This window comes from Micromonospora sp. NPDC051227 (assembly GCF_044455385.1).
Taxonomy (GTDB): domain Bacteria; phylum Actinomycetota; class Actinomycetes; order Mycobacteriales; family Micromonosporaceae; genus Micromonospora.
Window position 1 is genome coordinate 1 of record NZ_JBITET010000001.1, and the last position, 226,377, is coordinate 226,377.

223 protein-coding genes, 1 tRNA gene, 2 pseudogenes and 2 riboswitches (1 of these 228 only partly in view) are annotated in these 226,377 nt (G+C 72.1%); of the genes and pseudogenes, 129 read left to right on the plus strand and 97 right to left on the minus strand.

The features are described 5' to 3' along the window. Positions 1-503 precede the first annotated feature (503 nt). From fdh to selB, 6 genes are all read left to right on the plus strand, one after another. On the plus strand, positions 504-3,776 hold the full coding sequence (fdh, locus tag ACIA47_RS00005; protein ID WP_396704063.1) for a formate dehydrogenase: 3,273 nt from the start codon (positions 504-506) through the stop codon (positions 3,774-3,776). Then, the gene (locus ACIA47_RS00010; protein WP_396704066.1) at positions 3,766-4,878 is read left to right on the plus strand and encodes a 4Fe-4S dicluster domain-containing protein; all 1,113 of its coding nucleotides are present in this window, start codon (positions 3,766-3,768) and stop codon (positions 4,876-4,878) included. The genes fdh and ACIA47_RS00010 overlap by 11 nt, the downstream gene beginning before the upstream one ends. After that, positions 4,875-6,098 (plus strand): NrfD/PsrC family molybdoenzyme membrane anchor subunit, encoded by a 1,224-nt coding sequence (gene nrfD / locus ACIA47_RS00015; RefSeq protein ID WP_396704068.1) that lies wholly within the window; start codon positions 4,875-4,877, stop codon positions 6,096-6,098. Before ACIA47_RS00010 ends, nrfD begins: the two co-directional genes overlap by 4 nt. Positions 6,099-6,111: 13 nt before the next feature. Continuing rightward, a tRNA-Sec gene (locus ACIA47_RS00020) sits at positions 6,112-6,207 on the plus strand. 23 nt (positions 6,208-6,230) lie between these two features. Beyond that, positions 6,231-7,535 carry an L-seryl-tRNA(Sec) selenium transferase gene (gene selA / locus ACIA47_RS00025; RefSeq protein WP_396704070.1) on the plus strand — a complete coding sequence of 435 codons (1,305 nt, stop codon included), beginning with the start codon at positions 6,231-6,233 and terminating at the stop codon, positions 7,533-7,535. 2 nt (positions 7,536-7,537) lie between these two features. Next, positions 7,538-9,292 carry a selenocysteine-specific translation elongation factor gene (gene selB, locus ACIA47_RS00030; RefSeq protein ID WP_396704072.1) on the plus strand — a complete coding sequence of 585 codons (1,755 nt, stop codon included), beginning with the start codon at positions 7,538-7,540 and terminating at the stop codon, positions 9,290-9,292. Between the two features lie 29 nt (positions 9,293-9,321). Here selB and ACIA47_RS00035 read toward each other — a convergent pair whose 3' ends face one another. Next, positions 9,322-10,362: an NAD(P)-dependent alcohol dehydrogenase gene (locus ACIA47_RS00035; protein WP_396704074.1), complete on the minus strand. Its 1,041-nt coding sequence runs from the start codon at positions 10,360-10,362 to the stop codon at positions 9,322-9,324. 95 nt (positions 10,363-10,457) lie between these two features. Between ACIA47_RS00035 and ACIA47_RS00040 the strand changes: the two genes are divergently transcribed. The 5 genes from ACIA47_RS00040 to ACIA47_RS00060 all read left to right on the plus strand — a co-directional run bounded on the left by ACIA47_RS00040 (position 10,458) and on the right by ACIA47_RS00060 (position 13,463). Then, positions 10,458-11,066: a TetR family transcriptional regulator gene (locus ACIA47_RS00040; protein WP_203121122.1), complete on the plus strand. Its 609-nt coding sequence runs from the start codon at positions 10,458-10,460 to the stop codon at positions 11,064-11,066. Positions 11,067-11,275: 209 nt separating this feature from the next. After that, positions 11,276-11,590: a hypothetical protein gene (locus ACIA47_RS00045; RefSeq protein WP_396704077.1), complete on the plus strand. Its 315-nt coding sequence runs from the start codon at positions 11,276-11,278 to the stop codon at positions 11,588-11,590. 58 nt (positions 11,591-11,648) lie between these two features. Further along, positions 11,649-11,846: a hypothetical protein gene (locus ACIA47_RS00050; RefSeq protein WP_030327722.1), complete on the plus strand. Its 198-nt coding sequence runs from the start codon at positions 11,649-11,651 to the stop codon at positions 11,844-11,846. Positions 11,847-11,926: 80 nt separating this feature from the next. After that, entirely contained in the window at positions 11,927-13,204 is a 1,278-nt protein-coding gene (locus tag ACIA47_RS00055; protein ID WP_396705304.1) for a hemolysin family protein, read from the plus strand. 73 nt (positions 13,205-13,277) lie between these two features. Continuing rightward, positions 13,278-13,463, plus strand: coding sequence for a hypothetical protein (locus tag ACIA47_RS00060; RefSeq protein WP_036410487.1), 186 nt, complete (start codon positions 13,278-13,280; stop codon positions 13,461-13,463). A gap of 5 nt (positions 13,464-13,468) precedes the next feature. Here the strand turns inward: ACIA47_RS00060 and ACIA47_RS00065 are convergent, their stop codons facing one another. Beyond that, the gene (locus ACIA47_RS00065; RefSeq protein WP_203121128.1) at positions 13,469-14,119 is read right to left on the minus strand and encodes a hypothetical protein; all 651 of its coding nucleotides are present in this window, start codon (positions 14,117-14,119) and stop codon (positions 13,469-13,471) included. Between the two features lie 133 nt (positions 14,120-14,252). Here ACIA47_RS00065 and ACIA47_RS00070 point away from each other — a divergent pair, with 133 nt between their 5' ends. After that, the gene (locus ACIA47_RS00070; protein WP_203121130.1) at positions 14,253-14,456 is read left to right on the plus strand and encodes a hypothetical protein; all 204 of its coding nucleotides are present in this window, start codon (positions 14,253-14,255) and stop codon (positions 14,454-14,456) included. Here ACIA47_RS00070 and ACIA47_RS00075 read toward each other — a convergent pair whose 3' ends face one another. From ACIA47_RS00075 to ACIA47_RS00085, 3 genes are all read right to left on the minus strand, one after another. Continuing rightward, entirely contained in the window at positions 14,457-14,933 is a 477-nt protein-coding gene (locus tag ACIA47_RS00075) for a hypothetical protein (RefSeq protein WP_203121132.1), read from the minus strand. It abuts the gene before it with no gap. Then, the gene (locus tag ACIA47_RS00080) at positions 14,930-15,142 is read right to left on the minus strand and encodes a phosphatidylethanolamine-binding protein (protein WP_088948250.1); all 213 of its coding nucleotides are present in this window, start codon (positions 15,140-15,142) and stop codon (positions 14,930-14,932) included. Before ACIA47_RS00080 ends, ACIA47_RS00075 begins: the two co-directional genes overlap by 4 nt. Before the next feature lie 99 nt (positions 15,143-15,241). Then, entirely contained in the window at positions 15,242-16,123 is an 882-nt protein-coding gene (locus ACIA47_RS00085; protein ID WP_396704080.1) for a universal stress protein, read from the minus strand. 112 nt (positions 16,124-16,235) lie between these two features. Between ACIA47_RS00085 and ACIA47_RS00090 the strand changes: the two genes are divergently transcribed. The 16 genes from ACIA47_RS00090 (at position 16,236) to ACIA47_RS00165 (ending at position 28,915) form a co-directional block, all read left to right on the plus strand. Continuing rightward, positions 16,236-16,982, plus strand: coding sequence for an SAM-dependent methyltransferase (locus ACIA47_RS00090; RefSeq protein WP_396704082.1), 747 nt, complete (start codon positions 16,236-16,238; stop codon positions 16,980-16,982). Between the two features lie 71 nt (positions 16,983-17,053). After that, entirely contained in the window at positions 17,054-18,226 is a 1,173-nt protein-coding gene (locus tag ACIA47_RS00095; RefSeq protein WP_203121137.1) for a PP2C family protein-serine/threonine phosphatase, read from the plus strand. Positions 18,227-18,282: 56 nt separating this feature from the next. Next, positions 18,283-18,744 carry a MarR family transcriptional regulator gene (locus ACIA47_RS00100; protein WP_203121140.1) on the plus strand — a complete coding sequence of 154 codons (462 nt, stop codon included), beginning with the start codon at positions 18,283-18,285 and terminating at the stop codon, positions 18,742-18,744. Between the two features lie 295 nt (positions 18,745-19,039). Continuing rightward, positions 19,040-19,672 (plus strand): CDP-alcohol phosphatidyltransferase family protein, encoded by a 633-nt coding sequence (locus tag ACIA47_RS00105; RefSeq protein WP_203121143.1) that lies wholly within the window; start codon positions 19,040-19,042, stop codon positions 19,670-19,672. Beyond that, complete coding sequence (locus ACIA47_RS00110) at positions 19,669-20,613, plus strand: DUF881 domain-containing protein (protein ID WP_203121146.1); 945 nt, start codon at positions 19,669-19,671, stop codon at positions 20,611-20,613. Before ACIA47_RS00105 ends, ACIA47_RS00110 begins: the two co-directional genes overlap by 4 nt. Further along, complete coding sequence (locus ACIA47_RS00115) at positions 20,610-20,942, plus strand: small basic family protein (RefSeq protein WP_030327710.1); 333 nt, start codon at positions 20,610-20,612, stop codon at positions 20,940-20,942. The genes ACIA47_RS00110 and ACIA47_RS00115 overlap by 4 nt, the downstream gene beginning before the upstream one ends. Positions 20,943-20,953: 11 nt before the next feature. After that, the gene (locus ACIA47_RS00120; protein ID WP_396704086.1) at positions 20,954-21,985 is read left to right on the plus strand and encodes a DUF881 domain-containing protein; all 1,032 of its coding nucleotides are present in this window, start codon (positions 20,954-20,956) and stop codon (positions 21,983-21,985) included. A gap of 60 nt (positions 21,986-22,045) precedes the next feature. Next, a complete protein-coding gene (gene gcvH / locus ACIA47_RS00125) occupies positions 22,046-22,426 on the plus strand; it encodes a glycine cleavage system protein GcvH (RefSeq protein ID WP_203121151.1) in 381 nt (126 codons plus the stop codon). 214 nt (positions 22,427-22,640) lie between these two features. Continuing rightward, a complete protein-coding gene (locus ACIA47_RS00130) occupies positions 22,641-23,093 on the plus strand; it encodes an FHA domain-containing protein (protein ID WP_007071101.1) in 453 nt (150 codons plus the stop codon). Between the two features lie 50 nt (positions 23,094-23,143). Continuing rightward, positions 23,144-23,845 (plus strand): MerR family transcriptional regulator, encoded by a 702-nt coding sequence (locus ACIA47_RS00135; RefSeq protein WP_203121165.1) that lies wholly within the window; start codon positions 23,144-23,146, stop codon positions 23,843-23,845. A gap of 184 nt (positions 23,846-24,029) precedes the next feature. Beyond that, on the plus strand, positions 24,030-24,494 hold the full coding sequence (locus ACIA47_RS00140; protein ID WP_030492026.1) for a bifunctional nuclease family protein: 465 nt from the start codon (positions 24,030-24,032) through the stop codon (positions 24,492-24,494). A gap of 160 nt (positions 24,495-24,654) precedes the next feature. Further along, on the plus strand, positions 24,655-25,251 hold the full coding sequence (locus tag ACIA47_RS00145; RefSeq protein ID WP_145788361.1) for a MerR family transcriptional regulator: 597 nt from the start codon (positions 24,655-24,657) through the stop codon (positions 25,249-25,251). A 257-nt stretch (positions 25,252-25,508) separates the two neighbouring features. Then, complete coding sequence (locus tag ACIA47_RS00150; RefSeq protein WP_112587033.1) at positions 25,509-25,907, plus strand: group 1 truncated hemoglobin; 399 nt, start codon at positions 25,509-25,511, stop codon at positions 25,905-25,907. Positions 25,908-25,909: 2 nt separating this feature from the next. Then, complete coding sequence (locus ACIA47_RS00155; protein WP_203121153.1) at positions 25,910-27,091, plus strand: globin domain-containing protein; 1,182 nt, start codon at positions 25,910-25,912, stop codon at positions 27,089-27,091. A gap of 52 nt (positions 27,092-27,143) precedes the next feature. Further along, complete coding sequence (locus ACIA47_RS00160; protein WP_203121155.1) at positions 27,144-27,839, plus strand: cell division protein DivIVA; 696 nt, start codon at positions 27,144-27,146, stop codon at positions 27,837-27,839. Positions 27,840-28,048: 209 nt separating this feature from the next. Then, complete coding sequence (locus ACIA47_RS00165) at positions 28,049-28,915, plus strand: SAM-dependent methyltransferase (protein WP_396704090.1); 867 nt, start codon at positions 28,049-28,051, stop codon at positions 28,913-28,915. 26 nt (positions 28,916-28,941) lie between these two features. Here the strand turns inward: ACIA47_RS00165 and ACIA47_RS00170 are convergent, their stop codons facing one another. Continuing rightward, the gene (locus tag ACIA47_RS00170; protein WP_396704092.1) at positions 28,942-29,598 is read right to left on the minus strand and encodes an NAD(P)H-binding protein; all 657 of its coding nucleotides are present in this window, start codon (positions 29,596-29,598) and stop codon (positions 28,942-28,944) included. A 119-nt stretch (positions 29,599-29,717) separates the two neighbouring features. Here ACIA47_RS00170 and ACIA47_RS00175 point away from each other — a divergent pair, with 119 nt between their 5' ends. The 3 genes from ACIA47_RS00175 (at position 29,718) to gcvP (ending at position 34,796) form a co-directional block, all read left to right on the plus strand. Next, positions 29,718-30,785 carry a MerR family transcriptional regulator gene (locus ACIA47_RS00175; protein WP_396705305.1) on the plus strand — a complete coding sequence of 356 codons (1,068 nt, stop codon included), beginning with the start codon at positions 29,718-29,720 and terminating at the stop codon, positions 30,783-30,785. A 91-nt stretch (positions 30,786-30,876) separates the two neighbouring features. Further along, on the plus strand, positions 30,877-31,719 hold the full coding sequence (locus tag ACIA47_RS00180) for an NAD-dependent protein deacetylase (RefSeq protein WP_396704094.1): 843 nt from the start codon (positions 30,877-30,879) through the stop codon (positions 31,717-31,719). 83 nt (positions 31,720-31,802) lie between these two features. Further along, a riboswitch (glycine riboswitch) is annotated at positions 31,803-31,901 on the plus strand. Positions 31,902-31,973: 72 nt separating this feature from the next. Then, the gene (gcvP, locus tag ACIA47_RS00185) at positions 31,974-34,796 is read left to right on the plus strand and encodes an aminomethyl-transferring glycine dehydrogenase (RefSeq protein ID WP_396704096.1); all 2,823 of its coding nucleotides are present in this window, start codon (positions 31,974-31,976) and stop codon (positions 34,794-34,796) included. A 126-nt stretch (positions 34,797-34,922) separates the two neighbouring features. Here gcvP and ACIA47_RS00190 read toward each other — a convergent pair whose 3' ends face one another. Continuing rightward, on the minus strand, positions 34,923-35,123 hold the full coding sequence (locus ACIA47_RS00190) for a DUF5999 family protein (RefSeq protein ID WP_007460326.1): 201 nt from the start codon (positions 35,121-35,123) through the stop codon (positions 34,923-34,925). Between the two features lie 222 nt (positions 35,124-35,345). Here ACIA47_RS00190 and ACIA47_RS00195 point away from each other — a divergent pair, with 222 nt between their 5' ends. Together ACIA47_RS00195 and ACIA47_RS00200 are read left to right on the plus strand one after the other, a co-directional pair. Beyond that, a complete protein-coding gene (locus ACIA47_RS00195; RefSeq protein WP_396704098.1) occupies positions 35,346-36,548 on the plus strand; it encodes a chorismate-binding protein in 1,203 nt (400 codons plus the stop codon). Positions 36,549-36,580: 32 nt separating this feature from the next. Continuing rightward, on the plus strand, positions 36,581-37,090 hold the full coding sequence (locus ACIA47_RS00200; RefSeq protein WP_091398002.1) for a peptide deformylase: 510 nt from the start codon (positions 36,581-36,583) through the stop codon (positions 37,088-37,090). On the opposite strand, the gene ACIA47_RS00205 is transcribed toward ACIA47_RS00200, so the two are convergent. Next, positions 37,087-37,857: a sulfite exporter TauE/SafE family protein gene (locus tag ACIA47_RS00205; RefSeq protein ID WP_396704100.1), complete on the minus strand. Its 771-nt coding sequence runs from the start codon at positions 37,855-37,857 to the stop codon at positions 37,087-37,089. The genes ACIA47_RS00200 and ACIA47_RS00205 overlap by 4 nt on opposite strands. 183 nt (positions 37,858-38,040) lie before the next feature. On the opposite strand from ACIA47_RS00205, the gene ACIA47_RS00210 reads away from it, so the two are divergent. The 4 genes from ACIA47_RS00210 to ACIA47_RS00225 all read left to right on the plus strand — a co-directional run bounded on the left by ACIA47_RS00210 (position 38,041) and on the right by ACIA47_RS00225 (position 42,832). Next, positions 38,041-38,820, plus strand: a complete 780-nt coding sequence (locus ACIA47_RS00210) for an endonuclease/exonuclease/phosphatase family protein (protein ID WP_396704102.1) — start codon at positions 38,041-38,043, stop codon at positions 38,818-38,820. Between the two features lie 107 nt (positions 38,821-38,927). Beyond that, positions 38,928-39,728 (plus strand): alpha/beta hydrolase, encoded by an 801-nt coding sequence (locus tag ACIA47_RS00215; RefSeq protein ID WP_396704104.1) that lies wholly within the window; start codon positions 38,928-38,930, stop codon positions 39,726-39,728. Positions 39,729-39,943: 215 nt separating this feature from the next. Then, the gene (locus ACIA47_RS00220; RefSeq protein WP_396704106.1) at positions 39,944-42,049 is read left to right on the plus strand and encodes a M14 family zinc carboxypeptidase; all 2,106 of its coding nucleotides are present in this window, start codon (positions 39,944-39,946) and stop codon (positions 42,047-42,049) included. A 93-nt stretch (positions 42,050-42,142) separates the two neighbouring features. After that, on the plus strand, positions 42,143-42,832 hold the full coding sequence (locus ACIA47_RS00225; protein WP_396704108.1) for a fasciclin domain-containing protein: 690 nt from the start codon (positions 42,143-42,145) through the stop codon (positions 42,830-42,832). A 6-nt stretch (positions 42,833-42,838) separates the two neighbouring features. Here the strand turns inward: ACIA47_RS00225 and ACIA47_RS00230 are convergent, their stop codons facing one another. Continuing rightward, positions 42,839-43,834, minus strand: a complete 996-nt coding sequence (locus ACIA47_RS00230) for a tyrosine-type recombinase/integrase (protein WP_396704110.1) — start codon at positions 43,832-43,834, stop codon at positions 42,839-42,841. A gap of 323 nt (positions 43,835-44,157) precedes the next feature. Here ACIA47_RS00230 and ACIA47_RS00235 point away from each other — a divergent pair, with 323 nt between their 5' ends. Together ACIA47_RS00235 and ACIA47_RS00240 are read left to right on the plus strand one after the other, a co-directional pair. Next, the gene (locus ACIA47_RS00235; protein ID WP_396704112.1) at positions 44,158-44,715 is read left to right on the plus strand and encodes a hypothetical protein; all 558 of its coding nucleotides are present in this window, start codon (positions 44,158-44,160) and stop codon (positions 44,713-44,715) included. Positions 44,716-44,942: 227 nt separating this feature from the next. Further along, positions 44,943-48,209 (plus strand): NACHT domain-containing protein, encoded by a 3,267-nt coding sequence (locus tag ACIA47_RS00240; protein WP_396705306.1) that lies wholly within the window; start codon positions 44,943-44,945, stop codon positions 48,207-48,209. An 82-nt stretch (positions 48,210-48,291) separates the two neighbouring features. Here the strand turns inward: ACIA47_RS00240 and ACIA47_RS00245 are convergent, their stop codons facing one another. After that, the gene (locus ACIA47_RS00245) at positions 48,292-49,074 is read right to left on the minus strand and encodes an alpha/beta fold hydrolase (RefSeq protein ID WP_396704114.1); all 783 of its coding nucleotides are present in this window, start codon (positions 49,072-49,074) and stop codon (positions 48,292-48,294) included. A gap of 220 nt (positions 49,075-49,294) precedes the next feature. On the opposite strand from ACIA47_RS00245, the gene ACIA47_RS00250 reads away from it, so the two are divergent. After that, positions 49,295-49,735, plus strand: a complete 441-nt coding sequence (locus ACIA47_RS00250; RefSeq protein ID WP_396704116.1) for a hypothetical protein — start codon at positions 49,295-49,297, stop codon at positions 49,733-49,735. Positions 49,736-49,796: 61 nt separating this feature from the next. Here the strand turns inward: ACIA47_RS00250 and ACIA47_RS00255 are convergent, their stop codons facing one another. Next, on the minus strand, positions 49,797-51,395 hold the full coding sequence (locus ACIA47_RS00255; RefSeq protein ID WP_396704118.1) for a beta-N-acetylhexosaminidase: 1,599 nt from the start codon (positions 51,393-51,395) through the stop codon (positions 49,797-49,799). A gap of 213 nt (positions 51,396-51,608) precedes the next feature. Here ACIA47_RS00255 and zwf point away from each other — a divergent pair, with 213 nt between their 5' ends. The 3 genes from zwf to ACIA47_RS00270 all read left to right on the plus strand — a co-directional run bounded on the left by zwf (position 51,609) and on the right by ACIA47_RS00270 (position 54,804). Beyond that, positions 51,609-52,988, plus strand: coding sequence for a glucose-6-phosphate dehydrogenase (gene zwf, locus ACIA47_RS00260; protein ID WP_396704120.1), 1,380 nt, complete (start codon positions 51,609-51,611; stop codon positions 52,986-52,988). 245 nt (positions 52,989-53,233) lie between these two features. Further along, a complete protein-coding gene (locus ACIA47_RS00265) occupies positions 53,234-54,682 on the plus strand; it encodes an OFA family MFS transporter (RefSeq protein WP_396704122.1) in 1,449 nt (482 codons plus the stop codon). Then, positions 54,679-54,804, plus strand: a complete 126-nt coding sequence (locus tag ACIA47_RS00270; RefSeq protein WP_396704124.1) for a hypothetical protein — start codon at positions 54,679-54,681, stop codon at positions 54,802-54,804. The genes ACIA47_RS00265 and ACIA47_RS00270 overlap by 4 nt, the downstream gene beginning before the upstream one ends. A gap of 37 nt (positions 54,805-54,841) precedes the next feature. Here the strand turns inward: ACIA47_RS00270 and ACIA47_RS00275 are convergent, their stop codons facing one another. Then, positions 54,842-55,570: an SDR family oxidoreductase gene (locus ACIA47_RS00275; protein ID WP_203120445.1), complete on the minus strand. Its 729-nt coding sequence runs from the start codon at positions 55,568-55,570 to the stop codon at positions 54,842-54,844. Positions 55,571-55,658: 88 nt separating this feature from the next. Between ACIA47_RS00275 and ACIA47_RS00280 the strand changes: the two genes are divergently transcribed. The 3 genes from ACIA47_RS00280 (at position 55,659) to ACIA47_RS00290 (ending at position 57,766) form a co-directional block, all read left to right on the plus strand. Next, positions 55,659-56,492, plus strand: a complete 834-nt coding sequence (locus ACIA47_RS00280; protein ID WP_396704126.1) for a patatin-like phospholipase family protein — start codon at positions 55,659-55,661, stop codon at positions 56,490-56,492. A gap of 45 nt (positions 56,493-56,537) precedes the next feature. Then, positions 56,538-56,999, plus strand: a complete 462-nt coding sequence (locus tag ACIA47_RS00285) for a peroxiredoxin (protein WP_396704128.1) — start codon at positions 56,538-56,540, stop codon at positions 56,997-56,999. A gap of 83 nt (positions 57,000-57,082) precedes the next feature. Continuing rightward, positions 57,083-57,766 (plus strand): hypothetical protein, encoded by a 684-nt coding sequence (locus ACIA47_RS00290; RefSeq protein WP_396704130.1) that lies wholly within the window; start codon positions 57,083-57,085, stop codon positions 57,764-57,766. A 6-nt stretch (positions 57,767-57,772) separates the two neighbouring features. Here ACIA47_RS00290 and ACIA47_RS00295 read toward each other — a convergent pair whose 3' ends face one another. Beyond that, positions 57,773-58,225 (minus strand): MarR family winged helix-turn-helix transcriptional regulator, encoded by a 453-nt coding sequence (locus ACIA47_RS00295; protein WP_396704132.1) that lies wholly within the window; start codon positions 58,223-58,225, stop codon positions 57,773-57,775. Positions 58,226-58,322: 97 nt separating this feature from the next. On the opposite strand from ACIA47_RS00295, the gene ACIA47_RS00300 reads away from it, so the two are divergent. After that, positions 58,323-58,769 carry a hypothetical protein gene (locus tag ACIA47_RS00300; protein WP_396704134.1) on the plus strand — a complete coding sequence of 149 codons (447 nt, stop codon included), beginning with the start codon at positions 58,323-58,325 and terminating at the stop codon, positions 58,767-58,769. A gap of 104 nt (positions 58,770-58,873) precedes the next feature. Here the strand turns inward: ACIA47_RS00300 and eis are convergent, their stop codons facing one another. The 3 genes from eis to ACIA47_RS00315 form a co-directional block, all read right to left on the minus strand. Beyond that, entirely contained in the window at positions 58,874-60,061 is a 1,188-nt protein-coding gene (gene eis, locus ACIA47_RS00305) for an enhanced intracellular survival protein Eis (RefSeq protein WP_396704136.1), read from the minus strand. Positions 60,062-60,236: 175 nt separating this feature from the next. Then, entirely contained in the window at positions 60,237-61,235 is a 999-nt protein-coding gene (cydB, locus tag ACIA47_RS00310) for a cytochrome d ubiquinol oxidase subunit II (RefSeq protein ID WP_396704138.1), read from the minus strand. A 14-nt stretch (positions 61,236-61,249) separates the two neighbouring features. Beyond that, complete coding sequence (locus ACIA47_RS00315) at positions 61,250-62,662, minus strand: cytochrome ubiquinol oxidase subunit I (RefSeq protein WP_396704140.1); 1,413 nt, start codon at positions 62,660-62,662, stop codon at positions 61,250-61,252. 162 nt (positions 62,663-62,824) lie between these two features. Here ACIA47_RS00315 and ACIA47_RS00320 point away from each other — a divergent pair, with 162 nt between their 5' ends. From ACIA47_RS00320 to ACIA47_RS00345, 6 genes are all read left to right on the plus strand, one after another. After that, positions 62,825-63,592 (plus strand): lysophospholipid acyltransferase family protein, encoded by a 768-nt coding sequence (locus ACIA47_RS00320; protein ID WP_396704142.1) that lies wholly within the window; start codon positions 62,825-62,827, stop codon positions 63,590-63,592. A gap of 54 nt (positions 63,593-63,646) precedes the next feature. Then, complete coding sequence (locus ACIA47_RS00325) at positions 63,647-64,222, plus strand: TetR/AcrR family transcriptional regulator (RefSeq protein WP_203120453.1); 576 nt, start codon at positions 63,647-63,649, stop codon at positions 64,220-64,222. 48 nt (positions 64,223-64,270) lie between these two features. Then, a complete protein-coding gene (locus tag ACIA47_RS00330; protein ID WP_396704144.1) occupies positions 64,271-65,230 on the plus strand; it encodes an SDR family NAD(P)-dependent oxidoreductase in 960 nt (319 codons plus the stop codon). Positions 65,231-65,467: 237 nt separating this feature from the next. After that, positions 65,468-66,235, plus strand: coding sequence for a glycerophosphodiester phosphodiesterase (locus tag ACIA47_RS00335; protein WP_203120455.1), 768 nt, complete (start codon positions 65,468-65,470; stop codon positions 66,233-66,235). A gap of 17 nt (positions 66,236-66,252) precedes the next feature. Then, entirely contained in the window at positions 66,253-67,647 is a 1,395-nt protein-coding gene (locus ACIA47_RS00340) for an MFS transporter (protein WP_396704146.1), read from the plus strand. A 56-nt stretch (positions 67,648-67,703) separates the two neighbouring features. Then, entirely contained in the window at positions 67,704-68,420 is a 717-nt protein-coding gene (locus tag ACIA47_RS00345) for a thymidine kinase (RefSeq protein WP_396704148.1), read from the plus strand. Here the strand turns inward: ACIA47_RS00345 and ACIA47_RS00350 are convergent. From ACIA47_RS00350 to ACIA47_RS00360, 3 genes are read right to left on the minus strand one after another with little or no spacing between them, the layout of a single operon-like run. Beyond that, complete coding sequence (locus ACIA47_RS00350) at positions 68,387-68,581, minus strand: hypothetical protein (RefSeq protein ID WP_396704150.1); 195 nt, start codon at positions 68,579-68,581, stop codon at positions 68,387-68,389. The genes ACIA47_RS00345 and ACIA47_RS00350 overlap by 34 nt on opposite strands. Before the next feature lie 59 nt (positions 68,582-68,640). Then, positions 68,641-69,768 carry a low temperature requirement protein A gene (locus ACIA47_RS00355; protein ID WP_396704152.1) on the minus strand — a complete coding sequence of 376 codons (1,128 nt, stop codon included), beginning with the start codon at positions 69,766-69,768 and terminating at the stop codon, positions 68,641-68,643. A 52-nt stretch (positions 69,769-69,820) separates the two neighbouring features. Beyond that, the gene (locus ACIA47_RS00360) at positions 69,821-70,279 is read right to left on the minus strand and encodes a hypothetical protein (RefSeq protein WP_396704154.1); all 459 of its coding nucleotides are present in this window, start codon (positions 70,277-70,279) and stop codon (positions 69,821-69,823) included. A gap of 146 nt (positions 70,280-70,425) precedes the next feature. Between ACIA47_RS00360 and ACIA47_RS00365 the strand changes: the two genes are divergently transcribed. From ACIA47_RS00365 to ACIA47_RS00375, 3 genes are all read left to right on the plus strand, one after another. Further along, positions 70,426-72,129 (plus strand): acyl-CoA dehydrogenase family protein, encoded by a 1,704-nt coding sequence (locus ACIA47_RS00365; protein ID WP_396704156.1) that lies wholly within the window; start codon positions 70,426-70,428, stop codon positions 72,127-72,129. A gap of 66 nt (positions 72,130-72,195) precedes the next feature. After that, entirely contained in the window at positions 72,196-72,567 is a 372-nt protein-coding gene (locus ACIA47_RS00370; RefSeq protein WP_203120461.1) for a VOC family protein, read from the plus strand. 32 nt (positions 72,568-72,599) lie between these two features. Next, entirely contained in the window at positions 72,600-73,007 is a 408-nt protein-coding gene (locus ACIA47_RS00375) for a RidA family protein (protein ID WP_350863823.1), read from the plus strand. A 29-nt stretch (positions 73,008-73,036) separates the two neighbouring features. Here the strand turns inward: ACIA47_RS00375 and ACIA47_RS00380 are convergent, their stop codons facing one another. The 7 genes from ACIA47_RS00380 to ACIA47_RS00410 form a co-directional block, all read right to left on the minus strand. Further along, on the minus strand, positions 73,037-74,035 hold the full coding sequence (locus tag ACIA47_RS00380; RefSeq protein WP_203120463.1) for a tyrosine-type recombinase/integrase: 999 nt from the start codon (positions 74,033-74,035) through the stop codon (positions 73,037-73,039). A gap of 71 nt (positions 74,036-74,106) precedes the next feature. Beyond that, positions 74,107-74,532 (minus strand): Hsp20/alpha crystallin family protein, encoded by a 426-nt coding sequence (locus ACIA47_RS00385; RefSeq protein WP_396705309.1) that lies wholly within the window; start codon positions 74,530-74,532, stop codon positions 74,107-74,109. A gap of 102 nt (positions 74,533-74,634) precedes the next feature. Then, on the minus strand, positions 74,635-75,129 hold the full coding sequence (locus tag ACIA47_RS00390) for a GNAT family N-acetyltransferase (protein WP_396704159.1): 495 nt from the start codon (positions 75,127-75,129) through the stop codon (positions 74,635-74,637). A 131-nt stretch (positions 75,130-75,260) separates the two neighbouring features. After that, positions 75,261-75,674, minus strand: a complete 414-nt coding sequence (locus tag ACIA47_RS00395) for a DUF6069 family protein (protein WP_396704161.1) — start codon at positions 75,672-75,674, stop codon at positions 75,261-75,263. Between the two features lie 76 nt (positions 75,675-75,750). Continuing rightward, positions 75,751-76,227, minus strand: coding sequence for a MarR family winged helix-turn-helix transcriptional regulator (locus tag ACIA47_RS00400; RefSeq protein WP_396704163.1), 477 nt, complete (start codon positions 76,225-76,227; stop codon positions 75,751-75,753). A gap of 52 nt (positions 76,228-76,279) precedes the next feature. Next, entirely contained in the window at positions 76,280-76,795 is a 516-nt protein-coding gene (locus tag ACIA47_RS00405; RefSeq protein WP_396704165.1) for a DUF2087 domain-containing protein, read from the minus strand. A 54-nt stretch (positions 76,796-76,849) separates the two neighbouring features. Then, entirely contained in the window at positions 76,850-77,365 is a 516-nt protein-coding gene (locus ACIA47_RS00410; protein ID WP_203120468.1) for a MarR family transcriptional regulator, read from the minus strand. 68 nt (positions 77,366-77,433) lie between these two features. Between ACIA47_RS00410 and ACIA47_RS00415 the strand changes: the two genes are divergently transcribed. Further along, complete coding sequence (locus ACIA47_RS00415; protein ID WP_396704168.1) at positions 77,434-78,666, plus strand: MFS transporter; 1,233 nt, start codon at positions 77,434-77,436, stop codon at positions 78,664-78,666. A gap of 102 nt (positions 78,667-78,768) precedes the next feature. Here the strand turns inward: ACIA47_RS00415 and ACIA47_RS00420 are convergent. Next, positions 78,769-78,897, minus strand: a pseudogene (locus ACIA47_RS00420) (Scr1 family TA system antitoxin-like transcriptional regulator); the annotation flags it as partial. A gap of 213 nt (positions 78,898-79,110) precedes the next feature. On the opposite strand from ACIA47_RS00420, the gene ACIA47_RS00425 reads away from it, so the two are divergent. Together ACIA47_RS00425 and ACIA47_RS00430 are read left to right on the plus strand one after the other, a co-directional pair. After that, positions 79,111-80,394 (plus strand): hypothetical protein, encoded by a 1,284-nt coding sequence (locus ACIA47_RS00425; RefSeq protein WP_396704170.1) that lies wholly within the window; start codon positions 79,111-79,113, stop codon positions 80,392-80,394. Next, positions 80,381-81,280, plus strand: coding sequence for a hypothetical protein (locus ACIA47_RS00430; protein ID WP_396704172.1), 900 nt, complete (start codon positions 80,381-80,383; stop codon positions 81,278-81,280). Before ACIA47_RS00425 ends, ACIA47_RS00430 begins: the two co-directional genes overlap by 14 nt. Positions 81,281-81,586: 306 nt before the next feature. Here the strand turns inward: ACIA47_RS00430 and ACIA47_RS00435 are convergent, their stop codons facing one another. Both ACIA47_RS00435 and ACIA47_RS00440 read right to left on the minus strand, forming a co-directional pair. After that, positions 81,587-82,093, minus strand: coding sequence for a DUF664 domain-containing protein (locus tag ACIA47_RS00435; protein WP_203121363.1), 507 nt, complete (start codon positions 82,091-82,093; stop codon positions 81,587-81,589). Next, positions 82,090-83,121 carry an aldo/keto reductase gene (locus tag ACIA47_RS00440; RefSeq protein WP_396704174.1) on the minus strand — a complete coding sequence of 344 codons (1,032 nt, stop codon included), beginning with the start codon at positions 83,119-83,121 and terminating at the stop codon, positions 82,090-82,092. The genes ACIA47_RS00435 and ACIA47_RS00440 overlap by 4 nt, the downstream gene beginning before the upstream one ends. A gap of 123 nt (positions 83,122-83,244) precedes the next feature. Here ACIA47_RS00440 and ACIA47_RS00445 point away from each other — a divergent pair, with 123 nt between their 5' ends. Further along, positions 83,245-84,798 (plus strand): ArnT family glycosyltransferase, encoded by a 1,554-nt coding sequence (locus ACIA47_RS00445; protein ID WP_396704176.1) that lies wholly within the window; start codon positions 83,245-83,247, stop codon positions 84,796-84,798. Between the two features lie 33 nt (positions 84,799-84,831). Here the strand turns inward: ACIA47_RS00445 and ACIA47_RS00450 are convergent, their stop codons facing one another. After that, on the minus strand, positions 84,832-85,314 hold the full coding sequence (locus ACIA47_RS00450) for an RrF2 family transcriptional regulator (protein ID WP_396704178.1): 483 nt from the start codon (positions 85,312-85,314) through the stop codon (positions 84,832-84,834). 125 nt (positions 85,315-85,439) lie between these two features. Here ACIA47_RS00450 and ACIA47_RS00455 point away from each other — a divergent pair, with 125 nt between their 5' ends. Next, positions 85,440-86,180 carry an SDR family oxidoreductase gene (locus ACIA47_RS00455; RefSeq protein ID WP_396704180.1) on the plus strand — a complete coding sequence of 247 codons (741 nt, stop codon included), beginning with the start codon at positions 85,440-85,442 and terminating at the stop codon, positions 86,178-86,180. An 87-nt stretch (positions 86,181-86,267) separates the two neighbouring features. On the opposite strand, the gene ACIA47_RS00460 is transcribed toward ACIA47_RS00455, so the two are convergent. Both ACIA47_RS00460 and ACIA47_RS00465 read right to left on the minus strand, forming a co-directional pair. Next, the gene (locus ACIA47_RS00460) at positions 86,268-86,852 is read right to left on the minus strand and encodes a GNAT family N-acetyltransferase (RefSeq protein ID WP_396704182.1); all 585 of its coding nucleotides are present in this window, start codon (positions 86,850-86,852) and stop codon (positions 86,268-86,270) included. Then, entirely contained in the window at positions 86,852-88,105 is a 1,254-nt protein-coding gene (locus tag ACIA47_RS00465; protein WP_396704184.1) for an MFS transporter, read from the minus strand. The genes ACIA47_RS00460 and ACIA47_RS00465 overlap by 1 nt, the downstream gene beginning before the upstream one ends. Before the next feature lie 128 nt (positions 88,106-88,233). Between ACIA47_RS00465 and ACIA47_RS00470 the strand changes: the two genes are divergently transcribed. From ACIA47_RS00470 to ACIA47_RS00485, 4 genes are all read left to right on the plus strand, one after another. Further along, the gene (locus ACIA47_RS00470; RefSeq protein ID WP_203121373.1) at positions 88,234-89,163 is read left to right on the plus strand and encodes a LysR family transcriptional regulator; all 930 of its coding nucleotides are present in this window, start codon (positions 88,234-88,236) and stop codon (positions 89,161-89,163) included. 220 nt (positions 89,164-89,383) lie between these two features. Next, on the plus strand, positions 89,384-89,794 hold the full coding sequence (locus ACIA47_RS00475; RefSeq protein WP_203121374.1) for a metalloregulator ArsR/SmtB family transcription factor: 411 nt from the start codon (positions 89,384-89,386) through the stop codon (positions 89,792-89,794). Continuing rightward, a complete protein-coding gene (locus tag ACIA47_RS00480; protein ID WP_396704187.1) occupies positions 89,794-90,282 on the plus strand; it encodes an SRPBCC domain-containing protein in 489 nt (162 codons plus the stop codon). Before ACIA47_RS00475 ends, ACIA47_RS00480 begins: the two co-directional genes overlap by 1 nt. Before the next feature lie 4 nt (positions 90,283-90,286). Next, on the plus strand, positions 90,287-90,847 hold the full coding sequence (locus ACIA47_RS00485; protein ID WP_396704189.1) for a dihydrofolate reductase family protein: 561 nt from the start codon (positions 90,287-90,289) through the stop codon (positions 90,845-90,847). 74 nt (positions 90,848-90,921) lie between these two features. On the opposite strand, the gene ACIA47_RS00490 is transcribed toward ACIA47_RS00485, so the two are convergent. Next, positions 90,922-91,176, minus strand: a complete 255-nt coding sequence (locus ACIA47_RS00490; RefSeq protein WP_203121375.1) for a hypothetical protein — start codon at positions 91,174-91,176, stop codon at positions 90,922-90,924. Between the two features lie 113 nt (positions 91,177-91,289). Here ACIA47_RS00490 and ACIA47_RS00495 point away from each other — a divergent pair, with 113 nt between their 5' ends. From ACIA47_RS00495 to ACIA47_RS00505, 3 genes are all read left to right on the plus strand, one after another. Further along, a complete protein-coding gene (locus ACIA47_RS00495) occupies positions 91,290-91,694 on the plus strand; it encodes a hypothetical protein (protein ID WP_396704191.1) in 405 nt (134 codons plus the stop codon). A gap of 107 nt (positions 91,695-91,801) precedes the next feature. Beyond that, the gene (locus ACIA47_RS00500; RefSeq protein ID WP_203121377.1) at positions 91,802-92,269 is read left to right on the plus strand and encodes an HNH endonuclease; all 468 of its coding nucleotides are present in this window, start codon (positions 91,802-91,804) and stop codon (positions 92,267-92,269) included. 352 nt (positions 92,270-92,621) lie between these two features. Further along, positions 92,622-93,419 carry an aminoglycoside phosphotransferase family protein gene (locus ACIA47_RS00505; protein ID WP_203121378.1) on the plus strand — a complete coding sequence of 266 codons (798 nt, stop codon included), beginning with the start codon at positions 92,622-92,624 and terminating at the stop codon, positions 93,417-93,419. A 132-nt stretch (positions 93,420-93,551) separates the two neighbouring features. Here ACIA47_RS00505 and ACIA47_RS00510 read toward each other — a convergent pair whose 3' ends face one another. The 3 genes from ACIA47_RS00510 to ACIA47_RS00520 form a co-directional block, all read right to left on the minus strand. After that, the gene (locus ACIA47_RS00510; RefSeq protein ID WP_396704193.1) at positions 93,552-93,953 is read right to left on the minus strand and encodes a VOC family protein; all 402 of its coding nucleotides are present in this window, start codon (positions 93,951-93,953) and stop codon (positions 93,552-93,554) included. Then, positions 93,950-94,717 (minus strand): ArsR family transcriptional regulator, encoded by a 768-nt coding sequence (locus ACIA47_RS00515; protein ID WP_396704195.1) that lies wholly within the window; start codon positions 94,715-94,717, stop codon positions 93,950-93,952. Before ACIA47_RS00515 ends, ACIA47_RS00510 begins: the two co-directional genes overlap by 4 nt. A gap of 330 nt (positions 94,718-95,047) precedes the next feature. Continuing rightward, on the minus strand, positions 95,048-95,509 hold the full coding sequence (locus ACIA47_RS00520; protein WP_396704197.1) for a winged helix-turn-helix transcriptional regulator: 462 nt from the start codon (positions 95,507-95,509) through the stop codon (positions 95,048-95,050). A gap of 127 nt (positions 95,510-95,636) precedes the next feature. Here ACIA47_RS00520 and ACIA47_RS00525 point away from each other — a divergent pair, with 127 nt between their 5' ends. Beyond that, a complete protein-coding gene (locus ACIA47_RS00525; RefSeq protein WP_203121383.1) occupies positions 95,637-96,305 on the plus strand; it encodes a DUF899 domain-containing protein in 669 nt (222 codons plus the stop codon). Then, positions 96,302-96,829, plus strand: a complete 528-nt coding sequence (locus ACIA47_RS00530) for a pyridoxamine 5'-phosphate oxidase family protein (protein WP_396704200.1) — start codon at positions 96,302-96,304, stop codon at positions 96,827-96,829. The genes ACIA47_RS00525 and ACIA47_RS00530 overlap by 4 nt, the downstream gene beginning before the upstream one ends. A 154-nt stretch (positions 96,830-96,983) precedes the next feature. Here the strand turns inward: ACIA47_RS00530 and ACIA47_RS00535 are convergent, their stop codons facing one another. Further along, on the minus strand, positions 96,984-98,366 hold the full coding sequence (locus tag ACIA47_RS00535; protein WP_396705311.1) for an FAD-dependent monooxygenase: 1,383 nt from the start codon (positions 98,364-98,366) through the stop codon (positions 96,984-96,986). A 355-nt stretch (positions 98,367-98,721) separates the two neighbouring features. Beyond that, positions 98,722-99,435 (minus strand): TetR/AcrR family transcriptional regulator, encoded by a 714-nt coding sequence (locus tag ACIA47_RS00540; RefSeq protein ID WP_396704202.1) that lies wholly within the window; start codon positions 99,433-99,435, stop codon positions 98,722-98,724. Between the two features lie 85 nt (positions 99,436-99,520). Here ACIA47_RS00540 and ACIA47_RS00545 point away from each other — a divergent pair, with 85 nt between their 5' ends. Further along, complete coding sequence (locus ACIA47_RS00545) at positions 99,521-100,384, plus strand: NmrA family NAD(P)-binding protein (RefSeq protein ID WP_396704204.1); 864 nt, start codon at positions 99,521-99,523, stop codon at positions 100,382-100,384. Between the two features lie 16 nt (positions 100,385-100,400). Here ACIA47_RS00545 and ACIA47_RS00550 read toward each other — a convergent pair whose 3' ends face one another. Further along, complete coding sequence (locus ACIA47_RS00550) at positions 100,401-100,559, minus strand: hypothetical protein (RefSeq protein WP_203121391.1); 159 nt, start codon at positions 100,557-100,559, stop codon at positions 100,401-100,403. A gap of 47 nt (positions 100,560-100,606) precedes the next feature. Here ACIA47_RS00550 and ACIA47_RS00555 point away from each other — a divergent pair, with 47 nt between their 5' ends. Beyond that, positions 100,607-101,083 (plus strand): hypothetical protein, encoded by a 477-nt coding sequence (locus ACIA47_RS00555; RefSeq protein WP_396704206.1) that lies wholly within the window; start codon positions 100,607-100,609, stop codon positions 101,081-101,083. A gap of 13 nt (positions 101,084-101,096) precedes the next feature. Here the strand turns inward: ACIA47_RS00555 and ACIA47_RS00560 are convergent, their stop codons facing one another. Continuing rightward, entirely contained in the window at positions 101,097-102,101 is a 1,005-nt protein-coding gene (locus ACIA47_RS00560) for a helix-turn-helix domain-containing protein (protein ID WP_396704208.1), read from the minus strand. Between the two features lie 82 nt (positions 102,102-102,183). On the opposite strand from ACIA47_RS00560, the gene ACIA47_RS00565 reads away from it, so the two are divergent. Beyond that, positions 102,184-102,759, plus strand: coding sequence for a maleylpyruvate isomerase N-terminal domain-containing protein (locus ACIA47_RS00565; protein ID WP_396704210.1), 576 nt, complete (start codon positions 102,184-102,186; stop codon positions 102,757-102,759). Positions 102,760-102,801: 42 nt separating this feature from the next. On the opposite strand, the gene ACIA47_RS00570 is transcribed toward ACIA47_RS00565, so the two are convergent. Both ACIA47_RS00570 and ACIA47_RS00575 read right to left on the minus strand, forming a co-directional pair. Then, positions 102,802-103,344, minus strand: a complete 543-nt coding sequence (locus tag ACIA47_RS00570) for a GNAT family N-acetyltransferase (RefSeq protein ID WP_203121397.1) — start codon at positions 103,342-103,344, stop codon at positions 102,802-102,804. A gap of 32 nt (positions 103,345-103,376) precedes the next feature. Continuing rightward, on the minus strand, positions 103,377-103,865 hold the full coding sequence (locus ACIA47_RS00575; protein WP_396704213.1) for a DUF1992 domain-containing protein: 489 nt from the start codon (positions 103,863-103,865) through the stop codon (positions 103,377-103,379). A 229-nt stretch (positions 103,866-104,094) separates the two neighbouring features. Between ACIA47_RS00575 and ACIA47_RS00580 the strand changes: the two genes are divergently transcribed. After that, on the plus strand, positions 104,095-104,745 hold the full coding sequence (locus ACIA47_RS00580) for a LysE family translocator (protein WP_091398236.1): 651 nt from the start codon (positions 104,095-104,097) through the stop codon (positions 104,743-104,745). A gap of 9 nt (positions 104,746-104,754) precedes the next feature. Here the strand turns inward: ACIA47_RS00580 and ACIA47_RS00585 are convergent, their stop codons facing one another. Genes ACIA47_RS00585 through ACIA47_RS00595 form a run of 3 tightly spaced genes read right to left on the minus strand, consistent with a single transcriptional unit; the run spans position 104,755 to position 107,619 of the window. Further along, positions 104,755-105,579 (minus strand): SDR family NAD(P)-dependent oxidoreductase, encoded by an 825-nt coding sequence (locus tag ACIA47_RS00585; RefSeq protein ID WP_396704215.1) that lies wholly within the window; start codon positions 105,577-105,579, stop codon positions 104,755-104,757. Further along, positions 105,576-106,916, minus strand: a complete 1,341-nt coding sequence (locus ACIA47_RS00590) for a flavin-containing monooxygenase (RefSeq protein ID WP_396704217.1) — start codon at positions 106,914-106,916, stop codon at positions 105,576-105,578. The genes ACIA47_RS00585 and ACIA47_RS00590 overlap by 4 nt, the downstream gene beginning before the upstream one ends. Positions 106,917-106,971: 55 nt before the next feature. Next, complete coding sequence (locus ACIA47_RS00595) at positions 106,972-107,619, minus strand: TetR/AcrR family transcriptional regulator (protein WP_396704219.1); 648 nt, start codon at positions 107,617-107,619, stop codon at positions 106,972-106,974. A gap of 57 nt (positions 107,620-107,676) precedes the next feature. Here ACIA47_RS00595 and ACIA47_RS00600 point away from each other — a divergent pair, with 57 nt between their 5' ends. The 3 genes from ACIA47_RS00600 to ACIA47_RS00610 all read left to right on the plus strand — a co-directional run bounded on the left by ACIA47_RS00600 (position 107,677) and on the right by ACIA47_RS00610 (position 110,798). Next, a complete protein-coding gene (locus ACIA47_RS00600) occupies positions 107,677-109,044 on the plus strand; it encodes an MFS transporter (RefSeq protein WP_396704221.1) in 1,368 nt (455 codons plus the stop codon). Positions 109,045-109,070: 26 nt separating this feature from the next. Then, entirely contained in the window at positions 109,071-110,225 is a 1,155-nt protein-coding gene (locus tag ACIA47_RS00605) for a hypothetical protein (protein WP_396704223.1), read from the plus strand. Positions 110,226-110,456: 231 nt separating this feature from the next. Beyond that, entirely contained in the window at positions 110,457-110,798 is a 342-nt protein-coding gene (locus ACIA47_RS00610) for an RNA polymerase-binding protein RbpA (protein ID WP_091398247.1), read from the plus strand. An 86-nt stretch (positions 110,799-110,884) separates the two neighbouring features. On the opposite strand, the gene ACIA47_RS00615 is transcribed toward ACIA47_RS00610, so the two are convergent. The 9 genes from ACIA47_RS00615 to ACIA47_RS00655 form a co-directional block, all read right to left on the minus strand. Continuing rightward, positions 110,885-111,403 (minus strand): FxsA family protein, encoded by a 519-nt coding sequence (locus tag ACIA47_RS00615; protein WP_396704225.1) that lies wholly within the window; start codon positions 111,401-111,403, stop codon positions 110,885-110,887. Positions 111,404-111,471: 68 nt separating this feature from the next. Continuing rightward, on the minus strand, positions 111,472-112,281 hold the full coding sequence (locus tag ACIA47_RS00620) for a polyprenol monophosphomannose synthase (protein WP_396704227.1): 810 nt from the start codon (positions 112,279-112,281) through the stop codon (positions 111,472-111,474). A gap of 34 nt (positions 112,282-112,315) precedes the next feature. After that, positions 112,316-113,977: an apolipoprotein N-acyltransferase gene (gene lnt / locus ACIA47_RS00625; RefSeq protein WP_396705313.1), complete on the minus strand. Its 1,662-nt coding sequence runs from the start codon at positions 113,975-113,977 to the stop codon at positions 112,316-112,318. Positions 113,978-114,498: 521 nt separating this feature from the next. After that, positions 114,499-115,836 (minus strand): glutamate mutase L, encoded by a 1,338-nt coding sequence (locus ACIA47_RS00630; RefSeq protein ID WP_396704229.1) that lies wholly within the window; start codon positions 115,834-115,836, stop codon positions 114,499-114,501. Further along, positions 115,833-116,225, minus strand: coding sequence for a hotdog domain-containing protein (locus tag ACIA47_RS00635; RefSeq protein WP_203125289.1), 393 nt, complete (start codon positions 116,223-116,225; stop codon positions 115,833-115,835). Before ACIA47_RS00635 ends, ACIA47_RS00630 begins: the two co-directional genes overlap by 4 nt. After that, positions 116,222-116,977, minus strand: a complete 756-nt coding sequence (locus ACIA47_RS00640) for an OAM dimerization domain-containing protein (RefSeq protein WP_387166491.1) — start codon at positions 116,975-116,977, stop codon at positions 116,222-116,224. The genes ACIA47_RS00635 and ACIA47_RS00640 overlap by 4 nt, the downstream gene beginning before the upstream one ends. Beyond that, entirely contained in the window at positions 116,974-118,530 is a 1,557-nt protein-coding gene (locus ACIA47_RS00645) for a lysine 5,6-aminomutase subunit alpha (protein WP_396704232.1), read from the minus strand. Before ACIA47_RS00645 ends, ACIA47_RS00640 begins: the two co-directional genes overlap by 4 nt. A gap of 48 nt (positions 118,531-118,578) precedes the next feature. Continuing rightward, a complete protein-coding gene (locus ACIA47_RS00650) occupies positions 118,579-120,150 on the minus strand; it encodes an amidohydrolase (RefSeq protein ID WP_396704234.1) in 1,572 nt (523 codons plus the stop codon). 4 nt (positions 120,151-120,154) lie between these two features. After that, entirely contained in the window at positions 120,155-121,204 is a 1,050-nt protein-coding gene (locus ACIA47_RS00655) for a zinc-binding alcohol dehydrogenase (protein ID WP_396705315.1), read from the minus strand. Positions 121,205-121,357: 153 nt separating this feature from the next. On the opposite strand from ACIA47_RS00655, the gene ACIA47_RS00660 reads away from it, so the two are divergent. Then, the gene (locus ACIA47_RS00660) at positions 121,358-122,749 is read left to right on the plus strand and encodes a KamA family radical SAM protein (protein ID WP_396704236.1); all 1,392 of its coding nucleotides are present in this window, start codon (positions 121,358-121,360) and stop codon (positions 122,747-122,749) included. Between the two features lie 144 nt (positions 122,750-122,893). After that, positions 122,894-123,340, plus strand: coding sequence for a low temperature requirement protein A (locus ACIA47_RS00665; protein ID WP_396704238.1), 447 nt, complete (start codon positions 122,894-122,896; stop codon positions 123,338-123,340). A gap of 23 nt (positions 123,341-123,363) precedes the next feature. On the opposite strand, the gene ACIA47_RS00670 is transcribed toward ACIA47_RS00665, so the two are convergent. Next, positions 123,364-124,065, minus strand: coding sequence for a polysaccharide deacetylase family protein (locus tag ACIA47_RS00670; protein WP_396704240.1), 702 nt, complete (start codon positions 124,063-124,065; stop codon positions 123,364-123,366). Positions 124,066-124,574: 509 nt separating this feature from the next. Then, entirely contained in the window at positions 124,575-124,769 is a 195-nt protein-coding gene (locus tag ACIA47_RS00675) for a CsbD family protein (RefSeq protein WP_203125302.1), read from the minus strand. 157 nt (positions 124,770-124,926) lie between these two features. Between ACIA47_RS00675 and ACIA47_RS00680 the strand changes: the two genes are divergently transcribed. Next, on the plus strand, positions 124,927-125,538 hold the full coding sequence (locus tag ACIA47_RS00680) for a histidine phosphatase family protein (protein WP_203125304.1): 612 nt from the start codon (positions 124,927-124,929) through the stop codon (positions 125,536-125,538). Here the strand turns inward: ACIA47_RS00680 and ACIA47_RS00685 are convergent. From ACIA47_RS00685 to ACIA47_RS00695, 3 genes are all read right to left on the minus strand, one after another. Then, a complete protein-coding gene (locus ACIA47_RS00685) occupies positions 125,468-125,974 on the minus strand; it encodes an Lrp/AsnC family transcriptional regulator (protein WP_091398289.1) in 507 nt (168 codons plus the stop codon). The genes ACIA47_RS00680 and ACIA47_RS00685 overlap by 71 nt on opposite strands. 107 nt (positions 125,975-126,081) lie before the next feature. Next, complete coding sequence (locus ACIA47_RS00690; protein ID WP_112588011.1) at positions 126,082-127,224, minus strand: acyl-CoA dehydrogenase family protein; 1,143 nt, start codon at positions 127,222-127,224, stop codon at positions 126,082-126,084. Beyond that, positions 127,221-128,330 (minus strand): M24 family metallopeptidase, encoded by a 1,110-nt coding sequence (locus ACIA47_RS00695; RefSeq protein WP_396704243.1) that lies wholly within the window; start codon positions 128,328-128,330, stop codon positions 127,221-127,223. The genes ACIA47_RS00690 and ACIA47_RS00695 overlap by 4 nt, the downstream gene beginning before the upstream one ends. A 203-nt stretch (positions 128,331-128,533) precedes the next feature. Here ACIA47_RS00695 and ACIA47_RS00700 point away from each other — a divergent pair, with 203 nt between their 5' ends. After that, positions 128,534-129,901, plus strand: a complete 1,368-nt coding sequence (locus ACIA47_RS00700; protein ID WP_203125655.1) for a glycosyl hydrolase family 18 protein — start codon at positions 128,534-128,536, stop codon at positions 129,899-129,901. 62 nt (positions 129,902-129,963) lie between these two features. On the opposite strand, the gene ACIA47_RS00705 is transcribed toward ACIA47_RS00700, so the two are convergent. Next, positions 129,964-130,851 carry a winged helix-turn-helix transcriptional regulator gene (locus ACIA47_RS00705; protein WP_396704246.1) on the minus strand — a complete coding sequence of 296 codons (888 nt, stop codon included), beginning with the start codon at positions 130,849-130,851 and terminating at the stop codon, positions 129,964-129,966. A 164-nt stretch (positions 130,852-131,015) separates the two neighbouring features. Between ACIA47_RS00705 and ACIA47_RS00710 the strand changes: the two genes are divergently transcribed. The 3 genes from ACIA47_RS00710 (at position 131,016) to ACIA47_RS00720 (ending at position 133,596) form a co-directional block, all read left to right on the plus strand. Then, the gene (locus ACIA47_RS00710) at positions 131,016-131,243 is read left to right on the plus strand and encodes a hypothetical protein (RefSeq protein ID WP_396704248.1); all 228 of its coding nucleotides are present in this window, start codon (positions 131,016-131,018) and stop codon (positions 131,241-131,243) included. 58 nt (positions 131,244-131,301) lie between these two features. Further along, entirely contained in the window at positions 131,302-132,258 is a 957-nt protein-coding gene (locus ACIA47_RS00715; RefSeq protein ID WP_396704250.1) for a 5'-3' exonuclease H3TH domain-containing protein, read from the plus strand. Between the two features lie 129 nt (positions 132,259-132,387). Continuing rightward, positions 132,388-133,596 carry a low temperature requirement protein A gene (locus ACIA47_RS00720; protein ID WP_203125659.1) on the plus strand — a complete coding sequence of 403 codons (1,209 nt, stop codon included), beginning with the start codon at positions 132,388-132,390 and terminating at the stop codon, positions 133,594-133,596. Positions 133,597-133,624: 28 nt separating this feature from the next. Here ACIA47_RS00720 and ACIA47_RS00725 read toward each other — a convergent pair whose 3' ends face one another. Beyond that, positions 133,625-134,383, minus strand: coding sequence for an Asp/Glu racemase (locus tag ACIA47_RS00725; protein ID WP_396704253.1), 759 nt, complete (start codon positions 134,381-134,383; stop codon positions 133,625-133,627). Next, positions 134,380-135,207: a hypothetical protein gene (locus tag ACIA47_RS00730; RefSeq protein WP_396704255.1), complete on the minus strand. Its 828-nt coding sequence runs from the start codon at positions 135,205-135,207 to the stop codon at positions 134,380-134,382. The genes ACIA47_RS00725 and ACIA47_RS00730 overlap by 4 nt, the downstream gene beginning before the upstream one ends. Before the next feature lie 252 nt (positions 135,208-135,459). Here ACIA47_RS00730 and ACIA47_RS00735 point away from each other — a divergent pair, with 252 nt between their 5' ends. Both ACIA47_RS00735 and ACIA47_RS00740 read left to right on the plus strand, forming a co-directional pair. After that, positions 135,460-135,666, plus strand: coding sequence for a hypothetical protein (locus tag ACIA47_RS00735; protein WP_007460667.1), 207 nt, complete (start codon positions 135,460-135,462; stop codon positions 135,664-135,666). 238 nt (positions 135,667-135,904) lie between these two features. Next, positions 135,905-136,864, plus strand: coding sequence for a TIGR03557 family F420-dependent LLM class oxidoreductase (locus ACIA47_RS00740; protein WP_203125670.1), 960 nt, complete (start codon positions 135,905-135,907; stop codon positions 136,862-136,864). Positions 136,865-137,028: 164 nt separating this feature from the next. On the opposite strand, the gene ACIA47_RS00745 is transcribed toward ACIA47_RS00740, so the two are convergent. From ACIA47_RS00745 to ACIA47_RS00765, 5 genes are all read right to left on the minus strand, one after another. Beyond that, positions 137,029-138,516 carry a hypothetical protein gene (locus ACIA47_RS00745; protein ID WP_396704258.1) on the minus strand — a complete coding sequence of 496 codons (1,488 nt, stop codon included), beginning with the start codon at positions 138,514-138,516 and terminating at the stop codon, positions 137,029-137,031. A 171-nt stretch (positions 138,517-138,687) separates the two neighbouring features. After that, complete coding sequence (locus ACIA47_RS00750) at positions 138,688-140,784, minus strand: amino acid transporter (protein WP_396704260.1); 2,097 nt, start codon at positions 140,782-140,784, stop codon at positions 138,688-138,690. A gap of 87 nt (positions 140,785-140,871) precedes the next feature. Further along, positions 140,872-141,261, minus strand: a complete 390-nt coding sequence (locus ACIA47_RS00755) for a hypothetical protein (protein ID WP_396704263.1) — start codon at positions 141,259-141,261, stop codon at positions 140,872-140,874. Positions 141,262-141,646: 385 nt separating this feature from the next. After that, positions 141,647-142,417: a DUF5995 family protein gene (locus ACIA47_RS00760; protein WP_091398349.1), complete on the minus strand. Its 771-nt coding sequence runs from the start codon at positions 142,415-142,417 to the stop codon at positions 141,647-141,649. A gap of 145 nt (positions 142,418-142,562) precedes the next feature. Further along, positions 142,563-145,460, minus strand: a complete 2,898-nt coding sequence (locus tag ACIA47_RS00765; protein WP_396704266.1) for an AAA family ATPase — start codon at positions 145,458-145,460, stop codon at positions 142,563-142,565. Between the two features lie 194 nt (positions 145,461-145,654). On the opposite strand from ACIA47_RS00765, the gene ACIA47_RS00770 reads away from it, so the two are divergent. Next, positions 145,655-147,898, plus strand: coding sequence for an AAA family ATPase (locus tag ACIA47_RS00770; protein WP_396704268.1), 2,244 nt, complete (start codon positions 145,655-145,657; stop codon positions 147,896-147,898). A gap of 64 nt (positions 147,899-147,962) precedes the next feature. Here the strand turns inward: ACIA47_RS00770 and ACIA47_RS00775 are convergent, their stop codons facing one another. The 5 genes from ACIA47_RS00775 to ACIA47_RS00795 form a co-directional block, all read right to left on the minus strand. Beyond that, on the minus strand, positions 147,963-148,508 hold the full coding sequence (locus tag ACIA47_RS00775) for a YciI family protein (protein ID WP_396704270.1): 546 nt from the start codon (positions 148,506-148,508) through the stop codon (positions 147,963-147,965). Positions 148,509-148,866: 358 nt separating this feature from the next. After that, positions 148,867-149,433: a dienelactone hydrolase family protein gene (locus ACIA47_RS00780; RefSeq protein WP_396704272.1), complete on the minus strand. Its 567-nt coding sequence runs from the start codon at positions 149,431-149,433 to the stop codon at positions 148,867-148,869. Positions 149,434-149,488: 55 nt separating this feature from the next. Further along, positions 149,489-150,595 carry a nucleotide disphospho-sugar-binding domain-containing protein gene (locus ACIA47_RS00785; RefSeq protein WP_396704273.1) on the minus strand — a complete coding sequence of 369 codons (1,107 nt, stop codon included), beginning with the start codon at positions 150,593-150,595 and terminating at the stop codon, positions 149,489-149,491. A gap of 10 nt (positions 150,596-150,605) precedes the next feature. Beyond that, positions 150,606-151,928 (minus strand): phenylacetate--CoA ligase PaaK, encoded by a 1,323-nt coding sequence (gene paaK / locus ACIA47_RS00790; protein WP_396704275.1) that lies wholly within the window; start codon positions 151,926-151,928, stop codon positions 150,606-150,608. Positions 151,929-152,006: 78 nt separating this feature from the next. Then, positions 152,007-152,456 (minus strand): MarR family winged helix-turn-helix transcriptional regulator, encoded by a 450-nt coding sequence (locus ACIA47_RS00795; protein ID WP_238690230.1) that lies wholly within the window; start codon positions 152,454-152,456, stop codon positions 152,007-152,009. A 135-nt stretch (positions 152,457-152,591) separates the two neighbouring features. Between ACIA47_RS00795 and ACIA47_RS00800 the strand changes: the two genes are divergently transcribed. The 7 genes from ACIA47_RS00800 (at position 152,592) to ACIA47_RS00830 (ending at position 159,106) form a co-directional block, all read left to right on the plus strand. Beyond that, positions 152,592-153,812: an MFS transporter gene (locus ACIA47_RS00800; RefSeq protein WP_396704278.1), complete on the plus strand. Its 1,221-nt coding sequence runs from the start codon at positions 152,592-152,594 to the stop codon at positions 153,810-153,812. Positions 153,813-153,954: 142 nt separating this feature from the next. After that, complete coding sequence (locus tag ACIA47_RS00805; RefSeq protein WP_396704280.1) at positions 153,955-154,713, plus strand: class I SAM-dependent methyltransferase; 759 nt, start codon at positions 153,955-153,957, stop codon at positions 154,711-154,713. A 149-nt stretch (positions 154,714-154,862) separates the two neighbouring features. After that, positions 154,863-155,336 (plus strand): fluoride efflux transporter FluC, encoded by a 474-nt coding sequence (locus ACIA47_RS00810; RefSeq protein ID WP_396704282.1) that lies wholly within the window; start codon positions 154,863-154,865, stop codon positions 155,334-155,336. Then, entirely contained in the window at positions 155,333-155,695 is a 363-nt protein-coding gene (gene crcB / locus ACIA47_RS00815; RefSeq protein WP_203126705.1) for a fluoride efflux transporter CrcB, read from the plus strand. Before ACIA47_RS00810 ends, crcB begins: the two co-directional genes overlap by 4 nt. Before the next feature lie 59 nt (positions 155,696-155,754). Further along, positions 155,755-156,279: a PadR family transcriptional regulator gene (locus ACIA47_RS00820; RefSeq protein ID WP_203126706.1), complete on the plus strand. Its 525-nt coding sequence runs from the start codon at positions 155,755-155,757 to the stop codon at positions 156,277-156,279. Continuing rightward, complete coding sequence (locus ACIA47_RS00825; protein WP_396704285.1) at positions 156,276-156,956, plus strand: ABC transporter ATP-binding protein; 681 nt, start codon at positions 156,276-156,278, stop codon at positions 156,954-156,956. Before ACIA47_RS00820 ends, ACIA47_RS00825 begins: the two co-directional genes overlap by 4 nt. Further along, the gene (locus ACIA47_RS00830; RefSeq protein ID WP_396704287.1) at positions 156,953-159,106 is read left to right on the plus strand and encodes an FtsX-like permease family protein; all 2,154 of its coding nucleotides are present in this window, start codon (positions 156,953-156,955) and stop codon (positions 159,104-159,106) included. Before ACIA47_RS00825 ends, ACIA47_RS00830 begins: the two co-directional genes overlap by 4 nt. A gap of 3 nt (positions 159,107-159,109) precedes the next feature. Here ACIA47_RS00830 and cobA read toward each other — a convergent pair whose 3' ends face one another. The 12 genes from cobA to cobN form a co-directional block, all read right to left on the minus strand. Beyond that, positions 159,110-160,750 (minus strand): uroporphyrinogen-III C-methyltransferase, encoded by a 1,641-nt coding sequence (cobA, locus tag ACIA47_RS00835; RefSeq protein ID WP_396704289.1) that lies wholly within the window; start codon positions 160,748-160,750, stop codon positions 159,110-159,112. Then, positions 160,747-161,343 carry a precorrin-8X methylmutase gene (locus ACIA47_RS00840; protein ID WP_396704291.1) on the minus strand — a complete coding sequence of 199 codons (597 nt, stop codon included), beginning with the start codon at positions 161,341-161,343 and terminating at the stop codon, positions 160,747-160,749. The genes cobA and ACIA47_RS00840 overlap by 4 nt, the downstream gene beginning before the upstream one ends. Then, on the minus strand, positions 161,340-161,564 hold the full coding sequence (locus ACIA47_RS00845) for a DUF362 domain-containing protein (RefSeq protein ID WP_396704293.1): 225 nt from the start codon (positions 161,562-161,564) through the stop codon (positions 161,340-161,342). Before ACIA47_RS00845 ends, ACIA47_RS00840 begins: the two co-directional genes overlap by 4 nt. Next, on the minus strand, positions 161,552-163,279 hold the full coding sequence (gene cobJ, locus ACIA47_RS00850) for a precorrin-3B C(17)-methyltransferase (protein ID WP_396704295.1): 1,728 nt from the start codon (positions 163,277-163,279) through the stop codon (positions 161,552-161,554). The genes ACIA47_RS00845 and cobJ overlap by 13 nt, the downstream gene beginning before the upstream one ends. Continuing rightward, the gene (cbiE, locus tag ACIA47_RS00855; RefSeq protein ID WP_396704297.1) at positions 163,276-164,568 is read right to left on the minus strand and encodes a precorrin-6y C5,15-methyltransferase (decarboxylating) subunit CbiE; all 1,293 of its coding nucleotides are present in this window, start codon (positions 164,566-164,568) and stop codon (positions 163,276-163,278) included. Before cbiE ends, cobJ begins: the two co-directional genes overlap by 4 nt. Next, a complete protein-coding gene (locus tag ACIA47_RS00860) occupies positions 164,565-165,716 on the minus strand; it encodes a cobalt-precorrin-5B (C(1))-methyltransferase (protein WP_396704299.1) in 1,152 nt (383 codons plus the stop codon). The genes cbiE and ACIA47_RS00860 overlap by 4 nt, the downstream gene beginning before the upstream one ends. Then, positions 165,713-166,558 carry a precorrin-4 C(11)-methyltransferase gene (gene cobM, locus ACIA47_RS00865; RefSeq protein ID WP_396704301.1) on the minus strand — a complete coding sequence of 282 codons (846 nt, stop codon included), beginning with the start codon at positions 166,556-166,558 and terminating at the stop codon, positions 165,713-165,715. The genes ACIA47_RS00860 and cobM overlap by 4 nt, the downstream gene beginning before the upstream one ends. Continuing rightward, positions 166,555-167,334 carry a precorrin-2 C(20)-methyltransferase gene (gene cobI / locus ACIA47_RS00870; RefSeq protein WP_396704303.1) on the minus strand — a complete coding sequence of 260 codons (780 nt, stop codon included), beginning with the start codon at positions 167,332-167,334 and terminating at the stop codon, positions 166,555-166,557. Before cobI ends, cobM begins: the two co-directional genes overlap by 4 nt. Continuing rightward, positions 167,331-168,686 (minus strand): cobyrinate a,c-diamide synthase, encoded by a 1,356-nt coding sequence (locus ACIA47_RS00875; RefSeq protein WP_396704305.1) that lies wholly within the window; start codon positions 168,684-168,686, stop codon positions 167,331-167,333. The genes cobI and ACIA47_RS00875 overlap by 4 nt, the downstream gene beginning before the upstream one ends. Continuing rightward, a complete protein-coding gene (gene cobO, locus ACIA47_RS00880) occupies positions 168,680-169,291 on the minus strand; it encodes a cob(I)yrinic acid a,c-diamide adenosyltransferase (protein WP_357518557.1) in 612 nt (203 codons plus the stop codon). The genes ACIA47_RS00875 and cobO overlap by 7 nt, the downstream gene beginning before the upstream one ends. A gap of 87 nt (positions 169,292-169,378) precedes the next feature. Beyond that, a complete protein-coding gene (locus tag ACIA47_RS00885) occupies positions 169,379-171,682 on the minus strand; it encodes a magnesium chelatase subunit D family protein (protein ID WP_396704307.1) in 2,304 nt (767 codons plus the stop codon). Beyond that, entirely contained in the window at positions 171,679-175,347 is a 3,669-nt protein-coding gene (gene cobN / locus ACIA47_RS00890; RefSeq protein WP_396704309.1) for a cobaltochelatase subunit CobN, read from the minus strand. Before cobN ends, ACIA47_RS00885 begins: the two co-directional genes overlap by 4 nt. Before the next feature lie 280 nt (positions 175,348-175,627). Beyond that, positions 175,628-175,757, minus strand: a riboswitch (cobalamin riboswitch). Positions 175,758-176,492: 735 nt separating this feature from the next. Here cobN and ACIA47_RS00895 point away from each other — a divergent pair. Further along, positions 176,493-176,978, plus strand: a pseudogene (locus ACIA47_RS00895) (MFS transporter); the annotation flags it as partial. Positions 176,979-177,005: 27 nt separating this feature from the next. Here the strand turns inward: ACIA47_RS00895 and ACIA47_RS00900 are convergent. Beyond that, positions 177,006-177,341, minus strand: a complete 336-nt coding sequence (locus tag ACIA47_RS00900) for a hypothetical protein (RefSeq protein ID WP_112588084.1) — start codon at positions 177,339-177,341, stop codon at positions 177,006-177,008. Between the two features lie 128 nt (positions 177,342-177,469). Here ACIA47_RS00900 and ACIA47_RS00905 point away from each other — a divergent pair, with 128 nt between their 5' ends. Both ACIA47_RS00905 and ACIA47_RS00910 read left to right on the plus strand, forming a co-directional pair. Continuing rightward, positions 177,470-178,051 carry an RNA polymerase sigma factor gene (locus ACIA47_RS00905; protein WP_203126294.1) on the plus strand — a complete coding sequence of 194 codons (582 nt, stop codon included), beginning with the start codon at positions 177,470-177,472 and terminating at the stop codon, positions 178,049-178,051. Further along, complete coding sequence (locus tag ACIA47_RS00910; protein WP_396704312.1) at positions 178,044-178,763, plus strand: hypothetical protein; 720 nt, start codon at positions 178,044-178,046, stop codon at positions 178,761-178,763. Before ACIA47_RS00905 ends, ACIA47_RS00910 begins: the two co-directional genes overlap by 8 nt. Before the next feature lie 37 nt (positions 178,764-178,800). Here the strand turns inward: ACIA47_RS00910 and ACIA47_RS00915 are convergent, their stop codons facing one another. Continuing rightward, the gene (locus ACIA47_RS00915; RefSeq protein WP_396704314.1) at positions 178,801-179,574 is read right to left on the minus strand and encodes a maleylpyruvate isomerase N-terminal domain-containing protein; all 774 of its coding nucleotides are present in this window, start codon (positions 179,572-179,574) and stop codon (positions 178,801-178,803) included. 407 nt (positions 179,575-179,981) lie between these two features. Between ACIA47_RS00915 and ACIA47_RS00920 the strand changes: the two genes are divergently transcribed. The 3 genes from ACIA47_RS00920 to ileS all read left to right on the plus strand — a co-directional run bounded on the left by ACIA47_RS00920 (position 179,982) and on the right by ileS (position 184,590). Further along, positions 179,982-180,467: a hypothetical protein gene (locus tag ACIA47_RS00920; RefSeq protein ID WP_396704316.1), complete on the plus strand. Its 486-nt coding sequence runs from the start codon at positions 179,982-179,984 to the stop codon at positions 180,465-180,467. Positions 180,468-180,498: 31 nt separating this feature from the next. Beyond that, on the plus strand, positions 180,499-181,164 hold the full coding sequence (locus tag ACIA47_RS00925; RefSeq protein ID WP_396704318.1) for a hypothetical protein: 666 nt from the start codon (positions 180,499-180,501) through the stop codon (positions 181,162-181,164). A gap of 309 nt (positions 181,165-181,473) precedes the next feature. Continuing rightward, a complete protein-coding gene (gene ileS / locus ACIA47_RS00930) occupies positions 181,474-184,590 on the plus strand; it encodes an isoleucine--tRNA ligase (protein ID WP_396705317.1) in 3,117 nt (1,038 codons plus the stop codon). Between the two features lie 19 nt (positions 184,591-184,609). Here the strand turns inward: ileS and ACIA47_RS00935 are convergent, their stop codons facing one another. Then, a complete protein-coding gene (locus ACIA47_RS00935) occupies positions 184,610-185,506 on the minus strand; it encodes an aldo/keto reductase (protein ID WP_396704320.1) in 897 nt (298 codons plus the stop codon). Between the two features lie 73 nt (positions 185,507-185,579). Beyond that, entirely contained in the window at positions 185,580-186,842 is a 1,263-nt protein-coding gene (locus ACIA47_RS00940; protein ID WP_396704322.1) for an MFS transporter, read from the minus strand. 160 nt (positions 186,843-187,002) lie between these two features. On the opposite strand from ACIA47_RS00940, the gene ACIA47_RS00945 reads away from it, so the two are divergent. After that, positions 187,003-187,995 (plus strand): LacI family DNA-binding transcriptional regulator, encoded by a 993-nt coding sequence (locus tag ACIA47_RS00945; protein WP_396704324.1) that lies wholly within the window; start codon positions 187,003-187,005, stop codon positions 187,993-187,995. Between the two features lie 91 nt (positions 187,996-188,086). After that, a complete protein-coding gene (locus ACIA47_RS00950) occupies positions 188,087-188,815 on the plus strand; it encodes an alpha/beta hydrolase (RefSeq protein WP_396704326.1) in 729 nt (242 codons plus the stop codon). 12 nt (positions 188,816-188,827) lie between these two features. On the opposite strand, the gene ACIA47_RS00955 is transcribed toward ACIA47_RS00950, so the two are convergent. Both ACIA47_RS00955 and ACIA47_RS00960 read right to left on the minus strand, forming a co-directional pair. After that, on the minus strand, positions 188,828-189,952 hold the full coding sequence (locus ACIA47_RS00955; RefSeq protein WP_396704328.1) for an aromatic acid exporter family protein: 1,125 nt from the start codon (positions 189,950-189,952) through the stop codon (positions 188,828-188,830). A gap of 214 nt (positions 189,953-190,166) precedes the next feature. Beyond that, positions 190,167-190,796 (minus strand): TetR/AcrR family transcriptional regulator, encoded by a 630-nt coding sequence (locus ACIA47_RS00960; protein ID WP_396704330.1) that lies wholly within the window; start codon positions 190,794-190,796, stop codon positions 190,167-190,169. 67 nt (positions 190,797-190,863) lie between these two features. Between ACIA47_RS00960 and ACIA47_RS00965 the strand changes: the two genes are divergently transcribed. Beyond that, on the plus strand, positions 190,864-192,027 hold the full coding sequence (locus tag ACIA47_RS00965; protein ID WP_396704332.1) for an FAD-dependent oxidoreductase: 1,164 nt from the start codon (positions 190,864-190,866) through the stop codon (positions 192,025-192,027). On the opposite strand, the gene ACIA47_RS00970 is transcribed toward ACIA47_RS00965, so the two are convergent. Further along, positions 191,997-192,461: an NUDIX hydrolase gene (locus tag ACIA47_RS00970; protein ID WP_396704334.1), complete on the minus strand. Its 465-nt coding sequence runs from the start codon at positions 192,459-192,461 to the stop codon at positions 191,997-191,999. The two genes, ACIA47_RS00965 and ACIA47_RS00970, sit on opposite strands and share 31 nt — an antisense overlap. Positions 192,462-192,721: 260 nt before the next feature. Here ACIA47_RS00970 and ACIA47_RS00975 point away from each other — a divergent pair, with 260 nt between their 5' ends. The 17 genes from ACIA47_RS00975 to ACIA47_RS01055 all read left to right on the plus strand — a co-directional run bounded on the left by ACIA47_RS00975 (position 192,722) and on the right by ACIA47_RS01055 (position 209,236). Continuing rightward, a complete protein-coding gene (locus ACIA47_RS00975; RefSeq protein WP_396705319.1) occupies positions 192,722-193,414 on the plus strand; it encodes an LppM family (lipo)protein in 693 nt (230 codons plus the stop codon). 143 nt (positions 193,415-193,557) lie between these two features. After that, positions 193,558-193,893, plus strand: coding sequence for a hypothetical protein (locus ACIA47_RS00980; protein WP_030327513.1), 336 nt, complete (start codon positions 193,558-193,560; stop codon positions 193,891-193,893). A 14-nt stretch (positions 193,894-193,907) separates the two neighbouring features. Continuing rightward, on the plus strand, positions 193,908-194,516 hold the full coding sequence (locus tag ACIA47_RS00985; RefSeq protein WP_396704336.1) for a glycine zipper family protein: 609 nt from the start codon (positions 193,908-193,910) through the stop codon (positions 194,514-194,516). Continuing rightward, the gene (locus tag ACIA47_RS00990) at positions 194,513-195,211 is read left to right on the plus strand and encodes a carboxypeptidase-like regulatory domain-containing protein (RefSeq protein ID WP_396704338.1); all 699 of its coding nucleotides are present in this window, start codon (positions 194,513-194,515) and stop codon (positions 195,209-195,211) included. Before ACIA47_RS00985 ends, ACIA47_RS00990 begins: the two co-directional genes overlap by 4 nt. Before the next feature lie 23 nt (positions 195,212-195,234). Further along, positions 195,235-196,488: a phage tail sheath family protein gene (locus ACIA47_RS00995; protein WP_396704340.1), complete on the plus strand. Its 1,254-nt coding sequence runs from the start codon at positions 195,235-195,237 to the stop codon at positions 196,486-196,488. A gap of 1 nt (position 196,489) precedes the next feature. Next, on the plus strand, positions 196,490-196,972 hold the full coding sequence (locus ACIA47_RS01000) for a phage tail protein (RefSeq protein WP_396704342.1): 483 nt from the start codon (positions 196,490-196,492) through the stop codon (positions 196,970-196,972). Beyond that, a complete protein-coding gene (locus tag ACIA47_RS01005) occupies positions 196,947-198,389 on the plus strand; it encodes a hypothetical protein (protein WP_396704344.1) in 1,443 nt (480 codons plus the stop codon). The genes ACIA47_RS01000 and ACIA47_RS01005 overlap by 26 nt, the downstream gene beginning before the upstream one ends. Next, complete coding sequence (locus ACIA47_RS01010; protein ID WP_396704346.1) at positions 198,389-199,270, plus strand: hypothetical protein; 882 nt, start codon at positions 198,389-198,391, stop codon at positions 199,268-199,270. The genes ACIA47_RS01005 and ACIA47_RS01010 overlap by 1 nt, the downstream gene beginning before the upstream one ends. Continuing rightward, on the plus strand, positions 199,267-200,859 hold the full coding sequence (locus tag ACIA47_RS01015; protein WP_396704348.1) for a contractile injection system protein, VgrG/Pvc8 family: 1,593 nt from the start codon (positions 199,267-199,269) through the stop codon (positions 200,857-200,859). Before ACIA47_RS01010 ends, ACIA47_RS01015 begins: the two co-directional genes overlap by 4 nt. Then, complete coding sequence (locus ACIA47_RS01020; protein WP_396704350.1) at positions 200,859-201,197, plus strand: hypothetical protein; 339 nt, start codon at positions 200,859-200,861, stop codon at positions 201,195-201,197. Before ACIA47_RS01015 ends, ACIA47_RS01020 begins: the two co-directional genes overlap by 1 nt. Further along, positions 201,194-201,628, plus strand: coding sequence for a GPW/gp25 family protein (locus ACIA47_RS01025; RefSeq protein WP_396704352.1), 435 nt, complete (start codon positions 201,194-201,196; stop codon positions 201,626-201,628). Before ACIA47_RS01020 ends, ACIA47_RS01025 begins: the two co-directional genes overlap by 4 nt. Further along, complete coding sequence (locus ACIA47_RS01030) at positions 201,625-204,297, plus strand: putative baseplate assembly protein (RefSeq protein WP_396704354.1); 2,673 nt, start codon at positions 201,625-201,627, stop codon at positions 204,295-204,297. Before ACIA47_RS01025 ends, ACIA47_RS01030 begins: the two co-directional genes overlap by 4 nt. After that, positions 204,278-204,793, plus strand: a complete 516-nt coding sequence (locus ACIA47_RS01035; protein WP_091398506.1) for a phage tail protein — start codon at positions 204,278-204,280, stop codon at positions 204,791-204,793. The genes ACIA47_RS01030 and ACIA47_RS01035 overlap by 20 nt, the downstream gene beginning before the upstream one ends. Continuing rightward, positions 204,790-205,719, plus strand: a complete 930-nt coding sequence (locus tag ACIA47_RS01040; RefSeq protein WP_396704356.1) for a hypothetical protein — start codon at positions 204,790-204,792, stop codon at positions 205,717-205,719. The genes ACIA47_RS01035 and ACIA47_RS01040 overlap by 4 nt, the downstream gene beginning before the upstream one ends. Next, entirely contained in the window at positions 205,716-206,177 is a 462-nt protein-coding gene (locus ACIA47_RS01045; RefSeq protein WP_396704358.1) for a hypothetical protein, read from the plus strand. The genes ACIA47_RS01040 and ACIA47_RS01045 overlap by 4 nt, the downstream gene beginning before the upstream one ends. 30 nt (positions 206,178-206,207) lie before the next feature. Then, positions 206,208-206,963, plus strand: a complete 756-nt coding sequence (locus ACIA47_RS01050) for a hypothetical protein (protein ID WP_396704360.1) — start codon at positions 206,208-206,210, stop codon at positions 206,961-206,963. Between the two features lie 50 nt (positions 206,964-207,013). Beyond that, entirely contained in the window at positions 207,014-209,236 is a 2,223-nt protein-coding gene (locus ACIA47_RS01055; protein ID WP_396704362.1) for a hypothetical protein, read from the plus strand. A 19-nt stretch (positions 209,237-209,255) separates the two neighbouring features. On the opposite strand, the gene ACIA47_RS01060 is transcribed toward ACIA47_RS01055, so the two are convergent. Genes ACIA47_RS01060 through ACIA47_RS01085 form a run of 6 tightly spaced genes read right to left on the minus strand, consistent with a single transcriptional unit; the run spans position 209,256 to position 215,157 of the window. Then, positions 209,256-210,101 (minus strand): PmoA family protein, encoded by an 846-nt coding sequence (locus ACIA47_RS01060; RefSeq protein ID WP_396704364.1) that lies wholly within the window; start codon positions 210,099-210,101, stop codon positions 209,256-209,258. Then, on the minus strand, positions 210,098-210,775 hold the full coding sequence (locus ACIA47_RS01065; RefSeq protein WP_396704366.1) for a hypothetical protein: 678 nt from the start codon (positions 210,773-210,775) through the stop codon (positions 210,098-210,100). The genes ACIA47_RS01060 and ACIA47_RS01065 overlap by 4 nt, the downstream gene beginning before the upstream one ends. Next, positions 210,759-211,646, minus strand: coding sequence for a carbohydrate ABC transporter permease (locus ACIA47_RS01070; protein ID WP_396704368.1), 888 nt, complete (start codon positions 211,644-211,646; stop codon positions 210,759-210,761). Before ACIA47_RS01070 ends, ACIA47_RS01065 begins: the two co-directional genes overlap by 17 nt. Next, a complete protein-coding gene (locus ACIA47_RS01075; protein WP_396704370.1) occupies positions 211,646-212,629 on the minus strand; it encodes a carbohydrate ABC transporter permease in 984 nt (327 codons plus the stop codon). The genes ACIA47_RS01070 and ACIA47_RS01075 overlap by 1 nt, the downstream gene beginning before the upstream one ends. A gap of 28 nt (positions 212,630-212,657) precedes the next feature. Then, positions 212,658-214,007 carry an ABC transporter substrate-binding protein gene (locus ACIA47_RS01080; protein WP_396704372.1) on the minus strand — a complete coding sequence of 450 codons (1,350 nt, stop codon included), beginning with the start codon at positions 214,005-214,007 and terminating at the stop codon, positions 212,658-212,660. Positions 214,008-214,026: 19 nt separating this feature from the next. Continuing rightward, positions 214,027-215,157, minus strand: a complete 1,131-nt coding sequence (locus tag ACIA47_RS01085) for a LacI family DNA-binding transcriptional regulator (RefSeq protein ID WP_387349420.1) — start codon at positions 215,155-215,157, stop codon at positions 214,027-214,029. 236 nt (positions 215,158-215,393) lie between these two features. Between ACIA47_RS01085 and ACIA47_RS01090 the strand changes: the two genes are divergently transcribed. From ACIA47_RS01090 to ACIA47_RS01130, 9 genes are all read left to right on the plus strand, one after another. Next, positions 215,394-216,722, plus strand: a complete 1,329-nt coding sequence (locus ACIA47_RS01090) for a Gfo/Idh/MocA family protein (protein ID WP_396704375.1) — start codon at positions 215,394-215,396, stop codon at positions 216,720-216,722. 25 nt (positions 216,723-216,747) lie between these two features. Next, positions 216,748-218,184 carry a glucuronate isomerase gene (uxaC, locus tag ACIA47_RS01095; protein WP_396704377.1) on the plus strand — a complete coding sequence of 479 codons (1,437 nt, stop codon included), beginning with the start codon at positions 216,748-216,750 and terminating at the stop codon, positions 218,182-218,184. A gap of 55 nt (positions 218,185-218,239) precedes the next feature. After that, positions 218,240-219,544, plus strand: coding sequence for an enolase C-terminal domain-like protein (locus tag ACIA47_RS01100; protein ID WP_396704379.1), 1,305 nt, complete (start codon positions 218,240-218,242; stop codon positions 219,542-219,544). After that, positions 219,535-221,028 carry a mannitol dehydrogenase family protein gene (locus ACIA47_RS01105; protein ID WP_396704381.1) on the plus strand — a complete coding sequence of 498 codons (1,494 nt, stop codon included), beginning with the start codon at positions 219,535-219,537 and terminating at the stop codon, positions 221,026-221,028. Before ACIA47_RS01100 ends, ACIA47_RS01105 begins: the two co-directional genes overlap by 10 nt. A 25-nt stretch (positions 221,029-221,053) precedes the next feature. Continuing rightward, a complete protein-coding gene (locus ACIA47_RS01110) occupies positions 221,054-222,232 on the plus strand; it encodes a Gfo/Idh/MocA family protein (protein ID WP_396704383.1) in 1,179 nt (392 codons plus the stop codon). A gap of 34 nt (positions 222,233-222,266) precedes the next feature. Beyond that, positions 222,267-223,610, plus strand: coding sequence for a polysaccharide lyase family 1 protein (locus ACIA47_RS01115; protein WP_396704385.1), 1,344 nt, complete (start codon positions 222,267-222,269; stop codon positions 223,608-223,610). Positions 223,611-223,692: 82 nt separating this feature from the next. Continuing rightward, a complete protein-coding gene (locus tag ACIA47_RS01120) occupies positions 223,693-224,418 on the plus strand; it encodes an HD domain-containing protein (protein ID WP_203126151.1) in 726 nt (241 codons plus the stop codon). Then, on the plus strand, positions 224,369-225,838 hold the full coding sequence (locus tag ACIA47_RS01125; RefSeq protein ID WP_396704388.1) for an FAD-binding oxidoreductase: 1,470 nt from the start codon (positions 224,369-224,371) through the stop codon (positions 225,836-225,838). Before ACIA47_RS01120 ends, ACIA47_RS01125 begins: the two co-directional genes overlap by 50 nt. Before the next feature lie 357 nt (positions 225,839-226,195). Beyond that, a protein-coding gene (locus tag ACIA47_RS01130) for a hypothetical protein (RefSeq protein ID WP_203126150.1) crosses the window boundary here: on the plus strand, positions 226,196-226,377 show its 5' end (the start). Its footprint extends 706 nt past the window's final position; 182 of the gene's 888 nt are visible here — the first part of the coding sequence; it begins with the start codon at positions 226,196-226,198; the stop codon falls past the right edge of the window.

Genomic DNA, 226,377 nt, shown 5'->3' on the forward strand with positions numbered 1-226,377 from the left:
TGGGCTGGGCCACCCCCGGTGAGAAGATGACCCAGCTCCTCAGTGTTGCAACCACCGGTTGAGCCCGCCCACAGGACGGAAACTGTCCAAGATCTCGTGGGTTGTGGCCGAAGCGCGCGGCAGGATGGTGGGTGTTGTGGCCGTTTGGCGACCGGCGGTGCAGCGATGGAGTCCGGTGGCGGGACGACTCGGCGGGGCGCGGGAACAACGCAGGGTGCGGGTTGGTTGTGGAGGGTGTCGGTGTGACTCAGTGTCCCCGGGCCTCACCTAATATCGCCCTCGCGGAATACCGTTCGGCTGGAGCCGCGTCGTGCCACTCGCCGAGAGGCGACCTGCACACCGACACCAGCGCCGCCCCCGGCTCACCAACCGGGGGCGGCGCTGTCTTGCTTCCTCGCCGCGAGGACCGCCACACCGGTGGCCGGGGTCAGTCCCTCGGTTCGCGAACCTGTCTCAGTTGCCCTATCTTCAGAGGGTCGCTCGCGTGGGAGGGGGTGTCGGGGTTGGGTTTACGAACCTTTATCGAGGGTTGGCCGGTCTACCGTCAGCTCACCGGCACCGACCCGCTGGGCCGGGGTGCCGCGGCGAAGTCCGACGGGTCCCGCGCGCTCACCGCCCGCACCGATACCGCCGATTCGATGGCCCGGTCCGTCTGCCCGTACTGCGCCGTCGGTTGCGGCCAGCGGGTGTTCGTGAAGGACGGGCAGGTCACTCAGATCGAGGGCGATCCGGACAGCCCGATCTCGCGGGGTCGGCTCTGCCCGAAGGGCGCGGCCAGCAAGAGCCTGGTCACCAGTCCGTTGCGGCAGACCACGGTCCGCTATCGCCGGCCGTACTCGACGCAGTGGGAGGATCTGGAGCTCGATACCGCGCTCGACATGATCGCCGACCGGATGCTCGCGGCTCGTGAGCAGACCTGGGAGGACGTCGACACGCAGGGCCGGCCGCTCAACCGGACGCTGGGTTTCTCCAGTCTGGGTGGGGCGACGCTGGACAACGAGGAGAACTACCTCATCAAGAAGTTGTTCACCGCGATGGGGGCCCTTCAGATCGAGAACCAGGCCCGTATTTGACACTCCGCCACCGTCCCCGGTCTGGGGGCCAGCTTCGGTCGTGGCGGTGCGACGGATTTCCAGCAGGACATCGCCAACGCTGACGTGATCGTCATCCAGGGTTCGAACATGGCCGAGGCACACCCGGTGGGTTTCCAGTGGGTGATGGAGGCCAAGCGCAAGGGTGCGAAGGTCTTCCACGTCGATCCACGGTTCACCCGTACCAGCGCGCTGGCTGACTCGTACCTGCCGATCCGGGCGGGCACCGACATCGCGCTGCTCGGCGGGGTGGTGCGCTACATCCTCGACAACGAGCTGGACTTCCGGGAGTACGTGCTGTCGTACACCAACGCGGCGACGATCGTGAGCGAGGAGTTCAGCGACACCGAGGACGGCGATGGGTTCTTCTCCGGGTTCGATCCGGAGACCAACACCTACGTGCAGGACAGCTGGCAGTACGAGGGCAACGAGGGCTCCTCCGGCAGTGGGCACACGGCCAAGGAGCGCGACAGCGCGTCCGGGATGGAGCACGAGTCGCACGGCGCGCAGGTCGACGGGGACACCCCGCGGGACGAGACGTTGCAGCACCCGCGCTGCGTCTACCAGATCCTCAAGCGACACTTCGCCCGCTACACCCCGGAGATGGTCGAGCGGGTCTGTGGCATTCCACAGGACAAGTTCCTCGAACTGGCTGAGGCGTGGACGCGAAACTCCGGCCGGGAACGCACGGGGATGCTGATCTACTCGGTGGGCTGGACGCAGCACAGCGTCGGCGTGCAGTACATCCGCACCGGCGCGATCATCCAGCTGCTGCTCGGCAACATGGGTCGTCCGGGTGGTGGGGTCATGGCGCTGCGCGGTCATGCCAGCATCCAGGGCTCCACGGACATCCCGACGCTGTTCAACCTGCTGCCGGGTTACCTGCCGATGCCGCACCACGCCGACCACCCGACCTTCGACGAGTGGGTGGACAGCATCCGCCACCCCGGCCAGAAGGGTTTCTGGGGTAACGCCGGATCGTTCGCCGCCAGCCTGCTGAAGGCTTACTGGGGTGACGCGGCGACACCGGAGAACGACTACTGCTACGGCTATCTGCCCCGCCTGACCGGTGACCACGGCACCTATCAGCAGGTGCTGAACATGATCGACGGCAAGATCAAGGGCTACTTCCTGCTCGGGCAGAACCCGGCGGTCGGGTCGGCGCACGGCCGGGCGCAGCGTCTGGGCATGGCCAACCTCGACTGGTTGGTGGTCCGGGACCTGTTCATGATCGAGAGCGCGACGTTCTGGCAGAACGGCCCCGAGGTCGCCACCGGGGAGATCGTGCCGGAGGAGTGCCGCACCGAGGTGTTCTTCCTGCCCGCCGCGTCGCACGTGGAGAAGGAGGGCACGTTCACCCAGACGCAGCGGTTGTTGCAGTGGCGGGAGAAGGCCGTCGAGCCGCCAGGTGACGCCCGCTCCGAGCTGTGGTTCTTCTATCACCTGGGCCGCAAATTGCGGGAGAAGCTGGCCGACTCGCAGCTGCCGCGCGACCGGGCGCTGCTCGACCTCACCTGGGACTACCCCACGCACGGTCCGCACGCGGAGCCGAGCGCCGAAGCGGTGCTTCGCGAGATCAACGGGTACGACGTGGCGACCGGCCGTCCGCTGTCCAGCTTCGCGGAGGCCCGCGCGGACGGCTCCACCGCCATCGGCTGCTGGATCTACACCGGGGTGTACGCCGACGGCGTGAACCAGGCGGCCCGGCGCAAGTCCCGCCACGAGCAGGACTGGGTGGCCGCCGAGTGGGGTTGGGCGTGGCCGGCGAACCGGCGCATCCTCTACAACCGTGCGTCGGCCGACCCGGACGGCAACCCGTGGAGTGAGCGCAAACGCTACGTCTGGTGGGACGCCGAGAAGGGCGAGTGGACCGGCTACGACGTGCCGGACTTCGAGAAGACCAAGCCGCCGTCGTACCGGCCGCCACCCGGCGCGTCCGGGACGGAGGGCATCGCCGGCGACGACCCGTTCATCATGCAGGGCGACGGGAAGGGCTGGCTGTACGCGCCCAGCGGTGTCTTGGACGGACCGATGCCCACGCACTACGAGCCGGTGGAGTCGCCGGTGCGTAACCCGCTCTACGGGCAGCAGGCCAACCCGACCCGCAAGATGTACGCGCACCCGGTGAACTCGGTGAACCCGAGCCCGCCGGAGCAACACAGCCAGGTGTTCCCGTACGTGTTCACTGTCAGCCGGCTCACCGAGCACCACACCGCTGGTGCGATGAGCCGGACGGTGTCGCCGCTGGCCGAGTTGCAACCCGAGATGTTCGTGGAGGTGTCCCCGGAGTTGGCCGTCGAACGCGGCCTCGCCCACCTGGGCTGGGCGCACCTGATCAGCGGCCGTGCGGTGATCGAGGCGAAGGTGTTGGTGACCGACCGGCTCACCCCGTTGCGCGTCGAGGATCGGTTGATCCACCAGGTCTGGTTGCCGTACCACTTCGGTTTCGAGGGTCTGGTGACCGGCGACTCGGCCAACGACCTGTTCGGTATCAGCCTGGACCCGAACGTGCTCATCCAGGAGAGCAAGGTCGGCACCTGCGACGTGCGGCCCGGCCGCCGACCGTCCGGGCCGGCGCTGCTGGACCTGGTGGCCGACTACCAGCGGCGTGCCGGGATCAACCCGGGCCACAACGCCCCGGCGGTCACCGCCGACAGTGAGGGAGAGGAGCACGGTGCTTCCTGACCCGAACAGCCTGTACGGCCCGCTGGACCCGGCACCTGACGCGGGCTACGAGAACGCGCCGCCGCGGATGGGGTTCTTCACCGACACCAGCGTCTGCATCGGGTGCAAGGCGTGCGAGGTGGCCTGCAAGGAGTGGAACGGCGTCCCGGAGAGCGGGCTCGACCTGCTGGGTATGTCCTACGACAACACTGGCGCGTTGACCGCGAACTCCTGGCGGCACGTCGCGTTCATCGAGCAACCCCGGCCGGCCGGTCACCGCACGCCACCGTTCGCGGGAACGCCGACCGACGGTTCGGTCAGCGCCGCGGCTGCGGCTGCGGCGGCTGGCACCAGCGAGCGCACCGGCACGGACCCGGGTGTGCCGACCGGCACGCCGTCCGCCGCCGCCCGGATGGCCGGGGGCGGGCCGGCGGACGTGCTCGGCGCGATCGCGGCCGATCCGACCGCCGCGGGCCGGGGTGGCGCGGTGCCGCAGTTCCTGGGGATGCCGGGAGCCCAGCCGCCGGGGCGTGGGTCCGGGCCGGAGGGGCGTACGGATTTCCGGTGGCTGATGATGTCGGACGTCTGCAAGCACTGCACGCATGCGGCGTGTCTGGACGTCTGTCCGACGGGTTCGCTGTTCCGGACCGAGTTCGGCACGGTGGTGGTGCAGGAGGACATCTGCAACGGCTGCGGTTACTGCATCTCCGCCTGCCCGTACGGCGTCATTGACCAGCGCAAGGACGACGGTCGGGCGTGGAAGTGCACGCTGTGCTACGACCGGTTGGGCGCGGGCATGACACCGGCGTGCGCGCAGGCGTGCCCGACCGAGTCGATCCAGTACGGGCCCCTGGACGATCTGCGTGAACGCGCCGCCGCCCGGGTGGCGACGCTGCACGACCGGGGGGTCCCCGAGGCCCGCCTGTACGGCAATGACCCGAACGACGGCGTGGGCGGGGACGGGGCGTTCTTCCTGCTCCTGGACGAACCCGAGGTGTACGGGCTGCCGCCCGACCCGGTCGTGACCACCCGTGATCTGCCGAAGATGTGGAAGCGCGCCGGCCTCGCGGCCCTCGCCATGGCGGCGGCGACCGTCGCCGCGTTCGTCGGAGGTTCCTCATGACCCCACCGGGCCCCGTGGGCGACCGGTTTCGTCGCTTCCGGGAGCGGCTCGCCGCCGAGGGCGGCGACCGACCACAGGTGAGCGACGACCGCCCCAGCGCCGCGAGCGGTGCAGCGGCCACGAGCGGTGGCGACCATCCGAACGACGGGGGCACCGCCGCCAGCAGCCGCCGGGGCGACCTGACGGCGCGGCGGAGCACCGAAGGGGGCCGGCGGGGCAGGCGGCGCGGCGGCGGCGAGGAACTGCGGGTGCCGGAGGCGGAGTTCACGTCGTACTACGGTCGGCCCATCCTGAAGGCACCGGTCTGGAAGTGGGACATCGCCGCGTACCTGTTCACCGGAGGGCTGGCCGCCGGCTCGTCGCTGCTGGCCGCGGGCGGGCAGCTCACCGGGCGGCCCGCGTTGCGGCGCGCCGGTCGGATCACCGCGTTGGCCGCCGTCAGCGCCAGCGCCGTCTTCCTGGTGAAGGACCTGGGCCGGCCGGCTCGGTTCCACCACATGCTGCGGGTGGCCAAGCCGACCTCGCCGATGTCGATGGGCACCTGGATCCTCACCGCGTACGGGCCGGCGGCGGGCGTCGCCGCGATCGCCGAGGCGGCCGGTGTGCTGCCCCGGCACGGTCTGCTCGGGCTGGCCGGCCGGGCGTTGCCGTCGATCGGGCACGCCGCTGGGCTGCTCGCCGCCGGCACCGCGCCGGCGCTGGCCACGTACACCGGGGTGCTGCTGGCCGACACGGCGGTGCCGTCCTGGCATGAGGCGTACCCCGAGCTGCCGGTGATCTTCGCGGGCAGCGCGCTGGCCAGCGGCGCTGGCGTGGGTCTGCTCGCCGCGCCGCCGGCCCAGGCCGGGCCGGCCCGCCGGATGGCGGTGGCCGGCGCGGCCCTGGAGCTGTACGGCGCGCATCGGGTGGAGACCCGCCTCGGCCTGCTCAGTGAGCCCTACCGGTTGGGTCGGCCGGGTCGATTGCTGCGCGCCGGGCGGTTGCTGACCGCCGGCGGGGTGGCGGGTGCTCTGCTGGGCCGGCACAGCCGGGTGGTCGGGGCGCTCTCGGGGACCGCGCTGCTGGCCGCGTCGGTGCTGACCCGGTTCGGCATCTTCTACGGCGGCGTCGCCTCGGCCCGCGACCCCCGCTACACGGTGGTGCCGCAGCGCGAACGGGTCGAGGCGCGGCGAACCGGCATGGATCTTCCATCTGATCGGGCGGTGCCGCCCGCGGTGTGATCGAATGTCCGGTGGAGGCGTTCAGGCGGCTGGTGCCCCTCCCGGTCTTCAAAACCGGAGTGGTCCGGGACCCGGGCCAGGCGGGTTCGATTCCCGTCCGTCTCCGCCACACCGCTCGCAGGAGATGACGTGATGGGCGACGGCCCGGTGGACCCGCGACGTCGGGTGCCCCGTACGGACAGGCTGCTCGCCGACCCGGTGCTGGCCGCCGCCGCCGTGACCCTCGGCCGGGAGCAGGTCAAGGCGATCGTCTCCCACGCGCAGGGCCGCGCCCGTCGGGGCGAGCTCAACCCCGACGAGGTACGCGACGCGGCGGTCGCCGCGTTGCCCACGCCCGGCCCCCGGGTGGTGCTCAACGCCACCGGTGTCGTGCTGCACACCAACCTGGGTCGGGCCCCGTTGTCGTCCGCCGCGGTCGCCGCGGTGGTGGCCGCCGCCGGGCACACCGACGTCGAGTTGGACCTGGTTACCGGCCGGCGGGCCCGTCGCGGCCGGGGTGCGCTCGACGCGCTGGCCGCCGCGGTGCCCGACGCGGGCGCGGTGCATGTGGTCAACAACGGCGCCGCCGCGCTGGTGCTGGCCGCCACCGCGTTGGCCGCCGGCCGGGAAATCGTGGTCAGCCGGGGCGAGCTGGTCGAGATCGGCGACGGTTTCCGCCTGCCCGACCTGCTGGAGAGCACCGGCGCGCGGCTGCGCGAGGTGGGCACCACCAACCGCACCACAGTCGCGGACTACGCCGCCGCGCTCGGTCCGCAGACCGGCTTCGTGCTCAAGGTGCACCCGTCGAACTTCCTGGTCACCGGATTCACCTCCGCCGTCGGGGTACGGCAACTGGCAACGCTCGGGGTGCCGGTGGTCGCGGACATCGGCTCCGGGCTGCTCGGCGCGGACCCGCTGCTGCCCGACGAACCGGACGCGGCCAGCACCCTGCGCGCGGGCGCAGCGCTGGTCACCGCCAGCGGCGACAAGCTGCTCGGTGGGCCGCAGGCGGGGCTGCTGCTGGGTGACGTCGAGGTGATCGAGCGGTTGCGTCGCCACCCACTCGCCCGGGCGCTTCGGGTGGACAAGCTCACCCTGGCCGCGCTGGCCGCCACAGTGCACCAACCGGACACCCCCACCCGGGCGGCGCTGCACGCCGACCCGGGTGCCCTGCGTGAACGGGTGGAGCGGCTGCGGGACCGGCTCGGCGCGGACGGCCGCAAGGCGGAGGTGGTGCCGGCCGTCGCGGTGGTCGGCGGGGGCGGCGCTCCCGGGGTGGAGTTGGACTCGTGGGCGTTGAGCCTGCCCGAGCGGTACGCGGTGCCGCTGCGCACCGGAGACCCGCCGGTCCTGGGCCGGGTGGTGCGCGGTCGGCTCCTGCTCGACCTGCGCTGTGTGCCCGCCGACGCGGACGAGGCCGTCCGCGAGGCCGTGCTGCGCGTACCCGGGGAGGACTGAGCGTGTTCGTCGTCGCGACCGCCGGGCACGTCGACCACGGCAAGTCGACACTGGTCCGGGCGTTGACCGGGATGGAACCCGACCGGTGGGCCGAGGAACGCCGCCGGGGAATGACCATCGACCTGGGTTTCGCCTGGACGACGCTGCCGTCCGGCGGCACCGTCGCCTTCGTCGACGTACCAGGGCACGAGCGGTTCGTGCCGAACATGCTCGCCGGGGTCGGCCCGGTCCCGGCGGCGCTGATCGTGGTGGCCGCCGACGAGGGCTGGATGCCGCAGTCCGCCGAGCACCTGGCCGCGCTCGACGCGCTCGGCGTCGCGTACGGCCTGCTGGCGGTGACCCGCGCGGACCTTGCCGATCCGGGGCCGGCGACGGCCCGCGCCCGCGCCGAGATCGCCGAGACCAGCCTCGGCGCGGTGCCGGCGGTGGCGGTCAGTGGCCTGACCGGCGCCGGCCTGCCGCAGCTGCGGGCGGCCCTGGACCGGCTCGCCGCCCAACTGCCCGCGCCGGTGGTGGACGAACCGGTCCGGCTGTGGGTGGACCGCAGCTTCACCGTGCGGGGCAGCGGCACCGTCGTCACCGGCACCCTCGGCGCCGGGCGGCTGCGGGTGGGCGACGAACTGGAGCTGGCCGGCGCCGACGAGCCGGTCCGGGTCCGTGGCCTGCACTCTCTGGGCGAGGCCCGAGTGGAGGCGGCGGCGGTCGCCCGGGTGGCGGTCAACCTGCGCGCTACGCCCCGCGACCGGCTCGGCCGGGGCGACGCGTTGCTCACCCCGGGTCGGTTTCACCACACCGACCTGGTCGACGTCCGGCTCGCCGGCGACCCGGCCGCCGACCTGCCGGCCACCCTCACCCTGCACGTCGGGTCGGCGGCGGTGCCGGTACGGGTGCGCCCGCTCGGCCCGGACACCGTCCGGCTGCGGCTGGCCCGCCCGCTGCCGTTGCTGGTGGGTGACCGGGCGCTGCTGCGGGACCCGGGCCGCCACCACGTCAGCGGCGGGGTGCGGGTGCTGGACGTGGCACCCCCACCGCTTGGCCGACGGGGTGCGGCCGCCGCCCGCGCCCAGGTCCTCGCCGAGTTGGACGGTCGACCCGACCTGGCGGGGGAGCTGCGCCGTCGCCGGCTGATCCGGGCCGGCGCGTTGCTCCGGATGGGCGTACCGGTGTACGCCGAGCCGGTGGCCGGTGACTGGCTGGCCGACCCGGCGTACTGGCGGGGGCTCGGCGAGCGGCTGACCGAAGAGGTCGCCCGGCACGCGCGGGAACACCCGTTGGAGCCCGGGATGCCGGTGGACGCGCTGCGTCAGCGCCTCGCCCTGCCCGACCGGGTGCTGGTCGAGGCGCTGGTTCGGCCGCCGCTGCGGATCCATGCCGGTCGGGTCGGGGCGGCGAGCGCCAACGCGCTGCCCGAACCGGTGGCCCTGGCCGTGCAACGGGTCCGCGCCGAGTACGGCGACCGGCCGTTCCGCGCCCCCGAAGCGGACCGCCTCGTCGACCTCGGCCTGGGCCCCCGGGAGATCGGCGCCGCGGTGCGGGCCGGCGCCCTGCTGCGGCTGGCCGACAACGTGGTGCTGCTGCCCGACGCGCTCGACGACGCGGTCCGGGTGTTGGCCGGTCTGCCGCAGCCGTTCACCCTGTCGGCGGCCCGGCAGGCGTTGGACACCACCCGCCGGGTGGCGGTGCCACTGCTGGAGTTGCTGGACCGGCGGGGCGCCACCCGCCGGTTGCCCGACGACGCCCGGATCGTCGTCACCTGAGCGCCGCGCCGCGACCTGGCCAACCACCTTCAATCCAGGTCGGACATGTCCAGCACGAAGCGGTAGCGGACGTCGTTGCGCCGGAGGCGGTCGAATGCCGCGCCCACCTGCGCCGACGTGAGTACCTCGATGTCGGCGGTGACGCCGTTGTCGGCGCAGAACTGGAGCATCTCAGCTGTCGAGCGGCGGCCTCCGCTCCCGGCGGAGCTGAGCTTCTTGCGGCCGACAAGCAGGTCGGTGGTCTCGACGGTCACCGGACCCAGGTATCCGAGCAGGCTGAGGGTGCCGTCCATCGTCACCAGCTTCAGGTACGGGGCCAGGTCGTGCGGTGCGGAGATGGTGTCGATGACGAGGTCGAAGGTGTCGCGGGCCGCAGCCATCTGCTGGGGATCGGTGGAGTCGACGAGGTCGTGTGCGCCGAGCCGGCGGGCGTCGTCCCGCTTGTCCTGGCTGCGGCTGATCACGGTCGTGGTAGCGCCGAGTGCCACGGCCATCTTGACCGCGAGGTGGCCCAGGCCGCCGAGCCCAGCCACGGCGAGGCGACTGCCTGGGCCGACGTGATGAGAGCGCAGGGGCTCCCAGACGGTGATGCCGGCGCACAGCAGCGGGGCGGCTGCGGCCGGGTCGAGGCCGGCGGGGAGCGGGTAGGCGAAGGTGTTCCGCACGACGTATTCGCGGGAAAAACCACCCAGGGTCGTCGACCCGTCCAGCCGGTCTGTGCCGCCGTAGGTCAGAGTCGGGAAGGAGTGGCAGAAGTTCTCCTGTCCGGCTGCGCACATGGCGCAGGCGCCGCAGGAGTCGACGATGTTGCCCACCGCGACGCTTTCGCCGATCGAGAAGCCGGTCACCTCGGGGCCCATGCCGGTCACCACGCCGGTGAATTCGTGACCCGGCACCAGGGGTGCCTCGGTGTGCTGGTCGTAGTCGTGCAGGGCGTGCAGGTCGCTGTGGCAGACCCCGCAGTAGTCGACCCGCACCGCGATGTCGTCTGGGCGTAGGTCACGGCGCTCGATCGGGGTACGCCGCAGCGTCGTCGGGCCGGTCGCTCGCCATCCGGTGGTCCTTCGCATGATCGACTCCTCTAAACAGACTGTTCGGTCTGTGCAGCCTAGGTCGGACGGCGAGCCGAAGCAAACCAACCGTTCTGTTTTGCTAGGGTGGGAGCATGCCGGAGCAGCCCCTGACCTCGCGAGGCGCCGCGACCTACCAGCGCATCCTGGACGCCGCCACCGAGGAGTTCGCCCAACACGGCATCGCCGGGGCACGCGTCGAACGCATCGTGACGGCGGCCCGCACCAACAAGGCGCAGCTCTACGCCTACTTCGGGGACAAGGAACGACTCTTCGACGCGATCTTCCTCAGCTCGCTGGAGCGCATCACCAACGTCGTGCCCATCGACGCCGACGATCTCGCGGACTGGGCCGTTCGCCTCTACGACGAATACCTGCGCCGCCCCGACCTCATCCGGCTCGCGACCTGGACGCGGCTGGAACGCCGGCCCGCCGGCCACCTCGTCGAGACCCACCAGCACCACGACGACCGCAAGCTCACGGCCATCGCCGAGGCCCAGGCCGCCGGGCGGGTCCGCCGCGGTGACCCGTTCGACATCATGGCCCTGGTTATCGCGATGTCCATGGCCTGGTCGCCGGTGAGCAACGTCTATGCGGCCAGCAGCAAGGAACCCGACGACGTGCATTTCCGACGTCGTGCTCTGCTTCGCGAGTGCGTCCGACGAGCCACCGTGCCGACGGACCAGGATCAACCTGACCGCTGACCGCCGCGCCGATCCGGTGCTGACACGTTCGTGCAGGGATGCGACGGTTGGCTGATGATCGAGGTGTCCCCGTCCCGGTCGCGGCCGTTCGGTGGTCGGTGGCGGGGCGTCGTCTCGGTGGCGCTGCGTTGGGGGCTGCCGGTGCTGTGGGTGTTGTGGGCGTCTCTGGCGTGGTGGGTGGAGCCCCGCGGCCCGCACAGGCGGGTTGGATGATCGCGTGGACGCTGCCCAGCGGTCGGACCCGGTACGCATCCGTACAACCGCCCAACCCGCAGTCGTACCCCGCTGGGCCGGACCGGTCGGCGCAGACCGGGCCGGATGCGCGGCTCGCCGCCGTCGCCGACCCGTGGTACGCCGGCGGCGACACGGCGCACTTGCTCGGCGGTGTGTTGACTCTGCTCTGGCTGGGCCGGTTGATCGGCGGAGCGCCACCGCTGGCCGGTACCCGATGGTTCTGGTTCTGGATCGGGCTGCTGGTGTCAGTTGCGCGAATCATGTTCGGAACGACTGTGGTGCCGGGCTGAGCCGGCGGTGCCGGGCCAACCGGCCCCGAGGCCGGCGACGGTCACCTACGGTGACGCCATGGACCCTTCGGCGGTCTGGCGGGACCGGCAGCACCGGTGGCGGATCGAGGCGTACCGGGCACCGGACCTGCGCTTCGCCATCTACGCCACCAACGGCCCCACCGAGTCGGTGCCGCTGTGGCTGTTCGGGATGTCGGCGCTGGCCCGGTGGCTGATGACCCACGCCATCTCGCTGGACGACCTGGAGGTCGACTGAGCGGGGGCGCGGTCGCAAACCGGGCCCGCGCCGCGCTTCGCTGCGGTTGAGTGACCTCAGGCGGCGGACGGGGGTACGCGATGGGCGGTCAGCTCGGGCAGTTGGCGTTGGTGGCCGTGCTGGTGCTGGTCAACGCCGCGCTCTCCGGCAGTGAGATGGCGCTGGTGACCCTGCGGGAGGGGCAGTTGCGGCGGCTGGGCCGGCGCAGCCGCGCCGGCGACCGGTTGGTGCAGCTGTCCCGCGACCCGAATCGCTACCTGGCCACGATCCAGCTCGGCATCACCCTGGCGGGGTTCCTCGCCTCGGCGGCGGCCGCGGTGTCGTTGGCCTCGCCGCTGGTCGGGCCGTTGGGTTTCCTCGGCGGGGCGGCGCGTCCCGCCGCGGTGGTGCTGGTGACCGTGCTGCTGACCTTCGTCACGCTGGTGCTCGGGGAGTTGGCCCCGAAGCGGCTGGCCATGCAGCGCGCCGAGCGTTGGGCGCTGCTGAGCGCCGGCCCGCTGGATCTGCTGGCCCGGGTGTCCCGGCCGGCGGTGTGGCTGCTCAGCCGGGCCACCGACGCGGTCGTGCGGCTCGCCGGCGGTGACCCGCGGGCCAACCGGGAGGAGATGACCGAGGAGGAGTTGCGGGAGGTGCTGGCCAGCCAGCGCGGCCTGTCGGCCCAGCAACGGGAGATCCTGACCGGCGCGTTCGACATCGCCGGCCGGACGCTGCGGGAGATCCTGGTGGCCCGGCGGGAGGTGACGACGCTGCCCGCCGGTCTGGCCGCCAACGAGGGGGTCCGGCGGCTCGCCGCCGCCGGGCGGTCCCGCGCTCCCGTCACCGGCCCCGGCGGCCTGGACGAGGTGCTCGGGGTGGTGCACATCCGCGACCTGGTGCGGGCCGGCACCGCCCCGGTGGGTGAGCGGGTCCGGGCGCCGCTGCTGCTGCCGGTGACCCTGCCGGTCGCCGACGCGATGCGTCAGCTGCGGCAGGAACATCAGCAACTGGCCCTGGTGGTCGACGAGCACGGGGGCATCGACGGCATGATCACCATGGAGGACCTGCTGGCCGAGGTGGTCGGCGAGTTGTACGACGAGACCGACCGGGACGTGCGCGGGGTCGTCCGGGAACCGGACGGGTCGCTGCTGGTGCCCGGCGACTTCCCACTGCACGACCTGCCCGACCTGGGGGTGCGGCTGACCTTCCCGTTGTCCCGGGACTACACGACGGTGGCTGGTCTGGTGCTGGCCCGACTGCGGCACCTGCCGGACTCCCCGGGTGAGACGGTGCGGCTGCCCGGGCTGACCCTGCAGGTGGTGGAGGTCGCCGACCGGGCGGTGCGCCGGGTGCGGCTCTGCGGGTTCGTCACCGAGCGCTGAGGGTTCACCCGGAAGGCTGACAGAAGGTCCAAATTGACAAAGCGGGGAACGCGGTCCGCCTACCGTGCCAGACGTGAAGGACCGAGGGTTGCGTACGTTCGTCACGGTGCTGGCCGGCCTCGCGGTGATCTACTTCGGCAGCGCCGGCCGCAGCCCCGAGGAGGGCCGTGGCATCTCCGGCGGGGTGGTGGTCCTGGCGTTGCTCGCCGCGCTGCTGGTGTGGCACCTGACCCGCCCGGGGGACAAGACGGTCAAGTGAGCGCCTCAGCGGGCGGCGACGCGGGTGACCTCACCGGCGGACTCCTCACCCAGCGCCACCCGTACCAGGGCTGACGCGAGCCGGCCGAAGTCCGGTTCGTCGACGAGACCGGCGAGCCGGTCCGGGGATCCCGGCAGGCCCAGCCGCTTCGCCCCGGCCAGGGCCCGACGGTCGGCGTACGGGCGCACGTCCGACCAGACCGTCTGCGCCTCGCGCAGGTAGATGTCCGCGCCGGTGGGGCCGATGCCGGGGAACTCGGTGAGCCGCCGCCGCAGCCCGGCCGGGTCGCCCTGGGCCTCCCGGTGCAGGCGTCGCAGGTCACCGTGCCAGCGGTCCAGACACAGCCGGGCGCCGGTCCCGAGCATGGTGGCGGTCCGCTCGTCGTAGCGGCGGTAGTGGCCCCGGCCCAGCGCGTCGACGCGCTGCTGCCAACTGGCCGCCTCCATGGCCTGTGGGGTGCGGTAGCCGGCGGCGAACAGCTCCCGCGCGGCGTCCACCGCCACGCACGCGCGGATCCGGGTGCTCAGCAGCGTGGTCAGCACCAGCAGCTGATACAGCGGCCCGGGCCGGTCGGAGAGCCGGATACCGGCCTCCTCGGCGTACGTGCGGCCACGCCGGTCGAGCAGCACCCGCACCACACTTCGATCATTGCCCACCCCGTCGGGTTACCCATTTGAGGACCCGCTAGCCGTCGCACCGCTGACCACGGCCGGAATGCCACCGGGGCGGGCGGGTATGCCGACGGTGGAGGCGGTCGATGCCGCCCCCGTACCCGGAAGGGAGACACCCGTGGTCAACCCGCAGCAGGAAGAGCTCCGGCGCAACGCCAAGGGAGCCACCAGCCAGGACAGCAAGGGGCCCAAGCCGACCGGGCACCCGCTCAACCGTGGTTCGTCGCGCGGGGACGCCGGTCGACCGGTGCCCAAGGGGCAGGTGTCGCCGTACGGCCCGGCCGGTGAGCCGGTGGCCGAGGACGACAGCGACACCCGCTGACTAACGAGCGCGACCTGACGGCCGCCGCAACCTGTTCCAGGTGGCGGCGGCCGCCAGTCCGTACGCGAGGTGCGGGATGATGTCGGAGATCCAGTCGGAGCGCCGCCAGGTACGCGGGTCGCTGATCCCGAGCACGGTGATCGACCCGTCGGTCATGGTCATGACGCCCGCGCCGAGCAGACCCGTGGCCATCGGCAACGGCTGACGTCGACCACCGGCGTAGAGCGCGAACCCGATGCCCGCGGCGACGCCCAGCCCGTAACCGATCAGCGGCCCGAGGCCCGAGCGGCGGTTGGCCGCCCGGGCCCCGTTCCCCAGGTTCACATGCGCTATCCCGGCCAGCCGGTCGACGGTCTCCTGGGGGACGTCGCTCTCCGGTCGTCCCCGTAGCGCCATGTCGAGGTAGCTGACCACGTTCAGCGCAGTGCTGCCGACGGCGCCCGCGATCACGCCGTCGGCCACGTCGACAGTCCTCACTTCGGATCGCCCGGTTCGCGCTCGCTCTTCGGGCCGTACGTCCGCTCACCGCGCACCACGCCCCGTTGACCGCGATCCTCCTGGAGGATCCGGTTCGCGACCTGGTTGGCCTTGCCGTCGGGTACCCGACGCCCGGAGTCGTCGATCGCGTTGCGCAACCGCGCGCGCTGCTTGTCGTAGGCGTTACTGCCCGGCCGTGGTCCTGGCATCTGTGCCTCCTTCGTCGGTCTGGGCACCTGGTGCTGCCCACCGTCCGCTGGGCGTACCGCGGCCGTCTACCCGTCTGGTGGCGGACGAACCCCGGCGCGCTACCGGGGCGCGCGGACCACGACCACGGGGCACTGCGCGTGGTGCAGCATCGACTGGCTCACCGACCCCAGCAGCAACCCGGTCACCTCGCCGCGCCCACGCCCACCGACGACCGCCAGCTGCGCGGAGCGGGACGCCTCGGCGAGCACACTGCCGGCTCGGCCATGCACCACCTGGCAGGTCAACCGCAGACCCCGATGGTCCTCGGTGAGCCCGGTCAGCCACCCGGCGAGCATCCGCTCCTGCTCGCCGTGCAGCTTCGCCTCGTCGTACACCAGGGGTTGCATGTCGCCCGGACCGCTGCTGCCAGGATGTCGGTAGGCGTGCACCGCCACCAGCGGCACGCCGAGCGACACGGCGGTCTCGGCGGCGAAGTCCGCCGCCCGCCGGGAGGCCTCCGAGCCGTCCACCGCGACCAGGACCGGCTCGTCGGGTCGTTGCGTGCCGCGCGCGACCAGCACCGGGCAGTCGGCGTACGCGGCGACCTGCACCGCGACCGAGCCGACCAGCAGGGCGGAGAACCCACCCAGCCCGCGGTCGCCGAGCACGATGAGCGCGGCCGTGGGGGACTCGCCCACCAGCACCGCGGCGGCCTCACCGTCGATGATCTCGCCGGAGATCGACAACCCGGGCACTGTCGCCTCGGCCTCGCGCACCGCGGCCTCGACCAGCTCCTCGGCGCGGTGGCGCAGCCCACTGCCGGGCGGCGCGTCCGGGGCGGGGGAGACCGGTACGTGCAGCAGCGGCCAGATGAAGCCGTGCACGACCCGCAGCGGTCGGTGCCGGCGCGCCGCCTCGGTCGCGGCAAGGCGCACGGCGCGCAGCGCCGACTCCGAGCCGTCGACGCCGACCACCACCGCCGCGTTGTTCGCCGAGTTCACCGCCCACCTCCGCTCGCGGCCAGTATCGCGGGCCCGGACGCCCTCGCGCCGCGATACCGCTGAGCGCGTCCCGGTCGGTACGCTGGCGACGACCGGGGAGGGAGCGCCGCCGATGGGTGAACCAGACCAGCCGAGCACCGCTCGCATGATCGACTTTTGGCTCGGCGGGCAGCATCACTTCCCCGTGGACGTGGCCGCCGCGAACGCGTTCGAGCAGGCGTACGGGCCGTGCGCGCCGGTGTTCCGCGAGCTGCGGGCGTTCCTGGGCCGGGCGGTGCGGGAGATGGCCGCCCACGGCGTGGACGGGTTCCTGGTGTTCGGCGCCGGGGTGCCGACGATGGGCAACGTGCACGAGGTCGCCACCGACGCGACAGTGCTCTACACCGACGTCGACCCGGTCACCATCCGACTGGGACGGAGCATCCTCGCCGGCAGCGACCGGGCCGGCTACGGCTTCGGCGACGCGACCGACATCGGGACTGTCGACCCGGCGCAGCTGCACCGTTTCGTGCCGGGCTGGGGTCGACGGCCGGTCGGGGTGGTCTTCCTCGGCCTGGCCGCGTTCCTCGACGACGCCACGCTGACCCGCACCCTCGACGAGCTGTACGCTGCCGCGGCGCCGGGCAGCCTGCTCGCGGTGGATTTCGACACCGAGGAGCTGGCCGGCCACCCGCAGGCGCTGGCCATGATGGGACCGCAGTTCCGGATGCGTGCACCGGCGGCGTTCGCGCCCCTGCTGGGTCGGTGGGCGCCGACGGCGGACGGGATCGTCCCGGTCGCCGAGTGGCGGCCGGACGGCCCGCCGGCGCGGGTGCCCGACGCGTTCCACGGTGTGCTCGCGACCCGCGCGGGTGACTGACCGCGCCGATCATCCGTCCGGTGGCGTCCGTATGATGCTTGCCCTATAGCAAGCTTCGGGGGAGGACGACGATGGTAGACGCGCCGGACGTGGTGTCGCGCGCGTTGCGCGAGGCTCCGCCCGACCAGTTGGCGGAGGCGGCGGACCGGGCGATCCGGTCCGCGATGGGCGCGCGGCGCACCGACGTCTTCGTCGCCGACTACCGGATCAGCGGCCTCTGGCCGGTGCTGGACCCGGACCTCCCGGCGGGCGGCTTCCTGGCCTGCCACACCGTGGCGCAGCGCTGCTTCAGCAGCCAGCAGCCGGTACGCGACGGTGAAGGCCCCTGCCGGCTCTACCTGCCCTTGACAGTGTGGGGGGAGCGGCTTGGCGTGCTGCTGATCGAGCTTCCGACCGTACCGAACGCGACGGTCACCGGTCGGGCGACGGACATCGCCGGCGCCCTGGCCGTGGCGATGCGCGCCGCGGACCGGGAGACCGACCGTTACCGGCGCGCCCGCCGTCGGGAGCGACTGACGATGGCCGCCGAGATGCAGTGGGACCTGCTGCCCGGTCGTGGTGTGTCCCACCACGCGTTCGAGCTGGCCGGCCAGCTCGAACCGGCTTACACGGTCGGCGGCGACCACTTTGACTGGTCGTTGGACGGCGACCGTCTCACCGTGACGGTCCTCAACGGCGAGGGCAGTGGGCTGGCGGCGTCCCTGTTGACCGCCGTCACTGTCAACGCGATGCGCAACGCGCGGCGCTCCGGCGGCGGCCTGGTGGAACAGGCCGAGCTGGCCTCGGACACGGTCTTCTACCAACACCGTGGCGCTCGGCACGTGGCCACCCTGCTGCTCGAGGTGGACACTCGCCTCGGCCGGGTGCGGGCGGTCGACGCGGGCTCCCCCCACCTGTTGCGGATGCGGGGGTCCACGGTCGAGCCTCTGAAGCTGGATCAGCAGCTGCCGCTGGGCATGTTCGCCGAGACCCGCTACGAGCTCCAGGAGGTGCAACTCGCCCCGGGTGACCGGCTCTTCGTGGTCAGTGACGGGGTGTGGGCTGCCGAGCCGCCGGGTCAGGAGCCGTACGGGCAGCGGGTGATGGCTCGTTCCCTGCGCGCCACGCGGCTGCAGCCGCCGGCCGAGGCGGTTGGTACGGTGATGCGCGAACTGCACGCCTATCACGCGGATTCCGATCTGCGCGACGACGCCGTCGTGGTCTGTCTGGACTGGCACGGTCCGCGCGAACGGGGCACGGGGTGAGATTCGCCGCCGCGTTGCCGGGCGGGCACCAGCGCGACGACGGCAGGGGACATCAGGTGGAGCGACCTGCAGATCTCGCCGCGGCGATCGACGCGGCCGCCGGGACGCTGATCGCCGTGCTGGAGTCGGCCGCGTCGCGGCATCAGGTGCCGCCCACCCAGTTGAGAGTGCTCACGCTGATCAGCGGTCGTCCGGAGACCAACGTCAACGGGCTGGCGGAGTTGCTGGACGTGGTGCCCTCGTCGGCGAGCCGCCTGTGCGACCGGTTGGAGGCGACCGGGCTGTTGCGTCGGGTGGCCGATCCGCGTGACCGGCGTGAGGTGCGGTTGGTGCCGACCGCTGCGGCGCTGACCCTGTTGGGGGAGTTGGCTGAGCGACGGCAGCGCGCGGTGCAGGCGGTGTTGGACCGGATGCCGGTGCGGATGCAGCACGAGCTGTTGCTGGCGCTGGTCGGGTTCGCTCAGGCGGCGACGTCGGTGCCCGAGCAGCAGACCGACCCCGCCGTCCAGACGGCCTGAGTGTCGTTTTCCTCTTCCAGTAGTATCCTAGGACGCCTTAGGCGCGGTGATCCACGCCACAGTGCAGCACAGCCGCACCGACAGCCCGCGGCGGCGCCAGGCCGGCGAGAGGAAGCCCGATATAGTGGCAGCGCACCTACCCGGCCCGCGATCTTCGAGATCGCGGGCCGCATCAGGGGAAGGGGCCCCGCCCGGGGCCGCAGGGGAGAGCCGGCGCTGGTCGGCCCGACAGCGCGTACGACCCTCAGCCGCGCCCGGCGCCGGCCGGGGGCCCGCGTGCCGTGGAGGAGGATCGGTGTCGCGTCGGCCGGCTCGGGCAGAGCAACCGCGGGACACCGGTGACGAGACTCCCGGCAACCAGGTGCTCACCCTGCCCAACCTGATCAGCTTCGGACGGCTGCTGGGCGTGCCGCTGTTCCTCTACCTGTTCCTGGTGGAGCGGGCCGACGTGGCGGCGGTCATCGTGCTGGCCATCGGCGGCACCACCGACTGGGTCGACGGTTGGCTCGCCCGCCGCCTGCACCAGGTGAGCCGCCTGGGCGAGCTGCTCGACCCGCTAGCCGACCGGCTCTACATCCTCGCCACCCTGGTCGCCTTCACCGCGCGGGAGGTGGTGCCGTGGCAGTTCACCGCGGCGCTGCTGGCCCGTGAGGTGCTCCTGCTGGCATCGCTGGCGGTGCTGCGTCGCTACGGGTACGGGCCGCCGCCGGTGCACTACGTGGGCAAGACCGCCACGTTCCTGCTGCTCGCGGCGTTCCCGGTGCTGTTGCTGGCCAGTGCGACGACCGACGTGGCGACGGCGGCGAGCGCCATCGGTTGGGCGTTGGCCTGGTGGGGGCTGGTGCTGTACTGGGTGGCCGGCGGGATGTACGTCGTGCAGGCGGCCCGGCTGGTGCGCGCGGCGCGCGGTCCGGGAGCGGCGGCGTGAGCGCGCCGCGGCTGGGAAAACCCGGCCAGGACCGGGTGTACGCGCCGGACTTCCTCACCGAACTGTTCCGCAACCCGCTGGATCCGGGGTACGCGGACGCGGCTGCCGCGCGTCGACGCTCGGCGGAGTCGGCTCCGGCGAGCGGGTGGCGGGCCTTGCCGGCGCGGTCGGTGAGCCTGGTCGTGGTGGTGATGCTCGGTTTCCTGTTCGCTGTCGCGTACCGGCAGACGATGGCGGACGAGCCGGGGCGGAGCCAGGCCCGTTCGGGTCTGGTGACGCAGATCAAGGAACGGGAGAGCCAGACCGACCGGTTGTCCACGCGGGCGGATCAGCTGCGCGAGGAGGTCAGTCGGCAGCGGGACGCGGCGTTGAGCGGGTCGGCCGCCGCCCGGCTGCGCAACCTGGAGGCGAGCACCGGGCTGGGTCGGGTGCGCGGTGATGGTGTGGTGGTGCGGTTGGCGGACGCGCCGGACAAGGCGGACGCGGTCACCGGTGCCGGCGCTGGGCCGCCGCGGGTGCTCTACAGCGACCTGCAGGGTGTGGCGAACGCGTTGTGGAGTGCTGGCGCGGAGGCGATAGCCATCAACGGGCAGCGGTTGACGTCGACGTCGACGATCCGGTCGGCGGGTGAGGCGATGCTCGTGGATTTCCGGCCGGTGACCGGGCCGTACGAGGTGTCGGCGATCGGGCCGGGTTCGATGCGGCGCAAGTTCGAGGACAGCCGCAACGCGGCGCTGATGCGGAAGGTCGCGCAGGGGACGGGGTTGTCGTTCGGTGTGCGGGAGGCGGATGACCTCACCCTGCCGGCGGCGCCGGAGCCGCAGCTACGCTACGCCAAGCCGTCGGTCAGTCCGAGCCCTTCCGCGTCGGGTGTCCGTTCCGGCAGTCCCGGGTCGTCCGGTCCGGCGACGACTGTTAGCCCCTCCGGAGGTGGCCGATGATCGCGGTGTTGGCGTTGCTCGCCGGTGTGGTGCTGGGCGTGTGGCTTGATCCCACGGTGCCGGCGGCGTTGCAGCCGTACCTGCCGATCGCGGTGGTGGCCGCGTTGGACGCGGTGTTCGGTGGGGTGCGGGCCCGGTTGGACCGCATCTTCGACGACAAGCAGTTCGTGGTGTCGTTCATTTCGAACGTGCTGGTGGCTGGTCTGATCGTGTATCTGGGTGACCAGTTGGGTGTGGGTGGGCAGTTGTCCACCGGTGTGGTCGTGGTGTTGGGTGTGCGTATCTTCGGCAACGTGGCGGCGATCCGTCGGCACCTGTTCCGGGCGTAGGTTGGGTTGCGATGAGTGACGAGCAGACCGACACGGGGACCGGGTGGCCGCAGCCGGCGGGTCCGGTGCGGCCGGGTTGGCCGGCGGGTGAGCCGGATCCGCGGCCGGATGCGCCGGATCCGGATGAGTTGAGCCCGTTGGCGCCGCAGGGGCCGACGCAGCCGTCGGATGACGAGCCTGCGGCGGAGCCGGGTGTGGGGCCGGTCGACGATGGCGCGACGGTCGACCTGAACGCGATGTCGCGGTCGGGGGAGCCGCCGGTCGCGGCTTCCGACGGGTCGGCGGAGCCGCCGGTCGCGGCTTCCGACGGGTCGAGGGAGTCGGCGGCGCCGGTGGCGGCTGGTCGGTCCCGGTGGAGTACGGCCGGGGTGATGATCGCCGCGTTGTTGGCGTTGCTGGGGTTCACGTTGGTCGTGCAGTTGAAGACGACGTCGACGGACCCGACGCTGGGGGCCACCCGGCAGGAGGACCTGGTCCGGATCTTGTCGGATCTGGATGCGCGGGAGAACCGGCTGCAGCAGGACATCCGGGCCCTGGAGGACAGTCAGCGGCAGTTGCGCTCGGGTGAGCAGGGTCGTCAGGCGGCGTTGGATGAGGCGACGCGGCGGGCGGACGAGTTGGGCATCCTGGCGGGGACGTTGCCGGCGGTGGGTCCGGGGTTGACGGTGCAGTTCGACGCCGGGGTGAAGCCGATCTCGGCGAACCGGGTGTTGGACGCGGTGCAGGAGCTGCGTGGTGCGGGCGCCGAGGCGATGCAGATTTCCGGTGGGGATCGGGCGACGGTGCGGATCATCGCCTCGACGTACTTCCTCGATGGGGACAACGGGTCGTTGATGGTGGAGGGGCGTCGGTTGACGGGGCCGTACACGATCACGGTGATCGGTGATCCGGCGACGATGCGTACGGCGTTGAACATTCCTGGTGGGGTGGTGGCGTCGGTCCGGGGTGACGGCGGTAACGTGACGTTTGGGGAGCGTGAGGTTGCCGAGGTTTCGGCGCTGCACGTGCCGATCAAGTTGGAACACGCCCGTCCGGTCTCCTGACCGGCGCGGCCGCGCCGGACCCGGGTGGTCCGGGGCACCGATGGATGAAGGACGCGTCTGGTGATTCCCGAGGATCTGCGATACACCGCCGAGCATGAGTGGGTGGCGGGTGACGGCACGGCTTCGGTCCGGGTCGGCATCACCCACTTCGCGCAGGACGCGCTCGGTGACATCGTGTACGTGCAGTTGCCCGAGGCGGGTGCGGTGGTCGCGGCCGGTGACTCGTTGGGTGAGATCGAGTCGACCAAGAGTGTGTCGGAGATCTACGCGCCGTTGGCCGGTACGGTGGCGGCGCGCAACGACGCGTTGGCTGACACGCCTGAGCTGATCAACACTGATCCGTACGGTGAGGGTTGGTTGGTGGAGATCACGCCGAACGATCCGACTGCGACGGATGGGTTGCTGACGGCGGCCGCGTATCAGAAGATCACCGAAGGCTGAGTGTGCTTGATCCGGTGCGTGGGATGTCTGCGCGCGTCCGGTTGCCCTGCATTTCGGCGCTGGCTAGGCTCGCCCAGTCGACCGAGAACCCAATAGTTGAGCGTTGCGGAATTGCCTTCCCTGGCACGGGGAGCCAGCCGCCGGGTGTTCAAGTGCCCGGCGGCCAGACCCGCCATTACCCGACGCCGACCGAACAGATCCGTGAGGTGGTCCCATGACGCGGCCAGACGACGAGTTCCCCCCACTCGACGTCACTTCGACGCTCAATCTCGGTTCGCTCGACGAAGTGCTGGAGGGGCCGGATACCGATGTGGTGCCGAGCCGGATGTCCGGTTCGTTGCCGCCGGGTATGGCGCTGCTGGTGGTTCGTCGAGGCCCGAATGCGGGTGCCCGGTTCCTGTTGGACCACGATGTGACGACCAGTGGCCGGCACCCGGACAGTGACATCTTCCTGGACGACGTGACGGTGTCGCGTCGGCACGCGGAGTTCCACCGCGATGGTGGGACGTTCACGGTGCGGGACGTGGGCAGCCTGAATGGCACGTACGTCAATCGTGAGCGGGTTGAGGCGGCCACGTTGAGCAATGGTGACGAGGTCCAGATCGGTAAGTTCCGGGTGGTGTTCATCGCCGGTCCGCGCCCGGAGGAGGAGGCCGGCCGGGGGTGAACGAGCCTGCGGCCTCCATGTCACCCGGGGCGGCTCGGTCTGAGCCGCTGATGAGCATCGGTGAGGTGCTTGGGCAGTTGCGGGTGGATTTTCCGGATACCACGATTTCGAAGCTGCGGTTTCTTGAGGCTGAGGGTTTGGTCGAGCCGCAGCGGACGGCGGCGGGTTACCGGAAGTACAGCTGGGACGATGTGGCGCGGTTGCGGTTCGTGTTGACCGCGCAGCGGGACAAGTACCTGCCGTTGCGGGTGATCCGGGAGCAGTTGGCCCAGTGGGATTCGTCCGGTGAGCAGCCGGGGCGGTCGCGGCCGGCGTTGGTGGCGGTTGGTCCCGATGGTGCGGTGCCGGGTCGTGAGTTGGCGGAGCCGGCCGAGTCGTCGCAGGTGCGGCTCGGCCGGGCGGATCTGGTGGCGCGCAGTGGGGTCGACGAGTCGACGTTGGTGGAGTTGGAGCGGCTCGGTGTGCTGGTGTCGGATCCGCCGGGGTGGTATGACGCGGATGCTCTGATCATCGCGTCGGCGGTGGCGGGGTTGGCGGCGTACGGGTTGGAGCCGCGGCACCTGCGGGGTTATCGGACGGCGGCGGACCGGGAGGTCGGTTTGTTCGCGCAGTTGGTGGCCCCGTTGGCGCGGCAGAGTGATCCGGCGGCGCGGGCGCGGGCGGCGGAGACGGCGCGGGAGTTGGTGGCGTTGTCGGAGCAGTTGCACGCGGCGTTGGTGCGGGTGGGGCTGCGGTCGACGTTGGGTCGGTGAGGGTGCCGGTGGGTGGCGGTCGAGCGGAAAGATCTCTTCCGGGAAGCGTGCCGTAGGCTTGCCGGGGTAACCCCTTTTCGGCGCGGGCGTGGTGCTGTAGCGCATGGGACGGCCGTGTTGCGGTCCGTGTACCGTGCAGAGAAGGGCGCGGTGCGGCGTAGGTGACAACGACACGGAGGCGGCGGTGCGCGAGCTGAGCGTGGTCGGAGTTCGGGTGGAGCTGCCCAGCAACCAGCCGATCGTCCTGCTCAGGGAGGTCGAGGGGGACCGCTATCTGCCGATCTGGATCGGCGCGGTCGAGGCCACGGCTATCGCTTATGAGCAGCAGGGGGTCAAGCCGGCCCGGCCGTTGACGCATGATCTTCTGCGGGATGTGTTGGCGGCGTTGAAGGCGCCCTTGCAGGCGGTGGAGATCACCGAGCTGAAGGAGAACGTCTTCTACGCGGATCTGTTGATCGGCGATGGGGTGCGGGTGTCGGCGCGGCCGAGCGATTCGATCGCGTTGGCGTTGCGGGTTGGTGCGCCGATTCGTTGTGCGGAGCAGGTCCTCAGCGAGGCGGGGATCGTTATCCCTGATGAGCAGGAGGACGAGGTGGAGAAGTTCCGCGAGTTCCTGGATCAGGTGCGTCCGGAGGATTTCGCGGGCTGAGGTGTGCCCGTGTTTGGTTGGTGATCTTTCTCGGTGGCTGCGCGGCGTGTCGCGTCGGTTCCTCCGTGGTAACCCCTGACGGTGGCGATAGGGTTTCCATGTCGAGGGGTGCGCGTCGGAGGAAACGATGCGTCGCCACACTGACGGGGAGGTTGTCCGGATGCACGAGCCGCGGGATTCCGATCCGGGTGCAGAGTTCGACGAGTCGGGTGCCTCGTCGCCAGGTGTGGCGGCTGAGGGTGACGGTTCGGTTGGCTACCGGGGTGTGACGGCCTGCCACGCGGTGGGCATCAGTTACCGGCAGTTGGATTACTGGGCGCGGACGACGCTGGTGGTTCCGAGCGTTCGTGACGCCTCGGGTTCGGGGACGCAGCGGTTGTATTCGTTCCGGGACCTGGTGGTGTTGAAGGTCGTGAAGCGGTTGTTGGATGCGGGGGTGTCCCTGCAGAACATCCGTAAGGCGATCGAGGCGTTGCGGTCGCGTGGTGTGGAGGATCTGGCGGGGATCACGCTGATCTCTGATGGGACGACGGTGTACGAGTGCCGGTCTCCGGAGGAGGTGGTCGACCTGTTGCAGGGTGGCCAGGGGGTCTTCGGCATCGCGATCGGTGGGGCTTTCAAGGAGATCCAGGGGTCGTTGTCGCATCTGCCGGCGGAGCCGGCGACGAGTGGCCCGGTGGAGCCGGCGGTGGCGTCGGGCCCGGATCCGGTGGGTGACGAGTTGGCGGCGCGGCGGGCGCGCCGGCGCGCCGGCTGACCGTACGATCTTTCGGTTTTTTTCCGTTGTTTTCTCGCGACCGTCGGTGACGGTAGCGGGGATTCGTCGGCCCTCATGGTCCACTGTGGATACGGTGGGTGTCGTCCCGGTGGCCGATTGTGGAAGTACCCATCGGTAGTGGTGACGCAGCGTCGTGGCCTGTTGTCGGGAATCCGATAAGGGGGCGATGACCGGAAGCGGTTGACACGCTATGGTGCCTGACGGTTCTGGACCCTTCATCCCCGGAAGGAACGACCGTGACGGTTACGGAAGAGACTGCTCCCGCCTCGCACTACGACCGCATTGGCGGTGCCAGTTCGGTCAAGGCGGCGGTCGAGCTGTTCTACGACAAGGTGCTCGCGGACCCGGAGCTGGCGGGTTACTTCGCTGACGTGGACATGGCGGGTCAGCGGCGGCATTTGGCGTTGATGTTGACTGTGGTGCTGGGTGGCCCGAACGAGTACACGGGTCGCGGGTTGGCCGAGGCGCACCAGCCGTTGAACATCACGGTGGAGCACTACGCGAAGGTGGGCGAGCACCTGACGGTGACGCTGACCGAGTTGGGGGTGCCGGCGGACATTCTCGCTGACGTGCAGACAGTGCTGGGGCAGGTGCAGGGCCAGGTGGTGGCTGCCGGGAACAGGTCGGGCGCCTGAGCGTGGACGCGGCTCGCCTCAAGCAGAGCTGGTCGGTGGTCGCCGGTCACGGTGACCAGGTGCCGCTCTACTTCTACTCGACGTTGTTCCTTGCTCATCCTGAGACGCGGCAGATGTTCCCCACGAACATGGCTGGTCAGCGGGACCGCCTCGTGACCGCGTTGGGTCACATCGTGTCCAATGTGGACCAGGTGGATCGGCTGGTGGGTTTCCTGCAGGATCTCGGCGCGGATCACCGCAAGTTCGCGGTCCGCGCGGAGCACTATCCGGCGGTTGGTGAGGCGCTGGTGGCGACGTTGCAGCATTTCCTCGCCGAGCAGTGGACCGACGAGTTGGCTGCGGACTGGACGGCCGCGTACGGGTTGGTCGCCCAGGTGATGATGGAGGCCGCGCAGGCCGCTGAGGCGGTCAATCCGCCGTGGTGGGTGGCGGAGATCGTGGCGCATGAGCGGCGGGCGTTCGACGTGGCCGTGTTGACGGTGCGTCCGCAGTATCTGTTGCCGTTCACGCCGGGTCAGTCGATCGGGGTGTCGCACCCGTCGGTGCGGTCGTGGCGGTACTACTCGCCGGCGAACGCGCCGCGGGCGGACGGCACGTTGGAGTTGCATGTGCGGGCCGCGCCGGGTGGCGCGGTGTCGTCGCGGCTGGTGTACGGGTCGGCGGTGGGGGATCGGATCCACCTGGCGGCGCCGGTGGGGGACCGGCTGGGGTTGCGGTCGGCGGGCTCCAGCGACCTGTTGCTGTTGGTTTCGGGTACCGGCTGGGCGCCGGTGAAGGCATTGGTGGAGCAGGTGGCCGCGGAGGGTTCCCGTCGGCGGGTGGACCTGTACGTGGGGGCCCGGTCCCGTAGCGAGTTCTACGACAGCGACGCGATCGACAAGTTGGCGTCGTCGTATCCGTGGTTGACGGTGACGTACGTGGTCGGTGCCGACGTGCACCGGCCGGGGGAGTTCGTGCAGGCGGTGGACCGGGCGTTGGCCGACGGTGACTGGCGGTCCCGGCACGTGTTCGTGTGTGGGTCGGACGAGATGGTGTCGCACGCGGTGCGGACGTTGGTTCAGGCGGGTTACCACGCGGGTCAGGTGCACCACGAGGGCCTGGGCGCGCAGTGGTACGGCCCGGCGTGGCGGACGGCGGTGCAGCAACCGGCTGCGGGTGACACTTCGGGAGGTGGGCACAGGTGAGCGCGAGCAGTGAGCTTGCGGGCCCGGCGGTCGCGAACGGAGGTCTGCACAGGTGAGCGCGACGCCGATCAGTCGGTATGACGGGGTGCAGGTTTCCGGCGGTGTGCAGGTGCGGATGACCGCCGACCGGGTTCGGCGGTGGGAGTTCGGTGCCGCGTCGTTCGCCCGGCGTGGTTACGACAACGCTGACGTGGACCGGTTCCGGGTGCAGGTCGCTGATGAGTTGGACCTGTTGGCGACGCAGATCGCGACGTTGCGGGCGGAGAACGAGCGGCTGAACGACCGGGTGGAGTTGCACCGGCACGGGGTGATTCCCAGTACCGGGGCGGCGGCGAAGGTCCCGGCGGCGCGGGAGGTGAATCTGCTGTCGGCGGCGCAGCGCGAGGCGGAGCAGATCATCGCGCAGGCGCATGACTACGCGCGTCGGGTCGCGGAGTACGCCCGGATGCAGTACGAGAGCTACCTGCAGGCGGCGGAGGCCGAGGCGAAGCAGGAGGCCGAGCGGGCGGTGGCGGAGTACCGCAGCTCGGCGGGGTCGAGCTTTGACGACACGGTGGCGACCCGGGAGGCGTTGCGGATCTTCGGCGAGATGATGGTGTCGCACATGCAGGCGGCGGCACGGCATCTCGATGACGGTAGTGAGCAGTTGGCGCGCACGATGGATCGGATCGCGGCGGAGACGCCGGGGGCGCCGTTCGTGGGTGGTGTGGTGGGGCAGTCGGCGTTGCCTAGGCACCACCAGCGTTGAGTTGTCGTGGGTGGGGTTCGCTGAGGTGGACCCCACTCGGCGCGCTGGCGGCGGTGGCATAGTCGGAGGGGTCAGGCGGCGCTGACCGGCGGCCCGCCCCGGGGAGAGGCGTCTTCGTGTCCGTATCACCGTTTCCGCCCGGCGGGTCACCGGATCCGCTGGCCGCGTTGGAGGCTTCGGCGTGGGCTCTGGCGGCTGCGGTCGGCACCATGAGTGATGCCCTGTCGGCCCCGCTCGCCGAGGTCCTCGCGGCGGCGCCGCACCGCAGCGCGGTGCTGGAGGCCGCTGGTCTGTTGTCCTGGGATGGTGGGGTGCCGGTCGCGCACCCGTCGCTGGTGGCTGCCGATGGGCCGACCGGGCGCAGCGCGGTGCAGGCGCGGTTGAGTTCGCTGCGGCAGGCGGTCGCCGCGGCGGCGCAGGAGCCTTCCGGGTCGGGTGGGACCGGCTGGGCGGAGTTGGGCGACGAGGTGTTGTTGCATCAGGGCCGGGCGTCGGCGGCGACCGGCCGGGCGTTGGCGACCCGGGTGGTGCCCGAGTTGCCCGGGTTGGCGGAGCGCTTGGACTCGGCTAACGCCCGGGTGTTGGACGTGGGCACCGGTGTGGCGGCGTTGGCTGTCGCCCTGGCGCGCGCGTTGCCGCGGGTGTCGGTGGTGGGTATCGACGTGCTGCAACGGGCGTTGGACCTGGCCCGCGGGGAGTTGGCCGAGGCGCCCGATGTGGCGGATCGGATCAGTCTGCGCCGTCAGGACGTCGCGGAGGTCGCCGAGCCGGGCGGGTACGACCTGGTGTGGCTGCCGGCGCCGTTCCTGCCCCAGCAGACGTTGACGATGGCGCTGCCCCGGCTGGTGCGGGCGCTGCGACCCGGCGGTTGGCTGGTGGCGGGCACCAACCCGCCGGCCGGGGAGCCGTTGCGCGCGGCCGTCGACCGGTGGAACGCGGTCCGCAACGGCGGCAACGCCTTCGACGCGGACCGGATGGCGGAGGTGCTGGCGGGGGCGGGGCTGGTTGATGTCCGCCGTTTCCCGACCGTCCCCGGCGGGCCGGTGCTGGTCGCCGCGCACCGCCCGGGCGGTTGAGGACGACCGTCGGTGCGACGGGCCGGTCAGCTGGCGGCGGCGCGGATGGCCTCGGCGATCGGGGTGGGTCCGTCGACGAGTTCCAGGGTCGCGCCGGTGGTGCGCGGTTCGTCGAGCAGGGCGGCGAGGACGTGGGCGACGTCGGTGCGGCTGATCGCGCCACGGCCGGCGTGTGGGGCGAGGGTGACCCGCCCGGTGGGTGGGTCGTCGGTGAGCCGGCCGGGTCGCAGCACCGTCCAGGCCAGGTCGCGGCCGCGCAGGTCGTCCTCGGCGGCGCGTTTGGCGCGCAGGTACGCCGCCCACACGTCGTCGGTGCCGGGGGCGGGTGGTGTGTCCACGCCCATGGAGGAGACGAGCAGGTAGCGGTGGACGCCGGCGCGGGTGGCGGCGTCGGCGAGCAGCACGGCGGCGGCCCGGTCGACGGTGTCCTTGCGGGCGGCGCCGCTGCCGGGGCCGGCGCCCGCGGCGAAGACCACCGCGTCGGCGCCGTCGAGGTGCTCGGCCAACTGTTCGAGCGGGGTGTGTTCCAGGTCGCAGACGACGGGGGTGGTGCCGGCGGCGCGCAGCGTCGCGGTCTGCTCGGGGTTGCGAATGAGGCCGACGGCGGTGTCGCCGCGTCCGACGAGGTGGCGTTGCAACAGTAGGGCGATCTTGCCGTGGCCTCCGGCGATGACGACGCGCATGCGTCCAACCTACCGGCGCCGCGGGGTGCAGGCGGTGTCACCGGCTTGACCTTGACCTTCGGGCAACCCTGAGCCTGGTGGGTGCCGGTCGCCGTGACCGGCGCGAGGAGGATCTCGACGTGGGGCTGATGACCATCGGGGCGTTCGCCCGGGCGGCGAGGCTGACACCGAAGGCGTTGCGCCTGTACGACCAGGTTGGGCTGCTGGTACCGGCCGCTGTTGATCCGGAGTCCGGTTACCGGCTCTACGACCCGGCTCAGCTGCCGGTGGCTCGGCTGGTCGCCCAGTTGCGTCGGCTCGGTATGCCGCTGGCGACGATCCGGGTCGTGTGCGGCTTGGAGCCCGCGGCGGCGGCTGAGGCGGTCACCGCGTACTGGCGGCAGGTCAGCGCCGACACCGAGGCCCGTGCCCGGCTCGCCAATCTCCTCGTGGACCACCTGTCTGAAGGGGGCACCGCCATGTCCGACCCGAATCCCACAGTTGCCGTCCGCTGCGCCGCCGGTTGTGACACCGGGCTGGTGCGCGACAGCAACGAGGACACCGCGTACGCCGGCGAGCGGTTGCTCGCCGTGGCCGACGGTATGCGGGGGCCCGGCGGTGCGGCCGCCAGCGCCGCCGCCGTCGACGCCCTGAAGCCGTTGGCGTTCACCGACGTGCCGGCCGCCGACCTGCTGACGATGCTGGCGGGCGCGGTGAGCGACGCCGATCGCGCCGTGCACGGGTTGGCCACCGACACCGACCAGCCGGTCACCACGCTGACCGCGCTGCTGTTCAGCGGTTCCCAGCTGGCGCTGGTGCACGTCGGTGACACCCGGGCCTACCTGCTGCGCGGCGGTGAGCTGTCGCCGCTCACGCAGGATCACACCTGGGTGCAGTCCCAGGTTGATCAGGGCCGGCTCGACCGGGACCAGGCCGCGACGCATCCGCAGCGCGCGGTGCTGGTGCGCGCCCTCGGTGGCGGTCGGCAGGTCGAGGCGGATCTGGCGTTGCGTACCGCGTTGCCGGGTGACCGGTACCTGTTGTGCTCCGACGGGCTGTCCGCGGTCGTCGACCGGGCCGACCTGCGGTCGGCGTTGGCCGCGGCCGCGGATCCCGAGGACACGGTGCGGGAGCTGATCGGTCTGGCCTTGGCCGAGGGGGCGCCGGACAACGTCGCGTGCGTCGTCGCCGACGTCGTCGCGGCATAGCCGCCGTCATCGGCGCCCCGCGCCGGGTGGGGTCGCCCACCCGGCTCGGGGCTCGGCGTTGGTGAACCGGTTGAGGCAGCATGGAGAGGTGATGGAGAGCTTCGACGCGTTGACCTCGCTGGTGGCCGGTGGTGGGGTGGTGGTGCTCAGCGGCGCCGGCCTGTCCACCGAGTCGGGAATTCCGGACTACCGGGGGCCCAGCGGGGTGGCGCGGCGGCACACGCCGATGACCTTCCAGGCGTTCACCCGCGATCCCCTGGCCCGGCGGCGTTACTGGGCGCGCAGCCACCTGGGCTGGCGGTTGATCGCGGGCGCGGCGCCCAACGCCGGGCACCGGGCGGTGGCCGGGCTGCAACACGCCGGGCTGGTCGACACGGTGATCACCCAGAACGTCGACGGTCTGCACGGTGCGGCCGGCAGCCCGTCGGTGATCGAGCTGCACGGCCGCCTCGACGAGGTGACCTGCCTGGACTGCGGCAACCTGACCTCCCGGGAGGAGCTTCACCGGCGGCTGCGCGAGGCCAACCCGGAGTTCGTGGCCCGCGTCGCCGCGGTCAACCCGGACGGTGATGTTGATCTCCCCGATGAGCAGGTGGCGGCGTTTCGGCCGGTGGACTGCGGGATCTGCGGCACCGGGATGCTGAAACCGGACGTGGTGTTCTTCGGTGAGACGGTGCCGGCGCAGCGGGTGGCGCGGTGTTTCGCGGCCGTGGAGCAGGCCCGCTCGTTGCTGGTGCTCGGGTCGTCGTTGACGGTGATGTCGGGGCGCCGGTTCGTGATTCGGGCCGCGAAACGGGGCATCCCGGTAGCGATCGTCAACCAGGGGCCGACCCGGGGTGACGGCCACGCCACAGTGTGCGTCGACGCGCCGCTGGGCGCGGTGCTGCCGGAGTTGGCCGCGCGGGTCGGCGCCGGGGCACCGCTGGGGGTGTGACGGGCCGCCCCCGGGCGGGGGCCCGGCCCGGGGGTAGGACATCCGCCGGAAACACCAACGCTGGTAGCGTTGACCACGCCGGTAACACCCACGTGGGAGAGACCGCCCGACAGCACGCAGGGCGGCGCCGAAGGGGCAAATCCTCCCCGGAACCTCTCAGGCAAAAGGACCTCGTGGGCAGGCACTGTGGAGTGCCCCTGTGGGTGCGACAGAGGGGGAGGCCGACACGTCGACCTCGCCCCGGGAGTGCCCCTATGACCGTAGAGCAGTTCGCCACCCGTCACATCGGTCCCGGCCTCGACGATGAGCGTCGGATGCTGGAGGTCGTCGGGCACGACTCGATCGACGAGCTGATGGACGCCGCGATCCCCGAGGTGATCCGCTGGCACGGCACCCTCGACCTGCCCGACCCGGCCACCGAGGCCGAGACGATCGCCGAGCTGCGGGCCCTCGCGGCGCGTAACACCGTCGCCGTCTCCATGATCGGGTTGGGGTACCACGGCACGCACACCCCGGCGGTGATCCGCCGCAACGTGCTGGAGGACCCGGCCTGGTACACGGCGTACACGCCGTACCAGCCGGAGATCAGCCAGGGCCGGCTGGAGGCGCTGCTGAACTTCCAGACCATGGTCACCGACCTGACCGGCTTGGCCACCGCGAACGCCTCCATGCTCGACGAGGGCACCGCGGCGGCAGAGGCGATGACCCTGGCGCGGCGGGCCTCCAAGAGCAAGAGCGGTGTGTACGTCGTCGACGCCGACGCGTTGCCGCAGACCATCGCGGTGATCACCAGCCGGGCCGAGCCGCTCGGCATCGACGTGCGGGTCCTCGACGTCGAGCGTGACGAGTTGCCGGCGGAGTTCTTCGGCCTGCACCTGCAGTACCCGGGGGCGTCCGGGGCGGTGCGCGACCACGCGGCGCTCGTGGAGGCGGCGCACGCCGTCGGCGCTCTGGTGACCGTGGCGGCGGACCTGCTGGCGTTGACGCTGCTGCGCGCACCGGGGGAGATCGGCGCGGACATCGCCGCCGGCACCACCCAGCGTTTCGGCGTACCGATGGGCTTCGGTGGGCCGCACGCCGGTTACCTGGCGGTGCGCTCGGGCCTGGAGCGGATGCTGCCCGGGCGCCTGGTCGGGGTGTCACGCGACGCCGACGGCAACCCGGCCTACCGGTTGGCGTTGCAGACCCGTGAGCAGCACATCCGGCGGGAGAAGGCGACCAGCAACATCTGCACCGCGCAGGTGCTGCTCGCGGTGATGGCCGGCATGTACGCCGTCTACCACGGCCCGGACGGGCTGCGCGACATCGCGACGCGTACCCATCGGATGGCGGCGCGGCTCGCGGCCGGGTTGCGCGCCGGCGGGGTGGACGTCGCGGACGTCGCGTTCTTCGACACCGTCACCGCGACCGTGCCCGGGCGGGCCGCCGAGGTGGTGGCCGCCGCCGCCGACCGTGGTGTGAACCTGCGGCTGGTCGACGCCGACCGGGTGGGGGTGTCCTGCGACGAGACCACTACCGACGCGCACCTGGCGCAGGTGTGGGCGGCGTTCGGGGTGCCCGCGTTCGACGGGGCGGTGGACGCGGCCCTGCCGGTCGACCTGACGCGCGGCAGCGACTTCCTCACCCACCCGGTGTTCCGCAGCCACCACTCGGAGACGGCGATGCTGCGCTACCTGCGGCGGCTGTCGGACTTCGACTACGCCCTGGACCGGGGCATGATCCCGCTCGGGTCGTGCACGATGAAGCTGAACGCGACCACCGAGATGGAGCCGGTCAGCTGGGCGGAGTTCGCGAACATCCACCCGTTCGCACCGGACGCGCAGACCGTCGGGTACCGGCAGATGATCGGTCAGCTGGAGTCGTGGCTGGCCGAGGTGACCGGCTACGACGCGGTGAGCGTGCAGCCCAACGCCGGTTCGCAGGGCGAGCTGGCCGGGTTGCTGGCGATCCGCTCGTACCACGCGTCGCGGGGTGAGACGCACCGCGACGTGTGCCTGATCCCGTCGTCGGCGCACGGCACGAACGCGGCGTCGGCGGTGATGGCCGGCATGCGGGTCGTGGTGGTGGGCTGCGACGACGACGGCAACGTCGACCTCGTCGACCTGGACGCGAAGATCGACAAGCACCGCGACGCGCTCGCCGCGATCATGGTGACGTACCCGTCCACGCACGGCGTGTACGAGACGGGCATCGCGTCGCTGTGCGCGAAGGTCCACGACGCCGGCGGGCAGGTGTACGTCGACGGGGCGAACCTCAACGCCCTGGTCGGGTTCGCCAAGCCCGGCAAGTTCGGCGCGGACGTGTCGCACCTGAACCTGCACAAGACGTTCTGCATCCCGCACGGCGGCGGTGGCCCCGGGGTGGGCCCGGTGGCGGTCCGCGCGCACCTGGCGCCGTTCCTGCCCGGTGACCCGCTGGGCGCGCACGTGGACGCCACGCCGGCGATCTCGGCGGCCAAGTACGGGTCGGCGGGGATCCTGCCGATCCCGTGGGCGTACCTGCGGATGATGGGCGCCGAAGGGCTGACCCGGGCCACCGGTGTGGCGGTCCTCGCGGCGAACTACGTGGCGGCGCGACTGCGGGGGCACTTCCCGGTGCTGTACGCCGGCAACAAGGGCCTGGTGGCCCACGAGTGCATCCTCGACCTGCGGCCGTTGACGAAGGCGACCGGGGTGAGCGTCGACGACGTGGCGAAGCGGCTGATCGACTACGGCTTCCACGCGCCCACGATGTCGTTCCCGGTGGCGGGGACGCTGATGGTGGAGCCGACCGAGAGCGAGGACCTGGCCGAGCTGGACCGGTTCTGCGACGCGATGATCGCGATCCGCGCGGAGATCGAGCAGGTGGGTTCCGGGGCGTGGCCGGCGGGGGACAACCCCCTGGCGAACGCGCCGCACACCGCGGCGATGGTCAGCGGTGACGAGTGGTCGCACGCGTACCCGCGGTCGGTGGGCGCGTACCCGGCCGGGGTGGACCGGGCCGGGAAGTACTGGCCGCCGGTGCGGCGCATCGACGGCGCGTACGGCGACCGGAACCTGGTCTGCTCGTGCCCGTCGCCGGAGGCGTTCGAGGACTGACGGCGGCGCAGCCGGGGCGGGCGGTACGGCCTGCCCCGGCAGCCGCTGCGACCTGGGCGGGGACGTCCCTTTACCGGGGGACTAGCCTGGGTCGACGGCGGCTAAACGGTGACGCTGAGTGGTCGGTCAGGCCACGAGGGCGTGGCGGGCGGGGCCGCGGTGCGGTGCGATGCTGCTGCCGTCGGGAAGTAGCTCGCCGGTGTCCTCGAAGACGATGACACCGTTGCAGAGCAGGCTCCAGCCCTGCTCACGGAAGCAGGCGAGGACCCGCGCGGCTTCCCGGTCGGTGGCTTCAGCGGAGGGGCAGGTCGGTTGGTGCTGGCACATCGGGTTCTCCGGACTGTGGGGGCACTGTGTCATGGTTCACATGACCAGTGACGCACAGTACCAAGCGAAAGTGTCCAGCATCGAGCAGGTGCCCGCCTGGCGCACGGGAAATCCACTGAACGGATGAGGAAGGTTGGACCGTACGGCGTGGAAACGCTCCCACAGGTGTGTGCCGCGGACAGCGGCCCGGCTGGCTTAGCCGCGGACAGCGGCCCGGCTGCAATGGCCGCGGACAGCGCCCCGGCGGCGTCGGCCGCCCACCGCGGCGCTGCTGCGTCGATCGATGTACCCGCCGCGCCGGCCGCGTGCCGGGGTGCGCTGACCGAACGCGCCCGCCTGCACTGGTCTCGCGGCGACGGCGGCGACCCCGCGGCCCTCGCCGAGGAGTTCCTCGCCGCGCACGGCCTACCCCTGCACGACCTGACCCGACCCGCCACCGGCCAGCACGGCACCGGGGTCTGCGGCGCGGCGCTGTACCTGTCCGCCGCCGCCGGGGCGCTGCTGGCCGGCGCACCCACCGGGGCGCCCGAACCCGCGCCGGCCCTGCCCGACCTCGCCGTCGTCGTCTACCAGCACGGCTCCACCCGGGTCACCCGGCCCGGCGCAGAGCCGCCGTGGTGGCTCGGCGAGTGGGTCGAGAGCTGGACCCCCGGCCAGCACGCCGCCGCCGTCGACGCGGTCCGGGCCGCCATCGGCCGCGGCGACGTCTACCAGAGCAACCTCGTCGGCCACGCCGCCGCCCCCTACACCGGCGACCCGCTGCCGGCCCTGAGCCGCCTCGGCGCGCTCCCCGGCGCCCGCTACGGCGGCCTCCTCACCGGCGACGGCTGGGCCATCGGCTGCGCCTCCCCGGAAACCCTCGTCGAGGTCACCGACGGGCAGGTGATCACCCGCCCGATCAAGGGCACCCGTCCGGCCACCGCCACCGGCCGCGCCGAACTGCTCGCCAGCGCGAAGGAACGCGCCGAACACATCATGATCGTCGACCTGGAACGCAACGACCTCGCCCGCATCGCCCGCACCGGCACCGTCACCGTCGACGAGCTGTTCGCCGTGCGCCGCTGGTGCGACCTGTGGCAGGCCGAGTCGACAGTCCGCGCCGCCGCCGCCGACGGCCTCGGCCTCGCCAACCTGCTGCGCGCCACCTGCCCCGGCGGCTCGGTCACCGGCGCCCCGAAACTCGCCGCCCTGACCCAGATCAGCGCCCTCGAACCGGTCGGGCGGGGCGCCAGCATGGGCGCGCTGGGCTGGGTCGCCGCGGGCCGCGTCGACCTGGGCCTGACCATCCGCACCGCCGCCGCCGACGGCCAGCGGCTGCACACCTGGGCCGGCGGCGGCATCACCTGGGACAGCGACGCACGCGCCGAGGTCGCCGAGGCCGCCGCGAAGACCACCCCGATCCGCGCCACCCTGGCCGGGCGCTGACCGCCGCACCGCACGGCGATACGCTGAACCCCATGACCATGCGGCCCATCCGGATCATCGGTGACCCTGTCCTGCGCACCGGATGCGAACCGGTCACCACCTTCGACGCCGAGCTGCGGGCCCTCGTCACCGACCTGATGGACACCCTGCTCGGCGCCCCCGGCCGCGCCGGCGTCGCCGCACCGCAGATCGGCGTCAGCGCCCAGGTGTTCGTCTACGACGCCGACGGGCACCGCGGCCACCTCATCAACCCCACCCTGGAGCTGTCCGACGAGCTCCAGGACGACGAGGAGGGCTGCCTGTCCATCCCCGGGCTGTACTTCCCGACAGTGCGGGCCCTGCACGCCACCGCCCACGGCGTCGACCAGCACGGCGAGCCGCTGACCATCGCCGGCAGCGGGTTCCTGGCCCGCGCCCTGCAACACGAGACCGACCACCTGGGCGGGAAGCTCTACGTCGACACCCTGCGCGGCGACACCCGCCGCCGCGCCCTGCGCGAGATCCGCGCCGGGCGCTTCGACTCACCCAGCCGCCGCGGCTAGCTCACCCACTGGTCGTGGCCCAGCTTCGCGACCAACGCCGCCACCACCACCAGCAACACCACCCGCACGAACCCGGAGCCGCGGCGCAACGCCATCCGAGCCCCCAGCACCGCGCCGGCGATGTTGCACACCGCCATGCCCGCGCCCAGCAGCCACCACACGTGCCCGGTCACCCCGAACACCACCAGCGCGCCCAGGTTCGTCCCCGCGTTGACGACCTTCGCCATCGCCGAGCCGTGCACGAAGTCCGCGCCCACCAGGGCGGTGAACGCCAACACCAGAAACGTGCCGGTGCCCGGGCCGATCAACCCGTCGTACAGGGCGATTCCCACCCCGGCCACCGCGATCACCACCGCCACCCGCACCGGAGTGCGCTTCGCCGGCACCGCCACCACCCCCATCCGGGGACGCAGCAGCACGAACACCGCCACCGACAGCAGCACCACCAGCACGACCGGCCGGTACGCCGACGCCGGCACCGCCCCGGCCAGCGCCGCGCCGACGCCCGCGCTGAGCACCGCGAACCCGGCCGCCGGGCCCGCCACCCGCCAGTCGACCTTCGTCCTGCGGGCGTACGTCGCCGCCGCCGTGGCCGTACCGAAGATCGCGGCCAACTTGTTCGTGCCCAACGCGGTGGCCACCGGCAACCCCGGGGCGGCCACCAACAACGCCGGCAGCAGCAACAACCCACCACCACCGACCACGGCATCGACCCACCCGGCCAACGCGGCGGCGGCCAGCAGGGTACTCAGCGTCACGGCGTCCACGGGCGGCAATTCTCCCCAACCGACGCGCCTCACCGGCCCTCGAGTGGCCAGCCTCACCCGGTCACCGACCCCGCGTACGCCGCAACCACACCCCCAACGCGCCGACCGCCACGAATACCAGCACCGAACACAGCAAGACCTTCACCACCCGGCAACCATGCCACGGGCACGTAAGGTGCAGGAGTGCGCCTGGCCACCTTCAACCTGCTGCACGGACGGTCCCTCACCGACGGGCTCGTCGACTCCGACCGACTCACCGCCGCCATCGGCGCCCTCGACGCCGACGTGCTCGCCCTGCAGGAGGTCGACCGCGACCAACGCCGCAGCGGCAACCTCGACCTCACCGCCATCGCCGCCCGCGCCCTCGGCGCACCCCACCACCGCTTCGCCGCCGCTGTCGTCGGCACCCCCGGCGAACAGTTCCGCCCGCTGCGCCACGACGACGACGGCCACGGCGAACCCTGCTACGGCATCGGGCTGATCAGCCGATACCCCGTCCGCAGCTGGCAGGTCACCCGACTCAAGCCGGCGCCGGTGCGCTCACCGGTCTACGTGCCCGGCCCCCGCGGCGGCCTCATCCTGCTGCACGACGAACCCCGCGTGGTCCTCGCCGCCGTCCTGGACACCCCGCACGGCCCCCTCACCGTCGCCGCGACCCACCTGTCCTTCGTGCCCGGCTGGAACGCCCGCCAACTACGTCAGACCGTCCGCGCCCTGCGCGCGCTGCCGGGGCCCCGCGTCCTGCTCGGCGACCTCAACCTGCCCGCCGGGGCGGCCCGGCTCATCTCCGGCTGGCGCCCCCTGGGCCGACGCCCCACCTACCCGTCCGGGCAACCCCGCGTCCAACTCGACCACATCCTCGCCGACCGGCACGCCCTCGACCAGCTCCCACCCGTACGTGCGGTCACCGCGCCGGCGTCCACCATCTCCGACCACCGCCCCCTGCTGGTCGATCTCGACTGAGCGTCATCGCCCAACCGGCCGCATCGCGGCTCACGAATGTCTAGGGTGGGCTCACCGACACCGCCGTCGTTGCGTCATCGCCGCCCCCGACAGTCACGGAGCTGACCATGAGCGACACGCCGGACACGATCGTCCTCATCCACGGGTTCTGGGTGACCCCCCGCAGCTGGGAACACTGGGTCACCCACTACCAGGACAAGGGCTTTCGGGTGCTCACTCCCACGTACCCCGGGCTGGAAGGCGAGGTCGAGGCGATCAACGCCGACCCCAGCCCGCTGGAGACGCTGACCGCGCCACAGATCATCGCGCACCTGTCCGCGGTGGTCGACGCGCTTCCCACGCCACCCATCCTCATGGGCCACTCCGCCGGCGGGGCGTTCACCCAGGTGCTGCTCGACCGCGGCTACGGCGCCAGCGCCGTCGCCCTCAACTCGGCACCCACCGAAGGCGTCACGGTGACCCCCTTCTCGCAGCTGCGCTCCACCTTCCCGGTGCTGCGCAACCCCGCCAACCGGCACCGCGCCGTCGGATTCACCTTCGAGCAGTGGAACTACGCGTTCACCAACACCTTCGACGAGCAGACCGCCCGCGCCCTGTACGAGCGCTACGCCATCCCCGCCGCCGGCGGCATCCTCTGGGACAGCGTCCTGGCCAACCTGCTGCCCGGCCCCCAGGACATCGCCGTCAACTACCACAACGACCAGCGCGCGCCGCTGCTGTTCATCTCCGGCTCGGAAGACCACATCATGCCGCCCAGCGTGCAACGCGCCAACGCCGCGCACTACAAGGGCGACACCATCACCGAGGTCGAGCTCTTCGAGGGGTACGCGCACCTGCTGCCCGCCCAGCAGGGCTGGCAGCGCATCGCCGACGTCGCCCTCGACTGGGCCCTGCGCCACGCCCGCTGACCGCGCCGACCGTTCGGCCTGACGCCGCATCCGGCTTCCTGCGAACCGGGGCATCCCCGTGCCCCGGACACCGCGCCTTCCTGAAAACCGAGTCGATCAAGGGTCGGCAGGGGAGCGGACCGCCAAGTCGCAAGATTCGCTCAAGATCATTGCATCGACGGACTTCGACGATCATGCTGGTCGACACGTGCCACGATCAACCCGTCGGAGGCCACATGAGACGCCAGCGACCCACCCTCATCGCCGTGTCCACCCTCATCGCCGTCACCCTCACCACCGCACCCATCCCCGCCAGCGCCCAACGCGCCGCACCACCCGACCAGGTCACCGCCCTCACCGCCCACCAGGCCGACGGATACACCACCCTCGCCTGGCAACCCGTCGACGGCGCCACCGACTACCAGATCGAACGCACCCCCGTCGACGCCGACAACACCCCCACCGGCGCACCCACCATCGTCGGCATCTGGCGGCCCAACCGCCAGATCAACCAACAGGCACCCACCTTCGCCGACGCCGGCTACAACCCCGGCGACACCTTCCAATGGCGCGTACGCGCCCGCACCGGCACCACCGAACAGCCCTACTCCGACCCGGTCACCGCCACCACCACCGCACCCTGGGGCAACCCCACGACCCCCGGCGAGCAACTGCGCACCGGCTGGGAGACCACCCACGCCGCGCAGTACACCAGCGACACCGACGAGTACGCCTACACCGCCGCCATCGACGCCCTCAGCGACCGCGTACGCGTCGTCGAACTCGGCCGCACCGTGCAGAACCGACCCATCAACATGATGGTCATCGGCCACCCCACCCCAGCGGCCACCCCGGAAGCCGTCGCCGCCACCGCACCCGTGGCCATCAACTGCAACGTGCACGGCAACGAACCCGGCGACCGCGAAGCCTGCCTCATCATGGCCCGCCAACTCGCCTTCAGCACCGACCCCCGCATCACCGACCTGCTCAGCCACACCACCGTCCTGATCGTCCCCACCATCAACGGAGACGGCCGCGCCAACAACACCCGCGGCAACTCCACCGGCCAGGACCTCAACCGCGACTACTCCCTGATCCGCCAACCCGAGACCACCGCGTACATCAAAATGGTCCGCGACTACCGACCCGTCGCCGGCTACGACGGCCACGAGTTCGGCAACTCCCGCGCCGGCGACCTGCCGATGCTGCCCCCACGGCACCAGAACGTCGCCCAACCCATCTTCGACCAGTCCCAGGACATGATCGAAGGCCACATGTACGCCAAGGGCGCCGAAGCCGGCTGGTGGGCCTGCCCCTACGGCTGCGAAGGCGGCGGCAACGTCGGCCTCAGCGAGGAAACCATCCTGCGCAACACCCTCGGGCTCAAGAACGTCACCAACTCCCTGCTGGAACTGCGCAGCTCCGGCGGCCAGACCCGCCCCGACGAGGGCAACACCACCAACAACCGACGCCGCAAGACCTACTCCGCCCTGTGGACGTTCCACCAGTTCCTCGACTACCACCGCGCAGACCGCGCCGACATCCTGAAGGCCCGCAGCGAAGCCATCGAATCCCAAGCCGCCAACACCGGCCGGCTGGTCTTCCGCGGCTCCCGCCCCATCCCCGCCCACCCGGCACCGCACCCCGGCGACAGCCCACCACCACTCGACGCGCCCCCCGCCGACCTGATCCTCGACAGCCCGCCCTGCGCCTACAAACTCACCGACGCGCAGTACAACGGCGCCCGCACCGACGGCCCCGGGGGAGTCGGCACCACCGTCGCCCAGCGCATCGCCGCCCACGGCTGGAAGGTCATCACGATCGGCGACGACCACTACGTCCCCCTCAACCAACCCGAACGCGGCCTCATCCCCCTTCTCCTCGACGGCAAGGGCGTGGAGAAGCTGACCGACGGCGAACGCGTCTATCCCAGCCTCACCGGCCGCCGCAACGGACCCCTGGCCGTCACCGGCTTCACCTGCGCCGACGACGCCACCATCAACGGCCCGGTCACCGTCCGGGCCGGCGCGGCACTCGTCACGACAGCAACGACCATCAGTGGCCCACTCACCGCCACCGGCGCAACCGGCATCCTCCTCGCCGACAGCACCATCAACGGCCCGGTCCGCATCGCCACCACCGACACGATCTCCATCATCGACGCCACCATCGCCGGCCCCGTCGACCTGTCCGGCAACACCACCGGCACCGACGCACCAGTGCTGGCCGGCACCACCATCCGCGGCCCACTCAACTGCACCGCCAACAACCCCACCCCGCACAACCTCGGCATCGCCAACACCGTCCACGGCCCCCGCACCACCCAGTGCGCGGCACTGTGACCGACACCTAGCGACCCATCACGCCGGCGGCGCGGGCCCGACACCCGCGCCGCCGGCACCTCACCACCCACCCCCGCACCCGTGGAGGCCGCCGTGTCGCACCCCACCACCCGACCGCGACACCCTCGACGATTCCGCGGACCGCACGGCGCTCGGCGCGTCCGACCGACGCTCGGCCTGCTCCTGCCGACCCTGCTCCTGGCCGCCTGCACCGGCAGCCCCGCGGCTCCCCGCACGGACGCCGCGCCCGCGAGCACCGCACCCCAGCCCACCGGGCCACTCTGCGCCGCCCTGCCCACCGGCACCGACCCCGGCAACCCGAGCTTCCTCGCCGGTCAACCCGTCGACCAGGCGCTGCGCTGGATCCCCACCCTCACCACATTCGAAGCGGCAGTACGCACCAGCGGCGTCCTCACCGACCTGCCCGCCGGCGACGGCGTCACCGTCCTGGCGCCCTCCGACGACGCCTTCGCCGCCACGTTCTCCGAGGACAACTGGGACGACCTCATGACCCACCACACCGACCAGCTCCGCACCCTGCTGAAAGCCCACCTCATCACCGGAGCCCACCCGATCGCCGACCTCACCACCGCCGGCACCGCCACCACCCTCGACGGCGTCACCGTCACCGTCGCCCGCACCGGGCCCACCGCCCGCCTCGGCGACCGCGCCGACACGGTCTGCGCCGACTACCAGGCCACCAACGCCCGCATCCACATCATCGACGCCGTCCTCGGCCCACTGCCCGTCACCGCCGACGGCACCGGCCACCGCGCACACTGACCACCCTCACCCGGGCGGCACCAGACCCGCCAGCGCGCGGTTGGTCCGGTTGGCGCGGACCGCGTCGCGCTGCTGCCCGGCCGTCACCTCGATGTACGTCTGCGACGACGCCAACGACGCGTGCCCCAACAACCGCATGATCTCCGCCGCGCTCGCACCGTCCTCCGCCAACCGGGTCGCGAAGGTGTGCCGCAGCGCGTGCAGCCGCGCACCACGCGGCACCCGGTCACCGATGCCGGCCCGCCGGTAACACGACTCGACGAGATACTGCAGGCCACCACGGCGCAACGGCTCACCACGCCGATCCACCAGAAACGGCGAGTCGGGGCGTACCGACCGCGAACCGAAGCGCCGCACCCGACTGTCCAGGTAGTCCCGCAGCACCCGGTCCAGATCCGCCTCGATCGGCACCACCCGAGGCCGCCCACCCTTGCCCGCCACCTCGACCCGCCGCTCACCGGGCCGACCGCCGAGCGAGTCGACGCGCAACGCCAGCAGCTCCGACAGGCGCAGCCCGGCGCAGAGCGCCACCGCCAAGACCGCCACGTCGCGCTCCGGCCACGGGTCGCGTTGCCGACCATCGTCCCGCGCGGCGGACGCGAGCAGCACCTCGGGGGTGTCCGCGCCGCGCAGCGGCTTCGGCTGAGGGAGTAGCGCCCGAGGCCGTCCGACCGCCGGCATCGGGTTGCCCGCCACGAACCCGTCAGCCACCAGGAACGTGAAGAAGTTGTTCCAGGTGGACCAGGCCCGATGCACCGACGCGGGCGCCCGGGGGGCGGCGAACCGCGCGAAGGCCGCGCGCATCACCCGGGGGGAGAGGTCGGTGATCGACAGCGCGTCCAGGGGTAGGGGAGGGGTGGCATCTTCCGCCACCAGGGAGGCCACCGTGCGCAGATCCCTGCGGTACGCGGCCAGGGTGTGCGGGGAGGGCTTACGGGTAGCGCGCGCGGTCAGGAACTCCTCGATCAGCACCGCGAGCGATTCGTCCTGTTTGTCATGCATAAGGGATATTATGCATGATTTTCACGTGTCCGGGAAGTGGATGGACGAGGGGGAGAGAGGCCTCATCCCGGACCGCCGCGAGCACGGCTGGAGTCGGTGGCGAAGCACGTATCGTGCGCGGCATGACGTCGCTCGCCGCCATCTGTCCCACCTGTGGTCGACGCGGCACGCCCGTCGTGTACCGGGACCCCGACGGTCCGACAGATCTGGTCTGCTCCGAGGGGCACCAGTGGCGGGCCGCTGGCCGAGCCGGGTGGGCTCCACACGCGTCGCCTACCGCCGTCGGTCTCGACACGCAAGACGCAACGACCCGGACGGAGCCCATGGACGTCAGCAAGGACGGGCGGACCTGGCGGATCGGCACGGCCGGCGACGTCGCCTGGCTCGCCGGGCGCACCACGCAGGGTCTGTCGGTCACCACGGCGATCCCGCCGGTGTTCGAGGCGTACGGCACCTTCCACCCGCCCGCCGGGGTCGGTTTCGACGCCCACGAACGCGCCGTGATCGACGAACTGGTGGCGTGCACGCCGGATCAGCCCTGGTGGCTGGGCTTCCTCGACACCGGCGCCCACGACGTCGTCTTCCCGCACGCCCCGAGGGTGTCCCTCTACGGGGACTGGTCCTACGTGTTGGTCGAGGCCGGGCCGGAGCAGGCTCTCACCTGGCGCGTCGGTCACATGCGCGGCGGCGACGGGGCGCTGCCCGACCTGTTCTTTCCGGCGGATCGCGCCTGGCTCGTCTCCGCCCTGTGGGACGACACCTGGACCGACATCGGCGCCAGCGGTGCGGTGCTCGCGGCCCTGCGACGCAACCCGCTGGTCAACGCGCGTCTCGTCGGGCCGGACGAGGACGCGTGTCCGCCGGGCCTGACGCGCGACTGAGCCCCGTCGGGATGAACGACGAGGGGACCCCCAGAACGCGCTACTTTACATAATGTGCATTATCGAATCGCCGTAAGAACGGCTGGACAGTGGACAGCCATGAATCTCTGCACGACGTAGCTTCATCAGTGGTCGCTGTCTCGGACCCTGGAGCCGGCGTTCCGTGAGCTGTTGGCACGCGCACCAGTCAGACCTCACAGCAGACCAGGAGGAGACGCGGCGTGGGGATGGTCGAGACGGCGTTGCTGCGCCTGGCCAGCTCGGTGGTGACACCGGCGGTGAAACGATGGCTGGGACGCCGCCGGGAACAACGGGAACGTGAGACGCCGCTCATCAAGCTGATCGGCTCTGGGATCACCGATGACCTCGGCCTGCGCCGGGCGGGCCGGCGGTTGGACGACATCGCCGACACCGTCTACGAACGCCTGCAGCCGCTGGTGCGCCGCCGGGAGCCGGCGCTGCCCGACAACGAGATCGCCGCCGCTCTGAACGCGGTGGCCGACACGCTGCGCGACGCGGACCTGTCCGACGCCGCAGTGTTCGCCGACGATGTCGACCCCGCGTTGATGGCCACCCGGCTGCGCCGGCAACTGCCCGACGTTCCCGCGCGGGCGGGCCTGAGCGAGGCGGCAGCTCACCTGTACGGCAGGGTCCTCGACGAGTGCTGCACCTGCCTGACCCAGTTGGTCGTGCAACTCCCCCCGTTCCAGGGCCGCGCCACTGCGCAGACCCTGGAACGGCTGTCCGCGGTGGCCGACAGCCTGACGCAGGTCCTGGCCCGGCTACCGGTGACCAGCCTGGACGCCCCTGCCGGAACCAGTCATGACGCCCAGTTCCGGACCCGGTACCTGTCCCATCTGCTCACCGTGCTGGATCATCTGGAACTGTTCGGCGTCGACGTGCACCGCTACCGGTTGCGTACCCCGCTGAGCATCGCGTACATCAGCCTGGCTGTCACCGGCGGCACCACCCGTAGCCTGCGCCGCGGTGGGTTCCGCTGGGATCCCGGCCTGCTGCGCTCCGACCGGGGTGGTGACAGCGCCTCGGTGCGGGCCGAGCAGGCCCTTGGCGATGCGGCGCGGGTCTTGCTCCGTGGTGACGCCGGCTCCGGCAAGACCACTCTGATGCAGTGGATCGCGGTCACCGCGGCCCGGCACGGGTTCACCGGAGAACTCGCCAGCTGGAATGGGCGTACCCCGTTCCTGATCCGGCTGCGTGACCACGTCGCCCAGCCGATGCCTCCCCCGCAACGGTTCCTCGACCTGATCGCCGCCACGATCGCCGGGCTGATGCCCCCCGGCTGGGTGCACCGCCAACTCGGCACCGGGGCGATCCTGTTGGTCGACGGCGTCGACGAGGTGCCCGAAGGCCAACGGCGGACGGTCCGCGACTGGCTGCACGGCCTCCTGTCCGCCTATCCCGACCTGCGGGTCGTGGTTACCTCCAGGCCGGCTGCGGCGTCCGCCCGCTGGCTGGACACCGAAGGTTTCACCTCGGTGTTTCTGGAGCGGATGGGACCGGCCGACGTCAAGGCGCTGATCCGGCACTGGCACGAAGCCGTTCGCCGCGCCGCCGACCTGCCGTGCGAACCCCATCTGTTGCCCGGCTACGAACAACGGCTGCTCGCCCAACTCGACGGCAGCGCCCACCTGCAGAATCTCGCAGGCAGCCCGCTGCTCTGCGCGATGCTGTGCGCGCTGAACCTGGACCGGGACAGCAACCTGCCCCGCAACCGGATGGACATCTACCAGGCCGCCATCGACATGCTGCTGCACCGCCGCGACTCTCAACGCGGCGTCCCCACCGCGCTACCGGAACTGACCAGCCGCGACCAGGCGCAGCTATTGCAGGAGGTTGCCTGGTGGATGACCCAGAACAGCCGCACCGAACTCACCCGCGCCGAAGCGACACAGCGCTTCGGCCATCGGCTGGCCGGGATCCGGCACATCAGCGCCCCCGTCGCCGCCGTGCTCGAGCACATGATCCAACGCAGCGGGGTCCTGCGTGAGCCGGTGCCCGACCGCATCGACTTCGTCCACCGCACCTTTCAGGAGTACCTGGCTGCCCGTGAAGCCGCCGACCAAGGACACACCGGTGCCCTACTCGAACACGCCCATCTCGACACCTGGCGCGAAACCATCATCCTGGCCGCCGGCCACGCCAACGCACCTGTCCGCATGCAACTCCTCACCGGCCTGCTCACGCTCGCCGGCGAGCGACCGAAGCAGGCCCGAAGGTTGCGGCTGCTCGCCGCGGCATGCCTGGAAACCGCGCCCGCGGTCGAGCCGGAGATCCTTACCCAGATCCGCTCACACCTGCGCGAGCTGCTACCCCGGTCCGTAGCCGAAGCCCGGTCCCTGGCGGCTGTCGGAGAACCACTGCTCGCCGAACTGCCCGCCGATCTCAGCACGTTGACTGAGGCCCAAGCCGCGGCCACGGTCAGGGCCGTGGCTCTGGTCAACGGGCCCAACGCGCTTACCACCCTCGCCCGCTACGGCACCGACCCCCGATCTCGCGTCCAGCAACAGCTCATCACGGCGTGGGAGTACTTCGACCCCAGCGACTATGCCGACCAGGTCCTCGCTGACGCACCTCTCGACGCCGGCAAGGCGACGATCCGCAGTGCAGCCCTGCTCCCCGCGCTGCCCCGGCTGCGCCACCTTGCCAGAACGGTCATTCGCAGCGACCAGAAGTTTGACCTTGCCCAGCTGTCGGACGTGCCGCATCTGGCCGAAGTTCACCTAACCGCAAACGGGATCGACGGCGACCTTGAGCATCTGGCCAAGAATCTCGACCTGAGCATTGTTTGGCTGGACGCCGATCAGCAACGGTTGAATCTCTCATCGCTGCAAAGGCTGCCCAGACTTACCGAACTGGCCTTGTGGGGCCTTGCACCCGACCAAGACCTCACCGCCCTCACCCATATGACGCAGTTGGAATGGCTCGCCTTGGGCGGAGTGGAGGTCAGCGGAAGTCTTCTCGCTGAGCTCACCGCGCTGAAATACCTGAACTTCATTCCAGCCCCGCTGTGGGATCCGGCGATGCTCGATCCTCTGCGAAACCTGACGCAGCTGTCGCTCTATGCCGGCGAGGAGCCTGCCGGTGGGATCCATGAGCTGGCGGTCAAGCTCGGTCAACTGAACAAAGTCACGTACCTGTCGTTAGGCGGCTGCACCTGGCTGACTGACCTGGCCGCGCTGGCCTCGATCGACACTCTGACCGAGTTGGTGATTGAAGGGACACCCGTCACCGACCTGAGTCCCTTGGCCGGGCTATCCCAGCTTGGCTGGCTGGGCATCGGCGACGGCGAACACTTGTTCGATCTCACTCCGCTCGCCGGACTGGCAGAGCTCAAGCATCTCTGGATCTGGAATTCGGCGCCGGGACTCGACCTGACTCCGCTGCAGGGAAAACGCATGACCGTGCACCTCGCGCGAAGCGTCAAGCTCGCCGATACCTCACGCCCGGATCGGGTACGCGTCAGACGCTACTGATCACGTGGTCACGGGTGTGTGATTCGAGGTCCAGCGAACCTCGTGACCTCGTTGGCGGGGTCTGCTCCCCCGGTGACGCATCTCAGCCGCGCGTACGGCGCAGCCAGTCCTGGGTGAGTGATCGCAGCAGGGTGGGTTGTTCGTACGGCAGGTAGTGCCCGGCCGCGTCGATCACGGTGTAGGTGCCGCGCGGATAGTGGCGCATGGCGCGGAACTGGTCGGCGTACCCGACGATCCGGTCCTGTCGGCCGGTGATCACGCTGACCGGGCCGTCGAAGACGACCTCGGCGTTCTCGTCGGGTAGCGCGTAGTCGGGGCCGCTCTGCAACTCCTGTTGGAAGGTCGGGTCGCCGGGGCCGCCGGAGTTCAGTGCCGCGAGCGCCGTCGCGACGACGGTTGGGGTGCGGTGGCCCAGGGCGGCGTCGAGGTGTGCGTGCAGGGCGGCGGGAGCGGCGTCGAGCCAGCCGGTGGGCGCTTCGAGCGGTGGTTCGTCGGGCAGGTCCCGGCTGTCGCGGGTGATGGTGACACCGGGACAGACGAGGAGCAGGCCGGCGACGAGGTCGGGTCGTTGGCGTGCGATGCCGGCGGCCAGGTACGCGCCGTAGGAGCCGCCTGCGAGTAGGACTGGCGCGTCGATGTGGTGGTCGAGCCAGGCGCAGACGGTGTCCAGCACCGACTGGGAGGTGGGTGGGCAGTTCGCGGGGGTGTCTCCGTGGCCGGGCAGGTCCAGGTAGATCTCCCGTAGGCCAGCGCCCGCGAGGGCGGGGCTGAAGGCGGCGGCCGTGGCGGTGCGGCTCATGCTGAACATGGGTAGGCACACCACCGCTGGTCCGGTTTCTGGTGAATGGTCGTACGCCAGGTTCATCTGGGAAGTCCTCGCTGGAGGTGGTGGCGATGGTGGTGCGCTCCAACCTCTCACGCCGGCGAGGTTGAGCAGGGACAAGTCCCCGTGCGGCGGGGAAGGCGATGTGCGACATCGACGCGGGGTGTCTAGTGGTGCGCTCTGGTCGCCGCGCGTTCACCGCGAACGGCGGGGCCGCACATCACCACGGGGGAACACCTTGACGAGTAAGCCTGTCCGTATTGTGGTTGGCCTGGTCGCGACCGTCGGCCTCGTTGTGGGCTGCCAGCCTGCCGAGAAGGAGAGCGCGGGGACCGCCGCGCCGACGGTGACCGCGGCACCCAGCCCGACCGTCGACGTGGCGGCGAACAGCAAGCAGGTCTGCGACGCCAGTCTCGATTTTGTCAAGAAGCACTACGTCGCGATGGCCGACGATGCGATCGCCGCCATCGACAAGCCGGTCAGCGCCAAGGAGGCGGGCGCGAAGGTGCGTGGCCGCTACACCGCGCTGTTGCAGGACCTGCGGACGGCGGCGCCGACCGCTGCCGATCCGCAGGTGCGCACCGCGTTGGAGACCTTGGCGGTAGGGGTGGAGAAGCACTTGGCCGGTCCGAAGGCCACCGAGGTTGAGGCGCCGGATCTCGACCCGCCGCTGAAGGTGTTGGACACCGCCTGCGGTCGTTGACGGTCGTGGGCACCGGCCGGGTCGGCCGGTGCCCACGAACGGCGTGCGCCGGGGGTACGGGTCAGATCCAGGGCACCTGCGGGGACGGGTAGAAGTCGACCTGTTGCAGTCGCCAGCGGGGTGCCTGCTCCCCCAGCCGGGTCCGGAACGATTCCCAGTCGTGGCTGGCGGTGGTGGACCAGCCGAGTTCGGCGATCGCGGGTAGGCGGGGGAAGGCCATGTGTTCGATGTCGTCCAGGGTGCGCAGCGTCTCGGACCACAGTGGGGCCTCGACTCCGAGGATGGCGTTCTCGCCGACGCCGGTGACCCGGGTGGCGGGGTCCCAGCCGTAGGCGTCGGACACCTCGATCAGGCCGGCCCAGCGCAGGCCGAGGCGGGTGTTGGCGTCGTACTTCATGTCCAGGTAGGCCTTGTTCGCCGGCGACATGATGATCTTGCTGCCGCGGGCGGCGGCCGCGGCGAGGCTGGCGTTGGTGGTGCCGGTGCCCCAGAACTGGGCGACGACGTCGGTGGACGGGTCGGCCTGGGTGATCTCGTTCCATCCGGAGGCGCGCTTGCCGTACTTCGCAACCAGGGGTAGGACCCGGTTCATGAAGGTGCGGTAGTCCTCGTCGGTGGTGGCGTGGGCTTCGTCGCCGCCGATGTGCAGGAATGGTCCGGGTGTGATGGCGGCGAGTTCGCGGATGACGTCCTCGACGAAGCGGTAGGTGAGTTCGTCGTTGATGCAGAGGGAGCTGTAGCCGACCGCGATGTCGGTGCGCGGGGGCGGGGCGACGCCGTCGCAGTTGAGTTCGGGGTACGTCGACTGGGCGGCGTTGGTGTGCCCGGGCATGTCGATCTCGGGGATGATCGTGATGTGTCGTGCGGCGGCGTAGGCGACGACGGCCTTGTAGTCGGCCTTGGTGAGGTATCCGGGGCCGACGCCGTCGACTCCGGTGCCGGGTCCGCCACCGACGGTGGTGAGGCGGGGCCAGGAGTCGATCTGGATGCGCCAGCCCTGGTCGTCGGTCAGGTGCAGGTGCAGGTAGTTGATTTTGTACTGGCTGAGCAGGTCCACGTAGGCGGTGATGTCGTCGACGGTGTGGAAGTGGCGTGCGAGGTCGAGCATCGCGCCCCGGTAGGCGAAGCGTGGGTAGTCGACGATTCGTCCGCCGGGGACTGTCCAGGTGGTTCGCTGCCGGTCGGGTGCCTCGATCTCGGCGGGGAGCAGTTGGCGCAGGGTTTGGGTGCCGGCGAACAGCCCGGCGGGGGTGTTGGCGCGGATCGTGACGCCGCGGCGGGTGACGTCGAGTTGGTAGCCCTGTTGGCCGATGCGGTCGTCGGCGCCGCCGATGAGCAGGGCGATCTCGGGTAGCGGGGTGGAGCGTACGGGTAGGACGGGCAGGGGGTGGCCGGTGGCGGGGCGCAGTGTGGTGGCGAGTTGGTGACCGATGCGCCGGGCGGCGGCTGAGCCGGGGGTGGTGCGGATGACGGTCAGGGGGGTGATCCGGAATGTGTTGTGCGCGTCGGGGTGGGTTTCGACCGATGCGGGGATGACGTCGCTGAGGTGTCGGGCTGGTGCGGTGGGTGTCGCGGCGGCGGCGGGCGTTGCGGGCAGGATGACTGGTAGCGCGAGTGCGGCTATGGCCAGCAGCCGTGTGGTGGTGTGTCGGCGACGCACGGTACCTCCAGGCCTCGTCATGATCGACCTTCGTCGATTAGAGTCGCAGGCTACCGGCGTTTCGCCTGCACTGTAAACCTTCCTTAACATAAGGGCTCGTCGAGACAGTGTTGTCGCCGACCTCACGTACGCCGCACGCTGGGGAATTCCTGGAGTGGGTCGTGCCGTTGTCCGTTCGGAAGATCAGGTTCGGATGATCGAATGGGAAGTGCCATGCACATGCGCTCAGACGCGGTAGTGCTGTTCGGCGTCACGGGAGACCTCGTCTCGAAGAAGCTGTTTCCGGCGCTGTACGAGTTGACCCGGCGCGACCGCCTCGACGTTCCGGTGATCGGCGTGGCCCGCTCCCGCTGGGATGATCAGCAACTGGTCACCATGGCCCGCAAGTCCGTCACCGAGGCCGATGACGAGGTCGACGACGAGACCTTCGATCGGCTGGCGGGCAACCTTTCGATGATCTCCGGCAACTACGCGGACCCGACGACGTACCAGCGGCTGGCTGAGCGGCTGCGTGACGCCGAGCGGCCGGTCTTCTACCTGGCGATCCCTCCGGCGGTGTTCGGCTCCGTCGTCGAGGGCCTGGCAGCCGTGGGTCTGGCCGACCGGGGTCGGGTGATCGTGGAGAAGCCGTTTGGGCGTGACCTGGAGTCCTCCCGCGAGCTGGAACGCACCCTGGGCGCGGCCTTCGCGCCGGAGCGGGTGTTCCGCATCGACCACTACCTCGGCAAGGAAGCCGTCGAGAGCCTCTACGCCTTCCGATTCGCCAACCGGCTGTTCGAGCCGCTGTGGAACAACGAGCACATCGACAACATCCAGGTGACCCTTGCTGAGGGTTTCGGCACCCAGGGCCGGGCCGGGTTCTACGACACGGTGGGCGCGACCCGGGACGTGCTGCAGAACCACATCCTGCAGGTCGTCGCGCTCATCGCGATGGAGGCGCCGGCCAGCGAGGACACCGCCGCGTTCCGGGAGGCGGAGGCCGCGGTGCTGCGGCAGATCGCGCCACTGTCGCCGGAGTCCACCGTCCGGGGGCAGTACGCCGGCTACCTCGACGAGCCGGGCGTGGCGGCCGACTCGAACACGGAGACGTTCGTGGCGACCCGGTTGACTGTCGACTCACCCCGCTGGGCGGGCGTGCCCTTCTACCTGCGCACCGGTAAGTCCCTGCCGGGGACGGCGACCGAGGTCGTGGTCGAGTTCAAGCAGCCGCAGCGCTCGCTGATCCCCGCCGAGCGGGGCACGGCGAGGGCCGCGAACCTGCTGCGGTTCCGCCTCGGGCGCGGTGACGGCATCACGATGTCGATCCAGGCGAAGAGCCCGGGTGCGGAGGTGGCGAGCCGTCCGGTGGATCTGTCCGTCGACTTCGGCTCGGCTCTCGGTCGCCGGCAGGAGGCGTACGAGCGGCTGCTCGACGACGCGATGGACGGGCAGCACCTGCGCTTCGCGCGTGCCGAAACGATTGAGCAGGAGTGGCGCATCGTCGAGCCGATCCTGGATCTGCCGACGGCGGTGCAGTCGTACGAGAAGGGCAGCTGGGGTCCGGCGGACGCCGACGCGCTGGCCGGCGGTTGGCACCTGCCGGACCTGCGCTAGTCGCGGCCTGAGCCGCCGCCGCCGGCGGCGGGACCGACTCGTTTTCCGGCATGCCGCGGTGTCCGGGGCGCGGCGATGCACCGACTTCCCGGAAGCCGAGTCGATCACAGGGCCGCCGCGCGGACGCTGACTGACCGCTCAGCTCAGCGGAACGACCGTCCGGCGACGGTGAGGTTTGCCGCCCACGAGTGGTGGGGGCACGTTGGGTGCGACGTTTCTCGTCCTCATCGGAGAGGAAGCAGCGCATGCTTTCCGCACTCGATCGTCGGCACACCGTCGCGCCGCCCGGCTACAGCCGGTGGCTCATCCCCCCGGCGGCGTTGGCCATCCACCTCTGCATCGGTCAGGTCTACGCCACAAGCGTCTACAAGAACTCCCTGATCGCCCACTTCGACACCAGCCAGACCGCGATCGGGGTGATCTTCAGCATCGCGATCGTGATGCTCGGGTTGTCCGCCGCTGTCGCCGGAACCTGGGTGGAGGCGAACGGACCGCGTAAGGCCATGTTCGTCTCCGCCTGTTTCTGGGCGGCGGGTTTCCTGGTCGGCTCGCTGGGCATCGCCACGCAGCAGCTGTGGCTGCTGTATCTGGGCTACGGGCTGCTCGGCGGCATCGGCCTGGGCATCGGCTACATCTCCCCCGTCTCCACCCTGATCAAGTGGTTCCCGGACCGGCCGGGGCTGGCCACCGGGTTGGCGATCATGGGCTTCGGTGGTGGGGCCATGGTCGCCTCTCCCCTGTCGCGGCAACTGTTGTCGTTCTACGACGCCGGCTACGACCCGGCCAACGCGGGGTCGACGGCGTCGGGCAGCGCCCTGGTGTGGCTGTTCGTGACGCTCGGCCTGGGCTACTTCGTGATCATGATGTTCGGGGTGGCGAACGTGCGGGTGCCGGCGCAGGGCTGGCGGCCGGCCGGCTTCGACCCGGCCAGCGTGGCAGCGAAGCCGCTGGTCACCACGGCGAACGTGTCGGCGGCGAACGCGGTGAAGACCCGCTCGTTCTGGCTGCTGTGGGTGGTGCTGTTCTGCAACGTGACCGCCGGCATCGGCATCCTGGAGCAGGCCAGCCCGATGATCCAGGACTTCTTCCGCGACAACGGCACCTCGGCGGTGACCGTCGCGGCGGCCGGCGGGTTCGTGGGTCTGCTGTCGCTGTTCAACATGGCCGGGCGGTTCGTCTGGTCGTCCACCTCGGACGTCATCGGCCGCAAACCGATCTACCTGGTGTACCTGGGTGTCGGCATGGTGCTCTACGCGCTGCTGGCGCTCGTCGGGCAGACCTCGACGGCCCTGTTCGTGCTGCTGGCCTGCGTGATCCTGTCGTTCTACGGCGGTGGCTTCGCGACCGTGCCGGCGTACCTGCGGGACCTGTTCGGCACCTTCCAGGTCGGCGCGATCCACGGTCGGCTGCTGACCGCCTGGTCGGCGGCGGGGATCGCCGGTCCGCTGATCGTCAACGGGTTCCTCGACGCGCAGGGCGAGCCGGGCTCGTTGACCGCCGCGGCGTACCGGCCGGCGCTGTTCACGATGGTGGCTGTGCTGGCCGTGGGCTTCGTGGCGAACCTGCTGGTGCGGCCGGTGCCGCAGCGCTACCACGAACCGGCGGCGGAGCAGAACCCGGAACAGGGCGCGGATGAGAACGCGGATCGGGACGTGGACGAGGACACGACGGCGCAGAGGAGTGGTACGCGATGAGTGACGACAGCCGACCCGGGCAGCAGGCCCGGTTGTGGATCTCCTGGTTGGTGGTGGCGGCGCTGCTCGGCTACGGAGTCGCCCAGACCGTCGTCACCGCGGCGAAGCTCTTCACCCACTGAGCCGGATCCGGCGGTCTCCGACCGGGTGAAGGCGTGGTCAGAGACCGCCGGAGACGCGCAGCACGGTCCCGGTGGCGTACGAGGCGTCCGGGCCGAGCAGCCAGGCGATGGCGGCAGCGATCTCGTCGGGTTCGCCGGCGCGGCCCAGCGGGATGCGACCGACGGCGGAGTCGGCGCGGTCGGGCACCCCGGAGTCGGCGTGGATGTCGGTGCGCACGATGCCGGGGGCTACGGCGTTGACCCGGATGCCCTTCGGGGCGAGTTCCTTGGCCAGGCCGACGGTGAGGGTGTCGGTGGCGGCCTTCACGGCGGCGTAGTGCACGTACTCCCCCGGGCTGCCGAGGGTCGCGGCCGCCGACGAGACGTTGACGATCGCCCCGCCGTCGGTGAGCCGGCGGGCGCCCTGCTGGGCGCAGAGGACGTAGCCGACGAGGTTGACGTCGACGACCCGGCGCAGGTCCTCGACGCGCAGCTCGGTGAACGGCCCGATCAGGCTGGTGACGCCGGCGTTGTTGACCAGGCCGGTGAGCGGGCCGAGTTGAGCGGCCGCGTCGAACAGGGCGTGCACCTGCTCGGGGTCGGTGGTGTCGGCGCGTACCGCGATGGCCTGTGCGCCGGCGGCCCGCAGGTCGGTCAGGACGGCGGTGGCGGCGGCCTCGTCGCGGCGGTAGCACAGGGCGACGTGGTGACCGGCGGCGGCGAGCCGACGGGCGGTGGCCGCGCCGATGCCCCGGCCGCCGCCGGTGATGACGGTGACGGGTGCCATGGTGCCTCCCGGGGAAACTGACGGCTGCGCGATGGTCGTGCCGACGCTACCGTGACCGGCGCGGGGCGGTCGTCGAGAGGAGGGTCACATGCAGCGGGCGTTGGTGCTCGGCGGTGGCGGGGTGACCGGGGTGGCCTGGGAATTGGGGCTACTGGCCGGGTTGGTCGAGCGGGGCGTGCCGGTCACCGAGGCGGATCTGGTGGTGGGCACGTCGGCGGGTTCGGTGGTCGGTGCCCAGGTGTGCTCCGGGTTGCCCGTCGAGCGTTTCTACAGCGAGCAGTTGGCGCCGCCGTCGAGTGAGCTGGCGGCACGATTGGGCTACGCGACGCTGGCGCGGCTGATCTGGGCCGGTGGGCGGACCCGCGACGCGGTGCGCTCGCGAGCCCGGATCGGGGCGATGGCGGTGGCGGCGCGTACCCCGTCGGAGGCGTCGCGACGGGCGGTGATCGAGGCCCGTCTGCCGGCCCGGGAGTGGCCGCAGCGACGGCTGCTGATCACGGCGGTGGACGCGTCGTCCGGTGAGTTCGTGGTGTTCGACCGCGACAGCGGGGTGTCCCTGGTGGACGCGGTGGGCGCGAGTTGCGCGGTGCCCGGGGTGTGGCCGCCGGTGACGATCGGCGCGCGCCGCTTCGTCGACGGTGGGATGCGCTCGACGGTGAACGCGGACCTGGCGGCGGACGCGCGCACTGTGCTGGTGCTCGCGCCGACATCGGCGGCGTTCGGGCCGATGCCACGGCTGTCGGCGCAGGTGGACGCCTTGCGGGCGGCCGGGTCGCGGGTGGTGGTGCTGACGCCGGACGCGGCGGCGCGCACCGCGATTGGCCGCGACGTGCTGGACCCGGCCCGGCGCGCGGGCGCGGCGCGAGCCGGGCGGACCCAGGCCGACGTGGTGGCCGACGAGGTGGCTGCGCTCTGGGCGTGATCGCTTACGCTCACCGCGCGGTCGATCAGACGACGGAGGTGCGCGGTGGCTGGTGTGGGTGTCGGCGACGTGGTGCAGGATTTCGAGCTGCCGGATGAGACGGGCACGCCGCGGCGGCTGTCGGAGTTTTTGGCGGCCGGGCCGGTGGTGCTGTTCTTCTACCCGGCGGCGATGACCCGGGGGTGCACGGCGGAGAGCTGCCACTTCCGCGACCTCGCGGCGGAGTTCACGGCGCTGGGCGCGACGCGGGTGGGCATCAGCCGCGACCCGGTGGCGAAGCAGGCCGAGTTCTCGAAGCTGCACGGCTTCGACTATCCGCTGCTGTCGGACGCCGACGGCACGGTGGCGCAGCAGTTCGGGGTCAGGCGGCGGGTGCCGTTGGGGCCGTTGAGCATGAAGCGCATGACGTTCGTCATCGGCACCGACCGCCGGGTCATCGAGGTGATCCACAGCGAGGTCAGCATGAACGAGCACGCGGACCGGGCGCTGCGGGCGCTGGGCGGCTGAGCGGGCGTGAGCCCCGTGCGGCGGGTGTCGCAGCCGGCTGGTATCAAGACAGCAATCAAACAGGTGTACGGAAGAGGGTTGTGATGGATGCCGGCCAGGGTTTGTCCACTAGCGAGGTGCAGAGCATCCGGGAGTCGTTGGCGGCCGGGCGTAAACCGCGGGTGGTGTTCACCGCGTCGGCGGGGCAGATCGCCGGTCAGGTCGGTCAGGTGATCGAGCTGACCGACCCGGAGGTGTCCGACGAGTTCGTGGTGGTGCGCTTCGGTCGCGACGAGTTGCCGTTCTCCCCCGCCGACCTGGCCGTGGCGCCCAAGGGCGTCACTCGTCGGGTGGTGGAGCCGAAGCCGGAGCCCGAGCCCGAGCCGCCAGCGGTGGCCGCGCCGGAGTTCGTGTTGGACACGCCGCGGGTGCCCGCGCAGCGACAGGAGGAGCCGAAGGTGGAGCAGACGGAGAAGCCGCCGGCGCGGCGGGCGGTCAAGGCCGTCAAGCCGAAGGGTCCCGCGGGCCTCACCGTGACCCTGGCGTACGCCGAGGGTGAGTGGACCGTCGCCGCGCAGCAGGGCAGTAAGGCACTGGCGAAGCCGTACGTGGTGAAGCCGGCGGAGGCGTTGAAGATGGTGGCCCTGGTCGACGTGCCGGGGGTGCAGGAGGCGGTGCAGCAGATCCTGGGCACCGAGCGGGCCGAGGCGGAGCAGCAGGCCGAGAAGCTGCGCGCCGAACTGGCCGAGATCGAGGCCCGGCTGGCAGAGCTGCGCGAGGCCCGCTGAGGCGGGTCAGTGCCCGCTGTGGTGGCGCAGCAGTCGGGTGAGCAGTCGCGTCAGCTGCTTGCGCTCGGTGGCGGACAGCGGCGCTAGTAGGTCGGCTTGGACGCGCTCGAGGGTCGCGCCCATCCGGTGGGCCTCGTCGGCACCGGCGTCGGTGGCGCTGATGACGTTGCGGCGGCGATCGGCCGGGTCGGGGGCACGCACCACGAGCCCTCGGCCGGCCAGGTCGTTGATGGCGGCCACCACGTCGCTGCGGTCGATGCCGCAGCGCCGGCCGAGGTCGGCCTGGCTCGCGGGCCCGTCCTCGGCCAGGCTGGCGAGCAGTCGGTAGTGGTAACCGCGCAGGTCGTGCGCGGCGAAGCCCTCGCTGAGCAGGCGGGCGGCGTGGCTGGCGGTCTGGTTGAGCAGCCAGCTCGGGCTGGTGCTGAGCCCGGCGGGTGACTGCGGGGCCGCGTTGTCCATGCGGCGCAGCCTACCAGTAATCGTTGGCGCGACCCACGATTGGATGTTACGTTGGTGCAACCAACGTTGGCTCGTCCAACGTACCGAAGGAGGCGTCATGTCCACCGTCCCCACCCTCAACGGCCAGGTCATCGGCCAGGCCCACTACGCCACCCGGGCCCTGCTCGAACGGGCCAGCGCTCCCCTCGGCGTCGAGTTCAACCAGTTGCTCGCCCTCAACGTCCTCGCCAACGGCCCGGTGGAGTCCGCCCACCTCACGCACCGGATCACCAGCACAATTAAGGTCGACGAGCAGGAGGTGCAACGGGTGCTCGCCACCCTCGTCGACGCGAACCTCGCCCAGGCCGACCACGACGCCGACGCACCACGGCTGCGGCTCACCGACGCCGGTCACGCCGTGCAGGCCCGCATCGCCGATGCCGTCGCGGACATCAGCGTCCGCCTCTACGCGGACATCCCCACCGACGAGGCGAGCGCCGCCGCCCGGGCGCTCACCCTGATCACCCAGCGCGCCAACGCCGAGCTGGCCGCGACCCCGACCTGACCGGCAAGAGCCCGACGGTGTGCGGGCCGGTCCTGCCGCGACCGGCCCGCGCGCCGGGCCGGGTCCGGCCAACCTGTCAGCGGCCAACGGGCCGGCCCGGTCGGTCAGAAGTAGTCGAGCAACTGCGCCGGGCCTCCGACGCCCAGCAGGTCCAGGGCGGTCGGGTCGGCGTCGCCGGCACAGTGCAGCAGGCCGGCCTGTGCGACCGACCGGGCCTGCGCCGCCCCGGCGTACAGCAGCGCGAAACCGCGCACGTCCAACCGCAGCTCCGCCTCGCCGCCGACCCGGGCCAGCTCGGCGGCGCCGTCGGCGACGGTCAACCGCCAGGTGCCGGTGTTCCATTCGGCGAGCGGGTCGGTGAGGCCGAAGTCGACAACACCCCGGGCGTGGGCGGGCCACCCCCGCGCGCTCACCGCGCGGGCGACGTCGACCGGTCGGTGCATCCACAGGTCCCGCTCGTGGTCACGGGCCGACTCCAACGGCAGGACGGTGCTGACGGCATCGCCGTCGAGCGGGCACAGTCGCAGGGTCGGCGCGACGCTGGCCCAACTGCCGAGCACCCCGACGAGTTCCCGGGCGGCCTCGGCGGTGACGGCCAGGGCCTCGTCGACGGTGAGCACCGAGTCGGCCCCGTAGCCCCGACCCCGCTGCCAGGTGGCGTAGCCGACCAGCTCACCGTCGGCCTCGACGAGGGTGACCCCGTCGCCGGGCAGGTCGCGGTCGGCGGCGTCGAACAGCTCACCCCGGCGGGTCAGCATGCCGTTGCGGTGCCGGGTGACCCGCTCGTACAGGGCGGCGACGGCCGGCAGGTCGGCGGGCGTACCGGCCCGGACGGTGAGGTGCGACGCGGGCCGGTGTCGGGGCAGCGCGGCGGTGGCCAGGTCGACGGTGCGCAGCACCCCGGCGGCCTCCCACCCGCAGGCCCGGTAAGGGGCGGCGACGGTCGGGTAGAGCGCGCTGATCGCCGCCTGACGGTCGCGGGCGCCGCGTAGCAGCGCGCTGAGCAGGGCGCGAGCCACGCCGCGACCCCGGGCCTCGGGTGCGACGGCCACCCCGGCCACGTCGGCGGCCGGCACCGCCCGCCCGGCCCACCACTGGTCGTGGTGCAGGTCGACGGCCTTGCCGACCAGGCGACCGGCGTCGTCGAACGCGCCGTAGCGGGTCCGGCCGGGCGCCGGACCGGCCGCGGGCGCCGGGCGCTGCGGGTCGGAGCCGAACGCGAACCGGCCCAGCTCCCAGGCGGCGTCGAGGTCGTCGGCGGTGAGTTCGCGTACGTGCACAGTGGCGGACATCGACACACCGTAGCGAGGTGGGTCCGCGCCAACAGCCGATTTACGCGGCATGATCAACTCGACACGCGATCTTGCGGTTTCTGTCGCGGCATACGGGGCATTCCACCCATCACGGCGACCGAAACCGCAAGATCGACGGGGGTGCGCCCGGGACGCCGAGACGGCACCCTGTCGGTCAGTGCTGCGGGATGTTGGCCACGCCGATGCGCTTGCGGAACACCCAGTACGTCCATCCCTGGTAGGCCAGCACCACCGGAGTGAAGATCACCGCCACCCAGGTCATGATCTTCAGGGTGTACGGGGTGGACGCGGCGTTGGCGGCCGTCAGCGTGCCGGCCGCGTCCAGGGTGGAGGGCAGCACGTTCGGGAACAGCGCCGCGAACAGGGTCGCCACGGCCAGGCCGATCGCCACGGCGGTGCCGGTGAACGCCCAGCCCTCCCGGCGTACCCGGGCGGCCGCCAGCCCACCGAGCAGGGCCAGGGCGGCGCCGACGGCGAGCACGACGGCGGCCGCGCTGGAGCGGATGCTCAACGTCCAGGTCAGGAACCCGACCGCGAGCACGGCGGCGCCGACACCGAGGCGCACCGCGAGGGCGCCCGCCCGCTCCCGGATGTCGCCGGTGGTCTTCAGGGCGATGAACACCGCGCCGTGGGTGAGGAACAGCGCGAGGGTGGTCGCGCCGCCCAGCAGGGCGTACGGGTTGAGCAGGTTCAGCAGGCCGCCGACGTACTCGTGGTCGGCGTCCAGCGGCACGCCGCGCAGGATGTTGGCGAAGGCGACGCCCCACAGGATCGCCGGCAGCAGCGAGCCGACCACGATCGCCGCGTCCCAGCGGCGCTTCCAGGACGCCTCGGGGCGCTTGTGCCGGTACTCGAAGGCGACCCCCCGGGCGATCAGGGCCAGCAGGATCAGCAGCAGCGGCAGGTAGAAGCCGGAGAAGAGGGTGGCGTACCACTCGGGGAACGCGGCGAACATGGCGCCACCGGCGGTGATCAGCCACACCTCGTTGCCGTCCCAGACCGGGCCGATGGTGTTGATCAGGACGCGGCGTTCCCGGTCGTCGCGGCCGAGCACGGGCAGCAGCATGCCGACGCCGAAGTCGAAGCCCTCCAGGATGAAGTACCCGGTGAACAGCACGGCGACGAGGAGAAACCAGATGGTGGTCAGTTCCACGATGGGCTCCGGGATCAGTAGGCGAAGGCGAGCGGGCGCTCGGCGTCGTCGGTGTCGTCGGTGGGGGGTTGCTCGCTGACGTCCGGCACGCCGGCCTTGGCGTAGCGCAGCAACAGCTTGACCTCGATCACGGCGAGGGTGGCGTAGATCAGCGTGAAGGCGGCGAACGAGGTGAGCACCTCGGCCAGCGAGACGCTGCGGGACACCCCGTTGCGGGTGAGCATCTCGCCGAAGACGATCCACGGCTGGCGACCCATCTCGGTGAAGATCCACCCGAAGGAGTTGGCCAGCAACGGCAGCACCGGCATGGCCAGCCCGGCGCGCAGCAGCCACTTGCTGCTCGGGGTGCGGCCCTTGCGCTGGCTCCAGAGCACCAGCAGGGCGATCGCGCCGGCCGCCATCCCGAAGGCGATCATGAAACGGAAGCTCCAGTAGGTGACCGGGATGATCGGGGTGTAGCTGCCCGCGCCGTACTGGGTGGCGTACTGGGCCTGTAGGTCGTTGATGCCGTGCACGGTGCCGTTCGGGTCGCCGGTGCCCAGGTACGACAGCAGGTACGGGATCTTGATGGCGAACACCTCGCGGCTGCCGTCGAGGCTGCCGATGGTGAGCACGGAGAACGAGGCGGGGCTCTCGGTGGTGTAGAGGCCCTCGGCGGCGGCCATCTTCATCGGCTGCACGTCGGTCATGATCTTGCCTTGGATGTCGCCGGTGAACAGCACGGCCGCGGAGGCGACCAGGACCACCCAGGAGCCGAACTTGGTGGCGAAGCGGTACGCGCCGGTGTCGGCGGAGCCGCGGTTACGGATGACGTGCCACAGGCCCACGGCGGTGACCAGCGACCCGGCGACCAGGAACGAGCCGGCCAGGGTGTGCGGGAAGGTGATCAGGGCGACCTTGTTGGTCAGCACCGCCGGGAAGTCGGTCAGCTCGGCGCGACCGGTGTCCGCGTTGATCCGGTAGCCGACCGGGTTCTGCATGAACGAGTTCGCCGCGAGGATGAAGTACGCGCTGAGGTTGGTGCCGATCGCGGCGGCCCAGATGCTGGCCAGGTGCGCCCGCTTGGGCAGCCGGTCCCAGCCGAAGATCCACAGGCCGATGAAGGTGGATTCGAGGAAGAACGCGACGAGCGCCTCGATGGCCAGGGGTGCGCCGAAGATGTCGCCGACGAAGCGGGAGTAGTCGCTCCAGTTCATGCCGAACTGGAACTCCTGCACGATGCCGGTGACCACCCCCATGGCAAAGTTGATCAGGAACAGCTTGCCGTAGAACTTGGTGAGCTTGAGGTAGCGCTCGTTGCCGGTGCGGTGCCACATCGTCTGCAGGATGGCCACCAGCACGGAGAGGCCGATGGTCAGCGGCACGAAGAGAAAGTGGTAGACGGTGGTGACACCGAACTGCCAGCGGGCAACGTCCAACGCATCCACCTGAAAACCCCCAACCATCCGTACTACGCGACGTAGTAAATACTACTGCTCGTCGTAGAGGATTGGGCAGGGCCGGGCGGCCCGAACGCACCCGGGACCAATGACCCTGATCACCCGACCCGCCCTCGCAGCCCTGCCGGCGCGTGCGACGATGGCGCGCTGATGAACACCTCCGCCTGGCAGCCGCCGCTGATCTGGCGCGCCGCCCTCCTGCTGACCCGGGGCCTGGTCGGGCTGCTCGCCCGCCTCGAGGTCACCGGCGACGTCCCGGCGCACCTGCGTCGCGGCCCACTGGTGCTGGCCGCCAACCACATCAGCCCGTTCGACCCGGTGGTCATGGCCGCCGCCTGCCAGACCCGTGGCATCGCCCCGCGGATCATGGCGACCGCCGGACTGTTCCGCGTCCCGGTGTTCGGCGCCGCCATGCGCCACGCCGGGCACATCCGGGTCGACCGGGGCACCAACGCGGTGCACCAGGCCCTCGACGATGCCGCCACCGCCGTCGCGCGCGGCTCGGTGATCCTCATCTACCCCGAGGGGCGCATCGGCCTGGACCCCGGCCTGTGGCCCGAACGCGGCAAGACCGGCGTCGCCCGACTCGCCCTGGCCTGCGGCGCCCCGGTCGTCCCGGTCGCCCAGTGGGGTGCGCACGAGGTGCTGCCCTATCAGGCGCCCCGCGGAATGCTGCGTGGCATCGCCCGCTCGCTGTGGCGTCGACCGGTGATCCGGGTGCACTTCGGCACCCCCGTCGAGCTGGGCGAGACGGCGGCCGCCAACCCCGGCGCGGCCCGCCGCGCCACCAACCGGATCATCGACGCACTCACCGACACCCTCGCCCCGCTGCGCCCCGACGAGCCCGACCTGCCCCGCCACGTTGACCCCGGCCGCCCGAGCGACAGCAGCCGCGCCCACCGCCGCAACTCGACCTGAGCGACCCGATGAACGCATTAGACAACTTTTTAAAAGTCGTCTAATCTGTCTAGCGTGAGCACAGCAGCAGCGGATGCCCAGGACCCGAAGCGCACCGCCGTCCTAGCGGCGGCGGTCGCGGTGTTCGGGCGCTACGGCTTCCAGAAGACGTCGATGGAGGCGGTCGCCAAGGCGGCGGGCATCTCCCGGCCGGGCCTGTACCTGATGTTCCCCAACAAGGAGCAGCTGTACCGCGCCACCATGCAGGGCGTCATGGAACGCGCCCAGCACGCCATGGAAGCCTGCCTCGCCGACCAGTCGACGAGCTTCGACGAGAGGGTCGTGGCCGGGTTGGACGCCCTGATGGGCTCGTACATCGACACCCAGATGGCCCGCGACCTCAACGACCTGCTGGAGAACAGCGAGCCACAGCTGGGCTCGATGTTCCACGACTACCAGGTACGGGCTCAGGCGGCACTGCGAGCCCACATCGAGGCCGTCGCCCCGGCCGATCTGCTCGACGAGGGGCGGACCGCGGACGACGTCATGGATCTTCTCTTCTCCGCGGCGCTCACCTGGAAGTCGACCTCGACCTCCAGGGACGAGTTCCGCGCCCGGCTGCGCCGGGCTCTGCGGCTGCTCCACCGCTGACACACCCCGCACTCAAACGACATGATCTTGCACCCCTGGAGGCCCGAAATGTCACGAATCATCACCCCGTACTCGGCCCAGTCGACCGCCGCCGAGGTGATCGACGGCGTCGACCTCACCGGCCGGCGGGCCATCGTCACCGGCGGCGCGTCCGGGATCGGCCTGGAGACCGCCCGGGCGCTGGCCGACGCCGGCGCCGAGGTGACGTTGGCCGTACGCGACACCGCCGCCGGTGAGCGCGCTGCCACCGACATCACGGCCGGCGGAGCACCCGGAAAGGTCCGGGTCGACCACCTCGACCTGGCCGACCGCGCCTCCATCGACGCCTTCGTGGCGGGTTGGACAGGCCCGCTGCACATCCTGGTGAACAACGCCGGCATCATGGCCGTGCCCGAGCTGACCAGGACAGCCGACGGCTGGGAGGCGCAGTTCGCCATCAACCACCTCGGTCACGCCGCCCTGGCCCTGGGTCTGCGCGACGCGCTGGCCGCCGCGCAGGGCGCCCGCATCGTCGTCGTCAGCTCGTCGGCCCACCAGCAGTCCCCGGTCGTCTTCGACGACATCCACTTCAGCGCCCGCCCCTACGAGGCGTGGTCGGCATACGGCCAGTCGAAGACAGCCACCATCCTGTTCACCGTCGCCCTGGCCAAGAAGTGGGCCGCCGACGGCATCACGGCCAATGCCCTGCACCCCGGCGGCATCATGACCAACCTGCAACGGCACCTCGACGACGCGCAGTTGCGCCGGGTCGGCGCGCTCGACGAGCAGGGCAACCGCCTGGAGGTGCCGCCGGGCTGGAAGACCCCCCAGCAGGGCGCGGCCACCTCGGTCCTGCTGGCCGCCAGCCCCGAGGTCGAGGGTGTGACCGGCCGCTATTTCGAGGACGGCAACGAGGCCCCGGTCATCGCCGAACCGACCGACGGCAGGAGCGGCGTGCTCCCGTACGCCCTCGATCACCAGAACGCCGAGGCCCTCTGGGACGAGACGCTCCGGCTCCTGACGCGCTGACCTGCTCCCCGACGACGTCGTGCTGCTGGACCTGTTGCGCCGCGACGGCCACCAGACCGACTGGAGCTGAGTCCGCCAGGAAGATCGACTCGGTTTCCCGGAAACCGGGGCGTGCTCACGCCCCGGACACCCCGCCTTGCAGGAAATCGAGTCGATCATCGGGCGGCGGCGGCGCGGGCGGGCGACAGACGCCGGCCGGCCACCCGCCGGCCACCAACCGAGGGCATACTGCGTCGCGTGTTGACCCGATTCGGCTACCTCGACGCGCCGGCACCGCTGGCGTTCGCCCACCGTGGCGGCGCCGCCGAGGGCGACGAGAACACCACCGAGGCGTTCGCCCGGGCCATCGGGCTGGGCTACCGGTACGTGGAGACCGACGTGCACGCCACCGCCGACGGCGTGGCGGTGATCTTCCACGACCCGACGCTGCGCCGGGTCACCGGTGAGGCTGGACGCATCGCCGACATGAGCTGGGCGGATCTCGCCTCGGTACGCGTCGGCGGCGCTGCCGTCGTACCCCGGCTCGACGAGGTGTTGGGGGCGTGGCCGCAGGTCCGCTTCAACATCGACGTGAAGGCCGACGGCGGCGTCGAGCCGACGGTCGCGACCGTGACCCGGGCCGGTGCCGGCGACCGGGTGCTGCTCGCCTCGTTCAGCGACGCCCGGCTGACCCGGCTGCGCGCGCTCACCGAGGGACGCGTCGCCACCAGCCTGGGCATGCGCGGCGTCGCCCGGCTGCGGCTGGCCTCCCTGCACGGGCGGCCGCTGCGGCTGCCGCCGTCGGTGGTCGCCGCGCAGGTGCCGCCACACTACGGGCGGGTGCCGGTGGTGGACCGCCGGTTCCTCGACTACTGCCACCGCATCGGCCTGCAGGTGCACGTCTGGACGATCGACGAACCGGCCCAGATGCACGAGTTACTGGACCGTGGCGTGGATGGCATCATGACCGATCACGTCGGCGTGCTGCGCGACGTCTACCGCAGCCGCGGCCACTGGGCCGCCTGAGGATCGAAGGACCCCCGATGGCCGAGACCGTGACCCCCACGGTGGACGACACCCCGCCTCCGGCGAGCACCCGCCGGGAGCGGCGCGGCTGGTACATCTACGACTGGGCGAACTCGGCGTTCCAGACCACAGTCATCACGGTGTTCCTGGGCCCGTTCATCACCACCGTCGCCGAGCTGGCCGCCGGCTGCGAGTTGGGCGCGGACACCTGCGACGGGTACGTGTACCCGCTGGGCATCCGGGTGGCGGCCGGGTCCTACTACCCGTACCTGATCTCGCTGTCGGTGTTCCTCACCGTGTTCGTGCTGCCAGTCATCGGGGCGATCGCCGACCGGTCGGCGCACAAGAAGCGGCTGCTCGGCGGCGCCGCGTTCACCGGCGCCGGCGCGACCGTCGCGATGATCTTCGTCACCGGCGACCGCTACCTGCTCGGCGGGGCCCTCTTCCTGGTCGCCAACATCTCCTTCGGCGCGGCCCTGGTGGTCTACAACTCGTTCCTGCCGCAGCTCGGCGGCCCCGACGAACGCGACGGCATCTCCAGTCGCGGCTGGGCGCTGGGTTACCTGGGCGGTGGGCTGCTGCTGGCGTTCAACCTGGTCGCGGTCACTCTGTTCAGCGAGGACGACAACCCGCAGCGCACCCTGGACCTGGCCCGCTGGTCGATCGTCTCGGCCGGGGTGTGGTGGGCCGTGTTCACCCTCGTGCCGCTGCGCTGGCTGCGGGAACGCCCCAGCGCGGCGGCGGCGCTGGCCCGGCAGGGCAACGTGCTCACCGACGGGTTCCGGCAGCTGGGCCACACCCTGCGCGAGATCAAGGCGTACCCGTTGACGCTGTTCTTCCTGCTGGCGTTCCTGGTCTACAACGACGGCATCCAGACCGTCATCACCCTGGCCAGCCAGTACGGCACCGAGGAACTGCGGCTGGAGCAGAGCACCCTGATCATCACGATCCTGCTGGTGCAGTTCCTCGCCTTCGGTGGCGCGTTGAGCCTGGGCGCGCTGGCCAAGCGGATCGGTGCCTGGAAGACCGTGCTGCTCAGCCTGGTCCTCTGGACCGGTGTGATCATCGCCGCGTTCCGGCTGCCCGCCGAGGCGCCGGTGCCGTTCATGGTCCTCGGCGCGGCCATCGGCCTGGTCCTCGGCGGCAGCCAGGCGCTGAGCCGGTCGCTGTTCAGCCAGCTCATCCCGGCCGGCAAGGAAGGCGAGTACTACGGCTTCTACGAGATCAGCGACAAGGGCACCAGCTGGCTCGGCCCGCTCGCCTTCGGCCTGGTGTTTCAACTCACCGCCTCGTACCGGGTGGGCCTGGTCTCACTGCTGATCTTCTTCGTGGTCGGGTTCCTGCTCCTCGCCGCCGTGCCGGTCCGCCGCGCGATCGTGGCCGCGGGCAACACGCCACCCCGGGTGCTCTGAGCACGCGTCCCGGACCAGGCAGATCAGGGGCGGTCGATCGGCTAGGCTGCCCGACCGTGACTGACGACGCCCCCGCCGCACCGACCTGCCTGGCCCACCCGTTCCCCGGCCAGCCACACGCTCCGGCCGGGTGCGCGGCCGCGCGCGGGCTCGACGGGCGTCCGGTGCACGCGGCGGCGTTGAAGTTCTTCTGGGGGCCGATGGACTGCGGCAAGTCCACGATGGCGTTGCAGATGAACTACAACCACGCCCGGCAGGGCCGGCGCGGGCTGGTCACCACGCGCATCGACCGGTCGCTGGGACCGCAGGTCACCACCCGTATCGGCCTGGCCCACGAGGCCGTCGAGGTCACCGACGACCTGGACCTGCGGGCCCTGGTGCGCGGCCGGTGGGCTGACGGGGTACGCGTCGACTACCTGATCTGCGACGAGGCGTGCTTCTACACCGTCGAGCACGTCGAGCAGATGGCCGAGCTGGTGGACAGCTACGACGTCGACGTGTTCGCGTTCGGCCTGGCCACCGACTTCCGGTCGCGGATGTTCCCCGCCACGCAACGCCTGTTCGAGCTGGCCGACGAGGTGGCCCGCATCCAGGTCGAGGTGCTCTGCTGGTGCGGCCGCGAAGGGTTGCTCAACGCCCGGGTCGTCGACGGGCGGGTCGTCCGTGAGGGCGCCCAGGTCGTCATCGGTGACACCGTCGACACCGCCGAGGTGCGCTACCAGGTGCTCTGCCGCCGGCACTACCGCAGCGGCGACCTCGGCCCTCGCGACTGAGCGGTCCGCCGTGCCGACACCCGGTCGGCCACGATCACCCCGACTGTGATCAGCAGCACCGCCCCGGCGGCCAACGCGATCGGCGCCCGCAATGCCACCGCCACCGCGGACAGCACGTAGACCAGGTCGAGGAAGAGCTCGGTGGAGGTGGTCGGCTCCACTCCACAACGCGGGCGCAGTAACTGCGGATGAAGCGGACCGTGTCCTGGCGACGCGCCGCTCACCGCGCTGCCGCCAGTGACCGGAACCGGTCGGTCAGGATCACGGCGACCGTCACCGCCAACGCCGCTGCGGCGCACACCGCGACGGGTGCCCCCAGCCCCACACCTACCGGCATCAGCGCCAGCAGGACCACCACCGCCGTGACCCGGCTGATCGGCAGGGTCCGCCACAGCAGCGCCTTGTAGGCGGCGTGCCCGGCCAGGAACAGCGCAGGACCACCCAGGGTGAGCAGCACGTCGACAGTGGTGGCCCGCGCGCCGGGCTCCCGCAGCAACCGCTCGTCGGCCGCTGACGTGACGACGACACCGGCGACGATCACCGGGTGCAGGAAGTTGAACGCGACTCGGCTCAACCCGCCGGTGCGCTCCCCGGCCTGGGCGATGACCTCCGTGGCAGCCGGGGCCGAGCGGGCGAAATACACCCACCACAGCGCCACCGAACCGCCGAACGCCAGCAGGAACGCCCCGGACGTCACCAGGTCCACGTGCGACGTGAGGGTGCTGCCGGTGACCAGGATCGACTCCCCCAGCGCGATCAGGACGAACGCAGCGCACCGTTCGGCCAGGTGCCCACCCTCCACCATCCACCGCTCGGGTCGGCTGCGTCCCCGCCGCGGCAGCGGATAGCCGATCGAGAGGCCGACCACCTCGATCACGATCACCACCGCCCACACCGCGTCCCGGGCGGCACCGCCGACCAGGCCACCGAGGACCACGAGCACCGACGTCCCGGAGATCCACGGCAGCGACTGCTGGAACCCGGCCACCAGCCACGGGCTGCCCTGCACCGCCCACAAGGAGAACAGGGTGCGGCCCACCTGCACGATCACGTAGACCAGCGCGAAGAGCAGGCCGGTCGAGCCGAACGCCTGCGGAATCGCCGCCGACAACAGCAGGCTGCCCAGCCCCACCCCGATCAGCATCGTCCGCACCGGCCCCTGGTCCGGTTGCAGCCAGTTAGTCAGCCAGGTGGTGTAGATCCAGACGAGCCACACCAGCGCCAGCAACAGGCCGGTACGTCCCGCGCCCCGCCAGTCCAGGTGCGCGAGCAGGTAGTGCGACAACTGGGTGATGGTGAAGATGAAGACGAGGTCGAAGAAGAGCTCCGTCGAAGTGGTCGGCTGCACCCCCTCGCGTGGTCGCAGCAGCTGTGGGCGTATCGGGGCGTCGACCGGGGGCCTAGAAGGGGTCACCGCACACCCGCCAGTTCCCGTCCTCACGGACCACCGGCAGGCGACGTTCTTCGCTGAGCCCGCCGTCGCGAGTCACCTTCACTGTCACCGTGCCGTGCGGTCGTCCGCTGCGGGTGGCGACCGACACGTCGGTGATCTCGTAGTCGGTGACCATCGGTGGTGTCCGCACCCAACTGGTGAAGCCGATCTCGCTCCAGCGGCTGCGCGCGTCCTCGCAGAGCCGCTCGTACGCCCGGTCACTGTCGCCGAGGGCCACCTCGCTGAGGAAACCGTCGGCGGTCTCCCGGATCGGACCGGCGGCCTGTCGGACGGTCTGCAGGTTCCAGGCGCCCAAGCCGGCCACCCCCACGCAGCACAGCGCCACGCCGAACCCGGCGAACGCCAACCCGGTGCGCATCGGGCGGTGACGCCGGGCCGGTCGGCTCCACGACTGGCCCGCACCCACGACTACCGACCGTAGAGAAGACGCTCACGCCGACGGGCGACAAGCCGGAAACTGGGTGCGCCCGATGGGCGGGTGTGCCCTGTTCGCGGCGGCCCCGCATCGTCTACCGTCGGCGCACACCCCCGAGCAGTGCCAGGAGCCGATCGATGAGCCGCTTCGTGCAGCCGGTACCACCCCCCGTCGACCCGTACGCCAGCGATGGCCTGCTGCGGTCCTGGCTGGAGCGTCACCTCGGCCCGGGCGGGCACGCCGCCGCGAAGGGCCGTCTCGCGGACCTGGCCGCCGACGTCACCGGGCCGCTGCGCGCGGCGCACGCCGACGCGGAGGCGCACCCGCCGACGCTGGTCCGCTACGACCCGTGGGGTGCCCGGATCGACCGCATCGACACCTCCGCCGGTTGGCAGGCGCAACGCGCCGCCGCCGCCCGACACGCCGTGGTGGCGCTGCCCTACCTGCCGGACGCCCGGGGCACCTGGGGTGCCGCCGCGCGGGTCGTTCAGCACGCCCTGCTGCACCTGTACGGGCCGGAGTCGGCGACGTTCTCCTGCCCGGTGGCGATGGCCGACGGGGCGGCGGCGCTGCTCAGCATGCCCGACGTCGACGCCACGGTCCGCGATGCGTGGCTGCCCCGGCTGATCTCCACGGACCCGGCCACGGCGATCACCAGCGGGCAGTGGATGACCGAGTCGCAGGGCGGCTCCGATCTGGGCCGCTCCAGCACGCTCGGCCGACCCGCGGCGGACGGTTCGTGGCGGCTGACCGGGGAGAAGTGGTTCTGCTCCGCCGCCGACGCGGCGATGGCGGTGGCGCTGGCCCGGCCGGAGGGCGCCGGGCGGGGCAGCCGGGTGCTCGCCCCGTTCCTCGTTCCCCGGTACGCGGTCGACTCACCCCTGGCCGACGGCGCGGCGCCGGGCGCACCCGCACCGGGTGTCACAGTGCACCGGCTCAAGGACAAGCTCGGCACCCGGGCGCTGCCCACCGCCGAGATCGGCCTGCGCGACGCGTACGCCCTTCCACTGGGTGACCCGGCGGTGCCCGGTCTGGTCCGGGCGATGACCCTGGTCGTGGTGACCCGGGTGCACAACGCCGCGGCGGCGGCCGGCGGGATGCGACGGGGTCTCGCCTACGCCCGCGCGTACGCCGAGGTGCGGCACGTCGCCGGCGGCCCGCTGGTGTCCTCGCCCCTGCACCGGGCCACCCTGGGCACCCTCGCGGTCGACGCGGCGGGCGCGTTCGCCCTCGCCGGGCATGCCTTCGCCCTGCTCGGGCGGGTCGAGGTCGGCGCCGACCCGGAGGCCGCGGCCGAGCTGCGCATCGTGGCGCCGTTGGCCAAGCTGGCCACCGGCCGGCTCGCCGTCAGCTCCGCCAGCGAGTACGTGGAGAGCTTCGGCGGGGCCGGCTACGTGGAGGACACCGGCGTGCCGCGGCTGCTGCGCGACGCCCAGGTGCTGCCGATCTGGGAGGGCACCACCAATGTGCTGGCCCTGGACGTGCTGCGCGCGTTGACCCGGGAGGACGCCGGTGCGCCGCTGCTGAGCCGGCTGGCCGCCGCCGTCGACCTGGCGCGGCCGCTGTCGCCGGTGCTGGCCGACACCCTGGCCACCGCCGCCGCGCAGTTGGCGGAGACCATCACCGCGGTGACCGTCGACCCGGGTGCGTCGGCGGTGCTCGCGGGCGCCCGCGGTCTGGCGTTGCGCCTGGCGTACGCGCTGACCACCGCGTTGCTCGTCGAGCACGCCGCGTGGGGCGACGAGCAGGCGGAGTTGGCCGCGCGGCTGTGGGCGCGCCGCTGGCTGCGGCACGAGGAGATCGCCGAGGACGCCCACCACCACCTCGACCTGCTCTGCTGACCGGTCGGCGCGAGCGGACGGGCGTTGCGGGCCGGAGTTGTCGGGCCCCGGCGGCATACTGCCGGCGTGACAACTCTTGCCGACCTCGCGATGGTCAACCTCGACAGTCCCGATCCCGCCGGCCACGCCGCGTTCTACCACGAGGCGCTGGGCTGGGAGGTCACCCACAGCCAACCGGAGTACGCGATGATCAGCTCCGGTGGCGTCTCCATCGGCTTCGGGCTGGTCGAGGGCTACCGACCGCCCTCCTGGCCGGACCAGACCGGCGACAAGCGATACCACCTGGATCTTTACGTCGACGACCTGGCGGCGGCGGAGGAGAAGTTCGTCGCCGCGGGCGCGTCGAAGCCGGCCTTCCAGCCCGGCGGTGAGCGGTGGGTGGTGCTTCTCGACCCGATCGGGCAGCCGTTCTGCATCTGCCCCCGCCCACAGAGCTGAGACGGTCCGGCGCAACGACGGAAGGAGTCAGCATGGCCATCACTCTCGTCAATCCGGACGGGTTACCGAAGCCGGACGTCTACCGTCAGTTGTCGATCGCAACCGGGTCCAAGCTGGTCTTCCTCGCCGGTCAGGTGGCCCGCGACGTCGAAGGGCGCAAAGTCGGCGAGGGAGACCTCGCCGCGCAGGTCGAGCAGTGTTATCTCAACATTGGCACCGCCCTGGCCGAGATCGGTGGGTCCTTCGGCGACGTGGCGAAACTGACCATCTACGTCGTCGACTGGTCGCCCGACAAGATGCCCCTGCTGGGCGAAGGCGTCGCTCGGGCGGGCGCGAAGCTGGGAGTTGACCTGGTCAAGCCCATCACGCTGCTGGGTGTCAGTGCTCTGGGCGAGCCTGATCTCCTCGTCGAGGTCGAAGCCACTGCGGTTCTCGACTGATCAACAACCCGACGTCGGGCGTGTAGCGTTCAGCCGCGACGACGCGACCGGGCCGCCCACACCGCGTAGGCCGGGTCGCGGTCGAGGTTGTGCCGGTCCCGGTCGTAGCGGCGGGTGGTGCGCGGATCGGCGTGTCCCATGGCGTCCTGCACGTCCTCCAACGGCACGCCCTCGGAGCGGGCCGTGGTGGCGAAGGCGTGCCGTAGCGAGTGTGGGGACAGCTTCGCCCAGGCCGGGATGCCGGCGGCGCGGGCGAGCCGACGAACCATCCGAAACACCGAGTGCCGGTCCAGCCGGGCACCGCTGGCGGTGACCAGCAGCGGGCCGGTGAGCTGCGGCACCGGCACGCCGGTGGTGGCGGCCCGCTGGGCCAGGTAGGCGTCCAGGGCGTGCCCGGTGCCGGGGGTGAGGGCGCGGCGGCGTTGTTTGCCGCCCTTGCCGATGAAACGCACGCTGCGGTGGCCGCGTTCGGTGCCCAGGTCGGTCAGGTCCAGCGAGATCAGCTCGCCGACCCGCAGACCCAGGTCGGCGAGGAGCGCGAGCGCCGCCCGGTTACGTACGGCGGTCGCGCCGGTGTCCGCGTCGGCCGCGCTGAGCAGGGCGTCCACCTCCTCGGGCGTGAGCCCGACGGTGGCGGAGTGGTCCCGGTCGACGCGGGGGCGGTCGGCGCCGGAGACCGGGTTGGCCGGCACAGCGCCCAGTTTGACCAGGAAGTCGTACCAACTGGACAGCGCCGAGAGTCGGCGCGCGACGGTCGCCGGGGTCAGTGGGCGGCCGCTGCGGGCGTCGACGCCGCTCTCCAGCGCGCGGGCGTACTCATTGACGTGCAGGAACGTGGCCCGCAGCGGGTCCAGGTCGCGGCCGGCGCACCAGCGGAGCCAGCCGGTGACGTCACGTCGGTAGGCGTCGCGGGTGTGCTCGGACAGCCGCCGGTTGCGCAGCCACGCCTCGGTGACCTCGACCGGCCCGCTCGGCAGCGCCGGTGGCGCGGACGGGCGGGCGAGCACCGGAGCGTCGGAGAACACCATGTGAAAAAGGCTCTCAGCCTCGGGTGGGATCGGCGTGCAGGCGCGCCGGTCCCACCCGTCACCGTGTCGGATCAGGCGTTGATCTCTCGGCGGGAGCCGCCGTTGGCCTGGATGGCCACCCGGCGGGGCTTGGCGCGCTCGGCGACCGGGATGCGCAGCGTCAGCACCCCGTTCTCGTAGCCGGCCTCCAGCTTGTCGGTGTCGAGCGTGTCGCCGAGGAACAGCTGCCGGGTGAAGGTGCCCATCGGGCGTTCGGCGGCGACCAGTTCGATGCCGTCGCCGGCGGGCCTGCGGCGCTCGGCGCGGACGGTGAGCACGTTGCGCTCGACGGTGCAGTCGATGCTGTCCGGATCGACGCCGGGCAGGTCGAACGCCGCGTAGAAGTGGTCGCCGTCGCGGTAGGCGTCCAGGTGCATCGTCGCGGGACGGGCCGCCGTACCGAAGAACTGCTCGGCGAGCCGGTCGATCTCGCGGAACGGGTCGGTACGCATCAACATCGTCATGCCTCCTCGGTTCTCCTGGCCGAAGGTGATGAGTTGAGCCGGGCCGACTCAACTTCCTCTTCTTATTTAGCGCGTCCGCGCGCCGACGTCAACTGCTCAGGACAACCGCTTCTCGAACCAGTGGTCGGCGTAGGGGCCCCGCGAGTACGCCGGGATCTCGGCGTAGCCGTGCCGGGCGTACAGGGCGCGGGCCTCGACCAGGTCATGCCGGGTGTCGAGCCGGATCCGGTCCGCCCCGGCCACGCGGGCCTGCTCCTCGACGGCGGCCAGCAGCATGGCGCCCCCACCGGCGCCGCGGTGCTCGGGGCGGATGAACACCCGGGTCAGCTCGGCCCAGCCGGGTTGCCAGCGCAGCCCGGCGCAACCGGCCAGTTCGGAACCGCGGTGGGTGAGCAGGAGCAGCCCGGTCGGTTCGGTCAGGTCGTCGCTGGGCATCTCGGCCAGGGCCGCGTCGACCTCGCCGGGCAGGACCGGGCGACGGTGATAGCGAACCACCATCTCGCTCATGTACTCGCGCAGCAGAAGCACCGCGTCGGGGTGGTCGGGCCGGCTGGTGCTGGTCGTCCAGGTGGGCCGGGCGGTAACGGTCACCTGTTGATCATCACCGCCCGGTCAACGGTTTTATCCGGTCGCCCCGGTTTCGGGGTTCAATTCCCGAGGGTTTTCGCCCACCCCGTGGTCAGCGCGACACGAGGTGGGCAGGGGGAACACCAGCGTGCCGCCTACCGGCGCGGGCGGGGCAGCAGGGCGATCAACGCGACCGCCACGGCCACGTGCGTCGCGCCGAGGGCGAGCTTGGCGCCGCCGGTGGCCTCGACGCTGAGCACCGGGACGAAGGACAGCGCCGTCACGACGATGGCCAGCGAGATCCAGACCGGTCGGGCGACCCGGGTGGCGAACCGCTCCAGCAGTGCCAGCGCCGCCCAGCCGAGCAGGGCGGCGACAAGGGCGATCATGGCGATCGCGCCGGCCCCGATGACAGTGGCGGGCTGGCCCGGGCTCTCGACTGTGTAGTCGACGCCGACCAGCGCGCCGATCGCCCAGATGGCCAGGGGAGCCACGACGGCGGCGGCGACGCCGAGGGCGCGGCGGCGCAGTGGTGAGGGGGCGGGGGTCGTGACGGCGGCAGCGCTCATGACGGCTCCTCGTTCAGGGGAAACGAACGAGTACGACCGTAACAGATAGTCTGGTTCGGAACTATCTTTCTCAGAACTAACAGCTGGAACGGGCCCCCGGCGCGTACGGGGAGGTGTTGGCCAGTGGCCCGCTCACCAGCGCCAGGAGAGCCCGCAGGAACACCTCCCGGTCCTGCTCGGGCAGGGTTGCCAGCAGGTCGTCCTGGATGCGCCGGACCACCTGTTGCGCCTGCCGCAGCACCTGCTCCCCCGCCGGCGTCACCGCGACCAGCCGGGCACGTCGGTCCGTCGGCGCCGGACGGCGCTCGGCCAGCCCGGCCCGCTCCAACTGGTCGAGCGTCACGACCATCGTGGTCTTGTCCACACCGCACCGCTCACCGATCTCCCGCTGGGTCAGCTCACCGGTGTGGGCCTGTGCCAGCACGTAGTGCGCCCGCGGCGAGATGCCCAACTCGGCCAGCCCGGCGGCGTGCTCGGTCTGCAACGCGTGACTCGCCCAGGAGAGTAGGAACAACAGGTCCGGCGGGCCATCCGAGGGCGTGCAGGAGGTCATGCGCCGAGGCTAGCAAGATCCTCCGCAACGAGACTGTTCGCGCGGTGGACGATCAGAGCCGCTGGTAGACGCCGCGCTCGCGGGTAAGCAACTGCTCGTCGATCAGATACCGGCGCAGTGTCACGTGATCCGACCCTCCCGCGGCGCACCACGGCTTGAGCGCGTCGTCGACGGCCCGCTCCGGATAGCGGGTGCCCGGCTCGAACGACCGCTCGGCGATGTGCGCCAGCAGGACCCGCCGCCGGCTCGGCTGCGCCGGAAGACTCACCAGGACGCCCGCGCGCAGGAAGGTCCGCAGCACCGGGTCGACTCCGGGCTCGGCGTCGTCGGCGGGGCGGCTGTCGCGCGCGGTGGCCCGCAGCGACGCCTCGTCGGCCGCGAGGGCACCGTCCGCGCCGGTGACGAGGCCCGCGTCGGTGAGCCGGCGGACCCCGGTGAGCACCACCCGTGCCGGCAGGCCGGTCCGCTCGGCGACCTCGGTCGCGCTGGTCGCACCCAGCACGATCGCCGCGAAGATCCGTCGCCGTCCGTCGTCGGCCAGGGCCCCGGCCAGCTCATGCGCAGTCACGCCGGTCACCCTTCCATCAGCGGTACGCGGGCCGCCAGGCGATTTCGGCCTCGCTCAGTCGGTCTGCGGCGTGCTCTGTGGCTGCTCGGCGACGAGCAGCACCCGGCGCAGCAGGTCGGAGAGGTGTCGCCGTTCGGCCGCGGTGAGTGTGCCGAGCAGGCGGTGTTCCTCGGCGCCCTGGACCTCCATCGCCCCGCGCCAGGCGGCCTGACCCGCCTCGGTGAGTTCCACGTCGACGCGCCGACGGTCGACTGTCGACGGAATCCGGTGGACGAAGCCCCGCCGCAGCAGCGCGTCCACTCGCGCCGTGATGGAGGCGGGGGCCATCGCGAGGTCTGCGGCGAGGTCCGAGGGTGCCGCCCGACCACCGCGGCCGGCCAGGGCGTGCAGCGTGTCGTACTCGTGGGCCGGTAGGTCGAGATCGACCAGGACCCGCTCCTTGACGGCCCGCAGATGCCGGGTCAGCCGGATCATCCTGGTCACCGCCCCCTCGATGTCCGCGTCGAGGTCGGGCACCACGGGCAGCCAGCGTTCGATGTGCCGGTCGACGGCGTCCGGAGTGGTGGTCACCGCGCCAGCTTACCTCGGTACCAAAATATTCGTTGCCGAAATATTCGACGCCGAAGTATGTTGTGGTCATGGCTCACCCGCTGCGCGACCATTCCTTCCGGCTGCTGTTCCTGGGGCGCACCATCTCCGCTCTCGGCGACGCGGTGGTGCCTGCCGCCCTGGCGCTGGCAGTGCTGCGGGCTACCGGCTCCACCAGCGCGCTGGCCGTCGTCCTCGCCGCGGCGGTCGTCCCCCGGCTGGTCCTGTTGCCGTTCGGCGGGGTGGTTGCCGACCGGTTCGACGCCCGCCGGGTCGCCCTCCTGGCCGACCTGGTCCGCTGCGCCACGCAGCTCGCGGTCGGCGTGGAGCTGCTCGGCGGCGACCCGTCACTGACCACAGTGGTGGTGGCGTCCGCGCTCGGCGGCACCGCCTCGGCGTTCGCCATCCCGACCGCGTCTCCACTGGTCGCCGGCACCGTCGAACCGGCCGACCGGCAGCGGGCCAACGCCCTGATGGGGATCACCGCCAACACCAGCCGCCTCGCCGGCCCGGCCCTGGCCGGCGCGCTGATCTGGGCCGCCGGGCCCGGCTGGGCGTTCATCCTGGACGGCGCGTCTTTCGCGCTCAGCGCCATGCTGCTCGCGCTGGTGCGGGTCCGCCACGTGCCGGTGCCCCGCCGTTCCGTCCTCGCCGACCTGCGGCACGGCTTCGGCGAGGTACGCGCCCGCGACTGGTTCTGGACCAGCCTGCTCGGGCACGGCGTGTGGAACGGCGCCGCCGCCGTGCTGATGACCCTCGGGCCGGCCGTCGCCATCGACCGCCTGGGCGGCGAGACGACCTGGGTGCTGCTGTTGCAGGCCGGCGCGATCGGGATGCTCACCGGATCACTGCTGGCCGGGCGGGTCCGGCTGCACCGGCCGGTGCTGCTGGCCAACCTCGGGCTGGCCTGCTACGCCGCCCCACTGTTCCTGCTCGCCGTCGCCGCGCCCGCCCCCGCGGTGATCGCCGCCTACGCGGTGGCGCTGACCGCCCTCGGCTACCTCAACCCGGTGTGGGAGACCGTCGTGCAGCACCACTTCCCGCCGGAGGTCCTGGCCCGGGTCACCTCGTACGACTGGCTGGTGTCGCTGGGCGCCATGCCGCTGGGCTACGCGCTGGCGCCGTTGGCCGCCGACGCCTTCGGCGCACCCGTTCCGCTGGCCGTGGCGGGCCTGCTGGTCCTCGCCTCCTGCGCGTGCACCGCGCTTGTTCCCGGCGTACGCCGACTCACCTGGCCGGCGGCCCCGCAACCGCAACCGGCCGACCCGGCCGTTGTTCGATGATCCCATCGATCGTCGGTGCGCGACGGCCGACGGCCCCCCCACCCCACGACGGAGGCTCCCGGCCAGCGCCGGGAGCCTCCGTGCGATGTGGTCGGTCAGCCGGCGTGCCGCGCTGTCCACGTGCGCGACCCGCGACCCGTCCGGCATGTCGGCGATGGTGAACGGTCCGTCGAGCCCCGGATAGCTGGGCGCGTCCGCCGGGACGATGTGGAGTTGGACGTAACCCGCCTCGAATCTCACCAAGCTCACCCCGGACGTCGCGCTGCCCGATCTGACCCCGCGTTTCGTCGGCTGGGCGCAAGCCCGCTGACCCAGCGTCAGCCACGCCCGAGCGGGCACGGACGGGCCTGTGCAAGGCATCACGATGCGGGAGACTGACGGCGTGACGACCACTCCGGACATCGTCCAGCGGCTCGCGGGCCGCCCCGGGACGACGTCGGCCAGATGAGCCGACCATTCAGGATTGTCGTCGCCGTGCTCGCCGCGGTGGGCGCCACACTGATATACCTGAGCGTCACCCTCAAGATCCGCTCGATGACGGAGCCGATCACCTTCACGCGGGCCGCCGTCGACCTCCCGACCCTCGTCGCCAAGGGGTACGTCTTCTTCGCCCCCCTCGACCCCACGACCGCTCCCATCATGGACGCGGTGACGCCGCTGATCCGTTGGGGCGTGATCCTGCTGATCGGGGTGTCGACGTACCTGGCCTGCGGCCTCGTCACCCGACGGACGCACCCGTTCGTCGCGGCGATGACCGGCGCGGCCGCCGCCCTGACTGCCACGGCGATCGGGGATTTACTCTGGTGGGCCACCTTCGTGGTCCGTGTCCACACCGCCCCCACCGGCTGGTACGCCAACGAGGCACTGGACCACTCCACGCTTCTCGCCAGCGCGCACCTGACGCTGACGGGCTGGACGTCCGACGCCCTCTTCTTCGGCTGCCTGATCGCGGGCATGAACGCATCCCTGGTCGGTGGCACCAGACTGGCGAGAGTGCTGTTGGACGAGTTGCACGACGACACCGACGAGGGCGACGAGGGCGACGAGAGCGACGAGAGCGACGACGAGCCTCAGGAATCGCTTGACGACACCGAGGCAGCCCGGGTGCCGCTGATCGGCGACGTGCGGGGACGCAGCGCGAACCTCGCCCTGGCCGGTGTCCTTCCGGTGCTGGTGCTCATGCTGGTCAACGGCACCCAGGCGGTCTGGGACAGCTATACCGAAAGAGGATTCCTGGCGCTGCTCAGGGTGTTCCTGTACCGCCCCGCCCTGTCCCCGCCCCCACGCGTACGCGATGACGTGGAATACCGGCTGACTCACGCGACCGAGCTGAATCCGCTGTCGATGGACGTGTGGGTGCACAGGTCGGTGCTCGCCGTCGCCCTGCTGCTGGTGCTGTGGCTCCTGCTCTGGGCGCTGCTCGACGGCCTGCCGACCTCCGGGCATCACCTCGGGCTCGTCGTCGTCTGCTGGGGTGCCGTGATCGCGGCGTCCGCGCTGACCGCGACGTCTGACGTCCTGGTCGACTGCGCCATCTCGGACTCCCCCACCGGCTGCGCGCCCTGGGAGTCCCTGGGCCGGCAATTGACCTCCGCGCTGCGCTTCGGCGCGGCCTGGGGCTGGCTCGTCGCGCTGCCCGTGCTGCTGGCCCGTCGGATCCTCGACACCGACACGTCCACCGACACGTCCACCGATACGCAGGAGACTCCGGTCCATGAGTCCACGTAACAAGCTTCCGCGTCGCCGTAGGGCCCCCGCGCCGGCACCTGTCGCCTGGTGGAAACGTCCCGTCACCTGGCTGCTGACGATCGTGGTCGGTGCGGTCGCCACCTGGCTCGGCGCCGTTGTTCTCGGCATGATCAACCAGTGGAAACCGGCGAACGAGCTGGCCGAGGAGTTGGCCGGCCGGGGACCACTCGTCGTCCTCGACCTGAAGCACGTCCCCTACCCGGACGAGGGTGCGCTCGACTACGTCTACCCCGCCGGCGCCGACCTGGCTCGTCTGGACGCCGAACGGCCGGATGATCCGGCCGTCGAGGCCGGCGCGGTCGACATCGAACGGAGCACCTGGGAGATCACCCTCGTCGGCACCCGGGACGAGGCCGTGGAGGCCGTCGATCTCCGACCCGTCCTCGTCGAGCCCTGCCGCCCCCCGCTCACCGGGATCCGGGAGCCCAACGAATCCCAGGGCGCCTCCGAGAAGGTCGTCCTCGTGACACATGTGGATCGACCGAATCCCCGGATGCTCGTCGAGGACCTGGGTGGCGAGGATGCCGGTGCCGGTGCACCGTTCTTCGCCACCCACAAGATCACCTTGCCCAAGGGTGAGAAGAACGTCATCCAGGTACGAGCGCGCAGCGCCAAACAGCACTGCCGATGGCGACTGGAGTTGGACTACCTGGCTGACGGACGGCGTCAGACGATGGTGATCTCGGCACCCGGCGCCAAACCGTTCGAGGTGACCGGGCGCGCGGACGACGCGGCCCACACCTGGATCTACCTCAATTCGCTCAACGGCTGTCGAGCCAAGGACGGCAGCAAGACCGACCGGCTGCGCATCACCGGCGCCGAGTACGCGCAGATGGTTCGCGACGGGCGCACCTGCCCCTACTGACAGCCGACCGTCCACCAGCTGCGCCACCCGGATCACCCGAACGACACATCGCTGGATCATCCGCAGGCGGCCGTCCAACCGTCGACTGCCTCCGCCCGCACGACGGCACAGGTTCGACGCCACGCTCTCCGCGCAGATCTTGGACAGTTTCCGTTAGGGCGTAACGGAAACTGTCCAAGATCTGGTGGTGCCGCTGTCCGACCTGAGCACCGCGTCGCCACCACAGACAAGTGGGCCTCGGATTCACACGAACGAAGCCACGTGTGCGACGAGCAGCGGCATCAGCCCATTATCGAGCCGACGGCTTCACCCGCCGGTCGGGCCGCCCGCGAGTTCGGCGACCACGTCGAGGTGGCCCAGGTGGCGGGCGTACTCCTGCACCAGGTGGAACAGCACCCGCTCCAGCGACGCCGGGTCCGCGCCGTTCCACCGCGGGCCCGGCGCGCCGATCTCGGCCAGGTCGTGTGCCGTCACCACGGCCGTGGTGTGCGCGCCCTGCGCCCGCAGCGCCGCCACCAGGTCCGCGCGGCTCTCGTCGGGGGCGACGTACCAGCGGTCGTCGCGGCGGTCGCCCCACGGCTCGGCGACATCCCGGCCCTGGAAACCCCACTCGATCCAGCGCAGCTCGACGTGGCGCAGGTGTGTGAGCAGTTCCAGTGGCGTCCACCCGGACGGCAGCCGGCTGCGCCGCAGCTCCGGCTCGGCCAGCGCCGACACCTTGGCCACCGTGGACTCGCGGAAGTAGTCCAGGTAGCGCAGGAAGACCTCGGTGCGGCCGCCGGCCGGGTCGGTGGGCTCGGGGAACGACGTCATGACCCGGCCGGCAGGTCACGGGCGCGCTGGCGCACCCCGGCCGCGCCGTACGGGTAGTCGCCCACCAGCGGGGCGCTCGCCTCGTCCAGCAGCCGCATCTGCTCGGCGTCGAGGACCAGGTCGGCGGCGGTCAGGTTGTCGTCGAGCTGGTCGGTGGTACGCGCGCCGAGGATCACCGAGGTGACCGCCGGTCGGGCCGCCAGCCAGGCCAGCGACACCGCCGACATGGACACGCCCCGGTCCGCGGCGATCTGGCGGACCGCGTCGAGCACCCGCCAGGTGCGCTCCTCGGCGTTGCGACCCGCGTACGCCTCGACGCCGCGCTGCGGGTTCTCGCCGAGCCGCGTCGCGCCGGTGGGCGTGCTGTCGCGCTGGTACTTGCCGGTCAGCCACCCACCGCCCAGCGGTGACCACGGCAGGATGCCGATGCCCTCGTTCTCGCAGACCGGCACCAATTCGAACTCGATCTCCCGGGCCAGCAGGTTGTACTGCGGCTGCAAGGTCACGATCGGGGTGAGGTTGAGGTGCTGGGTGAGCAGGGCGGCCTTCTGCAACTGCCAGCCGGTGAAGTTGCTGACCCCCGCGTAGCGGATCTTGCCGGCGCTGACCGCGTCGTCGAAGAACCGCAGCGTCTCCGGCAGCGGCGTCAGCGGATCCCAGGCGTGCGCCTGGTACAGGTCGACGGCCTCGACGCCGAGGCGGCGCAGGCTGGCGTCCAGGGCGCGGGTGAGGTGCACCCGGGACAGGCCGGCGTCGTTGGCCCCCGGGCCCATCGGGAACCGTCCCTTGGTGGCGATCACCAGGCGGTCACGCAGGTCGGGTCGGCTGCGCAGCCAGCGCCCGATGATGTCCTCGGAGACGCCGGTGGAGTAGACGTCAGCGGTGTCGATGAAGGTGCCGCCGGCCTCGACAAACCGGTCCAGTTGGGCGAAGCTGCCGGCCTCGTCGGTCTCCGCGCCGAAGGTCATCGTGCCCAGACACAGGGTGGACACCAGGGTGCCGGTGTTGCCCAGAGTGCGATAGCGCATATCGTCCTTTCGGTCCGAGTGACAAAGCTGATCTTCGCACCCGCCCCGACCACCCGCATTCGGGACAGTGCCGAACGCTGGTAGGGGCACCCGCGCGGCGACGCCGCCGGTCATCATGAGCGGGTGAGCGAGCCCGCGATCGAAATCGACCGGCCTCAGCGGCCGACCCAGTCGCCGCCGTCGGGGCGGCCGCCGGAGCCCGGCGTTCGTACCCGTGGCCCGTGGCTGGTGGCCGCCGCCACCACCGTGACGCTCCTGCTACTCGCCGACCGTTACGGCTATCACCGCGACGAGCTGTACTTCCTGCTCGCCGGTCGGCACCTCGACTGGGGCTACGTCGATCAGGGGCCCCTGGTCCCGGCGCTGGCCCGGCTGCTCGACACGATCGCGCCGGGCAACCTGGTGGTGCTGCGTACCCCGTCGGCGGTGCTGGCCGGCGGTGCGGTGCTGCTGGTCGCCGCCATCGCCCGGGAGCTGGGTGCCGGCCGGGGCGGGCAGTTCTTCGCGGCGGTGCTCGCCGCGCTCTCCGGCATCGTGCTCGCCAGTGGTCACCTGCTCAGCACCACCACCGTCGACCTGCTGGTCTGGTTGGTCGCGGCGTGGTGTGCGGTGCGGTTGCTGCGTACCGGTGACAGCCGCTGGGCGTTGGGCATCGGGCTGGCGCTCGGTGTGGGCATGCTCAGCAAGCTGCTGCCGGCGCTGCTGGCCGTCGGCCTGGTCGCGGGGGTGCTCATCGCCGGCCCACGCCGGCTGCTGCGCGACCGGTGGGTGCTCGCCGCGGCCGGGGTCACCGTGCTGCTGGCCGCGCCGAACCTGATCTGGCAGGCGGCCAACGGCTTTCCGCAGCTCGGCGTGGCCGCCTCCATCTCCGACGGCGACAGCTCCTACAGCGGCCGGCTCGACGCGTTCACCCTCCAATTCGTCATCATCAGCCCGTACGCCGTACCCATCTGGATCGCCGGCCTCGTCGCGCTGCTACGTCGGCCCGAGTGGCGGGCCTACCGGGCGGTGGGGTGGGCCTGGGTGCTCGTCGTCGGCATCGTGCTGATCGCCGGCGGCAAGGGTTACTACGACGCGCCGCTGTTGCTGGTCCTCACCGCCGCCGGAGCGCTGGTCACCGTGGCGTGGGCCTCGCGCGGGTCGCTCTGGTGGCGTCGTGGGCTGCTCACGCTGGGCGTGGTGCCGTTCCTGCTGCCCAACGTCGTGCTGCTGCTGCCGGTGCTGCCGGCCGACCGGTTGCCCGGGTTCGTGGTCGACGTCAACTACGACGCCGGCGAGACGATCGGTTGGCCGGAGTTCGCCGACTCGGTCGCGAGGGTCCATCGTGGCCTGCCGCCCGAGGAGCGGTCACGGGCGGTCGTCCTGACCGCCAACTACGGCGAGGCCGGCGCACTGGCGCGTTACGGTCCGGCCCGTGGTCTCCCCCGCGCGTACTCCGGGCACAACAGCATGGTCGACTTCGGTCGGCCGCCCGCCGACGCGGACGTGGTCATCGCCGTCGGCTGGGAGCGCCCCGGCCAGCTCAACATCTGGTTCGAGCAGTGCACCCTCGCCGCGAGGGTGGAACAGCGCTTCGAGGTGGAGAACGACGAGAACGGCGGCCCGATCCACGTGTGCCGGGGGCTGCGGCGTCCGTGGGCGCAGATCTGGGACACCGAGGTACGCCACACCGGCTGATCGTGCACCACCGGCTTCGCCGGTCAGCCAGGGTCAGCTGGCTCCGCCGGTCAGCCAGGCCTGGATCCCGACCAGGGCCTCGGGGCCGGAGGTGGCGTCGACGTCGCGGGCGAGATGGGCGATCGTGACCGCGGCGAGCGCCTGGCGCCACGCGTCCTCGGCCGCCCACATCGCGCGGGCCACCGGGCACGGCGTGGTGCAGGCGTCGGCCGGCGTCGCGAACGGGCCGCGCTGGCGGATCTCGGTGCAGACGAAGGCCGGGCCGGGACCGTCGATGGCCCGGACCACGTCGAGCAGGGTGATGCTCTCCGGTGCGCGGGTCAGCACGTACCCGCCGGACTTGCCCTGCACGGAGTGGATCAGGCCGGCGCGGGCGAGCGCCTGGAGCTGCTTGGCGAGGTAGCTGCTGGAGACGTCGTGCAGTTCCGCCAGCTTGACCGCCGGAACGGGCGTGTGGCTGGCGGTGAGCACCACGCAGCAGTGCAGCGCCCACTCGACCCCGCCGGACATCTTCATGACGTCACCCTAGTCACCCCGCTACTCGGACTTGTTGTGTCCGAGTATAGTTCTCGGACAGGAAGGGTCCGAGTATCCGCTGAACCTCAGCGGTCGGGCCACACACTCACGGGAAGGTGCATGGCATGAAGATCGCCGTACTGGGCGGGACCGGCCTCATCGGGTCGCAGGTCGTCAAGATCCTGCAGGCCGCGGGGCACGAGGCGGTGCCGCTCTCGCCGTCCACCGGGGTGGACCTGCTCACCGGGCAGGGCCTGTCCGACGGGCTCGCCGGCGCCGAGGTCGTCGTCAACCTGACGAACTCGCCGACCTTCGACGAGGCCTCGCCCGCCTTCTTCCAGACGACCATGGACAACCTGCTGGCCGCAGCCGCTCGCGCGGGCGTCGGCCACGCGGTGATCCTCTCCATCGTCGGCGTCGACCAGGTGCCCGACCTGGACTACTACCGCGCCAAGACCCTCCAGGAGGAGATCCTCACGGCCGGTCCGATTCCGTACTCGATCGTCCGCGCCACCCAGTTCTTCGAGTTCGTCGAGGCGATCCTGTCCTGGACGGCCGACGACACCACCGTCCGCCTGCCCAGCACGCCGGTGCAGCCGATGGCCGCCGCCGACGTGGCGCAGGCCGTCGCCGAGGTCAGCATGGGCGCGCCATTGCAGGGCATCCGCAACGTCGCCGGGCCGGATGTCTTCGCCCTCGACGAGCTGGGGCGGATCACCCTCGCCGCCCGCGGTGACCAGCGCACCGTCACCACCGACAACGGCGCCGGCATGTTCGCCGCCATGTCCGGCGATGTCCTCATCGCAGGCGACGACGCCGTCATCGCGCCCACCGCCTACCGCGAGTGGCTCGCGCGCCGGGCCTGAGCAGGCACACCCCGCGTCTCGCGGCGGCGATCGACCGCCGCCGCGACGCGCGGGCACGGCTTCACCGATCAGCCGGCGCACGGCCGGTTACTGGCGCATCCCACCCTGTGAGGTGCGGGTCCCGGCCCGCCACTCCCTCGCCAGGATCGCGAAGACGAGCTGGTCGGCCCACTCTCCCTGGAACAGGTAACTCTCGACATGGCGGGCCTCCTGCCGCATGCCGAGTCGCGCCATCAGTCCGGCCGACGCGGTGTTGCGACCGTGGCACCGGCCGTAGACCCGGTGCAGTCCGAACTCGGTGAAACCCCAGTCCAGCACCGCGGTGGCGGCCTCCGTGGCCAACCCGCGACCGCCGTGGTCGGGGTGGAAGACGAACCCGAGCTCGGCGGTACGGTCGAGCTGGCTGCGCCACACCAACTCCACGATCCCGATCACCCGGGCGTCGGTGAGCGCGGCCATTGTCAGGCAGTCACCCTCCGCGCGCCAAGCGTCCTCACCCGCCATGGCGAGCACCGATACCCGCGACTGCTCACGGGTACGCGGCTCCGCGCCGAGCATCCAGCGCACGACGTCGGGTCGGCGCTGAAACGCGTACACGTCGTCGAGGTCGTCGATAGTGACCGGGCGCAGGACGAGCCGTGCGGTGCGGATCGGGTAGGCCGGCTGGAACATCACGCGATCGTAGAGACCCGCGCGGGGCGCTCCGGTGCCGGCCGATCGGCGTCCGGGCGTCGGGGTAGCAGCAGCGGGCTCGCGAGGATCACCAGCCCGGCGACCGCGATCGCCGTGCGGGGGCTGGTGGCCTGCGCGAGCAGCCCACCGAGCGCGCTGAGGGTGGCGATGGCCGCGCTGCTGCCGATCGACCAGGCAGAGAGGGTGCGGACGATGCGATCCTTCGGAGTCTGTTGAAGGCGGTAGGTGGCGAGCACTGGGTTGTACAGGCTCATGCTGATGATGATCGCGAACTCGACGGCGATCACCGTGGCGAGACCGACCACGCCGGGCTGGACGACGGCGAGGCCGATCAGCCAGATCGCGCGCAGCGTGCCCACGGTGCGGATGATCCGGTGTTGGCCGTAGCGTGCCACCACCCGACGGGCCAGGCGTGACCCGATGAGCCCGCCGATACAGGGCACGGCGAAGGCGAGGCCGTACTGCCAGGGCGCAAAGCCCAGCTCGCCGAGCAGGAGCACGGCCAACAGCGGCTCGGTAGCCATGATCAGTCCGCCGACGAGCAACTGGTTGAGGTAGAGCGCCCGCAGGCCGGGGTGGGTCAGCAGGTGCCGCCAGCCGTCAAGCAGCTCATCGGCCCGTACCCGGCCGGCGCCGGTGCGCCGGGGGTGGTCTTCGGGGCCGCGAATGGCGGTGAGGCCCAGCGCGGAGAGCAGGTAGCTGAGCGCGTCGGCCACGACGGTGACGACGGGCCCGAAAAGTCCCACCGCTGCGCCGCCCAGTGGTGGCCCGAGCGCGATCGAACTCCAGGCCGTCGACTCGAACCGCGCGTTCGCCACCAGCAGGTCGTCCGGACGCACGAGGGCCTTGAGGAAGGCGCCGCTGGCGGCGTTGAAGGCGATCTTGGCGGTGGCGAGCACGGCCGAGACGACCAGCAACTGCCCGAAGCTGAGCCGGCCCAGCGCGTACGCGACGGGAATGGTCAGCAGGACCGCGAACCGGGCCAGGTCCATGGCGATCATCACCCGCCGCTTGCGGTGGAACTCCACCCACGGCCCGATCGGCAACGCGATCAGCGCGCCCACCGCCGGCGCCAGCGCGGCCAACACCGACACCTGAGCGGGGCTGGCCTGCAACACCAGCACGGCGATCAACGGCAACGCCCCGAAGCCCAGCCCCGAGCCGTAGGCACTGACCGCGTACGACGCCCACAACCAGCCGAACCGCCGCCCCAGGGATCGTCTCGCGGACAAGCCCACACCTCCCGCCCCCAACAACTCAGCGTTGACCGTGAGGATCAAAGCAACGCCGTTCACCCGGGATCAAACAACCGCGTGAGCGGCGCGGCACAACCAGAGGTTGTGTCAGTAGGGTTCGTCGGGTGAACCTCGACGCCGTCCGCACCTTCGTCGCCGCCGTCGACGCCGGCCAGTTCCAGGACGCCGCCGCCGCGCTGTCGATCACCCAGCAGGCCGTCTCCAAGCGCATCGCCGCACTGGAGAAGGACCTCGGGGTACGGCTGTTCACCCGCACCGCGCGCGGCACCCACCTCACCGTCGACGGTCAGACCTTTCTGCCGCACGCCCGCGAACTGCTCCGGGCCGAGGCGCGCGCCGACGCCTCCGTACGCCCCGGCCGACGGGCACTGCGCGTCGACGTGCACAGCCGCCGGATCGCCCCGGCGGTGCTGCTCCAGGACTTCCACCGCGCGCATCCCCGCATCGAACTCGACGTCGTCACCCTCGACGCCGACGTCCACGCCGCGATGGCCGCCGTCGAGGCGGGGACTGTCGACGCCACCTTCCACGCCGTCACCGTCGCCGCGCGCCACCTGCCCGCTGCGATCAGAACCACCCGCGTGATCGACGAGCACCACGAGTTGCTCGTCGGCCCACGCCACGCCCTGGCCAACGCCCGCACCGTCACGCCCGCACAACTCGCCGAGCACCGCATCTGGATGCCCGGCATGGCCCCGGGCACCGAATGGGCCGACTACTACGATGAACTCGCTGCCGCGTTCGGCCTCACCATCGACCTGGTCGGGCCGGTCTTCGGCAACGAGGCGCTGCTGGCCGAGATCGCCGACTCCGCGGAGCTGGCGACCCTCGCGGGCGTTCGCACCCGGTATCTGTGGCCGGACAGCTACGACCTGCGGCGCGTACCGGTGCGCGACCCGGCGCCCATCTATCCCATGTCACTCATCTGGCGCGACGACAACCCGCATCCCGCGCTGCGGGCACTGCGCGACTACCTCGCCTCCCGGCGAGTGCAGGCACCCGACATCGAGGTCTGGCTACCGCCCTGGGGTTAGCGCGCAAGCGCGTAGGCCGGGACTACCCGATGGTCAACGCCGTGCGGCCGGCTTGGCCCGAACCAGCTCGGTGACCTTCGCCGTCACCCATGACCGCCACCGGACGCCGGGCACCAGATCGAGGCTTCGATGCGCCGTGTCTGCCCGCGATGCTCGGCGTGTTGACACGCGTTCATCCGGCACTACATTTAACGTGTTGGTTAAGTGACTGGAGGCTCTGGTGTCAGGCAGCGATCAACTCAGCGCGGTGTTCTCGGCGCTCGCCGACCCGACTCGACGGGCGATCCTCGCCGAGCTGGCCGACCGCGACGCCACGGTCACCGAACTCACCGCTCCGCTCCCGATCTCGATGCCGGCGGTGTCGCGGCATCTGAAGGCGCTTGAGCGCGCTGGGCTCATCTCCCGCACCCGGTCGGGGAAGTTGCGGATGAGTCGCATCGAGGCCGCCCCGCTGCGCGAAGCGGCCGAGTGGATCGAGCGCTACCGGCGGTTCTGGGACACCTCCCTCACCCGCCTCGACGCCCACCTTGCGGCCGTGCAGGCAGCTGGTCGCCCAACGGACCGAACGGCCCACGGCCCGGCGATTCCCGACAGCGAATCACCGGGCAAGGCTCACGACAAGGAGAATTGATGGACAGCGACGAGCCGCAGATCGTCATCTCACGCGTGGTGGACGCGCCACGGGAGCTGGTCTACCGAGCTTTCACCGACCCGGACCACCTGGCCGCATGGTGGGGACCGATCGGCAACTCACTGCCCCGCGACGAGATGGACTTCGACGTCCGGCCTGGCGGCCACCAGCGGTGGACCGAGGTCTTCCCGGCCCAACCCGGTCTTCGAGTCGCCGTCCACGTCGACCTCACCGATGTTGTGGACGGTGAACTGCTCGACGGCGTCGCGCACGTCACCGGGCAGCTGCCGGAGGGCATTGAGCCGCACGAGACAAGGATGCGGGTCGAGTTCCACGACGAGGCCGATGGACGGACGCGACTCGAGATCCGTCAGTGGCTCCCGGGGCGGGTGGTTGGCCCCGCCGACCAGGGTTGGAACGAGGCCTTCTCCAAACTGGACGCCACACTGCGGAATTCTCACCCCGTCGCAGTCGACGTCGAGGTGTAGCCCCATGGCCAAGCTGATCTACGTGACCAACGTGTCCCTCGACGGTTACATCGAGGACGAACACGGCAGATTCGACTGGACCCCACCCAGCGACGATTACCTCGCGTTCATCACCGACCTGGTTCGGCCCATGGGCACCTACCTCTACGGCCGACGCCTGTACGAGTCGATGTCGCTCTGGGAGACCGATCCTGCCCTGGCCGCACATTCGAAGCTCACTGCCGACTTCGCCGACGTCTGGCAGGCAGCGGACAAGGTCGTCTACTCCACGTCGCTGGACGCGACCTCGACCGCCAAGACCCGGCTCGAACGGAGCTTCGACCCTGCCTCGGTACGCGCCATGAAAGCCTCGGCCACCAGTGACCTCACCATCGGGGGCGCACACCTCGCGACGCAGGCATTCCAGGCCGGGCTGGTCGACGAGTGTCACCTGCTGATCCATCCCATCCTCACCGGCGGGGGCAAGCCCGGGCTGCCCAGCGGCACCCGCCTCGGTCTGGAGCTACTGGACAGTCGCCGACTCAGCAGCGGCGTCGTCCACCTCCACTACCGCATCCGCGCCTGAGAAGCCCGTGGGCGTCACCGACACACGTGCAGGTCGGTGACGCCGACGGGCGCGCGGGTCGCTGCTTCAGGGCGTCATGTGGTGGTGGCGAGTTCGGTGAGAATCGGGCGTAGTCGACCGGCCAGGTTCGGGTCCGTACGAGTGAGCTCCGCGGCCAGGGCCGTTGCGGCGGCCAGGAGCGCGCGACGTAACTCGGTTTCGTCGGTGGAGCGGACCAGGGTCGTTTCGAGCGGCCCGCTGATGTCGGCGGGTAGTAGGTGGGCGCCCTTGGCGAAGCTGGTGGGGAGACCCAGACGGTGGCAGGCGAGCGCGATCGTCTGGGTGCGCACGGCGCCGATCCAGTGCTCCGCTTGCCAGCATCTGCCTCGCTCGATGCTGATCCGCGCGTGCAGGGGCCGGCACACCACCCGACGGTGACGTCTTCGCGGCCTACGCCGGCCTCATGGAACATCCTGACCCCGCCGTGCGGGAGAAGGCCACTGCCGATTGGTGCGCCTGGGAGGACGCGGTGCTGTCTGGCGAGACCGGCGGCGCATCAAATCCGTACGGCGACCGCCCTACCGCTGCCCGGCTGGCCTTTGTGAGAATCTGCGCGCACTACTTCTCTCACGGGGCGTGGCTGGAGGAAGGCGTACTGCTGCACGATGCCGGTCGGCTGGCCGGCGTCCCAGGTGTCCTTATCCATGGTCGACTCGACCTGGGTGGGCCGCTGCAGACGGCGTGGGAACTGCACCGCGCCTGGCCCGGTGCGGAGTTGATCGTTGTCGAGAACGCGGGGCATCTCGGCACCGCCGAGACGCGTGAGCACGTCCTTCGAGCCCTCGACCGGTTCGCAGTCAACAGTTGACGTCTACGGCATCCACTCCGTCGCCGCGCACCTGCTCAGGGCAGGGCGCCCGCCGGAGCGGGTACCAGCAGGTCGAAGGTGTCGGAGCACTGACCTAGCCTGATGAGATGCTGTCGCAGGTGAAGGGCTTGTCCCGACATTTCACGGAGGAGACTCTGCGGGCGCACCTCATCGATCGTTCGGTTCGTCGGGACGACGGCTGCCTGATTGTCTGCGGCTACGGTAGCCAGCGGGGCGTGTACCAGAAGGTCGCCGGGAGGGCTTGGGCCCACATCACGGCCTACGTTGTCTTCGTGGGTGACTACGACCCGAATTTGGACGTGCACCACCTTTGCGGCGTGCCGGACTGCATCGAACCAACTCATCTGCAGCAGGTGACACACGCCGAAAACTGCCGCAACCGCACCCAGCAGCCGCGCTGCCGCCACGGGCACGAGCGTGAAATCGATCCCGCGAGTGGCCGCTACCGCAAGGTGTGTCGTGTGTGCAACAGCGAGGCCCAGAGAAGGTGGCGCGTCCGCCAGGCCGCAGAGGTTGCCGCCGCACGGGCGGCTTACGGGCGGCAGGTGGACTGAGTGCGTACGGCGCCGTCTCGGGTGCCGAGTTCGCTGAGCAGTACACCACTCCAGCAGGATCGCGGCGGTCAGTTTCCCGTGGCGGTCACGCCACCGCCTCCGTTCGGAGCGGATGAGTCGGCACGTGAGCTGGCCGCCAGAGCCGCGCGGGGTCGTCAACACAACATCCTGATTCCTTACGCACAAGAACTGTCATTATGGTGCCTGTACGTTGTGTACCTTTTGTCCCAGGTAATTAGCGGATTATCGTTAATGGCAATCTAGTAATTAGCTGCACTGGGCCTCGGTCCCCGCGTCAACCTGTCCCAGGAACGCGGTGGCTTTGCGGCCGTCATGCGCTGAGGATGTCTGCATGAACGACCACAGTGCGAACGCGGTCGACGAGCAGGAGGAAGCGCTACCGGGCGGCAACATGGGGGGTGCAACTCGTGTTGGTGCCACTGTTCGGCGAGGTGCCGGAACCTGGAGCCCGACGATTCAACGCCTGCTCAGACATCTACGTGAGCGTGGCGTCACCTGGGCTCCGCAACCGCTCGGGATCGATGAGCACGGACGCGACAGCGTCTCGTACCTGCCGGGCATCGTGCCGCAGTACCCGTTGCCGGACTGGATCTGGAGCGATGGCGTCCTCACCGATGCGGGTGTCTACCTCGCACAACTTCACCAGGCCAGCGCCGGCTTCGACACCGCCGGCGGAGTTTGGCAGTTCCCGGTACGGCAGCCAGCTGAGGTCGTCTGTCACAACGACTTTGCGCCGTACAACATGGTCTTCACCGACCGGCGGCTCACCGGCGTCATCGACTGGGACACGGCGTCGCCCGGTCCCCGATCGTGGGATCTGGCCTACCTTGCCTACCGGCTGGTGCCGCTGGCCCATCCCGACAACGGCGACGCAATCGACAGTGACCTGGGCGAGCGGGTACGTCGGCTGCGCATACTCTGCGATGCCTACGGCTCGGGGCAAGACCCTGCTCACGTCCTCCAGGCCGCGGTCCATCGACTACACGACCTCGCCGCCTTCACCGAGGCCCGGGCTGATCAGGGACAGGAAAACATTCGCAGTCATGTCGCGCTCTACCGACGCGACGCTAGGTGGATCACCGCGCACGCCGATCAGTTGAGCCGGGATGTCGCCTTGGGCCACCAGTGACCCCATTGGCCCCGCACGGCGTGCGTTGGATGCGCGGGATCCCGTGCATGAGCGGCTGGCTGCGGCGGAGTTGGCGCTGAGGAACATCGGCTCTGCCTTGGCGGGCTGCGCGGCGGCGAAGTGCGACTGGTTTTAGGTGTTGGCGGGGGTGGCTTCGCGGACGGGTTGGAAAAGTTCGATGAGGTTGCCGGCGGGGTCGGCGAGCAGGATCTGACGGCCGCCGGGCCCAGAGACCAGTTCGCTGCGGAACGCCAGGCCGGCGTCGCGGAGCCGGTCGATCTCGGTGTCCAGGTCGTCGACGATGAGGTGGATGCGGTTGCGGCCGGGGCTGGTGGCGTCGTTCGGGGTGGCGCGGGCACCGGAGCTGGCGGGTCCGGACAGCAGCAGTCGTAGCGGGCCGCGGACCACGTCGGCGAAGGCGGGGGCCGCGCTGGACTTGAGGTGAAAATCGAGGTGGGTGGTGTAGAAGTCGACGGCGGCGTCAACATCATCGACGAGGTAGCGGACGCTGACGTATTGCTCAGGTGTGCTCACGCTCTGGTCTCCTGGGGATCGGTGGCGAGGACGGGTAGCAGATGCCGCACGCGGGTGTCGATGTCGGCAGCAACCTGCAAGAAGGCGGGGTAGTCGTCCCGGGTGCCGGCTGCGGCGGGGTCGGGGATGCTCCAGTGCAGCTGACCGGACGGGTTACCGAAGTCGGGGCAGACTTCTCGGGCCTTGTCGCACAGGGTGATCACGTAGTTGAAACGACGGCCGGTGAGCGTGTCCAGGTGCCGCGGGCGCCGGCTCGCGACGTCGACGCCGAAGCGGTCGCGCAGCACCCGCACGGCATGGGGATGTAGTTGCGGTCGGGGGCGGGTTCCTGCGCTGCTCACCTGCACATGGCCGGCGGTGTGGCGTCGGAGCTGGGCTTCGGCGATGGGGGAACGTGCGCTGTTGCCCGTGCACACGAACAGCACGGTTCGCGGCGGGTGGACCGGCGGGACCGGTGGAGTGCTGCCCAACTGCAGGGCGGGGTGCAGAGCGGCACCGGTGCCTGCCAGCGCGTGGGCGCAGCTGTCGAGGTCGAGGTGGTAGTAGCTGTCGCGACCGTCGAAGCTGCTGCGGGTGGCGGTGACCAAGCCGCCGTCGCGCAGCAGCCGCAGGTGGTAGGAGACAAGGTTCTGCGGCTGGGCCAGAAGGCTGACCAGTTCGCGGACCCGCAGGTCACTGCGGGCGAGTTCGGTCAGCAGTTGCCAGCGCAGTGGGTGTGCGGCCAGCCGGACGAACGGCGGCGCGGTGTGACTCGGCGGCCCCATGACCACGAAGATACATCAAACCCGATTGATCGGTTTGGGCCGAGCGGGAATGTGACCACGGTCGAGTTCACCGAAGGTGAGTTGAGCAGGCGCATCCGGGCACGTGGTTCACGCTCGCCGACGACGATGGCGTCGTCCCGCTCGCGGGCACGGTCGGTGTCCTCGTCGTGGTGGTCACCGGTCCGGCTGAGGGGAGCGAGACGTAGCAGAACAAGCGCCCGTTCGGTGCGAGCGCCGGGGCCTGGGGGCCAACCGTCAACACATCCGACTCTCACCGAACGTGCCGCGATCGATCGCCGGCCACAACCAGTAAGCCAACCGATCCGATGGTCAAGATCTCGGGTGGGCTCCGGGCCCGGGCAAGAGGTCGATGTCCGTTGCCCGCATGGGCTGTTCGCACTCCGAGCACCGCAGTTCCACATGACTGATCTTGCCGCAGGCGTGGTGGCGGTACAGCACCGGCGGGCCGGCCTCGCCCGCCGTCCACCGGTCACCCCACCGCACCATGACAAGCAGCAGATCACATAGCTCCCTGCCCTTGTCGGTGAGCAGATATTCGTGCCGGACCGGCCGGGCGGAATACTCACGCCGGGCCAGGACTCCCTGTTCGACCAGCCAGTTCAGCCGCTCGGCGAGCACTTTGCGGGACATGCCGAGGCCCCGCTGGAGTTGCTCGAAGCGGTGCGTGCCGGCGTAGACGTCCCGCAAGATCAGCGGCGACCACGGCTCACCGATGACGTCGAGGGTGCGGGCGATCGAGCACGCCATGGCGCCGAATTGCGTTCGCTGCATGACGCCACGATACGCACGGTGGTTCCTTCAAGGAACTGACTCTGTTAGCGTCACATCGGTCCATCTCCTTAAGGAACGGACTGGTCTGTGCCCCCTCCACACGCGTATGAAGCCGAAAGAGGCCCGCATGAACCATCCGCCGATCGTCCCGACCGGGGACTGGCAAGACGCAGTGAACACCTTGCGAGTCCACGAAAAGGCACTCACCCGCCAGCTCGACGCAGTGGCCGCGGCGCGTCGCCGGCTACCGATGACGCCAGTCGAGCAGGACTACGTGTTCGAGGGCCCGTCCGGGCCTGCCAGTCTGACCGACCTGTTCCAAGGCCGCCGCCAACTCATCGTGTACACCTTCATGTGGCACGGCGTCGACGCGGTCTGCTCCGGCTGCTCGATGTTCACCGACAACGTCGGGCACCCTGCCCACCTCAACGCCCGCGACGTCACCCTGGCGTTGACGTCCCATGGCCCACTGGACGACCTGCTGGCGCTGCGGCGGCGAATGGGTTGGACCCTGCCCTGGTACTCGTCGCTGAACAACAGCTTCAACGCCGACATGGGAACCGGCGACGGATTCGCGCTGAACGTCTTCCTCCGCGCCGACGACCGGATCTTCCGCACCTACACCACCACGGCCCGGGGCGTGGAACGGCTCGGCAGTAACTGGTCCTTTCTCGATCTGACGCCATACGGCAGACAGGAGACCTGGGAGGACTCGCCGGAAGGCTGGCCGCAGACCCAGCCCTACCAGTGGTGGCGGCTGCACGACGAGTACGACACGACCAAGGACCCGTCATGACAGTCGACACGCCAGTCGCTGAGCTGCTCTTCCAGCAGGAAGATGCGACACCCTTCAACACCGACGTGGCGACACTCAAGCCATGGAGCCAGGCATTGTCCTGTCTGGAGTCGGCGCCCAAGTGTTGGCTGTCCACGGTGGAACCGAATGGCCGTCCACACGCCGCGCCGGTGATGTTGGTGCTGGTGGATGGGGCGCCGTGCATTGCGAGCCGCCCGAACTCCCGCAAGAGCCGAAACCTGGCCGGCAATCCCCGCGCTGTCATCACAGTGAGCGGGGAAGACCTCGACCTGGTGGTGAGCGGTGTAGCTCACCAGGTGTCGGGCGGCACGGCGCTGCGCCGGGTGGCCGCCGCATTCGCAACGAAGTACGGCTGGACGTTCGCCATCAGGGACGGCCAAGTCTATGACGACAGTCTGCCGGGATCGCCCCAGTATGCCTTTTACGAGGTCTCCCCCGTCCGTGCTTTCGGCTATGGCACGGACGGGCTGACCGCGACCCGTTGGCGGTTCAACCGCACCTGACTGCCGGGCTGCGTCATGAACCGTCACCGGCGCGTCCAGCCGCACATCATCAGGGACCGGCTCGGGGTGACGCTTTGGGTTGCCCCGAGCCCGGTCCCTGATAGTTGGTCTGGGGCGGTACTCAACCTTGATGTCGAGGCCGCCGCCCCTGAGATCAGTGGACGGGCTCGCCGAACCAGCGGGAGAGGTGGTCGTCCAGGTCCTGCTGGTCGTCGCCGATCCAGGCGACGTGGCCGTCGGGGCGCAGCAGGACACCCGGAACGTCCAGCGCCGCAGTCGAATCCGCGAGGTAGTCCACCCGGTCTGACCAGCCGCCAACCGTGAGGCGCTCGGTGCGGTCCAGCAGCAGAGCGCGGCCGCGGTGCAGCAGACCGTAGAGGTGGCCCTGTTTGATATCCACGTCGGGCAGGCGGCGGCCGAGCAGGTCGGGGCCGGCGCCGAAGTCATAGCGGATGCCGATTGCGGTGGTCTTCTTCAGCAGATGGAGGTTCACCTCGTCGAAGTCCATCAACTCGGTGAGCAGCCTGCGCACCGCCTGTGCGCCCGGTTCGGTGGACAGCAGCTCCGTCTGGGCTCGGGTGTTGTCCAGCACCGCCTCGGCGACCGGACGGCGTTCGGCCTGGTAGGTATCCAGCAGTGCCTCCGGCGCCCAGCCGCGGATCCGAGCGGCCAGTTTCCAGCCGAGGTTGAATGCGTCCTGGACGCCCAGGTTGAGGCCCTGTCCGCCGATGGGCGGATGGATGTGCGCCGCGTCGCCGGCCAGCAGCACCCGCCCGACCCGATAACTGTCGGCCAGCCGGGTGGCATCGCCGAAGCGGGACAACCACCGCGGGGAGTGCACACCGAAGTCGGTCCCGGCGATGGCGCGCAACTGGTGTTTGAAGTCGTCGAGGGTGGGCGGTTCGGCGCGGTCGCTGACCCCGGCGGCGGGGACCAGGACGCTGTAGACCCCGACGCCCGCGGGCCGGAGCCAGAACCGCTGATGGGTCTCGCGGATCTCGGCCACCGTGGCGGCGATCCCCTCCGGCGGGACGCCGACTTCCATCTCGCCCATCAGGCTCTCGGTCCGGGCGGGCTCGCCGGGAAAGCCGACGCCGAGCAGTTTGCGCACAGTGCTGCGCCCGCCGTCGCAGCCAACGAGGTAGCGCGAGCGCAACTGTTCCCCGTCGGCCAGCTCGACTGTCACACCCTCGTCGTCCTGCTTGAAACCGGCGACCGCCCGATCGCGCCGGACCTGCGCGCCCAGTTCGATGGCGTGCTCTTCGAGCAGACGCTCGATGACCGGCTGCGCGATGCCCAACAGATAGGCGTACCGGGAATCCAGGCCCTTGGGCGCGGGCTTGGCGATGGCGGCGAAGAAGGCGCTGGCCGGACGCTGCCGCCCGTGCGGGAGGATGCGTTCCAGCAGCCCGCGCATCGCCATCAGCTCCAGACTGCGGATGTGCAGGCCGACGATGCGGACGGCCGACGTCGGCTCGGTCGCCTTCTCCACGATGAGGACTCGCACGTCGTGCAACCGCAGTTCGGCTGCGAGCATCGCACCGGTCGGCCCGCACCCGGCGATGATCACGTCGTACGTGCGGGGCGCGCTGTCGGTGCCGGGGGCCGACGACGATGGGCGGACGTCGCCCACGGTGGAGTGGGGCTCGACCGGGTCGGTCGACGGCGGCTCGGCGGTGAATTGCGGAGGGTACATAGGTGTTGCCTCTCGGGAGTGCCGTGTTGGCAAGGCGCTCCCGGCGACACCTACGTCAATCGCCCGACCGTGACGGCAAGGGGGAGCACCCACATCGCTACAACGTTCATGGGTCTCACCTCCTCGGGCGGTGTCGCGGTCAGCTGAAAGCTATCTCCCCCGGCCTGCTCCCGTCGACTGCTTTCCGGCCAGGTGATCACGGCGTCGGGTGGGCCAGTGACCGGCGCAGCCACTCGGCCATCAGCGCACGTTCGGCATCGGTGAGCCCCGGGAGGTCGGGCAGCACCGTCGCGAAGGTCACCGCGACCGCGCTCGTGGTGGTGTCGGGTGTCGCCGGAGCTGTCGCCAGGATGCTGGTGAGCACGGCATCGAGCATGGCCTCACCCAGGCCGAGGTCGCGCTGGTCGGCGGGCATTCCCAGCAGGGTGAGGATGGTTCCGTTGCCCGCAGAGTGGATCATCAGGAGCGCGCGCTGCTCGTCGACCCGGAGGAGGCCGGCCTCGGCGAGTCGCCGGACGCGGCGACGGAGCACGTCGAGGCCGGCGACCGTTGCCGGCGAGGGCGCTCCGCTCCCCCGCGCGGCGAGCAGCGCGTACAGCTCGGGGTTTGTCAGGCCGAACTCCACGTGTGCGCGCCATCCGGAGCGCAGGTCCGCGACGGGGTCGCCCGTCGCGACGTCCACTGCGGCCGATTTGCCGCTGACGTAGGTGGCCATGACGTGCTCGGCGACCGCGTCGATGAGGCCGTCCTTGTCGCCGAACAGGCGATAGATGGTCGGCGCCTGCACGCCAGCGGCCTGGGCGACGGCGCGCGTCGTCACCGCGTTGGCGCCCTTCTCGCGCAGCAGTTGGGTCGCTGCCGAGACGATGCCCGCACGGACGTCGTCGCGGGTGTCCTGCGTCGTGACCATGAACCGATGCTAACAGCGACTTGTTATCCGCGAATTATCGCTGCTAACGTTCTTAGCGTAACGCAGATAACAAGGAGTGTTCATCATGATCGTCGTCACCGGTGCCACTGGTCAGCTGGGGTCCCAGATCGTCGACCGGCTGCTCGACCGGCTGCCACCCGACGCCGTCGGCGTGAGCGTGCGCGACGTCGACAGAGCCGCGGGCCTCGCCGAGCGTGGGGTGCGGGTGCGCGCCGGAGACTTCACCGACCCGGCGACGCTGGGGCGCGCCTTCGAGGGTGCCGACAAGGTCCTCGTCGTCTCCGCCGCCATCCGCGGCCCCGGCGCGCTCGTCGCCAACCGCGCCGCCATCGACGCCGCCCGCGCCGCGGGAGCCAAACGGGTCCTGTACACCAGCCACCAGGCCGCCTCCCGGGACTCGCTCTTTCCCGCCCAGCCCACGCACGCCGTAACCGAGGAGCACCTCGCCGGGCTGGGGGTTCCCTTCACCGCCCTGCGCAACGGGTTCTACGCGAGCACGCTCAGCTTCTCCATCCGTACGGCGCTGGAGACCGGTCGACTCGTGGCACCGGCGGACGGCCCGGTGTCCTGGACCGCACACGCCGACCTGGCCGAGGCCGCAGCCGCGGCCCTGACCGAGGAGGGCCTGCTCGACGGGGTCACGGCACCGCTGACCGCCTCGGAGATGCTCGACCTCGAAGCGGTGGCAGCCATCCTCAGCGACGTCACGGGCCGCACCGTCGAACGTGTCGTCGCCGAGGACGACCAGTGGCGGGCGTCCTCCATCGAGCGGGGCATGCCCGCGGCGGCGGCCGACTTCACTCTCGGCATGTACCGCGCGGCGCGGGAAGGCGAGTTCGCCGTGACCGACCCGACGTTGGAGACAGTCATCGGTCACCGCCCGACATCGGTCCGCTCGGTGCTCGAAGCCATCGTCGCCCAGCGCTGACGCGCTCGCGAGCCGGTCAGCGCAGCATCGCCCGGATCATTCGACGGGTCGCGACGTACATCGCGATCGAGCCGAACGCGAGGAGGTAGGCGCCGCCGGCGGCGAACGCGTACGCGATCAGCAGCGACGCCGGCGGAATGCACGATTCGAGCAGAGGTACGTAACTCCTCGACACCTCGTGGATTTGACCCTCGACCGGGTCGAGGCCCGACCATCGGCGACATGAGCGACCAAGCGACCGCCGACCCGACCATGACCCGCATCATCGAGGCCGTCCAGCTCGGCCAGAGCGGCGGACCTGCCCGGGCCCGTGAACTGCTCACCGCGTTGTGGGACGAGCTCGGCACCACCGGTGACGCCCTGCACCGCTGCACCCTGGCGCACTACCTCGCCGACCTGCAGGACACCACCGAGGCGGAACTGGCCTGGGACGAACGAGCCCTGGCCGCCGTGTTCGAGCTGACCGACGAACGTGCCCAGGAATATCTGCCCTCGCTCCAGGTTCAGGCGTTCCTGCCGTCGCTGTACCTCAACCTGGCCGACTGCCACCGACGCCTGGGCAACGTCGGCCTGGCCCGGGAGCACCTCGCCCGAGCCCGCGAACACCTGGTGCGGCTACCCGACGACCCCTACGGCGAGAGCATCCGCGCCGCTGTCAGTGACTTCGGCGAGAACGATCCGACCGACCGCCGGCGGTAGCGGTCGGCGGCGGTCACCGGTTCTGGCGAGCGACGCCCGTCCGGTACTCCTGCGGTGAACGTCCATAGTGAGCACGGAAGAGGCGGCTGAAATGGGCCTGGTCCGGAAAACCCCAGCGGGCGGCTATGACATGGACCGGCTGCCGCAGCAGCGGGTTGCCGAGATCACGCCGGCACTGCTCCAGACGCTTGGAGCGGATGAGTTCGGCAACCGTCGTCGCCTCCGCCTCGAACAGGCGATGCAGCGACCGCAGCGAGATGTGGTGGGCGGCGGCGACGCTACTCGGGCTGAGCTCGTTGCTGTCGAGGTGGCGGTCGATGAAGTCGACCACGCGGGCCCGCAGCGCGGTGTGCCGTGCCTCCGGCGACAGGACGCCCTCGATGTCGAGGCGTTGGGCGAGCGTGGCGGTGAGCAGGTCCAGCGCCACGGCGCCCAGCATCTCGGCCTGGTTGGGCTCGTACTGCTCCGGGTGCGACACGATGCTTTGCAGATGCTGAATTAGCAGTCCGCCGACGCCGAGATGTGCCGGCATCGGCCTGGCCAGCAGACAGTGGAGCCGATCCGGCGGCAACGGCAGCGCCGCGTAGGGGATCTGCACGGTGATCGTCGTGGCGAGACCGGGGCCGTCCGCCTGGTGCCGGGCGGTGTGCGGACGCGCGGTGTCCAGCAGGGTGAAGTGGCTGGCGGCGACGAGCGCGGTCTCGGTGCGGTCCTGGACCAGGGTGCTGCGACCCGTCAGTGGCAGCGTGAGCTGGTAGATGTCCGTCTCGGTTCTGCGGGCCAGCCCGGCGGGCCGGGTGGCGTGCAGCGAGGGGTACCGCAGCGAGGCCAACCGGATCCGACCGAGGTCGATGGCCTGGGCGTACGCGACGAAGTCGTCCAGCCGTGCGCTGGTGATGTGCACGGGTGCCGTCTCCTGGGCGACCAGGGCGTACCAGAACTCGAACCGGTCCGCCGGCGGCAGTACCGTCGTGTCCACCACCAGGTTGGACAACATTCCGCTCGCCTCCCGCCACATGCGAGGATGGATTCTTGCACGCCTCGACGTTCTTCACCCATGACGGGATTTCCACGCCCGGTGTTGCCCGGTGGGTTGGCGAATGTCGGCCGTGACCGGCGCCGACCTGCGGGAGGCGGCCGAGGAGATGACCCGGGTGCTGCTGCCACACCGGGACCGCGACTGGTCGGTGCCGGCCGGCTCGCTGAGGTGGAGCTGCTGGACCACCGCGGCGCACGTCGCGCACGACCTCCTCGCGTACGCGGGCCAGGTCACCGGCCGCCCGGATGACGCCTACCTGCCGTACGACCTGTGGGTCTCCCCCGACGCGAGCCCGACGCAGGTGCTCACAGTGGTGCGGGCCTGCGCCGGTCTGCTCGCCGCCGCCGTCGACGCCGCCCCGCCGGACACGCGGGCCTGGCACTGGGGCCCGTGCGATCCGGCCGGGTTCGCCGCCATGGGCGTGGCCGAGACCCTGCTGCACACCCACGACATCACTCTCGGCCTCGGTGTGCCGTGGCAGCCGCCGCAGCGGTTGAGCGCGCTGGTGCTGCGGCGGCTCTTCCCGGACGCCCCGGCCGGGGCGGCACCCGAGGTGCTGCTCTGGATGACCGGTCGCGGTGAGCTGCCCGGCCGTGCCCGGCGCACGTCCTGGAGTTGGCGGGCCGCAGTCGACTGACTCGCACCAGCGTCGAGGGGCGGGTGGTCGCCCGCCGACCGGCTAGCCGGCGTGCAGCGAGTGCCGGTGGCCGTCGAGCGGGAAGGGCGGCCGGGCCGGCAACATCTCCTGGAACACGAAGCCGCACTTCTGCGCCACCCGGCAGGACGCCACATTGTCCACCTGGTGCAGCAGGTCGAGACGCGTCACCTCGGGGAACCGGTCGAACGCCCAGCGGCTCAGCGCGGTGACCGCGCGCGGGGCGACGCCGCGGCCGCGTGCCCACGACGCCGTCCAGTAGCCGACCTCCGGGGCCGAACGCTCCGGTGTGACCCCCTTGAGCACCACGTTGCCCACCAGCCGAGCGCCGTCGGCCTGCTCTTCGACGACGGCGAAGGTGTACCGCCGGCCGTCGGCCCAGTCGCGCAGCGCGCCGTCCAGCCACCGCCGGGCCTCGGCGGCGGTGGTCACCGGAGCTCTGGTCCAGCGGCGCAGGACCGGATCCCGGTACGCCTGCACCAGCTCATCCAGGTCGTCGGCGCACCACTGACGCAGGGCGACACCCGACGTCGAGGGCAGGTCGGGTGACCGCGATTCGATCAGCATCGGCACAGTCTGCCGTGGCCGTGGCCGTGGAGTCAGCCCCGACGGCGCCACGGCCACCACCAGCTGCGGCGAGGCCGGCGCGCTGGCGGCAGAACGGCTGCCGCTTCGGTGACGGTCGTCGTGGGCTCGGGCCGGGCCCGCTCGGCGCGCCAACGGCGGACCACGTCCTCGGTGTTCACCGGGCGCACCGCGACCCGGGGGCCGTCGTCGGGGAAGCGCAGCCACGCCACGATCTGCGCGTTCAACTGCCCCACGAAGTCGCGGACGGACTGTTCGGTGGGCAGGTCACGGACCTCGTCGGGGACCTGCTCGATGCGTCGGCGCAGTTGCAGCGACGTGGGCAGGAGCAGGTCACTGGGGAGCGCCTCGCGCTCCAGGAAGCTCTTGATCCACCACGCCTCGTCATACGGCGCCCCACGACCGGGGATCGGCTTGCCCATGCCGGGCAGGTCGTCGAACTCGCCGCGCTGAACGGCATCCTGGATCTTCGCCTCCACTGACGCTTCCCACGCCTCGGTCACCGTGCGGCACCTCCCTGGCCACCGTAACGCGCCGCCTCCGGCCGGCGACACGCACTTGCCAGGGGTCAGCACGCCCACGACGGTGCGCATTCCCGCCAACGGTGCTGCCGTCGCACCGAACGCGAGTGGATCACCCCGGATCGCAGGCCACGGCCTGCCAGGTGGCCCTGGGTTGGGATGTTCATCCCGATTACGGTCGGTGAGGGAATACCGAACGGGGGGAAACGTCGTGGTGAGTACTGGTGCACTGCTGGGCATCGCGCTGGTGGCGTTGGGGCTGGTGCTCACGCCCGGCCCGAACATGGTCTACCTGGTCTCCCGCTCGGTGGCGCAGGGCCGCAGGGCCGGGCTGGTCTCACTGCTCGGGGTGGCCGCCGGCTTCGGCGTCTACCTGGCGGCGGCGGTCGCCGGCCTGGCCACCGTCTTCGTCCTGGTGCCGACGCTGTACGCGGTGGTGAAGCTGGCCGGCGCCGGCTACCTGCTCTGGCTGGCCTGGCGGACGCTGCGTCCGGGTGGGCACTCGCCGTTCAGGCCGGCGCCGCTGCCGCCGGACCCGCCCCGGCGGCTGTTCACCATGGGCCTGGTCACCAACCTGCTGAACCCGAAGATCGCGATCCTCTACGTGTCGCTGCTACCGCAGTTCATCGACCCGACGCGGGGGCATCTGGCCACGCAGAGCCTGCTGCTCGGTCTGACCCAGATCGTCGTGGCGCTGAGCGTGAACGCGCTGATCGTGCTCAGCGCCGGCTCGCTGGCCGGGTTCTTCGCCCGCCGGCCGGTCTGGTTGCGGGTGCAGCGCTGGGTGACCGGCACCGCGCTCGCGGCGTTGGCCGTGCGCATCGCCGCCGACCGCTCGCGCGCGGCCGTCGCCACGCCCTGACCCGGGCTGTCAGCGCCCCCGGTGGCGGCCGAGCATCCCGGCGGCCAGCGGCGCGGCGTCCAGGTCACCGGCGGCGAGGCGGGCGGCGAGGGTACGGCGTACCAGCCGGTCGGCCAGCGCGGGCGCGTGCCGGCCGACGGCCATCTCCAGCCGGCCGCGTGCGGTGGTCGCCACGTCCCGGGGCGCCCGCCGGGCGGTGGCGGTCCGCAGGATCGCCGCGACCACCCCTTCGACGGGCTCGGGGCGCGACACCCCTTGCAGGGACAGCCCGGCCTCGGCGGTGCTGTCGTGGATCGGTGAGGCGACCATGCTCGGGTAGACGACGCTCACCCCGACGTGGGTGCCCACCTCGTGGCGCAGCGCGTCGGCGTAGGCGACCACTGCCCGTTTGCTCACCCCGTACGCGGCGGCGAGCGGGAGGGGCAGCACCGCCATCCGGCTGGCCACGAAGATCACCCGCCCGCGTGCGGTGAGCAACGGGGGCAGCGCGGCGGCGGTGGTGCGCCAGGCGGCGAGCAGGTTGACCTCCAGTTGTCGGCGGACCACCTCGTCGGGCGGCAACTCGGCCGGCGCGGGACCACCGACCCCGGCGTTGTTGATCAGCAGGTCGAGCCCGCCGAGCTGGTCGACGGCGGCCCGCACCGCCGCCGGTACGGCATCCGGGTCGGTCAGGTCGCAGCCCAGTACCGGCACGTCGTCGTCGGGGCGGGCGTGCAGGTCGAGCCCCACCACCCGGGCGCCGGCCGCGCTCAGCGCGGCGCCGAGGTGGCGGCCGAAGGTCCCGCTCGCCCCGGTGACCAGCACCCGCCGACCGGCCAGGGATCGGCCGCTCACCGGGGTGCCCCCACCGAGGGCGCCGTGCCGGAGCGTGCGCGGCGGGTCCCGGCGGTCAACTCGCGGGCCAGCTCGGCCAGGTAGACGTCGAAGTCCACCCGCATCGCCGGGCGGCGCTGACCCCAGCGGGCCGTCGCGGCCCGTAGTTCGGCCCGGCAGGCGGCGCGCTGTCGCTCCGGGTCCGGCAGCGCGTACCGCCCGGCGAGGTGCGCCGCGATCAGCTTGGCCTGCGCCTCGACGAGGGGGAACGCGGACCCGGTGGACTGCATCAACCCGACGAAGCTCAGCCCGGGGGCGTCGGGGTGGAACACGTGCCGGTACAACGGCAGGGTGTCGGCGCCTTCGGCGAGCAGCGCCGGGTCGAGGAACGGGACGTCCACCCGGTAGCCGGTGCACCAGATGATCAGATCGACGCTGTCGCTGCGGCCGTCGGTGAACTCCACCCGGTCGCCGTCGAGGGCGGCGACACCGGGTCGGGCCTCGACGTCACCGTGGGTCAGCCGCGACAGCAACCCGTCGGAGAGCGTCGGGTGGTCCTGCAGGAAGCCGTGCGTCGGTGCGGGCAGCCCGTAGCGGGTGGGGTTGCCGACGGTGGCGCTCAGCATCGTCTGGCTGATGCGTTGGCGCAGACGCCACGGCAGCCGGCGGGCCAACGCCCCGTTGAGGGTGTCCGAGGGGCGCCCCAGCAGGTACTTCGGCACCACCCAGACGCCCCGGCGCAGCGACAGCAGGGTGCGGGTGGCGGCGTACGACGCGTCGACGGCGATGTCCATCGCGGAGTTGCCGCCGCCGACGACCAGGACCCGCCGGCCGGCCAACTGCTCCGGGCCCCGGTAGTCGTGGCTGTGGATCTGCTCAGCGGTGCAGGTGCCGGGGTAGCCGGGGTCGGGCAGCCGGGGCACCCGGTTGTGCCCGTTGGCGACGACCACGGCGTCGACGGTGACCTCGACCGGGCCGCTCGGGCCGCTGGCGGCCACCGTCCAGGTGCCGGTGGGATGCTGGGTGACCCGCTCGACCGTGTGGCGCAGCCGGATGGTGTCGGCCAGCCCGAAGCGCGCGGCGTAGTCGGCGAGGTAACCGGCGACGCGACGGTGGTCGGGGTAGTCGGGCCAGTCGGTGGGCATCGGGTGGTCGGCGAACTGGGTGCGACCACGGCTGGTGTTGAGGTGCAGCGTGCGGTACGCGGGCGAGTCGGGTGCCCCGTACACCCAGAGGCCACCAACCTGCTCGGCGGCCTCGAAGCCCACCGTTGGCACGTCGACGTCGCGTAGTGCCTTGACCGCGGCGAGCCCGGCGGCGCCGGCCCCGATCACCGCCACCCGCTGTGGTACGCCCATTGCCGCCCCCATTAATCCAACGTCCGATGGATAATCGTCGCGCGGCAGCGGCCCGTCAAGGGGTCGGTGACCCGTACAGCCCGTCGAGCAGGCGGTGCACGAACGCCCGGAACTCGCGTCGTTCCCGAGCGCCGGGCGCGCCCGCGGCCAGCGCCACCACGTGCCCGTGCGTCGCCCACACCAGACTGCGCACGGTGATGTGCGGGGTCGGCTCGGCGAGGGCGCCGGTCGCCGCGGCGGCGGTGAGCAGCTCCGCGACCAGCCGGTACAACGGGTCGGCGTAGCGCTGGTCGAGCTCGGCGTGCCGCTGCGGTTCCAACCAGCGGCGCAGCCACAGCGCGGTGGTCTCGGGGCGGTCCTCCAGGAAGTCGACGAAGACGTCGACCAGCTCGTGCAGGGCCCGTCGCGCCGCGTCCGGACCGGCGTCGAGAGCGGCGCGGGCCTGCTCGGTGGCCTCGGTCAGCACGTCCCGTTCGGCGGCGAACACCCGGGCGAAGCAGGCGTCGTAGAGCGCTGCCTTCGTACCCGTGTGGTGCGCGACAGTGGCGACGTCGACCCCGGCGGCGGCGGCGACCTCCCGCAGCCCGACGGCGTCGAAGCCCCGCTCGGCGAAGAGCGCGGTCGCCGCGGTGAGCACCACCTCGCGGGTCGGCCGGGTCTCGTCGCGGCGGGGCCGACCCGGGCGGCGGCGGGGCATGGTCATGGCCGCCATTCTGCCCCTAGAATCCAGCAACCGTTGGATTGCGGAGAGGATGCGGCGATGACCGGGCTGGACCGGCGGCCCGCGGTCGCCACCGACGCGACGCTGCCGCGCGGGCCCCTGGCGGGCTTCGCGGCCGGCTCGCTCGGCATGGGTGTCTGGGTGACAGTTCCCGGCCTGCTGCTGCTCTACTTCCTCACCGACGTGCTGGCCGTCGGGCCGTGGCTGGCCGGCCTGGCGCTGCTGCTGCCGAAGATCGCCGACGTGCTGCTGCACCCCTGGGTGGGGCACCGCGCCGACGTCGAGCAGACCCGACGCGGCGACCGTCGTCGCCTGCTGCTGCTCGGTTGCGCCCTGCCGGTCGCGTTCGCCGCGCTCTTCGCGGTGCCCGGCGGCCTGACCGGCGCGCCGGCCGCGGCGTGGGTGGCGGTGTTCTTCATCGCCGGCAACCTGCTCTTCGCCACTTACCAGGTCCCCTACCTGTCCACCCCGGCCGACCTGCGCATCGGCTACCACGAACGCACCCGGCTGATGGCGTTCCGGATGGTGGTGCTGACCCTCGGCATCCTGGTCTCCGGACTGCTGGCCCCGCTGCTCACCGGCGGCGACGCCGCGACGCGGGGCGGCTACCAGCGGATGGGCGTGGTTCTCGCCGCGGGGATGCTGGTGGCCATGCTGGTCGGTGTCGCCGGCATCGCCCGGCTGCGCGGGTCCGCGCCGGCCAGCAGCGCGTCCGGGCACGGCGGGTGGCGGGCGTTGCGCACGGCGCTGCGCGACAGGCAGTTCCGGTGGCTGGTCGCCGCGTACCTGGCGATGTCCACCACCACCCATCTGGTGCTCGCCGGAGTGCCGTACTACGCCGAGTACGAGCTGCGCGCCCCCGGCCTGACCACGGTGCTGGTGGCCGCGTTCGTGGCGCCGGCGCTGCTGGTCACCCCGGCCTGGCTGGTGGTGGCCCGACGCGTCGGCAAGCAGCGGGCGCTGCTCGGCGCGCAGGGCGCGTTCGCGGTCGGCTCCCTGGTGTTGGCGGTGGGCCGACCGGCCGGCCTGCCGGTGCTCATCGCCGCGGTGGCGGTGCTCGGGGTGGCGTTCGCCGGAATGCAGTTGCTGCCGTTCTCGATGCTGCCCGACGTGATCCGCGCCGCCAGCAACGCCGGCAGCGCCGGCAGCACCGGGGCCGGCACCTACACCGGGGTGTGGACGGCCACCGAGGCCACCGGCGCGGCCCTGGGCCCGTACGCGTACGCGCTGTGCCTGACCGTGGGTGGTTTCGTGGCCTCGACGGCCGGTGAGTCGCCGGTGCAGCCGGACGCCGCGCTCGCGGCGGTCCGCTACGGCTTCGGGTTGCTGCCGGCGGTGGCGATGCTCGCGGCGCTGCTACTGCAACGCCGCTACACCCTGGACGTGACGGCCCGGGCGGCGAGCTGATCGGCCGGCACTAGACTTCGCCCTCGATGGACGCCCAGCCCAGCACCACCGAGACCCGCCCGTGCGCCCACTGTGGAGCGCCGGTGCCGCAGCGTGTCGGCGCGGGTCGACCGTTTCGCTACTGCCGCGACAACGACGGCGCCTGCCAGCGCGCCTCCCGCAACAGTCGGATGCGGCACCGCAACGCCCCCGGTCTGCCCGGGCAGGTGGCCCGCACCTGGGAGGCGGTGGACCGACTCGACCAGATCGTCGAGACGTTGACCGAGTCGCTGCACGCCGAGTTGTCCCCGGTGGGTGTGCAGCGGCAGCTCGCGCAGGTCCGCGCGGAGGCGGCCACCGAGATCGCGGCGGCGCAGACCGAACGCGACGAGGCCCGCGACGACGCCGAGACCGCGGCGGCCGACGCGGCGCGCGCCCGTGAGCAGGCCCGTGACGCCCGCGCCGAGGCCGACGACGCTCGCCAGCGCGCCGAACAGGCGCACCGGCAGGCCGACGCCGCCGACGAACGGGCGCGGCACGCCGAGGCCGCCCGCGACCAGGCGCGCCACGACGCCAGCGCCGCCGAGGCGCTGCGCGCCCAGGCCGAGCGCGACCGGGACCAGGCCCGCGCCGAGGTGCGGGACCTGCGCACGCAGCGCGACGCCGAACGGCAGCGGGTGGCCGACCTGGGCGTGGAACGCGACGCGCTGCGCGCCGAGGCCGAACGGGCCAGCCAGGCCGCCGCCGAGGCGACCGAGCGGGCCGGGCGGTGGCAGGCCGAGGTGCAGGACGTCCGGCGCCAGATCGAGCAGTCCCGCGCCGATGCGGCGCGGACCCGCACCGAGGCCGCCGACGCCGCCCGGGCGCGCGAGCAGGCCGACCGGGCCCGCGACCGCGCCGAGGTCGCCGCCCGGCAGGCCGACGACGCCCGGCAGGAGGCCGCGGAGCTGGCCGCGCGGCTGCGCGCGGAGGTGGCGGCCCTGGCCGCCCAGCGCGACACGCTCACCGCCGAGCTGACCGTGGCCCGGCAGGCCGCGGCGACCGCCGAGGGTCACCGCACCGCCCTGACGGTACGACTCGAGGCCGCCGAGACCGACCGGGACCTGGCCCAGCGGCGGGTGGCGCAGCTCGGCGACCAGGTCAGTGACCTGGCGTTGGCGTTGGCCCGCCTCGGCGCCGCCACTCCCGGCGACGCCACCTGATGATCGTCGCGCAACCTTCGGTAGGCTCGGGCGGTTAACCTCCCCGGTGGCAGCGGGCACACACCGTTGTCCCGACCCGCCTGGGGATCACCTCACCGGGTGAGCGTCCCGGCCGGTTACCCTTGGTCGCGGCCCACCCGTGGATGCCTCACGCCCTCGGGCGGGAATGGCTCGACGGGGACGCACCGTTACACCCAGAAGACCAGCACCACGAACGAGGGGAAGTCGATCATGGGCGAGCGTATGCTGCGCGGAAGCCGCCTTGGCGCGGTGAGCTATGAATCCGACCGCAACACGGAGCTCGCGCCGCGTCAGACCCGCGAGTACCTCTGCGCCAAGGGCCACCAGTTCGAGGTGCCGTTCGCCGTCGACGCCGAGGTCCCGACGACCTGGGAATGCAAGTTCGACGGCAGCGTCGCCCGACTCGTCGACGGCAACGAGCCGGAGCAGAAGAAGGCCAAGCCGCCGCGTACCCACTGGGACATGCTTCTGGAGCGGCGTTCCATCGCCGAACTGGAGGACATCCTGGAGGAGCGCCTGCAGGAGGTTCGGACCCGCCGCGGCCGCGCCTGAGCCGCACGACGCACGATGACGGCGCCCCCGGGGTTTTCCCCGGGGGCGCCGTCGTGTCTGTCCTGAGCGCGGTAGGTGGCCTGGTCTCAGTGCCGGCCGGGCTCGACGATCTCGCCCTCGATGGCCCGACCGCCGTCGACCACCACCGGCTGTTCCGGCTGCGGGGACGGTTGCGGCGCACCTTGGCGCACCCGCACCGTGCGGGGCCCGAACAGGTCACCGGCGACCATCGACGACACCCGCCGCTCGGTGCCGCGGCGCACCCCGGCGCGGGCCAGTCGACGCACCGGCGGCACCAGCAGCAGCAACCCGACCACCCCACTGACCAGGCCGGGCACCGCCAGCAACAGCGCACCGGCCAGACCGACGAGCCCGTCGGTCACCTGCCCACCCGGGGGCTGTCCGGCCGCCGCCGCGGCGCGGAAACCACGCCAGGCGCGCATCCCCTCGCGGCGCAGCAGCACCAACCCCAGCAGGGACGCGGCGAACACCAGCAACACCGCCACGCCGAACCCCAGCGCCCGCCCCACGCCGACGAACACCGCCAGCTCCAGCACCACCGCCAGCAACAGGGCCAACGGTACGAACCTCAGTCCTCGGCGCATCTCACCTCATCGCCATTCCTGCGGACACCACGGCCGTGTCCCGCTCATCCAGCATGACACGGCCGCGCTCACGGCCACCGTGCCTGGCCGGTGGCGGTGCCGTGCAGGCCCCGGCGCACCGCCTGGCGTCGGTCGCGCACTCCCCAGGCGGTGATCCGCCACAGCGCCTCGGCCACGATCTTCGGGCTCATCTTGCTGTCGCCGCGTTCCCGCTCGGCGAAGGTGATCGGCACCTCCACGATCCGTACCCCGGCGCGGTGCGCCAGCCGCGACAGCTCCACCTGGAACGAGTAGCCCTGCGAGGTCACCGAATCCAGGTCGATGGCGTCCAACGCGCTGATCCGGTACACCCGGTAACCGCCGGTGGCGTCCGAGACGGGCATGCCCAGCGCCAGACGCGCGTACAGGTTGCCGCCGCGCGACAGCAACAGCCGCCGCAGCGGCCAGTTGAGCACCCGCGCCCCCCTGGTCCACCGGGAGCCGATCACCACATCGGCGTCGCGGGCGGCATCCAGCAGCGCCGGCAGGTCCTCCGGAGCGTGCGAGCCGTCCGCGTCCATCTCCACGACCGCCTGGTAGCCACGGTCGCGCGCCCACCCGAACCCGGCCAGGTACGCAGCGCCCAGGCCCTGCTTGCCCCGGCGGTGCAGCACCTGCACGTGCGCGTCGCCGTCGGCGAGGGCGTCGGCGATCGCGCCGGTGCCGTCGGGGCTGTTGTCGTCGGCGATGAGGATCCGCACCGCCGGGGCGGCCCGCCGGACCCGGCCCACGATCACAGCGATGTTGTCCGCCTCGTTGTAGGTGGGAATCACCACCAGCACCCGGCCCACCCCGGGCACCTCGTCCGCGCGTCGGATCGTATCGGTCGCCTGGATCACGGTTCCTCCGCTCCCGCCGGCGTACCGGCTGTTGCTATCCGGGCCTGCCCCGCTCCCGCCGGCGCAGCACCGCCGCACCGACCAGGGCCGCCGCGGCCAGCGCGGCGAGCGCCACCTCGGGCCACCAGCCGAGGCGGGTGGCGAGGGTGCGTCCGTCGTCGAGCCGCAACTGCCGCACCACGACCTCCCGGGTGTTGAACCCGGTGGCATCGCTTACCCGCCCGTCGGGTGCGACGAACCCGGACACCCCGACCGTGGAGGCCATCAACGCCGGCCGTCCGTGCTCCACCGCCCGCAGCCGCACCATGGCCATCTGCTGGCGGGCCTCCGCCACGTTGAAGGTGGCGTTGTTGGTCTGCACCACCAGCAGTTGCGCGCCGCCGGTGACGGTGTCGCGGACCACCTCGTCGTAGGCGACCTCGAAGCAGATCACGTCACCGAGCACGGTGGGCCCGGCGCGTACCACGCCCGGGGTGCTTCCGGGCACGAAGTCGTTGCGGATCAGGTCGACCTTCTTGCTGACCATGCGGGCCACGTCGCGCAGCGGCACGTACTCGGCGAACGGCACCGGGTGGCGTTTCGTGTACAGCTGCTCAAGGTCCGCGCCGGTGCCGGGGCGCCACAGGATGCCCGCGTTGCGGACCTGCCCGGCGTCGGGGCCCAGCAGCACCGCGCCGACCAGGATCGGCGCGCCGATGGTGTCGGCGGCCTGCGAGATGCGCGCACCGGCGGTGGGGTTGCGCAGCGGGTCGATGTCGCTGGAGTTCTCCGGCCACACCACCAGGTCGGGTTTGCGCTGCTGCCCGGCGGCCACCCGCTCGGCCAGCTTGATGGTGGCGTCGACGTGGTTGTTGAGCACCGCCTGCCGTTGGGCGTTGAAGTCCAGGCCCAGCCGGGGCACGTTGCCCTGCACGATCGCCACGGTGACGTCGGCGCCGGACCCGGCGGTGGCGACCGGCACCAGCAGACCCCCGGCGGTCAGCGCGACGGCCACGACGGCCGGTACGACCACAGGCGCCCAGCGCCACCCCGCCGCACCCCCGACGGTCGGCGGGGCGTCCAGCGGGCCGTCAGCGCCCGGCACGGCGTCGCTCGGCGTGGTGGTGGGCTCAGCTGCGTGGCGCTGGGCGGTGATCCAGCCCCGCCAGACGGCGCTCACCAGCAACCCGCCGATGAGGGCCACGACGAAGGTGATCAACGGGGCGCCGCCCAGCGCGGCCAGCCGCAGCAGCGGTGAGCCGTCCTGGCTGAACGCCAACCGCCCCCACGGGAACCCGCCGAACGGGGTGCGGTCGCGCAGCGCCTCCTGCCCGACCCAGAGCAGCCCGGTCAGCGTCGGCCACGCCCAGCGGGCGCGGTCGACCAGCGGCGACACCCAGGCGGTGGCCGCGCCCAGCAACGCCAGGTAGCCGGCCTGCAGCAGCGACAGCAGCACCCACGGCAGGTAGCCGGTGTGCAGGTTCGTCCAGGCCAGCAGCGGGGCGAAGAACGCCACCCCGGTCAGGAAGCCCAGGCCGGCGCCGGCGCGCAACCGCCGCCGGTGCGCGGCGGCGGCCAGCAACGCCACCCCGACCGGCGCGAGCGGCCACACCCCGTACGGGGGGAACGCCACCAGCAGAGCCAGCCCGGCGGCCACGGCCAGGGGCACGGCGACCCGCAGCGGCAGCGGCCGACCGGGAGCGACCGGCCGGGGCAGCGCCGCCGGGGAGTGCGTCTCATCCCGGTCCAGGGTCGTCACCGCTTCACCTCGATCACGGGGCGAAGGTTACCTGGCTGGCGGGTGAACCGGCCGCGTCGGGCCGTCGGGCACGAACCGCCCGGGGGACATGAAATCGGGGCGCGGCTCGCGCCGCGCCCCGATGCTCCCAGGCCCTTCCCGGCCGGTGTGGCGAGGATGGGGCACGACGACCTTCGGACCGACCGGACGTGGACTGGCTGCCCCCGCCGGGCCGTTGTCTACTGGCCGTGCACCTCACCCTGCCCGTACACCGGTAACCGCGGCCGGTTCGCGCCGCCCCGCCGACCCCCGCCCGCTGGACCTGGCCGCCGCGACGATGACGCTCAAACATGTCGCTCGGCCAGCGGACGAAGGGACGAAGCGAACAACAGCCGCTTCCCGTGGTAGGACTCAAAGACGGTACGTGCCGACCCCCGTCGCTTGTCAACCCGCAGCCGGCCTGTCGTGTGTTGCGACACGGCGTGTCGGGTCGGCGAGTCTCAATGCGTACGCAGATGCTGACGCAGCAGCGACTGCGCGGCCGCCCGGTGCTCCTCGGCGAGCAGCCCTCCGGCGGCCAACACGTAATCGGCGTCCACCACCGCGGCGGCGGCGCGCGGCAGCGCCCACCCGCCGGCGTGGTCGGCCAGGACCGCCGTCAGCACCTGCCCGGACACGTCCGCCGGCGAGTGCCGCAGCACCCCACCGGAGCCCACCAGCATCCGTACGTCGCGCAGGTCCCGCCCGGCCCGCTCACCGGTGGCGGCGCCCCGGGCGTGCCGGCGCAGCGCCACCGTCGCGGCGAGGGTGGCGATACGCCGGTCCACGGCCCGCTCGACGTCGTCGGCGGCCAGGAACGCCGGGTCGGCCGCCCGTCGCGCCGCCGCGGCGGCCAGGTCGTCGGCGTCGCCGACGGCGAGCAGCCGCTCCTCCACGGCGGCCCGCACCACCCCGGGGGCGCTCCACCGCATGCCCAGATCGCCCTCCACGGTGCGGGCCCGCCACAGACTGCCGGCGACCTCCCGACCCGGCCCGGTGGCCCGCTCGTCGGGCGTGAGCACCGAGTACACGTCGGTGGTGGCCCCACCCACGTCGACCACGGCCAGGTCGCCGCCGAGGGTGTCGGCGAGCACCTCCACACCGGTGAGCACCGCGTCGGGGGTGGCCGCCCGCACCAACCGTGCGAACCGGGCACCCCGCGACAGTCGTTTACCGCCGATGACGTGGCGCAGGAACACCGCGCGGATCGCCGCCCGCGCCGACGCCGGGGCGAGCACCCCGATGCGCGGCAGGACGTTGTCGGCGTCGGTGACCGGCACACCCGCGTCACGCAGCAGCCCGGTCAGCTGCTCGCGCACGTCGGCGTTGCCCGCGTACACCACGGGCCGGCGCCACCGGGCCCGGGCCAGGCGGGTGGCGTTGTGGGTGATCGTGTCGGCGTCGCCGCCGTCGGTGCCACCCACGAGCAGCACCACGTCCGGGCGGGCCGCCCGCAACGCCGTCAGGTCGGCGGCGCCGAGCCGCCCGGCCGCGACGTGCACCACGTGCGCGCCGGCGGACAACCCGACCCGCCGGCCGGCCTGCGCGGTGACCAGCGGCTCGTAGCCGATCACCGCCAGCCGCAGCCCACCACCGGCCGACGAGCACACGTACCAGGCAACGTCGCGCACGCCGAGCCCGGCGGTAGCTGCCGCGACCGCGGCGTCCAGGCCGTGCAGCACATCGGTGCCCACCGTGGTGGGCGCCGACGCCGCGCCGGCCAGGACACCGGCGGCCAGGTCCACCACCGCCACCTTCGTGTACGTGGAGCCGACGTCGGCGCAGACCGCCAGGGTCACGACGCGGCGGGGACGACCACGGTGCCGGTCGCGGTGACCGCCACGATCGGCGGGTCGAGGACCTCGGCGGCGGACGCGGAGCGGTCCGGGCGACCCCGGCACACCACCGCGCAGCTCAACTCCAGGGTGCGGCTGCGGGTGCCCACCCGCGACACCCGCGCGGTGACCTCGACCACGTCCCCGGCGTGCACGGGTGCGTGGAAGCGCACGTCGGCGTACCCGGCGAACAGGCCCTCGTCGCCGTCGGTGCGGATGCACACCTCAGTGGCGACGTCGCCGAACAACCCGAGCGCGTACGCCCCGTCGACGAGGTTCCCGGCGTAGTGGGCGTGCGAGTACGGCACATACCGTCGGTGCGTCACCGTCAACCCGAGCCGTGCGTCGGTCATGCCATCGCCTTCCGTTGCGTGATCAGGGCGTGCACCAGGTAGCTGGCCACCTCGCCGGGCGTGGTGCCCCGACCGAAGATCCGGTCCACGCCCAACTCGTCGGTCATCGTCTCGTCGAAGCGGGGACCACCGACGATCAGCAGCGGCCGCCGCCCCGCCGGCATCGCCTCCCGGAACGCGGCGGACATCTCCCGGGTGTTGTGCAGGTGCGCGTCACGTTGGGTGACCACCTGCGACACGAGCACCGCGTCGGCCTTCTCCGCCCGGGCGGTCTCCACCAGCTCCGGCACGCTGACCTGCGCGCCCATGTTGGTGACCTTCAACTCCCGGTAATACTCCAGGCCCTTCTCCCCCGCGATGCCCTTGACGTTGAGGATCGCATCGATGCCCACTGTGTGCGCGTCGGTGCCGATGCACGCCCCGACCACTGACAGCTTGCGCCGCAACCGCTGCTTGATCACCGTGTTGACGTCCTTCGCCGACAGCAGCGCGAAGTCACGTTCCACCACCTGCACGGCGTTGAGGTCGACCAGGTGGTTGACCCGCCCGTAGACGACGAAGAACGTGAACCCGTCGCCCATCGGCTTGGCGTGCACCACCATCGCCGGGTCGATGCCCATCTTGTTGGCCAACTGCACCGCCGCGCCCTCGGCGCGCTTGTCGTGGGTCACCGGCAGGGTGAACGACACCTGCACCATGCCGTCACCGGTGGTGTCCCCGTACGGACGCACGATCTGCTTCTCCCCGCTCACGCGGCGGCCTCCAGGATGTCGGTGGCCGGGTTGCAGTAGTCGGCCTCGTGCGCGGCGACCCCGGACAGGCCCTTGCCGCGGTCCGCCGGCCGCTTCATGATCCCGAAGGTGCCCTCGGCGATCGCCGTGAGCAGCGTCTGCTCCCCGATGCGCTCCAGCAGGTCCAGTGCCTCACCGAGGACCTGGTTGGCGCGGCGGCGGATGAACCCGCCCGGCGCGGGCACGAAGTCCTCGTGCAGCCCACCGGCCGCGCCCAGGACATAGCGCACGTTCTGCAGGGCGATGTCCCGGTCGGACAACCACGGTGTCACCACCGCCTCGGTCATCATCCCCACCAGCAGGATGCCCTGACCGGTCAGCGCGCCGGCCAGGTTGAAGAACCCGTCGAGCAGGTTGCCCCGGAACACGTCACCGGTCATGTGCTTCGTCGGCGGCATCCACTTCAACGGCGCGTCGGGGAACAACTCCCGGGCCAGCAACGCGTGCGCCAACTCCAACCGGAACGACTCCGGCACCTCCGGGTTGATCTCGAACGCGTGCCCCAACCCCAACTGCCAGTCCGCCAACCCCGCCTCGTGCGCGAAGAACTCGTTGAGCAGCTGCGACACCGTCACCGTGTGCGCCTCGTCGACAGCGTCGGCGGTGGTCAGGTAGTTGTCCTCACCGGTGTTGATGATGATCCCGGCGCGGGCGTGCACCTGCCGGGAGAACCGCTGGTCGACGAACGTGCGCACCGGGTTGATGTCGCGGAACAGGATCCCGTACATCGAGTCGTTCAACATCATGTCGAGGCGTTCCAACCCGGCCAGGGTCGCCATCTCCGGCATGCACAGCCCGGACGCGTAGTTGGTCAACCGCACGTAGCGGCCCACCTCCTTCGACGACTCGTCCAACGCCGCGCGCATCAACCGGAAGTTCTCCTGGGTGGCGTACGTGCCGGCGAACCCCTCCCGGGTCGCGCCCTCGGGCACGTAGTCCAGCAACGACTGCCCGGTGGAGCGGATCACCGCGATCACGTCCGCGCCGGCGCGCGCCGCCGCCTGCGCCTGCGGAATGTCCTCGTAGATGTCGCCGGTGGCGACGATCAGGTAGATCCAGGGCCGCTTCGCCGGGTCACCGTGGCGCTTCACCAGCCGGTCCCGCTCGGCGCGCCGCCGGTCGATGCGCCGAATGCCCGCGCCGACGGCCTTGCGCGCCGCCGACCGGGCGGCCGTGGCCGCCCGCCCGGTGGGCTGGGTGAACCGCACCGACCCGGCCGCGGCCTTCTGCGCCAGCAACGTCACGTCGGTGCTGCCCTCCCGGGCCAGGGCGTCGAACACCGGCACCGCCACCCCGTGACCCAACCCCACGTCCGCGGCGACCGCGTCGACGAGCCGGTTCACCCACGGAATGCCGTCCGGGTCGGCGCCGGTCACCCCGGCCAACCGCAGGACCGCCCGTTCCACCGACACCGTGGTGTGGCTGCGCGCCAGGTCCACCACCGGCTGCCCGACCCGACGCGCCAACTCCCGCGCCCGCGCCACCAGCACCGGATCAAGATCAAGCTTGCTCATCGACCATCCACTCGTTGCTGTGCCTGATGGCTCGCTCGCTTCTCTGACTCACGGCGACCCTTCCTCGTAGATGACCTCACCGCGCAGCACCAGGCGCCGACACACCGGCAGCGGCGTCGGATCGTCCGGACCCCGCGCCTCCGGGTCCTCGGCCTGCAACACCGGCAGACCCCGCTCCACCCCCGCCGGCGTCGACCACACCGCGAACGTCGCCGGCGCACCCAACGCCAGAACCCCCTCGACGTCCAGGTGCACCGCCCGCCACCCGCCCCGGGTGTGCGCCGCGAACGCCGAACGCACACTCATCCGCTGCGCCGGGTTGTGGTGCGCCACCGCCGCCCGCACCGACCCCCACGGGTCCAGCGGCGTCACCGGCGAATCCGACCCGAACGCCAACGCCACCCCCACCGAATGCATCGCACCCATCGGATTCGACTCCAACGACCGGTCCAACCCCAACCGCGTCTCGTACATCCGGCCCGCGCCACCCCACAACCGGTCGAACGCCGGCTGCATGCTCGCCACCACCCCGTACTCCACGAACCGCGCGATCAACGCCTTGCTCATGATCTCCGCGTGCTCGATGCGGTGCCGGGCCGCCCGCAACCGCTCCACCCCCACCGTCCGCGCCGCCGCCGCGAACCCGTCGAGGACGGTGCCGATCGCCGCGTCACCGATGGCGTGGAAACCGCCCTGCATGCCGTGCGCCGCGCAGTCCAGCAGGTGATCGCGCACCTGCTCGACCGACAGGTACCCGTGCCCACAGCCGTCACCGTCGCCGTCGCCGTACGGCTGCGACACGTGCGCCGTGCGCGAGCCCAACGCCCCGTCGGCGAACAGGTCCCCACCGGCGCCGACCGCGCCCAACTCCCGCGCCCGCGCCGCACCACCCAACTCACCCCAGTACCCGTACACCTCCGGCAACCCCGCGCCGGAGATGCCCAGCAGACCGGTGAAGTCCTCCTCGTCGGAGATCTCCGGGCCACCACACTCGTGCACCGCCGCGATCCCCAACGACGCCGCATGGGCCAGGGCCACCCGCTGCGCCGCGACCCGCTGCGCCCGGCTCACCGACGCCTGCGCGGCCGCCCGCACCACGTGGTGCGCGTCGCGCCGCAACCAGCCCGACGCGTCGTACCCGGCCGCCTGCGCCGCCTGCGGGCACGCCGCCAGCAACGCCGACGACACCAACGCCGAGTGGATCGACGCCTGCGACAGGTACACCCGCCGACCACCGGCCGCCCGGTCCAGCGCCGCGGCGTCCGGCAACGTCGGATCCGACCACCCCGACTCGTCCCAGCCGTGCCCGAGCACCACCGCGTCCGCCGGCAGACCCGCCGCGAACCCTGCCACCGCGTCGAGCAGCTGCCCCGCCGAGCGCACCCCGGACAACGCCAACCCGGACAACGCCAACCCGGTGTCGGTGGCGTGCACGTGCGCGTCGACGAACGCCGGCGTCACCAACGTCCCGCCCAGGTCCACCACCCGGTCGGCCGGCGGCGCGTCACCGTCGGTCCCCAACCAGGCAATCCGCCCACCGGACACCAGCAGCGCGGTGGCGCTCGGATCGGCGGGGCAGTGCAGCACGCCGCCGCGATACAACGTCGAGGGGTTCGTCATGACCTCAGTCTGCCGCGACCCGCGCCGCGAACAGCTGACGCACCCCCGGCTCGGCCCGCAGCAGCCCCAGCGCCAACTCCGCGTGCCCCGGCACGTACCCGTTGCCCACCAGCATCGTCACGTCCGCCGCCAATCCCTCCGCGCCCAACGCGGCAGCGGAGAAGCTCGTCGCCATCGAGAAGAAGATCACCGTGCCGCCGTCCGCGGTGGCCAGCACCGCCCCGTGCTCACACCCCGGCACGTCCACGCAGACCACCGTCACGTCCGCCGGCACCCCCAGCGCGGTGGTCACCGCCGTGGACAACCCCACCGGGTCACGCGCGTCGGCCAACGCCACCACCGACGCCAGACCGGCGGCCGTCAGCGCGTCGCGCTCCGCCGCCACCGGCACCACCCCGACGGTACGCGCGGCGCCCGCCCGTCGCGCCGCCGCGAGAGACAGCGACCCGCTCTTACCCGCCCCACCGATCACCGCGACCCGCACCGGCGTCGGATCACCGGTACGCCGACGCTCCTCGACGTAGCGCGACACCACCCGGGCGGTCAGCGCGGGCGCCCCGCACACGTCCAGCACGGCGAGGGACAACTGCGGGTCCTCGTCGTCGGGCAGCACCGCGGCGATGGACCGCGCGAACAGGATCGCCCACCCGTCGCAGGGCACCTGCTCGCTGCGCCCGTCCCAGCGGGCCAACCCGTCGGTGATCACCAGGGGCGTCAGCGTCAGCGACACCAGGGTGGCGACCCGCTCCCCCGCCTTGAGCCCCAGCGGGGACCGCCGGCCGGCCTCCTCGACCGTGCCGATCAGCATCCCGCCCGACCCGGTCACCGGGTTCTGCATCTTCCCCCGGGTCGCGATGATCTCCAGCACCTCGGCGCGGACCGCGTCACCGTTCCCGCCGTGCTTCTCCGACAACTGCCGGAAGCTCGCCGCGTCCAGGTTGAGCCGCTGCACCCGGATCCGCACCTCGTTCGGCCCGATCGCCGCCGACGTGTCCAGGCGCCAGGCCGCCTGCGGCAGCACCCCCGCCGGTTGCACGACGCGGTGCAGTCCCACCGGTGACGTCACGCCAACCTCCCCCTGCCAGCCGTCCGAAGCCCCGGTCCAGGCTCGCGTAACGGGAAAACTTACGGCAGACTAGTTTCTGTACCGAATATTTTCCAGTAGCCTTCGGGCTCCGATGATCAGCCGCAACACCGAGGAGGGGCCGTGACCCAGACCATCCCGCACCCCCGTCACGTCCCGGCCGCCACACCGACCGCCGGGCAGCCCTACGAGTACCACCGCCGCCCCCTGGTCGAACCCGACTGGACCCGTTTCCCCGGCTGGCGCCACGTCACCCGCGACCAGTGGGAATCCGCCCAGTGGCAGCGCGTCAACTGCGTCAAGAACATCAAGCAGCTCCGCGCCGTCTTCGGTGACCTGATCGACGAGACCTTCTACGCCGACCTTGAGGCCGACCAGTTGGCCCTGGCCACCATGTCCATGCTGGTGCCACCACAAATGATCAACACGATGGTGCCGTTCGAGACCCTCACCACCGAGGCGCTGCTCGCCGACCCCATCCGCCGCTACATGATCCCGGTCGCCTCCGACCGACGCACCGACTGGCCCTCACACCCCTACGCCAGCCGCGACAGCCTCCACGAGCACGACATGTGGGTCGCCGAAGGCCTCACCCACCGCTACCCCACCAAGGTCCTCGCCGAGCTGCTCTCCACCTGCCCCCAGTACTGCGGGCACTGCACCCGCATGGACCTCGTCGGCAACTCCACCCCCGCCGTCGACAAACTCAAACTCACCCTCAAGCCCGTCGACCGCTACGACGCCCACATCGCCTACCTCAAGGCCCACCCCGGTGTCCGCGACGTGGTCGTCTCCGGCGGCGACGTGGCCAACGTCCCCTGGCGCAACCTCGAGTCGTACCTCATGCGCCTGCTGGAACTGGAGACGGTCCGCGACATCCGGCTCGCCACCAAGGCCCTCATGGGCCTACCCCAACACTGGTTGCAGCCCGACGTCGTCGAGGGCCTGGAGCGGGTGGCCCGCACCGCCGCCCGCCGCGGCGTCAACCTCGCCATCCACACCCACGTCAACCACGCCCAGTCGCTCACCCCACTGGTCGCCAAGGCCGCCCAGACCGCCCTGGACGTCGGCGTCCGCGACGTCCGCAACCAGGGCGTCCTCATGCGCGGCGTCAACGCGACCACCCCGGAACTGCTCGACCTCTGCTTCGCCCTCCAAGGCGAAGCCGGGATCCTGCCGTACTACTTCTACATGTGCGACATGATCCCCAACGCCGAACACTGGCGGGTCCCGGTCTGGCACGCCCAGCAACTCCAGCACGACATCATGGGCTACCTCCCCGGCTACGCCACCCCCCGCATCGTCTGCGACGTCCCCTTCGTCGGCAAGCGCTGGGTGCACATGCTCACCGACTACGACCGTGAGCGCGGCATCTCCTACTGGACGAAGAACTACCGCACCTCCATCGAATCCGCCGACCTGGAGGCGCTCAACAAGCGCTACGCCTACTACGACCCGATCGACACCCTGCCCGCCAACGGCCAGCAGTGGTGGCACGACCACCGCAACGACTGACCCACCCACGATCAAGCCCCCGGGAGTCCCCACCCGGGGGCTTGATCGTGCCCGTCACCGGCAGACTCGCGACCGGCCACCACCCGGACCCAGGAGAATCACCAACCCGGAACGCCACACCGCCGACGACTAGCGTCCACCACCATGAGACACCCCCGGCCCGCCCCCAACAGGGGCCCCGGCGACCGGGTCACACTCGACGAGGTCTTCTTCGACGTCGTCTTCGTCCTCACCGTCACCCAACTGGCCCACGCCCTCGAAACCCACCTCAACTGGGTCGGTCTCGGCCGCAGCGCCCTGATCCTCGGCCTGCTCTGGTACCTCTACACCGGCTACGCCTGGCTCAACAGCGTCGCGCTCTACCTCGTCGGCATCGCCGCCGTCCGCCGCGCCCTACGCCTGCCCATCCCCCCGGCCCGACTCGCCGCCGCGGCGGCGGCACCGGCCACCGTTGCCATCGGCGTCACCCTGCCAGCGACAGTCCAGCTCGTCACCACCATCGCCATCCTGGTGCTGATGCTGGTAACCGACGCCCGGCGATCCACCCGCCGCGACGACGACAGTGCAGGCGTCGATGTGGAACGAGCGTGATGCCCCTGGCTGCCTCGGTCGCCTCAGGCGCCGGTCAGCACCTCGGACAACGGCGCCGCCACCAGCCCTCGCTCACGCAGCCCGGCCAGGATGTGCGGCAACGCCTCATCAGTCATCGCCGCGTTCGCCTCGGTCACATGCATGATCACGACTGACCCGGGCCGGACGTGGTCCAACACCGCCCGCACCAGCGGCTTCCACGCCGTCGCGAACGGATCACCGCTGACCACGTCCCCATCGACCACCGTCACGCCCAGCGGCGCCAAAGCATCCAACGCCGCCGCGTCGTGGCACAACCCCGGAAACCGGAAGTACCGGGTCTGCCGACCCCCGTACGGCGCGATCACCTCGAACGTCTTCGCCACATCACCGGCCAGCTCGTCGACCGGCAGCCGGGGCAGGTCGTAACAGTCGGCGGTGAACGCCGCGTGCCCGTAGGTGTGGTTGGCCAACTCGAAGCGCGGATTACCGGCGATCCGCCGGGTCACCTCCGGATAGCGCTGCACCCACTTGCCGGTCAGGAAGAACGTCGCCGGCACCTGCTCCCGCTCCAGCAGGTCGAGGATGCGCATGTTGGCGTACGACTTCACCCGGCCGGCCCGCAGGCTGGCCAACATCCCGTCGGTCATGTCCGCGTCGAAGGTGAGCGCGACCCTGTTGCCGATCCGCGGCCCGTGATCGACGACCGGCGGCCGCATGCCCGCCCGCGTCGCGCCCGGCACCATTCCAACCGCCGGCGCAGACGAGGCGCTGCCCGACGGCACACCCGTCGACGGCACCGCCGAAGAGGCGCCGACCGACGGCGCACCGGACGAGGCGGACGATCCAACGAAGACCGGCCGGTCCGGCGGCGGTACCCGCGAGGCCGTACACGCGGCACCGCCGACAACAGCCGCCGCCACCAGTACGCCACACCACAACGGGCGAAGCCCAAGTCGAATCACGCCGAGGATCATCCCAAACGCGAACTGTCCTCACTGCCCCGCACGCCCGCGTCGACCTTGCACGTCCGGTCATCGACCCGAGTTGCCGCAACAGAAAGTGCAAGCTCGCGGCACCGGAGGCTCTCGGGCCGTCGATCATGGAGTTGTGGTGGGTGACCAAGCACCCGTGAGGCCCCAAACCAGGCATCACAACTCCATGATCGACGGTGCGGGCGCGGGACCGCCGACCCCAGTGGCCACACGTCGGGTCCCCGGGCAGGTGCTGCCCGGGGACCCGACGACCGCTCAGGTCACTTGTTGAAGGCGTCCTTGATCTTGCTGCCGGCATCCTTCATGCTCTGCCCGGCCTGCTTGGCGCGCGCGTCGCCCTGCTGGCTCGCGCCCCCACCACGCATCGACTCGTTGTCGGTCATGTCGCCGACGCGCTCCCTCGCGGCGCCGGCCATCTGCTCAACCTTGTTCTTTGCCTTCTCGGTGAAGCTCATCGCGCCTCCTCGGTCTGGCGGCTGTCCCGGCTCGCTTGCCCGGTCTCCGGGTGCCGAAACTGGCGGTGCCGGTCGGCACACCCGCTAAGGCATCCTAGGAAGATAGGTAGTGGGAGGGTCGCCTGTCGGCCACGCCCCACGATGGTTAACTGACCGCATGGGAGAGCTCCTGCTGATCCGACACGGCGAGACCACCTGGAGCGCCAGCCTGCGGCACACCTCGTACACCGACCTGGAGCTGACCCCCGACGGCGAGCGACAGGCCCGCACCCTGGCCGCGTTCCTGGCCGGCCGGCGCTTCGTCACCGTGCTGGCCAGCCCCCGCTCCCGGGCGCTGCGCACCGCGCAGCTGGCCGGGCTCACCGTCGACACCGTCGACGAGGACCTCACCGAGTGGAACTACGGCGAGTACGAGGGCCGCACCACCGTCGACATCCACGACGACGATCCGCACTGGAACATCTGGACCGACGGCTGCCCCGGCGGGGAGTCCCCCGCGCAGGTGGGCGAACGGCTCGACCGGGTGCTGGCCCGCGTCACCCCGCTGCTCGACCGAGGCACCGTCGCGCTGGTCGGGCACGCGCACAGCCTGCGGGTGCTCGGTGCCCGCTGGATCGGCCTGCCCCCGTCCGCCGGCGGGCGCCTACGCCTGGAAACCGCCACGGTCAGCGCGCTCGGTCACGAACACGGCCGGCAGGTCATCCTGCGGTGGAACCAGCCGGCTCCTCCGGCGCCCGGGACCGCGACCGACTCGGTGCCGCAGAGCTGATCTTCGGCGGCCGGTTCTCGTACGGCGTGGACAACACCACTGTCGTGCGGGTCGTGACGTTCGCCGAGGTGCGGATCTCCTGGAGCACCCGCTCCAGATCGGTGGGGCTGGCCACCCGCACCAGCAGCAGGTAGAAGTCCTCCCCCGCCACCGAATAGCAGGAGTCGATCTCCGGCAGGTGGGCCAACCGCTCCGGGGCGTCGTCCGGCTGCGACGGATCGAACGGCCGGATCGCCACGAAAGCGGTGAGCGGCAGGTCCAGTGCCTCGAACGACACCCGGGCGGCGTACCCCTTGATCACCCCGCGCTGCTCCAGCCGACGGACCCGCTGATGCACGGCGGACACCGACAGCCCCACCCGCTCGGCCAGGTCGGTGTACGACAGACGGCCGTCGGCGGTCAGCGCGGCGACGATAGCGCGGTCGATCTCCTCCACGGCGTGCAACCTACCGGGAAAACCGTCGCACGGCGACGAGGTACCCGAGCGGCGGGCCGCGGTGGGCCGTGACGCACCCACCGCAGCCCCACCGCCACGTACCGTCGTCAGCCCTTGGCCAGCGCCCGGGAGATCACCATCCGCTGAATCTGGTTGGTGCCCTCCACGATCTGCAACACCTTCGCCTCACGCATGTACCGCTCCACCGGGTGGTCGGCCACGTAACCCGCGCCGCCGAGCACCTGCACCGCGTCGGTGGTCACCCGCATCGCCATGTCGGTGGCGAACAGCTTCGCCTTGGCCGCCTCGATCGAGTACGGGCGGCCGGCGTCGCGTAGCCGGGCCGCCGCCAGGGTCAGCGCGCGGGCGGCGGAGATCTGGGTGGCCGCGTCGGCGAGGAGGAACCCCAGCCCCTGGAAGTCGATGATGGAGCGCCCGAACTGCTGGCGCTCCCGGGCGTAGGAGACCGCGTAGTCCAGAGCGGCCTGGGCCAGCCCGACCGCGCACGCCGCGATGCCCAGCCGGCCGGAGTCCAGCGCGGACATCGCGATGGTGAAGCCCATCCCCTCGCCGCCGATCAACCGGTCGGCCGGCACCCGCGCTTCGTCGAAGGCGATCTGCGCCACCGGGGAGGCGCGCAGCCCCATCGTCCGCTCGGCCGCCTGGGGGGTGATGCCGGCCGTGCCCGCGTCGGCGAGCAGGCAGGAGATCCCCTTCGGGCCGGGTCCGCCGGTGCGGCAGAAGACGTTGTAGAAGTCGGCCGTGCGGGCGTGGGTGATCCACGCCTTGGTGCCGGAGACCAGGTACGCGTCGCCGTCGCGATCCGCCCGGGTGGTCAGCGCCGCCGCGTCCGAGCCACCCTGCGGCTCGGAGAGGCAGTACGCGCCCAGCAACTCGCCACCGAGCATGTCCGGCAGCAGCTTGCGCTGCTCGTCGCTGCCGAACGCCGCCACCGGGTAGCAGGACAGGGTGTGCACGCTGACCGCCTCGGCGACCGCGAGCCAACGGCTGGCCAGGATCTCCAGCACCTGCAGGTACACCTCGTACGGCTGCGCCGCGCCGCCGTACTCCTCGGGGTAGGGCAGGCCGAGCAGGCCGGCGCGGCCCAGCGTGCGCAGCACCTCGCGGGGGAACTCGGCGCGTTCCTCAAAGGCCGCGGCCTTCGGCGCGAGCTCGCCGTCGGCGAGCTCGGTGGCGAGACCCAGCAGGTCGTGGGCCTCGTCGGTGGGGAGGATCCGGTCGACAGTCATAGCGCGATGAGCTCCGTGGGGGTGGTGTTGAGCCGTTGCACGCCGTCCGTTGTGCAGACGACGATGTCCTCGATGCGGGCGCCGTGCCGGCCCGCCAGGTAGATGCCCGGTTCGATGGAGAACGCCATGCCGGCCTCGAGGGGTCGGTCGTTGCCGGCCACCAGGTACGGCTCCTCGTGCCCGTCGAGACCGATGCCGTGGCCGGTGCGGTGCAGGAACGCGGCACCGTAGCCGGCGGCGGCGATCGGCGCCCGGGCCGCGGTGTCGGCCGCCGCGCCGGTGATCCCGGGCCGCACCGCCTCGACGGCGGCGCGTTGGGCGTCGCGCAGCACCGCGTAGTAGTCCAGGAAGTCGGCCGGCGCCGACCCGCCCGCCAGGTAGGTGCGGGTGCAGTCCGAGCGGTAGCCCGACGCCATCGTGCCGCCGATGTCGACCACCACCGGCTCGCCGACGCCGATCGGCCGGTCGGAGGTGCCGTGGTGGGGGCTGGCTCCGTTGGGCCCGGCCGCCACGATGACGAAGTCGACGGTGACGTGCCCGGCGGCGCGGATCGCCGCGGCGATGTCGGTGGCGACCTCGGCCTCGGTGCGACCGGGGCGCAGCCACTCGCCCATCCGCAGGTGCACCTCGTCGATCGCCGCGCCGGCCTCGGCGAGCGCCGTGACCTCCGCCGGGGACTTGCGGATCCGCAACTCGCGCAGTACCTCCCCGGCGAGCCGTTGCGTGGCGTCGGGCAGCGCCGCGCGCAGGCCGAGAACCTGCTCGGCCCACATCCGGTCGGCGAGCCCGACCGCCGCGACCGGGCCGTCGAGGGCGGCGACGACCAGGGGGTACGGGTCGGTGCCGTCGACGTGGTCGACGATGCGTACCCCGGTGTTCGGGGCCGCCTCCGCCGCGGGGCGTTCCAGCCTGGGCACGATCAGTGTGGGTTCGCCCTCGGCGGGCAGCACCAGACAGGTCAGTCGCTCCCCCGCGTGGGCGTCGTACCCGGTCAGGTACCGCAGGTCCGAGCCGGGGGTGAGCAGCAGGGCGTCCAGGCCGGCGGCGGCTGTCGCGCGCTGCGCGGCGACCAGCCGGTCGGGCGGATACAGCTCGTCGATTCCCACCCCGCCAGCTTAACGGTCGTTTGGGCAAACCCCATATCGGCACCGATCGTCGGAAAATCCATCGACGTTGATTGACGCGGACAGTTAACACTCTTTAAGATTTGGCTGCCTCGAGGCCCACCCGTCCCTGCGTCCCCCGCACCCCCCGCCCGCGACAACCCTGCGCGGGCGGGCGTCGTCCCCCGCCCACGGGAAGGCCCCCGATGTCCTCACCACTGCGCCGCGCCCTCGCCGCCGGCCTGCTCGCGCTGGCCACGGCCGGCGCCACCCTCACCGTCACCAGCGCCCCCGCGCAGGCCGTCGTGCTGCCGAACAACTTCAAGAGCGTCGGCTACATGCCCTCCTGGGCCGGCAACATCAACACCATCCAGTACAACAAGCTCACCCACATCAACTACGCCTTCGTCCTGCCCAACAGCAACGGCACCCTGCAGGGGGTGGACGGGGCTCGGCTCTCCTCGCTGGTCTCCCAGGGGCACGCCAACAACGTCAAGGTCTCCATCGCCGTCGGCGGCTGGAACGACGGCAACGACTCGGCCTTCGAGGCGCTCGCCGCCAACGCCACCAGCCGCACCAACTTCGTCAACAACCTGGTCAACTTCGTGAACCAGTACAACCTCGACGGCGTCGACATGGACTGGGAGTACCCCGACCCGGGCGCCTCGGCCAACAACTACACGGCGCTCATGACGCAGCTCAGCAGCGCCCTGCACAGTCGCGGCAAGCTGCTCACCGCCGCCGTGGTCTCCGAGGGTTACTCCGTCGACGGCGTGCAGCCAGCCGTGTTCAACCAGGTCGACTGGCTCAACATCATGGCGTACGACGGCGGCAGCCCGCACGCCAACTACGACTGGTCGATCAACAGCATCAACCTGTGGAAGGCCCGTGGCCTGCCGGCCAGCAAGGCCGTCCTCGGCATCCCGTTCTACAGCCGCCCGGTCTACTACAACTACTCGTACCTGGTCGGACTGGACCCGGCGAACGCCAACCGGGACTGCGCCACCATCGGCGGCAGCCAGCAGTGCTGGAACGGCATTCCGACGGTCAAGCGCAAGACGCAGTGGGCGCTGGCCAACGCCGGCGGCGTGATGAACTGGGAGCTGTCGCAGGACACCAGCGGCTCGACCTCACTGCTCAGCGCCATGTACGACACCATCATGGGCGGCACCACCCCGCCGCCGACCGGTCGTACCGGTCAGATCACCGGGATCGCCGGCAAGTGCGTCGACGTGGCCTCGGCCAGCACCGCCAACGGCGCCGCCGTCCAGCTCTGGGGCTGCAACGGCACCAACGCGCAGACCTGGACCGTGGCCAGCGACAGCACGCTGCGCGCCCTCGGCAAGTGCGCCGACATCACCAGCGGCTCCACCGCCAACGGCGCGAAGGTCCAACTCTGGGACTGCAACGGCAGCGGCGCGCAGGTCTGGCAGGCGCAGTCCAACGGCACGCTGCGCAACCCGCAGTCGAACAAGTGCCTCGACGCCAGCGACAACAGCTCCGCCGACGGCACCCGGTTGCAGATCTGGGACTGCTTCGCCGGCGCCAACCAGCGCTGGACGCTCCCGGCCTGACACAGCACCCACAGGGTCCCCGGACCAGTTGGCTCGTAGTGCCCCCGGTCGACGCGAAGGCGTCAGCCGGGGGCCGCTGCGTGCTCACCGACCAGGGTGAGCATCTCCTGCACCGAGCCGGCCGGGTCGGTGACCGGGAACTGCACGGCCCGCACCACCGCCGTCGGGTCGACCAGCAGGGTCAGCCGCTTGAACCGGATCACCCCACCCGCGCGGAACACCGGCAGCAGCAACCCCGCCCCCAGTCGACCGTCCTCATCGGACAGCAGCGGAAACGGCAGTTCAGCGTACGCGGCGACGTCGGCGAGCTGGTCGGGTCGCTGGGTGCTGATGCCGTACACCCGGACACCGGCGGTCACGAAGTCCGGATGACGCTTGGCGTACGTGGTCGACTCCAGGGTGCACCCCCGGGCGCCGGGAATCTCCGCCCAGCCGGGCGGATAGCCGCGCGTCCCCGGCGCGTACGCCCCGGGGAACAGGTAGAGCACCGTCCACCCGTCGGTCGCGGCCACCGCCACCGGTTGCCCGTCGGCGGCGGGCAGGACGACCTCGGGCAACCGTCTGCCGACCAGGTCGTGCGCGCGGCGCGCCTCGGCCGAGCCGGCGTCGGCCGTCGCGGTCACGTCACCGTCACCCATCAGATGCCTGGTTCCCCAGTCCTGCAGCGCGACCAGCACCGGCAACAGACCCTCGCCCCTCACGGTGAGCAGATAGTCGTACCGGGGTGGGTGTCGCGAGTACGGTCTGCGCTCCAGCACGCCGTGCTCGACCAGAGCGGCGAGGCGCTCGGTCAGCGCCCGACGGCTGACGCCCAGCTCGCGTTGGAGCGCGTCGAAGCGGGTCGTCCCGCCGGCGACGTCCCGCACGATGAGGAACGTCCACCAGTCCCCCAGTACGCCGAGCGCCTGCGCGATGCCGCAGTCCGCATCAGCAAGATCCTCTCGCCGCACCGACTACCTCCATTGGTCCCGTCCCGACTATAGTCCGTTCCGGATTGGAACGCTTTGCTCACGACCGGCAGCGGTCCACGCGCCGGTTTCCCTGATCGAACGCCACCGGTAGCCATAGCCTGGAATCGGGGAGCCGCCCGGACTCCCCGACCGGGAGGACCGACGTGGCAGCGAACCAGGCGAGCAGGTCGGCGTCCCGCCGTCGCCGCCAACTGTGGGCCGGGGTCCTCGCGCTCGTCGGACTGGTCCTGCTGGTCATCGGCGTCACAGTGGCCGACGGCGTCGCGGCCTGGGTCGAGGTGGTGGTCGCGATCCTGCTGCTGGTGACCAGCTACGTCGTGCAGCACCTGGCCCGACGGGAGACCGTCTACCGGCCCGACGAGCGACGCTGACACCACCGGCGGCCGGGCGTACGCCAGATCGTCGGACGGTTGTGCCAGGCTGTCCGGCGTGGCACACCGACCCCCGATCCTGCTGATCGACGCAGCCAGCCTCTACTTCCGGGCCTACTTCGGCATTCCGGAGTCCGCCGCCCGAGCCGAGGACGGCACCCCGGTCAACGCGGTGCGCGGCTTCCTCGACATGCTCGCCACCCTGATCCGGGTGCGCGGCGCCGACCGGATGGTCTGCGCACTGGACCATGACTGGCGCCCGGCGTGGCGGGTGGACCTGCTGCCGTCCTACAAGGCGCACCGGGTCGCCCCGCAGGGCGGCGAGATCGTTCCGGACACCCTCTCCCCGCAGGTGCCGATGATCCTGGAGGTCCTCGCGGCGGTGGGCATCACCGCTGTCGGCGCGACCGGTTACGAGGCGGACGACGTGCTCGGCACCCTCTCGGTGACCCAGCCGGGCCCCATCGAGGTGGTCTCCGGCGACCGCGACCTGTTCCAACTCGTCGACGACGCCCGACCGGTCCGGCTGCTCTACGTCGGGCGCGGCGTCGCCAAGCTCGACGACTGCGACGACGCGGCGGTGCGGGCCCGCTACGGCGTGCCCGCCGACCGGTATGCCGACTTCGCCGCGCTGCGCGGCGACCCGAGTGACGGGTTGCCCGGGGTGGCCGGCGTCGGCGAGAAGACCGCCGCCCGGCTGATCGACCGGTACGGCAGCATCGCCGGCATCCTGGCCGCGCTCGACGACTCCGACTCGTCCTTCGCACCGGGCCTGCGCGCCAAGCTGGTCGCGGCGCGCGACTACCTGGGCGTCGCGCCGACGGTGGTCCGGGTCGCCCTGGACGTGCCCCTGCCGGAGCTGCCAACCGCGCTGCCGACCGCACCGGCCGACCCGGAGCGGCTGATCGAGCTCGCCCAACGATGGAACCTGGCCGGCTCGGCCCGCCGCCTGGTCGACGCCCTCGCCGCCCCCCGTGGCGACGCGATCCCGTCCACATCCCCGCAGGCGGGGTAACCGCCCGACACGACCCGGTCGGGGGACGAGCGGGCGAACGCGGTATCCCGCGCACGCCCAGCTGGTTACCGTCCGTTGAGGTGGGCCGCACAGGGTCCGTCAAGTCGAGCGGTTCCGCAGGAGTATCCCGTGCACCTCCCCGCGCCGGAGCCCGGGTCGCCGCGAGCCGACCGCCCGCCGGTGCGCGACCCGGAGGCCCCGCGCCGGGTCACCCTCCTCGAACTCTTCTTCGACCTGGTGTACGTGGTCGCGCTGGCGCTCATCTCACGGGCTATGGTCGACCAGCTCGACTGGCACCGCGCCGGCCAGGCACTGATCATGCTGGCCGCCGTGTGGTGGACGTGGGCGATCACCACGCTGGTCACCGACCTGTACGACCCGGAACGCAACGAGATCAAGCTGCTGATCAGCGCCGTGATGTTCGGCGCGCTGCTGATGACGACGGCGATCCCGGAGGCGTTCAACGACCGGGGGCTCGTCTTCGCCGGAACGTACGTGGCGATCCACCTGGGGCGTGGGCTGTTCCTGATGCCGGCGGTACGCCGCGACCCGCAGACCCAGCGTCGAGCGGCCCGCATCTTCCTCTGGTTCGCGGTGTCGGCGATCCCGTGGCTCATCGGCGCGTACGTCAGCGGGGACGCCCGGATGGCGTACTGGGCCATCGCCCTCGCCATCGACTACATCGGTTTCCGGCTCGCGTACCCGGTGCCCGGGCTCGGGGTGGTGCCGGAGCAGCAGCGCAACGTCACGGCGGAACATCTCTCCGAGCGCTACCAGCAGTTCTTCATCATCGCGCTCGGCGACGCCATCCTCACCATCGGCACCATGTTCAGCCTGGAGCACAACGAGGTCGAGAACATCGGGGCCTTCGCGGTAGCGTTCCTGACCACACTGGTGCTCTGGCGGATCTACGTGCACAAGTCCGGCCAGCTGTTGCCGACCGCCATCCAGGCGGCCCAGTCACCCAGCAAGTTCCTGTTCAGCGCGCCGTACACGCATCTGTTGATGATTGCCGGCGTCGTGACCACGGCATCCGGCTTCCACCTGGTGCTGCACGAGCCGACCGGACGGACCCCGCTGGCCTGGCTGGCGGTGATCCTCGGCGGTCCGGCGCTGTTCCTGGCCGGCCGGGCCTCCTTCGAGTACGAGGTGTTCAGCCGAGTGTCGTGGTCCCGACCCGGCGGCGTGCTGGCGCTGGTGGCCATCGCGCCCGCCGCGCTGTACCTGCCGCCGCTGTTCGCCTCCCTCGGCGGACTGCTGGTGCTGACCGGCGTGGCCTACGCGGACTACCGGCGCAGCTACGGCAAGCCGCCGGAGAGCCCCTCCCCGCCGCGCTGAACCCGCCGCTCACCGCAAGCCCCGCCGCTCACCGCGGAGTCGAGCCGGCCAGCAGACGGCCGGCGTCGGGCACGTACGGATCGACACCCAGATCGGTGAGCAGTTGATGCACGGTCGCCGTCGCCGCGGTGAGCACCGGACGACCGAGACGGGCCTCCACCTGCGGCACCGCGGCCAACGACGGCAGCTGCACGCAGGCGGAGAGGACCACCGCGTCCACGCCGGTCAGGTCCAGCCGATCGGCCAGCTCGACCAGGCGCGCCGCGGGGATGCGCCCGACCGCCACGTTGTCCGGCTCGCCGAGGCTCACCGCCTCGGTCACCTGTACGCCGTACGCGGCGAGGTAGGCGGCGACGGTAGCGGTCAACGGCGGCAGGTACGGCGCGATCAGGGCCACCCGGCGGGCACCCAGCGCCCGCAGCCCGGCGACCAGCGCGCCGGCACTGGTCACCACCGGCATGTCGTGCCCGGCGCGACCGGCCGCGCGGCCCAACCGCCGCTCGGCCCGCTCGTGCGCGCCGGCGCCCTCGCACATCACCGCCACCAGACAGGCGTACGCGAGCACGTCGCAGCGGGCGTCGGCCAGCTCGGCGGCACACCGCAGGGCGGAGCGGTTCATCCGCGCCAACTCGTCGGGCGTCACCTGACGCAGCCGTACCCGGCTGGCGTGGGTGGTGAAGCGGACCGTCGGGTCGACGGTCTCGCGTCGGCGCAGCATCGCCGGGATCTCGGTTTCCATTGTGGTGTTGGAACTGGGCACCACCAGGCCGATGCGGTAGCCGCTCACACCAGTGCCCCGGCGTACCCGCGGACCTGCAATCGATCCCGGGCCGTGCCGGCCAGGCGCACCTGTAGGCCGAGCGGCGCGGCGGCGCGGCGGACGTCGTCCAGGTGCAGCGATCCGTGCCGGTCCACGGTGAGCACCGGCGGTTCTTCGAGGTCACCCTCCGGCGCGTGGAACGAGAGCAGGGTGACCGAGGTGGTGAGATAGCCCGGGTACGCGGCGCGGGCCGCCGCCTCGTCCCGGTGGACCAGCACCACCAGGTCGTCGAGGTGGGCGAAGTCGGCGGCGAGGGCGCCCGCCTTCCAGTGCGCCGGTTCCTCCGCCGCGCCGGTGAGATGCCGGGAGCGGTTCGCCGAGGTGATGTAGAGGTGATCCGTTCCGGTCTCGGCGAGCGCCCGCTCGAAGAAGGCGTTGGACGGGCAGGTCAGCCCTGGTGCGATCACCTGGGTGGTCCGCATCCCCTGGTCGATCTGGGTGAGGTGCTCGGGGAGCCGGTTCGCCGCGGGCCCGCGGAAGCCGAACGGCCCGGCCCCGTAGAGGGCGTCCATCAGCGCCCGCACCCGACCGACCGGCAGGCGGGGCGAGATCCGCGTCCAGTCGAACATCCCGGGAATCCGGCCGATCGCGGTGGTGATGCTGCCGACCTGGTGGACAGGTCGTCCCTTGGCCAGGTTGACCCGGCGTACGGTCGCCGCATCGGGACGCGTGACGATGACGTAGAAGTTGGCGAACGCCGCCGCGACGATCGCGCCGCCAGCCAGCGCGCGGGCCGCGACCGCGACGTCCTCGGGGCGGTCGATGTACAGGGGCGGTGTCGGGGCGTCCATCAGTCCTCCTCGGCGGGGCCGTGAGGCAGTTCTACGTCCACCCAGCCGGATGACGGCGAGGTCGGTCGCCGATCCGATAGCCGACACGCGCTACCCGGTGCGGGTGGCGGATGCCCGGGCGGTACACAACGGCGGACCGCATCGGCCGGATGGGGGATCCGGCGGGGGTCGTAGCACGCAACCGTTAGCCGCGCGACCCGATTGGGTACAACGGCTGCACCTCAGATCCACCACATACCTCAGGAGGCAGCGATGCGCGGCACCTCGATTCTCGGAGTCATCGTCGTGATCTGGTTGGTGATCGGCGCGATCGCCGGTGGCCAGCGTGGTTATTACAGCGGCGACGACACCAACTGCGCCGAGGCCGGCACCATCCTGGTCACCATCGTGGCCGGGCCGTTGAACTACATCGGCGCCAACCCGAAGGTCGACTGCAAGCTGCCCGAGCCCTCCAAGTAGACGACAGACGTACCCCGGCCCGTGCCCCCACTGTGGGGGCACGGGCCGGCGCGTTTTCCTACGTCGGCGAGGGCGCGGCCCTGCACGACGTGGCTCTCCTCAGCGCCATGTACGGCATGTCCACCGCACACCCCCTAAGGCATCCTAGGAGGCTGGTTTGCGGTCCGGCGGCGTTTGTCCGCGCCGGGGCCGGGAACCGCCGATGCCTCAGTCAGCGAACGGGATCGGGAGTGTGGGCATGCAGATCGGCTACAAGCTGGCCTCGGAGGGGTACGGCCCGCAGGAGATCATCCGGCAGGCCGTCCTGGCCGAGCGGGCCGGCTTCGACTTCGTCGAGATGAGCGACCACTTCCACCCATGGCTGGACGCTCAGGGGCACTCGTCCTTCACCTGGAGCGTGCTCGGCGCCATCGCGGCCAAGACCAGCACCCTGCGCCTGGCCACCGGGGTCACCTGCCCGACCGTCCGCTACCACCCGGCGATCATCGCGCAGGCGGCGGCGACCATGGCGCTGATCTCCGACGGCCGGTTCACCCTCGGGGTGGGCGCCGGAGAGCGGCTCAACGAGCACGTGGTCGGCCAGGGCTTCCCCAGCGTACGGGGGCGACACGAGCGACTACGCGAGGCGCTGGAGATCATCCGGTTGCTCTGGCAGGGCGGCTACCAGTCGTACGAGGGCCGGCACCTGCAACTGGAGGACGCCCGGATCTTCGACCTGCCGGACACCCTGCCCGTGATCGCGGTGGCCGCCAGCGGTGAGGCGTCGGCGCGGCTCGCCGCCGAGTTGGGCGACGGCCTGTTCGCCACCGAACCGGACGCCTCGATCGTCGAGCACTACCGCCGCGCCCAGGGTGCGGGCCCGCGCTACGCCGAGGTGCCCCTGGCCTGGGCCACCGACGAGCAACAGGCGGTGCAGGCGGTGTTGCAGACGAGCCGATGGATGGTCACCGGCTGGAAGGTGATGAGCGAACTGCCGAACCCGGTCAACTTCGACGCGGCCAGCGCGTACGTCGAGGAGAAGCACATCCGGCAGCTCTTCGCCATCGGTCCAAACCCGGAACCGCACGTCGCCAAGGTCCGGTCGTACGTCGAGGCCGGCTTCGACCACATCGTCCTGCAGAACGCCGGCCCCGACCCGGACGGCTTCCTCGACTTCTTCGCCGGCGACCTCTCCGGCCGGCTACGCGCGATGGGTTGACGCCGTGATGAGGAGCAGGTCGGCAGCGTCGGTGGTCACGGGGATCGACGGTCGGCGAGGGGCCGAGGCGTCACGTGACGACGGAGCACCGCCCGTCCGGACGATCGTCCGGACGGGCGGTGTACTCAGGATGAATGCGCTCGGGGTGGTGCGCGGGTCGACGCTCAGCGGAAGCAGTGCGCGATCGGCGCTTGGCTGCCCTCGCAGTTGGTCGGCTCGTTCTCGACCACCACGCTCTCATCGTCGATCTTGACCTGGGCGTGCATGCCGAAAACGCCGCCGGGCTTCACCGTCGACGCGTTGTGGGTGACCTTGCTGGTGTAGATCGCCACCGAGCCCGCGCTGGCGTAGATGCCGCCGCCCTGGGACGCGGCGCCGACAGCCTCGTTACGGGTCACGTCGCTACCGCGGACCAACAGGTTCGCCTTCTCGGCGTAGATGCCGGCTCCGAGACCGTGGGTGGTGTTGCCGTCGATCACGCTGTCGTCGATCGGGGTCAGGCCCTTCACTGTCGAGACGCCGCCGCCGTTGAGGGTGGACGTGTTGCCGCGGATGGTCATGGTACGCATCACCAGCACCGCGTCGGAGTTCGCGGCACCGCCGCCGACCTGCGCGGTGTTGTTCAGCAGCTCGGTGTCGGAGACCTTCGTCCGGGCCGAGAAGCTGGCCAGCCCGCCACCCTGGCCGGCGCTGTTCTGGGTGAAGGAGACGCTCTCCACGTCGGCGGCACCACGGTAGTTGCCCAGCCCGCCGCCGTAGGCGTTGGCGCTGTTGCGGTGGAACTCCGAGCGCTTCAGCGTCAGCACGCCGCCGTTGAGCAGGCCCCCGCCCTTGCCCGCGGCGCCGGAGGCGCTGTTGCCGACGAACGAGGAGTCGGTGACCACCATGTTGCCGTCGTTGAAGATGCCGCCGCCACCCCCCTCGGGCGACAGCGAGGTGCTCTGCGTAACGGTGACCCGTTCCACCACGGCGGTGGCGCCGTGCACCACGTGCACGCTGCCGCCCTCGATGGCCGAGCGGCCGTTGTGCAGTTCCACGTCGCGCAGGGTCAGCTCGCCGCCGTCGCGGACGGTGAAGAAGCGGAACGAGGCCGCCTGGGCGGCCCGGGCGATGGTGGCGCCCGCGCCGTCGATCGTGATCGGCTGGTAGATCACCGGCAGGCCAGCGGTGTCGTCGGCCGGGTTGTGCGGCGGCGCCTCGGCGTCGCCGGGTGTCTCCGCGGCGTCGGCGGCCTCCCGGGCGTCACGGATCCCGCCGTCGTACTGGTCGGTCTCGTGGAACGCCTCGGTGAGGGTGTAACGGCACTTGGGCGCGAGCCGGAGTTCGCCGCCCCCCTCGGCGTTGGCCGTGACCAGCGCCGCCACCAGCTTCGCGGCGTCGCACGGCACCGACACCACGCCCCGCTTGCCGGTGCCCGGATTGGTCGGGCGGGCCCGCTCCGCGTCGTCCTGGCCGGGCTGCGAACCCCGCCGGTCGTCGTCGGCTGCCGGGGTCAGCCGGGCCAGACCGGGGAGGGTGAGAGCGCGGTCGGCGGCGGCGGCCGCTCCGGCCGCTCCCACGACCAGGCTCCCCGCCAGCAAGCCGCTGGCTAAGAACCATCGGGACCGCCGCCTGGGTCGGGTCGCGCGGTCTCCCTCTCGGTACGTGGACATCAACGGTGCCTACCTTCCTGCCTACGTGACGTGCCCGCGCCGATTCGGGCGCGGGAGCTCGACGTGTTCGCCGGCTACCAAACGTCACGATAGGTCCGCAATACGGACAGGAAGGCGTGAACGTGAATAGTGCCCTCTTTCATCTTCAAAGCTGCCAGAGCGGCATCGACGTCACCCGCCGACGTGGATGCCGGGTCGACGCAGCGGGTCCCGTTCGGTCCGGCGGATGATCTCCCGCACCACCGGCGGGGTGTCCCCCCGGCCCAGGATGAGGTAACGCGCCAGGTGCGCGATCGGGCTCCCCTCCGACCATTCGAAGTGCGCGTGCGGCCGGACCCCGGTGGCGTCCCGCAGGGCCAGCAGGATCGCGGCGATCGCGTTCGGCGCGGCCGGGCTGTTGGCCCGCAGCACCCGGAATCCGCCCACCTCGATCCCGTGCACGCGCAGCACCTGACTGAACTCCGACGGATCGACCACATCGATCTCCAGGAACAACACGTCCGCGGCCCCGGGCACCGGATTCATCCCGCGCTGCGCCCGCTCCTTGAGCGTGTACTCCTTCACCGACCCCTTCTGCCGCTTGTTCGCGATCAGGTGCATCTGCCCGTCGTGCGCCAGCGACTCGGTGATGAACCGACGGGCCGCCTCGTCGAACTCGATCCGCTCGGCGCGCAGCTCGGTGGTCCGGGTGACCCGGGACACCAACGAGACCACGATGATGCCGAGGATGAACAGCGCGGAGATCGTGATGCCGTCCGGCTGTTCGATGACGTTCTCCAGCAGCGCGTACAGCAGCACCAAGGTCAGGACGGTGAAACCGATCGCGGAGCCACGCCGGTGATGACGGGCCGCGGAGATCGTCACCGCCACCGCCCCGGAGACCATCATGGCCAAAATCCCGGTGGCGTACGCCCCGGCCTGGGCGTTGACGTCGGCGCGGAAGGCAATCGTGATGGCGACGCTGACGACGGTGTAGACGATCACCACGGGGCGTACCGCCCGCGCCCACTCCGGCGCCATGCCGTACGACGGCAGGTAGCGCGGCACGATGTTGATCAGCCCGGCCATCGCCGAGGCGCCGGCGAACCAGAGGATGAGCACGCTGCTCACGTCATAGACGCTGCCGAACACCTCCCCCAGGTAGGCGTGCGCCAGGAACGCCAGCGCCCGCCCGTTCGCGCCGCCGCCCGGCCGGAACTCCTCCGCCGGAATGAGCGCCGTGGTCACGAAGGTCGTCGAGATCAGGTACACCGACATGATCAACGCGGCGGTGGTGAGCAGTCGACGCGTGTTGCGGATCCGGGCGGCGAGCCGGGCCTGCTTGTCGGGGCCGTCGGCCGCCACCAGGGGCATCATGCTGACCCCGGTCTCGAAACCGGACAGCCCCAGCACCAGCAGTGGGAACGCCAACACGGCGGTGAACAGCACCTGGCCCGGTCCGCCACCGGTCGAGGTCACCGCGGCCGTCCAGTTCGACACGATGCCCGGGTCCTCGACGATCCGGGCCACCGCGACCACGACGATCACCGCGTTGAGCACCAGGAAGACCGCGACCAGCGGGATGGCCACCACCACCGCCTCGCGGAACCCGAGCAGGAACACCCCGCCGAGGATGAGCAGCAGCACCACCGTCACCACGACCGGCACCAGGGACCCGTGCAGGACGTCCGGCAGGTACGGGTTCTCCAGCAGGTGCACGGTGGCGTCGGCCGAGGAGAGGGTGATCGTGATGATCCAGGAGGTGGCCACGAAGCCGAGCAGCACGAGGACGAAGATCTTGCCCCGCCAGAACGGCAACAACCGCTCCAACATCGCCACCGAACCCTGACCGTGCGGGCTCTCGCGGGCCACCCGCCGGTACATCGGCAGCATGCCGAACAGGGTGAGCACGACGATCAACAGGGTCGCCAGCGGGGAGAGCGCCCCGGCCGCCACCGCCGCGATGCCGGGCAGGTACGACAGCGTGGAGAAGTAGTCCACGCCGGTCAGGCACATCACCTGCCACCAGGCGTGCCGGCGGTTCTGTCCCTCGGTCGCCTCGGGGCCGGGCGGCTGCACCTGGTGCTGAAAGAGCCACCGGCGCAGCGGGCTGGCCGGCGGCGCCGAGCGGGCCGGAGTGGCCACCCGTTCGGGCACCACGACCCCCTGCCGGCCGCCCCGGTGTGGGCGGGCTGGATCGCGGGCCGCCCGCAGCGCCGGGTCCGGCCCGCTCGGCGTGTGGCGGCGCCCGTTCCAGCGCCGTGGTCTCGCCCGGTGCTCGTCAGCCATCGCCAGTCCCACCCTCACAGGTCCTGGTCTGACGGTAGGCGGTGCCCCGGCGCCCGATCAGCGGAACCGGGCACCTGTTCGGGCTGCTCAGGGCAGGTCCGCGACGGCGAGTAGCCGGGCCAGCGCGGGTGGGTCGGCGATCGTCACCGTGGCCGCCGGGTGCCGGGGCCGCCCTCCGGGCACCAGCGCCGGCACCGGCACACCGAAGCGCAGGCAGATCCCGCCGGCCGCGCTGCTGCCGAAGGTCGCGCCGCCGTCGGCCAGCGACAGGTGCGGGCCGATCGCCCGCCACCAGCGGTACGGCCCGCTCAGCTCGACGGCGGTGACGTTGTCCCGGCCGGTCCGCAGCCGCCACGGGCCGTACCGGATCATCAGGTCCCGCTCGGTGACGGCGACCCAGGCGGTCGCCGGGCGGACCCCCAGCAGCGCCAGCATCGGGCGGAACACCGGGTCGAAGCGGAACGGAAACCGGGTCACGACGCCGGTCATCGGGCGCCGGGCCGAGCGGTGGGTCGCGACACCGGGCCGCCCGGCCGCAGGGGGCCGGGCCGCGCGGGCCGGGGGCGGGCGGCGGGCCGGTGCCGGGCCAGGACGGTCATGGCGCGGGCGTACCCGATCCGAGCCCGCCGACACCCCGGGATCGGCACGCCGTCGACGTGCCCCCGTTCGGCGCTCCCCCACCGCCGGCCGACACCCCCCGGGCCGGCCGACGGTGGCAGACGGTCGACACCCCCCGGGCCGACCGGCTGTCCCCTGCGTGACCGACCTGACCTCGGGCGGCCACGCGGGGTGGAACTGGTGGGACGCGCCCCCGCGCTCCGCCGCCCCCCACGGGGCGGAGCGCGGGGGCCCCCCGTCCCGGCTACTGCAGGAACGCCCCGAGGGGCGAGAGCAGCAACCGGCCGAGCGCCGCGGCGTTGTCGTCCAACCGTGTGCGCTCACACTCGCGGGCGTCCGGATCGTGCCGGCACCGCCAGATCTTCTGCGCGTTACGCCAGGCGACATCGCGGGTGTACTCGACCAGTTCCCCCTGGTACCAGTCGTCGATGTCGCCGTTGAGCATGTCGATGAGCAGCTGCCACCGCTCCAGGTAGCCTCGGCGCAAGCCGGGGATCTTGTCCGCGAAGATGTTGTTGATCTCGAGGTAGTCGTGGTGCTGGTCGCTGCCGTCGACCGGCTCCGACTCCAGGTGGTCGAACGTGGTCACCAGGGCGAACGGCAGGTCGAAGTTGATGTGCGCGTTCACCCCGGCCGCCGCCGACGGCAGCGGACGGGCATCCGGCCCCCGCATCCGCTCGAAGAGGCACGACCACGCCTTCGGGGTGCCGGGGCTGGAGTCGGTCCACAGCCGCATCGCGTCGAAGTACCGGGCGGCGAACTCGACGTCGAGCCGGGAGAGGAAGACCGGATCGATGAAGCGGTCGTCGTACAGCCCGTCCAGCACACTGCTGGTGATAGTCAGGTAGAGCTTGTTGAAGTCAGCGAGGGGGCAACTGGCCTCCAACGGCGGCAACCGGACCAGCATGTCCTGGAGCTTGGTCAGATGATCGACCACGGCCGGCACGTCCGCGGGATGATCGGCGAGCAGGTCGACGATGTCCCGGTGCACGGGCCCCCAGACCGGTTCGATCATTTCTCCTCCATTGTGGTCGGCGGCATCCCCCGTGCCGTCGTCGACGCGGCCCAGCCTCTCAGCCGACACCGGGCCACCGGATCAGTAAAACGACGTATCCCGGCGCGCACACGCGCCGGGATACGTACTTCAGTGGTCGGGTCGGTCAGCCCCGTTGGTTGCGCAACTGGATCGCGCTGGCCTGCACGCGGGTACGGACCTGGAGCTTGTCGAAGATGTGCGACACGTGCACCCCGATGGTCCGCTCGCTGATGAACAGCCGCTGCCCGATCTCCCTGTTGGTCAACCCCTCGGCGACCAGGGCGAGCACTTCCCGCTCCCGGGCGGTGAGCGCCGCCAACTCGTCGTCGGACGCCTCGACCGGGACGCCACGTGTGCCGGTGGTGCTGTCGCGCTCGTCCAGCGACACCCGGGCCCGCCCGGCCAGCTCGCGGATCTCCGAGGTCAACGGCACCGCACCCAACCCCCGCGCCACCCGGTACGCCTCCCGCAGGAGCTTGCCGGCGGTGGCCACCCGGCTGCGCCGGGCCAGCAGCGCCTCGGCCTGCCGCAGCCGCGAGTAGGCCGCCGGATAGGGGTGGTTGCGTCGATCCCACTCGGCCGCCGACGCGGCCCACAGCTCCGGATCGCTGCCGTCGAGGCGGCTCACCTCGGCGGCGCACAGCGCCAGGAAGCCCTCCACCACCGAGCGCACCGGCCGGGCGGCCCCGGCGCTCTTGCGGGCCACCCGCTCGGCCACGTCCCGAAGCCGGCGTACCGCCGTGGGGTCCACCTCCACCGTTCGGCTGGCGTGCGCCTCCGCCTCGGCGCGCAGGCCGTGCCAGACCAGCGCGGAGAGGATCATCACGTCGTCGGAACGGCTCTCGGTGAGGCCGCGCTGCACCGCCTGGCGGGCCACGTCGTGCCGGCCCTCCCACATGGCCAGCCCGGAGCGCAGGGTGAGCAGCGGAATGACGTGTCGCGCCCCGCCGCCGGCGAGCAGGGTCGCCACCGCGTCGAGGTCCCGACCGGCGGCCTCGATGTCGCCGTAGCCCACCGACAGCCGGCACCGGGCCAACAGCAGCTCCACGGCGTCCGCACCGGACGGTCGGTGCCGCAGGGCGGCGGCAACCACCTTCTCCGCCTCGGCCCACTGGCCCACCCGGAACAGTCCGTTGATGGCGATGGCCAGCAGCCGGGTGCCCCAGGTGCGGCCCAGCCCCAGCTCGGCCACCCGTTCGGCGCCCCGCCGGGCCACCACCACGCCCTCTTCGAGGACGTTCAGCGGCCCGGTCAGCAGCTCCGCCAGGTGCAGGTACGCGCAGGCCACGTCCTCTGGCTGACCGGCACGCTCGGCGGTGTCGAGGGCGTCGCGCATGACCGCCAGACCGGCGTCCGGGTCTTCCAGAAAGGCGTCGCTGAAGCCCAGCGCCGAGCTGGCCAGCACGATTTCGGTAGCGGAATCCTCCGCGTTCTCGGCCAGCGCCAGCGCCTCCCGGGCCCGCTGGCCCGCGTCGGCGTACCGGCCCAGGTGCAGCAGCAGCTCGGCCAGGCGGGCGGCGGCGGCGGCTCGGTCCCGCGGGGAGCAGTCCGCCGCATCCAGCGCCCGCTGGTATTCCTCCTCGGCCAGCGCGGAGCGACCGGCGGCGGCCAGGTAGCGGGCCCGGCGGATGTGCAGCGCGCAGCTCGGCTCGCCACCCCGCAGCGTGGCCAGCTCCTCCAGCAGGGCCAACGCGCGGGCGTGCTCCCCACAGTGGTGGGCCGCCTCGGCGGCGTTCTCGAGCAACTCGACCCGGTCCACAGTCAGCGGGCCCGGCTCGGCAGCCAACTGCAACGCCGCCGACCAGTGCCGGTGCGCCTCGGCGTAACCGTGCAGCCGCTCGGCCTCCTGGGCGGCGGCCACCGCCGCCGGCAGGGCGCGCGCCGGCTCGCCGGCCAGTCGCCAGTGGTGCGCCAGCCGGGCCTGGTGCAGCTCACCCGGCGCGGTGGTCAGCGCCTCGGCGTAGCGGCGGTGCAGCCCGGAGCGCTCGGCCGGCAGCAGCTCGTGCGCCAGCACCTCGGCCACGAGACGGTGCCGCAGCCGGTAGCCCTCGTCGGCGCCGACCAGCAGCCGGTGCGCCACAGCGGCCCGGGCCGCCGCGATCAGCTCGTCCTCCGGCATCCGCAGCACCTCGGCCAGCAGCCAGTGCTGCACCGGCTCGACCCCGGCGGCCACCGCGTGCACCACGGCGTGCGCGTGCTGGGGCAGCGCGTCGACCCGGTCGAGGAAGATCTCCCGCAGCGTCTCGGACAGGCCGTCGCGGCCGTCGCGCAGATCCCGGGCCAGCTCCTCGATGACGAACGGGTTGCCGCCGCTGCGCTGCCACACCTGCTCCGCCGCGTCGGCGGTCAGCGTCCGGCCGACCACCGCGGCGGCGAGCGTCTCGGTGTCGGCCCGGCCCAGCGGCGCCAGGTCGAGCACCCGCACCGTGCGGAGTCGACGCAGCTCGGTGAGCACCCGGCGCAACGGGTGCGCGCCCTGCAACGACTCGGCACGCACCGCCGCCAGCACCGACAGCTGAAGATCACCCAGGCCGGCGAGGAGGTAGAGCAGGAGCTGCCGGGTGCTGCGGTCGACCCACTGGAGGTCGTCGAGGATCAGCACCAGCGGCCGACCCTCGGCGATCAGGTGCAGGCCACGGGAGACCCGCTCCAGCAACGCGCCCGCGCCGTCCGGGCCGGCGGTCTCGTCGGCGAACATCTGCAACAGCCCCCGCACCGCCGAGGAGGTGCGGGCGGGCGAGTTGGACACCTCGGCGTCGAACCGGCGCAGCGCCTGCAACAGCGGGTGCAGCGGGGAGGCGTCACCGATGTCCAGGCAGCTGCCGGTGAGCACCACGGCGCCCCGCTCCCGTAGGCGGTCGCCGATCTCGCCCAACAGCCGGGTCTTTCCCACACCGCTCTCGCCGGTCAGGAAGACCGCCGCGGTCTGCCCGTGCGCGGCGTCACCGAGCAACGCGGACCGAACCGTCTGCACCAGCTCGGCCCGACCCACGAGCGGTGCGGTGTCCACATCGCTGGCCATGCCACGCAGCCTAATCACAGGGCCCCGTACCGTTCTACGTCCGCCCACCGCTTGTGGTACTCCTCGCGTCGACTTTGCGACTAAAGGTTGCAGGTGGCCGACATACGTCGTTCGGCAGATCCCCCGTCGGCCCAGGAATGCCAATCTCCGGAGGTGATCAGGCAACAGCGGGAAGAAAGGCCGGTGCGACACCCATGACCACCAGCATCATCGTCGACACGCAACGGACCGTCACCCCGCTCTGGCCGGTACCTCAGGAGAGGCGCGTCGTCACCGTCCTCTTCGCGGACATCGTCGGCTCCACGGCTCTGGTGGACCGGCTCGACCCCGAGGACGTCCGAGCGTTGCAGCGGGCCTACTTCGACACCGTCGCAGGTGTGCTGCACCGCTGGCACGGGGTGGTGGAGAAGTACATCGGCGACGCCGTGATGGCGCTCTTCGGCGCTCGGCACTCCGACGGCTTCGACGCGTACCGGGCGGTGCGCGCCGGGCTCGAGATCCAGGCCGCGCTGGACCGACGGCCCATGGTCGACGGCATCAGGCTGCGCGTCCGGGTCGGTGTCGCCACCGGCGAGGTCGTGGTCGACCTGGGCGACGTCGTCACCGGTGGGCACGGCGTGGCCAGCGGGGCGGTGATCACCACCGCGGCCCGCCTGCAGGAGTACGCCGCGCCGGGTGCCGTCGCGCTCTGCGCGGCCACCGCGCGCGCCACCGCCGGCCTGATCACCCAACGTCAGCTGACGCCGGTGCCGGTCGCCGGCCGGGTGCCGCCGGTGCCGGTCTGGCACGCCGTCGGTCCGGTACGCCCCGGCGTCGACCGGCACGACGGCCCGCTGATCGGTCGACGCCGCGAACTGGCCACCATCCGCGACCAGTTGGGCGCGGCCATCCGAAACCGGACGCCACGCTGGATCTCACTGGTCGGCCCCACCGGCAGTGGCCGCAGCCGGCTGCTGCACGAGCTGACCCGTGGGCTGACCACGGTGGACGGATTGTCGATCCGCTGGTGCGTGGCGACCTGTCAGCCGTACCCCGATCAGGTGTTGGCACCGGTCGCGCACCTGCTTCGCGGCCTCGTCGGGATCCGGCACAGCGACGGCCCGGCGGCGGTCCACGACCGGCTCGTCGCCGCCCTGACGCCGCTGTTTCCGCCGACCCGGGTGGCCACCGCGGTCCCGGCGCTCCAGCGGATGCTGACCACCCCGGACGGCTCGGCCGCCGCCCTGGCCGGCGCGGCGATCTGCCGCGAGGTCCTGCTGCGGCTGGCCGCCCACCGGCCGCTGATCGTGGCCGTCGACGACCTGGACCGGGCCGCGCCGGCGGTGAGCCGGTTCCTGCACGCGCTGTTCAGCGAGGCGACGGAGCGCGGGCTGCCGCTGGCCCTGCTCACCGTGCACCAGCCGCAGTGGGCCGACACCCGGCCCGGTCCGGCCCGCCAGATGACGATCGGACCACTGGCCACCGTGCAGTCCGGACGGCTGCTGCGCCACCTGCTCACCCGAGCCGGGCAGCCGGTGGCCCTGGTCGACCGGCTGCTGCCGCTGGTGGGAGGCCGCCCCGGGCACGCGACGGCGTACGTCACGTCGCTGGTGGACGGTGCCGATCCGGCCGCGCTCCCGCTGCCCGAGACGGTACGCCGGGCCGTCGGCGCGGAGCTGGATCACCTCGACGGTGAGCGGCGGGCGGTGCTGATGGCCGCCGGCACCCTCGGCGGTCTGATCTCCGGGGCTGCCGTGGACCGGGCGCTCGGCTGGACGCCCGGCCGGTCCGCACCCGCGCTCCGCAAGCTGGTCGCCGCCGGGCTGCTGCTCCCCCACCACGTCGACGGGTACGCGTTCGCCGCTCCGGCGCTACGCCAGGTCGCCGCCGAGCGGTTGCCCCGCGCCCTGCGGGCCGTCTTCCAACGCCGGGTCGCCTGCGTGCCGCACCTCGACACCGTGCACCTCGACGCCGACCCGCCCGCCGGTGCGGTCAACGGCTCGGCGGCGAGGAGTGCGGAGATCGTGCGGCTCGACACCGTCGGCGCTCGGACCGGCCGCCTCGACGCCGTCTTCGCGGCGCTGGCCTCGGCAGGGCCGGGCGGTGCCACCGGCCCGACCGCGCTGAGGCGAGGCAGCCCCACCCCGGCGATGGCCACCCGTCCCGCCGCGTCGGGTCGCGACGCCAACCGTACGGCGGGCCCACGCCGGCTCCGAGCCGTCGCCTCGGCGGGCGACGTACCGCCGACGCCGGCCACAGCGGCGTCCCGACCTGCGCGCGGTGCTGGCGGTACCCCATTGCGGGACCTCGGACGGTCCGCAGCGCCGATCCGCCCCACGCCGGCGAGTTCGGCTGGGCACTGGACACTCGCCGACGCCGGCACTCCACCGGGCGTGGTGCGGGCAATACCCCGCCCACCGTTGATCCGCCCACTGGACGGTCTGCCCGCCTCCGCCTGACTCCGATGATCACTTGATGCCCGGCAGCCAAACCGGCCCGTCGACGACTGGTCAGCAGGGCAGGTCAGGACGGTCGCCCGCCGAACTGCCAGTTGTGCACCTCGATGCTGGCGTACCGGTCGACCGTCAGGATGGCGCGCGCCGCGTCCGGATTCGGCGCCCGGAGCAGCGCGGCGGTGCCGAGCCAGGTGACGCCGTCGTCGGCCAGCAGCGGCCCGTACGCGATCAGCTCGTCCGGGTCGGGCGGCACGGCCAGGTCGGCGGCCTGCCCGCCGCCGAGGCCGAGCACCAGATAACGGTCGCCGCCGGTCCGGCCGCCGGGGAAGTCCCACATGGTGCGGCCCAGCGTGTTGCGCCACCGGCGCAGCAGCACGTCCCGGTACACGCCGGCCTGGTAGTTCGGTTCCTCGAACGCGAATGTCCGCGCGGCGGCCGGGTCGGGCACGTCGACGATGTGCACGCTGCCGGTGGGCGTGTCGCCGACGAAGGTCGGGCCACGGGCGATCATTCCCGCCGCGTACCGGTCCATGTAGGACCAGTGCTCGGGCAGCAGTTCGTCGCGCAACGCCACCGAGCCGGGCCGGTCACTGTGGTAACAGAGAAACTCCACGCCGCATTCTCGCCGTGTGCCCCTCATCGAAAGCGGGCCGGGTGCCGCCCTGGCCGCTACGGTACGGACGCCGAGGCCAGCAGCGCCGCGGTGGGCAGCGCGAGCAGGCCGTCGGGGCCGTCGTCGTCATCGCCAGGCCCGGCGGAGTTGCACTCGTCCGGCGGCGGGCCGAAGTTGCCGTTCGGTGGCCAGGACGAACACCGTCGGTCACCTTCGTCGTGGCGGATGCGGCATCAAGCGGTATACCTCAGAGGCATATTCATGGGTCTGAGGTATACCGCTCCTCGGCAGATCGACATGGCGGGCCAGCCGAGCACACGGTGCGCGCCACCAGGTAACTCAAGGTCGAGCCGGCCGCTCAGCGGGCGGCCAGGAAGGCCAGCACGCGCGGCCAGGCCGCCGCGGTGGCGTCCGGGGAGTACTCGGTCAGGTCCGGGTCGGTGAACAGGTGACCCACGCCGGGATAGCGGAAGACCGTCAGGTCGGTGCCGGCGTCGGTCATGCCCTGCTGCCACTCGTCGACCTCGTCCGGCGCGTCGTACGGGTCGGGGTCGGCGAGGTGCAGCTGCACCGGCAACCCGGCTCGGACCGCGTCCGGTGCGCCGCCGGTGCCGTGCAGCAGGAGCAGGCCGGCGGTGTCGGGGCGCTCGGCCAGCAGCGCCCCGGCCACCCCGGCGCCCATCGAGAAGCCGGCGAGCACCGTCTCCGGTGGCAGGTCACGCAGCGCGTCGCGGGCCCGGTCCAGCACCACCTCCTGGCCGATCTTGTCGAGCAGCGCGAAGCCTTCCTCGACGGTGTCGGTGGCCGGGACGCCGTACAGGTCGGGGGTGCTGACCTGGTGCCCGGCAGCGCGCAACCGATCGGCGGCGGCGCGCACGGCGGGTCGCAGCCCGTACACGGAGTGGAACAGCACGACGTGTCGCATCCGGTCATCCTGCCGCAGTCGACAGTGCGTCCGGTGTGGCCACGCGGGGTGGACGTCAGACCAGCGCCGCCAGCCGCGCGACCAGGTCCGTCGGTGGCGGCATGTCGGCGATCTCGCGGCTGACCTGCGCGGCAGCGGTCCGCAGGCGCTCGTCGGTGAGCAGCTGGGTCAGTGCCCGCGCGGTGATGTCCCGGGGGCGCAGCGCCAGGCCGGCGCCCCGGCGGGCCACCAGCTCGGCGTTGTGCCGCCGGTCCCCCGGACCCGTGGTGGCCAGCTGGGGCAGTCCGGCGGCGAGGGCGCCGAGGGCACTGCCCGCCCCACCGTGGTGCACCAGCGCCGCGCTCGCCGGCAACGCCTCGTCGAGCGGGATCCAGTCGACCACCCGCACGTTGCCGGGCACCGAACGGGCCGACCGCTCGTCGGGGCGGACCAGCACGATCTCGGCGTCCACCTCGGCGGCGGCGGCCACCACGGCGGGCAGCGGCCCCCGGTCGCCGGGCCCGGTGAGGGTGCTGCGGGTGACCAGGATCCGCTGGCGCTCACCCGGCTCGCGCAGCCAGGCCGGCAGCTCCCCGCCGCCGACATAGGACGTGTAGCGCATCGGCCAGCCGCCCTGCGTGGCAACGCTGGGCGGGGCCACGGCGAGGGCGGCGGCCGGCGCGGGCAGCTCGGTGAGGCCATGGCGGCGCAGTGCGGCGCCGAGTCGGGCGACGGTGGCGCGGACCAGGTCCCGGCCGTCGAAGAGGGCGTTCTCCTGGCGTACGGCCGGCACGTCGAGCCGCGCGGCGGCCACCGCACCGGCGACCGCGAACGGCTCGTACAGCACCAGATCCGGCCGCCACCGGGTGGCCAGCGCGACCACCGGGTCGACGAGCTGGTCGTTGAGTGCGCCGAACAGCAGGCCGGCGCCCCGGGTGCCGGCGGTGCCGGCCATTTCCGCCCGCGCGATCAGCGGATGGCGGGGAAAGACCCGCAGCGCGATCCGGCCGAAGTCGAAGCCCGGCGCGATGTCGTGCACCGCCAGACCGGCGTCGGCGGCGGCCAGACCGCCGCCGCCGGTGGCGACCAGCACGTCGTGGCCGGCGTCGCGCAGGGCGACCGCGAGCGGCACCAGCGGGAAGACGTGCCCGACGAGCGGGGCGGAGACCACCAGCACGCGCATGGCCCGGATCCTATGTCGACGACGGCGGCGAGGCAGGCCGCTGGTCGACGATGCGGCGCATCTTGCCCATCGAACGTTCCACAGTGTCGGGGGCGAGGACGTCGACCGCCACGCTCACGCCGATGGTGTTCTTCACCAGCTGAACCAGCGTGCCGCCGGCCCGCTCGGCGGCGTCCACGTCGACTTCGGCCCGCCGCTCCACCCGCACCGTCAGGGTGTCCAGCCGACCGTGCCGGTCGAGGACGCACTGGAAGTGCGGTGACAGCTGCGGGGTGCGCAGGATCAGCTCCTCGATCTGGGTGGGGAAGATGTTCACCCCTCGCAGGATCATCATGTCGTCGGTGCGGCCGGTGATCTTCTCGATCCGGCGCATCGCGCGGGCGGTGCCGGGCAGCAGCCGGGTCAGGTCGCGGGTGCGGTAGCGCACGACCGGCATCGCCTCCTTGGTCAGGGAGGTCAACACCAGCTCACCCCGCTCGCCGTCGGGCAGCACCGCCCCGCTGACCGGGTCGATGATCTCCGGGTAGAAGTGGTCCTCCCAGAGGTGCAGGCCGTCCTTGGTCTCGACGCACTCGGTCGCCACGCCGGGGCCCATCACCTCGGAGAGCCCGTAGATGTCGACGGCGTGAATGTCCAACTGCTGTTCGATCTCGCGGCGCATGTCCTCGGTCCACGGCTCGGCGCCGAAGATGCCCACCCGCAGTGAGGTGGCGCGCGGGTCGATGCCCTGACGGCGCATCTCGTCGACGATGGCCAGCAGGTAGCTGGGCGTGACCATGATGACCTCGGGCTCGAAGTCGCGGATCAGCATGACCTGACGCTCGGTCATGCCCCCGGAGACCGGGATGACGGTGCAGCCCAGCTCCTCGGCCCCGTAGTGCGCGCCCAGGCCTCCGGTGAAGAGCCCGTAGCCGTACGCGACGTGCACCCGGTCGCCGGGGCGGCCGCCGGAGGCGCGGATCGAGCGGGCCATCAGCCGCGCCCAGGTCCGCAGGTCGTCGCGGGTGTAGCCGACCACTGTCGGGCGGCCGGTGGTGCCGGAGGAGGCGTGCAGGCGGGCGACCCGCTCCCGGGGCACGGCGAACATGCCGAACGGGTAGTTCTCCCGTAGCTCCGCCTTGCCGGTGAACGGGAAGCGCGCCAGGTCGTCGAGATCCCGGCAGTCGTCGGGGTGCACCCCGGCCGCGTCGAACGCCTGCCGGTAGTGCGGCACGTTGTCGTACGCGTGCCGCAACGACCAGCGCAGTCGGTCGCGTTGCAGGGCGCGCAGCTCGTCGATGCCGGCGCGCTCGATCGGCTCCAGCTCCTCCGGACGAGGGGTGCGGTCCTGCATCGGCTGCCTCCTTGGCGCGGCGGTCCCGGTGGGGCTGCGGGTACCGTACGCCCGCTGTCGCCCGGGTCGGCGGGGCGGTCAGCGGGTGGCCGGCAGCCGGTGCAGGGCGTCGACCAGCGGCGCCAGCTCGGGGGTGGCCTCCGCCTGGGCGAGCGCGTCGGTGAGCACCCGGTCGTGGGTCGGTCGGGTCTGGGCGAGCAGCTCGGAGCCGGCCGGGGTGAGCTCGGTGTAGATGCCGCGCCGGTCGTCGGCGCACAGGATGCGGGTGAGCAGCCCCCGCTGTTCGAGGCGGGTGACCAGCCGGGTGGTGGCGCTGCCGGATAGCGCGGCGGCACGGGCGAGCTGGCTCATCCGCATGTGCCAGCCGTCCTGGCGGGACAGCGCGTCGAGCACCGTGTACTCGACGACGGAGAGGCCGTGGCCGGCCTGTAGGGCCCGCTCCAGGGACGTCTCGATCAGCCCGTGCAGCGCGGCGAGGGTGCGCCAGCCCTGCGCGCGGATCTCGACCGCGTCGTCGGCGATGCCCATGCCGGCCTCCTCGGTGTGATCTGAACGGACCCCAGGCTACCACGCTTGCGCCGATATAAAGCGCGTGCAAGTATTTCGTTGCTGGCGCGTGTAGTTGCAAGCGCCGTATATCTGATCTCTCCGGATGGGAAGACCATGTCCGTACGCCACAAGTCCCTGCCGCCCGGCCTGATCGCGCTGGCCATCGGCGCCTTCGGCATCGGGCTCACCGAGTTCGTGATCATGGGGCTGCTGCCCGAGGTGGCCGCCGACTTCGCGGTCACCGAGCCGGTGGCCGGCTGGTTGATCTCCGGCTACGCGCTCAGCGTGGCCGTCGGCGGGGTCGCCCTCACCGCGGCGGTCACCCGCCTGCCGCGCAAACCGGTACTGCTCGGCCTGATGGTGCTCTTCATCATCGGCAACCTGCTCTCCGCCGTCGCCGGCGACTACGCCGTAATGATGGCCGGTCGGATCGTCGCCGCGCTCTGCCACGGCGCGTTCTTCGGCATCGGCGCGGTGGTCGCCGCCGGCCTGGTCGCACCGGCCCGCCGGGCGGGCGCCATCGCCATGATGTTCGCCGGCCTGACCATCGCCAACGTGCTCGGCGTGCCGTTCGGCACCTTCCTCGGGCAGCACTTCGGCTGGCGGTCGACGTTCTGGGCGATCACCGCCATCGGCGTGGTCGCCCTGATCGGGCTGGCCCTGCTCATCCCGGCGGGCGCCACCGCCAACGCCGACCGCCCGGCCGGCGGGCTGCGCGGCGAGTTGCGGGCCTTCACCCACCCGCAGGTCTGGCTCTCCCTGGTGATCACCATCCTGGGCTTCGGTGGGATGTTCGGCGCGTTCACCTACATCGCCTACACGCTCACCGAGGTCAGCGGCTTCGCCACCAGCACCGTGCCGTGGCTGCTCGTCCTCTTCGGCGTGGGGCTCTTCGCGGGCAACCTGCTCGGCGGTCGGGCGGCGGACAGGTCACTGTCGCGCACGCTGGTCACCGTCCTGGCGGTGCTCACCGTGGTGCTCGTCGGCTTCGCGCTGACCGCCACGAATGCGGTGCTGACCATCGTCGCGCTGGTGCTGATGGGCGGGTTCGGCTTCGCCACCGTGCCGCCGCTGCAAATGCGGATCATGCGGTACGCCCACCAGGCGCCGACCCTGGCGTCCGGGGCGAACATCGCCGCGTTCAACCTCGGTAACGCGTTGGGCGCGTGGATCGGCGGGGTCACCATCGCCGCCGGCCTCGGCTACACCTCGCCGATCTGGGCCGGTGCCGCGCTCACCCTGGCTGGACTGGGCGTGCTGCTCGCAGCGCTGCGGCTGGCCCGTCGCGACCAGCCGGCAGCGGCCGACGAGGCCCTGGTGGACACGACGGTCTGACCCATCCGGAAGGACAACGCCGGGCCGGGCATCTGCCCGGCCCGGCGTCGCTCTGATCATCGCCCTGCCATCTTCCCGCAATTGCAAAAGATGTGCAACAAGGTCTGGACAATGCGCTCGGGCCGTAACTAGCCTGATCGCCATGAGTCCTTACATTGTCGATCCCTGGGCCTGGCAGGAAAGCTGGGACCGCCAGCAGGAGGCGTACATGCCGGACCGGGAACACCGGTTCGCCGCCATGCTCGACACCGTCGACGCGGTCCTCGACAGCCGGCCGCCGCGGGTGCTCGACCTGGCCGGCGGCACCGGCAGCATCTCGCTGCGGGCCCTCGCTCGCTTCCCCGCCGCGGAGCCGACGCTGGTCGACCTCGACCCGGCGCTGCTCGCCATCGCCGCCGCCTCGCTGGCCGACCGGGCCACCATCGTCACGGCCGACCTCGGCAACCCCGAGTGGCGCTCCACGCTCCCCCACCAGGAGTACGACGCCGTACTCACCGCCACCGCCCTGCACTGGCTGCCGGCCGACCGGCTCGGGCAGCTCTACGCCGAACTGCGCGACGTGCTGCGACCGGGCGGCGTCTTCGTCAACGCCGACCACATGCCCGACGACACCCTGCCGGAGCTGACCAAGCGGCTGATGGACCGGGCGCGGGACCGGCGCAACGCCCGGTACGCCGCCGGCTCGACGCTGTCCTGGTCGGACTGGTGGGAGCGGGCCGGCGCCGACCCGGCGCTCGCCCCGCTGGTCGCCCAACGACACGCGATCTACCCCACCGGGCACAGCCCCGAGTGGAACCCGCCGGCCTCCTGGCACCTGGCCGCGCTCACCGCGGCCGGCTTCAGCGAGGTCGGCACAGTGTGGCGAGGCGGCCCGGACGCCGCCGTCGCGGCGGTGCGCTGACCAGCCGCTCCAATGGTGTCGTTATGCTGACGTCGGAGCCGAACGACTCCCGGCGGTGGGGCCCGCCGTCCCGCGCACGCGTCGGGAGAACCGCGAAACCGCTCGCCAACGGTCCCTGCCAGTGACGCCCATCCTGGTAGGGAGGACCCGTGTCAGAGCCGTTCGAGCCGCGTACCGACCCCGACGTCGATCTGCGGGTCCCCGCCGACCGCCGCGAGCTGACCGCGCGCCCCGCGACCATTCTCGCCGTGATCGCGGCCGGCGGGGTGCTCGGCGCGCTGGCCCGGGCCGGCCTGCAACACGCCGTGCCGCACGCGCCGACGGGCTTTCCGTGGGCCACGTTCACCATCAACACGGCCGGCTGCCTGCTGATCGGCGTACTGATGGCGGTGCTCGGGCACCTCGACGGTGGGCACCCACTGGCTCGACCGTTCCTCGGGGTCGGGGTGCTCGGCGGGTTCACCACCTTCTCCACGTACGCGGTCGACGTCCAGCAGGCGATCGTCGCGGGCGCGCCGGGCACCGCGCTGGCGTATCTCGCCGCGACGGTGCTCGGGGCGCTCGTCGCGGTCGGGCTGGGCGATGCGGTCACCGCCGGGCTGCTGCGCCGGGCGACCCGATGACCGTCCTGCTCATCGCCCTGGGCGCGGCCATCGGCGCGCCGCTGCGCTACCTGACCGACCGGGCGGTGCAGTCCCGGCACGACTCGGTGTTCCCCTGGGGCACGCTCACCGTCAACGTGATCGGGTCTCTGCTGCTCGGCGTCGTCGTCGGGTGGCCGGCCAGCCCGGCGGTCGGCGCGTTGCTCGGCATCGGGTTCTGCGGTGCGCTGACCACCTACTCCACCTTCAGTTACGAGACGCTGCGGCTGGCTCAGGGCGGTGAGCGACTCCGGGCGCTGACCTACGCACTGGTCAGCGTCGCCGCCGGGCTCGCCGCAGCCACCGTCGGCTACACCCTGGCCCGCGCTCTGGCCGGCTGACCGCCGACAAGATACCGGGGGTATATACGCGAGGTATACCCTCGGTGTAGTCTGCTGGCATGAGCGTGCCACTGACCCTTCTCGGCCTCCTCGAACGCGAGCCCAGCCACGGGTACGACCTGAAACGCGACTACGACGCATTCTTCGGCCGCGGCAAACCGCTGCCGTTCGGCCAGGTCTACTCCACCCTCAGCCGTCTGGCCCGGGACGGCAAGGTGGTGATCAGCGACGTCGCTCCCGGCTCCGGCCCCGACCGCAAGCGCTACATCATCACCGACGTCGGCGCGACCGAGGTCGAGCAGTGGCTGACCCAGCCGGTCGACCCGGAACCCCACCTGCAGACGGTGCTCTTCGCCAAGGTCGTGCTCGCGTTGATGCTGGACCGGCCGGCCTCCGAATACCTCGACACGCAGCGCAGCGCGCACCTGCACCGGATGCGTGAACTGACCGAGATCAAGCGCGCTGGCAGCCTGGTCGACGCCCTGCTCGCCGACCACGGCCTCTACCACCTGGAGGCGGACCTCCGATGGATCGAGATGACCGGCGCCCGACTGGACGCCCTGCGGAAGGAGGTGCGGCCGTGAGCGTCGTGATCGAAGCGCGCGACGTGGAGTTCTCCTTCGGTCAGACCCCCGCCCTGGGCGGAGCCAGCGTCGCCGTGGAGGCGGGCGAGATCCTCGCCATCATGGGCCCCAGCGGCTCGGGCAAGTCCACCCTGCTGCACTGCCTGGCCGGCATCCTCGTGCCCGACTCCGGCGAGATCCTGTTCGACGGGGTCCGGGTCGACACCATGTCCGAGACCGAGCGCAGCAGTCTGCGCCGGGACCGCTTCGGCTTCGTGTTCCAGTTCGGCCAACTCGTCCCCGAGCTCACAGTTGCGGAGAACGTCGCCCTGCCGCTGCTGTTCAGCGGCGTACGTCGGACGCAGGCGCTGCGTAAGGCCCACGCGTGGTTCGAGCGCCTCGGCCTGGACGGCATGGAGCAGCGCCGGTCGGGTGAGCTGTCCGGGGGGCAGGCGCAACGCGTCGCCCTCGCCCGAGGGCTGGTCGCCGAGCCGCAGGTGCTCTTCGCCGACGAGCCGACCGGTGCGCTCGACTCGCTCACCGGCGAGCAGGTCATGGACCTGCTGGTCGGCACCGCCCGTGAACAGGGCACCACGGTCATCCTGGTCACCCACGAGCCCAGGATCGCCGCGTACGCCGACCGCGAGGTCATGGTCCGCGACGGGCACGTGAACGCGCCGGACCGGATCGCCTCATGATCGGCTTTGGGCTCCGCCTCGCCGTGGCCGGCGGCCGCGAGGCGCTCACCCGTCTGACCATCATCGCCGCCGCCGTCACGGTCGGCGCCGGGCTGCTGCTGACCACCCTCGCCGGCGTCAATGCCGTCAACTCGCAGCTCACCCGGTACGCCGCGATCTATCCCAGCGACTCTACCGGTGGCGACGCCGATCCTCTGCTGTGGTCGACGCGGGAGGACTACTTCCACGGCAGGCAGATCATCCGGATCGACGTCGCCGCGACCGGCCCGAGCGCGCCCATTCCGGTCGGCATCCCGACCACCCCCGGCCCCGGTGAGTACTACGCCTCGCCCTCGTTGCAGAAGCTGCTGGCTGCCCACCCGGCCGACGAACTGGCCGACCGCTACCCGGGCCGTGACCTCGGCACCATCGGCCCGGCCGCGCTGACCTCACCGGACGCCCTGCTCGTCATCATGGGTGGCACCCCGGACGAGGTCGCCAAGCTCCCCCTTGCCAAGCGGCTCACCAGTGTTGGCGACACCCCCGCGCTCCCCGAGACCACGATGACCCTCATCCTGGGCGTCGTCGCCGGCGGGCTGCTGTTCCCGGTGCTGATCTTCATCGGCACGGCCACCCGGCTCAACGCGGCCCGCCGGGAACAGCGCTTCGCCGCGATGCGCCTGGTCGGCGCGACACCGAGGCAGATCTCGACGGTCGCCGCAATGGAGTCCGCCGCAGCGGCCGTCGCCGGCACCGCCGTCGGTTTCCTGCTGTTCTACGCGTTCCGCGGCTCGCTCGCGGGCATACCGTTCACCGGCATGCCGTTCTTCCCCAGTGACATGTCGCTGGGCGTGCTGGACATCCTGCTCGTCGCGCTCGGCGTTCCGGCCGGTGCGGCGGTGGCGGCCCAGGTCTCGCTGCGCCGCGTACGGATCTCGCCGCTGGGCGTCACCCGGCGGGTCACCCCACGGGCACCGCGCGCGTACCGGCTGATCCCGCTCGTGCTCGGCGTCGGTGTGCTGGTGTTCGCGCTCGGGTTCCGGCCCGAGACGTCCGACGGTCAGGCCGCGGTGTTCCTGCCCGGCCTGCTGCTCATCATGGCCGGGCTGGTGGTCGCCGGCCCGTGGTTGACAATGGTCGGCGCCCGGGTCCTGGCCCGGTACGCCAGCCGCCCCGCCACACTCATCGCCGCGCGCCGCCTCGCCGACAACCCGAAAGCCGGCTTCCGGGCGATCAGCGGCATCATGCTCGCGCTCTTCGTCACTACCGTCGCCGTCGGCGTGATCAGCACGATCGTCGACAACCGTGGGCCAGCGCCGGTCGGCTCGACCGAGGCGGGCACTGTTTCCATGGACTTCGGCGGGCAGGCACCGTCGGTGCCCGACACGCTGCTCGCCGAGCTGCGCTCGACCGGCGGGGTGCGGCACGCCGCCGCGGTCCGCGAGAACCCGGACATGATCAACGCCAGCGAGCCCGGCCTGATCGCGTGCACCGACCTACCGAGCACATACGGCCGGTGCTCCGACGGTGCGTCCGTCGCCGAGGTGGCGACGGGCCTCGTCCCCTGGCGAGGATCGGCATCGTCCACCAGGGTCTGGCCCGCCGCGTCGGTCCCACTCGGCGATCTCCAGCGGTTGCCGGTGATGTCGATCGTCGTCGGCACTGACGATTCCGCTGCCGTGGAGCGCTCGCGCACCCTCCTCGAGGCAGCCTTCCCGACCTTCCGGGTGGCACCGAACGTGCCCGGCGACTTCGAGTCGGAGTTCGCCAACACGCTGCGCGGTTGGGAACAACTGGCCAACGTCATCATCGTCGCCAGCCTGGCGCTCGCCGGGTGCAGCCTCGCGGTCAGCGTGATCGGCGGTCTCAGCGAGCGGCGCCGCCCGTTCAGCCTGCTGCGCCTCAGCGGCGCACCGGTGCAGGTCCTGCGCCGGGTGGTCGCGTTGGAGAGCAGCGTACCGATGCTCGCCGTCGCCGCGGTCGCCATCGGGATGGGCCTCCTCGCCGCGCACCTGTTTCTCCAGGCACAGATGGGCTACACGCTCACCGCACCGGGACCAGGTTTCTACGTGATGGTGGCCGTCGGGTTGGCAGCCTGCCTCGGCATCATCGCCTCCACCCTTCCACTGCTGGAACGCATCACCGGCCCGGGGACCGCCCGCAGCGAATAGTCGTCAGACCGTCGGCCCGGTGGTCGTGAGTGCGACCACCGGACCGAGGACGAAGACGGCGGGTGGACGGATGTCCTCCCGGGCGGCGACCGCGCCGATTTCGTCCAGCCGGGCGGGCACCGACCGCTGGTCGGGCTGCCCGGCGTCCTGCACGGCGAGCACCGGAGTCTCCGGGGCGCGGCCGTGCTCGATCAGCACCGCCGCGATCTTGGCGATGGTGTCGACGGCCATCAGCAGCACAACGGTGCCTCGGGCGCGGGCCAGCGCCGCCCAGTCGACAAGCGAGTCGGGGTGCCCGGGCGGCAGGTGCCCGGAGACCACTGTCACATCGTGCGCCACGCCCCGGTGAGTCACCGGCACGCCGGCCAGCGCTGGCGCAGCGAGGGCGCTGCTCACGCCGGGGACCACCGTCACCGGCACACCGGCCGCCTCGCAGGCCTGCACCTCCTCGTGGCCGCGCCCGAAGACGTACGGGTCGCCGCCCTTGAGCCGAACCACCCGCTTGCCGGCGCGGGCGTGTGACACCAGGGCGTGATTGATCGCGTCCTGGGCCATCGACGGGCCACGGGGCACCTTCGCGGCGTCGATCACCAGCACGTCGGGGCGCAGCCCGGCGAGCAGCCCCTGCGGGGCGAGTCGGTCGACCACCACGACGTCCGCGGCGTCGAGCAGCGCCTTTCCGCGTACCGTGATCAGGTCGTCGGGCCCCGGCCCGCCGCCGACCACGGCGACCGAGCCGTGGTCGTGGTGTGCGTGCCCGTGGTGGTCGTGCCCGTGATGGTGATGGTGGTGGCCGACCGGGTCGTCGGGGTGGTCGTGCGGGCGTTGCGGTCGACCCACCTTGTCGGCGAAGCCGGGCATCAACACCCGGTACGCGCAGGTGTCGCAGTTCATCCGGATGTCCCCGCCCAGCGCCTCTGCGTACCGCTCCAGGACGAGGTCGGCGAGGGCGTCACAGTCGCCGATCACCTCGGCGACGCGGACGTCCAGGTCGGGGTGGGCGGCGGCGAACTCCGCCGACTGGGCGACGATCCGGTCGGGCAGCACCCCGGCGAACAGGAAGTACGGCGCCACCACGATCCGTCGCGCGCCGAGGCGGCGCAGGCGCTCCAGCACGGCCGGCACCGACGGCTGCGCCAGGGAGATGAACCCCGGCTCCACGCCCGCGTAGCCGCGCCCCTCCCAGAGCAGCCGGGCGACCTTGGCGACCTCGGCGTTGGCGTCCGGGTCGGTGGACCCCCGCCCGATCAACGCCACCCACGTGCCGGCCCGGTCGGCACCAGCCAGCGCCGCGTCGATGCGCTGTTCGAGGGCGTCGTGCAGCAGCGGGTGGGGGCCGAGTGGGCGACCGTAGCGGTAGGTCAGCCCGGGGTGACGCTGCTGCTCCCGCCCCATCGCGGCGGGGATGTCGCCCTTGCCGTGCCCGGCGGCGGTGAGCACCAGCGGCAACGCCACAAGCGCCCGGTGCCCGCGCGCCACGAGCGCACCGACCGCGTCGGTAAGCGGCGGACGGGACAGCTCGATGAAGCCGCCCTCGACGTCAGCGACGTCACCGCGACGACGGACCCGCTCCACGAGAGCGGCGAACTGGTCGACCCCGGCCGCGCTGCGCGTACCGTGCCCGACGATGACCAACCCGGTCATGACTTCTCCTCGACGTAGAGCAGGGCGTTGAGGGCGGCGGCGGCGACCGCCGAGCCACCCTTCTCCCCCACGTTGGACACGGCGGGCAGGCCGCTGGCCCGCAACGCCGCCTTCGACTCGGCGGCACCCACGAAGCCGACCGGCAGGCCGACGACAAGCGCCGGCGCGGCGTCCAGGGTGAGTAGTTCGACAAGCGCGGTAGGCGCGCAGCCGACCACCCAGACCGCTCCGGTCCCGACCCGCTCCAGGGCGATCCGGACGGCCGCCGCCGAGCGGGTGATCCCGGCCGAGCGGCCCAGGGCGGCGGCGGCCGGCTCGGCGACCGGGCAGACCAGTTCCAGGCCGGCCCGGGTGATGCCGGCGGCCACCATCGCCACGTCGGTGACCACTGGCGCACCGGCGCGCAGCGCCGCCAGCCCCGATTCCAGGGCGGCCTCGTCGCAGACGAGGTCGTCGACGTACGCGAGGTCGGCGCTGGCGTGCACCACCCGCTCGGTCACCGCGCGGCTCAGCGGCGGCAGGTGCGACAGGTCGACCCGCTCGCGCAGGATGCGGTAGGACTCGACCTCGATCGGATGCACCATCCGGCTCATCGGGCTCCTCCACGTTCGTCGGGTTCGGCGACGCGGATCGCGTCCGTGGCATCGGCGACGCGGATCGCGTCGACCGGGCAGATCTCCAGGCACTCCAGGCAGCCGGTGCACCGGTCGGCGCGGACCGCGAGGCCACCGGCGACCGGTCGGATCGCGTGCGTGGGGCAGGTGAGCAGGCAGGCGCCGCAGCCCTGGCAGGCGCCGATCGTCACGATCGCCATCGGTACCCCCGGGGCGTGACCATCCGGCCGGCGACCAGCCGGGTGTCGCTGCTACCGACGACCACGACGCTGTACATGTCGACGATGGCCGGGTCGAGCGTGGCCAGTGTGGCGAGGTGCACCCGTTCGCCGGGGCGGCTGGCGTTGCGCACCACGCCCACCGGGGTGTCCGGTGGCCGGTGCGCGGCGAGGATGCCGAGCGCCTTGCCGAGCTGCCAGTCGCGGGCCCGGCTGCGCGGGTTGTAGAAGAGCGTCACGAAGTCACCCTCGGCGGCGGCGGTCACCCGCCGCTCGATGACGTCCCAGGGGGTGTGCAGATCGGACAGGCTCAGGTAGGCGTGGTCGTGGCCGAGCGGCGCGCCGAGCAGCGCCCCGGCCGCGAGGGCGGCGGTGACGCCGGGCACGCCCACCACGTCGATGCGCTCGTCGGCGTACTCCAGGGCGGGGCTGGCCATCGCGTACACCCCGGCGTCGCCGGAGCCGATCAGCGCGACCGCCCGGCCGGCGGCGGCCTCGGCGACGGCGGCGCGCGCCCGCGCCTCCTCCGCGCCCAGCCCGCTGGAGAGCACCCGGGTGCCGGGGCGGAGCACGTCGCGGACCTGCTCCAGGTACTGGTCGAGGCCGACCACCACGGCGGCGCGACGTAGCTCGGCCACCGCGCGGGGGGTGCGCAGGTCGGCGGCGCCCGGCCCGAGGCCGACGACGGCCAGCCGGCCGCGTGGCGCGTGCCGGGCCACCGCCACGGTGGCCATCGCCGTCGCGGTCTTCCCCACCAGCAGCGCCGCGTCGTCGGCACGGCCGTCCGGGCCGAGCAGGGCCGCGGCCTCCGCCACGCTCGGCGTGCCGACCGCGGCGCGGACCACCTCGCTGGGGTGCGGCACGTCGACCGCCGCCAGCCGCGTCGCCGGCCAGGTCACCAGGGGTACGCCGAGCGCGTCGACGGTGCTGCGGATGCCCGCCTCGTCGGCCTTGATGTCGGCGGTGGCCAGGCAGCGCAGGCTCGCCGGGTCGAGGCCGGCCTCGGCCAGCACCCGGTGCAGCAGCTCCGCCACCTCGGCGGCGGGTACGCCCCGACTCGCGCCCACGCCGGCGACCAGCGACGGCGGCCGCAGCACGGCCGTCCGCTCGTCGGGCGACACCACCCGGTCGGTGACCAGCAGCCGGTACCCGTCGTCCGTCGGGTCCTCGTTGGCGGCGCGCACGTTCGGGGGCAGGGCGGGCAGCGGCCAGTCGGCGTCGGCGATCAGCCGGACCGGCTCGCCGTCCAGGATGGCCCGGGACACCGCGGCGACCGCGCCCTGGACGGGCCAGCCGAGGGTGTCCAGCCCCGGCAGGTCGACCGCGTCGGTGGCGGTGGTGATCACCGGTTGGGCGTCCAGCAGGGCGGCGACCTGCTCGGCGAGCGCGTTGCCCCCGCCGGCATGCCCACCGAGCAGCGCCACGGCGTGCCGGGCCGCCTCGTCGACGACCACCACCGCCGGGTCGGTGCGCTTGTCGTCGAGCAGCGGCGCGACGATCCGCACCACCGCCCCGGTGGCCAGGAACGCGATGACCGCGTCACACCCGACCCAGGCGGTCCGCAGCGCGTCGGCGACGGTCTCCGCCTCGACCAGCCGGGCGTGCGGCCAGGCGGCGGTCACTGTGTCGGCGTGCCGGCGGCCGGCGGCGGTGGCCGCCACCAGGCCGATCCGGGCGGGTGGGTTCTGGTCGGTCACTGGCGCTCCCCGGTGAGGACGACCACCGGGTTGGTGGCCGCGAGGCGGATCGACCCGCCGGGCAGGTCGGCGAGGCGGGCGGCGGAGAGCTGGCTGCCCTCGACCGTGTAGCCGGCGGCGCGCAGCAGACCCACGGCCGGCGCGACCCGGTCCAGTGCGGCCAGGGTGAGCACCACCCGCTCGGGTCGGCGGGCCACCACGGCGGTGAGGACGTCGACACCGCCACCGCCGACGAAGACCGCGTCGGGTTCGGGCAGGTCGGCCAGCGCCGCCGGGGCACGTCCGGGAACGAGCCGGACGTGCACGGCGTGCGCGGCGGCGTTGGCCTGGACGGTCGCGCCGGCCTCGGGGTCCTGTTCGACGGCGAGCACCGCCGCGCCGAGCAGCGCGCACTCGATGCCGACCGAGCCGCTGCCCGCCCCGATGTCCCAGATCAGCCGGCCCAGTCGGGGGCGCAGCCGGGCGACGACGAGGGCGCGCACCTCCGACTTCGTGATCATGGAGTCGCGGTGGGCGTACCGGCTCTCCGGCAGCGCCCAGCCACCGGCCGGCGCGGCGGCGGGCTGGTTGTCGGCGCGCATCCCGCCGGCCGCGCGCCTCCTGGGAACGGCGTCGGCGGGCGCGGCGTCGGCGGGCGCGGACCCGGCCGGTACGGGGTCGGCGAGGCTGAGCAGGACGTGCGGGTCGGCCCAGGTCTCGGCGGCGGCCTGCTCGGGGGTCACCGCGCGGATCCGTTCGGCGGCGGTGCCCAGGTGCTCGGCGACCAGCAGGCGCCGGGACCAGCCGATCAGGCCGGCGCCCAACTCGGCCGCACCGGCGCCGGGCGCGGTGAGCACCGCGACCAGTGGCAGCGCCCGGCACGCGTTCACTGCTGCTCGGGGGTCGCGCCCGTGCGCGGTGACCACTGCCGCGCCGTCCCAGGGCAGCCCGGCGCGGGCGAACGCGGCGGCCACACTGGACACCGCCGGCACCACCCGCAGCGGCAGCCCGGCCGCGCGCAGCCGCCGGACGATGCCGAACAGGCCGGGATCGCCGCTGGCCAGCACCACGGCCGGCACCCCGGCGTCGACGGCAGCGGCGAGGCGGCGCAGGGCTGGGGTGAGCGGCCCGAGGGTGACGGTGTCCGCGCCGGCCGGTACGGGCACCGCGGCCAGGTGCCGGGCGGCCCCGACCACCAGCCCGGCGGTGGCCAGCACCGGGGCGAGCGCGGGGTGCGGCGGCGCGCCCGCCGCGTCCAGGCCGACCACGGTCACGGCGGTCAGCGGGGCCACCGACGCCACCCGCGTCATCGGGGCCACCGGCCGGACGAGGCGACGACGTGCGCTCCGGCGAAGTCGACCATCGCCACGTCCACTGTGACCGTCGGCCCGGCGAAGCGCCGCAGCACCTGGCGGACCCGCTGGCAGAGCAGGTCGCCCGCCGGGGCGAGCAACCCGGCGGCCTCCCACAGCTCGTACGCGTGTCGCCCGGTGTTCGCCTCGGTCACGGCGGCGACCAGCGACGGGTCGCCTCCGGCCTCGGCGGTCACCGCGCCGAGCAGGGAGAGGTCCACTGTGGAGCGGGTGTAGTGGGTCATCAGGATGCCGGCCGCGAGTTTGGCGAGCTTGCCGGCCATGCCGACGAAGACCACCCCGGTCATCGCGTCACCCACGGCGGCGGTCACCGCGGCCCCGGTGAAGTCGCCGACCTCGACGAAGCAGACCTCGGGCAGGTCGGGCAGGAGCGCGCGGGCGGCCCGTTCGGTACGCCCGCCGGTGCAGAGCACCACTGTCGGCTCGCCCTGGGCGGCCATCACGTGCACGGCCTGCACGACGCTGGCGCGCCACGACGCGGTGGAGAAGGGACGGACGATCCCGGTGGTGCCGAGGATCGAGATGCCGCCGAGGATGCCGAGGCGACGGTTGGTGGTCTTGCGGGCCATGATCTCGCCCCGGGGCACGCTGATCACCACCCGGACCCCGACCTCGCTGAGGTCGACCACCTCGGCCACCGCCTCGCCGATCATCCGGCGGGGGGTGTCGTTGATCGCCGGCCCGCCGACCGCGAGCCCGAGGCCGGGTTTGGTGACGGTGCCGACGCCGGCACCACCGGCCAGCCGCAGACCGGGCACATCGGTCCAGTTCACGGTGGCGGTCAACTCGGCGCCGTGGGTGACGTCCGGGTCGTCCCCGGCGTCCTTGATTACCACCGCCTCGGCGCGGACCGGTGGGGTGCCGGTCACCTCGCAGCGCTCCACCGGGAAGCGCACCCGCCGTCCGGCGGGCAGCCCGATCTCCACCTCCTGCTGAGTGGTGCCAGTGACCAGCGCGGTGACCGCGGCCTTCGCCGCCGCCGTCGCGCACGCGCCGGTGGTCCAGCCGGTGCGCAGCGCGGTGGGCCGGACCTTCGCGGTACGCGGCAGGTCCGGCTCGCGCAGCGGCGGCTCGGCGTACGTCATGGTGTGTGCCCCGGTGTGGCTGTCCCCCCGGTGCGGGCGCTGGCCTGACGACGCAGCTCGGCGCGGGCGGCCGGCTCGGCCCGACGGAAGGTGTGGAAGTGCCCGGGGTGGTAGAGGTGAGAGCGGGTGCCCTCGGCGGCGAGGGCCGGACCGACCAGGAAGAGTGTGTGCTTCCACAGCTTGTGCTGCTTGACCGTCGCCTCCAGAGTGCCGACCGTGCAGCGCACCACCAGTTCGTCGGGCCAGGTCGCCTGGTACGCCACCACGGCCGGGGTGTCCTCCGGGTAGCCGCCGGCCAGCAGCTCGACCTGCACCTGCCCGGAGCGGGCGGCGGAGAGGAACAGCGCCATGGTGGTGCCGTGCCGGGCGAAGTCACGGACCCGCTCGCCGGGCGGCATCGGGGTCTTGCCGCCTTCGAGACGGGTGAGGATGACCGACTGGGCCACCTCGGGCACTGTCAGCTCGCGGCCGACGATCGCCGCGACGGCGGTGAACGAGGACACGCCGGGCACGATCTCGACGGACAGGTCGAGCGCCCGGCACACGTCCAGTTGCTCCTGCACCGCGCCCCACAGCGCCGGGTCTCCGGAGTGGATCCGGGCCACGCTCAGCCCCTGCTCGGCGGCGCGCTGGTAGAGCGGCAGCACCCCCTCGATGGGCAGCTGCGACGAGTCGACGATCTCCGCGCCGGGGCGGGCGTGATCGAGCACGTCGGCGTGCACCAGGCTGGCCGCCCAGATCACGATGTCCGCCTCGGCGATGACCCGGGCGGCCCGCACTGTCAGCAGATCCGCCGCCCCCGGGCCGGCTCCGACGAACCACACCTTGCCGTCGCTGGTCACAGCTTTCCTCCTCGGTGCTCGCGGCGGGCCGGAACCAGCAGCGTCGACAGGTACGGCAGGTCGTGCTCGGTGTCGTCGACCGGCCCGACGCGTTCACCGGGGAGCCCCAGACTGCGTCCGAGTACGGCATCGGCGAGGCGGCCCTGCCGACGCAGCTCGGCGAGCAGTTCCGGGTGCCGCCGCCAGCCCTTGTAGGCGACCACGGTGCCCGGCCCGGCGAGGGCGTCGGCGAAGAGCGCCAGGCCCGCGGTGGCCGGCAGCAGGGTGAGCGGTTCGCGTCCCTCGCAGAGCGGGGTGCCGCTGCGCGCCGCCAGCTCCTGCATGGCGGTGACGCCGGGCACTGTCGCCACCCGCACCGCCGGGCGCAGCGCGCGGACGCTCTGCGCCAGGTAACCGAAGGTGGAGTAGACGTTGGGGTCGCCGATGGTGGCGAACGCGAGGGACCGTGCGCCCGCGTCGATCGCCTCGACCACCACCCGGGCCGCGTCGTCCCAGGCCGCCGCCCGGCGGGCGGTGACCCCACCCCGGTCGTCCAGCGCGAACGGCAGCCGGCGCAGCCGCTCCGCCGCGACATGCTCCCGTACTGTCGCCTCGGCCCGCCCGGGGTCCGCACCGGCCAGCGTCGGGCCGGCGGTGTCGGTGGGCGCGGCCCGGTCCGCCATCACGGGTACGAAGACCAGGTCGGCCTCGCGCAGCAGCCGCACCGCCTTGACGGTGAGCAGTTCCGGGTCGCCCGGGCCGACGCCGACCCCGGTGAGCGTGGCGTCGGCGCTCATCGGCACGCCTCGACCAGTCGACGGGCCGCGTCCGGTTGACCGGCCCAGTGGGTGTGCAGGTAGGACGCGTGTACCCGGCCGGCGACGAAGCCGTGCTCGGTGTCGTTCCAGCGCCACGCCGGCGCGTCGCCGTGCCCGGGGTCGGTGGTGGTGCGGTGGAACTCGTGGCCGCGTACCGGCTCACCGGCGCGCGCCACCGGGGAGTCGGTGACGGCGAGGGCCTCCCGGTAGCCGAGGGTGAGCCGGTCGGTCATCCGGGCGGTCAGGTCCAACCGGCCGCACATCGGTACGCCGTCCAGGGACCGCCCGAGGTAGAGCAGTCCGGCGCACTCGGCCACGATCGGCCCGTCGAAGTCGGCCAGTTCGGCGCGGAGCGCGGTGTTGTCGGCCAGCGTCTGGGCGTACGCCTCGGGGAAGCCACCGCCGATCACCACCGCCCGGGTGCCGCTGGGCAGCGCCGGGTCGCGTAGCGGGTCGACGGTGACGACGTCGGCGCCGGCCGCGGTGAGCAGTTCGGCGGTCTCCGCGTACGAGAAGGTGAAGGCCGGACCACCGGCGAGGGCGACCCGTGGTCGCTCGACGCCGGCCGGCCCACCGACGGCGGCGACCGGGTCCCACGCCGGGGTGGTCAGCGGCGGGGCGCTCCGGGCCAGGTCGAGCACTGCGTCGAGGTCCACTGTGGCCTCGACCAGTTCGGCGAGCGCGGTGACGATCGCGACCGATTCGGGTGCCCGTTCGGCGACCGGCACCAGTCCGAGGTGCCGGGCCGGCGCGGCCACCTCGGCGGCGCGGGTGACCGCCCCGAGCACCGGTACGCCCACCTCGGCGAGGGCGTCGCGCAGCAGCGTCTCGTGCCGGGGTGAGCCGACCCGGTTGAGGATCACCCCGCCGATCCGTACCGCCCTGTCGAACGCGGCCATGCCGAGGGTGAGCGCGGCGGCCGACCGGCCCTGCGCCGTGGTGTCCAGCACCAGCAGCACGGGTGCCTCGATCAGCCGAGCGACGTGCGCGGTGGAGGCGTAGTCGCGGCGGCCCACCGCGCCGTCGTGCAGGCCCATGACGCCCTCGACCACGGCGATGTCGGCGGGCGTGGGGACGCTCGCGCCGTGACGCAGCAGGGGGGCGATCCGGTCGGCCCCGACCAGGAACGGGTCGAGGTTGCGCCCGGGCCGCCCGGCGGCGAGGGCGTGGTAGCCGGGGTCGATGTAGTCGGGGCCGACCTTGTGCGGGCTGACTGTCAGGCCCCGTCGGCGCAGCGCGGCAAGCAGCCCGGTGGCCACAGTCGTCTTGCCGTGGCCGCTGGCCGGGGCGGCGACCACCACCCGGGGCAGCAACCGGTGCGCGCTCACCACTCGATGCCCTTCTGGCCCTTCTGGCCGGCGTCCATCGGGTGCTTGACCTTGGTCAGCTCGGCGACCAGGTCGGCGGCGGCGACCAGGCGCGGGTCGGCGTCCCGACCGGTGATCACGACGTGTTGGAAGCCGGGCCGGTCGGCCAGGGTGGCGACCACCTCGTCGACGTCCACCCAGCCCCACTTCATCGGGTAGGTGAACTCGTCCAGCACGTACAGCCCGTAGCGCTCGGCGGCCAGGTCACGCTGGATCTGCCGCCAGCCCTCCAGGGCGTCGGCGGCGTGGTCGGCGTCGCCGCCGCGCTGGATCCAGGACCAGCCCTCGCCCATCTTGTGCCAGGCCACCGGCGCGCCCTGGCCGGTGCGCTCGTGCACCTCGCCGAGCGCCCGGAAGGCGTTTTCCTCCCCGACCCGCCACTTGGCGCTCTTGACGAACTGGAACACCCCGACCGGCAGCCCGGCGGTCCAGGCCCGCAACGCCAGACCGAAGGCCGCCGTCGACTTCCCCTTCATCTGACCGGTGTGGACGATCAGCAGTGGCCGGTGCCGCCGCTGCCGGGTCGTCAACCCGTCAAGAGGCACCGAACTCGGTTGTCCCTGCGGCATCAGCCCGTCCCCCGTCCCGCGAGCACTCCCGCGCCCGCCTCTTCCGCGATCTTGCGATTTCTGTTGGTCATATGCGCACTTGATCCCTTATGCCACGACAGGAAGTGCAAGATCGCGGGGGTGGGTGAGGGTGGCCAGGGTGTGCAGGGGCGCGTTCAGCTGGGTTGCCAGACGGGGCGCCAGGTTCAGGCGGACCGGGCCGGATTCGCAGTCGACGACCACGCACGGTGCACCGGTGGCGGCCAGGACGGCGGCAGCCGCTGCCGCCCGGTCCAGCGGGCGGGTACCGGCGGTGGCCCGGCCGTCGGTGACGATGAGGACCAGCGGGCGGCGTTTCGGGTCGCGCAGGCGCTCCACCCGCAACAGATTTGCGGCGGCGAGCAGGCCCTCGGCCAGCGGCGTACGCCCGCCCGTGGGCAGCTCGGCCAGCCGGGTCGAGGCGGCCAGCACCGACGAGGTCGCCGGCAGCAGGGTCCGGGCGCCGGCACCCCGGAACGCGATCACCGCGACCTTGTCCCGCCGCTGGTACGCGTCGGTGAGCAGGGCGAGCACCGAGTCCTTCACTGTGGTCATCCGCTGCCGGGCGCCCATGGAGCCGCTCGCGTCCACCACGAACAGCACCAGGTTGCCCTCGCGCCCCTCACGAACCGCCTCGCGCAGGTCGTCCCGGCGCAGTCGCAGCGGACCGGTGAGCCGGCCCCGGGCCGCCTGGTGCGGCGCGGCGGCGCGGATCGTGGCCGGCAGGTGCAGCGCACCGACCCGACCCGCCGGCACCCGGGCGCCGGTGGTGCGGCCCCGCCCGGTGCGGGCCCGTGACCGTCGGCCCGGCACTCCGTCACCCAGACCGGGCGCGGTGAGCACCCGCGCCTTCAGCCCACCCCGGGGTACGGCCACCGGCTGGGACTCCCCGCCGCCGGTCGGGTCGTCGGCACCGGTCGCCGACTGCCGGCCAGTGCGCGGGCGCGAGTTCTGGCCGTCGCCGCCCCGGTCACCCGGCTGGCGCTGCGGCCAGCGGTCGTCGTCGCCCTGGTCGCCCGGCTGGCGCTGCGGCCAGCCGTTGGTGCCGTCCGGGCCGTCGATGCGTCCGTCCGGGCCAGCGCCGTCACGCGCCGCCGAGTGCCCGGCCGACCCGGATTCACAGTGGTCGACGCCGTCGCCACCGCCGTCGCCGCCCTGCGGACCGCCGCCACCTGGTCCGCCCCCGTTCGGGCCGCCGCCACCGGCCGGGCCACCGCCGTCCGGACCACTGTCGTCCGGGCCACCGCCGTCCGGGCCACTGTCGTCCGGGCCGGCGTCGTCCGGGTCGTCGGGGTGGGCGTCCTGGGCGCGCTGCAACGCCTCGTCGAGGCGCTTCTCGTCCAGCCCCGGGGTGTCGAACGGGTCGCGGCGGCGGCGGTGCGGCAGGGCCAGCCGGGCGGCCACCCGGACGTCGTCGATGGTCACCCGGTCCCGGCCAAGCCAGGCGGCGTGGGCGAGGGCGGCCCGGGCGGTGACGATGTCGGCCCGCATCCCGTCCACGTCGAACGCCGCACACACCTCGGCGATCTGCCGCAACGCGGCGTCCGGCAGTCGTACCCCGGGAAGTCGGCGGCGGGCGGCGGCCACCTGGCCGGCGATCTCCGCGTCGGCGTCGGCCCAGCGGGCGGCGAAGCCGACCGGGTCCGCGTCGGCGGCCAGCCGGCGGCGGACCACCTCGACCCGGATCTCCGGGTCCCGGCTGGCGCCCACCTCGACGGTGAGCCCGAACCGGTCGAGCAGCTGCGGGCGCAGCTCGCCCTCCTCCGGGTTCATCGTGCCGACCAATAGGAACCGGGCCGCGTGGCTGACCGAGACGCCCTCCCGCTCGACGTGGCTGCGGCCCATTGCCGCCGCGTCGAGCAACAGGTCGACGAGATGGTCGTGCAGCAGGTTGACCTCGTCGACGTAGAGCACACCCCGGTGCGCGGCGGCGAGCAGGCCCGGCTCGAAGGCGCGTACCCCCTCGCCGATCGCCTTCTCCAGGTCCAGTGCGCCGACCACCCGGTCCTCGGCGGCGCCCACCGGCAGCTCGACGAGGCGGGCCGGACGGGTCTCGGCGGCGGCGTCGGCCGGGTGCGGGCCGTCCGGGCAGGCCGGGTCGGGCTCGGCCGGGTCACAGCCGAACCGGCAGCCGGCCACCCGGCGCACCGGGGGCAGCAGCGCGGCGAGGGCCCGCACGGCGGTGGACTTGGCGGTCCCCTTCTCACCCCGGACCAGCACCCCGCCGATCGCCGGGGAGACCGCGTTGAGCAGCAACGCCAGCCGCATGTCGGCCATGCCGAGCACCGCACTGAACGGGTAAATGACGCTCACTGGGCCTTCTTTCGTTCGCGACTGCGGGGCTCGCAAAACCGGCTCACTCCTCGCGCTCACACCCGGTCCTCCAGGTCACCCTCGCTGGCCAGGTACGTGTCCCGCAGCCGGTCCAGGGTGGTCGGCTCCGGCTTGGCCCACAGCCCCCGGTCGGCGGCCTCCAACAGCCGCTCGGTGATGCCGCGCAGCGCCCACGGGTTGGACTGCTCCAGGAACTCCCGGGTGGTCTCGTCGAAGAGGTACGCGGCGGCCAGGTGCTCGTACATCCAGTCGTCGACCACTCCGGCGGTGGCGTCGTAGCCGAACAGGTAGTCCACTGTGGCCGCCAGCTCGAACGCGCCCTTGTAGCCGTGCCGGCGCATCGCTGCGATCCACTTCGGGTTGACCACCCGGGCCCGGAACACCCGCCGGGTCTCCTCGCCCAGCGTGCGGGTCCGCACGTCGTGCGGCATCGCCGAGTCACCCACGTACGCCTGCGGTGACGTGCCGGTGAGGTGACGGACCATCGCCACCATCCCGCCGTGGTACTGGAAGTAGTCGTCGGAGTCGACGATGTCGTGCTCGCGGGTGTCCTGGTTCTTCACCGCCACCGCGATCCTGGCGAACGAACGCTCCATGTCGGCGCGCGCCTCCCGCCCGTCCAGGTCCCGTCCGTACGCGTAGCCGCCCCACACCGCGTACACCTCGGCCAGGTCGGCGTCGCTGCGCCAGGTCCGGGCGTCGATCAGGGGCAGCAGACCGGCGCCGTACGCGCCGGGCTTGGAGCCGAAGATCCGGGCGGTGGCCCGCCGCTCGTCGCCGTGCTCGGCGAGGTCGGCGGCGACGTGCGCCCGCAGGTAGTTCTCCTCGTCCGGCTCGTCCAGGGCGGCGACCCGCCGGACGGCGTCGTCGAGCAGCGCCACCACGTGCGGAAACGCGTCGCGGAAGAACCCGGAGATGCGCACTGTGACGTCGACACGCGGGCGGCACAGCTCGGCGGTCGGCACCACCTCGACGCCGGTCACCCGCCGGGACCGGTCGTCCCAGACCGGCCGGCAGCCCAGCAGCGCGAGCACCTCGGCGATGTCGTCGCCCTGGGTCCGCATCGCGCTGGTGCCCCACACGGTCAACCCCACCGAGCGGGGGTACGCCCCGGTGTCGGCGAGGTGCCGGGCCAGCAGCGAGTCGGCGAGGGCCACCCCGACGTCCCAGGCGTTGCGGCTGGGGATGGCCTTCGGGTCGACGGAGTAGAAGTTACGGCCGGTGGGCAGCACGTTGACCAGGCCCCGGGTGGGTGAGCCGGACGGGCCGGGCGGCACGAACCTCCCGTCCAGCGCCCCGAGGGTGTTTGTCAGCTCGTCGGTGGTCCGGTCCAGTCGGGGCACCAGCTCGGTGGCGGCGAAGTGCAGCACCGCGGCGACGTCCGGGATCGACTGACCGGTCAGCTCCGTCACCACGGCGTCAACCGTGTCCACGGCCCAGTCCAGGGTCTCCATGCCCACGACCAGCCGCCGCGCGAGGGCCTCGATGAGGTCGATCGCGTCGGCGGCGGTGCCGGCCGGCCCGTCCACCACGTCGGTCAGCGCCGCAGGCAGCGCCAGTCGCTGTCCCGGCGACGCGAGCAGCTCCTGCTCGTCGAGGGAGTACGCGACGGCGAGGGCCTGTCGCAGGCCGGGCAGGGCCCGGGCGCCGCCCCAGATCTGCGGGGCGCGCAGCACCGCCAGGACCAGGTTGACCCGGGGCTCGCCGGTGGGCGCGTCGGCGAGGATGTGCAGCCCGTCGCGGATCTGCACGTCCTTGACCTCGCACAGGTACCCGTCGAGGTGCAGCACGAAGTCGTCGAAGTCGTCCGCTTCGGGCATGACCTCGGCGTGCAGGTCGTGGTGCAGCTCGGCGGCGCGCACCAGGTCCCAGATCTGGGCCCGTACGGTGGGCACCTTGGCCGGGTCGAGGGCCTGCACTGTCGCGTACTCGTCGAGCAGTTGCTCCAGTTTGGCCAGGTCCCCGTAGGTTTCGGCGCGGGCCATCGGCGGGACCAGATGGTCGACGACCACGGCGTGCGCCCGCCGCTTGGCCTGGGTGCCCTCGCCGGGGTCGTTGACGATGAACGGGTACACCAACGGCAGGTCGCCGAGGACCGCGTCGGGCGCGCAGTCGGCGGCCAGGCCGAGACCCTTGCCGGGCAGCCACTCCAGGGTGCCGTGCTTACCCAGGTGCACCACGGCGTCGGCGCCGAAGCCGCCGTCCGCGACCGGCGCTGTCAACCAGCGGTACGCGGCCAGGTAGTGGTGGCTGGGCGGCAGGTCCGGGTCGTGGTAGATGGCGATCGGGTTCTCCCCGAAGCCGCGGGGCGGCTGGATCAGCAGCACCACGTTGCCGAAGCGCAGCCCGGCGAGCACGATGTCGCCGCCCTCGGTGTACAGCTCGCCCGGCGGCTCACCCCAGTGCTCCCGCATCCGCTCGCGCAGCTCGGCCGGGACCTGGTCGAACCAGCGCCGGTACGTCGGCCCCGGTATCCGGGCCTCGGCGGCGGCCAACTGCTCCGGGGTGAGCCACTCCACGTCGTGACCGCCAGCGGCGATCAGCGCGTGGATCAGCGCGTCGCCGTCGTCGGGCGGTGGCGCGTCACCCAGGTCGTAGCCAGCCTCGGCCAGCGCGGCGAACAGCCGGACCGCCGAGGCCGGGGTGTCCAACCCGACGGCGTTGCCGACCCGGGAGTGCTTGGTGGGGTACGAGCTGAGCACGACGGCGATCCGCTTGTCGGCGTGCGGCACGTACCGCAGCCGGGCGTGGCGCATCGCGATCCCGGCGACCCGGGCGGCCCGCTCGGGGTCGGCGGCGTAGACCGAGAGCCCGTCGGCGTCGATCTGCTTGAACGAGAACGGCACTGTGACGATCCGGCCGTCGAACTCGGGGATGGCCACCTGCATGGCGGCGTCCAACGGGGACAGCCCGGCGTCGCTGCCGGCCCACTGCGCGCGGGTGCTGGTGAGGCAGAGCGCCTGGATGACCGGCACGTCCAGGGCGGCCAGGGCGCCGACGTCCCAGGCGTCCTCGTCGCCGCCACCGGAGGCGTCCGCGGCGACCGCACCGCCGGCCGCGAGCACCGTGACCAGCAGCGCGTCACAGCGGGCGAAGAGCCCGAGGGGGCCGGCACCCGCGGTCAGCCCGCGCAGCGAGCCGCAGAAGATCGGCAGCGGGTTGCCTCCGGCCTGGTGGACCGCGTCCGCGAGCACGTCGACGAAACCGGTGTTGCCGGCCAACGCGTGCGCCCGGTAGAAGACGATCCCCACTGTGGGCCGGTCCGGGTCGGCGGAGTGTTCGCCGTGCACGCCGTACGCCGGGGTGAGGGCGGGCGGGGCGAACCCCTCGCCGGTGAGCAGCACCGTGTCGGACAGGAACCGGGCCAACTGCCCGAGGTTGTCCGGCCCACCCTCCACCAGGTAGGCCAGCGACTGGGTGACGACCCCGGACGGCACTGTGGAGATGGCCATCAGCTCCGCGTCGGGCACCGCCTCACCGCCGAGCACGACCGTCGGCACGCCGGTGGCGAGCACCGCGGCGAGGCCGTCCGGCCACGCCTGCCGACCGCCGAGCAGGCGTACGACGACGAGGGCAACCCCGTCGAGCAGGGCGGGCACCTCCTCGACGGTGACCCGGGCGGGGTTGGCCAACCGGTAGTCGGCGCCGCTGGCGCGGGCGGCCAGCAGGTCGGTGTCGGCGGTGGACAGCAGCAGGATGCGCACGGCAGGCTCCGGAAAGTGACGCCCTGGGCCCTCACGGGGCGACCGGGGCGATGCGGGGTGGGTACGGCGTCAGCCGGTACGACAGCCCGAGCTAACGGCGCGCCGACGCAGATGTCGGGGCCGGTCAGCGCCGGGCGATCAGCTCAGCGGTGCCGGTGGCCGGTGTCCTTGGAATGCACTGCCTGGAGCGCAATACGACGATAATCGTCGATGAATGAGACGCCGTGCGTCATCGGGTCCTCCTCGGGTGTCCACGCCCTGGGGTACGTCCCGACGGCCGAAGTATCCTGGCTTCCGGATCGACGCTCTCCCCCGGCCTTCCAACCGCAGACACACGGCCGTGACTCACGAGGGGGGATCGCTCCCCGGTGACAGTGGCGGGACCGCGTCGGATTCGCACCGACTTCCTTCACTGCCGTCAGGCCGCGAATGCTGCCACACCGCCGCGCCGCCGGTCAACGCCGGTCCGGTCCCGCCAGACGGACAGCACCCATCGAGCTTCAGCGATTGCGGTGGCGCGACGCCGCGCGGCGCAATGCCCCAGATCAATGTGCGACGTCCTTTGCTCTGCTTACCTATGTGCACCGGGCACGGAGGGTCACCGGCGCTTATAGGTAAACAGAGCAAAGGATGACCGAAGGCACTCTGACCTGCACCGATCATCGGGCGGGGCGGCGCCGGCCGACACTCTCACCTGGGATCGGCGGACGCCACACCAGTGGCCGCGATCAATCTCGAAGGTCGATCACCATGGTCGCCCCGCAGTTCCACCACCTGGCGGGCCGGGTCTGGCTCTGTCCGGGCGATCCCGACCCGGAGGCGGACCAGGCCGGCGTCGCCGTCGTCGCCGACGAACGCGGCAGTGTGATGATCGACGCCGGGCAGAGCCCCGCGCACGCCCGCGAGATCCAGGCCGCACTGGCCGCCACCGGGCTTCCGGAGCCCGCCGGCTGGTCTACATCCACCATCACTGGGACCACGTGTGGGGCGCCTGCGCCTGACCCGACCTGGAGATCGTCGGACCCGAGGCAGCGGTGTCGCTGCTGCGCCCGGAGGCCACCCGGCCGTGGAGCCACCGCTACCTGCAAGAGCAGGTACGCGCCGATCCCCGCCTCCGCCCGAGCTTTCAAGCCCGCGCACGCGCGATGACGTCCTGGGAAGACTTCGCCATCCTGCCGCCGACCCGGACCCTCGCCGACGTGGACGAACTGCCGGTCGGGGTTCCGCTACGCCACGTCGACGGCGGGTCGTCCTCGCCGCGTCAATGGCTGGCCTCGTTGTCCTGCTGGCAGCACCAGCGATCACCTCGTCCCCCCCGGCTGGTCGCCCTGGCGACCGTCCTGGGCGGCACCGGCTCCGGGGCGTGGAACGTCACCTACAGCTCGCTGCGCGCACTCGTCGTGCCCGACGAGATGATGGGGCGGTACAGCGGGGTCAGCCGTCTGACCAGTTGGGGATCGATGCCGCTCGGGGCTCTGGTCGCCGGCCTGACCGCAGAACTGGTCAGCGTCAGAGCGGTCTTCTGGGGCGGAGCGGCTCTCTGCCTCCTCGTGCTTGCCGTGACGTTACGCACGGTCACCTCGCCCGAATCCGACGGGTGCAGGCCCGCGCGACCGCTCTCCAGGAACCCGCGCCGGCCCAGCCGCACTGACCTGGCCTCAGCGGGCGTGGCGTTCCGGGTGGGCCCGGCTCCAGGTCCGCATCCGTTCCGGGTAGCCGGTGCGCGCCGCCTCGTACAGCGGCACCGCGTGCTTGCGGGCGATGGCCCCGGCCGCGCGGGGCGTTCCGGTACGGCGGCGGATCCACTCGCCGTCGTGGGCGATCGCCACCACTGTGGTGTCCGTCGCGGTCGTCTCCGGCTCCAGGTAGAACTCCACCCCGCGCCGGGTGGCGACGAACGCCTCCAGCGCCGCGAGGTCGTCGCGGGTCGCCTCCCGGTCCAGCTTCGTCGGGGTCGCCTCGGCACCCCGTGACCGGCGGTTGAACCAGCTCATGCCCCACCCCTCTCCTCGACGTCCCTCCAGTGCAGCACCGGTTCCTGGCAATACGCTGCACGCCCGATGAAAGAGAGCTGACCTACGCCGGGAAAGCCCTGTGGAACCCGCAGCGGGTGGGCGGTGTCATGAGTGTGATCCGAACGGAGGCTCCCCTGGACGACGAGGCGCTCGTCACCCGCGCTCGGGCAGGTGACCTGGAGGCGTACAACCTCCTGGTCGCCCGGCACACCGCGTCCGCCTACCGGACCGCGGTGCTGCTCGGCGCGGGCTCGGACTCCGAGGACGTCATCCAGGAGGCGTTTGTGAAGGCGTACCGGAAGCTGGCCCGTTACCGTGGTGACGCGTCCTTCCGGTCGTGGTTGCTCGCGATCGTCGCGAACGAGACCCGCAACCTGCACCGCTCCCGTGGCCGGCGCGACGGGCTCGTCCTGCGGGCGGCGGCAGCGGACCCGACGTCCGAGATCGCCGAGGACGACGCGGTCGGCGCGGTCCTCGCCGGGGAGCGCAGGGCGTCGCTGGTGCAGGCCCTGCGACAACTGCCGGTACGGGACCGCGAGGTGATCGTCTGCCGGTTCTTCCTCGATCTCACCGAGGAGGAGACGGTGGCGGCTCTGGGCTGGCCCCGGGGCACTGTGAAGTCGCGTACGTCCCGGGCGCTGGCGAAACTTCGTGGCCTGCTCGACCGTGCGGAGGTCCGGCATGGGTGACCTCGAACGGGAACTGCGCGACCTGTCCGCCTGGCTTGACACCCCCGAACCGCCCGACGTGACCGCCCGGGTCCGCGTACGACTCGGCACGCCCGCGCCCCGGCGGCGCCGGTGGCGGTCGCTCGCCGCGGTGGCGCTCGTCGCCCTGCTGGTGGCGGTGTTGCCGCCGACGCGGGCCGCGATCGCCGACGTCGTCACGGGGCTGCTGCGCTTCGCCGGGGTCAGCATCGCCACCTCACCCGCCCCGACGCCGCCCGGCGGCACCGCGTCGCCATTGCCCGGGCAGCGGGCCGTCGCCCTGGACGAGGCCCAACGGTCGGTGCGGTTTCCGATCCGCCTGCCGGCGACGCTGGGCACGCCCGAGCAGGTGCTGGTCGCCGACCCGGACGCCACGGGCCGGTACCGGGTGGCGACGCTGCTCTACGACGGGGGCGCGCTGCGCGTCGACGCGTTCGACGGTCACCTCGACCTGGCCTTCCACAAGGAGGTCACTCCGCCGGGCGCGAACTGGGTCCAGGTGAACGGCGACTTCGCCGTCTGGGTCGACGGCCCGCACGTCTTGTCCTACGTGGACCGGGCGGGCGGGATCCGCCGGGAGACCGCCCGACTTGCCGGATCGACCCTGATCTGGCAGGACAACGACGTGAGCTACCGGCTGGAGGGCACCCTCACCAAGGCCGAGGCGATCGAGATCGCGCGCTCACTGGGCTAGTGCTCTGGCCGGGGGCGTGGCAGCCACAGGTGTGCCTTTACGCGTTCGGGTCCCAGTCTGCGAGCTGCTCCATCGGCTGGATGTCGCCGGTGGTCTCCAGGTCGTCGAGCGGGACTCGCTCGTAGAAGTAGAGGACCATGTCGCTCGCCGCGCCTCGCATCGCCATGTCGCCCGGCTGCGCGTCGGCGGCGAGGTCGTCGCAGCGGACGCCGTCGGCGTTGAGGGTCAGGCGCCAGGAGCGGCCCTCGGTCGTGTGCAGGTCGATGGTCGCCGGCTTGAACGGCCAGGGGACGGTTGTCGCCGCGACGGTCGTCAGGAACTCGTCGACGCCCTCGACCGCGACGTCCGTCGGCAGCGGCTGTGCGGCCCCCTGGGTGAGCTGGACGTCGTAGGTGTGGACGGCCAACTCCTGGATCTGGTGCCGGGCCACGGCTCCGCTGGTCTGCGGGGCCTGCGAGCGGCCCCACCAGGTCCAGCAGCCGCGGTCCGGGCCGGCCTCGCGCATCGCGTCGAGCATGAGCACGGTCGACTCGGCGAGCCAGGCGTCCAGGGCTTCGCGGTCGCGGGGCGCGGTCGGAGCGCCCTTCGGGTCCGTCCTCGCCGGGGGCTCAGCGCCCGGGCCCGCCGCGATGATGGCGGCCTGGCGGCGGCGGCCGTCGCCGAGGTGCTGCGCCAGTTCGCGCAGCGTCCAGTCCGGGCAGGTCGGAACCTGGACGTCAAGGTCGGGGGCGGACGCGATCGCGGCGCGGAACGCGGCCGAGCGGTCATCGATCAGCCTCAGGACCTCGGGGAAATCCAAAATGCTCTGCACCTCGGTTGTCTATCACTACGCTCCGGCCACCGGATAGCGAATTTGTCGAACGAACGCGTCCCAGCCGAGCGTCCGGCGCCATACTGAAACTCCGCGCAGCGCTCGCCAACGGCGATCACGTCCTGACTTACGCCCGAGGTGCCAGCAGTGGTTCCTGGCCGGTCAGCCCGTCCCGCCATCTCTGGTCGCTAGTCGCGTCCGAGGCCGCCCGCCGACCCAGCCTGTTCCACGTAGGCATCCTCACATGCGCCCGTGAGGGTCTGTCCCCTCTGGCCTCACCGCCGCCAACCCGGTAGACGTTTCCGGTCCGAGCACGAGGAACCCGGAGGGCCGGGGCGGTGTCGGAAAGGTGCGACGAGTGCTCGGCGCGTACCGGAAGGGGCGAGATGGTTTCCTGGGGCAGGTTGATGCTGGCGTCCTCGGTGGTCCTGCTGGCGGGGTGCACGACCCCGACCAGCGGAGCGGCGCCGACGGCGGGTGCGGCCACCACGGCGAGCACCGCGACCGCCTGCGCGGCGCGGGTCGAGACGGGGTCCCTGCCCGACTGGGCGGACGCCGGGTTCAGCGGGGACGCGCGGGTTCCGCACGTCTTCGGCGCGAAGGGTGACATCGTGGCGGTGCTGTTCGCCCATCCCCTGCGGCAGGTCCGAACGGACGGGTCGAACAACAAGATCCTGTGGGTGGCCCGCGCCGCCACGACCTCGCCCAACCCGACCGCACCGGCAACCCTGGTGATCACCGCGAGGCTGGACGGCACGGACAACCGGGTGATCCGGGAGGTCGCCGGCGGCCCCGGTCCGTCGATCATCGACCTGCCGCAGGCCGGTTGCTGGCGCCTCGACCTGCGCTGGTCCGGGCACACCGACACGATGGACCTGGTCTACGCCCCCTGAGCCAGCGCCCCGGCTGTCTAGGCTGCCAGACGTGCTGAAGGACGAGCGGGGGGCGGCGGTCCGCAACAACGCCGAATGGTGCGACATCGTCTGCGGCAGCCACGGGTTGGCCGGCCGCACCGACGCCGACGCCTGGTCGGTTCCCCACCGTTCGCCACGGTGGTACCCGGACGCGGTCACAGTGCGGCCGGGCGTCGACGCGGAGGCCCTGCTGGCCCGGATCGACGCGGGGCCCGGCGCGTCGGTGAAGGACAGCTTCGCCGACCTCGACCTGTCCGGGTACGGGTTCCAGGTGCTCTTCGACGCCCAGTGGATCCACCGGCCGCCGTCGGCACCACCTGTCGACACACCGATGGCCCCGGTCACCACACCCGACGAGCTGGCGGTTTGGGCGGCGGCCCAGGGCGGTGGGGAGCTGTTCCGCCCCGCGCTCCTGGCCGACCCCCGGGTTCGGGTTCTCGCTCGCCGCGACGACCGGGGTGTGATCACCGGTGGGGCGGTGCTCAGCGGCGACGGCCCGTACGGCGTCTCCAACCTGTTCACCCGCACCGACAACTCCCGGGACATCTGGCGGGCGGTGTGCGCCAGCCTGCCCAACACGCCGCTGGTCGGCTACGAACCCACCCCGGACCTGACGCCGGCGCTCGCCGCCGGCTTCACCACCACCGGTCCTCTCCGCGTCTGGCTGCACGCCTAGTATTCCGGCCACTGGCTCCGCGCACGGACAGCTATGCTGACCGGCATCGGCACCGATCCGGCCATCACCGGGGAGCCTCCGGAAGAACGGGCAGCTCCGCCGCCCCAGTAGAACCGGACGTAGCGGCACGTCACGTCGCGAAATTGAGCGGCGCCTGCACCGTCGGGGCGCAAGCGGGGTGGTACCGCGGAGTCCTGGCCATACGCCCGGCACTTCGTCCCCGCGTGGGCAGTGAGCTGATGCCCGCGCGAGCGGACGTGGAGTGTAGGGAGAACGTCGGTGCCGGACGGTCCGTTGAAGTCACCATTCGTGCCACTGCCCACCAAGATTGACCTTGGTGGGATGGACCGTGCGGTCATCGGGTGGTGGCAGGCAAACAACGTGTTCAACCGGAGTCTGGAGCAGACGGCCGACGGTCCGTCGTGGGTGTTCTACGAGGGGCCGCCGACCGCCAACGGCACGCCGGGCACCCACCACATCGAGGCGAGAGTCTTCAAGGACCTCTTTCCCCGGTACCGGACGATGCGGGGCTTCTCGGTGCCGCGCCGTGCCGGGTGGGACTGCCACGGCCTGCCCGTCGAGCTCGCTGTGGAGAAGGAACTGGGGCTCGGCGGCAAGCCCGACATCGAGAAGATGGGCGTCGCGGAGTTCAACGCCCTGTGCCGCACCTCGGTGCTGCGGCACGTGGACGAGTTCGTGCAGCTCAGCCAGCGTATGGGTTACTGGATCGACCTGGAGCATCCGTACCAGACCATGTCCCCGGAGTACGTGGACAGCGTCTGGTGGTCACTGAAGCAGATCCACGACGGCGGGCGACTGGTGGAGGACTTCCGGGTCGCGCCGTACTGCACCCGCGACGGCACGACCCTGTCCGACCACGAGGTGGCGCAGGGGTACGAGACCGTCACCGACCCCTCCGTGTACGTGCGGTTTCCGTTGCACGGGGACGTGGCCGGACACAGCGGTGTCGACCTGCTGGTCTGGACCACCACCCCGTGGACCCTGGTGTCCAACACCGCCGTCGCCGTACATCCCACTGTGACGTACGCCGTCGCCCGCACCGGGCAGGGCACGTTCGTCGTCGCCGAACCGCTGACCCAGCGGGTCCTCGGCGAGGAGGCGGAGATCCTGGCGACCGTACCCGGGTCGGCCCTGGAGGGTCTGCGGTACGAACGGCCGTTCGACCTGGTGAACATCCCGGACGCGCACCGGGTGGTCCTCGCGGAGTACGTCACGACCGAGGACGGCACCGGCCTGGTGCACCAGGCGCCGGCCTTCGGCGCGGACGACCTCGCCGTCTGCCGCGCGTACGGGTTGCCGCTGGTGAACCCGGTCGCCCCGAACGGGCGGTTCAACGACGGCATCGACCTGGTCGGTGGGGTGTTCTTCAAGGACGCCGACGCGTTGCTCATCGACCGTCTCAGGAAGTCTGGTCGGTTGTTCCGGCACGAACCGTTCGAGCACCCCTACCCGCACTGCTGGCGGTGCCACACGCCGCTGATGTACTACGCACAGCCATCCTGGTACATCCGGACGACCGAGGTCCGCGACGAGCTGACGCGGGAGAACGAGAACACCAACTGGTTCCCGGAGCACATCAAACACGGCCGCTACGGCGACTGGCTGAAGAACAACATCGACTGGGCGGTGTCCCGCGCCCGGTACTGGGGCACGCCGCTGCCGCTGTGGCGATGCCCGGACAACCACGTGACAGCTGTCGGTTCCCGTACGGAGCTCGGGGAGCTGGCCGGCGCCGACCTGTCCGAGCTGGATCCGCACCGCCCGTACGTCGACGAGATCACTTTCGCCTGCCCGGACTGCGGCCAGGTCGCCACCCGCGTCCCCGAGGTGATCGACGCCTGGTACGACTCCGGGGCGATGCCGTTCGCGTCGTTGGGCTACCCCCACGTGCCGGGCAGCAAGGAGATCTTCGAGCGCACCTATCCGGCCCAGTACATCTGCGAGGCGATCGATCAGACGCGGGGGTGGTTCTACACGCTGATGGCGGTGGGCACGCTGGTCTTCGACCGGTCCCCGTACGAGAACGTCGTCTGCCTCGGTCACATCCTGGCCGAGGACGGCCGCAAGATGAGCAAACACCTGGGCAACATCCTGCTGCCGATCCCGTTGATGGACACGCACGGCGCCGACGCGGTGCGCTGGTTCATGGCGTGCTCCGGCTCACCGTGGTCGCCGCGCCGGATCGGGCCTGGCCCACTCGACGAGATCGTCCGCAAGGTGTTGATGACCTACTGGAACACCGCGGCGTTCTTCTCCCTCTACGCGGCGAACTCGACGTGGGCGCCGCATCTGGCGCAGCCGGTCGCCCAGCGACCGGTCTTGGACCGGTGGGTCGTCGGCGAGGTCCACGCCCTCGCAGCCGCCGTTGACGAACGGATGCAGAACTACGACACGGCGCGCGCCGGCCGACTGCTCGCCGACTTCATCGACGACCTGTCCAACTGGTACGTACGGCGGTCGCGGCAGCGTTTCTGGGAGGGCGACGCCAACGCCCTCACCACCCTGTACGAGTGCCTCGACATCCTCACGCGGCTACTGGCGCCGTTCATTCCCTTCGTCACGGAGGAGGTGTGGCAGCAGGTCGTCCGGCACGGTGCCGAGTCGGCTCCGGAGTCGGTGCACCTGGCGACCTGGCCCACACCCGACACCACACTGATCAGCACGGAGTTGTCGGCCCAGGTGGCCACGGCGCGGGCGTTGGCCGAGGCGGGGCGGTCCGCGCGTAAGGCGAGCGGTCTGCGGATCCGTCAGCCGTTGAGCCGGGCGCTCGTGGGGCTGCCGGCCGGCACCGTTCTCCCGCAGGCGTTGCTGGACGACATCGGCGACGAGTTGAACGTGAAGGTCCTCCAGCCGCTCGATCCCCAGAGCGGGGTCATCGACGTGCAGGTGAAAGCGAACTTCCGGACCCTGGGCCGCCGGTTCGGCAACCGCACCCAGCACGTCGCGAAGGCGATTGCCGCCGTGGCCCCCCGGGAGCTGGTCGACGGCGTCCGGGCGAACGGGACGTACCCACTGTCGGTCGACGGCGCACAGGTCGAGGTGGGCCTGGACGACATCCTGATCACGGAGGTGCCGCGCACCGGTTGGGTGGTGGAGTCCCAGCGCGGCGCGACGATCGCGTTGGACACCGAGATCACCCCGGAACTGGCAGCCGAGGGCGTCGCACGCGACGTCGTACGCATCATCCAGCAGGCCCGCCGCGACGCCGACTTCGAGGTCTCCGACCGGATCACGGTGTCGATCGCCGCCCCTGCGGACGTCGCGGCGGCGATCTCCGCGCATCACAAGCTCATCGCGCACGAGACCCTCGCGCTCCAGCTGACGGTTGCGGACGCGTTGTCGGAGGGGTTCTCCGGCACGGTGGGCGACGGTCAGGAGATTGTGGTGCACGTCGTACGGGCCTGAGCGGTGACGGGATGGACGATCAGTCCAGACGGGTCAGGTCTTCCGAGGTCAGGCGTAGGGCTCCGGCGGCGATGTTCTGCGCCAGGTGCTCCGGGTCCGTGGTGCCGGGGATGGCGAGCACGTGGGGGCCCTGGTGCAGGGTCCAGGCGAGGCGTACCTGCTGCGGGGTGACGCCGTGGGCGCGGGCGACCGCCTCCACGGCCTCGCCCTGCGCGGTGCTCGCGCCCGCCTCCCGCCCGGTGCCGGCCAGCGCGAAGAACGGCACGTAGGCGATGCCCCGCTCACCGCAGAGCCGGACGAGCGCGTCCTGCTCCCGGTAGGCGTCCACCCCGTAGTTGTTCTGCACGCAGACCACCGGAGCGATGCCCGCCACCTCGTCCAGCTGTTCCGGCCGGACGTTGGAGAGCCCGAGGTGCCGGATCAGCCCGGCGGCCCGCAACTCGGCGAGCGCGCCGAACCGGTCGGCCACCGGCACCGCACCCGGCCCCCGGCCGAGGCGCAGGTTCACCACGTCGAGCTGGTCGCGGCCGAGCCGGCGAAGGTTCTCCTCCACCTGGGCCCGCAACCGCGCCGGGGTGAGCGCCTCGGTGAAGCCCGCCTCCGGGTCGTACCCGAAACCGACCTTGGTGGCGATCACCAGGTCCTCCGGGTACGGGGCGAGCGCCGCGCGGATCAGCTCGGTGGCGTAGCGGGCCGGGCCGGTGCCGACGCGCAGGGTGCCGCCGGGCGAGACGTAGAACGCGGCAGTGTCGATGTGGTTGACGCCCAGTTCCACGGCGCGGCGCAGCAGGGCCACGGCCTGCTCAGGGCCGGGGTTGGCGGTGATCCGCATGGAGCCGAAGCCCATCCGGTGCACGGTGCGGTCGCCCAGGGTCCAGGTGCCCGCCGCGGCGGCGGTGATCTCGTCGGTTGGCATCGGGCGACCGTAACCAGTGCGGGTGCGCGGCGCAGTCGGCCGCGCACCCGATACCACCCGGCGGCGAAATGGGTTAGTTTTTAACTACCGACGGAGCAGTCTCAGCGGGGTGCGGCGGGCGCAGCACCGGCACCAGCAGCAGGGTCGGCAGCAGCAGCAGCGGCACCGCCAGCAGCGCGCGCAGCGTGCCGACCTCATCGCCGATCAGCCCCAGCAACGGCGGGCCACCGAGGAACGCGGTGTAGCCGATCACCGCGACCACGCTCACCCGCACCGCCGCGTGCGCCTCGTCGTCGGCCGCCGCGCTCATCCCGACCGGGAAGCCCAGCGACGCACCCAGGCCCCACAGGGCGACGCCGATGACGGCCACCGGCCCGGAGCCCGCCAGCACGGCCAGGCCGGCGCCGACCACGGCGAGGCCGATGGTGCCGCTGAGCACCGGCACCCGACCCCACCGGTCCAGCGCGACGGTGCCGACGGTGCGCCCGACGGTCATGCCCACCACGAAGACCGCGAAGACCGCCGCGCCGGCGGCCTCGCTGAGGTCCCGTCCGTCGATGAACGCGACGGCCAGCCAGTCGTTGGCGGCACCCTCGGTGAACGCCGCCACCAGCACGAACAGCCCGATCAGCAGGGTGCGCGGCTCCCGCCAGGCGGCGAGTTGCGCCCGGCGACGGGCGGCCGGGGTGGCGTCCGCCGGGTCGCCGGTGTGATCGCTGCCCACCGGCAGGAACGTCCGGGCGGCGAGCGCGGTGCCGGTCAACACGACCACCGCCACCGCGACGAGATGCGCGCCGACGGACACGTCGAACCGGGCCGCCCCGGCGCCGAGCGCCGCTCCGGCCACCGAACCGAGGCTCCACCCGGCATGGAACCGGGGCATGATCGTCCGGCCCAACCGCCGTTCCACCGCCGCGCCCTCGACGTTCATCGCCACGTCGCAGGCGCCGGAGCCGTAGCCGAGGGCAACCAGTCCCAGGGCGACGATGGCGAAGGACCCGGTCATCGTGGCGCCCAGCCCCGCCACGGTCAGGCCGACCGCGACCAGCACGGTGGCCATCGTGACGGTGCGTGCCGCACCGAATCGCTGGGCGAGCAGGCCGGAGGTGGGCATGGCCAGCAGCGCGCCGACGCTCATCGCCAGCAGCAACAACCCGAGTCGGCCGGCGGAGAGGTCCAACGCCTCCCGGACCGCCGGGACGCGGGAGAACCAACTGCCGACGGCGAGCCCGTTGAGGGTGAAGGTGACGGCGACGCCGTTGCGGGCGAGCCGCACCGTCCGCAGGGTCGGCGATGCGGTGGCCGGGGCCACGGGTCGACTGGTGGGGGCGCTCACGAGGGTAGGTCCTCTTTCTCGGGGTGATCTCCTGGCACGATCGCACACCTGAGAGCGCTACCACCACAACCGGGAACCGCCCCTTACCGCTGCTGCTCCGGCCGGGGCATGATGTGCGCAGGCGTTGGTCCGACCGGACGGGCCGCCGCAGGAGGCGACGATGACGACAGCGGCACAGCGACCGGCCACTCTCGAGGACGTGGCCCGGGTCGCCGGCGTGTCCCGATCCACGGCGTCGCGGGTGATCGCCGGCACGGGGTTCGCCTCGCCGGCCGCCCGGAAACAGGTCACGGCAGCCGTCGACCAGCTCGGCTACGTGCCCAACCCGGCCGCCCGGGCGCTGGTCAGCGGCGGGGGCGGCGTACGCCTGGTGGTGGCCGTTCTGGGCACCAGCGCCGCGGTGCTGGACGACCCGTACGTGCACCAGGTGGTCGGCGCGGCCGCCCGGGTGTGCACGCCCGCCGGTGTCGGGGTGGCGCTGTACTGGCTGCCGTTCGGCGACCCCCGCAGCCTCGACCAACTCGACGGGGATCGCAGCGTGTGCGGGGTGATCCTGGTCAACACCACCGAGGAGTTGCTGGCGGCGGTGCCCCGGTCGCTGCGCGGTCGGGTGGTCTCGATCGGCATCGGCTCGGCGACAGTGCCGTCGTTCGACGTCGACAACGCCGCCGGTTCCGAAGCGGTGCTGCGCCATCTGCACGCCTCGGGTCGCCGCCGGATCGCCATGGTGACCGGCCCCCGGTGGCTGCCCTGCGCGCAACGCCCGGTGCAGACGTACCGCCGACTGATGGCCGAGGCCGGCCTACCGGAGCGGATACTTCCCGGGGACTTCAGGGCGGCGCGCGGCCGGACGGCGGCCGGCGAGGCGTTGCGCCGCTGGCCGGACGTCGACGCGATCTACGCGATCAGCGACGACACCGCGCTCGGGGTGATCGCGGGCCTGCGGGACGCCGGTGCGCGGGTGCCCGCCGACGTCGCGGTGGCCGGCTTCGACGACATTCCGTTGGCCGGGATGACCGCCCCGGCGCTGACCACGGCGAGTCATCCGGTGGGGCGGATCGCCGCCGCCGCGGCCACCGCCCTGCTGGACGGGCGCCCGGCGGCCCCGGTGACCCTCTTCCCGTCCGCCCTGGTGGCGCGGGCCAGCGCCTGAGGCGACGCTCGGTCGAGCACACTGACGGTTAACCCCGTAGGGGCCGGGTAACCGCGTCGGACCCTTCGTCAACCGTAAGGAGCGCCGACCCGTGTCCGACTCCGCGCCGTCGCACTGGGACCCGGCGCCGAGCCCTCGGGACGGCCGGTTGACCGCCCGCCGCCACCCGCCGGTGGCGCCGGGCCGCAGCGGGCTGGTGCCGATGGCCGGCCCCGACGGTGACCGGCTGGCCCTGGGGTACGCCCCGGAGCCCGCGACCGACGGTTCGGCGTACCGGTTGGTGCTGCTCCTGCACGGTGCGGGCGGTTCGGCGCGACAGGGGCTGGACCTGCTGTTGCCGGTCGCGGACGCACAGCACCTGCTGCTGGTCGCCCCGGACTCGTCCGCGGCCAGTTGGGACCTGATCGCCGGCGGCTTCGGGGCGGACGTGGGGCGCATCGACGGGCTGTTGGCGACCGTCTTCGACACCTACCCGGTGGCCGACGTGACGGTCGGCGGCTTCTCCGACGGCGCCTCGTACGCGCTGTCGCTGGGCCTGGCGAACGGGGATCTGGTCGACGCGGTGCTGGCCTTCTCCCCCGGTTTCGCCGCGCCACCGGTCACCCACGGCCGGCCACGGATCTTCATCTCGCACGGCGTCGACGACCGGGTGCTGCCCATCGACGTGTGCAGCCGCCGCCTTGTCCCCCGCCTGCACGATCTCGGCTACGACGTGACCTACCAGGAGTTCCCGGGCGGCCACGACATCCCCGCCCCGATCCACGATTCCGCCGTCGCCTGGCTAACCGCCCATCCTCCACGGGCAGGGAACCACCGTTGAGCGGTGCGGACGTCAGACCGGCGGGAGGCCGAGGGCGTCGTCGACGCGGGCGAGGACGGCGGCGTCGTCCTCCGGGTTGACGCCGCGCAGCAGGTCGATGGCCGTGGCTCGGACCTGACCGATGATCATCGCCAGGGGGAGGGTCTGCGTGGAGCCGAAGAGCTGCCCGGCGGCGTGCACCGCGGCCAACGCCGACTCGTCGGCCCGGGTGGCGTGCCGGTCGGCGGTCTCCTCCTGCCCGTTCAGGTCGGCGGCGAGTGCGGCACCGGCCTGACGGACCGCCTCGGCCAGTGACCGCAGGGCGGCGCCGAGCTCGGGCGGGGCCGGGGTGTGCAGCCGGCTGAGGGTCACGCCCGCACGGGCCAGCACCCGGACGTTGCGGACCGCGTAGTCGATCTGCCGGATCGACTCGTCCACCGAGCGCAGCCGACCGATGTGCCGGCGTCGGCGGACGTTGAGCCGCAGCGCCTCGCCGGCGGCCAGCACTCCGTCGCGCAGCCCGTCCACCCGGGCGTCCATCCCCCGCGCCTGCCTCAGCGCGGCGACAGCCGCCGGCTCGTCGCGGTCGTCCAGCGCGTCGGCGATCCCGCCCAGCAACCCGGCCAACTCGTCGAAGGTCCGCCGTACCTCGGCGACCAGCGGCGCCAGCGGATGCCGGGCGTCGACCAGCAGGCTGGCCGCGAGGGCGACCGCGCCACCGACCAGCGCGTCGACGAAGCGGAACGGCACCAACGACCCGTCCGGCGGTGCGACCACCACCAGGTAGAGCGCGGAGACCGCCGCCTGCACCAGGGTCACGCCGGTGGCGCCGAAGGCCACCGCGAGGAGGACGGTGAGCAGAATGACGGTGAACACCGTCCAGGTGCTGCCCGGGCCGAGCGCCTGCACCACCAGGTCCGCGACGAGCACCCCGGCGGCGACCCCGAGGACAACCTCGACGGCCCGGCGGATGCGCTGCCCCCGGGCCTGCCCGAGGACGATCAGCGCGGCGGCCGGCGCGAAGAAGGGCTGCGGGTGCCCGAGCAACCGGGTGGCCAGCAGCCAGGCCACTGTCGCCGCGACGGTCGCCTCCAGCACCGGCCGCCAGCCGTGCCGCAGCCGCCCGCCGGCCGTCCGCAGGCCGCTGAACCGCACCATCGCCCAACCTCTCCCGCCCACGCCGGCCGGCCCGCCGCGCCCCGGCCCGACGCCAGGCTGCCAGCTCACCACACCCGAGGCGATCGTCTCCCATCACGCGTCGGACCTGATCACCGGGCCGCTCCAGGCCCCTGCTCGGCATGCCCACGCGCCACCAGGCCCGCACACGGCCGAGCCTGGCGATCTGCTCGACGACGACCAGCGACGGTCGGGGTCAGGTGCCGGTGAGAGCGCGCAGCAGCGTACGGACGGCGGCGCTCAGGTCGGCCCGGCTGGCGACCGTACCGGGCGGTGGGGCGCTGAGCGCGCCTGCGCCGGCCAGCCGGTCGAAGAGCAGCCCGTCCACGAATGCCACGAACTGGTCGCCCTGCCGATCGGGGTCGGTGGCCCCGGCCCGGGTCAGCAGGTCCCGGGCCTGCACCCGCAGGCCGGTGCCATGTTGCAGGATGCCGCGCAGCTCGGGCCGGTGCACCGCCTCCAGCAGGCACGCGTAGCGCGCGAGGCTCCGGCTGCGTCCGGTGCTCAACCAGCGGTCGAGCACCTCGGCGACGCCAGCGGCGAGCGCGTCGAGGTCGCCGCCGTCGAGCCGGGGGGCAGGGGTCGGGGGTGGCGGGCCGGTCGGCAGGTCGTACGCGGCCAGGTCGGCCCGGTCCCGCTCGGCGAGCCGTCCGACGACAGCCTCGATCAGCGCCTGTCGGGTCCGCAGGTACGCGGAGGTGGTGCCCGGCGGCATTCCGGCGCGGCCGTCGACCGCCCGGTGTGTCAGGGCTCGCATGCCACCGTCGGCGATCAGTTCGATGGCCGCGTCGGTCAGTGTCGCGATCCGGTTCGCCCGCGCCGTCATGGCACTCCTCCCCTCTCATGCTCCGAAGGTAGTATCCTCCTTCTACAGGTGTAGAAGGAGGATCGACATGGACGACTCACACGCGGTGGTGGTGGGCGGCGGCATCGGCGGGTTGAGCGCGGCGCTCGCCCTGCACCGGCACGGATGGCGGGTCACCGTACTGGAGCGCGCCGCCGAACTGCGCGAGGTCGGCGCCGGCCTGAGCCTGATGGCCAACGCCGTGCGCGGGGTGGACGCCCTCGGCCTCGGCCCGGCCCTGCGCCAGGGTGGACACGGCGAGGCACCTGGCGGGATCCGCGACCAGCACGGGCGGTGGCTGTCCCGGGTGGACGCCGCGGAGATGATCCGGCAGCTGGGCACCACGGCGCTCGGCGTGCACCGGGCCACGCTGCACCGCACCCTGCGCGAGGCCCTGCCCGCCTCGTCCCTGCACACCAATGCCTCAATGGAACACGTGGAGTCCGGCCCGGACCGGGCCGAGGTGCGCTACCTCGGTTCCGACGGCTCGCACACCCTCGACGCCGACCTGGTGGTCGGCGCCGATGGCCTGCGCAGCCGGGTCCGCGCCCAGCTCTGGCCCCAACACCCCGGCCCGGTGTACGCGGGATCGACGACCTGGCGAGCGGCCATCGCGTTTCCCGATCCGATCCCGGCCGCCATCACCTGGGGGCCGGGAGCGGAGTTCGGCATGGTGCCGATCGGTGACGGCCAGCTCTACTGGTACGGCGCGCTGAACGCCCCGCCGGGCGGCCACGCCCCCGACGAGCTGGCGGCCCTGCGGGAGCACTTCGGCGACTGGCATGCCCCCATCCCGGAGCTTCTCGCGGCGACCCCGCCCGAAGCCGTCCTGCGTAACGACATCCACTACCTTGCTGCGCCGTTGCCCTCGTACGTGCGAGGGCGGGTGGCGTTGCTCGGCGACGCCGCCCACGCGATGACGCCCAACCTCGGGCAGGGCGCAGGGCAGGCGATCGAGGACGCGGTGGTGCTCGGCGCGGTCTGCGCCGGCGGTGCCAAGGAAGTGCCCGCCGCCCTGGCCGCGTACGACGAGCAGCGTCGACCGCGTAGTCAGTCCGTCGCCCGTGCCTCCTACGCTGCCGGGCGGTTCGGACAGCAGCTGCACAACCCGGTCGCCTTCGCGATGCGGACCGTCGCGTTGCGGCTCATCCCGAGCCGGCTGGCGCTGCGCAGCATGGCCCGCTACGCGGACTGGCGACCGCCGGCGGGCTGAGCCGGCCCAGCGATCCGGCCGGTGGCCAGGGCGGCGTACTCCGCCGAGGCGAGGAACTCGGTCAACACCTCCACGGTGCCCGGCGTCCACGGACGACCGTCGAGCACCTCGGCACCGGGGACGAAGAGCATCGCCGCGCCCTCGCCGAGCACCACGTCCTCCTGCCGGGCCCTGGTGCTGCCGAGGAAGTAGTGCTTCACCCGAGCCAGCTCGGGCAGCGTCTGCACGGCGACCGGGTGCAGTGGCCCGTCGGCCCGCAGGCCGGTCTCCTCCAACAACTCCCGCTCGGCAGTCTGCTCCGGCGTCTCCCCCGGCTCGCCGTGGCCGCCGGGCAGCCCCCACACGTTCGGGTGGTGCGTCGCGTCGCCGTCGCGCAGTTGCAACAGCAGCCGCCCGTCGGGATCCACCAGCAGGACGCACGCGACAATTCTCATCCGACCAGACTACGGCCGACGAGGAACCGTCGTGGCCCCAAAGCTCCAGAATAGTCATTCGGGTCGCCGTCGGGGCTAATCAAAGGCGACAGTGCGCCGGTACAATCGGCGACTTCGTTGTGACCGATCGCTGACTGCTGATGGTGAAATCGATCACACACACTGAGCCCATGAACAGGAGAGTCAACCGCGGTAGGGCACTCCGCGTCGCGGTGTGCCTCCTCCTTCTCGCCGCGTTGAGCGGCTGCATGCAACTCAACATGGGGTTGACCGTCAACGCCGACGACACGGTCGACGGGCAGCTCCTGCTGACGGCCCAGAAGTCCGTGCTGAGCGGTCGTAACAAGAACCTCCCGGTCGCCTTCGCGGAGTTGCGGCAGAACATCCCCGCCCTACCGGCGGGCGAGGAAACCCTTTACCAGGACGACACTTTCTACGGCTCCCAGATCAGTTACCGCAAGGCGCCGCTGGCCGGTTTCGACACCGAGAGCGTGAAACTGGTCAGGGACGGCGATCTGTACCGCTTCACGCTGCCGCTCGATCCCAAGAAATATGGCGGAAAGGTTGCGGAGCAGAATCCGCAAAACCAACAGGCGTTCCTCAAGCTCATGTCGTTCGAGATCTCGGTGACATTTCCCGGCCGGGTGATCGACAGCAATGGCACCGTCAACGGCCGTTCGGTCAGTTGGAAGGTCGATCCCAACCAGGAGAAGCCAGCCGAGCTGCGGGCCGTGGCCGAGGCGCCACCACGACCGTCCACCTCGCCAGTTGCCGCCGGCGAGGAGGACGACGGCGGATTCCCCTGGCTGCTGGTCGTCGGTGGTGTCCTCCTGCTGCTGCTGCTCGCCGCGGTGGGCGTACTCCTGGTTCGCCGCCGTCACCCCGCGGCGCCGGCTGCGCCCGGTCCGACCCCGCCGCCGGGCCCGCCCGCCGGCGCCCCGGAGCCCGGCTGATTTATCTGGTGGCCGGCTCAGCCGGCCACGCCCGGCCCCGGCCGCCCCCGAAACGACGGCGACCGGCCCCGGTGCTCCCCGCAGGGGCACCGGACCTCACCACCACCACATCCCGGTCGCACCATCGCAGAAGGGGGATCGTCATGAACGATCTCTTCACCTGGGCAGCCCTGGGGACCATCGCCGGCGCTAGCGCCGCCACCCTGCTGGCCACCAACGTCATCGGCGGGCTGATCGGCCCGAGCGGCGACAAGCTCCGCAAGTGGATCGCCATCGCCATCGCGCTGCTGCTGTCCTACGTGACAGCGGCGTTCGCCGACGACGCCGGCGGCGAGAAGTGGGTCATCGCGTTCTTCAACGCGCTGGTCATCTTCTCCGCCGCGCTCGGCGTCAACCAGTTCCCGCCCGGCAACCGACAGGCGACGCCGACCCAGGTCGCGAGCGGTCGTGAGCCCCGAGTCTTCCGTTCCTGGGTCTGAGGGGTGGTGCTGTCATGGTCTTCGGAATTCTCAGCGCAGTCATTCAGGTCGGCTTCGCCGCCCTGCTCGGCTTCCTCGCCGGTGGCTCGATCGGGCTGCTGATCGGCGCCGTCGTGGGCCTGGTGGTCGGCGCGGTCTTCGGCTGGTCGGTGGCCTCCGCCGGGGTGTACGCCTCGGACGCCCGTGGCATCTTCCTCTTCGTCGTCGACCACACCTGGAGTCTGCTCAACACTGTCGCCGGCGCCATCTACCTGACCGTGCACCTGATCTTCGGGCACTCGCTGGACCGGCCAACGTCACTGAACAGCGGTCGGGTCAGCGTGGTGGAGGGGGTCTCGCCCCGCTACGCCACCACCATCGGCACCGTCTGCGCCGGCTCCAGCTCCGGCATCCAGCGGCACGAGGACGTGCACATCTTCCAGGGCCGCCTGCTCGGGCCGCTCTACATCCCGCTGGTGCTGGCCAACTACGTCCTGTTCACCATCGCGCCGGTGTGGCTGCTCTACCACGACCACACCAACGCGCCGATCAACCGCTTCACCCGGTACTTCGAGATCGGCGTCTACCCGCACGTGTGGAACGAGGCCATCGCGTACCGGATCCAGGGAACGCCGCCGCGATGACCACCCACGGGCGCGGACCGATCGAGACCGCCACCGCCGAGTTGGTCGCCTGGGTGACCAGCGCGGCGGGGGAACCGGTCCCGGTCGGCCCGCCCCGCGCGTGCGACGACGCCGACGGGCTCACCCTCTGGCCGCTGGAGCTGCGCCCGGCCCGGCAGACCCGCTCCAGCGGCGCGGTCCGCGAACCGTACCGGTTCACGGTCCGCCACCTGCTCTGCGTCACCGGTCCGGCCGGGTTGCCCCGGCTGGACCGGGTGCTCACCGCCGCGACCAGCGACGGCAGTTACCCGGTCGTGCTTGAGGCCGGTGATCCACCACTGTGGGCGGCGTTCGGTACGGCGCCCCGACCGGCGTTGCTGATCGACGTTGCGGCGCAGGTGGACCACCCGACTCCGGCCGCGCCGCCGGTGCTGCAACCGCTGCGGTTGCGGCAACTCGACGTACGCAGCCTCAGTGGTCGGGTGGTCGGCCCCCAGGAGCAGCCACTGGCCGCGATGCGGGTCGAGCTGCCCGGCAGCGGGTCCGCCACCCACACCGACCCGCAGGGCCGGTTCCTGATCGTCGGCGTCCCGCACGACCCCGAGCACCCGGGCCCGGTCCGGTTGCGGCTGAGCGGACGCGGGCTCGTCCTCACCGCCGACGTCGACCCGGGTGAGGACGACATCGTCATCGTCTGCGCGCCACCGACCCACTGACACCCACAGGCACAGGAGGACCGATGCCCAGTTACTTCTCCCCCGGCATCTATGTCGAGGAGGTCCCCAGCGGCGCCCGACCGATCGGGCCGGCGAGCACCAGCATCGCCGCCTTCGTCGGCGTCGCCCCGGACCGCTCCGCCCACCTGGGCAGGGCGGTGCCGGTCAACAACTGGACGGAGTTCCTGCGGCTCTTCGCCGCCGGCGAGCGGGTGGAGAGCACCCCGCTGGCCCGGGCGGTCTTCGGTTTCCTGGACAACGGCGGCGCCCGCTGCTGGGTGGTCAACGTCGGCGAGGGTGGCGCGATCACCGGCACCGGGCAGCGGCGTGGCGGCCTGCAACTACTGGAGGCCGTCGACGAGATCTCCATCATCGCCGCGCCCGGTTTCCACGACGTGGTGTCCCACGAGGCGCTGCTCAGCATGGCCGAGCGCACCCGCACCATGGTCGCGATCTGCGACCCGGCACCCGACATCGACGACATCTCCGCGTTGACCCGGGTCGCCACGCCGTCCTCCGGCAAACCCTCCAAGCCCGCCGAGGGTACGGGCGGCGGTCCGGCCGGCGGCGGTCCGGCCCAGCCGGGCGGCTCCGGCGGCCACGAGGGGGCCGCCTACCGGCCGCGACAGTCCGAGTTCGGCGCGTTCTACTACCCCTGGCTGCGGGTGCGCGACCCGATCAGCGGCGAGTTGGAACTCACTCCGCCGAGCGGGCACCTGGCCGGCATCTGGGCCCGCACCGACGCCCTGCGCGGCGTGCACAAGGCACCTGCCAACGAGCCGGTGCGCGGCGCCGTCGACCTGAGCTACCTGGTCACCCGACCGGAACACGACGTGCTCAACCCCAAGGGCGTCAACGTGATCCGCTACTTCGCCGGCGAGGGCATCCGCGTCTGGGGCGCCCGTACGCTCGCCGCCGAGGCCAGCGAGTGGCGCTACCTCAACGTCCGACGCCTCAGCATCGCCATCGAGCAGGCCATCGCCAACGGCACCCGGTGGATGGTGTTCGAGCCCAACGACTTCACCCTCTGGCGTTCGATCCGGCGCGACATCGGGGCGTTCCTCACCCGGGTCTGGCGGGACGGCGCGCTGCTGGGGCGCAGCCCGGAGGAGGCGTTCTTCGTCAAGTGCGACGAGGAGACCAACCCCGCGGACGTCCGCGACGCGGGCATGGTGATCGCCCACATCGGCATCGCGGTCGTCAAGCCCGCCGAATTCGTGGTGTTCAAGCTGAGCCAGTGGGCCGGCGGCACCGAGACCGAGACGATCGGAGGCTGACATGCCCGCCACCGCCACCCCGCAACCCGGGGCCCCGGTCGACCCGTACCGGGCGTACAACTTCCGACTGCTCATCAACGGCGTCACCAACGGCCACTTCACCGAGATGACCGGGTTGGAGGTGAACATCCCCGGGCAGCCGTACCGGGAGCACGGCCTGGGCCGGATGCGGATGGTGCCCGGTCAGGCCGAGTACGAGCCCGTGACGCTGCACTTCGGCCTCACCGCCTCCCGCGAGCTGTGGGACTGGGTGAACGCCACCGCCCAGGGAACCCTCAACCGGCGCAACGTCTCCGTGGTGCTGCTCGACTCGGTCGGGACGGCCGAGGTGCTGCGCTGGAACCTCATCGACGCCTGGCCGACCCGGTGGCGCGGGGCACACCTCAACACCCTCAGCCACGAGATCGCCATCGCCTCGCTGACCCTGCGCTACGAGGGCCTGGAGCTGGAGACCGGCGGTGCCACCGCGCCGACGCCCGCGTAGCTGGCTGGCCGGCCGGCTGCGCTCGGCGGCCGGGGTGGTGCAGCGCCTCGCCGGGCGGGTCGAGCCCGCCAGCCACCTTCAGCCGCCGTCGCAGACACCCGAGGCGACACCACGCCGTTTCGGGGAGCCGCCGCGGCACTGGCTGGACCTGGTCGCCACCCACGCGCCCGGCCTGCTGCACGACCTGGACCTCGCCCCTTCCCCGGCCGGCAACGCCGAGCCCGTGGTCCGGAGCGGCGGGCAGGGCGAATCAACCGGTCGGGTCGACGCCGACGGTGCGGACCCGGTCGCGAACGCCAGGTCCGGCGGGCCCGACCGGCTCGGCGGGTCCGGCGGGTCCGGCGGGTCCGGCGGGTCCGGCGGGTCCGGCGGGTCCGGCGGGTCCGGCAGGATCGGCAACGAGGGGGACGTGGGCGGTCCCGGTGCGAGCGGGGACACGGGGCCGACGAGGTCGCGGGCCGAGGGCCGAACCGGCAGGTCGGGCCGCTCGTCCCGGGCCGGTGACCAGCCCGCCGGTACGGGGACCGGTGCTGCCGGCCCATCCAGCGACGGGACGCCTTCGTCCAGCTCGGGCCTGACAACCCCGCCGAACGGTTCGACCTGGCCGGCGGGACCGGGCGCGGCGGTGCCTCCGGTACGGCGGGCGGCCCAGGGCGACACCACAGCCCTCGACACCACGGCCGTCGACACCACGACCGTTGACGCGAGCGGGTTGTCCCGGGCGGATGGACCCCGGCAGCCGGTCCGTTCCATGGTCTTCGGGCCGCACAGTTCGTCGAGCGGCCGCCCGCACCGGACGGAGGCCGAAGCCACCCGAACCACCTCACACCCGTCCCTGGACACACGGTGGTCCGGCGAGGTCGACCACTGGCGTTCCACCGGCTCGCCCTCCGTACGACAGACCGCCGGCCGGCTCTCGGGTGGTCGCGACGGGTTCCGGGGCGACTCGGACGGTCAGCCCTCGCCCAGGGAGGACCAGAGCCGGCACCCGCGTGGTGATGCACCGAGCGCGTCCCGGACGTCGCCAGTGGACGCAGCGGCTGTGCACCGCCTTCTGAACAGGCCGAACCAGGGCGGGGTCGACGCATCCTGGACCGGTTCGACGGCGACGAGCGCTGGGAACCCGTCCGCCTCTGCGCGCGGCGACCTGGATCGCCTCGCGGACGGTGGACCCTGGCTGGCCCTGCCCGGCGAACCGGAACCACCCGGACACCCGGCCGCGCTGCGCGACGCCGGGACGGCAACGGCCGGCGGCGGACGACCGACGGGCATCGACGGGCCGCCGACAGGCACGGCGGCGCGGAGCGTCGATCCGTGGCCGGCACTGCCCGACGACACGGCACTGTGGTCGGTCGCCGGCGCGGCGGTGGACACCGCCCAGCTGACCCGACTGGACCGGGAACAGGCGGGTGACTGATGGAACGCGTCGCCTTCCTCATCGACTCCTCAGGCGTTCGGGTGGACTGCCTGCTCAACCCGGAGACCGTGCAGGTGACCCGGCTCGCCGGCGTACGGCAGCGGGGTGCCGGCGGCGGGCAGCTCACCGGGTCCGGTCTGGCCGACGATCCGCTGGTCTTCACCGGCGGTGGCCGTACCGAACTGGTGTTGGACCTGCTCTTCGACGTCGACTTCGTGGAGGCGCAACTGCGTCCGGCCGACGTCCGGGTGCTCACCCGTCCGCTGTGGATGCTGGCGGAGAATTCCACCGCCGAGCATGGTTGGCTGCGACCGCCGTTGGTCCGGTTGGTCTGGGGCAAGACCTGGAACGTGCCGGGTGTGATCATCGCGGTGGCGGAACGGTTCGACGCGTTCACCGGCACCGGGTCGCCGCGGCGATCCTGGCTGCGGCTGAAGCTGGTCCGCGCCGCCGAGACGGCCGATCAGGCAGAGGCCGGCTTCGCCGAGGAGTTGGCCGCCGCGAGCACCCCGACCGCCGCGCCGGGCAGCGCGGTGATCGCCGCCGGTGACGGCGCTGCCGAGCCGGGTCGCTCCGGTGTGCGTTTCGACCTGCTGGCCAACGACGCGCTGGGCTCACCGCTGCGCTGGCGGCTGCTGGCCGAACACAACCGGATCACCGATCCTCTCGCCGTGCCGGCCGGCACCACCCTCGCCGTCCCACCGAGCGCCGGCACCGGTTCGGCGACCGGGTTGGCGCGGTCGGTGGCCGATGCGGTGGGCGCGGTGGGCGCGGAAGCGTCGTACCTGGGCGCCTCGGTCGCCGGCGCGCCGTGGGACGCGGCCACCGGCCCGACCGGCGCGGCTCCGAGCGGGTCCGGCACTCCCCGGGGTACGCCATGACCAGCGTCGCGCCCCGGGCGTTGATCGTCCTGCTCGACGGCGTCGAGCTGGTCGGCGCGGCTCGTCAGCGGGTCCGCTCACTGCGGGTGGCGGCCCGGCTCAACCAGCCCACCCAGGCCGAGTTGGTGCTCGCCACCACCGCCGGGACCGGCGCGTTCGACCCGGCGGTACGCCCCGGCTCGGCGCTCGACGTGCGGCTCGCCGACCAGAAGGACGCTCTGTTCACCGGTGAGGTCACCTGCGTGGAGGTGGAGTACGCCGCCGACGGGGCGGCGGTGCTGCGGCTGCGGGCGTACGACCCGCTGCACCGGCTGCGCAAGCGGCAGGGGTTGCGGGTCTTCACCTCGGTGACCGCCGTCGAGCTGGCCCGGGAGCTGTGCGGCGCGGTGGGGCTGGCGGTGACCGCCGAGGTCGACGGCCCTCGGTTGGAGCGGCTGCTCCAGCACCGGCACAGCGACCTGGAGCTGCTGCGCGAGGTCGCCGGCCGGGCCGGGCTGCACCTGGCCGCCGACGGTGACGGCGTCCGACTGATCACTCTCGCCGGCTACGGGGAGCCGGTCGCGTTGACGCTCGGCGCGGGGGTGCACACCCTGCGGCTGTCCACCAACACCGACCAGGCCAGCGGTGCCAGTGCGGCACTGGGCTGGCACCCGCAGCGGGCCGAGGTGATCAGCCAGCAGGTCGACGAGGCCCGCTGCGGCCGATCCGCCGACGACCGCCCGGACCCGGCCGACGTGGGTGCCGACGGCGTTCGCACCGCCGTGGACCAGCCCGGCCGCAGCGACGACGAGTTGGCGGCGCTGGCCCAGGCCCGGCTGGACACCCGGGCGGCGGCGCTGGCCACGGCCGAGGGGGTGGCCGAGGGCGATCCGGTGCTACGGCCGGGCCGCCGCGTTGACCTCGGAGGGGTGCCCGACCCGGTCGCCGGGACGTACGTGCTGACCGAGGTGGTGCACACAGTGGACGGCAACGGGCACCTGACACGTTTCTCCACGGTGCCACCGGCCACCCCGGCGACACCGACCGGCGGGGCGGTGGTCACCCTCGGCAGCGTCACCGACGTCGCCGACCCGGACGGGCTGGGCCGGGTCCGGTTGACCCTGCCGGCGTACGGGGACCTGGACGCCGGCTGGCTCGCCGTGCTCTGCCCCGGGGCCGGGCCGGGCAAGGGGCTGGTGGCGCTGCCCGATCCGGGTGACACCGTGCTGGTGGTGCTGCCCGGCGGCGAGCCGGCCTCGGGCATCGTGCTCGGTTCGCTGTTCGGCGCCGTCGAGCCGTACGACGCGGGCATCGACGACGGAAAGGCCCGCCGCTGGACGATGCGCACCGCCGGCGGGCAGTCGATCGTCGTCGACGACGTGCGGCGCAGTCTGCGGCTGGGCACCGAGGGCGGCAGTTTCCTGGAGCTGACCCCCGACCTGGCCACCCTTCACGCGGCGTCCGACCTGGTGATCTCCGCACCCGGGCGGGCCATGGTGGTGCGCGCCCGCAGCGTGGACTTCCTGCACGCCGACTCGACCGAGGACCCGACCACCGCGGCGGAGCAGGCCCGTTCGCTCGCCCGCGCCCACCACGAAGGAGGCGGCTGATGCGCTGGATCCACAGTGACTCCGTGATCACCTGCGATCACGACGGCCGGGTCGAGAACCGACCCTCGCGGCAGTGGGTGACAGTCACCGGCGTGCCCGTGCTCGTCGACGACGACCCGGAGGGACGCACAATCGTTGCCTGCCCGAACTACGGCCCGACCATCAAGGCGTGCACGACGACGCTGACCGTCCGGGTCGGCTACAGCGACTGGGTCCGCGTCGACGGGCACCGGGTGGTGCTGTCGCACCTGGAGGGGTTCACCAACGGCACACCGCCGGGGCTGGTCAAGCACACGGTGCGCGACACCCGCCAGCAGTTCCTGGGGGCGGACCGATGAGGGCCTTCCGCTTCGTCGGCGCCGGCTTCGACGCCGGCCGCGCCGGTGGGTTGGCGCTCACCGCGGCCGGCGGCCTGGCGATGACCGAGGGCGACGAGAGCGTACGGCAGGCGCTGTTCCTGCTCCTGTCGACCACGCCGGGTGAGCGGCTGATGCGACCCGGTTACGGCTCCCGGCTGCACCGGTTGGTCTTCGCGCCCAACAACGACACCACTGCCGGTCTGGCCATCCACTACGTCCGGCAGGCCATCGCCCGTTGGGAGCCCCGGGTCGAGGTGATCGACGTGGACGCCGGGCCGGACCCGGACGACGCGTGGCGGTTGGTGATCCGGTTGGACTACCGGGTGCGGGCCAGCCTGACCCCCGGGCAACTGGTCTTCTCCGTGGATCTGCTCCCGGTCGACGAGCCCGCTCAGGGAGGAGCGTCATGACGCTGCCCGTGCCGCACCTGGACGATCGCGGCTTCCTCGACCTGGTCACCGAGGCCCGGGAACGGATCCGCCAGTCCTGCCCGGCGTGGACCGACCTGTCCGCGCACGATCCCGGCATGGCGCTGGTGGAGACGTTCGCGCACCTCACCGAGGTGATGATCTACCGGTTGAACCAGTTACCGGAGAAGGCGTACGTCTCGTTTCTGAACCTGCTCGGGGTCACCCGGCACGCGCCGACCGCGGCCTGGGCGGACGTCCGGTTCACCCGCACCGGCACCGACCGCGGCGCGGTCCGGATCCCGGCCGGCCTGCGGGTCGCCGCGGCCCGGGGCGCGGACCCCCGGCCGGTCGTGTTCGTCACCACCGAACCGACGCTGCTGCCCGCCGACGAGACGTCGGTGACGGTACGGATGCACCACTGCGAACCGGTCGAGGCGGAGTTGCTCGGGGTTGGCACCGGCCAGCCGGGGCAGGTGCTGCGCGCGACGCACGCGCCGCTGACACACACCGCCGAGGCGCTTGACCTGCTGCTCGGGGTGGAGGTGCCGGCCGGCACTGTCGAGCTGGGCGCGGCGGCCCGCGAGCACGACGGTCGCACGTTCGAGATCTGGCAGCCGGTGGAGAGCTTCGCCGGGCTCGGTCCGCAGGCCAAGGCGTACCTGGTCGACCGCTGCTCCGGCACTGTCATCTTCGCCCCGGCCCTCGACCTGCGACCCCCCGCCGGGGCGACCCCGCATGGCGAGGCCACGGCCGACGCGGCCGCGCCAACGAGCACCGTACCGCCGGTGACCGTCGCGGCGGTGCCGCCGGCCGGACGGCAGATCCGGCTCTGGTACCGCGCCGGCGGCGGGCCCACCGGCAACGTGGCGGCGGGCACGCTGACCAGCCTGCGCGACCCACTACCCGGGGTACGCGTGGACAACCCCACCCCGGCGGCCGGCGGGCGGGAGATGGAGGCGCTGGAGTCGGTGCTGCTGCGCGGCCCGTACGAGTTCTTCGCCCAGCAGCGGGCGGTCACCGCTCGCGACTTCGAGGTCCTCGCGACCAGTTCCGGCGCGGTGGCCCGGGCGCGGGCGTTCACCCGCGCGGCGGTGTACAGCTTCGCCCGGCCGGGCGAGGTCGAGGTGGTGCTGGTGCCGTATGTGCCGGAGGCGGCCCGACCGGGCGGTCGGCTGCCGGTGGCGGTGCTGCGCGAGCACGAGGTGCCCGAGGCGCGGCACCGGGTCGAGGCGGACCTGGAGGAACGCCGGATGGTCGGCATCCGCTCCCGGGCCACCTGGGCGCGGTTCAAGGCGGTGTCCGTGCGGGCCCGGGTGGTGGTCCGCCGCGAGGAGGACGTGGACGCGGTCCGTCGCCGCATCCACGACCGGCTGCATCAGACGTTGAGCCCGCTGCCGACCGCGCTCAACCCGACCGGCTGGCCGTTCGGTGAGCCGCTGCGGGCGTCCAACGTGTACCGGCTGCTGGAGCACGCCGAGCCGGGGGTGCGCTATGTCGAGTCGGTGCGGTTCGTCGTCGACGAGGCCCCCGACGCCGACGTCCGGGCCCTGGCCGTGGACCAGTACCAGCCGCGCACCTGGTACGCCGGGCGCGGCCCGGTGCTGTTCCGCTCCAGCAACGGCGGCGCGGGTTGGGAACCGGCCGGTCGCTTCGACGACGAGACGGTGCTGCGGGTGGCACCCGCGCCCGCGCCGGTACGGCCGGGCATCGTCGCGCGTCCCGGCTCGGTGGCCGTGGTGACGCTGCGCGCCTCGGGCGGCTCCCGGGTGCACCTGAGCACCGACCTGGGCGAGACGTGGTCCCTGCTCACCGACCTGGACGCGCGGATCTCCGACCTGGCCTGGCTGGACCGCGACGGCGCGGGCGCGCTGCTGGTGGCCACCGACACCGGCCTGTACGAGGTGTCGCTGCTGCCCGGGGCGGTGCCGTTGCAGATCCTGGTCGACCCGTCCGACGCCGACCGGGGCTTCTACGCGGTCCGCACGTTCGTTTCCGAGCGGGGCGCGCCGGGGGTGGCGGTGGCCGCGCAGGCCAGCTTCGGGGTGTACCTGTCGACCAGCGGCGGCCGACCCGGCAGCTTCACCCACGTCGGTCTGGCCAACGTGGACAACCGGGTCCTCGCCGTTCAGTACGACGGCCCGGCCACCCTGCTGTGGAGCGGCGCGGGCGAACCGGATCCGAAGAAGCCCGGCCAGGGCTGCCACCGCACCCGGCTGTTCGAGTCCGACGTGAAGTGGCAGTCGATGCAGCCCGGGTGGCTCGGCGGCACCTGCCGGGACCTCGCGTTCACCGGTCAGCAGGCCGTGGCGGCCACACAGAGCGGCGGGGTGCTGCGGCTGGACACCCTGGCCGCCCAGCCGCAGTGGCAGGCGGTGTCGGTCAACTGCGGGTTGCCGTTGCGGGACCGGACCCGGTTCGTGCCGGTCGACGCCATCGCGGTGAGCGGCCCGACGGCCGCCAGCGCGACAGCCGGCGGCACCGGCGCGGCAGAGCGGTTGATCCTGGCCAGCGGCGAACGCGGCGTGCACCGCAGCGCCGACGCGGTCACCTGGACGCCCAGCGCTAACCAGGCCACCGCCGACGTGGTGACCGTCCCCGATACCTGGCTGCTCTGCTCCGGCGAGCACGACATCGAGGTGGTGCGCCAGGATGCGACGTTCGGCGATTGAACGGCTGCTGCCCGCCGCCTATCAGCGGGCCTGTGTGCCGGGCAGCGTGCTGTGGGCGCTGCTGGACGTGATGGAGGGGCTGCACGCCCCGGACGAGGCGATCCTCGCCGAGGTGGACGCGCTGTTCGACCCGTACCGGGCGCCGGACGGGCTGGTCGTGCGGTTGACCCGCTGGGTGGCGATGGACCACGTGGTGGCCTCGCCCCGGCCGGACACCCCGCTGCCGCTGCCGGTGGGTCGGCTGCGCGACCTGGTGGCCAACGCCGCCCTGCTGGCCCGCTGGCGCGGCACCCCGTACGGAATGCGCCGCGCCCTGGAACTGGCCACCGGGATGTCGGGCTTCGCCATCGACGAGCCCGCCGAGCGGGCCTTCCACGTCGTGGTGCGGGTGCCGGTCGCCGCCGCCGGTCAGCTCGCCGTGATCACCCGCATCGTCGAGGCGGAGAAACCCGCCTCGGCCACTGTCGAGATCGTCCTGGAAGAGGAGTCGTCATGACCACCGAGTGGGCGGTCGTCGCCGCCGCCGAGCAGTTCACAGTCGACCCGCGCAACAGCGGCGAGCTGACCTTCACCGTCTCCAACCCGGGCAACGCGCCGGACACTGTGGTGTTCGACGTGGCACCCGGTGACGGCTCCCAGCGGGCCTGGTTCACCGTCGCCGAACCCCAACGGGTGGTACCCGGCCAGGGCTCGGTGTCGTTCCTGGTCAAGCTGGCCGTTCCGGCGGGCACCCCGCCCCGCCGCTACGACATGACCGGGTTCGCGTACTCGGCGAACACCGCGCCGGAGGAGAGTTCCCGCTCCAGCGGCCGGGTCACCTACGAGGTGCGTGCGGTCGCGCCGCCACGGCGTACCCCGTGGTTGTGGATCGCCGCCGCGGCGGCCTTGGTGCTGGTGGTGATCGCCGTGGGGGTGGTGTTGCTGACCCGCGACGGCGAGCCGGCCCCCGGCGAGCCTCGGGTGGTCACCGTCGAGGCGGAGAGCCTGGTGCCGAGCGCGGTGGTGAACTCCCCGGCGAAGAACGGGGCGAAGGTGGAGGCGCAACCCAACTGCTGCGGGGTGACCTGGTCCGGCGACAAGCAGTTGTTCTTCCAGGGGCTGGCCATCGGCGACAAGATCACCGTGACGGTGCAGATCCCGGCCGACGGCACCTGGCGTTTCGCCGCGGTACGCACCACCTCCTTCGACTACGCCAACACGGTCTTCGCCATCGACGGCAACCAGGTCGGCGGCACGTTCCTGGGCTTCACGCCGACGGTGCGCAAGACGGAGTTCCTGGACGTCGGCACGGTCCAGCTCAGCAAGGGCCCGCACCAGGTCACGCTGCTGGTGGTCGGAAAGACGCAGGGCACCAACCGCTACTTCGCGGGCGTCGACGAGATCCGGTTCACCGAGATCGTGGCGCAGGCCGTGGCGCGATGAGTGGTCGGCAGAAGGCCCTGCTGGGGCTCCTCGCCGTCCTGCTGGTGGCGCTCTTCGCGGTCGCGGTCGGCGCGGGCCGCGACGACCGGGGTGATCCGGGGGCCCGGCACGGGTTCGTCGACCGGTTGGGCGCGCTGGGCGGCGACAGTTCCGCTGTGGATCCGGCGACGGTCAGCGCCGACTGCGCCGACGAGACGGGCCGGCTGGCGTTTTCCGGCAGCTGCGTGGTGCGGGTGGCGGACCCTGGCGGGCTGCGCACCCTGGTGCTGCGCAGCGCGGCGCGGTTCGCCGTCGTCGCCCCGGCGCCCGGCGACGCCGACCTCACCATCCGCGACGAGGTGGAGCCGGCGGCGGACGGCACCGGCGCGGTGGCGAAGATCGCCGTCGATCAGGCCACCGAGGTGGGTCTGGTCTGCCCCGGCCTGGGCGGCTGCACTGTCGTCGTGGCCACCTCCTGACCCGACCTGGACCGAGAGGAAGGTGCCGCCGTGGGTGACCTGCGCAAGCCGTTCCTGCTGCTGGCCATGCTCGCCATCGTCCTGGCGATCGGGGTGGAGCTCGGCGCCGGGCTGCTGCTCGGCGGCGGCGACGCCGGTGCGGCCCTCGCCGACAGCGCCGGCGCGCTGGACGTGGAGATCGACGACGTGTCCGGGGTCAGCGAACCGTCCGGCCGGGGCACCGGCTACCTGGCGCTGATCGACGCGGTGGCGGTCTGGAGCACCGGGCTGTTCTGCCTGGGCCTGCTGCTGCCCGAGCGCGTCCAGGGTCGGGTGCAGGGCGTCGCCAGTCTGATCTTCTCGATCATCCTGATCATCGTCGGGCTGGTCGCGCTGGTCGTCGCGTTCGTGGAGCTGTCCATCATGGTGTCGCTGTTCCTGGCCGTCCCGTTCGGCACCCTGGCGTACCTGGCGCTGTGGGGGTTCTTTCCGGTCGGCGAGGCGGCGGTGCTGCTCGGGCTGGTGCTGCTGCTCAAGCTGGTGTGGGCCGGGATGCTGGTGCTGGCCCAGCCGCGATTCCTGCAGAACAAGGGGCTCGTCCTGCTGATCCTCACCACCCTGCTGTGCACTGTCGTGCTGGAGTTCCTGCACAACCTGGTGCCGGTGATCCTGGTCAGCATCGTCGACGACGTTGCGGCGCTGGTCTTCGCGATCATCGCGATCATCTGGGGGCTGGTGCTGTTGATCGGCTCCATCCCGGCGATCGTCAAGGCCATCCGAGTCACCGCCGCCCTCCCAGCCCGTTGACGTTTGCGGTATCGGCAGCGCGCGAGAGGATTGTCTGTGACCCTGACGGCGTGGACAGGACGCCGGAGCGCGACGCCGTCGAGCTGCGCGTACACGGCATCTCCGGGGTCACCGCCGAACGGATCCTCGACCACCCGATCGTGGTACGGGTCGCCGGAGACGCGCACGCCGGCTTCTTCCGGCCCCGGCCGGGCAGCGGCACCGCCGGCGGGGCCACCGGCGGAGTCGCCGTCGAGGCGTACCGCTGGGGTTCGCTGACCGCCGGCGCGGCGGTCCGGACGGCCTCGATGTTGCTGCTGCTGCCCTTCATGCTGAGCAACCTGGCGATCTGGCTCCGGCCGCCGGGGCGCGACCGGTGGGGGCTGCTCGGCGCGCTGTGCCGGTTGCTCGCCGGCACCCTCACGGCCACGTTCATGCTGGCGGCGGTGGGCGTCACGCTGGACCTGGTCGGCTGGCAGTGCGTGCCGTACCCCGGGTGCCGGGCCAACCGCCCCTACCTGGCCTGGCTGCACATCCTCCCGACCGGGCCCCGACTGGCCCTGCTGTCGATCGTTCCGCTGCTGGCGCTGCGGGTCGTCTGGGCCATCGGCACCCGGTCGGCGCGGGCCTTCGAGGGGTTCGGCCCGTCGTCGGCGCCACGCCGGTCCGGCGGGCGGACCGAGAGTCTCACCGACGCCGACTTCTGGCAGGACGAACAGACCACCGGTTGGCTGCGCCAACTCCACGTGGTGCTCGGCGTCGGAACGCTGAACGTCGCCCTGCTCGCCGGCATCTCACCGGGTGGGGTGGGCGCGCCCGGTCACGGCGTGCTGTTCGGGATCGCCGTCGGGCTGCTCGTGGTCGAGGTGGTCCTGCTCGCCCTTCCCGTCCCGGCCAGCCCGGCGAGGGCCCGACGGCTCCTGCGCCCCCTCTGGGCGGTCACCGCTGTGGTGACCGTGTGCTGCCTCGGCACGGCCACGCTCGCGGACCCGGCACCGGCCGGCCTGGGCAAGCTGCCCGGGTACGAGGGCGCCGCCGCCGGGGTGGTCGCCACGCAGGGCGTCCTGCTCGTCGTGCTCACCATCGTCACGTACACCCGGCAGCGTGCCGCCCGCGACGACGAGCGCCCCTTCCTGCGCGGGCTCGGCACCCCCATCATGGCTGCGGCGGCGGTGAGCGTCGGCGCCGCCTTCACCGCGACCCTGGTCTACCGCGTCGCGGACGCCCTCGACCACGGCGACATCCCCGATCCGATCCGACCCAACCCGCCGATCGTCGGTCCGCTGGAACCACCGGTGGCCTACTGGTGGGCGGCGCTCGCCGGGCTCGCCGCGCTGCTGATCGGGGCGGCGGTGACCTCGGCGACCGTCCTGCTGAGCCGCCGGCGGCGACGGGGACTGGCGGCGCGGATCATCGAACGGGACTACCCCGACGTGCCGGCGCAGGACACGCACCGGCTGCGCCTGGTCCGGGAGACCATCGCCCGGTCCCGGATCACCGAGGAACTCGGCCCGGTGCTGATCGCGTTCCTGGTGATCGCGTCGCTCGGGCTGGCCACCGTCGCCTTCGACGTGATCGGGATCGGTCCCACCCAGCTCGCGGCCCGCCTCGGCGGGCACGGGGGCGCGTTCGCCGTGCTCGCCGCGTACGTCACCGACGCGGGAGTCTGGGTGATCAGCCTGCTGGTGATCTGCCTCATGATCCTCGGTTTTCGGGCGTACCGGTCCTCCCAGACCCGGCGGGTGGTGGCGGTGCTGTGGGACCTCGGCACGTTCTGGCCCCGAACGGTCCACCCGTTCGCGCCGCCCTGCTACGCCGCCCGCGCTGTTCCTGAGCTGGCGAAACGGGTCACCGGGCTCACCGCGCGGGGGCCGGTGGTCATCTCCGGGCACAGCCACGGCTCGGTGCTCGCCGCCGCCACCATCCTGCAACTACCGCCGTCCGTGCTGGCCCGGGTGTCGCTGTTGACCTACGGCTCACCGCTGCGACGCACCTACGCGCGGCTCTACCCGGCGTACCTCGGGCCGCGGACGCTTCGCGACCTGGGCGGGCGGATCGGCTGGCGGTGGCGCAACCTGTGGCGCGACACCGACCCGATCGGCGGGCCCATCTTTCCTCCGGGCCCGGACGGAGCACCGCCCGGCGTGGACGTCGACACTCGACTGCGTGACCCCCGCAGCCTGACCATCGACCCGGCGGACACCGTGCCGCCGCCGATCGAAGGGCACTGGCCGTACCACACCCAGGCCGCCTACCAACTGGCCGTCCGCGAGCTGACCGACCGCTCCCGCTGACCACCGGGGCCGCGCGGGTTCACGGCACCGTTGCGACCAGGGCCGCGACCCCATCCCGGTCGAGAGTCCCGTCGGCCACCCACACCCGGTACCGGCCGTGCCGGCTCCCACCGGCCGGCACCACCGCCGGGCGGTCGAACGCGAACGCCACGCAGACCCCCGGATACATCCCGGTCCGCACGAACCACCTGTCGTTCCGGCTGAGGCCCGCGAAAACCAGGGTGTACGCCCCAGCGCCCGACCGGGCGCCGGTCAGCGCGAGCCACGGGGCGGCACTGCCGTTGACCGTCTCCTCCCCGGCCGCGTCGGCGGTGAACACCGCTGGTTCGCCGTCGGCGGCGGCCCGCCAGAAGAACCCGCCGTAGCCGGCCCCGCCCGGTCGGCCGTTGGTGGCCGGGCTGCCCAGGTGCACGTCCCGCGCGTCCGGGGCGACGAGGACGGACTCCAGGTCGAGCCGCCAGGCGTCCGGTGCGACCACCGACGCGGCGAGCCATCTCCGCTCGGTCAGCAGGACCCCGCCGGCCCGGTCGCGCCACTGGAGGTCGTGCACGTACCGGCCCGGGGACCGTTCGACCTCACCGGTGTGCGCGATGACGCCGTGGTCGTCACGCCAGGTGTAGCCGATGTCGCGGACGTAGGTGCGCCCGCCCCAGAGGTTGCTGCCGTCGACGTCCTGCACCGCGAGGGACGCGCCGAGGTGCCACACGTGGTCGGCGGGGAGCGCGTCGGTGACCACCGTTCCGCCGAGCGTACGGACCGGGTGCAGGTACGGTCGGGGTCCGTGCCGCGGGTCCAGCGCCGGGTCGAGCACGTACTCGGCCACCTCCGTGGCATCGACCGTCAGCCGCACCGGCTCCCCGCTCACGGCAGCTCCCGGCGGCCGACGACGGCGGCCGTGACCGGCCGGCGGACGGCGACGGCGTGCAGGGCGGCCACGGTGTAGCCGGCGAGGATCGGCACCGCGACCGGGGTGACCAGGACGGTGAGCAGCCCGGCCAGCGCGACGACCCCGGTGAGCGCCGCCCAGCGGGTGGGCGCGTCGAGGCAGGCGCGGGCGGCGGACCGGGCCGAGGCCCGCCACCGCCCGCCCCCGTTGCCGCCCACCTCGACGACGACCAGCCCGGCGTACCCGGCCAGGCTGGCCGCGATCAGCGCCGTCACCAGCAACGCCACCGGGCCGCCCGGCACCCGGCCGGTGGCCAGCGCCGCCAGGTCGGCGGCGAGCAGCGCGGCGCCGGCGAGCGCGAGCAGGCTGACCGGCACACCGGGCAGCACCGAACGGCCGAACCGGCGCACTGTCGTTCGCGCCGACGGCCAGCTGCCGGTACGCGTCCAGTCGTGCACCGCCGCGCTGGCCGTGCCCGCCGCCGCGGCGGCGGTGAGCAGGGGTGCCGCCGCGAGGGTCAGCAGGATGCCGAGCAGTGCGAGGTCGGCGGCGTCGCGGGCGGCGTCGCGCCAGTCCCGCCGTTCGCCGGTGTCGGCGGGTCCGGTCCGTGCTGCCGGTTCGGCCCATGCTGCCGGTTCAGCCCTTGATGCCACTGGTGTTGATCCCCTCGACGAGCATCCGCTGGAACGCGACGAAGAACAGGAAGACCGGCAGCAGCGACAGCACCGACATGGCGAACATCGGGCCGACAGCGCTCTGGCTGGTCGAGTCGATGAACAGGGTCAGCGCGACCGGGACGGTGTAGTCCTCCAGTTGGGACAGGAAGACCAACTGGCGGAAGAAGTCGTTCCAGGTCCAGATGAACGAGAAGATCGCCGTGGTGACCAGCGCCGGGCGGCTCAGCGGCAGGATGATGTGCCGGAAGATGCCGAACGGGCCGGCGCCGTCGATGCGGGCCGCCTCGTCCAGCTCCCGGGGCACGCCGCGCATGAACTGCACCATGAGGAAGACGAAGAACGCCTCGGTGGCCAGAAACTGCGGGATGAGCAGCGGCAGGTAGGGCCAGTCACCGCCGACCAGCCCGAGCGTGCGGAACAGGATGTACTGCGGAACGATCAGCACGTGCTGGGGCAGCAGCAGCGTGCCGATCATGACGGCGAACCACATGCCGCGCAGCCGGAACCGCAGCCGGGCGAAGGCGTACGCGGCCAGCAGGCAGGACAGCCCGTTGCCGACGACGGTGAGCAGGCTGACCATGGCGCTGTTGAGGAAGAACCGGCCGAAGCTGACGTCGAAGTTGGACCACCCGGCGGTGTAGTTGCCCGGGGTGAACCGCTCGGGCAGCAGCCCGACGTTGTTGACGATCTCCTCCTGGGACTTCAGCGAGGTGCCCACCATCCAGATCAGCGGGTAGAGCACCACAACGACGATCGCCACCAGGATCACCAGCCGCAGCACGGGCCGTCCGCCGGGTCGTCGGCGCGCGTTCGGCGGCGCTGCGGTCGTCGGGGGCACCGTCACCATCACCGGTCCTCCCCGTCGGAGTAGTGCACCCAGAACCGTCCGGTGCTGAAGAAGATCGCGGTGATGACCGCGATGGCGAGCAGGAACACCCAGGCCATCGCCGAGGCGTAGCCCATGTTGAGGTCGGTGAAGCCGGTGATGTAGAGGTTCAGCGTGTACATCAGGGTGGAGTCGACAGGGCCGCCGGTGCCGTTGCTGAGCACGAACGCGGCGGTGAAGCCCTGGAAGCCGTTGATGGTCTCCAGCACCAGGTTGAAGAAGATGACAGGGGAGAGCATCGGCAGGGTGACGTTGCGGAACTGGCGGAACCGGCCGGCCCCGTCGACCGACGCGGCCTCGTACAGCTCGGTGGGCACCTGCTTGAGCCCGGCCAGGAAGATCACCATCGGTGCGCCGAACTGCCAGATGGCCAGCACCATCAGTGTTTCGAGGGCCCAGTCGGGGTCGTTGACCCACGGTCTGCCGGTGATGCCGAAGAGGCTCAGCAGCGAGTTGAACGCGCCGTCGCGGTTGAACATGTTGACCCAGACGATGGCCAGCGCGACGCTGCCGCCGAGCAGGGACGGCAGGTAGAACAGCCCGCGGAACAACCCGACGCCGCGCCAGGCGCGGTTGAGCAGCAGCGCCACGCCGAGCGCCGCGGCCAGCTTCAGCGGTACAGCGATCAGCGCGAAGGTCACTGTGACCCGCACCGCGTGCCAGTAGGACGGGTCGGCGGTGAACATCCGTTCGTAGTTGGTCAGCCCCACCCACTCCACCTCGGAGAACGGGGTGAGGATGTCGTAGTTGGTGAAGCTCAGGTAGAGCGACAGCAGCATGGGGATTGCCGTGACACCCATCAGGCCGATGAGCCACGGCGACAGGAAGACGTACCCCGCCAGACCTTCGCTGTTCCGGAAGCGTCCGGGCCCACGCCGCTCAGCGTGGGCCCGGGAGGATCCGGGGCCGCGTCGGGTCGGGTCGGGTGCCGTGGTCAACGCCACGAACAGCTCCTCTCCTCGCCTCGCGGCGTCAGGCGATGGCGGACTTGCACGCCTCGACGAACTGGGTGGCAGCCTCGGCGGTGGTGGCCCGGCCGTACTGAGCGTTTTCGGCAGCCTTGATCAGCTCGGACTTCACCTTGCTGTGCCCCTTGATCGGCACCTGCGGCGACTTGCCGAACTTCTGGGTCAGCTCCGCCTCGACGGCGATGGACTGCTTCATGGCCGGGTCGGTGGTGTCGTCGCTGACCACCCGGCGCAGGTCCAGGTTGGACGGCAGACCGCGGTCGGTGCCGAGCAGCTTGACCGCCTCCACGTCGTTGTTCAGGAAGTTGATCACGTCGACCGCGACGTCCTTGTGCTTGCTGCCCTTGAACACGGACCAGTACATCGAGGCCCGGGCCCACTGGGCGCTGGGGTCACCGGGGTAGGCGATGACGCCCAGCTCGTCCTTGGTGTTCTTCTTCAGGTCCGGCATCTGGTTGGCCCAGACCCAGGAGGTCGCCGACTTGCCGGTGACCACCAGCTGCTTGGTGACGTCACTGGAGTTGCCCTCGTGGATGACGTCCGGGGTCGGGGTGGCCTTGCGGTCCCGGGCGCCCTTCCACAGGTCGAACCACTTGGTGACGTCCTCGGCGGTGAAGCCCAGCTCCTTGCCCTGGTAGAGGTCCTTGCCCTGCTGCCGGAGCCAGACCCAGAAGGCCTTGTAGTCGGCGCTCGGGTCCTGGGTGCCGGGCACCTTGGTCTTGGCGGTGACCTGCTCGGCCCAGGCGATGTGCTCCTCCCACGACATTCCGGTGGTGGGCTCGGGCAGGTTGTGCTTGGTCAGCAGCGTCTTGTTGTAGACCAGGCCCTGGGTGTTCTCCCCGGCGGCCAGACCGGCGAGCTTGCCGTCGACGACGCCGTACTGCCAGAGGCTCTCGGGGAACTTGGAGGTGTCCAGCTTCCCGGACTTCTGATACGAGGTCAGGTCCAGCGTGGTGTTGCGGGCCGCGTACTCGGCCAGGTAGTTGTCGTCGATCTGGAACAGGTCCGGCGGGTTGCCGCCAGCGGTGAGCGTGGCCAGCTTGTCGAAGTAGCCCTGGTTGGCCTGCCAGGTCTTCTCGAACGTCACGTTCGGGTGCTTCCTGGTGTAGAGGGCCAGGGCGTCCTCGGTCAGCTTGGCCCGGGCGTCGCCGCCCCACCAGAAGATGGAGAGCTTCACCGGGGCGTTCGGGTCGGCCGCGCCGCCGCCGTCGTCTCCGCAGGCGGCGGCGCCGAACATCAGTGGTGCGGCGACCGTCACGGCGAGCAGGCCACGCAGCAGGCGCCGCCGAGGCAGCGGGGTACGGTGGGCGCGCCCGACGGGCGCGTCAGTGGTGGGGGGCGTTGCGGGGTGCATGTGCGCTCACTCCTCGGCATTAGGAGGCGACGGCGTCACCGGTGGCCGCAGTCGGGATGCCCGGGTCCGCAGGGCAATGCGGGCCCGGGCCACGTGGTGCGGCCAGGGGACGTGCCGGTCGGGCGTACGGGCCCGGGCCGGTCGAGTCGCGGATGACCAGGTCGGTCTGGAGCATTACCTGTGCTGTGGTACGACGGACGCCGAGCGCCGTGCCGGCACCGGATCCCCGCGCACCGCGCGGTGACTCGATGTCCTGTTGCAGCAGCATGTCGACGGCCGTCCGGCCGGCGGCCCCGGTGGGTGTGGCCACCGTCGTCAGTTTGGGGCGGGTCAGCCGGCTCAGGGTGATGTCGTCGACCCCGACGACGCTCACCTCCTGCGGCACCCGGACCCCGAGCGCGTCCAGCCCTTCGATCAGGCCGATCGCCATCAGGTCGTTGTAGGCGAGCACTGCCGACACGCCACTGCGTCGTACCTGCTCGGCGACGGCGGAGCCGCCGACCTCGGTGGGCGCGTTGGGGCCGAGCATGGTCAGCTCCGCGCCGCCGGCTCGGGCTGCCGCGCTGGCGGCACGGCGCATCTCCCGGTTGGTCCACGAGCTGCGCGGGCCACCGAGCAGCGCGATGCTGCGGTGCCCCAGGCCGACCAGGTGCTCGATCGCCGAGCGGGCGCCCTGCCCGACGTCCATCAGCACGCAGGGCAGGCCGGTCACCTGACGGTTCACCACGACCAGTGGCACCTCGCGGCTGAGCTGCTCGATCAGGCTGTTGCTCATCCGAGGGCTGCACAGCAGCACCCCGTCCACCTGCTTGGCCAGCGCGTGGACCAGTTCTTCCTCGGCGGTCGGGTCCTCGTTGGTGTCGGCCACGAAGACGTGGTAGTCGCGGTGCCGGGCCTGACTCTCCGCCGCCTTGATCAGCGGCGGGAAGAACGGGTTCGCGATGTCCGCGATGATCAGCCCGATGTTGTGCGTCCGCCCGGTGATCAGGGCCCGGGCGGCACGGTTCGGCCGATAGCCCAGATCCTCCGCGCAGGCCAGCACCCGGACCCGGGTCTCCGGGTTGACCAGGTGCGGAGCGGAGAAGGTGCGGGACACGGTGGAGATGTGCACACCGGACGCCCGGGCGACGTCCCGGATGGTGACTGGCACGGCGGCCCCTTCGTCCGATGTGGTGGCGGTCACGCAGGTGTGGCCCATTAATGCAAACGGTTGCGCCAGTGTCAACGGTCAATGATTACGACTGTGTTGCACCCACGCTCCCCTTGGTCACCAGCCACCCCCCAAACGCTGACATATGACGCCGATCCCGCTGTCGTCGTTGACGCGCATGGATCGATCGTGATTACTTCATTGCAAACCTTTGCAGCACCACGGGAGGCGACCGCATGTCACCGAGAGCCGCCGGGCGGGTCCGGTACGCCGTCGTGGGCACCGGCGCGCGGGCCGAGATGTTCGTCCGGGCGCTGGTGCTCGACCACGCCGACACCACCGAGCTGGTCGCCTTCGCCGACGTCAACCAGGCCCGGATGGACGCGCACAACCGCTGGCTGGGCGAGCTGGGTCACCGCCCGGTGCCCACGTACCCGGCCGGTGACTTCGCGGCCATGCTGGACTCCGAGCGCGTCGACGTCGTCCTGGTCACCAGCGTGGACGTCACCCACGACGAGTACGTGGTGGCCGCGCTGCGCGCCGGCCGGGAGGTCGTCACCGAGAAACCGATGACAGTGGACGTGGCCCGCTGCCGGCGGATCCTGGACACGGTCACCGAGACCGGTGGGCGGGTGACGGTCGCCTTCAACTACCGCTACAACCCGCTGCACGAACAGGTTCGCCGGCTGCTCGCCGAGGGCGCGGTCGGCGAGATCGGCTCGGTGCACTTCGAGTGGTTGCTCGACGTCCGCCACGGCGCCGACTACTTTCGCCGCTGGCACCGCGACAAGGCCACCTCCGGCGGGCTGATGGTGCACAAGGCCAGCCATCACTTCGACCTGGTCAACTGGTGGCTGGCCGCCACGCCCGTCGAGGTGTACGCGGCCGGTCGACTCTTCTTCTACGGGAAGGACGGTCGCCGGCACGGCTACGCCCGCGACTACGACCGGGCGTACGGCTCCCCCGCCGCCGCCGACGACCCGTTCGCGCTGCGGCTGGACGCGCACCCCCGGCTGCGCGAGCTGTACCTCGACGCCGAGGCCGAGGACGGCTACCAGCGCGACCGCAACGTCTTCGCCCCCGGGGTGAGCATCGAGGACGACATGGCGGTGCTGGCCCGCTACTCCACCGGCGCCACCATGACCTACCACCTCACCGCGTACGCGCCCTGGGAGGGCTACCGGGTGATGGTCAACGGCAGCCGGGGGCGACTGGAGCTGGACGTGGCCGAGAACGACTTCGTCGACCGGGGCACCGCCGGCGCGGTCAAGGGCGCCGCCCTGCACGGTGCCGAGGCGCCGGCCGAGGGCGGTGGTGCGACGCTTACCCTGCGCCCGTTCTGGGCCCCGCCCCGGCAGATCCCGGTGGAGGGTCGCAGTCGGCACGGGCACGGCGGCGCGGACGCCCGGATGACCGGGGTGCTCCTCGGCGGTCAACCCGACCCGTTGGGCCGCGCCGCGACCGCAGACGACGGCGCGTTGGCACTGCTCACCGGTCTGGCCGCCAACCGGTCCTTCGAGACCGGCCAACCCGTCCGCGTCGCCGACCTGCTCACCCCCCGCTGACACAGGAGACGAGGAGCCCCACTCCGTGCCCACGTTCGACCACACCGACCTGCTCCTGCCGCCCGAGCCGGGCCAGCGCGCGCTGGCCCGGGAGCTGTACGCCCTGGCGGCGGCGCAACCCATCATCTCGCCGCACGGGCACGTCGACCCGGCCCTGCTCGCCGAGGACCGCCCGTTCCCGGACCCGGCGCGGCTGCTCATCGTGCCCGACCACTACCTGACCCGGATGCTGCTCAGCCAGGGCGTCCCCCCGTCCGACCTGGGTGTGCCCACCCGCGACGGCAGCCCGGTGGAGACCGACGGCCGGGTGATCTGGCGACGCTTCGCCGCGCACTGGCACCTGTTCCGGGGCACCCCGTCTCGACTCTGGCTGGAGCAGACCTTCCGCACCGTGTTCGGGGTGCACACCCCGCTTCGCCCGAGCACCGCCGACGCCCTCTACGACGAGATCGCGGCCCGGCTCGCCGAGCCGGACTTCCGGCCCCGGGCGCTGTTCGAGCGGTTCAACATCGAGGTCCTCGCCACCACCGAGTCACCGCTTGACGACCTCGCGCAGCACGCCAAGCTCGCCGCCGACGGGTGGGGCGGGCCGGGGGGCCGGGTGGTCACCACGTTCCGCCCGGACGACGTGGTGGACATGGAGTTCGAGGGTTGGTCGACCAACGTGGACCGTCTCGGCGACCGGACCGGTGAGGACACCGGCACGTACGCCGGCTACCTGGCCGCGCTGCGGGCCCGACGCGCCGCGTTCATCGCCGCCGGCGCCACCTCCTCCGACCACGGCCACCCCACCGCGCGCACGCTGGACCTGACCCCGGCCGAGGCCGAGCGGCTCTACGACCGGGGCCGGCGCGGCGAGGCCGACGCCGCCGACGCGGAGGCGTTCCGGGCGCACATGCTCGTGGAGTTCGCCCGGATGTCGCTCGACGACGGCCTGGTCATGCAGCTGCACCCCGGCGCGGTGCGCAACCACAACCGGTGGCTGCACGCCCGGCACGGCCGCGACGTCGGCGGCGACATTCCGCAGGCCACCGAATACGTGCACGCGCTCGCCCCGCTGCTGGAGCGCTACGGCAACGACCCCCGGCTGCGACTGGTGCTCTACACCCTCGACGAGGACACCTTCACCCGCGAGTTGGCACCCCTCGCGGGCGGGTACGCCGCGCTGCTGCTCGGCGCGCCCTGGTGGTTCCTGGACTCCCCGGAGGTGCTGCGCCGGTTCCGGGAGACGGTGACCGAGAGCGCCGGCTTCTACAACACCACCGGGTTCGTCGACGACACCCGGGCGTTCTGTTCCATCCCGGTACGTCACGACGTGGCCCGCCGGGTGGACGCCGGCTACCTGGCCCGGCTCGTCGCCGAGCACCGGCTGCCGATGGACGAGGCCGCCGAGACCATCGTCGACCTGGCGTACCGGCTGCCCAAGCGGGTCTTCAACTTCGGAGGGGACCACCACCTGTGAGCGCGAGGAGTGCAGCGCAGCGGAGCCCCGCAGTCGCGAACGAAAGGCAGGCTCAGTGACGGTCACCATCACCTCCGTCGAGGTGCACGACGTGCGGTTCCCCACCGCCGCCCGGGGCGACGGCTCCGACGCGATCAACCGGGGTGACTACTCGGCGACGTACGTGGAGCTGGGCACCGACGCCGGCCCGACCGGGGCCGGGTTCACCTTCACCAACGGCCGAGGCAACGAGATCACCTGCGCGGCGGTGCGTGCCCTGGCCCACCACGTCCAGGGACGCACCGTCGAGGAGATCACCGCCGAGCCGGTGGCGTTCTGGCGCTCGCTCAGCGCCGACGTGCAGCTGCGCTGGCTGGGCCCGGAGAAGGGCGTCATCCACATGGCGACCGGCGCGCTGGTCAACGCGGTGTGGGACCTGCGGGCCACACTGGCCGGCAAGCCGATGTGGCGCTTCCTCGCCGACCTGCCCACCGACGACCTGGTGGCCAGCGTCGACTTCCGGCACATCACCGACGCGCTCACCCCGGACGAGGCGGCCGCCATCCTCGACAAGGGGCGCGACGGGCTGGCCGACCGGTTGGCCACCCTCGAACGTGACGGTTTCCCGTCGTACACCACCTCGGTCGGGTGGCTCGGCTACCCCGACGACAAGGTGCGGGCGCTGACCCGGCAGGCGTACGCCGACGGCTGGCGGGCGATGAAGATGAAGGTCGGCGGCCCGCTCGCCGACGATCTGCGGCGGGCCCGGATCATCCGGGAGGAGATCGGCCCGGACGCGCTGTTGATGATGGACGCCAACCAGGTCTGGGACGTCGACGAGGCGATCACCGCGATGGCGGCGCTGGCCGAGGTGGACCCGTACTGGATCGAGGAGCCCACCCACGCCGACGACATCCTCGGGCACGCCCGGATCGCCCGCGCGGTGACCGAGTTGACCGCCGGCCGCTGCCGGGTGGCCACCGGGGAGGTGGCCGCCAACCGAGTGATCTTCAAGCAGTTGTTGCAGGCCGAGGCGATCGGGGTGATGCAGGTCGACGCCTGCCGGGTCGGCGGCGTCAACGAGGTCCTGGCCGAGTTGCTGCTGGCGGCGAAGTTCGGCGTGCCGGTCTGCCCGCACGCCGGCGGCGTGGGCCTCTGCGAGTACGTCCAGCACCTGGCGATCTTCGACTACCTGCGGGTGGGCACCGGTCTGGACGGTCGGATGATCGAGTACGTCGACCATCTGCACGAACACTTCGTCGATCCGGTGCGGACCCGCGGTGGCCGCTACCTGCTGCCCGAACGGCCTGGTTACAGCGCCACCATGAAGCCCGCGTCGATCGCCGAGTTCCGCTTCCCGGACGGTCCGGCATGGCGGTGACCGTCGGGGCCTCCCGGCTCGGTCTGGGCATGCTGCGCCGGCTGCCCGCCGAGGCCCGCCCGCTGATCCGGCCGGGCACCGTGCCGACCGGCGTCGTACACCTGGGGCTGGGCGCGTTCCACCGGGCCCACCAGGCCGTCTTCACCGAGGCGGCGGTCGGCGCCGCCGGGGGTGACTGGGGCATCATGGCCGTTGCCCCGCACAGCACCGCCGTCGTGGAGGCGATCGCCGCGCAGGACAACCTGTTCAGCGTCAGCGCCCTCTCCGCGGCCGGCAGCTCCACCCGGGTGGTGGGTGCCCTGAGCGGTGTCCGGCACGCGCCCAGCGACCCGGACGCCGTGGTGGCGCTGCTCGCCGACCCGGCGGTTCGCGTGGTGACCCTGACCGTCACCGAGAAGGCGTACCAACTCGACCCGGTGACCGGCCGACTGTCCCCGGACTCGGCGCTCGCCGCGGACCTGGCCGGCGGCGGACCGCCGTCCACGGTGCCGGGGCTGCTGCTGCGCGGGCTGGCCGCCCGGGCCGCCGCGGACGCCGGGCCGGTGGCCCTGGTGAGCTGCGACAACCTGCCGGCCAACGGTCGACGACTGCGGGGCATGCTCGACCAGGCGGTCAGCCGGGCCGGCGCGGTGCCCACCGGGCTGGTCGAGTGGGTGGCCGGCAACGTCACCTGCCCGGGCACCATGGTGGACCGGATCGTGCCGGCCAGCACCCCGGAGACGATCGAGGCGGCCCGGCGGGCGCTCGGCGTGACCGACCTGGCCGCCGTGGCCGCCGAGCCGTACGCACAGTGGGTGATCGAGGACGATTTCCCCGGCGGTCGGCCCGGCTGGGAGTTCGCCGGGGCGGTGCTCACCGACGACGCCGGCCCGTGGGAGCGGTTGAAGCTGCGCGCCCTCAACGGGGTGCACTCCGCCATCGCGTACCTCGGAGCCTTGGCCGGTCGGGAGACGATCGCCGACGCGCTGGAGATCCCGCACCTGCGTGAGGTGCTGCGCCGGCTGGTCGCCGAGGACGTGGCGGCCAGCTTCACCCCACCGGACGGGGTGCGGGTGGTCGACTACGGCGAGCAGGCCCTCGCCCGGTTCGGTAACCCGGCGATCCACCACCGCACCCTCCAGGTGGCGACCGACGGCTCCCAGAAGCTGCCGCAGCGCGTCCTGCACACCATCGCCGACCTGCGCGCGACCGGGCGGTCCGCGCGCTGGGGCGCGCTGGTCGTGGCGTCCTGGTTGCGCTTCGCGCTGGGGTACGCCGACGACGGTCTGCCGTTGCCGCTCCAGGACCCGCTGGCCGGGCCGATCCGGGCCGCGCTGGACGCCGGGGCGCAGAGCCCGGCGGGCGCTGTCGACGCGGTCTTCGCGCTGCGCGACGTCATCCCGGTGGAGGTGGCCGAGGACGACGAGGTCCGCGCCGACGTGATCGCCTGGCTGACCGCGTTGGAGCGGCACGGCGTCGAGGCCACCCTGGCCGGTGCCCGGTGACCGGGTCGACCCGGACCGGTCTGCGGTGACCGGGACAACCCCGTCGCCCCGGGTGGCGGTGATCGGGGCGAACGGGCACGGTCGCTGGCACCGGCGGGTGATCGCGCCCCTGCACGCCGCCGGTGCGCTGCGGTTGGTCGCCCTGGTCGACGTCCGGCCGGTGGAGGACGACCCGGCCGCCCCGGTGCCGCCCGGGGTGGCGGTGTTCACCGACCACCGGGCGATGCTCGCCGCCACCCGGCCGGAGGTGGTGGTGATCTGCACGCCGCCGCACACCCACCTGGCGATCGCCCGCGACGCCCTGGCCACCGGCGCGGACCTGCTGCTGGAGAAGCCGCCGGTGCTGTCGTTGGCCGAGCACGAGGAGCTGACCTGGGCCCTCACCGCCGCCGGCCGGGTGGCCCAGGTCGGCTTCCAGGCGCTCGGCTCGGCGGCCCTCACCGCGCTGACCGACGCGCTGGCCGCCGGCCGGCTGGGCACTGTCACAGGCATCTCCACCATCGCCGCCTGGCAACGGCCGGACGCCTACTACGCCCGCTCCCCCTGGGCCGGTCGACGGAGTGTGGACGGCCGACCGGTGCTGGACGGCGCGCTCGCCAACCCGCTCGCGCACGCGGTGATGCATTGCCTGGCGATCGCCGAGGCGCTCGGCGGGGCGACGCCGTGGCCGGTCGCGATCGAGGTGGAACGCTACCGGGTCCGGCCGATCGAGGTGGAGGACACCGCCGTGCTGCGGGTCAGGTTCCGCGCCGGGCCGCCGGTGCTGGTGGCGGTGACCCTGGCCGCCGAGGAGTTCGTGGCGGGCGAGGTGGTGGTGACCGGTACGACGGGGCAGGCGGTGCTGGAGTACCCGACCGACCGGCTGCGCCTGCCCGGGGACGTGGTGACCCGCCGGGTGCCGGGGCGGCTCGGGCTGCTGGAGAACCTGCTCGCCCACCGGGTCGACCCGGTGGGCGTGCCACTGATCGCACCGCTGGCCCGTACCGCGCCGTTCACCGCGCTGCTGGACGCGTTGCGGCCCGCGCCGGAGCCCCGACTGCTCGACGGCGAGCTGGTGAACACCCTCGGCGAGGGCGGGGAGCGGGTCCGCCACCTGCGGGGCGTCGTCGACGTGTTGCGCCGGTCGGCCGAGCGGGGGGCGCTGCCGAGCGAACTGGGGGTGCCGTGGGCGTCCGCCGCGTACCGCGCCGAGCTGGCGGGATAGACGAAACCCCACCCCCAACGAACGGAGAGAGCCGATGCGCAGAATCCTCGGCGGCGTCACAGTGATCGCCCTCCTCCTCGGCGCGGCCCCGGCCTCCGCCGTCGCACGCACCGACGACCGGCTCTCCTGGACGGCCCGTCACCTCGGCCGGCAGGCGCTGCCCGAGCGGGACGGCTGGGCGGCCGACGGCCCCGGCACCACCGGCGGCGCGGCGGCCACCCGCGAGCGGACCCGGGTGGTCCACAACCGGGCGGAGCTGGTCGACGCGCTGGGCGGCGACAACGCCGGCAACGCCGCCGACGCCACCCCGAAGCTCATCTACGTCGACGGCGCCATCGATGGCTTCGAAGGACCCGGCGGCACGCCGCTGAGCTGCGCCGACCTGGCCGACCCGGCCTACCGGTTGGACGCCTACCTGGCCGCGTACGACCCGGCGGTGTGGGGACGGGTGCCACCGAGCGGGCCGCTGGAGGAGGCTCGGGTGCGCTCGGTGACCAACCAGACCCGGCAGACCCAGATCAACGTCGGGCCGAACACCACGATCGTCGGGCTGCGGGGCGCTCGACTGACCGGCCTCACCCTCATGATCGACCGGGCGTCGAACGTCATCGTCCGCAATCTGACCCTCGTCGACGCCCGGGACTGCTTCCCCGCCTGGTCGCCGGCCGACGGCGAGGCAGGCAACTGGAACAGCCAGTACGACCAGATCTCGGTACGCCGCAGCGAGAACGTCTGGGTTGACCACAACACCTTCACCGACGGCGACAACCCGGACAGCGCCCAGCCGGTGTACTTCGGTCGGCCGTACCAGGTGCACGACGGGTCGCTGGACGTCACACACACCGCCAGCCTGGTCACCGCCTCCTGGAACCGCTTCACGGGCCGGGACAAGCTGCTGTTGATCGGCTCGTCCAACACCGTCGGCCCGGACGTGGGCCGGCTGCGGGTCACCCTGCACCACAACCTCTTCGACGGCGTCCTGCAACGGCTGCCCCGGGTGCGTTTCGGTCAGGTCGACATCTACAACAACCACTACCGACTCGGTGGGGACGACTTCCAGTACGCGCTCGGCGTCGGTGTCCAGTCGGCGATCTACGCGCAGAACAACTTCTTCACAGTGGACGCTGCGGTCGATCCGGCGGACCTGCTCTACGACTGGGGCGGCACCGCGTTGACCGAGCGGGGCTCCTGGGTCCGCCAGGGCGCCGGGGCGGCCCGACCGGTCGACCTGCTGGCGGCGTACAACGCGAGCCATGACCCCGACCTGGCCGCGGACGCGGGCTGGACGCCCACCCTGCGCCGCGACCCCGTGCTACCGGCACCGCTGGTGCCGCTCCTGGTGGGTCCGCTCGCCGGCGCCGACCGGCTGCCGGTCTGACGGCTCGGCGTGCCCGCAACTCGCGGTCGGGTCGGCGACGTACGGGCTCATCGATGTGGTGAAGATCGGCTATAAGTGACGCATGGACTTCCCGCCGCACCTGGGCAGCATGCCGATGCACGCGATCACCGAGATCCACGGCGAACCGGGCCTGCTGGAGCGTTTCCGGTTGGAGGTCCAGCAGTTCGACGACGGGGCCCGGGCGCGGTTGACCGCCGCGCTCGACCTCGCCGCCGAACTGCACCGCGACGATCGACGCGTCCGCGAGCCGTACCTGAACCACCTGCTGCGGGTGGCGATCAGGCTGATGCACCACTACCAGGTGCGGGACGTGGACGTGATCGTCGCTGGTCTGCTGCACGACGCGGTGGAGGACCATCCGGTCGAGCTGGCCGACGGCGACCCGGGCACCGACCCGACCGGGGCCGCGCTGGCCGCGCTCGCCGCGCGGTTCGGGCCACGGGTGGCCACCCTGGTCGCCGCGGTCACCAATCCGGTGTACGACCCCGAGCGGGACCGCAACGAGCAGTACCGGGAGCATCTGGCGGTCAGTCTGGACCGGGAGCCCTGGGCCCGGGTGATCAAGGTGTCGGACTTCACCGACAACGGGGTGGGCGTGATCCACACGGTCGGGCCGAAGGTGATCTCGTCGGCCCGGAAGTACCGGCCGCTGGTGCCGCTGTTCCGGGATCTGATCGGCCGGCCGGACACTCCGTTGTCGCCAGCGGTGAAGCGGCACATCTTCGGCCAGCTGGATCTTGCCGAGGAGCGGTTCAGCGCCATCCTGGACCAGCCCGCCCCGAACTGACCCGGCCGGCAGCTCGGCCATCGCGCCCGACGGTCCCGGGTGGCCCTCCGACACGAAGTTTCCGCCGGCACAGCTGACCGGCCGGATCGTCCGCCCGCAGAGCCCCAACTACGCGGAGGCCAGCCTCGGCTGGGACGAACTGTTCGTGCACTATCCGCTGGTCATCGTCTTCGCTCAGGAAACCCAGGACGTGGTCAACGCGCTCACCTGGGCGCGGCAGCACGACGTCGCGCTGCGGGTACGCAGTGGCCGGCACAACCTGGAAGGCTGGTCGAACGTCGACAATGGGATCGTGATCGACGTCAGCGAGCTGAAGGACGTCCACATCGACACCGCCACCCGCACGGCGAAGGTCGGCGCGGGGCTCAACCAGTCGGAGGCGGTGACCGCCCTCGGGGAATACGACCTGGCCGCGACGACCGGCACGGAGGGGACCGTGGGCCTCTCCGGGGCCACCCTCGGCGGCGGCTTCGGCTTCCTCACCCGCTACCTCGGGATGGCCTGCGACAACCTGATCGGCGCGGAGATCGTCGTGGCGGCGGGCGCCGACGGGGCCAAGGTGCTCGAGGTGGACCCGTGGAACTACCCGGACCTGCTCTGGGCTCTGCGCGGCGCGGGCAACGGCAACTTCGGGATCGTCACCTCCCTGACCTACAAGGTCGCTCCGCTCACCAGCGTCGCCTACCTGCAGGTGACCTGGCCTGGTCTCGGCGACCTGCACGAGGTATTCGACGCCTGGCAGCGCGTCGCACCCTTCACCGACCCCCGGCTCGGCAGTCAGGTCGAGGTCCACCCGGATGAGATCCTACTGTTCGCGGTGCTCGCGGAGGGATCCGAGGCGGAGGCCAGGAAGCTGCTGGCGCCGATCCTGTCGATCGGCAACCCCACTGTCACCGTGCAGATCGGCGGCTGGGGCGACGTCTACGCCGGCTTCCAGATCCCGAACGAGGACGAGCCCGCGAAGTGGAAGTTCTTCTCCCAGTTCACCCGCGAGCCGTTCCCGGAGAAGGCGGTCAGCATCGTCCGTGAGTTCATGGAGAAGGCGCCCTCGCCTGACAGCAACTTCTTCACCCAGGCCTTCGGCCGTGGGGCGCAACGGCAGGAGCCGTTCGGTGGCGCCGCCTTCCCGCACCGCGACGCGCTCTTCTACTCCGAGCCCGGCGTCGGTTGGGGCACCCGCGGCGAACCCGACAGCGACGATGCCATCACCCCGATCGCCCAGACCTGGATCGCCGAGTTCAGTCAGGCGCTGCGGCCCTACGTGGACGGTGCCTACGTCAACGTGCCGAACATCGGCATGGCCGAGTGGGAGAAGGCCTACTGGGGGCACAACTTCCCCCGGCTGCGCAAGATCAAGGCGAAGTACGACCCGCACAACGTCTTCCAGTACGAGCAGAGCATCCCGCCTGCTACGCACTGACCCGTGATGACCGGCGGTGCGGGTGGCACCCGCCCGCACCGCCGGGCCCGGCGCGGGAGGCATGTCACTCCTGAGTGCGATACCTCAGGGTCATGTTCATACCCCAGAGTCAGAGCGGTGATCAGAGATCCACCTCCAGGCGCCGTCGCCCACCGTGAGGCTCCGTCGCCACTGCCGCTGACGGCGGGGCTGGGCAGCGGTCAGGACGGCACCGCCTCGTTGAGGAGCGGGCCGGCGTCGACGGCGCACGGCCTGGTTCGTGTCGATATGCCGTCTGCTCGGTGACGGCGTGGCGGCAGGCATATCGGTCACCGCTTGTTAGCGTGAAATGCGGATCCGTGACCGTGGAGGGGTGCCATGACGGACGCCCCCGACGGGAGGCCGAGGCCCGCGGACCAGTGGCGGCACCGGGGCGTACGAGGATTGACCATCGCCCGCGACGCCGGTGTGCGCGGCTGGCGGTGGTGGGCGCGTAGCTGGGATCGGCTGGTCGCCGCACTCCAGGACGAGGCGCCTGTCGGCTCCGCTGCCGCGCCGTC

Bases quoted from the DNA above. Each gene is read 5' to 3' on its own strand.
- nrfD (WP_396704068.1), top strand. From the start codon at position 4,875: ATGACCCCACCGGGCCCCGTGGGCGACCGGTTTCGTCGCTTCCGGGAG.
- selA (WP_396704070.1), top strand. From the start codon at position 6,231: ATGGGCGACGGCCCGGTGGACCCGCGACGTCGGGTGCCCCGTACGGAC.
- ACIA47_RS00035 (WP_396704074.1), bottom strand. From the start codon at position 10,362: ATGCGAAGGACCACCGGATGGCGAGCGACCGGCCCGACGACGCTGCGG.
- ACIA47_RS00040 (WP_203121122.1), top strand. From the start codon at position 10,458: ATGCCGGAGCAGCCCCTGACCTCGCGAGGCGCCGCGACCTACCAGCGC.
- ACIA47_RS00045 (WP_396704077.1), top strand. From the start codon at position 11,276: ATGATCGCGTGGACGCTGCCCAGCGGTCGGACCCGGTACGCATCCGTA.
- ACIA47_RS00050 (WP_030327722.1), top strand. From the start codon at position 11,649: ATGGACCCTTCGGCGGTCTGGCGGGACCGGCAGCACCGGTGGCGGATC.
- ACIA47_RS00055 (WP_396705304.1), top strand. From the start codon at position 11,927: ATGGGCGGTCAGCTCGGGCAGTTGGCGTTGGTGGCCGTGCTGGTGCTG.
- ACIA47_RS00080 (WP_088948250.1), bottom strand. From the start codon at position 15,142: ATGCCAGGACCACGGCCGGGCAGTAACGCCTACGACAAGCAGCGCGCG.
- ACIA47_RS00090 (WP_396704082.1), top strand. From the start codon at position 16,236: ATGGGTGAACCAGACCAGCCGAGCACCGCTCGCATGATCGACTTTTGG.
- ACIA47_RS00095 (WP_203121137.1), top strand. From the start codon at position 17,054: ATGGTAGACGCGCCGGACGTGGTGTCGCGCGCGTTGCGCGAGGCTCCG.
- ACIA47_RS00115 (WP_030327710.1), top strand. From the start codon at position 20,610: ATGATCGCGGTGTTGGCGTTGCTCGCCGGTGTGGTGCTGGGCGTGTGG.
- ACIA47_RS00120 (WP_396704086.1), top strand. From the start codon at position 20,954: ATGAGTGACGAGCAGACCGACACGGGGACCGGGTGGCCGCAGCCGGCG.
- ACIA47_RS00130 (WP_007071101.1), top strand. From the start codon at position 22,641: ATGACGCGGCCAGACGACGAGTTCCCCCCACTCGACGTCACTTCGACG.
- ACIA47_RS00135 (WP_203121165.1), top strand. From the start codon at position 23,144: ATGAGCATCGGTGAGGTGCTTGGGCAGTTGCGGGTGGATTTTCCGGAT.
- ACIA47_RS00145 (WP_145788361.1), top strand. From the start codon at position 24,655: ATGCACGAGCCGCGGGATTCCGATCCGGGTGCAGAGTTCGACGAGTCG.
- ACIA47_RS00165 (WP_396704090.1), top strand. From the start codon at position 28,049: ATGAGTGATGCCCTGTCGGCCCCGCTCGCCGAGGTCCTCGCGGCGGCG.
- ACIA47_RS00170 (WP_396704092.1), bottom strand. From the start codon at position 29,598: ATGCGCGTCGTCATCGCCGGAGGCCACGGCAAGATCGCCCTACTGTTG.
- ACIA47_RS00180 (WP_396704094.1), top strand. From the start codon at position 30,877: ATGGAGAGCTTCGACGCGTTGACCTCGCTGGTGGCCGGTGGTGGGGTG.
- gcvP (WP_396704096.1), top strand. From the start codon at position 31,974: ATGACCGTAGAGCAGTTCGCCACCCGTCACATCGGTCCCGGCCTCGAC.
- ACIA47_RS00190 (WP_007460326.1), bottom strand. From the start codon at position 35,123: ATGTGCCAGCACCAACCGACCTGCCCCTCCGCTGAAGCCACCGACCGG.
- ACIA47_RS00195 (WP_396704098.1), top strand. From the start codon at position 35,346: ATGGCCGCGGACAGCGCCCCGGCGGCGTCGGCCGCCCACCGCGGCGCT.
- ACIA47_RS00200 (WP_091398002.1), top strand. From the start codon at position 36,581: ATGACCATGCGGCCCATCCGGATCATCGGTGACCCTGTCCTGCGCACC.
- ACIA47_RS00215 (WP_396704104.1), top strand. From the start codon at position 38,928: ATGAGCGACACGCCGGACACGATCGTCCTCATCCACGGGTTCTGGGTG.
- ACIA47_RS00220 (WP_396704106.1), top strand. From the start codon at position 39,944: ATGAGACGCCAGCGACCCACCCTCATCGCCGTGTCCACCCTCATCGCC.
- ACIA47_RS00230 (WP_396704110.1), bottom strand. From the start codon at position 43,834: ATGCATGACAAACAGGACGAATCGCTCGCGGTGCTGATCGAGGAGTTC.
- ACIA47_RS00235 (WP_396704112.1), top strand. From the start codon at position 44,158: ATGGACGTCAGCAAGGACGGGCGGACCTGGCGGATCGGCACGGCCGGC.
- ACIA47_RS00240 (WP_396705306.1), top strand. From the start codon at position 44,943: ATGGTCGAGACGGCGTTGCTGCGCCTGGCCAGCTCGGTGGTGACACCG.
- ACIA47_RS00245 (WP_396704114.1), bottom strand. From the start codon at position 49,074: ATGAACCTGGCGTACGACCATTCACCAGAAACCGGACCAGCGGTGGTG.
- zwf (WP_396704120.1), top strand. From the start codon at position 51,609: ATGCACATGCGCTCAGACGCGGTAGTGCTGTTCGGCGTCACGGGAGAC.
- ACIA47_RS00265 (WP_396704122.1), top strand. From the start codon at position 53,234: ATGCTTTCCGCACTCGATCGTCGGCACACCGTCGCGCCGCCCGGCTAC.
- ACIA47_RS00270 (WP_396704124.1), top strand. From the start codon at position 54,679: ATGAGTGACGACAGCCGACCCGGGCAGCAGGCCCGGTTGTGGATCTCC.
- ACIA47_RS00275 (WP_203120445.1), bottom strand. From the start codon at position 55,570: ATGGCACCCGTCACCGTCATCACCGGCGGCGGCCGGGGCATCGGCGCG.
- ACIA47_RS00280 (WP_396704126.1), top strand. From the start codon at position 55,659: ATGCAGCGGGCGTTGGTGCTCGGCGGTGGCGGGGTGACCGGGGTGGCC.
- ACIA47_RS00290 (WP_396704130.1), top strand. From the start codon at position 57,083: ATGGATGCCGGCCAGGGTTTGTCCACTAGCGAGGTGCAGAGCATCCGG.
- ACIA47_RS00295 (WP_396704132.1), bottom strand. From the start codon at position 58,225: ATGGACAACGCGGCCCCGCAGTCACCCGCCGGGCTCAGCACCAGCCCG.
- ACIA47_RS00300 (WP_396704134.1), top strand. From the start codon at position 58,323: ATGTCCACCGTCCCCACCCTCAACGGCCAGGTCATCGGCCAGGCCCAC.
- eis (WP_396704136.1), bottom strand. From the start codon at position 60,061: ATGTCCGCCACTGTGCACGTACGCGAACTCACCGCCGACGACCTCGAC.
- ACIA47_RS00320 (WP_396704142.1), top strand. From the start codon at position 62,825: ATGAACACCTCCGCCTGGCAGCCGCCGCTGATCTGGCGCGCCGCCCTC.
- ACIA47_RS00330 (WP_396704144.1), top strand. From the start codon at position 64,271: ATGTCACGAATCATCACCCCGTACTCGGCCCAGTCGACCGCCGCCGAG.
- ACIA47_RS00340 (WP_396704146.1), top strand. From the start codon at position 66,253: ATGGCCGAGACCGTGACCCCCACGGTGGACGACACCCCGCCTCCGGCG.
- ACIA47_RS00365 (WP_396704156.1), top strand. From the start codon at position 70,426: ATGAGCCGCTTCGTGCAGCCGGTACCACCCCCCGTCGACCCGTACGCC.
- ACIA47_RS00375 (WP_350863823.1), top strand. From the start codon at position 72,600: ATGGCCATCACTCTCGTCAATCCGGACGGGTTACCGAAGCCGGACGTC.
- ACIA47_RS00380 (WP_203120463.1), bottom strand. From the start codon at position 74,035: ATGGTGTTCTCCGACGCTCCGGTGCTCGCCCGCCCGTCCGCGCCACCG.
- ACIA47_RS00385 (WP_396705309.1), bottom strand. From the start codon at position 74,532: ATGTTGATGCGTACCGACCCGTTCCGCGAGATCGACCGGCTCGCCGAG.
- ACIA47_RS00395 (WP_396704161.1), bottom strand. From the start codon at position 75,674: ATGAGCGCTGCCGCCGTCACGACCCCCGCCCCCTCACCACTGCGCCGC.
- ACIA47_RS00400 (WP_396704163.1), bottom strand. From the start codon at position 76,227: ATGACCTCCTGCACGCCCTCGGATGGCCCGCCGGACCTGTTGTTCCTA.
- ACIA47_RS00415 (WP_396704168.1), top strand. From the start codon at position 77,434: ATGGCTCACCCGCTGCGCGACCATTCCTTCCGGCTGCTGTTCCTGGGG.
- ACIA47_RS00425 (WP_396704170.1), top strand. From the start codon at position 79,111: ATGAGCCGACCATTCAGGATTGTCGTCGCCGTGCTCGCCGCGGTGGGC.
- ACIA47_RS00430 (WP_396704172.1), top strand. From the start codon at position 80,381: ATGAGTCCACGTAACAAGCTTCCGCGTCGCCGTAGGGCCCCCGCGCCG.
- ACIA47_RS00435 (WP_203121363.1), bottom strand. From the start codon at position 82,093: ATGACGTCGTTCCCCGAGCCCACCGACCCGGCCGGCGGCCGCACCGAG.
- ACIA47_RS00440 (WP_396704174.1), bottom strand. From the start codon at position 83,121: ATGCGCTATCGCACTCTGGGCAACACCGGCACCCTGGTGTCCACCCTG.
- ACIA47_RS00450 (WP_396704178.1), bottom strand. From the start codon at position 85,314: ATGAAGATGTCCGGCGGGGTCGAGTGGGCGCTGCACTGCTGCGTGGTG.
- ACIA47_RS00455 (WP_396704180.1), top strand. From the start codon at position 85,440: ATGAAGATCGCCGTACTGGGCGGGACCGGCCTCATCGGGTCGCAGGTC.
- ACIA47_RS00460 (WP_396704182.1), bottom strand. From the start codon at position 86,852: ATGTTCCAGCCGGCCTACCCGATCCGCACCGCACGGCTCGTCCTGCGC.
- ACIA47_RS00480 (WP_396704187.1), top strand. From the start codon at position 89,794: ATGGACAGCGACGAGCCGCAGATCGTCATCTCACGCGTGGTGGACGCG.
- ACIA47_RS00485 (WP_396704189.1), top strand. From the start codon at position 90,287: ATGGCCAAGCTGATCTACGTGACCAACGTGTCCCTCGACGGTTACATC.
- ACIA47_RS00495 (WP_396704191.1), top strand. From the start codon at position 91,290: ATGGAACATCCTGACCCCGCCGTGCGGGAGAAGGCCACTGCCGATTGG.
- ACIA47_RS00500 (WP_203121377.1), top strand. From the start codon at position 91,802: ATGCTGTCGCAGGTGAAGGGCTTGTCCCGACATTTCACGGAGGAGACT.
- ACIA47_RS00505 (WP_203121378.1), top strand. From the start codon at position 92,622: ATGAACGACCACAGTGCGAACGCGGTCGACGAGCAGGAGGAAGCGCTA.
- ACIA47_RS00515 (WP_396704195.1), bottom strand. From the start codon at position 94,717: ATGGGGCCGCCGAGTCACACCGCGCCGCCGTTCGTCCGGCTGGCCGCA.
- ACIA47_RS00520 (WP_396704197.1), bottom strand. From the start codon at position 95,509: ATGCAGCGAACGCAATTCGGCGCCATGGCGTGCTCGATCGCCCGCACC.
- ACIA47_RS00525 (WP_203121383.1), top strand. From the start codon at position 95,637: ATGAACCATCCGCCGATCGTCCCGACCGGGGACTGGCAAGACGCAGTG.
- ACIA47_RS00530 (WP_396704200.1), top strand. From the start codon at position 96,302: ATGACAGTCGACACGCCAGTCGCTGAGCTGCTCTTCCAGCAGGAAGAT.
- ACIA47_RS00535 (WP_396705311.1), bottom strand. From the start codon at position 98,366: ATGCTCGCAGCCGAACTGCGGTTGCACGACGTGCGAGTCCTCATCGTG.
- ACIA47_RS00540 (WP_396704202.1), bottom strand. From the start codon at position 99,435: ATGGTCACGACGCAGGACACCCGCGACGACGTCCGTGCGGGCATCGTC.
- ACIA47_RS00545 (WP_396704204.1), top strand. From the start codon at position 99,521: ATGATCGTCGTCACCGGTGCCACTGGTCAGCTGGGGTCCCAGATCGTC.
- ACIA47_RS00555 (WP_396704206.1), top strand. From the start codon at position 100,607: ATGAGCGACCAAGCGACCGCCGACCCGACCATGACCCGCATCATCGAG.
- ACIA47_RS00560 (WP_396704208.1), bottom strand. From the start codon at position 102,101: ATGTGGCGGGAGGCGAGCGGAATGTTGTCCAACCTGGTGGTGGACACG.
- ACIA47_RS00565 (WP_396704210.1), top strand. From the start codon at position 102,184: ATGTCGGCCGTGACCGGCGCCGACCTGCGGGAGGCGGCCGAGGAGATG.
- ACIA47_RS00570 (WP_203121397.1), bottom strand. From the start codon at position 103,344: ATGCTGATCGAATCGCGGTCACCCGACCTGCCCTCGACGTCGGGTGTC.
- ACIA47_RS00590 (WP_396704217.1), bottom strand. From the start codon at position 106,916: ATGGGCGTACCACAGCGGGTGGCGGTGATCGGGGCCGGCGCCGCCGGG.
- ACIA47_RS00595 (WP_396704219.1), bottom strand. From the start codon at position 107,619: ATGACCATGCCCCGCCGCCGCCCGGGTCGGCCCCGCCGCGACGAGACC.
- ACIA47_RS00600 (WP_396704221.1), top strand. From the start codon at position 107,677: ATGACCGGGCTGGACCGGCGGCCCGCGGTCGCCACCGACGCGACGCTG.
- ACIA47_RS00605 (WP_396704223.1), top strand. From the start codon at position 109,071: ATGGACGCCCAGCCCAGCACCACCGAGACCCGCCCGTGCGCCCACTGT.
- ACIA47_RS00610 (WP_091398247.1), top strand. From the start codon at position 110,457: ATGGGCGAGCGTATGCTGCGCGGAAGCCGCCTTGGCGCGGTGAGCTAT.
- ACIA47_RS00615 (WP_396704225.1), bottom strand. From the start codon at position 111,403: ATGCGCCGAGGACTGAGGTTCGTACCGTTGGCCCTGTTGCTGGCGGTG.
- ACIA47_RS00635 (WP_203125289.1), bottom strand. From the start codon at position 116,225: ATGACCGACGCACGGCTCGGGTTGACGGTGACGCACCGACGGTATGTG.
- ACIA47_RS00645 (WP_396704232.1), bottom strand. From the start codon at position 118,530: ATGAGCAAGCTTGATCTTGATCCGGTGCTGGTGGCGCGGGCGCGGGAG.
- ACIA47_RS00650 (WP_396704234.1), bottom strand. From the start codon at position 120,150: ATGACGAACCCCTCGACGTTGTATCGCGGCGGCGTGCTGCACTGCCCC.
- ACIA47_RS00665 (WP_396704238.1), top strand. From the start codon at position 122,894: ATGAGACACCCCCGGCCCGCCCCCAACAGGGGCCCCGGCGACCGGGTC.
- ACIA47_RS00670 (WP_396704240.1), bottom strand. From the start codon at position 124,065: ATGGTGCCGGGCGCGACGCGGGCGGGCATGCGGCCGCCGGTCGTCGAT.
- ACIA47_RS00675 (WP_203125302.1), bottom strand. From the start codon at position 124,769: ATGAGCTTCACCGAGAAGGCAAAGAACAAGGTTGAGCAGATGGCCGGC.
- ACIA47_RS00680 (WP_203125304.1), top strand. From the start codon at position 124,927: ATGGGAGAGCTCCTGCTGATCCGACACGGCGAGACCACCTGGAGCGCC.
- ACIA47_RS00690 (WP_112588011.1), bottom strand. From the start codon at position 127,224: ATGACTGTCGACCGGATCCTCCCCACCGACGAGGCCCACGACCTGCTG.
- ACIA47_RS00700 (WP_203125655.1), top strand. From the start codon at position 128,534: ATGTCCTCACCACTGCGCCGCGCCCTCGCCGCCGGCCTGCTCGCGCTG.
- ACIA47_RS00730 (WP_396704255.1), bottom strand. From the start codon at position 135,207: ATGGACGCCCCGACACCGCCCCTGTACATCGACCGCCCCGAGGACGTC.
- ACIA47_RS00735 (WP_007460667.1), top strand. From the start codon at position 135,460: ATGCGCGGCACCTCGATTCTCGGAGTCATCGTCGTGATCTGGTTGGTG.
- ACIA47_RS00740 (WP_203125670.1), top strand. From the start codon at position 135,905: ATGCAGATCGGCTACAAGCTGGCCTCGGAGGGGTACGGCCCGCAGGAG.
- ACIA47_RS00745 (WP_396704258.1), bottom strand. From the start codon at position 138,516: ATGTCCACGTACCGAGAGGGAGACCGCGCGACCCGACCCAGGCGGCGG.
- ACIA47_RS00750 (WP_396704260.1), bottom strand. From the start codon at position 140,784: ATGGCTGACGAGCACCGGGCGAGACCACGGCGCTGGAACGGGCGCCGC.
- ACIA47_RS00760 (WP_091398349.1), bottom strand. From the start codon at position 142,417: ATGATCGAACCGGTCTGGGGGCCCGTGCACCGGGACATCGTCGACCTG.
- ACIA47_RS00765 (WP_396704266.1), bottom strand. From the start codon at position 145,460: ATGGCCAGCGATGTGGACACCGCACCGCTCGTGGGTCGGGCCGAGCTG.
- ACIA47_RS00770 (WP_396704268.1), top strand. From the start codon at position 145,655: ATGACCACCAGCATCATCGTCGACACGCAACGGACCGTCACCCCGCTC.
- ACIA47_RS00780 (WP_396704272.1), bottom strand. From the start codon at position 149,433: ATGCGACACGTCGTGCTGTTCCACTCCGTGTACGGGCTGCGACCCGCC.
- ACIA47_RS00785 (WP_396704273.1), bottom strand. From the start codon at position 150,595: ATGCGCGTGCTGGTGGTCTCCGCCCCGCTCGTCGGGCACGTCTTCCCG.
- paaK (WP_396704275.1), bottom strand. From the start codon at position 151,928: ATGCAGGACCGCACCCCTCGTCCGGAGGAGCTGGAGCCGATCGAGCGC.
- ACIA47_RS00795 (WP_238690230.1), bottom strand. From the start codon at position 152,456: ATGGGCATCGCCGACGACGCGGTCGAGATCCGCGCGCAGGGCTGGCGC.
- ACIA47_RS00800 (WP_396704278.1), top strand. From the start codon at position 152,592: ATGTCCGTACGCCACAAGTCCCTGCCGCCCGGCCTGATCGCGCTGGCC.
- ACIA47_RS00805 (WP_396704280.1), top strand. From the start codon at position 153,955: ATGAGTCCTTACATTGTCGATCCCTGGGCCTGGCAGGAAAGCTGGGAC.
- crcB (WP_203126705.1), top strand. From the start codon at position 155,333: ATGACCGTCCTGCTCATCGCCCTGGGCGCGGCCATCGGCGCGCCGCTG.
- ACIA47_RS00820 (WP_203126706.1), top strand. From the start codon at position 155,755: ATGAGCGTGCCACTGACCCTTCTCGGCCTCCTCGAACGCGAGCCCAGC.
- ACIA47_RS00830 (WP_396704287.1), top strand. From the start codon at position 156,953: ATGATCGGCTTTGGGCTCCGCCTCGCCGTGGCCGGCGGCCGCGAGGCG.
- cobA (WP_396704289.1), bottom strand. From the start codon at position 160,750: ATGACCGGGTTGGTCATCGTCGGGCACGGTACGCGCAGCGCGGCCGGG.
- ACIA47_RS00840 (WP_396704291.1), bottom strand. From the start codon at position 161,343: ATGAGCCGGATGGTGCATCCGATCGAGGTCGAGTCCTACCGCATCCTG.
- ACIA47_RS00845 (WP_396704293.1), bottom strand. From the start codon at position 161,564: ATGGCGATCGTGACGATCGGCGCCTGCCAGGGCTGCGGCGCCTGCCTG.
- cbiE (WP_396704297.1), bottom strand. From the start codon at position 164,568: ATGACGCGGGTGGCGTCGGTGGCCCCGCTGACCGCCGTGACCGTGGTC.
- ACIA47_RS00860 (WP_396704299.1), bottom strand. From the start codon at position 165,716: ATGACGTACGCCGAGCCGCCGCTGCGCGAGCCGGACCTGCCGCGTACC.
- cobI (WP_396704303.1), bottom strand. From the start codon at position 167,334: ATGAGCGCCGACGCCACGCTCACCGGGGTCGGCGTCGGCCCGGGCGAC.
- cobO (WP_357518557.1), bottom strand. From the start codon at position 169,291: ATGCCGCAGGGACAACCGAGTTCGGTGCCTCTTGACGGGTTGACGACC.
- ACIA47_RS00900 (WP_112588084.1), bottom strand. From the start codon at position 177,341: ATGAGCTGGTTCAACCGCCGGTCACGGGGTGCCGAGGCGACCCCGACG.
- ACIA47_RS00905 (WP_203126294.1), top strand. From the start codon at position 177,470: ATGAGTGTGATCCGAACGGAGGCTCCCCTGGACGACGAGGCGCTCGTC.
- ACIA47_RS00910 (WP_396704312.1), top strand. From the start codon at position 178,044: ATGGGTGACCTCGAACGGGAACTGCGCGACCTGTCCGCCTGGCTTGAC.
- ACIA47_RS00920 (WP_396704316.1), top strand. From the start codon at position 179,982: ATGCTGGCGTCCTCGGTGGTCCTGCTGGCGGGGTGCACGACCCCGACC.
- ACIA47_RS00935 (WP_396704320.1), bottom strand. From the start codon at position 185,506: ATGCCAACCGACGAGATCACCGCCGCCGCGGCGGGCACCTGGACCCTG.
- ACIA47_RS00945 (WP_396704324.1), top strand. From the start codon at position 187,003: ATGACGACAGCGGCACAGCGACCGGCCACTCTCGAGGACGTGGCCCGG.
- ACIA47_RS00955 (WP_396704328.1), bottom strand. From the start codon at position 189,952: ATGGTGCGGTTCAGCGGCCTGCGGACGGCCGGCGGGCGGCTGCGGCAC.
- ACIA47_RS00960 (WP_396704330.1), bottom strand. From the start codon at position 190,796: ATGACGGCGCGGGCGAACCGGATCGCGACACTGACCGACGCGGCCATC.
- ACIA47_RS00965 (WP_396704332.1), top strand. From the start codon at position 190,864: ATGGACGACTCACACGCGGTGGTGGTGGGCGGCGGCATCGGCGGGTTG.
- ACIA47_RS00970 (WP_396704334.1), bottom strand. From the start codon at position 192,461: ATGAGAATTGTCGCGTGCGTCCTGCTGGTGGATCCCGACGGGCGGCTG.
- ACIA47_RS00975 (WP_396705319.1), top strand. From the start codon at position 192,722: ATGGGGTTGACCGTCAACGCCGACGACACGGTCGACGGGCAGCTCCTG.
- ACIA47_RS00980 (WP_030327513.1), top strand. From the start codon at position 193,558: ATGAACGATCTCTTCACCTGGGCAGCCCTGGGGACCATCGCCGGCGCT.
- ACIA47_RS00985 (WP_396704336.1), top strand. From the start codon at position 193,908: ATGGTCTTCGGAATTCTCAGCGCAGTCATTCAGGTCGGCTTCGCCGCC.
- ACIA47_RS00990 (WP_396704338.1), top strand. From the start codon at position 194,513: ATGACCACCCACGGGCGCGGACCGATCGAGACCGCCACCGCCGAGTTG.
- ACIA47_RS00995 (WP_396704340.1), top strand. From the start codon at position 195,235: ATGCCCAGTTACTTCTCCCCCGGCATCTATGTCGAGGAGGTCCCCAGC.
- ACIA47_RS01000 (WP_396704342.1), top strand. From the start codon at position 196,490: ATGCCCGCCACCGCCACCCCGCAACCCGGGGCCCCGGTCGACCCGTAC.
- ACIA47_RS01010 (WP_396704346.1), top strand. From the start codon at position 198,389: ATGGAACGCGTCGCCTTCCTCATCGACTCCTCAGGCGTTCGGGTGGAC.
- ACIA47_RS01015 (WP_396704348.1), top strand. From the start codon at position 199,267: ATGACCAGCGTCGCGCCCCGGGCGTTGATCGTCCTGCTCGACGGCGTC.
- ACIA47_RS01020 (WP_396704350.1), top strand. From the start codon at position 200,859: ATGCGCTGGATCCACAGTGACTCCGTGATCACCTGCGATCACGACGGC.
- ACIA47_RS01025 (WP_396704352.1), top strand. From the start codon at position 201,194: ATGAGGGCCTTCCGCTTCGTCGGCGCCGGCTTCGACGCCGGCCGCGCC.
- ACIA47_RS01030 (WP_396704354.1), top strand. From the start codon at position 201,625: ATGACGCTGCCCGTGCCGCACCTGGACGATCGCGGCTTCCTCGACCTG.
- ACIA47_RS01035 (WP_091398506.1), top strand. From the start codon at position 204,278: ATGCGACGTTCGGCGATTGAACGGCTGCTGCCCGCCGCCTATCAGCGG.
- ACIA47_RS01040 (WP_396704356.1), top strand. From the start codon at position 204,790: ATGACCACCGAGTGGGCGGTCGTCGCCGCCGCCGAGCAGTTCACAGTC.
- ACIA47_RS01045 (WP_396704358.1), top strand. From the start codon at position 205,716: ATGAGTGGTCGGCAGAAGGCCCTGCTGGGGCTCCTCGCCGTCCTGCTG.
- ACIA47_RS01070 (WP_396704368.1), bottom strand. From the start codon at position 211,646: ATGGTGACGGTGCCCCCGACGACCGCAGCGCCGCCGAACGCGCGCCGA.
- ACIA47_RS01080 (WP_396704372.1), bottom strand. From the start codon at position 214,007: ATGCACCCCGCAACGCCCCCCACCACTGACGCGCCCGTCGGGCGCGCC.
- ACIA47_RS01090 (WP_396704375.1), top strand. From the start codon at position 215,394: ATGTCACCGAGAGCCGCCGGGCGGGTCCGGTACGCCGTCGTGGGCACC.
- ACIA47_RS01105 (WP_396704381.1), top strand. From the start codon at position 219,535: ATGGCGGTGACCGTCGGGGCCTCCCGGCTCGGTCTGGGCATGCTGCGC.
- ACIA47_RS01115 (WP_396704385.1), top strand. From the start codon at position 222,267: ATGCGCAGAATCCTCGGCGGCGTCACAGTGATCGCCCTCCTCCTCGGC.
- ACIA47_RS01120 (WP_203126151.1), top strand. From the start codon at position 223,693: ATGGACTTCCCGCCGCACCTGGGCAGCATGCCGATGCACGCGATCACC.